The sequence below is a fragment of the Sphingomonas sp. HF-S4 genome (assembly GCF_032911445.1).
In the GTDB taxonomy this organism is placed as follows: Bacteria; Pseudomonadota; Alphaproteobacteria; order Sphingomonadales; family Sphingomonadaceae; genus Sphingomonas; species Sphingomonas agrestis.
This window is the reverse complement of record NZ_JAWJEJ010000001.1, coordinates 510,889-741,574: the sequence shown is the minus strand read 5'-3', so window position 1 is coordinate 741,574 and position 230,686 is coordinate 510,889. Positions and strand designations below refer to the sequence as shown.

The 230,686-nt window shown below is 65.6% G+C and carries 188 protein-coding genes, 4 tRNA genes and 2 pseudogenes (2 of these 194 running past the window's edge); 96 read left to right on the top strand and 98 right to left on the bottom strand.

The features are described 5' to 3' along the window. Positions 1–2,037: the 5' portion of a helix-turn-helix transcriptional regulator gene (locus RZN05_RS03225; RefSeq protein ID WP_317225183.1), read on the bottom strand. Its footprint begins 636 nt before the window's first position; only the first 2,037 of its 2,673 coding nucleotides appear in the window; the start codon lies at positions 2,035–2,037; the stop codon falls past the left edge of the window. Positions 2,038–2,269: 232 nt separating this feature from the next. On the opposite strand from RZN05_RS03225, the gene RZN05_RS03220 reads away from it, so the two are divergent. From RZN05_RS03220 to RZN05_RS03210, 3 genes are read left to right on the top strand one after another with little or no spacing between them, the layout of a single operon-like run. Then, on the top strand, positions 2,270–3,898 hold the full coding sequence (locus RZN05_RS03220) for a hydantoinase/oxoprolinase family protein (protein WP_317225182.1): 1,629 nt from the start codon (positions 2,270–2,272) through the stop codon (positions 3,896–3,898). Then, positions 3,879–4,991: a DUF917 domain-containing protein gene (locus RZN05_RS03215; protein ID WP_317225181.1), complete on the top strand. Its 1,113-nt coding sequence runs from the start codon at positions 3,879–3,881 to the stop codon at positions 4,989–4,991. The genes RZN05_RS03220 and RZN05_RS03215 overlap by 20 nt, the downstream gene beginning before the upstream one ends. Further along, positions 4,988–6,259 carry a purine-cytosine permease family protein gene (locus RZN05_RS03210; protein WP_317225180.1) on the top strand — a complete coding sequence of 424 codons (1,272 nt, stop codon included), beginning with the start codon at positions 4,988–4,990 and terminating at the stop codon, positions 6,257–6,259. The genes RZN05_RS03215 and RZN05_RS03210 overlap by 4 nt, the downstream gene beginning before the upstream one ends. Here RZN05_RS03210 and RZN05_RS03205 read toward each other — a convergent pair. Both RZN05_RS03205 and RZN05_RS03200 read right to left on the bottom strand, forming a co-directional pair. Continuing rightward, on the bottom strand, positions 6,246–7,118 hold the full coding sequence (locus RZN05_RS03205; RefSeq protein WP_317225179.1) for an alpha/beta hydrolase: 873 nt from the start codon (positions 7,116–7,118) through the stop codon (positions 6,246–6,248). The genes RZN05_RS03210 and RZN05_RS03205 overlap by 14 nt on opposite strands. A 556-nt stretch (positions 7,119–7,674) precedes the next feature. Further along, positions 7,675–8,862 (bottom strand): CaiB/BaiF CoA transferase family protein, encoded by a 1,188-nt coding sequence (locus tag RZN05_RS03200; protein WP_317225178.1) that lies wholly within the window; start codon positions 8,860–8,862, stop codon positions 7,675–7,677. A 79-nt stretch (positions 8,863–8,941) separates the two neighbouring features. On the opposite strand from RZN05_RS03200, the gene RZN05_RS03195 reads away from it, so the two are divergent. Genes RZN05_RS03195 through RZN05_RS03180 form a run of 4 tightly spaced genes read left to right on the top strand, consistent with a single transcriptional unit; the run spans position 8,942 to position 13,294 of the window. Continuing rightward, the gene (locus RZN05_RS03195; RefSeq protein WP_317225177.1) at positions 8,942–10,405 is read left to right on the top strand and encodes an aldehyde dehydrogenase; all 1,464 of its coding nucleotides are present in this window, start codon (positions 8,942–8,944) and stop codon (positions 10,403–10,405) included. A gap of 11 nt (positions 10,406–10,416) precedes the next feature. Further along, a complete protein-coding gene (locus RZN05_RS03190) occupies positions 10,417–11,175 on the top strand; it encodes an SDR family NAD(P)-dependent oxidoreductase (protein ID WP_317225176.1) in 759 nt (252 codons plus the stop codon). An 18-nt stretch (positions 11,176–11,193) separates the two neighbouring features. Further along, complete coding sequence (locus RZN05_RS03185; RefSeq protein WP_317225175.1) at positions 11,194–11,931, top strand: IclR family transcriptional regulator; 738 nt, start codon at positions 11,194–11,196, stop codon at positions 11,929–11,931. A 55-nt stretch (positions 11,932–11,986) separates the two neighbouring features. Further along, positions 11,987–13,294: an MFS transporter gene (locus RZN05_RS03180; protein ID WP_317225174.1), complete on the top strand. Its 1,308-nt coding sequence runs from the start codon at positions 11,987–11,989 to the stop codon at positions 13,292–13,294. 175 nt (positions 13,295–13,469) lie between these two features. On the opposite strand, the gene putA is transcribed toward RZN05_RS03180, so the two are convergent. Next, positions 13,470–17,075, bottom strand: coding sequence for a trifunctional transcriptional regulator/proline dehydrogenase/L-glutamate gamma-semialdehyde dehydrogenase (gene putA / locus RZN05_RS03175; protein ID WP_317225173.1), 3,606 nt, complete (start codon positions 17,073–17,075; stop codon positions 13,470–13,472). A 98-nt stretch (positions 17,076–17,173) separates the two neighbouring features. Here putA and RZN05_RS03170 point away from each other — a divergent pair, with 98 nt between their 5' ends. After that, on the top strand, positions 17,174–17,647 hold the full coding sequence (locus RZN05_RS03170) for an Lrp/AsnC family transcriptional regulator (RefSeq protein WP_317225172.1): 474 nt from the start codon (positions 17,174–17,176) through the stop codon (positions 17,645–17,647). A gap of 486 nt (positions 17,648–18,133) precedes the next feature. Here the strand turns inward: RZN05_RS03170 and RZN05_RS03165 are convergent, their stop codons facing one another. The 3 genes from RZN05_RS03165 to RZN05_RS03155 all read right to left on the bottom strand — a co-directional run bounded on the left by RZN05_RS03165 (position 18,134) and on the right by RZN05_RS03155 (position 20,636). Beyond that, complete coding sequence (locus tag RZN05_RS03165; protein WP_317225171.1) at positions 18,134–18,802, bottom strand: GAF domain-containing protein; 669 nt, start codon at positions 18,800–18,802, stop codon at positions 18,134–18,136. 470 nt (positions 18,803–19,272) lie between these two features. Beyond that, the gene (locus tag RZN05_RS03160) at positions 19,273–19,746 is read right to left on the bottom strand and encodes an SRPBCC family protein (protein WP_317225170.1); all 474 of its coding nucleotides are present in this window, start codon (positions 19,744–19,746) and stop codon (positions 19,273–19,275) included. Between the two features lie 26 nt (positions 19,747–19,772). After that, on the bottom strand, positions 19,773–20,636 hold the full coding sequence (locus RZN05_RS03155; protein ID WP_317225169.1) for an SDR family oxidoreductase: 864 nt from the start codon (positions 20,634–20,636) through the stop codon (positions 19,773–19,775). 104 nt (positions 20,637–20,740) lie between these two features. Between RZN05_RS03155 and RZN05_RS03150 the strand changes: the two genes are divergently transcribed. Further along, entirely contained in the window at positions 20,741–21,634 is an 894-nt protein-coding gene (locus tag RZN05_RS03150; protein WP_317225168.1) for a LysR family transcriptional regulator, read from the top strand. A 413-nt stretch (positions 21,635–22,047) separates the two neighbouring features. Here RZN05_RS03150 and RZN05_RS03145 read toward each other — a convergent pair. Continuing rightward, positions 22,048–22,137, bottom strand: a tRNA-Ser gene (locus RZN05_RS03145). A gap of 135 nt (positions 22,138–22,272) precedes the next feature. On the opposite strand from RZN05_RS03145, the gene hspQ reads away from it, so the two are divergent. Next, positions 22,273–22,653, top strand: coding sequence for a heat shock protein HspQ (gene hspQ, locus RZN05_RS03140; protein ID WP_317225167.1), 381 nt, complete (start codon positions 22,273–22,275; stop codon positions 22,651–22,653). A 68-nt stretch (positions 22,654–22,721) separates the two neighbouring features. Here hspQ and RZN05_RS03135 read toward each other — a convergent pair whose 3' ends face one another. Continuing rightward, the gene (locus tag RZN05_RS03135) at positions 22,722–25,307 is read right to left on the bottom strand and encodes a TonB-dependent receptor plug domain-containing protein (RefSeq protein ID WP_317225166.1); all 2,586 of its coding nucleotides are present in this window, start codon (positions 25,305–25,307) and stop codon (positions 22,722–22,724) included. A gap of 258 nt (positions 25,308–25,565) precedes the next feature. Between RZN05_RS03135 and rplU the strand changes: the two genes are divergently transcribed. The 4 genes from rplU to RZN05_RS03115 all read left to right on the top strand — a co-directional run bounded on the left by rplU (position 25,566) and on the right by RZN05_RS03115 (position 27,683). Next, the gene (gene rplU / locus RZN05_RS03130) at positions 25,566–25,949 is read left to right on the top strand and encodes a 50S ribosomal protein L21 (protein WP_317225165.1); all 384 of its coding nucleotides are present in this window, start codon (positions 25,566–25,568) and stop codon (positions 25,947–25,949) included. 25 nt (positions 25,950–25,974) lie between these two features. Then, on the top strand, positions 25,975–26,244 hold the full coding sequence (gene rpmA, locus RZN05_RS03125) for a 50S ribosomal protein L27 (RefSeq protein WP_077507794.1): 270 nt from the start codon (positions 25,975–25,977) through the stop codon (positions 26,242–26,244). 174 nt (positions 26,245–26,418) lie between these two features. Then, positions 26,419–26,976 (top strand): GNAT family N-acetyltransferase, encoded by a 558-nt coding sequence (locus RZN05_RS03120; RefSeq protein ID WP_317225164.1) that lies wholly within the window; start codon positions 26,419–26,421, stop codon positions 26,974–26,976. Between the two features lie 119 nt (positions 26,977–27,095). Continuing rightward, positions 27,096–27,683, top strand: a complete 588-nt coding sequence (locus RZN05_RS03115; protein ID WP_317225163.1) for a TetR/AcrR family transcriptional regulator — start codon at positions 27,096–27,098, stop codon at positions 27,681–27,683. A 41-nt stretch (positions 27,684–27,724) separates the two neighbouring features. Here the strand turns inward: RZN05_RS03115 and RZN05_RS03110 are convergent, their stop codons facing one another. The 9 genes from RZN05_RS03110 to RZN05_RS03070 all read right to left on the bottom strand — a co-directional run bounded on the left by RZN05_RS03110 (position 27,725) and on the right by RZN05_RS03070 (position 34,232). After that, positions 27,725–29,698, bottom strand: a complete 1,974-nt coding sequence (locus RZN05_RS03110) for an ATP-binding protein (RefSeq protein ID WP_317225162.1) — start codon at positions 29,696–29,698, stop codon at positions 27,725–27,727. A 50-nt stretch (positions 29,699–29,748) separates the two neighbouring features. Continuing rightward, the gene (gene spt, locus RZN05_RS03105) at positions 29,749–31,011 is read right to left on the bottom strand and encodes a serine palmitoyltransferase (protein WP_317225161.1); all 1,263 of its coding nucleotides are present in this window, start codon (positions 31,009–31,011) and stop codon (positions 29,749–29,751) included. Position 31,012: 1 nt separating this feature from the next. Further along, the gene (locus tag RZN05_RS03100) at positions 31,013–31,255 is read right to left on the bottom strand and encodes an acyl carrier protein (RefSeq protein ID WP_317225160.1); all 243 of its coding nucleotides are present in this window, start codon (positions 31,253–31,255) and stop codon (positions 31,013–31,015) included. A 112-nt stretch (positions 31,256–31,367) separates the two neighbouring features. Beyond that, positions 31,368–31,766, bottom strand: coding sequence for a hypothetical protein (locus tag RZN05_RS03095; protein WP_317225159.1), 399 nt, complete (start codon positions 31,764–31,766; stop codon positions 31,368–31,370). A 64-nt stretch (positions 31,767–31,830) separates the two neighbouring features. Further along, a tRNA-Arg gene (locus RZN05_RS03090) sits at positions 31,831–31,907 on the bottom strand. A gap of 34 nt (positions 31,908–31,941) precedes the next feature. Then, a complete protein-coding gene (locus RZN05_RS03085; protein WP_317225158.1) occupies positions 31,942–32,394 on the bottom strand; it encodes a DUF1178 family protein in 453 nt (150 codons plus the stop codon). Beyond that, the gene (locus RZN05_RS03080) at positions 32,391–33,212 is read right to left on the bottom strand and encodes a carbon-nitrogen hydrolase family protein (protein WP_317225157.1); all 822 of its coding nucleotides are present in this window, start codon (positions 33,210–33,212) and stop codon (positions 32,391–32,393) included. The genes RZN05_RS03085 and RZN05_RS03080 overlap by 4 nt, the downstream gene beginning before the upstream one ends. Continuing rightward, positions 33,209–33,466: a glutaredoxin 3 gene (gene grxC / locus RZN05_RS03075; RefSeq protein ID WP_317225156.1), complete on the bottom strand. Its 258-nt coding sequence runs from the start codon at positions 33,464–33,466 to the stop codon at positions 33,209–33,211. Before grxC ends, RZN05_RS03080 begins: the two co-directional genes overlap by 4 nt. Before the next feature lie 34 nt (positions 33,467–33,500). Then, positions 33,501–34,232, bottom strand: coding sequence for a ComF family protein (locus RZN05_RS03070; RefSeq protein WP_317225155.1), 732 nt, complete (start codon positions 34,230–34,232; stop codon positions 33,501–33,503). Here RZN05_RS03070 and RZN05_RS03065 point away from each other — a divergent pair. Next, positions 34,231–35,121: a class I SAM-dependent methyltransferase gene (locus tag RZN05_RS03065; RefSeq protein WP_317225154.1), complete on the top strand. Its 891-nt coding sequence runs from the start codon at positions 34,231–34,233 to the stop codon at positions 35,119–35,121. The genes RZN05_RS03070 and RZN05_RS03065 overlap by 2 nt on opposite strands. Here the strand turns inward: RZN05_RS03065 and RZN05_RS03060 are convergent. After that, positions 35,118–35,534 carry a (deoxy)nucleoside triphosphate pyrophosphohydrolase gene (locus RZN05_RS03060; protein ID WP_317225153.1) on the bottom strand — a complete coding sequence of 139 codons (417 nt, stop codon included), beginning with the start codon at positions 35,532–35,534 and terminating at the stop codon, positions 35,118–35,120. The genes RZN05_RS03065 and RZN05_RS03060 overlap by 4 nt on opposite strands. 55 nt (positions 35,535–35,589) lie before the next feature. Between RZN05_RS03060 and RZN05_RS03055 the strand changes: the two genes are divergently transcribed. Together RZN05_RS03055 and RZN05_RS03050 are read left to right on the top strand one after the other, a co-directional pair. Beyond that, entirely contained in the window at positions 35,590–35,772 is a 183-nt protein-coding gene (locus RZN05_RS03055; RefSeq protein ID WP_317225152.1) for a Flp family type IVb pilin, read from the top strand. A 132-nt stretch (positions 35,773–35,904) separates the two neighbouring features. Beyond that, positions 35,905–36,069 (top strand): Flp family type IVb pilin, encoded by a 165-nt coding sequence (locus RZN05_RS03050; RefSeq protein WP_317225151.1) that lies wholly within the window; start codon positions 35,905–35,907, stop codon positions 36,067–36,069. Positions 36,070–36,176: 107 nt separating this feature from the next. Here the strand turns inward: RZN05_RS03050 and RZN05_RS03045 are convergent, their stop codons facing one another. Genes RZN05_RS03045 through RZN05_RS03030 form a run of 4 tightly spaced genes read right to left on the bottom strand, consistent with a single transcriptional unit; the run spans position 36,177 to position 39,980 of the window. Then, positions 36,177–37,124, bottom strand: coding sequence for an acetyl-CoA carboxylase carboxyltransferase subunit alpha (locus tag RZN05_RS03045; protein WP_317225150.1), 948 nt, complete (start codon positions 37,122–37,124; stop codon positions 36,177–36,179). Positions 37,125–37,133: 9 nt separating this feature from the next. After that, the gene (locus RZN05_RS03040) at positions 37,134–38,069 is read right to left on the bottom strand and encodes a tyrosine-type recombinase/integrase (RefSeq protein WP_317225149.1); all 936 of its coding nucleotides are present in this window, start codon (positions 38,067–38,069) and stop codon (positions 37,134–37,136) included. After that, positions 38,066–39,796 carry a hypothetical protein gene (locus tag RZN05_RS03035; protein WP_317225148.1) on the bottom strand — a complete coding sequence of 577 codons (1,731 nt, stop codon included), beginning with the start codon at positions 39,794–39,796 and terminating at the stop codon, positions 38,066–38,068. The genes RZN05_RS03040 and RZN05_RS03035 overlap by 4 nt, the downstream gene beginning before the upstream one ends. Positions 39,797–39,842: 46 nt before the next feature. Further along, on the bottom strand, positions 39,843–39,980 hold the full coding sequence (locus RZN05_RS03030) for a hypothetical protein (RefSeq protein ID WP_317225147.1): 138 nt from the start codon (positions 39,978–39,980) through the stop codon (positions 39,843–39,845). Between the two features lie 74 nt (positions 39,981–40,054). On the opposite strand from RZN05_RS03030, the gene RZN05_RS03025 reads away from it, so the two are divergent. From RZN05_RS03025 to RZN05_RS03015, 3 genes are all read left to right on the top strand, one after another. After that, on the top strand, positions 40,055–40,594 hold the full coding sequence (locus RZN05_RS03025) for a shikimate kinase (protein WP_317225146.1): 540 nt from the start codon (positions 40,055–40,057) through the stop codon (positions 40,592–40,594). Continuing rightward, entirely contained in the window at positions 40,591–41,682 is a 1,092-nt protein-coding gene (gene aroB / locus RZN05_RS03020; protein ID WP_317225145.1) for a 3-dehydroquinate synthase, read from the top strand. The genes RZN05_RS03025 and aroB overlap by 4 nt, the downstream gene beginning before the upstream one ends. 99 nt (positions 41,683–41,781) lie before the next feature. Beyond that, entirely contained in the window at positions 41,782–43,677 is a 1,896-nt protein-coding gene (locus RZN05_RS03015) for a M1 family metallopeptidase (protein ID WP_317225144.1), read from the top strand. Here the strand turns inward: RZN05_RS03015 and RZN05_RS03010 are convergent. The 10 genes from RZN05_RS03010 to radA all read right to left on the bottom strand — a co-directional run bounded on the left by RZN05_RS03010 (position 43,674) and on the right by radA (position 52,966). Continuing rightward, positions 43,674–43,925 carry a DUF6894 family protein gene (locus tag RZN05_RS03010; RefSeq protein WP_317225143.1) on the bottom strand — a complete coding sequence of 84 codons (252 nt, stop codon included), beginning with the start codon at positions 43,923–43,925 and terminating at the stop codon, positions 43,674–43,676. The two genes, RZN05_RS03015 and RZN05_RS03010, sit on opposite strands and share 4 nt — an antisense overlap. Before the next feature lie 83 nt (positions 43,926–44,008). Next, positions 44,009–44,347, bottom strand: a complete 339-nt coding sequence (locus RZN05_RS03005) for a DUF423 domain-containing protein (protein ID WP_317225142.1) — start codon at positions 44,345–44,347, stop codon at positions 44,009–44,011. Next, a complete protein-coding gene (locus RZN05_RS03000; protein ID WP_317225141.1) occupies positions 44,344–46,125 on the bottom strand; it encodes a cation:proton antiporter domain-containing protein in 1,782 nt (593 codons plus the stop codon). The genes RZN05_RS03005 and RZN05_RS03000 overlap by 4 nt, the downstream gene beginning before the upstream one ends. Then, a complete protein-coding gene (locus RZN05_RS02995; RefSeq protein ID WP_317225140.1) occupies positions 46,125–46,550 on the bottom strand; it encodes an iron-sulfur cluster assembly scaffold protein in 426 nt (141 codons plus the stop codon). Before RZN05_RS02995 ends, RZN05_RS03000 begins: the two co-directional genes overlap by 1 nt. A gap of 43 nt (positions 46,551–46,593) precedes the next feature. After that, on the bottom strand, positions 46,594–47,145 hold the full coding sequence (locus tag RZN05_RS02990) for a CvpA family protein (RefSeq protein WP_317225139.1): 552 nt from the start codon (positions 47,143–47,145) through the stop codon (positions 46,594–46,596). A gap of 109 nt (positions 47,146–47,254) precedes the next feature. After that, positions 47,255–48,442, bottom strand: coding sequence for a hypothetical protein (locus tag RZN05_RS02985; RefSeq protein WP_317225138.1), 1,188 nt, complete (start codon positions 48,440–48,442; stop codon positions 47,255–47,257). After that, positions 48,439–48,741 carry a PadR family transcriptional regulator gene (locus RZN05_RS02980; protein ID WP_317225137.1) on the bottom strand — a complete coding sequence of 101 codons (303 nt, stop codon included), beginning with the start codon at positions 48,739–48,741 and terminating at the stop codon, positions 48,439–48,441. Before RZN05_RS02980 ends, RZN05_RS02985 begins: the two co-directional genes overlap by 4 nt. Before the next feature lie 67 nt (positions 48,742–48,808). After that, positions 48,809–49,369, bottom strand: coding sequence for a lipocalin family protein (locus RZN05_RS02975; RefSeq protein WP_317225136.1), 561 nt, complete (start codon positions 49,367–49,369; stop codon positions 48,809–48,811). A gap of 39 nt (positions 49,370–49,408) precedes the next feature. Next, on the bottom strand, positions 49,409–51,232 hold the full coding sequence (locus RZN05_RS02970) for an AsmA family protein (protein WP_317225135.1): 1,824 nt from the start codon (positions 51,230–51,232) through the stop codon (positions 49,409–49,411). A 366-nt stretch (positions 51,233–51,598) separates the two neighbouring features. Further along, the gene (gene radA / locus RZN05_RS02965) at positions 51,599–52,966 is read right to left on the bottom strand and encodes a DNA repair protein RadA (protein ID WP_317225134.1); all 1,368 of its coding nucleotides are present in this window, start codon (positions 52,964–52,966) and stop codon (positions 51,599–51,601) included. A gap of 111 nt (positions 52,967–53,077) precedes the next feature. Between radA and RZN05_RS02960 the strand changes: the two genes are divergently transcribed. Both RZN05_RS02960 and RZN05_RS02955 read left to right on the top strand, forming a co-directional pair. Further along, entirely contained in the window at positions 53,078–54,364 is a 1,287-nt protein-coding gene (locus RZN05_RS02960; protein WP_317225133.1) for an acetamidase/formamidase family protein, read from the top strand. Between the two features lie 58 nt (positions 54,365–54,422). Further along, on the top strand, positions 54,423–55,574 hold the full coding sequence (locus tag RZN05_RS02955; protein ID WP_317225132.1) for a glycosyltransferase family 4 protein: 1,152 nt from the start codon (positions 54,423–54,425) through the stop codon (positions 55,572–55,574). 3 nt (positions 55,575–55,577) lie between these two features. On the opposite strand, the gene RZN05_RS02950 is transcribed toward RZN05_RS02955, so the two are convergent. From RZN05_RS02950 to ubiM, 3 genes are all read right to left on the bottom strand, one after another. Then, positions 55,578–55,901: a DUF2218 domain-containing protein gene (locus tag RZN05_RS02950; RefSeq protein WP_317225131.1), complete on the bottom strand. Its 324-nt coding sequence runs from the start codon at positions 55,899–55,901 to the stop codon at positions 55,578–55,580. Positions 55,902–55,963: 62 nt separating this feature from the next. Continuing rightward, positions 55,964–56,560, bottom strand: coding sequence for a PadR family transcriptional regulator (locus RZN05_RS02945; protein WP_317225130.1), 597 nt, complete (start codon positions 56,558–56,560; stop codon positions 55,964–55,966). An 82-nt stretch (positions 56,561–56,642) separates the two neighbouring features. Continuing rightward, positions 56,643–57,806, bottom strand: coding sequence for a 5-demethoxyubiquinol-8 5-hydroxylase UbiM (gene ubiM / locus RZN05_RS02940; RefSeq protein ID WP_317225129.1), 1,164 nt, complete (start codon positions 57,804–57,806; stop codon positions 56,643–56,645). Positions 57,807–57,911: 105 nt separating this feature from the next. Here ubiM and RZN05_RS02935 point away from each other — a divergent pair, with 105 nt between their 5' ends. The 4 genes from RZN05_RS02935 (at position 57,912) to RZN05_RS02920 (ending at position 60,788) form a co-directional block, all read left to right on the top strand. Continuing rightward, a complete protein-coding gene (locus tag RZN05_RS02935; protein WP_317225128.1) occupies positions 57,912–59,231 on the top strand; it encodes a replication-associated recombination protein A in 1,320 nt (439 codons plus the stop codon). Between the two features lie 105 nt (positions 59,232–59,336). After that, positions 59,337–59,684: a hypothetical protein gene (locus RZN05_RS02930; RefSeq protein ID WP_317225127.1), complete on the top strand. Its 348-nt coding sequence runs from the start codon at positions 59,337–59,339 to the stop codon at positions 59,682–59,684. Positions 59,685–59,830: 146 nt separating this feature from the next. Next, a complete protein-coding gene (locus RZN05_RS02925; protein WP_317225126.1) occupies positions 59,831–60,694 on the top strand; it encodes a hypothetical protein in 864 nt (287 codons plus the stop codon). Positions 60,695–60,712: 18 nt separating this feature from the next. Next, a tRNA-Thr gene (locus tag RZN05_RS02920) sits at positions 60,713–60,788 on the top strand. Here RZN05_RS02920 and RZN05_RS02915 read toward each other — a convergent pair. Beyond that, positions 60,789–61,118, bottom strand: a complete 330-nt coding sequence (locus RZN05_RS02915) for a DUF962 domain-containing protein (protein ID WP_317225125.1) — start codon at positions 61,116–61,118, stop codon at positions 60,789–60,791. Here RZN05_RS02915 and RZN05_RS02910 point away from each other — a divergent pair. The 3 genes from RZN05_RS02910 to RZN05_RS02900 are packed head-to-tail and all read left to right on the top strand — an operon-like array spanning position 61,102 to position 62,332. After that, the gene (locus RZN05_RS02910) at positions 61,102–61,452 is read left to right on the top strand and encodes a type II toxin-antitoxin system VapB family antitoxin (RefSeq protein WP_317225124.1); all 351 of its coding nucleotides are present in this window, start codon (positions 61,102–61,104) and stop codon (positions 61,450–61,452) included. The genes RZN05_RS02915 and RZN05_RS02910 overlap by 17 nt on opposite strands. Next, a complete protein-coding gene (locus tag RZN05_RS02905) occupies positions 61,449–61,838 on the top strand; it encodes a type II toxin-antitoxin system VapC family toxin (RefSeq protein WP_317225123.1) in 390 nt (129 codons plus the stop codon). The genes RZN05_RS02910 and RZN05_RS02905 overlap by 4 nt, the downstream gene beginning before the upstream one ends. Next, the gene (locus RZN05_RS02900) at positions 61,835–62,332 is read left to right on the top strand and encodes a DNA-deoxyinosine glycosylase (protein ID WP_317225122.1); all 498 of its coding nucleotides are present in this window, start codon (positions 61,835–61,837) and stop codon (positions 62,330–62,332) included. Before RZN05_RS02905 ends, RZN05_RS02900 begins: the two co-directional genes overlap by 4 nt. Here the strand turns inward: RZN05_RS02900 and RZN05_RS02895 are convergent. The 3 genes from RZN05_RS02895 to otsB are packed head-to-tail and all read right to left on the bottom strand — an operon-like array spanning position 62,329 to position 66,304. Continuing rightward, the gene (locus RZN05_RS02895; protein WP_317225121.1) at positions 62,329–63,762 is read right to left on the bottom strand and encodes an alpha,alpha-trehalose-phosphate synthase (UDP-forming); all 1,434 of its coding nucleotides are present in this window, start codon (positions 63,760–63,762) and stop codon (positions 62,329–62,331) included. The two genes, RZN05_RS02900 and RZN05_RS02895, sit on opposite strands and share 4 nt — an antisense overlap. After that, positions 63,759–65,552: a glycoside hydrolase family 15 protein gene (locus RZN05_RS02890; RefSeq protein WP_317225120.1), complete on the bottom strand. Its 1,794-nt coding sequence runs from the start codon at positions 65,550–65,552 to the stop codon at positions 63,759–63,761. Before RZN05_RS02890 ends, RZN05_RS02895 begins: the two co-directional genes overlap by 4 nt. Next, positions 65,549–66,304 carry a trehalose-phosphatase gene (gene otsB, locus RZN05_RS02885; protein WP_317225119.1) on the bottom strand — a complete coding sequence of 252 codons (756 nt, stop codon included), beginning with the start codon at positions 66,302–66,304 and terminating at the stop codon, positions 65,549–65,551. The genes RZN05_RS02890 and otsB overlap by 4 nt, the downstream gene beginning before the upstream one ends. A gap of 101 nt (positions 66,305–66,405) precedes the next feature. Here otsB and RZN05_RS02880 point away from each other — a divergent pair, with 101 nt between their 5' ends. Continuing rightward, positions 66,406–66,756, top strand: a complete 351-nt coding sequence (locus RZN05_RS02880) for a DUF3147 family protein (protein ID WP_317225118.1) — start codon at positions 66,406–66,408, stop codon at positions 66,754–66,756. A gap of 99 nt (positions 66,757–66,855) precedes the next feature. Here the strand turns inward: RZN05_RS02880 and RZN05_RS02875 are convergent, their stop codons facing one another. The 3 genes from RZN05_RS02875 to RZN05_RS02865 form a co-directional block, all read right to left on the bottom strand. Next, positions 66,856–67,644, bottom strand: coding sequence for a COG4705 family protein (locus tag RZN05_RS02875; protein ID WP_317227550.1), 789 nt, complete (start codon positions 67,642–67,644; stop codon positions 66,856–66,858). A 236-nt stretch (positions 67,645–67,880) separates the two neighbouring features. Then, positions 67,881–68,780, bottom strand: a complete 900-nt coding sequence (locus tag RZN05_RS02870; RefSeq protein ID WP_317225117.1) for a PEP-CTERM sorting domain-containing protein — start codon at positions 68,778–68,780, stop codon at positions 67,881–67,883. A 62-nt stretch (positions 68,781–68,842) separates the two neighbouring features. Further along, positions 68,843–69,334 carry a hypothetical protein gene (locus RZN05_RS02865; protein WP_317225116.1) on the bottom strand — a complete coding sequence of 164 codons (492 nt, stop codon included), beginning with the start codon at positions 69,332–69,334 and terminating at the stop codon, positions 68,843–68,845. Between the two features lie 88 nt (positions 69,335–69,422). Here RZN05_RS02865 and RZN05_RS02860 point away from each other — a divergent pair, with 88 nt between their 5' ends. The 4 genes from RZN05_RS02860 (at position 69,423) to aat (ending at position 72,898) form a co-directional block, all read left to right on the top strand. After that, positions 69,423–70,838, top strand: a complete 1,416-nt coding sequence (locus tag RZN05_RS02860) for a Y-family DNA polymerase (protein WP_317225115.1) — start codon at positions 69,423–69,425, stop codon at positions 70,836–70,838. A gap of 188 nt (positions 70,839–71,026) precedes the next feature. Continuing rightward, on the top strand, positions 71,027–71,332 hold the full coding sequence (locus RZN05_RS02855) for a hypothetical protein (protein ID WP_317225114.1): 306 nt from the start codon (positions 71,027–71,029) through the stop codon (positions 71,330–71,332). Between the two features lie 83 nt (positions 71,333–71,415). Continuing rightward, on the top strand, positions 71,416–72,147 hold the full coding sequence (locus tag RZN05_RS02850) for a ParA family protein (protein ID WP_317225113.1): 732 nt from the start codon (positions 71,416–71,418) through the stop codon (positions 72,145–72,147). A 7-nt stretch (positions 72,148–72,154) separates the two neighbouring features. Next, positions 72,155–72,898, top strand: coding sequence for a leucyl/phenylalanyl-tRNA--protein transferase (gene aat, locus RZN05_RS02845; protein ID WP_317225112.1), 744 nt, complete (start codon positions 72,155–72,157; stop codon positions 72,896–72,898). Positions 72,899–72,933: 35 nt separating this feature from the next. On the opposite strand, the pseudogene RZN05_RS02840 reads toward aat, so the two are convergent. The 5 genes and pseudogenes from RZN05_RS02840 to RZN05_RS02820 form a co-directional block, all read right to left on the bottom strand. Beyond that, positions 72,934–73,167: pseudogene (locus tag RZN05_RS02840) on the bottom strand (DUF2155 domain-containing protein); the annotation flags it as partial. Between the two features lie 188 nt (positions 73,168–73,355). Beyond that, positions 73,356–73,748 (bottom strand): NADH:ubiquinone oxidoreductase subunit NDUFA12, encoded by a 393-nt coding sequence (locus RZN05_RS02835; RefSeq protein ID WP_317225111.1) that lies wholly within the window; start codon positions 73,746–73,748, stop codon positions 73,356–73,358. Positions 73,749–73,799: 51 nt separating this feature from the next. Further along, positions 73,800–74,297 carry a DUF192 domain-containing protein gene (locus RZN05_RS02830; RefSeq protein ID WP_317225110.1) on the bottom strand — a complete coding sequence of 166 codons (498 nt, stop codon included), beginning with the start codon at positions 74,295–74,297 and terminating at the stop codon, positions 73,800–73,802. Positions 74,298–74,301: 4 nt separating this feature from the next. After that, the gene (locus tag RZN05_RS02825) at positions 74,302–74,817 is read right to left on the bottom strand and encodes a cold-shock protein (RefSeq protein WP_317225109.1); all 516 of its coding nucleotides are present in this window, start codon (positions 74,815–74,817) and stop codon (positions 74,302–74,304) included. Between the two features lie 152 nt (positions 74,818–74,969). Further along, a complete protein-coding gene (locus RZN05_RS02820) occupies positions 74,970–75,518 on the bottom strand; it encodes a regulatory protein RecX (RefSeq protein ID WP_394804774.1) in 549 nt (182 codons plus the stop codon). A gap of 122 nt (positions 75,519–75,640) precedes the next feature. Between RZN05_RS02820 and RZN05_RS02815 the strand changes: the two genes are divergently transcribed. From RZN05_RS02815 to RZN05_RS02785, 7 genes are all read left to right on the top strand, one after another. Next, complete coding sequence (locus RZN05_RS02815) at positions 75,641–77,413, top strand: fatty acyl-AMP ligase (protein WP_317225107.1); 1,773 nt, start codon at positions 75,641–75,643, stop codon at positions 77,411–77,413. 131 nt (positions 77,414–77,544) lie between these two features. After that, positions 77,545–79,902, top strand: coding sequence for a putative bifunctional diguanylate cyclase/phosphodiesterase (locus RZN05_RS02810; protein WP_317225106.1), 2,358 nt, complete (start codon positions 77,545–77,547; stop codon positions 79,900–79,902). A gap of 47 nt (positions 79,903–79,949) precedes the next feature. After that, positions 79,950–80,026 (top strand) — tRNA-Trp (locus tag RZN05_RS02805). 537 nt (positions 80,027–80,563) lie between these two features. After that, complete coding sequence (locus tag RZN05_RS02800) at positions 80,564–81,145, top strand: RNA polymerase sigma factor (protein ID WP_317225105.1); 582 nt, start codon at positions 80,564–80,566, stop codon at positions 81,143–81,145. After that, complete coding sequence (locus RZN05_RS02795) at positions 81,123–82,115, top strand: FecR family protein (RefSeq protein ID WP_317225104.1); 993 nt, start codon at positions 81,123–81,125, stop codon at positions 82,113–82,115. Before RZN05_RS02800 ends, RZN05_RS02795 begins: the two co-directional genes overlap by 23 nt. Before the next feature lie 88 nt (positions 82,116–82,203). After that, a complete protein-coding gene (locus tag RZN05_RS02790; protein WP_317225103.1) occupies positions 82,204–85,224 on the top strand; it encodes a TonB-dependent receptor in 3,021 nt (1,006 codons plus the stop codon). 10 nt (positions 85,225–85,234) lie between these two features. Next, positions 85,235–86,521: an FG-GAP repeat domain-containing protein gene (locus RZN05_RS02785; RefSeq protein ID WP_317225102.1), complete on the top strand. Its 1,287-nt coding sequence runs from the start codon at positions 85,235–85,237 to the stop codon at positions 86,519–86,521. 378 nt (positions 86,522–86,899) lie between these two features. Here RZN05_RS02785 and RZN05_RS02780 read toward each other — a convergent pair whose 3' ends face one another. Both RZN05_RS02780 and RZN05_RS02775 read right to left on the bottom strand, forming a co-directional pair. Beyond that, positions 86,900–90,571 carry a hypothetical protein gene (locus RZN05_RS02780; RefSeq protein WP_317225101.1) on the bottom strand — a complete coding sequence of 1,224 codons (3,672 nt, stop codon included), beginning with the start codon at positions 90,569–90,571 and terminating at the stop codon, positions 86,900–86,902. Positions 90,572–91,485: 914 nt separating this feature from the next. Further along, entirely contained in the window at positions 91,486–92,532 is a 1,047-nt protein-coding gene (locus tag RZN05_RS02775) for a helix-turn-helix domain-containing protein (protein WP_317225100.1), read from the bottom strand. Positions 92,533–92,750: 218 nt separating this feature from the next. Here RZN05_RS02775 and RZN05_RS02770 point away from each other — a divergent pair, with 218 nt between their 5' ends. Further along, positions 92,751–94,454, top strand: coding sequence for a ShlB/FhaC/HecB family hemolysin secretion/activation protein (locus RZN05_RS02770; protein WP_317227549.1), 1,704 nt, complete (start codon positions 92,751–92,753; stop codon positions 94,452–94,454). A gap of 11 nt (positions 94,455–94,465) precedes the next feature. Next, positions 94,466–103,909, top strand: coding sequence for an MBG domain-containing protein (locus tag RZN05_RS02765; protein ID WP_317225099.1), 9,444 nt, complete (start codon positions 94,466–94,468; stop codon positions 103,907–103,909). A gap of 764 nt (positions 103,910–104,673) precedes the next feature. Here the strand turns inward: RZN05_RS02765 and RZN05_RS02760 are convergent. Further along, the gene (locus RZN05_RS02760; RefSeq protein WP_317225098.1) at positions 104,674–105,420 is read right to left on the bottom strand and encodes a FadR/GntR family transcriptional regulator; all 747 of its coding nucleotides are present in this window, start codon (positions 105,418–105,420) and stop codon (positions 104,674–104,676) included. Between the two features lie 82 nt (positions 105,421–105,502). Beyond that, the gene (locus RZN05_RS02755) at positions 105,503–108,379 is read right to left on the bottom strand and encodes a TonB-dependent receptor (RefSeq protein ID WP_317225097.1); all 2,877 of its coding nucleotides are present in this window, start codon (positions 108,377–108,379) and stop codon (positions 105,503–105,505) included. A 91-nt stretch (positions 108,380–108,470) separates the two neighbouring features. Between RZN05_RS02755 and RZN05_RS02750 the strand changes: the two genes are divergently transcribed. Continuing rightward, positions 108,471–109,511 (top strand): sugar kinase, encoded by a 1,041-nt coding sequence (locus tag RZN05_RS02750; RefSeq protein ID WP_317225096.1) that lies wholly within the window; start codon positions 108,471–108,473, stop codon positions 109,509–109,511. 18 nt (positions 109,512–109,529) lie between these two features. Here RZN05_RS02750 and RZN05_RS02745 read toward each other — a convergent pair whose 3' ends face one another. From RZN05_RS02745 to RZN05_RS02715, 7 genes are all read right to left on the bottom strand, one after another. Continuing rightward, complete coding sequence (locus tag RZN05_RS02745; RefSeq protein ID WP_317225094.1) at positions 109,530–110,411, bottom strand: rhamnogalacturonan acetylesterase; 882 nt, start codon at positions 110,409–110,411, stop codon at positions 109,530–109,532. A gap of 9 nt (positions 110,412–110,420) precedes the next feature. Then, complete coding sequence (locus RZN05_RS02740; protein WP_317225093.1) at positions 110,421–111,173, bottom strand: SDR family NAD(P)-dependent oxidoreductase; 753 nt, start codon at positions 111,171–111,173, stop codon at positions 110,421–110,423. Further along, entirely contained in the window at positions 111,173–112,465 is a 1,293-nt protein-coding gene (locus RZN05_RS02735; protein ID WP_317225092.1) for an MFS transporter, read from the bottom strand. The genes RZN05_RS02740 and RZN05_RS02735 overlap by 1 nt, the downstream gene beginning before the upstream one ends. Further along, positions 112,462–114,636: an alginate lyase family protein gene (locus RZN05_RS02730; RefSeq protein WP_317225091.1), complete on the bottom strand. Its 2,175-nt coding sequence runs from the start codon at positions 114,634–114,636 to the stop codon at positions 112,462–112,464. The genes RZN05_RS02735 and RZN05_RS02730 overlap by 4 nt, the downstream gene beginning before the upstream one ends. Next, on the bottom strand, positions 114,633–116,792 hold the full coding sequence (locus tag RZN05_RS02725) for a polysaccharide lyase 6 family protein (RefSeq protein WP_317225090.1): 2,160 nt from the start codon (positions 116,790–116,792) through the stop codon (positions 114,633–114,635). The genes RZN05_RS02730 and RZN05_RS02725 overlap by 4 nt, the downstream gene beginning before the upstream one ends. A 521-nt stretch (positions 116,793–117,313) precedes the next feature. Continuing rightward, positions 117,314–117,514 carry a DUF5818 domain-containing protein gene (locus tag RZN05_RS02720; RefSeq protein WP_317225089.1) on the bottom strand — a complete coding sequence of 67 codons (201 nt, stop codon included), beginning with the start codon at positions 117,512–117,514 and terminating at the stop codon, positions 117,314–117,316. 1,101 nt (positions 117,515–118,615) lie between these two features. Continuing rightward, positions 118,616–119,401 carry a hypothetical protein gene (locus tag RZN05_RS02715; protein ID WP_317225088.1) on the bottom strand — a complete coding sequence of 262 codons (786 nt, stop codon included), beginning with the start codon at positions 119,399–119,401 and terminating at the stop codon, positions 118,616–118,618. Positions 119,402–119,606: 205 nt separating this feature from the next. Here RZN05_RS02715 and RZN05_RS02710 point away from each other — a divergent pair, with 205 nt between their 5' ends. The 7 genes from RZN05_RS02710 to RZN05_RS02680 all read left to right on the top strand — a co-directional run bounded on the left by RZN05_RS02710 (position 119,607) and on the right by RZN05_RS02680 (position 127,012). Beyond that, a complete protein-coding gene (locus RZN05_RS02710; protein ID WP_317225087.1) occupies positions 119,607–121,130 on the top strand; it encodes a DUF6883 domain-containing protein in 1,524 nt (507 codons plus the stop codon). Positions 121,131–121,282: 152 nt separating this feature from the next. After that, complete coding sequence (locus tag RZN05_RS02705) at positions 121,283–121,702, top strand: hypothetical protein (RefSeq protein WP_317225086.1); 420 nt, start codon at positions 121,283–121,285, stop codon at positions 121,700–121,702. A 51-nt stretch (positions 121,703–121,753) separates the two neighbouring features. Next, the gene (locus RZN05_RS02700) at positions 121,754–122,074 is read left to right on the top strand and encodes a type II toxin-antitoxin system MqsR family toxin (RefSeq protein ID WP_317225085.1); all 321 of its coding nucleotides are present in this window, start codon (positions 121,754–121,756) and stop codon (positions 122,072–122,074) included. After that, positions 122,071–122,580 (top strand): type II TA system antitoxin MqsA family protein, encoded by a 510-nt coding sequence (locus tag RZN05_RS02695; RefSeq protein ID WP_317225084.1) that lies wholly within the window; start codon positions 122,071–122,073, stop codon positions 122,578–122,580. Before RZN05_RS02700 ends, RZN05_RS02695 begins: the two co-directional genes overlap by 4 nt. Before the next feature lie 134 nt (positions 122,581–122,714). Continuing rightward, on the top strand, positions 122,715–123,689 hold the full coding sequence (locus RZN05_RS02690; RefSeq protein WP_317225083.1) for a hypothetical protein: 975 nt from the start codon (positions 122,715–122,717) through the stop codon (positions 123,687–123,689). 165 nt (positions 123,690–123,854) lie between these two features. After that, positions 123,855–125,591: an SIR2 family protein gene (locus tag RZN05_RS02685; protein WP_317225082.1), complete on the top strand. Its 1,737-nt coding sequence runs from the start codon at positions 123,855–123,857 to the stop codon at positions 125,589–125,591. Further along, positions 125,588–127,012: an argonaute/piwi family protein gene (locus RZN05_RS02680; protein ID WP_317225081.1), complete on the top strand. Its 1,425-nt coding sequence runs from the start codon at positions 125,588–125,590 to the stop codon at positions 127,010–127,012. Before RZN05_RS02685 ends, RZN05_RS02680 begins: the two co-directional genes overlap by 4 nt. A 555-nt stretch (positions 127,013–127,567) precedes the next feature. Here RZN05_RS02680 and RZN05_RS02675 read toward each other — a convergent pair. Beyond that, positions 127,568–128,458 (bottom strand): restriction endonuclease, encoded by an 891-nt coding sequence (locus RZN05_RS02675; protein WP_317225080.1) that lies wholly within the window; start codon positions 128,456–128,458, stop codon positions 127,568–127,570. An 80-nt stretch (positions 128,459–128,538) separates the two neighbouring features. On the opposite strand from RZN05_RS02675, the gene RZN05_RS02670 reads away from it, so the two are divergent. Beyond that, positions 128,539–128,880, top strand: coding sequence for a hypothetical protein (locus tag RZN05_RS02670; protein ID WP_317225079.1), 342 nt, complete (start codon positions 128,539–128,541; stop codon positions 128,878–128,880). Further along, complete coding sequence (locus RZN05_RS02665) at positions 128,877–129,533, top strand: hypothetical protein (RefSeq protein WP_317225078.1); 657 nt, start codon at positions 128,877–128,879, stop codon at positions 129,531–129,533. Before RZN05_RS02670 ends, RZN05_RS02665 begins: the two co-directional genes overlap by 4 nt. Positions 129,534–129,904: 371 nt before the next feature. Here the strand turns inward: RZN05_RS02665 and RZN05_RS02660 are convergent, their stop codons facing one another. The 11 genes from RZN05_RS02660 to RZN05_RS02610 all read right to left on the bottom strand — a co-directional run bounded on the left by RZN05_RS02660 (position 129,905) and on the right by RZN05_RS02610 (position 142,274). Continuing rightward, positions 129,905–130,813: a HEPN domain-containing protein gene (locus RZN05_RS02660; RefSeq protein ID WP_317225077.1), complete on the bottom strand. Its 909-nt coding sequence runs from the start codon at positions 130,811–130,813 to the stop codon at positions 129,905–129,907. A gap of 106 nt (positions 130,814–130,919) precedes the next feature. After that, positions 130,920–132,884: a relaxase/mobilization nuclease RlxS gene (gene rlxS / locus RZN05_RS02655; protein ID WP_317225076.1), complete on the bottom strand. Its 1,965-nt coding sequence runs from the start codon at positions 132,882–132,884 to the stop codon at positions 130,920–130,922. 337 nt (positions 132,885–133,221) lie between these two features. Further along, positions 133,222–133,866 (bottom strand): lytic transglycosylase domain-containing protein, encoded by a 645-nt coding sequence (locus RZN05_RS02650; protein WP_394804773.1) that lies wholly within the window; start codon positions 133,864–133,866, stop codon positions 133,222–133,224. Then, positions 133,854–134,423 carry a S26 family signal peptidase gene (locus RZN05_RS02645; RefSeq protein ID WP_317225075.1) on the bottom strand — a complete coding sequence of 190 codons (570 nt, stop codon included), beginning with the start codon at positions 134,421–134,423 and terminating at the stop codon, positions 133,854–133,856. Before RZN05_RS02645 ends, RZN05_RS02650 begins: the two co-directional genes overlap by 13 nt. Beyond that, positions 134,416–134,643 carry a helix-turn-helix transcriptional regulator gene (locus RZN05_RS02640; protein ID WP_317225074.1) on the bottom strand — a complete coding sequence of 76 codons (228 nt, stop codon included), beginning with the start codon at positions 134,641–134,643 and terminating at the stop codon, positions 134,416–134,418. Before RZN05_RS02640 ends, RZN05_RS02645 begins: the two co-directional genes overlap by 8 nt. A 310-nt stretch (positions 134,644–134,953) precedes the next feature. Then, positions 134,954–135,250, bottom strand: a complete 297-nt coding sequence (locus RZN05_RS02635; protein WP_317225073.1) for a DUF736 domain-containing protein — start codon at positions 135,248–135,250, stop codon at positions 134,954–134,956. A 1,135-nt stretch (positions 135,251–136,385) separates the two neighbouring features. Further along, a complete protein-coding gene (locus RZN05_RS02630; RefSeq protein ID WP_317225072.1) occupies positions 136,386–138,257 on the bottom strand; it encodes a ParB/RepB/Spo0J family partition protein in 1,872 nt (623 codons plus the stop codon). A gap of 67 nt (positions 138,258–138,324) precedes the next feature. Beyond that, positions 138,325–138,735, bottom strand: coding sequence for a DUF2958 domain-containing protein (locus RZN05_RS02625; RefSeq protein WP_317225071.1), 411 nt, complete (start codon positions 138,733–138,735; stop codon positions 138,325–138,327). Further along, positions 138,732–139,769, bottom strand: a complete 1,038-nt coding sequence (locus tag RZN05_RS02620; RefSeq protein ID WP_317225070.1) for an ArdC family protein — start codon at positions 139,767–139,769, stop codon at positions 138,732–138,734. Before RZN05_RS02620 ends, RZN05_RS02625 begins: the two co-directional genes overlap by 4 nt. A 724-nt stretch (positions 139,770–140,493) precedes the next feature. Next, positions 140,494–141,834: a PQQ-dependent sugar dehydrogenase gene (locus RZN05_RS02615; RefSeq protein ID WP_317225069.1), complete on the bottom strand. Its 1,341-nt coding sequence runs from the start codon at positions 141,832–141,834 to the stop codon at positions 140,494–140,496. Beyond that, positions 141,831–142,274: a DUF2231 domain-containing protein gene (locus RZN05_RS02610; RefSeq protein WP_317225068.1), complete on the bottom strand. Its 444-nt coding sequence runs from the start codon at positions 142,272–142,274 to the stop codon at positions 141,831–141,833. Before RZN05_RS02610 ends, RZN05_RS02615 begins: the two co-directional genes overlap by 4 nt. A 250-nt stretch (positions 142,275–142,524) precedes the next feature. Between RZN05_RS02610 and RZN05_RS02605 the strand changes: the two genes are divergently transcribed. Then, positions 142,525–143,613 (top strand): catalase family protein, encoded by a 1,089-nt coding sequence (locus RZN05_RS02605; RefSeq protein WP_317225067.1) that lies wholly within the window; start codon positions 142,525–142,527, stop codon positions 143,611–143,613. 138 nt (positions 143,614–143,751) lie between these two features. Here the strand turns inward: RZN05_RS02605 and RZN05_RS20645 are convergent, their stop codons facing one another. Both RZN05_RS20645 and RZN05_RS20640 read right to left on the bottom strand, forming a co-directional pair. After that, a complete protein-coding gene (locus RZN05_RS20645) occupies positions 143,752–144,102 on the bottom strand; it encodes a DNA -binding domain-containing protein (RefSeq protein WP_394804813.1) in 351 nt (116 codons plus the stop codon). 70 nt (positions 144,103–144,172) lie between these two features. Further along, positions 144,173–144,610, bottom strand: coding sequence for a transcriptional regulator domain-containing protein (locus tag RZN05_RS20640; protein ID WP_394804812.1), 438 nt, complete (start codon positions 144,608–144,610; stop codon positions 144,173–144,175). Positions 144,611–145,171: 561 nt separating this feature from the next. Between RZN05_RS20640 and RZN05_RS02595 the strand changes: the two genes are divergently transcribed. The 4 genes from RZN05_RS02595 to RZN05_RS02580 all read left to right on the top strand — a co-directional run bounded on the left by RZN05_RS02595 (position 145,172) and on the right by RZN05_RS02580 (position 152,320). Beyond that, the gene (locus tag RZN05_RS02595; RefSeq protein ID WP_317225065.1) at positions 145,172–145,696 is read left to right on the top strand and encodes an RNA polymerase sigma factor; all 525 of its coding nucleotides are present in this window, start codon (positions 145,172–145,174) and stop codon (positions 145,694–145,696) included. A gap of 13 nt (positions 145,697–145,709) precedes the next feature. Then, a complete protein-coding gene (locus RZN05_RS02590) occupies positions 145,710–146,669 on the top strand; it encodes a FecR family protein (protein WP_317225064.1) in 960 nt (319 codons plus the stop codon). A gap of 243 nt (positions 146,670–146,912) precedes the next feature. Continuing rightward, positions 146,913–149,855 carry a TonB-dependent receptor gene (locus RZN05_RS02585; RefSeq protein ID WP_317225063.1) on the top strand — a complete coding sequence of 981 codons (2,943 nt, stop codon included), beginning with the start codon at positions 146,913–146,915 and terminating at the stop codon, positions 149,853–149,855. Positions 149,856–149,896: 41 nt separating this feature from the next. After that, positions 149,897–152,320: an alpha/beta hydrolase family protein gene (locus RZN05_RS02580; protein ID WP_317225062.1), complete on the top strand. Its 2,424-nt coding sequence runs from the start codon at positions 149,897–149,899 to the stop codon at positions 152,318–152,320. Here RZN05_RS02580 and RZN05_RS02575 read toward each other — a convergent pair. The 4 genes from RZN05_RS02575 to RZN05_RS02560 form a co-directional block, all read right to left on the bottom strand. Next, entirely contained in the window at positions 152,299–153,939 is a 1,641-nt protein-coding gene (locus RZN05_RS02575) for an asparagine synthase C-terminal domain-containing protein (protein ID WP_317225061.1), read from the bottom strand. The two genes, RZN05_RS02580 and RZN05_RS02575, sit on opposite strands and share 22 nt — an antisense overlap. A 151-nt stretch (positions 153,940–154,090) precedes the next feature. After that, a complete protein-coding gene (locus RZN05_RS02570) occupies positions 154,091–154,732 on the bottom strand; it encodes a lasso peptide biosynthesis B2 protein (protein ID WP_317225060.1) in 642 nt (213 codons plus the stop codon). Positions 154,733–154,796: 64 nt separating this feature from the next. Beyond that, positions 154,797–154,919, bottom strand: coding sequence for a hypothetical protein (locus RZN05_RS02565; RefSeq protein WP_317225059.1), 123 nt, complete (start codon positions 154,917–154,919; stop codon positions 154,797–154,799). 67 nt (positions 154,920–154,986) lie between these two features. Then, positions 154,987–155,598 carry a GntR family transcriptional regulator gene (locus RZN05_RS02560; RefSeq protein WP_317225058.1) on the bottom strand — a complete coding sequence of 204 codons (612 nt, stop codon included), beginning with the start codon at positions 155,596–155,598 and terminating at the stop codon, positions 154,987–154,989. 359 nt (positions 155,599–155,957) lie between these two features. Between RZN05_RS02560 and RZN05_RS02555 the strand changes: the two genes are divergently transcribed. The 5 genes from RZN05_RS02555 (at position 155,958) to RZN05_RS02535 (ending at position 164,214) form a co-directional block, all read left to right on the top strand. Continuing rightward, positions 155,958–156,464 carry a helix-turn-helix domain-containing protein gene (locus RZN05_RS02555; RefSeq protein WP_317225057.1) on the top strand — a complete coding sequence of 169 codons (507 nt, stop codon included), beginning with the start codon at positions 155,958–155,960 and terminating at the stop codon, positions 156,462–156,464. Positions 156,465–157,601: 1,137 nt separating this feature from the next. Beyond that, complete coding sequence (locus tag RZN05_RS02550; RefSeq protein ID WP_317225056.1) at positions 157,602–158,732, top strand: TIGR03032 family protein; 1,131 nt, start codon at positions 157,602–157,604, stop codon at positions 158,730–158,732. 28 nt (positions 158,733–158,760) lie between these two features. Beyond that, on the top strand, positions 158,761–162,282 hold the full coding sequence (locus tag RZN05_RS02545; RefSeq protein ID WP_317225055.1) for an autotransporter outer membrane beta-barrel domain-containing protein: 3,522 nt from the start codon (positions 158,761–158,763) through the stop codon (positions 162,280–162,282). A gap of 78 nt (positions 162,283–162,360) precedes the next feature. Continuing rightward, complete coding sequence (locus RZN05_RS02540; protein WP_317225054.1) at positions 162,361–163,242, top strand: DUF3829 domain-containing protein; 882 nt, start codon at positions 162,361–162,363, stop codon at positions 163,240–163,242. Between the two features lie 441 nt (positions 163,243–163,683). Continuing rightward, on the top strand, positions 163,684–164,214 hold the full coding sequence (locus RZN05_RS02535) for an ECF-type sigma factor (RefSeq protein WP_317225053.1): 531 nt from the start codon (positions 163,684–163,686) through the stop codon (positions 164,212–164,214). On the opposite strand, the gene RZN05_RS02530 is transcribed toward RZN05_RS02535, so the two are convergent. Beyond that, positions 164,120–166,675, bottom strand: a complete 2,556-nt coding sequence (locus RZN05_RS02530) for a serine/threonine protein kinase (protein ID WP_317225052.1) — start codon at positions 166,673–166,675, stop codon at positions 164,120–164,122. The genes RZN05_RS02535 and RZN05_RS02530 overlap by 95 nt on opposite strands. A 253-nt stretch (positions 166,676–166,928) precedes the next feature. On the opposite strand from RZN05_RS02530, the gene RZN05_RS02525 reads away from it, so the two are divergent. The 8 genes and pseudogenes from RZN05_RS02525 (at position 166,929) to RZN05_RS02490 (ending at position 183,620) form a co-directional block, all read left to right on the top strand. Then, positions 166,929–167,420: a helix-turn-helix transcriptional regulator gene (locus tag RZN05_RS02525; RefSeq protein ID WP_317225051.1), complete on the top strand. Its 492-nt coding sequence runs from the start codon at positions 166,929–166,931 to the stop codon at positions 167,418–167,420. Positions 167,421–167,839: 419 nt separating this feature from the next. Continuing rightward, entirely contained in the window at positions 167,840–169,552 is a 1,713-nt protein-coding gene (locus tag RZN05_RS02520) for a beta strand repeat-containing protein (RefSeq protein WP_317225050.1), read from the top strand. 149 nt (positions 169,553–169,701) lie between these two features. Then, positions 169,702–170,124: a hypothetical protein gene (locus RZN05_RS02515; protein ID WP_317225049.1), complete on the top strand. Its 423-nt coding sequence runs from the start codon at positions 169,702–169,704 to the stop codon at positions 170,122–170,124. Positions 170,125–170,148: 24 nt separating this feature from the next. After that, positions 170,149–170,847: a hypothetical protein gene (locus RZN05_RS02510; RefSeq protein ID WP_317225048.1), complete on the top strand. Its 699-nt coding sequence runs from the start codon at positions 170,149–170,151 to the stop codon at positions 170,845–170,847. Positions 170,848–171,365: 518 nt separating this feature from the next. Next, a complete protein-coding gene (locus RZN05_RS02505) occupies positions 171,366–173,501 on the top strand; it encodes a TonB-dependent receptor (protein ID WP_317225047.1) in 2,136 nt (711 codons plus the stop codon). Continuing rightward, positions 173,501–174,583 (top strand): PepSY-associated TM helix domain-containing protein, encoded by a 1,083-nt coding sequence (locus RZN05_RS02500; RefSeq protein ID WP_317225044.1) that lies wholly within the window; start codon positions 173,501–173,503, stop codon positions 174,581–174,583. Before RZN05_RS02505 ends, RZN05_RS02500 begins: the two co-directional genes overlap by 1 nt. Positions 174,584–174,863: 280 nt before the next feature. Beyond that, positions 174,864–175,497 (top strand): annotated as a pseudogene (locus RZN05_RS02495) (tyrosine-type recombinase/integrase). 1,013 nt (positions 175,498–176,510) lie between these two features. Beyond that, positions 176,511–183,620 (top strand): putative Ig domain-containing protein, encoded by a 7,110-nt coding sequence (locus RZN05_RS02490; protein ID WP_317225043.1) that lies wholly within the window; start codon positions 176,511–176,513, stop codon positions 183,618–183,620. A 441-nt stretch (positions 183,621–184,061) separates the two neighbouring features. On the opposite strand, the gene RZN05_RS02485 is transcribed toward RZN05_RS02490, so the two are convergent. Continuing rightward, positions 184,062–184,682, bottom strand: coding sequence for a hypothetical protein (locus RZN05_RS02485; RefSeq protein WP_317225042.1), 621 nt, complete (start codon positions 184,680–184,682; stop codon positions 184,062–184,064). A gap of 160 nt (positions 184,683–184,842) precedes the next feature. Between RZN05_RS02485 and RZN05_RS02480 the strand changes: the two genes are divergently transcribed. Genes RZN05_RS02480 through RZN05_RS02465 form a run of 4 tightly spaced genes read left to right on the top strand, consistent with a single transcriptional unit; the run spans position 184,843 to position 188,193 of the window. Then, the gene (locus RZN05_RS02480; RefSeq protein WP_317225041.1) at positions 184,843–185,091 is read left to right on the top strand and encodes a hypothetical protein; all 249 of its coding nucleotides are present in this window, start codon (positions 184,843–184,845) and stop codon (positions 185,089–185,091) included. After that, complete coding sequence (gene hxsB / locus RZN05_RS02475; RefSeq protein ID WP_317225040.1) at positions 185,088–186,500, top strand: His-Xaa-Ser system radical SAM maturase HxsB; 1,413 nt, start codon at positions 185,088–185,090, stop codon at positions 186,498–186,500. The genes RZN05_RS02480 and hxsB overlap by 4 nt, the downstream gene beginning before the upstream one ends. Further along, positions 186,497–187,579, top strand: a complete 1,083-nt coding sequence (gene hxsC, locus RZN05_RS02470) for a His-Xaa-Ser system radical SAM maturase HxsC (RefSeq protein ID WP_317225039.1) — start codon at positions 186,497–186,499, stop codon at positions 187,577–187,579. Before hxsB ends, hxsC begins: the two co-directional genes overlap by 4 nt. After that, positions 187,576–188,193, top strand: a complete 618-nt coding sequence (locus tag RZN05_RS02465) for a peptidoglycan-binding protein (RefSeq protein ID WP_317225038.1) — start codon at positions 187,576–187,578, stop codon at positions 188,191–188,193. Before hxsC ends, RZN05_RS02465 begins: the two co-directional genes overlap by 4 nt. Positions 188,194–188,481: 288 nt before the next feature. On the opposite strand, the gene RZN05_RS02460 is transcribed toward RZN05_RS02465, so the two are convergent. After that, the gene (locus RZN05_RS02460; RefSeq protein WP_317225037.1) at positions 188,482–189,084 is read right to left on the bottom strand and encodes a DUF1772 domain-containing protein; all 603 of its coding nucleotides are present in this window, start codon (positions 189,082–189,084) and stop codon (positions 188,482–188,484) included. Positions 189,085–189,373: 289 nt separating this feature from the next. On the opposite strand from RZN05_RS02460, the gene RZN05_RS02455 reads away from it, so the two are divergent. Together RZN05_RS02455 and RZN05_RS20635 are read left to right on the top strand one after the other, a co-directional pair. Continuing rightward, on the top strand, positions 189,374–189,853 hold the full coding sequence (locus tag RZN05_RS02455; protein ID WP_317225036.1) for an SRPBCC family protein: 480 nt from the start codon (positions 189,374–189,376) through the stop codon (positions 189,851–189,853). After that, a complete protein-coding gene (locus RZN05_RS20635) occupies positions 189,850–190,164 on the top strand; it encodes an ArsR/SmtB family transcription factor (RefSeq protein ID WP_394804772.1) in 315 nt (104 codons plus the stop codon). Before RZN05_RS02455 ends, RZN05_RS20635 begins: the two co-directional genes overlap by 4 nt. Before the next feature lie 153 nt (positions 190,165–190,317). Here the strand turns inward: RZN05_RS20635 and RZN05_RS02450 are convergent, their stop codons facing one another. Together RZN05_RS02450 and RZN05_RS02445 are read right to left on the bottom strand one after the other, a co-directional pair. After that, the gene (locus RZN05_RS02450) at positions 190,318–190,767 is read right to left on the bottom strand and encodes a nuclear transport factor 2 family protein (protein WP_317225035.1); all 450 of its coding nucleotides are present in this window, start codon (positions 190,765–190,767) and stop codon (positions 190,318–190,320) included. A gap of 272 nt (positions 190,768–191,039) precedes the next feature. After that, positions 191,040–193,637, bottom strand: coding sequence for a PAS domain-containing protein (locus tag RZN05_RS02445; RefSeq protein ID WP_317225034.1), 2,598 nt, complete (start codon positions 193,635–193,637; stop codon positions 191,040–191,042). Between the two features lie 216 nt (positions 193,638–193,853). Between RZN05_RS02445 and RZN05_RS02440 the strand changes: the two genes are divergently transcribed. The 3 genes from RZN05_RS02440 (at position 193,854) to RZN05_RS02430 (ending at position 196,005) form a co-directional block, all read left to right on the top strand. Then, complete coding sequence (locus tag RZN05_RS02440) at positions 193,854–194,144, top strand: response regulator transcription factor (RefSeq protein ID WP_317225033.1); 291 nt, start codon at positions 193,854–193,856, stop codon at positions 194,142–194,144. Between the two features lie 580 nt (positions 194,145–194,724). Beyond that, positions 194,725–195,504 carry a hypothetical protein gene (locus RZN05_RS02435; RefSeq protein WP_317225032.1) on the top strand — a complete coding sequence of 260 codons (780 nt, stop codon included), beginning with the start codon at positions 194,725–194,727 and terminating at the stop codon, positions 195,502–195,504. 3 nt (positions 195,505–195,507) lie between these two features. Beyond that, entirely contained in the window at positions 195,508–196,005 is a 498-nt protein-coding gene (locus RZN05_RS02430) for a GNAT family N-acetyltransferase (RefSeq protein ID WP_317225031.1), read from the top strand. Positions 196,006–196,353: 348 nt separating this feature from the next. Here RZN05_RS02430 and chrA read toward each other — a convergent pair whose 3' ends face one another. Further along, on the bottom strand, positions 196,354–197,751 hold the full coding sequence (gene chrA / locus RZN05_RS02425; protein WP_317225030.1) for a chromate efflux transporter: 1,398 nt from the start codon (positions 197,749–197,751) through the stop codon (positions 196,354–196,356). Continuing rightward, positions 197,748–198,707 carry a chromate resistance protein ChrB domain-containing protein gene (locus RZN05_RS02420; RefSeq protein ID WP_317225029.1) on the bottom strand — a complete coding sequence of 320 codons (960 nt, stop codon included), beginning with the start codon at positions 198,705–198,707 and terminating at the stop codon, positions 197,748–197,750. The genes chrA and RZN05_RS02420 overlap by 4 nt, the downstream gene beginning before the upstream one ends. A 46-nt stretch (positions 198,708–198,753) precedes the next feature. Here RZN05_RS02420 and RZN05_RS02415 point away from each other — a divergent pair, with 46 nt between their 5' ends. After that, complete coding sequence (locus RZN05_RS02415; protein ID WP_317225028.1) at positions 198,754–200,115, top strand: alginate export family protein; 1,362 nt, start codon at positions 198,754–198,756, stop codon at positions 200,113–200,115. 407 nt (positions 200,116–200,522) lie between these two features. Further along, complete coding sequence (locus tag RZN05_RS02410) at positions 200,523–200,705, top strand: hypothetical protein (protein WP_317225027.1); 183 nt, start codon at positions 200,523–200,525, stop codon at positions 200,703–200,705. Positions 200,706–200,858: 153 nt separating this feature from the next. On the opposite strand, the gene RZN05_RS02405 is transcribed toward RZN05_RS02410, so the two are convergent. Then, positions 200,859–201,581 carry an SDR family NAD(P)-dependent oxidoreductase gene (locus RZN05_RS02405; RefSeq protein ID WP_317225026.1) on the bottom strand — a complete coding sequence of 241 codons (723 nt, stop codon included), beginning with the start codon at positions 201,579–201,581 and terminating at the stop codon, positions 200,859–200,861. Between the two features lie 91 nt (positions 201,582–201,672). On the opposite strand from RZN05_RS02405, the gene RZN05_RS02400 reads away from it, so the two are divergent. Next, complete coding sequence (locus RZN05_RS02400; RefSeq protein ID WP_317225025.1) at positions 201,673–202,059, top strand: winged helix-turn-helix transcriptional regulator; 387 nt, start codon at positions 201,673–201,675, stop codon at positions 202,057–202,059. A gap of 342 nt (positions 202,060–202,401) precedes the next feature. Continuing rightward, positions 202,402–204,252, top strand: a complete 1,851-nt coding sequence (locus RZN05_RS02395) for a M3 family metallopeptidase (RefSeq protein ID WP_317225024.1) — start codon at positions 202,402–202,404, stop codon at positions 204,250–204,252. 341 nt (positions 204,253–204,593) lie between these two features. Here the strand turns inward: RZN05_RS02395 and RZN05_RS02390 are convergent, their stop codons facing one another. The 4 genes from RZN05_RS02390 to RZN05_RS02375 all read right to left on the bottom strand — a co-directional run bounded on the left by RZN05_RS02390 (position 204,594) and on the right by RZN05_RS02375 (position 208,478). Further along, a complete protein-coding gene (locus tag RZN05_RS02390) occupies positions 204,594–206,828 on the bottom strand; it encodes a hypothetical protein (RefSeq protein WP_317225023.1) in 2,235 nt (744 codons plus the stop codon). 164 nt (positions 206,829–206,992) lie between these two features. Further along, positions 206,993–207,379 carry a nuclear transport factor 2 family protein gene (locus RZN05_RS02385; RefSeq protein WP_317225022.1) on the bottom strand — a complete coding sequence of 129 codons (387 nt, stop codon included), beginning with the start codon at positions 207,377–207,379 and terminating at the stop codon, positions 206,993–206,995. 136 nt (positions 207,380–207,515) lie between these two features. Next, complete coding sequence (locus RZN05_RS02380; RefSeq protein WP_317225021.1) at positions 207,516–207,995, bottom strand: carboxymuconolactone decarboxylase family protein; 480 nt, start codon at positions 207,993–207,995, stop codon at positions 207,516–207,518. A 27-nt stretch (positions 207,996–208,022) separates the two neighbouring features. Then, the gene (locus RZN05_RS02375) at positions 208,023–208,478 is read right to left on the bottom strand and encodes a carboxymuconolactone decarboxylase family protein (RefSeq protein WP_317225020.1); all 456 of its coding nucleotides are present in this window, start codon (positions 208,476–208,478) and stop codon (positions 208,023–208,025) included. 162 nt (positions 208,479–208,640) lie between these two features. On the opposite strand from RZN05_RS02375, the gene RZN05_RS02370 reads away from it, so the two are divergent. From RZN05_RS02370 to RZN05_RS02350, 5 genes are all read left to right on the top strand, one after another. Then, on the top strand, positions 208,641–209,576 hold the full coding sequence (locus tag RZN05_RS02370; RefSeq protein ID WP_317225019.1) for a sigma-70 family RNA polymerase sigma factor: 936 nt from the start codon (positions 208,641–208,643) through the stop codon (positions 209,574–209,576). Positions 209,577–210,133: 557 nt separating this feature from the next. Continuing rightward, entirely contained in the window at positions 210,134–210,865 is a 732-nt protein-coding gene (locus RZN05_RS02365; protein WP_317225018.1) for an ImuA family protein, read from the top strand. Beyond that, on the top strand, positions 210,786–212,333 hold the full coding sequence (locus RZN05_RS02360) for a Y-family DNA polymerase (RefSeq protein ID WP_317225017.1): 1,548 nt from the start codon (positions 210,786–210,788) through the stop codon (positions 212,331–212,333). The genes RZN05_RS02365 and RZN05_RS02360 overlap by 80 nt, the downstream gene beginning before the upstream one ends. 399 nt (positions 212,334–212,732) lie before the next feature. Continuing rightward, positions 212,733–213,176 (top strand): hypothetical protein, encoded by a 444-nt coding sequence (locus RZN05_RS02355; RefSeq protein WP_317225016.1) that lies wholly within the window; start codon positions 212,733–212,735, stop codon positions 213,174–213,176. Between the two features lie 35 nt (positions 213,177–213,211). Beyond that, on the top strand, positions 213,212–216,523 hold the full coding sequence (locus tag RZN05_RS02350; RefSeq protein WP_317225015.1) for an error-prone DNA polymerase: 3,312 nt from the start codon (positions 213,212–213,214) through the stop codon (positions 216,521–216,523). 16 nt (positions 216,524–216,539) lie between these two features. Here RZN05_RS02350 and RZN05_RS02345 read toward each other — a convergent pair whose 3' ends face one another. Beyond that, positions 216,540–217,154: an SOS response-associated peptidase gene (locus tag RZN05_RS02345; protein ID WP_317225014.1), complete on the bottom strand. Its 615-nt coding sequence runs from the start codon at positions 217,152–217,154 to the stop codon at positions 216,540–216,542. Between the two features lie 49 nt (positions 217,155–217,203). Here RZN05_RS02345 and RZN05_RS02340 point away from each other — a divergent pair, with 49 nt between their 5' ends. Both RZN05_RS02340 and RZN05_RS02335 read left to right on the top strand, forming a co-directional pair. Then, positions 217,204–217,725 carry an SOS response-associated peptidase family protein gene (locus tag RZN05_RS02340; protein WP_317225013.1) on the top strand — a complete coding sequence of 174 codons (522 nt, stop codon included), beginning with the start codon at positions 217,204–217,206 and terminating at the stop codon, positions 217,723–217,725. A 15-nt stretch (positions 217,726–217,740) separates the two neighbouring features. Continuing rightward, positions 217,741–218,169: a hypothetical protein gene (locus RZN05_RS02335; protein ID WP_317225012.1), complete on the top strand. Its 429-nt coding sequence runs from the start codon at positions 217,741–217,743 to the stop codon at positions 218,167–218,169. A 152-nt stretch (positions 218,170–218,321) separates the two neighbouring features. Here RZN05_RS02335 and RZN05_RS02330 read toward each other — a convergent pair whose 3' ends face one another. Continuing rightward, a complete protein-coding gene (locus tag RZN05_RS02330; RefSeq protein WP_317225011.1) occupies positions 218,322–218,453 on the bottom strand; it encodes a hypothetical protein in 132 nt (43 codons plus the stop codon). Between the two features lie 1,219 nt (positions 218,454–219,672). On the opposite strand from RZN05_RS02330, the gene RZN05_RS02325 reads away from it, so the two are divergent. After that, a complete protein-coding gene (locus RZN05_RS02325) occupies positions 219,673–219,954 on the top strand; it encodes a hypothetical protein (RefSeq protein WP_317225010.1) in 282 nt (93 codons plus the stop codon). A 51-nt stretch (positions 219,955–220,005) separates the two neighbouring features. On the opposite strand, the gene RZN05_RS02320 is transcribed toward RZN05_RS02325, so the two are convergent. After that, positions 220,006–221,022 (bottom strand): LLM class flavin-dependent oxidoreductase, encoded by a 1,017-nt coding sequence (locus tag RZN05_RS02320; protein WP_317227547.1) that lies wholly within the window; start codon positions 221,020–221,022, stop codon positions 220,006–220,008. Positions 221,023–221,355: 333 nt separating this feature from the next. Between RZN05_RS02320 and RZN05_RS02315 the strand changes: the two genes are divergently transcribed. From RZN05_RS02315 to RZN05_RS02305, 3 genes are all read left to right on the top strand, one after another. Further along, positions 221,356–221,694 (top strand): hypothetical protein, encoded by a 339-nt coding sequence (locus tag RZN05_RS02315; RefSeq protein WP_317225009.1) that lies wholly within the window; start codon positions 221,356–221,358, stop codon positions 221,692–221,694. 114 nt (positions 221,695–221,808) lie between these two features. Continuing rightward, positions 221,809–222,786, top strand: a complete 978-nt coding sequence (locus RZN05_RS02310; RefSeq protein ID WP_317225008.1) for an MBL fold metallo-hydrolase — start codon at positions 221,809–221,811, stop codon at positions 222,784–222,786. Between the two features lie 119 nt (positions 222,787–222,905). Continuing rightward, positions 222,906–223,847, top strand: coding sequence for a 3-keto-disaccharide hydrolase (locus RZN05_RS02305; protein WP_317225007.1), 942 nt, complete (start codon positions 222,906–222,908; stop codon positions 223,845–223,847). Positions 223,848–223,990: 143 nt separating this feature from the next. Here the strand turns inward: RZN05_RS02305 and RZN05_RS02300 are convergent, their stop codons facing one another. The 6 genes from RZN05_RS02300 to RZN05_RS20705 form a co-directional block, all read right to left on the bottom strand. After that, entirely contained in the window at positions 223,991–226,114 is a 2,124-nt protein-coding gene (locus tag RZN05_RS02300; RefSeq protein ID WP_317225006.1) for a putative bifunctional diguanylate cyclase/phosphodiesterase, read from the bottom strand. 298 nt (positions 226,115–226,412) lie between these two features. Continuing rightward, the gene (locus RZN05_RS02295; RefSeq protein ID WP_317225005.1) at positions 226,413–226,757 is read right to left on the bottom strand and encodes a hypothetical protein; all 345 of its coding nucleotides are present in this window, start codon (positions 226,755–226,757) and stop codon (positions 226,413–226,415) included. Then, a complete protein-coding gene (locus RZN05_RS02290; protein ID WP_317225004.1) occupies positions 226,732–227,079 on the bottom strand; it encodes a hypothetical protein in 348 nt (115 codons plus the stop codon). The genes RZN05_RS02295 and RZN05_RS02290 overlap by 26 nt, the downstream gene beginning before the upstream one ends. A gap of 133 nt (positions 227,080–227,212) precedes the next feature. Beyond that, positions 227,213–227,584: a hypothetical protein gene (locus RZN05_RS02285; RefSeq protein WP_317225003.1), complete on the bottom strand. Its 372-nt coding sequence runs from the start codon at positions 227,582–227,584 to the stop codon at positions 227,213–227,215. Positions 227,585–227,643: 59 nt separating this feature from the next. Then, positions 227,644–228,162, bottom strand: coding sequence for a helix-turn-helix transcriptional regulator (locus RZN05_RS02280; protein ID WP_317225002.1), 519 nt, complete (start codon positions 228,160–228,162; stop codon positions 227,644–227,646). Between the two features lie 131 nt (positions 228,163–228,293). After that, positions 228,294–228,530, bottom strand: a complete 237-nt coding sequence (locus tag RZN05_RS20705; RefSeq protein WP_449618998.1) for a sunset domain-containing protein — start codon at positions 228,528–228,530, stop codon at positions 228,294–228,296. A gap of 294 nt (positions 228,531–228,824) precedes the next feature. Between RZN05_RS20705 and RZN05_RS02275 the strand changes: the two genes are divergently transcribed. Then, positions 228,825–230,686 carry the 5' portion of a PAS domain-containing protein gene (locus RZN05_RS02275; protein WP_317225001.1) on the top strand. 1,624 nt of this gene lie beyond the right edge of the window, so the window shows 1,862 of its 3,486 coding nt (coding positions 1–1,862); its start codon is at positions 228,825–228,827; its stop codon lies off the right edge, out of view.

Below are 230,686 nucleotides of genomic sequence, written 5' to 3'. Positions count from 1 at the left end.
CATCGCGTCCGCCAGCGCGTCGAGCCCGATCCGCGCGGCAAGTGCCTGCGCAGCCTCGAGGTCGCTATCGTAGGCCAGCAGCAATTCGAGCTCGCAGAGGTCGGCGAGCAATTCGAGCTGGCGCAATCGACGCTTGCGCGCGACGTCGCCCGCACGCGCCAGCAATCCCCGCGCCTCCTCGAGCGCGCCTGCCCCCGCCGCAGAACGTGCCGCCGTGAAATAGGCGGCGGCATAGACGTCCACCCAGCCGTCGAACTGCTCCATGTGCGGCAGCGCCCATTCGAGCAGCGCCCCCGCCTCGCCCGCGCGATCCTGATCGTAGAGCAGCTCCGCCTCGAACGCCGCGCAATTGGCGGCGAGGTCCGAGCGATCGCCGAAATTGCGCTCGATCTCGCCGCGCGCCGCGGCGAGCACCGTCACCGCTTCCTTCAACCGGCCTTGGGCATAGCGGATGCGCGCCTCGTGGAAGCGCGTGAACATGTCGCTATAGGGCGAACCGAGCGCCTGGTAATGCTCCCGCGCCTTGAGCGTCGGCTCCATCGCGCGTTCGAGCCAGCCGCCCTCATAATATTTGGCACCAAGCGATTCGCTGACATTGGCGAGCGCGAGATGGTCGTCCGCCGGCAGCGTGCGCAGCAGCCCCTCGCGCCCGAGCAGATCTTCGAACGTCATCGGCACGTTCTCATACTCGACGAGCACGTCGCCGACGACGCGGATCTCGGTGAGCAGGTCGGGCGGCGTCTCCACCGCCTCCGCACGCTCGACCAGTTGGTCATATTCGGCGCGCGCCGCCTCCATCCGCCCGAACTTGACGTCGAGATAGAGCCGCGCAAGCACCAGCAACGGCCGCGCATCGACGGTGGCCGCAGGCAGCTTGGCCAGCGCACGCTCAATCAACCCCTGCTCGCCCTGCGGGATCAGCCGCCAGCCGCCTGCATTCTCGACGATTCCGGCAAGCATCGCATCGTCATCGGCCTGGATCGCGTGGCTGACCGCCTCGCCCGCCTCGCCGCGCCCGGCGAACCATTCCGCCAGCCGCCGGTGGAGCATGCGCGCCTCACCAGCGTCGCGCCGCGCCAGCCGCTCGCGCAGATAGCCCGCAAAGAGCTGATGATAGCGATACGCCTCGCGCTCGGGCGAGAGCGGCGTGAGCAGCACGCCCTGATGCTCGAGCCTCTCCAGGATCAGCCAGCCATCTTGCCTGTCGCACAGCAGGTTCACTGCCTCGCCGGTCACCCGATCGAGCAAGGCGGTGCGGATCACAATCTCCTGCGTGTCCTCGGGCAGCGACATCAGCACCTGTTCGGACAGATAGCGCGCAAGCTCGGTGCTCGACCCGCTGAACCCATCGACGAAGCGGCGGCGATCCATCCCGCGCTTCAGCGACAGGAAGGTCAATTGCAGCGCGATCGGCCAGCCTTCGCTGCGCTCGATCAGGCTGCGGACATCGTCGCCGCCAAGCGGCGCGCCGTCAGGCCGGGCGAGCATCGCCTCGGCCTCGGTCATCGAGAACTTCAAATCCTCGGCGGTGAATTCGAGCAATTGCTCCTCGGCGGCGAGCACCGACTGGCCGAGCCAGGGATAGTCGCGCGAGGCGATGATGAAGTGGCAGTTGCGCGGCGCATGGCGGATCAGCGACTGGAGGAAATCGGTCACCCCGGCGCTTTCGGCGGAGTGCAGATCGTCGAGGATCAGCACCACCGGGCGCTTCTCGCGCGCGATGCGGTTGATGATGACCGACAAGGCGGCACGGGAGGGCACCCCTGCAGCGATCCGGTCGCCCTCGTCCATCGCCTCCCCGGGCTCTACGCCGCTCAGCGCCAGCGCGATATATTGGGCAAGCCGGTCAGGATCCGAATCGTCGCGCTCGAGCGACAGCCACGCAACCAGCAGCGCGTCCTCGTCGAACCGTGCGCGCCACTGCGCGAGCAGGCTGGTCTTGCCGTACCCGGCCGGCGCATGGATCAGCGTGAGGCGGCGGGCGAGCGCCTCGTCGAGCCGCGCGAGCAACGCGTCGCGGCGAATCTGGTCGCCCATCCAGATTGGTGGCGCAATCTTGGTCGGGATCAGTTCGTCCAAACGAAATTGCCCTTCACTCGAACCTGCTTTCCGGTCCCGTTACCCTGCCTGGTACAGGCTATACGGATCGCGTGCGGGTGTCTCAACCTTACCCGTCCCTTGGCGCAACTTACCCGTTCGGCAGGTTGCGCCGCCGGGCTTCCGGTCCTTAGCTCGTGACATTCAGGGGGCATCCTAAGGGGCTGAGTTCGTGCGGATTGGTGTCGATGTCGGGGGGACGAACACCGATGCCGTCCTGATGGACGGCGGAACGGTGGTCGCCTGGACAAAGCAGCCGACCACCGCCGATGTCGGCTCGGGCGTCGCCGCGGCGATTGGCGAAGTCCTCTCGCAGGCGGATGTCCCGGCTGGCGCAGTCGCTTCCGTGATGGTCGGCACCACGCATTTCACCAATGCGCTGGTCGAGCGCAACAAGCTCGACACTGTCGGCATCCTTCGCCTCGCCAGCCCCTCGGGCGAGGCGCTGCCGCCGATGACCGGCTGGCCTGCCGACCTCGCCGATCGCATCGGCAGCCATGTCTACCTCCTCCCGGGCGGCTACGAAGTCGACGGCCGCGAGATCGCCCCGCTCGACGAAACCAGGGTTCGCGCCGCAGTCCGGGAACTGCGCGCAGCGGGTGTAAACGCAATCGCGATCACCAGCGTCTTCGCGCCGGTCAATTCGGGCATGGAGGCCCGCGCCGCCGAGCTGGTGCACGAAGAGCACCCCGAAGCCGCAATCACGCTGTCGCATGCGATCGGCCGGATCGGCTTCATCGAGCGCGAGAATGCCGCGATCCTCAACGCCGCGCTCGGCAGCCTCGCGGCGCGCGTCGTCTCTGCGTTCGAGCGGGCCTTGGTCGAGATCGGCGTGCAGGCGCCGCTCTACATCTCGCAGAATGACGGCACGCTGATCTCGGCGCACCAGGCCGCGGCCTATCCGGTGCTCACGATCGGCTCGGGGCCGACCAACAGCATGCGTGGCGCCGCATTCCTCACCGGGGTGCGCGACGCGATCGTGCTCGACGTGGGCGGCACCACCACCGATGTCGGCGTGCTGGCCAACGGCTTTCCGCGCGAATCCTCGGTCTCGGTCGATATCGGCGGCGCGCGCACCAATTTCCGGATGCCCGACATCCTCGCGATCGGGCTAGGCGGGGGCACGCGCATCCATCTCGATCCCGCGCACTACGAAGCGGAGACCCTCGCCGACGACAGCTTCCGCGTGGGCCCGGACTCGGTCGGCTTCCGCATCGTCGAGCAGGCCCGGCTGTTCGGCGGCGGCACGCTGACCGCGAGCGACATCGCCGTCGCCGCGGGTCGCGCGCAGTTCGGCGACCCTTCCAAGCTCCCCGCCCTCTCGCAGCCGGTGATCGACGCGGTGTGGGCGCGCGGACAGGCGATGATCGAGGAAGCGATCGACCGGATGAAGACGAGCCGCGGTGACGCGGTGCTGCTTGCGGTGGGGGGAGGCAACTTCCTGATTCCCGATACGGTTCGGGGTGCGGCGCAGGTGATCCGGCCGCCCCATGCTGCAGTTGCGAACGCGGTCGGTGCGGCGATCGCGCAGGTGGGGGCGCAGATCGAGCAGGTGGTTTCCTACGACCGCGAGCCGCGCGAGGCGGCGCTCGACCGGCTGCGCGGGCAGGCGAGCGAGCAGGTCATCGCGGCGGGCGGCGTGCCCGACAGCGTTGAGATCGTCGAGCTCGAAGAGGTCTTTTTGAGCTATCTGCCGGGACGTTCGGCACAAGTTCGCGTGCGAATTGTCGCCGATCTGGCCGAAAATGCGCATGTTTTCGACGAAAAACTCACGGAATCCTATGCAACCCAATCGCATTGATCGCGAGGCTCTGATCGACCTCGCCACCGGCGCCGCGTTCCTCGGCTCGGGCGGCGGCGGCGATCCCTATTATGCGCGGCTGCTCGGCGAGGCCGAGATCGCCCGACGCGGCGCCTTCGGTCTCGTTTCGCTCGACAGCCTTGCCGACGACGCGCTCGTCGTCCCCTGCGGCTGGATCGGCGCGCCGACCGTCTCGGTGGAGAAGCTGCCCAATGGGCGCGAGGCACTCAACGGCCTGCGCAAGCTCGCCGAGATCATGGGCAAGCCGATCGACGCAGTGATGCCGATCGAGATCGGCGGCGGCAACGGCCTGGCCCCGCTGCTCGCCGCCGCCGAGCTCGGCATCCCGGTGGTCGACGCCGACGGCATGGGCCGCGCCTTTCCCGAATCGCAGATGGCGATCTTCAACATCGAAGGGCTCTCGGCCTGCCCGTCGGTGGTCACCTCGTCGTGCGGATCGCTTTCGGTGATCGAGACCGACGACAATCTCGAGCACGAACGCCAGGCCAGGAAGCTCTCGGTCGAGCTCGGCGGCACTGCGCACATGGTCGAATATCCGCTGAGCGGCGCCGACGCCAAGGCTCATGCGATCGGCGGCAGCATCACTGCGGCGATCGCGATCGGCAGAGCCGTGCGCGAGGCGCGCGCCGCGGGCGCCGATCCCTTCGCCGCGCTCTACGCCGCCTTGGTCGACACCGGGCTCTACCCGCATTCCGGCGCGCTGTTCGACGGCAAGATCGTCGATCTCGAGCGCGAGACCCGCGGCGGCTTCTCGGTCGGCCGCGTGATCATCGAGGGGTTCAACGGCCAGGGCCGGATGGAGATGGAGTTCCAGAACGAGAACCTCATCGCCACCGTAGACGGCGTCGTCCGCGCGATGGTGCCCGATCTGATCACCGTGATGGACCGCGAGACCGCCGACAGCATCACCACCGAGCGGCTGCGCTTCGGCCAGCGCGTCAAGGTGGTCGGCGCCGCCGCACCCGACAAGCTGCGCACCGAAAGAGCGCTCGCGATCGTCGGCCCCGGCGCTTTCGGGCTTGCCGACGCCTATCGGCCGATCGAAACACTCAACGACTGGGGGAATGGGTGAGCAGCAGCGAAGCGCATGACGAATACGCCCACTCCCCGGTACCGGACGGGATCACCATCCCCGGCTGGCGCGTCGGACTGATCGTCGCGAGCTTCTCGATCGGGCTGCCCGATTTCCTCAACGGCGCGCACAACGCGCTCGCGCTGGGCTTCACCAAGGCAGTGCTCGCCGCGCTCTGCGCCGGCCTCCTGCTTTGCGCCGCCGGATCGCTCACCGCGGTGACCAGCGTCCGCACCCGGCTTTCGACCTATCTGCTGGTCCGCCGCTCGTTCGGCACCGGCGGCGCGGCGGGGATCAATACGGTGATCGCACTGATCCATTTCTGCTGGTTCGGGGTCAATGCATCTTTCTTCGGCGAAGCGCTGGTCGAAGCGGCCGCGGCCAACGGCCTTGCCGGCAACTTCACGGCGTTCGTCATCCTGGGCGCGGTGCTGATGACGGGCTCCACGATCATCGGTTTCCGCGCGCTCGACCGGCTGGCGCTGGTCGCCGTGCCGGTGCTCGGCGCGATCCTGATCGCAGTGGTGGTTGCGGCAATCAACGCACGCGGCTTCGTCACTGCGCCGCCCGCCACTGCCGCCGAGCCGATGCATTTCGGCATCGCGCTCTCGGCGTTGCTCGGCGCCTATATGCTCGCGGTGGCAACAATGCCTGACCTCTCGCGCTTCACCAGCACGCCGCGCGGCGCGGTGGCAAGCATGGCGCTCTCCTTCCCAGTGGCGATCCCGCTGATGATGGCGGCCGCGGCGATCCCGGCGCTGGCGATGCAGGAAACCAGCATCATGAAGCTGATCGTCCAGTTCGGCTTCGGCACGCCGGTGCTGTTCCTGCTGGTGCTGCCGACCTGGACGGTCAACGCGCTCAACCTCTATTCGTCGAGCCTGTCGCTCAGCTCCACCTTCCCGCGCGTGCGCCAATGGGTGTTCACCGTGGTCGGCGGGGTACTCGGCACGATCTTCGCGCTGATGGGCATCCTCGACGCGTTCATTCCATTCGTGCTGTTCCTTGGGCTCATCATCCCGCCGATCGCCGCGATTTATGTGATCGACAGCTGGACGCGCTTTCGCCGCGCAGATCCCGCGGAATCGCTGCTGGCGCTGCCGAGCTTCCGCTGGGAGGCCCTGGGAACCTGGGCGGCGTCGATCGGCGTGGGCGCGCTGGGCGCGTACAAGGATTTGACATTGACGAGCGTGCCGGCGCTCGACGCGACCTTGTTCGCCGCTGCGGTCTATGCCGGGCTGCGCGCCTTCCCGATCAGGGCCAGGTAAAGGCGAAGCGCAGCGTCGAGGTCACCGCACGGCTCGGCACGGTGATGTGGACTTCGTCGTCATAGGCTTCGTGGCGCGTGCGGAGACCATAAGCCGAGAGCGGGTCCATCCGCCGGACGAACGCCTCGGCATCCCAGCGCTCGAGGATGGTCTCCTCACGCTCGCCCCAGACGACCATCAGCCGGCCGACCCTGTCGATCTTGCCCGACTGGAGCCGCGCCGCAAACTCGCGCTCCTCCTTCTGCATCAGCCGATCATGCCAGAACAGCGACGGGCTGGCGGCAATAACGGTGTGGAACGCGTCGGGCCGCGTGAACAGGCTGTGGATCGCGAACAGGCCGCCCAGCGAATGGCCGAACAGCGACTGGCGGCCGCGATGGATCGTGTAGCGGCGATCGAGTTCGGACCGCAGCGGGCCGGTGAGGAAATTGAGGAACTTGTCCCAGCCGCCGGTGGGCGCCTTGCCGAGATCGACATCCCAGGGCGGCGGAGTCGGGCCGCCGGTAAGATCGTAGAGGCGGCGGATGTCATAGGCCTTGTCGGTCTTGTAGCCCACGCCGACCACGATCGTCTTGCCGGGGTCGGCTTTCATGTAATCGTGCATCCGCCGCGTTTCGGCGAAGCCGGCGAACATCGCATTGCCGTCGAGGACATACAGGACCGGCCAGCCGCCTGCGGGCGCCGGCCCCGCGGGCTTGGAGACGAAGATCTGATAGGGATACCCGTCCGCGCCCTTGAGTTCCCAGGTCTCGGTATCGGGCAGGACGTAGCCGGACGCGGCGGGCGGGTTCTGGGCGAACGCGGGCGAGGCGCCCAGCAAGACGAGCGCAAGCGCGCTGATGGCGAGCAATCTGGACATGATGTCCTCCCCCTATTGGTCCGGGGCGGATTGAAACGCTTGGCAAGGCAGGCCGCTAGAGGAGCAATTGGGTAAGGCAAAGCGAAATTGGGTAGTCCACAGCCGATAGACACTCCAATTTTCCATTCGTTAATACTGAGACTTCGCCCAAACTCGCATTTAGTCACGGCATCACGAGGCGTAGAATGAAGACCAAGCTTGCGATGACAGGTCGCATCGCAGATTCGGCCCATGGTGGAAACCTTGGGATACTTCGGGGACGATCAGCGTGCAGGATATAACGGGACTGCATGAACTCACCCCTTTCCTAGCACGCCGCCTTAGCGATTATGATCTGCACTTAATGCCGCAAATACGAACCAACGATACCGTCTTGCACACCATCATAGCAGCGGAGCTTCGACGCCGAGAGAACGGTACCGCTCGCTGGGCACTCACGATATCAATTCTCTCGCTTATTGTTGCGACCGCAGCCGTAGCACTAAATCGGGGCTAAGCATGTGGCGCCTACTCGCTCCACTCCGCGGTTCAGTGCTCTGGTCCGGAACTCCGCAGCTCAACTCGCGATCACACCCGCCGCGATAAGCGCATCGATTGCCGCGTTGTCATAGCCGCAGTCAGCAAGCACCGCTCGATTGTCCGCGCCGAGCGCGTGCGGCGGCAGGTCGCCGGTCGTCGCGATGCCAGGAAATTGCACCGGCTGGGGCAGCGCGCGGCGCACGCCTTCCGGGAAACCATCGGGCACATCGAAGAAACCTATCTCGGCCAGATGCGGGTCGGTCAGCAGGTCGGCGGGCATCGCGATGCGCGAACACGGGACGTCGATTGCTTCCAGTGCAGCGATCCACGCATCGGTGGTGCGTGCGGTCAGGCTCTGGGCGAGGATCGCGTAAAGCTCACCGACATGCGCCTGGCGGGTTTGCGGCGCAGCGAACCAGGGTTGCATCACTACGTCGCTGCGCCCGATTTCTTCGACGAAACGCCGCCACTGCGCCTCGGTATAGGGCAGCACCGCGATCCAGCCATCGGCGGTGCGGAACGGGCGGCGATCGGGCGAAAGCAGCCGGGGATAGCCCGGCGCGCCCTCTTCGGCGAAGGTTGCGGCGGACAGGTGCTCGTTCATCAGGAAGGCGACCATCGCCTCGAACATGGGGACTTCGACGCGGAACGGTCCCTCCCCGCCCCGCTCGCGCGACACGAGGGCCGCCAGGATCCCGTAGACCGCATGGAGCGCCGCGACCTTGTCGGCGACGATCGTCGGGACGAACTGCGGCGTCCCGGCCTGGAGCGCGCCGAGCCCGGCGAGCCCGCTCGCGGCCTGGATGATGTCGTCGAATGCCGGGCGGTCACGATAGCGCCCGCCGCGGCCGAACCCGGTCGCCGAGCAATGGATGATCCGCGGATTGATCGCCGCCACCGCATCCGGCCCGAGGCCTAGCCGCTCGGCTGCGTCGAGCCGCATATTGTGGAACAGGACGTCAGCCGTGCCGAGCAGCTTCGCCAGCGCCGCCTGCCCTTCGGGACGCTTGAGGTCGATCGCGAGCATCCGCTTGTTGCGGTTGTTGTTGACGAACAGCGCGCCGCCGCCAGCCCCCTGGGGATGCGCATGGCGGGCGATGTCCCCCTCCAGTGGCTCGACCTTGATTACCTCGGCGCCGAGATCGGCGAGGATCTGCCCGGCATAGGGCCCGAGCACCACCGCGCCCACTTCCACGACACGGATACCCTTCAACAGCGGCAGCACGGCGACCCTCCCGATTTTCGTTGACACTGATTTCCATATGAGGACAGTTATGTCCACAAATAGAAATCGGAGAGTGTGCGTGGAGTATCGTTTCGACCGGCTGTTCATCGGCGGCGAATGGGTTGCGCCGATCGACGGCGGCGTCCGCCCGAGCATCGACCCCGCGACGGGCAAGCCCTGGGGCGACGTGGCCTATGGCGGGCCCAGGGACATCGACCGCGCGGTGGCCGCGGCGCGCGAGGCGTTCGAGGGACGCTGGGGCCGGATGGCGCCGTGGGAACGCGCCGCGCTGATCCGGAAGTTCGCCGATCTCTACGCGACGCAGGTCGATGCGCTCGCGCGGATCGAGACGCAGGACAATGGCCGGGCCATCCGCGAATCGCGCGGCGATATCGGCATGCACGCGCAATATTATCACTGGTTCGCCTCGCTCGCCGACAAGCAAGGCGGGCACACGATCCCGATGGACGACAGCGTCCATGCCTTCACCACGCGCTCGGCGGTGGGCGTGGTGGGGACGATCACCCCGTGGAACGTGCCGCTGATGGCGGCGGCGTGGAAGCTCGGCCCTGCGCTGGCGGCAGGGTGCACCGTGGTGCTCAAGCCCGCCGAGCAGACTCCGGCCTCGTCGCTGGCGTTGGGCCGGCTGTTCGAGGAAGCCGGGTTCCCGCCGGGCGTGATCAACATCGTGCCGGGTGACGGAGTCACGGCGGGGGCGCACTTGGTGGCGCATCCAGGGGTGAATAAAGTGGCCTTCACCGGCGAGGGCGAGACTGCCAAGACGATCCTCAAGACCGGTGCCGACACGCTCAAGAAGTTCAGCTTCGAGCTTGGCGGCAAGGCGCCGCACATCCTTTTCGCCGATGCCGATATCGAGAACGCGCTCAACGCCGCGACCGGATCGGCCTGGGCGCTGTGCGGGCAGAGCTGCGCGCTGGGCTCGCGCATCCTGGTCGAACGGCCGATCTACGACCAGGTGGTCGAGGGCTTCCGCCGCAATGCCGGGCGCGTCCGGGTGGGCAATCCGATGGATCCGGCGACGCATATGGGGCCGCAGGCGCACCAGCAGCAGCTCGACAAGACGCTGTCCTATATCGCGATCGGCCGCGACGAAGGCGCCGAGCTGGTCACCGGCGGGACGCAGCTGGCGGGCGACGGCTATTTCGTCGAGCCCACCGTGTTCGCGGGCGTCGGCGCGGACATGCGGATCGCGCAGGAAGAGATTTTCGGGCCGGTCGCGGCGATCATTCCGTTCGACGGCGAGGACGAGGCAGTCGCGATCGCCAACGGCACGCCCTATGGCCTCGCCGCCGGCCTGTGGACCGGCGATGTCGGCCGCGCGCACCGCGTCGCGGCGCGGATCGAGGCCGGCATGGTCTGGGTCAACACCTATCGCTACATCCGCTGGTCCACCCCCTATGGCGGGGTGAAGTCGAGCGGCTGGGGCCGCGAGAACGGCGTGGATGCGCTCGACGACTATCTCGAGACCAAGACCACGATCGTCTCGACCACCGGCAAATTCGCCGATCCCTTCGCGAACTGAGGACCAGAATCATGCGCCTGCAGGGCAAGCTCGCCATCGTCACCGCCGCCGCTTCGGGGATGGGACGCGCCGGCGTCGAACGCTTCGTGCGCGAAGGCGCGCAGGTGGCGGCGATCGACATCGATCCGGCAGCGTTGAAGGCGTTGGCCGCGGAATTCGAAGGCGTCCACACGATCGCCGCCGATCTCGCGACCGAGCAGGGCGCGCTGGACAGCATCGACCAGGGCGTGGCGGCGCTGGGCGGCGCAGACATCCTGTGGGCGCATGCCGGGATGCCGGGTCCCGCGTCGGTCGAGGATCTCGACATGACGGCCTATCGCAAGGCGATCGACCTCAACATCACGTCCGCGGCCTTGGGTGCTGGCCGGGTCGCGCCGCACATGCGCAAGCGCGGCGGCGGATCGATCATCTTCACGTCGTCGATCTCGGGGCTGGTCGGATCGATGATGAGCCCGATCTATTCGGCGGCAAAGTTCGGCGTGGTCGGCCTGGGCAAGTCGCTGGCGCTGGCGCTGGCGGCGGACGGCATCCGCGTCAACGTGGTGTGTCCGGGCCTCGCCGACACGCCGATGAAGCTCGGCTTCACCGGCCGCAGCGGCGACCCCGCCGAGGCCGCAGCGAACGAGGCCAAGGTGGTCGGCGCGGTGCCGATGGGGCGGCTGGTCAAGCCAGGCGAAGTCGCCGACGCGGCATTGTGGCTGGCCTCGGACGAAGCGAGCTTCGTCACCGGCGTGGCGCTGCCGGTCGATGGCGGCTTCACCGCGCGCTGAGCATGGCCTAGATGGGCGATGACCAACCCGATCGTTCGGCAGGCGGCGAATGCGCTGCAGATCCTCGAATATTTCGCCGAGCGGCAACGCCCCGCGACTGCGGCGGAGATCGCGGACGATCTCGGCTGGCCGCGATCGAGCGCGTTCAAGCTGGTCGGCACGCTGGCGAGCCTGGGCTATCTCTACGAGCCCCATGCGAGAGGGGGACACTATCCGAGCCCGCGCTGGCTCGAGCTGGCCGAGAAGGTCGCGCATGGCGATCCGCTCCCGGCCGAGCTGCAACGCCTGCTCCGCGACGTGGCGGCGGAGACCGGCGAGACCGTGGCGATCTCGGCGCCCGCGGGCATCCATGCGATGTTCGTCGCGGTGCGGGAATCGCGCCAGCCGGTGCGCTATTTCGCGCAGGTCGGCGACCGGGTGCCGATCCACGCGAGCTCGGCCGGACGCGCGTTGCTCGCGCAGATGCCCGCCGAGGAGCGGCAGAACCTCTACCGGAAGATCGACTTCACCGCCTATTCGGCGACCACGCCGATGGACCCCGAGCGGATCGAGGCCGATCTCGCCGAGGCGGCCGCGCGCGGCTTCCACCAGAGCAATTCGGAATACACCCCCGATCTCGCCGGCGTGGCGCTGCCCCTGCACCTGCCCGCCCGGCGGCTGTCGATCGTCGTGGTCGGCCCGGTCTCGCGCTGCCTCGAGCAGCGCCCTGCCCTCGCCGCGATCGTCGCGCGGCATGTGAGCGCGCGCAAACCCTGATACCCAAAATGCCCGGCCCATGCAGGCACGGGCGCCCCCTCCGGAGAGGAATGACATGACCGAGCAAACCGACGTGCGCGCGGCGCTCGCCGCGCAGCCGATGCATTGGGCGCAGATCGCCGTGGTCGCGATGTGCATCGCGCTCAACGCGCTCGACGGGTTCGATGTGCTGGCGATCAGCTTCGCCGCCCCCGGCATCGCCGCCGAATGGAAGATCGACAAGGCGATGCTCGGCGTCGTGCTGTCGATGGAATTGTTCGGGATGGCCGCGGGATCGGTGCTGATCGGCAACGTCGCCGATCGAATCGGGCGGCGCCCGACGATCCTCGCCTGCCTGTGCGTGATGGCAGTCGGCATGCTAGCCGCGTCGCAGGCGACCGGGGTGGCGATGCTGTCGGGCGTGCGGCTGCTCACCGGCCTCGGGATCGGCGGGATGCTCTCGGCGACCAGCGCGATGGTCGCCGAATTCTCGAACGATCGCCGCCGCGGGCTCAACGTCGTGCTCAACATTGCCGGCTATTCGACCGGCGCGATCCTGGGCGGGCTGGTCGCCTCGGAACTGCTCGCGGGCAGCGGCGACTGGCGCTCGGTATTCCTGTTCGGCGGCGCGATGACCGTGGTCGCGCTGCCGCTCGCCTGGTTCCTGCTGCCCGAATCGATCGACTCGCTGATCGCCCGCCGGCCGGCAAACGCGCTGGCAGGGGTGAACCGCACGCTCGCCCGGTTGGGCCGCGCGCCGATCGCCGACCTCCCCGCGCCGCCGCCGGTCCAGGCCAAGCCCTCGATCCTCGCGCTGTTCTCGGGCGACTATCGCACCCCGACGATCCTGCTGACGCTCGCCTATTTCGCGCAGATCACCTTGTTCTACTACATCCAGAAATGGGTGCCCAAGATCGTCGTCGACATGGGGTTCGACGCGGCGCAGGCGGGGCATGTGCTGGTCGCCGCCAATGTCGGCAATCTGCTCGGCGCGCTGGCGATCGGCCTCGCCAGCCAGCGCGTGCCGATCCGGCCGCTGGTCGGCGGGGCGATGCTGGTGGGGTTCGCCGCGATCGGGGTGTTTGGGCTGGGGATGCGCGACCTGACCGCGATGTCGCTGGCGGTCGCGTGCGCGGGGTTCTTCGTCAACGCCGGCGTGGTGGGCATGTACCCGCTGCTGGCCCAGACCTATCCCGCAGCCCTGCGCGCGAGCGGGACCGGCTTCGTCATCGGCATCGGCCGCGGCGGATCGGCGGCGGGACCGCTGGTCGCCGGGGCGCTGTTCGCGAGCGGCAGCGGGCTGCTTACCGTGTCGCTGGTGATGGGGATCGGCGGGCTGATCGCCGCGGCGATGATCGTGCTGTTGCCGCGGGCCGCGAAGTAGCGCCCACGCGCCCAGAACCTCCCCTCCCTGCAAGGGAGGGGCTGGGGGTGGGTGCGCGCGTCTGCGCGCCAAAAGATTCATCGCCAAGTACCAAAGCGCCGGTCAGGGCATCGAGCCCTGTCCGACGCTAAACCCACCCTTGCCCCTCCCTTCCAGGGAGGGGAATTAGGTAAGGTTAGCCTAGCATCATCAGGCTGGCATTGCCGCCGGCCGCAGTGGTATTGATCGAGATCGATACCTCCTCGATCAGCAAGGCGAGGCTGTAGGCATCGGGCCGCGCCAGTGCCTCGCTCGAAGCCGACTGGACCGACACCACCGCGCCCGGCCGCGCGGCTAGCTTCGCGAGCAGCGTCTTGACCTGCTCGCCTTCGCCTTCGGCCAATGCGCCGGAGAGATGGCCGGCATCTTTTCCAATCCGCGCACGCACGCTGGCCGGCGCATCGGCGAGTGCCGAGGCGTCGCCTTCGATCAGCACGTCGTTGCCGGTCGCCAGCGCCGCGGCGAGTTGGTGGAACAGCCCGGCGTTGGTCACCGACGCGAGCAGGATCGTGCCGCGCGGATGCAGCGCATAGAGGTTGCGCTCGCCCACCGGCCCGGGAAGCTCGACTTCGCGGCCAAGCGGCGAAGCGGCATCGAGCTGGAGCGCGAGCATCGCCGCCGCCTTGTCGCCCTTCCCCTCGAGCCAGGCGGCGAAGTCGGCGAGCGCCGAATCCACCTCGGCATCGCCCTGCATGGTCGGGGCGGCGTCGCGCACCAGCCTCGGCAGATACAGCGGCCCGCCTGCCTTGGGCCCGGTCCCCGAAAGCCCGCGCCCGCCGAACGGCTGGACGCCGACGATCGCGCCGATGACGTTGCGGTTGATGTAGAGGTTGCCCGCCTTGATCCGGCCAGTGACCTCGGCGATCGTTTCGTCGAGCCGGGTGTGTAGCCCGAAGGTCAGCCCATAGCCGGTGGCGTTGATCGCATCGATCAGCGCATCGAGCCCGTCGCGCTTGTAGCGGATGACGTGGAGTACCGGGCCGAATACTTCGCGCTCGAGATCGGAAAGGTCGTTCATCTCGATAATCGTCGGCGGCACGAAAGTGCCGTGCGCAGTCTCGGGGAGCAGCGCCTGCTGCTCGACGCGGTGGCCGCGCGCGCGCATCGCCGCGATGTGCTTGTCGATATTGGCCTTGGCCTCGGCAGTGATCACCGGGCCGATATCGACCGCGAGCCGCTCGGTATTGCCGACACGCAGCTCCTCCAGCGCACCCTTGAGCATCGCCAGCGTGCGCTCGGCGACTTCCTCCTGGAGGCAGAGGATGCGCAGTGCCGAGCAGCGCTGGCCCGCACTGTCGAACGCCGAGGCGATCACGTCGCCCACAACCTGTTCGGCGAGCGCCGAGGAATCGACGATCATCGCATTCTGCCCGCCGGTTTCGGCGATCAGCGGGATCGGCTTGCCCTCGGCCGAGAGGCGTTCGGAAAGCTGCTTCTGGATCAGCCGCGCGACTTCGGTCGAGCCGGTGAACATCACCCCGGCGGTTTCGGCCGCGCCGACCAAGGCAGCGCCGATCGCGCCATCACCTGGGACGAGCTGGAGCGCATCGGCGGGGACACCGGCGTCATGGAGCAGGCGCACGGCCGCGGCGGCGATCAGCGGCGTTTCCTCGGCAGGCTTGGCGAGCACCGGATTGCCCGCGACCAAGGCCGCAGCGACCTGGCCCGTGAAGATCGCCAGCGGGAAGTTCCACGGGCTGATGCACACCACCGGGCCGAGCGGCTGCCGATCGCCGAGCGTCCGCGCCTGGACTGCGTAATAGCGCAGGAAGTCCACGGCCTCGCGCACCTCGGCGATCGCATTCGCGGCGGACTTGCCCGCCTCGCGGATCGTCAGGCCGATCAGCACCGGCATCCGCGCCTCCATCGCATCGGCGGCGCGCTCGAGCATCGCCGCGCGGTCCTCGACCGGCACCGAAGCCCAGCCCGAAATCGCGGCACGGGCCACCGCGGCAGTGGCAGCCGCAGGGGCCAGCTCCACCACCTTGCCGACGACATCGCGATGATCGGCCGGGTTACGCACCTGGCGCTCGGTGCCCTCGCCCGCCTCGGCACGCCACTTCACTTCCGCACTCTCCTTGAGTGCGTCGCTCAGCGCCGAGAGCGCGCTCTCGTTCGACAGGTCGATGCCCTTTGAGTTGCGGCGATCGGGATAGAGATCGGCGGGCAGCGCGATCGCGTCGTGCTTGGCGCCGGGCTGCGGCATCGCGCGCACCGCCTCGACCGGATCGACCACGAGCTCGTCGATCGACACGTCCGGATCGGCGACGCGGTTGACGAAGGACGAGTTCGCCCCGTTCTCGAGCAGCCGGCGGACCAGATAGGCGAGTAATCTCTCGTGCGTCCCCACCGGCGCATAGATGCGGCACGGCCGGCCGAGCCCGTCGGCGCCGACGACCTGGCGATAGAGTGGCTCGCCCATCCCGTGGAGGCACTGGAACTCATAGTCGCCGATTGCGAAGTCGGGCCCTGCAATTTGGTAGATCGTCGCCAGCGTCAGCGCGTTGTGCGTCGCGAATTGCGGGAAGATCGCATCCTTCGCCGCGAGCAGCTTCCGCGCGCAGGCGATGTACGCCACGTCTGTGTGGACCTTCCGCGTATAGACCGGGAAGTCGGCGAGCCCGTCGACCTGGGCGCGCTTGATCTCGGCGTCCCAATAGGCGCCCTTGACCAGCCGCACCATGATCCGCCGCCCGGCGCGCTTGGCAAGGTCGACGATCCAGTCGATCACGAACGGACAGCGCTTGCCGTAAGCCTGGACGACGAAGCCGAGCCCGTTCCACCCGGCAAGCGCCGGATCGAGCGCGAGCGATTCGAGCAGGTCAAGCGAGAGTTCGAGCCGGTCCGCCTCCTCGGCATCGATATTGAAGCCGATGTCATAGGATTTGGCGAGGACGGCCAGCGCCTGGACGCGTGGCAGCAGTTCGCCGATCACCCGGTCCGCCTGCGCACGCGAATAGCGCGGGTGCAGCGCCGAGAGCTTGATCGAGATGCCAGGGCCGTCGTAGATCCCGCGCTTGTTCGCCGCCTTGCCGATCGCGTGGATCGCCTGGGTGTAGTCGTCGAAATAGCTCGCCGCGTCCTTCGCGGTCGCCGCGGCCTCGCCGAGCATGTCGTAGCTATAGCCGAAGCCTCGCGCCTCTTCCTTGCGCGCGCGCTTGAGCGCCTCCGCGATCGTCTCGCCGGTGATGAACTGCTCGCCCATCATCCGCATCGCCAGATCGACGCCGCGGCGGATCACCGGCTCGCCGGCACGCGCGATCAGCCGGGTGAGCGCAGCGCCCAGCCCCTTGTCGTCGGCGCTGTCGACCAGCTTGCCGGTGACCACCAGCCCCCAGGTCGCGGCGTTGACGAACAGCGAACGGCTGCCGCCCAGATGGGCGCGCCAGTCGCCATCGGCAATCTTGTCGCGGATCAGCGCGTCGCGCGTCGCGTCATCGGGGATTCGCAGCAGCGCCTCAGCGAGGCACATCAGCGCCACGCCTTCCTCGCTGGAGAGGCTGTATTCCTGGACAAGCGCCTCGACGCCGCTCTTGGTGCCTTCCTTGCGCAGTGCGGCGATCAGATCACGCGCGGTCTGCTCCGCCGCGGCACGGATCGGCACGGGCAGCGTCGCGGCCTCGATCAGCGGCGTCAGGCATTCGGGCTCGGCGCGGCGATAGGCCTGAGTGATCGTCTCGCGCAGCGGCGTGCGGGAACGGATCGGGGGGGCGAAGGCAGTGAAGCTCGGGGGATTGGGCATGAATCCGCCATAGCAGATTGCCGCAAGTCGATCTGTCTTAGTTTGGCGAGGGTTGATACACAGTCGATCGATATTACGCGCGCTGAAAGTCGAAACGCATGGAAAATGCCGCCAATCCAGTCGATCTGGACGAGTATGACCGCAAAATCCTCCAGGTGTTGCGCGAGGACGGGCGGATCACCGTCACCGAGCTCGCCCAGCGCATCGGCCTGTCCAAGACGCCGTGCCAGCAGCGGCTGCGGCGGCTGATCGACCATCGCGTGATCCTGGGCTTCACGGCACTGATCGACCCCGCCAAGCTGGCGCTCGACCATGTCGCGTTCACCGAAGTGAAGCTCTCGGACACGCGCGAAAAGGCACTGGAGGAGTTCAACGCCGCGGTGCGCCGCATTCCCGAGGTCGAGGAATGCCATATGATCGCGAGCAATTTCGATTATCTGCTCAAGGTCCGCACCGCCGACATCCGCAAATACCGGATCGTGCTGGGCGAGCGCATCTCGAGCCTGCCGCACGTCGCGAGCACCTCGACCTACATCTCGATGGAGACGATCCGCGAGACGGTGCGCGGTTGAGGCCCGGCGCCTTGAAGCGGAAGTGGCGGAGAGGGTGCCCGCCAAACCACGCCCGTAACCCTTGAATATCAGGCATAAGGGGGCTCCGTCTGGATCAGGCACCCTACAGGGGACAACCATCGTTTTCGCGCTCGAATACTTCCAATTTCGCGAGCCTGTGCGCAGTGCCAATTCTAGGGATCAACGTGGAGGATGGTCATATCAGTTCCACGCCCAACAGCAGCCGAGTTCGAAGCGCTCAGTTCGATCAGAGTACGCTATATTCAGGGCTTCTATTTCGCCAAGCCGGCATTTGAGGCACTGCCGCCCGTCGCTCTGGAAACGCCGGGCGGCTTGCTTCGCCACCGCGCCTGACACGGGATCGCCCCCTTGGTTCAGACGGACGCAAAGTTGGCGAGGTCTCGAACCGGCTTTTCCCAGCATTGCCGAGCGGCATTCGTCTGTGTGGGTGGTCGACTACTGTACAATCAGACAGTTGACACCTCGCTACGGCGAACGGGATGCGGAAACATCTTTATCCCAATGCGGGGTCAGCTTCGCTTCCAGCCGGCGAAGCTCCTCGTCGAGCAGTGCCACCATGGCATCATCCCGCTCGGCGATCGCGAAGCGTATGCGTGTGGAAATCTCAGCAATCGCATACTGGGCATGAGCCACTGCGTTGGGCTCGCGATCGATGACGGCGCAAGCGTCGTTTGCGAGAGAGGTCAGCAACCTGAGTGTTCCGGGATCCACGGTTCGCGGCCTCTGGTCCAGAAGACACAGCGTCCCGAGCGCGAACCCGTCGCTGGTGACCAGGGGCGCCGCGTAATAGGCGCGCACGTTCATCTCGATTACCGCGGGTGCAAACTTGAAGCGTGGTTCAAGCCATGCGTCCGACACGCATAACGGCGTAAATCCGGGAACCTGGATGGCCGCGTCGCAAAAGCTGTCCGGTCGCGTGAATTCCCTGGGATCGAAGCCATAGGCGACCGCAAGCCAAAGTCGAGATTGATCTACAATGGATACCGCCGCGTAAGGAAAGCGCGCCGCTCTGGCGGCTTCCTCAACGATCTGGGAGAGTTCGGCATCGCCCCGCATCCCGAATACGCCGCTCGTCAACACGCGTACCTGACGGCGCGCTTCGGCAAATCTTTCCAGATCAACATCCCGGTTCATGTGCATGAGTTCACCGACTAGGATAATATGATGAAACCACCTCGCCGCGCAAGGAACGTCAGACCATCTAGCCTGGGCCGTTTCTCCGCATTGACGAAAATCAAGGTGAGGACGACCATCTCATCTGATTTGGAAATCAACGGAGAAAGCATTGTCTATAGCGACATATCTTTACAGGTTCTGGCCTGATCTACCTGAAAGCAACGCATTTAGCCTAGGCAATGGCGGTCGCGACTGCGCGTGGCGGAGGATGCCAAAGGCGAAGCCGAGGTGAGATGTAGCAACTGACAACCAGCGCAGGCCGATGTCAGCTATTTGGGGCGATAGCTGCCGTTCGCCATCGAGCTGAACGTACGTCCGCTTTCGGGCGCCGCTGCGGACCCTGAATGACAGACGTTGGGCGCATAACCGACATGAACGGCGCGACTTCACTGAAGCCGAAGTCGCGCCGTTCATGGATCCGCGACGATTCAGAGCGTGCCATCTACGAGCAGCTCGCGGGTGCGCTTCAGCGTCGATAGCAGCGCGGCCTTATACCCATTTTCGCTGTCGAACTGTGTTTGCTCGGCCTGCTCTTCAGGGCCGTTCGGTTTCTTGCCGCGCAGGCCGAGATAGCAATAGAAGCGCAGCTGAAGCCCGCCGGCCCCATCCTCGTAGAGTTCGTTGACGATCGCGCCTTCGCGCAGGCCGGCGGCCTGGAAAAAGGTTATCTTGCGCTCGTGTTCCAGCACTACGATCTCTCGCAGATCGGCGCCGCCGATCGTGGCTTCGCGGACGAAATGAGTCGCGCTTTCCTCCACGACATCGCAACGGGTGCAGAGGCCGGGCGGAAGGAACAGGCGCGCGTCGCGGGCCTTTAGCTCGAGACCGGCCCAGGCTTGCGCACGGGTCAATCTGATCTCGCCCTCGGGGTTCACCGGGACGGTGGCGGTCGAATAGATCATCAGGGATCTCCTTGTCGTGCGTTGCTTCAGGCCGCGATTTCGGCGGCAAATTCGCGGTAGGTGCGCAAGGGACGGCCCAGCAGCGCAGTGAGGCGCTCGACGTCGCCGGCGGCGGGGATCATCCCCTCGGTCTGGAAGCGCTCGGCCATCAGGCGCATGTCGTACGCCATCCAATGGGGCGCGAACTGCCGCAGATTCTGCTCGAAGCCAACGGTATCGGCGCCCGGGTAAGCGATCGGGCGTCCCAGAACATCGGTCCAGATCGCGGCGACGTCCGCACCCGTCAGGGTATCGGGACCGACGAGCGTGATCCGCTCGAGCGGAAGCGGTGTGCTCGCCTGTTCGCGGCGGACGAGTTCGATCGCGGCGATCTCCCCCAAGTCTCGCGCATCGATCATCGCGAGTCCCTTGCCGCCGATGGGCATCGGGTACACGCCGTAACCCGTCACCACGTCCTTGATGGTGAGGTCGTTCTGGATGAAATAGGCGGGGCGCAGGATGGTGGCGTTGAAGCCCATCCGCTCGATCATGCGCTCGACGCCGAATTTGCCCGCGAAGTGCGGGACGTTCACGTAGAGATCGCTGTGGATCACCGACAGATAGACGATCCGCTCGATGCCGGCTTCGCGGGCGAGATTGAGCGCGATGAGCGCCTGCGTGAATTCGTCGGGGGCCACCGCGTTGAGCAGGAACAGCGTCGAAACGCCCGAGAATGCGCCGCGCAGGGAGTCGATGTCGAGCAGGTCGCCCTGAACGACGGCAACGCCCGCCGGGAGGTTCGCCTTCGCCGGATCGCGGACGAGCGCGCGCACATCGGCACCTCGGTGGATGAGTTGCTCGGCGACTTGGCGTCCGACTTGGCCGGTAGCGCCGGTAACGAGAATTGTCATGGGGTCACTCCTGATGAATGCCAAATGGCATTTCCGGAAATTAGCGATCCACACCCGGACCAATAGAGGCTATATCTGGATACAGCGTCTCACTGGTGGAACATATGGACCTGCTTGCTCTCGCCGATTTCAACCTCGTCGCACGCCACGGCGGTTTTGGACGCGCCGCGCGCGCCGCCGGGCGGCCCAAGGCGACATTGTCCCGCCGGGTCTCGGAGCTGGAGGCCGGCCTCGACGTGCGGCTGTTCGAGCGGGGCGCACGCATGCTCAAGCTGACCGAGGAGGGACGCGCGCTCCACGAGAGAACGGGCGCGTTGCTCACCGAGCTAAACGAGACCGCGGCGGCCATCGCTTCGGGTGGACACACGCCCCGCGGGCGATTGCGGATCAGCGCGCCCCTGTTGTTCTCGCAGATCGCGATGGGAAAGCTCGCCGCCGGGTTCGCCGCGCGGTTCCCGGAGGTGCGACTTGAAGTGACGACCGAGGATCGACCGGTCGACATGATCGAGGAAGGCTATGACTTGGTGATCCGCGTAAATCCGGAGCCGGACGAAAGCCTTGTCGGCCGCGCCTTCCTGCACGACCGGCTTGTGGTGGTGGCGAGCCCTTCCGTCGCTCGGCCGACAGACGGTGTGGCGGCGCCTGCGGTTGTTCGCGAATCGCTCGGCCAGACCGCGGTCTGGAAGGTGAAGACGCCGAATGGAGCGTCGCGCATCGCGGTCGAACCGGTTCTCAGCGTGTCATCGATGATCATGAACCGTGACGCGGTCCGAGCGGGGGCTGGCGCCGGACGCCTTCCGATATCGCTGGTCAGCCATGACCTTGCGACAGGCACACTGGTGCACTGGGGCGACATCGATGGGCCAGACATCGCGTTGTGGGCACTCTACCCATCCCGGCGCCTGTTGAGCGCGAGAGTTTCGGCATTTCTCGAATTCCTCAAGTCGGCGTTTCCAACCGGAGATCCGGGGGAACTGGCTGCCTTTATCGGAAAATGAGCGAAGGTCAGGCCTCGGGTACTGCAGATACTGCGCTGAACGACAGCGTTGGGGGCGCAAAGCTGCCTTTCCACACAGCAAAGCCGCCCCCCTGCCCCGCCCCCTTCAGCTGACTAACGCCCGCGCGTTTTTCCTGCACCACCGAAGCCGCTGGGATACACATCCAGAGGCCCTGCTCAGATCCTCGATAGCTGCTATGACCCAGCACTCATTGAAGCCTGTGCCCTGACGGGCAACCGATTGTACATGCTGCCGGTCATCGTCTCGAACTTGCGTTCAAGACCCGTACCCCGCCATGGGTCGGCTGGTCGGACCGTCGCTCCCGGGCGCGAATCGGGGCCCTACAGGGACTACCAATTGCGGCGCGCTTCCTGGTCCTTGAGACGGCTTGAGACGCTATGAGAAAGTGTAGTTGGCGGAGAGGGTGGGATTCGAACCCACGGTACCCGTGAGGGCACGCCGCATTTCGAGTGCGGTACATTCGACCACTCTGCCACCTCTCCGCGAGGTCTTAAGATGCCGAACTTCGGGGCTTCCCGACGCCGGCACCGGTCGATGAGGGCGGGCCATTAGCGCAATGAATCGGAGCCTGCAAGCGCAGTGCTTGTACCTAGCCGCACAAGCATTAGATTATCCGCATGCCGCGTACCCACGTTCCCCCGCTCCCGCTCGAAGCTGCAGTCTCGATGCCGCCGGTCTCCTCCGCGCGCTTCGCGATCGGCGACGTGGTGCGCCATCGCATGTTCGATTTCCGCGGGGTGGTGTTCGACGTCGATCCCGTCTTCGCCAATTCGGACGAATGGTATGATTCGATCCCCGAGGACGTGCGGCCGAGGAAGGACCAGCCCTTCTACCACCTGCTCGCAGAGAACGACGAATCGAGCTACATCGCTTATGTCAGCCAGCAAAATCTGGTGACCGACGACAGCGACGAGCCGGTCGATCATCCCGCGATCACCGGGCTGTTCGAGCATTTCGCCGGTGGCCGCTACAAGCTCAAGGCGACGCATACCCACTAAGTCCCGCGCCGGCACGAAAATGGGGAGCGGACCCGGGCGGTCCGCTCCCCTTTCGTTTGCGCCTCGCGTCAGAAGCTGAACGCGATTCGCGAATAGATGAAGCGCCCGTTGAAGCCGAACGGCGAGAAGGACGAATAGGGCAGGAAATAATTGTTGTTGCCGAACACGCCGCCGGCCGGCGCCTTGGTCGGATAGACGTCGAACACATTGTCCGCACCCACGGCGAGCGAGACGCCCGGCAGCGCCTGCACCCGCACTTCGACGTCGGTGATCCACTTGGGCTCGAGCCAATAGTCCGCCACGCCCTGCCCCGCCGGTATCGCCAGATCGGTCGAGCTGCCGGTCGAGAGCACCCGGCCATAGCGGTTGGTCCGCAGCGTGAAGCCCACCGGTGCCAGATCCCAGTCGAGCGACGCGTTGATCTTGTCACGCGGCTGACCGTCGGTGAGGCGCAGCGATTCGGCGCGGCCGAACACGATCAGTCCGGGCAGCGACGGTAGCGACGCGCGCTCGAGGATCTTGGTCTGGTTATGGTTGTATCCCGCCGACAGCGTGAACTTGCCTGCGCCGAAATCGGGGACCCGGTAGCTGGCGACCACGTCGACGCCCTGCGTGCGCGTATCGACGCCGTTGACGAAGAACCGCGCCGAGGTCGCATTGGTGATCCCCGCCCCGGTAAGCAGCGCCACCACCGCCGCGCCGCTCAGCGATTCGCTGAGCACCACGCGGTCGCGGATCTTGATGTTGTAATAGTCGGCGGTGACGGTGAGCCCCGGCACTGCCGAGAACACCACGCCCGCGCCGAGATTGGTCGACTTCTCGGGCTCGAGCGGCTTGGCGCCGAGCGCCTGCGACACCGGATCGGAGACCGCGAAGGTGCCGGTCTCGATCAGGTTGCCGCCGGTGAACACCGTCGAGGTCGCGGTGAAATATTGCTGCGCCAGGCTCGGCGCGCGGAACCCGGTCGAGGCCGAGCCGCGGATCGCGATACCCTTCACCGGCTCGAGCCGTGCGGCGATTTTGCCGTTCCAGGTGTCGCCGAAGTCGGAATAATGCTCGTAGCGGCCTGCCGCCTGCAGCGAGAAGAAGTCGGTCACATCGGCATCGGCTTCGGCATAGCCCGCCCAGCTGTTCCGCGACACGTCGGTAGCGTTGTTGGGACGGAATCCCGGAAACACCTGCGATCCCCCCGCCGCGTTGAACGGCGCGGCCGAGAATGGACCGTTGATGTAGCTGGCGACGTCGCCCGCGACGATCTTGTAGTTCTCGTTGCGATACTCGCCGCCGAACGCGATGCCGAACGACTGCAGGCCGGCGAAGTCGAACTTGCGGCTGAGATCGAGGTTGACCACGGTCTGGCCCGAGCGCAGGCCGCCCGCATCGAAGGTGCGCGGGCTGTTCGCGCCGCCCAGCGAGACGTTGACGCTGTTGGTCACCCCGTAATTGAGCTCGTTCGAGCCATAGACCACCGAGAGGTCGCCGGTGAACCCGCCGATATCGCCGCGCACGCCCACAGCGCCCGAGACGTCTTCGATCTCCGTGGTGATGTAGGGAAGATAGCCATCGGCATAGAGCGGCACGAACGTCGTGGTCGATGCCGACCAGTCGCGGTTGCGGACGTCGTTGGCGCGGCGATAGAAGCCGCCGCCCGATGCGTCGCGGATACCATAGCTGCCGAACGCATAGAGCTCGAAGCCATTGCCCAGTTCATAGCCGGCATTGGCGAATAGGTTGTAGTCGATCGCCTCGCCGTCGCCGTAGCGGTGCGTGAAGCGGTCGATCGAAAGCTCGCGCGGATCGCCGACGGCGAGATACTGCCGCCGCGGATCGGCGCCCGAGCGATTGGTCGCGTCGCGGTCACGGAACTGGGCGGTGAGGTTGAGATAGCCCCCCGCCCCCACCGGCAGCCCGAAATTGGTCGCCAGGGTCAGCGTGTCGCCGTCGTGCCGCGTCCGCTCGTCGCCGCTGTTGAGCTGGAGGATGTCGTTCGAAACGCCACCCGGAGTCAGCACGGTCGGGATGCCGCCGGTATTGGCGACGCCGGTCACGTCATAGACCCCGTCCATCGACGTGGCATACTTGCCGAAGGTCACGCTGGCACGCGTGCCCTCGCTGCGGCGCAGCTGGAGGTTGATCACGCCGGCGATCGCATCCGATCCGTAAAGCGACGACGCACCGTCGCGAAGGATCTCGACGCGATCGATCGCGATCGCAGGGATCTGGTTGAGGTCGACGGCCGACGAGCCACGGCCCACCGAGCCGTTCAAGTTGAGCAATGCCGACTGGTGCCGCCGTTTGCCGTTGACCAGCACGAGTACCTGATCGGGTGCGAGGCCGCGCAAGGTGGCGGGGCGCTGCGAATCGGTGCCGTCGACCAGCGAGGGCTGCGGGAAGTTGAACGAGGGGACGAGGTCGCGCAGCACCTTGTTGGTCTCAGTCGCGCCCGACTTGGTCAGCGCATCGCCGCCGATCACATCGACCGGCACTGGACTATTGGCGACGCTGCGTTCCGCGACTCGCGAGCCGGTTACGACGATGTCCTCTGCGGCGACCTCTTCGACCGGATCCACCGGATCGGCGGTCTGCGCGGCAGCCGAAGTGGCGAAGGCGACGAGCGAAACGCCGGCGAGGAACGGGGAAATCTTTGCAAACATTGGGCTACTCTCCTGGAGCCTCAGGTACGTCCTACCCTGGAACGCGTACCATGCCGCCGAAACCGTCCGGAACGAATGCGAAACCTCCTCCGGAACGGTATAGATTTTCTTCGCGACCCGGCTCGGCCATGGAGCGGCCGGCGACGTCAGTTTATCGCGGATCGGCGGTTGACTTCCGGCACGTCCTCCCTTAGCTGCGCCCTTCCTCCTGCCGGGGCTTTCCCCAGCGGGCACATGCTTTTGTTAGAGAAGAGACCCATGTTCGCTATCGTGCGCACGGGCGGCAAGCAGTATCGCGTCGCCGCTGGAGACAAGATTGTCGTCGAGAAGCTCGATGGCGAAGCCGGTTCGTCGATCACGCTGGGCGACATCCTGCTCGCCGGCGAAGGCTCGGAGCTGAAGCCGACCGACGGGCTGACCGTTTCGGCCGAGATCATCGCGCAGGCGAAGGGCGAGAAGGTCATCGTCTTCAAGAAGCGCCGCCGGCATAACTATCGCCGCAAGAACGGCCATCGCCAGAACCACACCATTCTGAAGATCACCGCGATCGGTGCGCAGGAAGAAAAGAAGAAGGCCGCGCCCAAGGCAAAGAAGGCCGATGCTGCTCCCGCCACGGCGGAAGCTCCGGCTGCCGAAGCCTGATCGCGAGACACGAGGAGTATAGCAAATGGCACATAAGAAAGCAGGCGGCTCTTCGCGCAACGGTCGCGATTCGGCAGGCCGTCGTCTCGGCGTCAAGAAGTTCGGCAGCGAAGCCGTGATCGCGGGCAACATCATCGTGCGACAGCGCGGCACCAAAATCTATCCGGGCGTGAACGTGGGCATGGGCAAGGACCACACCCTTTTCGCGCTTACCGACGGCCGCGTGTCGTTCAAGGTCGGAAAGCTGGGGCGCAAGTTCTGCTCGGTAGACCTTATTGCGGAAGCGGCCGAATAACATCGGGTAACCGGACGGGTTGCCCACCAGGGTGACCCGGGTCCGGCGAGCGGACCAGCTGAAAAGGGAGACGGGTCACCCCGGCTCCCTTTTTCTTTGCTCCCTCGAAATGTGGTTGCAAACTGGCTGTCACAGTGACGCGTCAGGGGCACCACAAGACCGAGGAGACTGGTCATGTTCGTGCGTACGCAAAGACTGACATTGCGGCCCGGCTGGCCCGAGGACGCAGCCACGCTCACGCGCGCGATCGGGCACGAAGCCGTGGTGCGCAATCTCGCCGTCGTGCCCTGGCCCTATACGATCGAAGCAGCGCAAACCTTCGCGGCAAGCTTCGAATCGTCCACCGAACCCAAGTTCCTGATCTTCGAGCATCAGGGTGGCACGGTGCGGTTGATCGGCGGGATGGCCATCGGCCCGTTCGAAGACGAGGCGCACGAGATCGGCTATTGGATCACGCCCGACGCCTGGGGCCGCGGGTACGCGACCGAAGCGGGCGCCGCGGTGCTACGCGCAGCACGCGCCGCGGGCATCCGGCGCGTTGCGGGCAGGCATTTCCTCGACAATCCGGCGTCGGGACGGGTGCTGCGCAAGCTCGGCTTCCGCCCCACTGGCCGGGTATCCTCGTTCTACTCGCACGGTCGCGGTGAAACCGGCCCTGCGGCGCATTTCGAGATCCACCTCGACGAAGCTGGGAGCGCCGATAACGATTCTCGAGCTCGCATGGCGGCGTGACTCCGGTCGCGCCGCCTACCTGTCTCGCGTCCGGAGAAGGCGCTGCGGATTCGCTGCTTCCGTAGCGGCGAAACCTCCCCTAAGTCGGAGGTTCCAGGGGCGAGAGTAAATTCCGGTCGATGTCATCCAGTGTGCGCAAGCGTCTGTCTCCCGAAGAATCGCGCGATGCCGCGCTGGAAGCCGCCCGCGCGCTGCTGCTCGAATCCGGCCCGCAGGCAGTCACGCTGAAAGCCGTGGCCGCGCGGATCGGGCGCACCCACGCCAATCTCCTCCACCATTTCGGCTCGGCTGCCGGGCTGCAAAAAGCGCTGGTCGCCAGCATCGCCGAGACGGTCACCGCCCAGATCGGCGCGGCGGTGCTGCGGACGCGCGCGGACGAAGACCATGATCCGCGCGAAGTCGTCGACCTGACCTTCGACGCATTCGGCAAGGGCGGCGCAGGCGCGCTGGCGAGCTGGATGATCCTCAACGGCAACGAGGACGCGCTCGACCCGATCCTCGAGGCGATCCACCGGCTGGTCGACGAGATCAGCACCGATGCCGCCGACGCGCTGCTGCTGCGGGAGGAGACGCTCCAGCTCACGCTGATGGCGCTGGGCGACGCACTGCTCGGCGGACCGATGGCGCGCGCGGTCGACCTGCCGCGCGATCGGGCGCGCGAGATTGCGGTGGCGCAATTGCGACACTCGGTGGCGAAGGCGGACTGAAACTCCCCTCCCTGCGTGCAGGGAGGGGGACTGAGCCAGCCTCAAGCCGCCTGTTGCGCCCCGCGCCGTGCCTCCTGATGCACCGCCTCGTCGACCGCGCGAGCGAGTGAGGCCATCGTGAACGGCTTGCGCAGCACCGCGCGTCCGCCGAACAGTTCGGCATCGGCTTCGCCCGCAAACCCGGTAACGAACAGCACCGCGACGCCCTCCAGCCGATCGCCGAGCCCGGCGATCATCTCGGGGCCGGTCTGTCCCGGCATCAGCACGTCGGAAATCACCAGGTCGAGCGCGGGCATCGTGCCGACCGTATCGGGCGCCGCCAGCGGATCCGGGCACGATGTCACGCGATGCCCCAGCTCTTGCAGCGCGCCGACCGTGGCGCCGAGCACGCGCGGATCGTCCTCGACGACCAGGATGTCGAGCGCGCGCGTGGGCAACGGCTCGTCGGCAGCGGCGATCGGCGTCGGCGCCTCGGCTGCCGCGCTTGCCGCCACGCCGATGTGGCGCGGCAGATAGACCTTCACGGTCGTGCCCTTGCCCGGCGCGGTTTCGATCGCGATTTCGCCGCCCGACTGGCGGACGAAACCGAAGATCTGGCTGAGCCCCAGCCCGGTCCCCTTGCCCACCGGCTTGGTCGTGAAAAACGGCTCGAACACGCGATCCGCCACTTCCTGCGACATGCCGCAGCCGGTGTCGGTCACGCCTATCGTGACGTAATCGCCCGCCGGGCATTCGCCGACTTCGTTCTCCGCCAGCGTCGCGCCGCCGGTGGAAATCGTCAGGATTCCACGCCCTTCCATCGCGTCGCGTGCATTGACTGCAAGGTTGAGCAGCGCGTTCTCGAGCTGGTGGCGATCCACCCACACCGCCCAACGCTGCCCGGCGTCCGCAGTCCGCACTTCGATCGTGTCGCCCAGCGTGCGATCGAGCAGGTCGGACATGCCACCGATCAGCGTGCCGGCCTCGACCGCCTCGGGAAGCAAAGGCTCGGAACGCGAGAAAGCGAGTAGGCGCCGAGTCAGCGCGGCGGCGCGGTTGGCGCCCTCCATAGCGTTCTCGATATGCTGCTGCGCGTCGGGGCCACGGGTGTGGAGATGGCGCTTGGCGAGCTCGAGCCCGCCCAGAACGACCGCAAGCATGTTGTTGAAATCATGCGCGATGCCGCCGGTGAGCTGGCCCACTGCCTCCATCTTCTGAACCTGGCGCAGCTGCGCCTCCGCCTGGGCGCGGACCTGCGCCTCGGCGCGCAGGTCGGCGGTGGCGGCATCGACCGCGAGCTGGAGCTCGGCGGCGCGTTCGCGTTGCGTGGTCGCTTCGGCGTCGGCGGCGGCGCGCTCGCCCTCGGCAGCGATCGCCAGCCAACCGAGCAGCACCGCGCCGATCACGATCATCACCCCGAAGCCGGTCAGGATACGCGAGGCGAAGCTCGAATTGTCGATCAGCGCAGTCGCGGCGCGCGTCCGGTCGCGCAGCAGCACGCGTTCGGCCTCGACGATGCGAGTCAGCATCGTCTCGACATTCTGCCGCGCGGCGCTCTGGCGCACGCGATAATAGCTGCCCCAGGCATCGTTGTGGCGCTTGAAGGTCGAATAGGATGCCGTCTCGGCAAGTTCCTTGCCGCGTGCCTCGAACGCGCGGCTCAGCTGGGCAATCTGCGCCTGCTGGCGCGAACTGTCGCGGGTGAGCTGCCGGAGCCGGTTGAGCTCGCCCGTCGCACGCGTCCACTGCTCCGAATATTGCTGGCCGAGCGAGAGATCGGCGCTGACGACATACCGCCCGAGCGCCGCCTCCGCCGCCGAGATCGCGCCCGAGAGCTGGTTGGCGCGGATCACGACCTCATAGGTGTGCTGCTGGAGCGCCACTGCGCGGTCACGTTCCTGATCGGTACGCGCCTGGAGGACGATGATCGCGACGAGCACGCCAACGCCGAGCAGCGCCAGCAGCCCAAGTAGCAGCAGGCGCCAGTTCGTCACCCGACGAACGCGCTCCAATGCAATGCCCTGCCCCTCACTCATGATATGAATTTAGGGCGCCGGAGGCTCGGAAGGAAGCTAATCCTTTCGGCTCAGCCTATGACGCCCACGGCCTGGCCCGCGGCACGGAACATTTCGAGGATTCGCTGAACCTGCGCAGGGGTATGCTCGGCGCACAGCGAGCAGCGCAGCAGGAAGGTGCCGGCCGGGGTCGCAGGCGGGCGGGCGAGGTTCACATAGAGCCCGCCGTCGAGCAGCGCCTGCCAGATCGCCGCGCCCTGCGCCTGATCGTCGAGGATCACCGCGATGATCGCGCTGTCGGCCTGCTCGGTGCCCAGCTTGAAGCCCATTTGCTTGAGCCCCGCGTGCAGCGTGCGGACATTCTCCCAGAGATGCTGGCGCTTGTTGTGCGCGAAACGGAGCTTGCGGATCGACGCTGCGGCGGTCGCGACGACACTCGGCGGGAGCGAGGCGGTGAAGATGTACGGGCGGCACGCCAGCCGGATCGCCTCGAACTTGGGGTGGTTCGACACGCAGAAGCCGCCAACCGTACCCACCGACTTCGAGAACGTGCCAACAACGAAGTCTACATCGCCTTCGCATCCCTGCGCCTCGTACACGCCCCGGCCGTTCTCGCCGAAGAACCCCATCGAATGCGCTTCGTCGCTGAGCACCATGGCGCCGTGCTTCTTGGCGACCGCGACCATCTCCTTTAGCGGCGCGATGTCGCCGAGCATCGAATAGACGCCCTCGAGAACGACAAGCTTGCCGGCTTCCTTGGGCAGGCGGCCGAGCCGCTTGTCGAGATCCTCGACCGAATTGTGGCGAAAGCGGACGATCTCGGCATTGCCCTGCTTGCAGCCGTCATAGATCGAGGCGTGGCTGTCGGCGTCGAGGATGACGTATTCGCCCTTGCCGACGAGCGTCGAGATCATGCCCAGATTGGCCATGTAGCCGGTCGAGAAGACGATCGCGCCGCTCGTGCCGTAGAATTCGCGCAGCGCCGCCTCGACGTCCATATGGTCGCGGAAGGTGCCGTTGAGCATGCGGCTGCCGTTGGTGCCCGAACCGAACTGGTCGAGCGCATCCTTGCCCGCCTGGATCACGTCCGGGTCGAACGTCATGCCCATATAGTTGTAGGTGCCGAGCAGGATCGTGTCCTTGCCCTTGATCACCGCCTCGGTGGGCGACTTCACCTGCTCCATGACGACGGCATAGGGATCGGTCACGCCACTGGCGAGCAGGCGCTCGCGCTCGGCGATCAGGCCGTCGAACTTGCTCATCAGGTCGGTTTCGGGGGCGACAGGCGCCGGATCGAGCGGCAGCGCGTCGGCAGTCTGGGGCGCGTCGGTCATGTCAGCCCTTCAGCTTCTGGACCGCATCGACGAGCTGGCCGATATTCTCGATCTCGGCCTGCATGTTCATCGTGATGATGATGTCGAACTCGTCTTCGATCGCGGCAACGAAATCCATCACGGTCAGGCTGTCCCATTCGAGGTCGCCAGCGAAGGTGGTGGTCTCTGTCAGCGCCACGCCCTTCTTGTTGAAGGGCTCGATCTGGGCAGTGACGGTCTCGAGGATGTCGGCGCGGTCGCTCACGGTCGTTCCTTGGCAAGTGAAGCATGTCGCCTGCCAAGCAAATGCGGCGGGCGTGGGGCGCGCCTATAGCAGCCCGCGCGGGCGTTTCCATGCCGCGATCGGGGAATCGCCGCTAAAGGCGGAACAACCCGGCGGGCGCGCCATATTGCTTGGCCCAGCCTTCCCACGCGACATCGCTCGGCCCGATCGCGTTGGCGACGACTTCCCAGCCCGCGCCGCGCTTGCGCAGCAGCGCCGCATAGGTGCGCGAGACGAAGCCTTCGCCCGCCGCCTCGGCGAGCGGCGTGCCGCGATAGTCGAAGGGCTTGCCGTCGGCTTCCTGCATCGTAGCGAGGAGAAACGCCCAGTCGTCCTCGTGGCGCAGCGAATCGACCTTGAACTTGGGCGCCTTGCCCAATTCCTTCGCCGCAGGCGCGCGCGCCGCCTCGATCAGCGCCGTCCGGGCGTCCTGGTCGATCATCGCACCGGGCTCCGATGCCGCGGCCACCGCGACGATAAGGGGAAGGAACATGCTGGCTGCCTCATAGCGTCCCACTCCAACGGCGCGCGGGCCCCTGGGGTTCCGGCGCGCGAAATGGTGACCCGGAGAGGATTCGAACCTCCGACCTCTCGATTAGGAATCGCTTGCTCTATCCTGCTGAGCTACCGGGCCACGCGCCCGCTGGTAGCCAGCGGGGCCAAAGGAATCAATTGCACTGCTCGGGCGGCACCACCGGGACGAGTAGCGGCGCGACGGCCACGCCCTCGTCGACCAGCTCCTGCGCCTGCTCGGGCGTCGCCTGGCCGTGAATTTGCGCGGGCGGCGTTTCGCCGAGGTGCATCGCGCGTGCCTTGTCGGCAAAGCCGGTGCCGACCCATTGCGAGGTCTCGAGCATCTTCGCCTGCGCCGTGGCGATCATTTCCATCGCCGCCTTGATCACTTCGGGCGGTGCAGAGGATGCCGGCGACGCAGGCGCGGATACGGCGCGATTGCCTTTCGCGCCGATATTGGGCGCCATTATTGCCTTGGTAACTTCGCCATCGCCGCACACCGGGCAGGCGACCAGCCCCCCGGCACGCTGCGCCTCATAGGCGGCGCTCGACCCGAACCACGCCTCGAATACATGGCCGCCGCCGCAGCGAAGATCGAAGACGATCACAGCGCTTCCACCGGCGGGATCACGCGGCGATGCGCCAGCACTGGCACGCGGGCACGGGCCGCTTCGGTACGCGCCGAATCGATCTCGGCAAAGCCGAGGCCGGCCCCCTCGCCCATGTCGAGCAGCAACTCGCCCCAGGGATCGGCGACCAGCGAATGGCCATAGGTCGCGCGGCCGTCCTCATGCACTCCGGTCTGCGCCGCCGCGATGACGAAAGCCGCCGCCTCGATCGCGCGGGCGCGGAGCAGGACATGCCAGTGCGCCGCGCCGGTTGGCCGAGTGAACGCCGCAGGCACCGCGAGGATCGTCGCGCCGGCATCGCTCAGCGACCGGAACAGGTCGGGGAAGCGCAGGTCGTAGCAGATTGCGAGGCCGAGCACGCCGAGCGGCGTCGCCACGGTCACCGCGCGCTCGCCCGGCGCGTAACTGTTCGATTCGCGCCAACTCTCGCCACTCGGCAAATCGACATCGAACAGGTGCATCTTGTCGTAGCGTGCGCGGATCGCGCCACTATCGTCGATCACATAGCCGCGATTGGCGAGCCGCCCGTCCTCGCGCAGCACGGCCAGGCTGCCCAGATGGACCCAGATGCCGTGCTTCGCCGCCGCATCGCGCACGCTCGCCAGCACGCGATCCTCGTCTTCATGCACCAGCGACCCCGCCGCGCGATCGCGATCGCGGTCGAGCAGCCCGGACATTTCCGGCGTGAACAGCATCGCCGCCCCGCCCGTCCGGGCCTTCTCGATACCCTCGACCAGCGTGCGCGCATTGGCGGCGGGATCGATCCCGCTGGTCATCTGGAGCAACGCGGCCTTCATGCCGCGAGCAAAGGGTCCAGTCCGCCCTCGCGATCGAGCGCGGCGAGATCGTCCGATCCGCCGATATGCTTGTCGTCGATGAAGACCTGGGGAACCGTGGTACGGCCGTTCGAGCGCTGGATCATCTCGGGACGGCGCGGACCGCCCATCGTGATGTCGATCTCTTCATACTCGACCTGCTTCGAATCGAGCAGCGCCTTGGCGCGGTGGCAATAGGGGCAGAACGCCTTGGTGTAGATTTCGATTTTGGCCATTTGTCCCTCGAATTGTGGGTCGTGGCGGCGCTTGTCAATCGGGCGCCTCGCCTTCCAGAACGCGCGCCCAGCACAGAAGGATCACTTTGCCCGCCCCACCGCGCTTGAGCAGGCGCGCGCACGCGTTCGCGGTCGCGCCGCTGGTATGGACGTCGTCGACCAGGATGACGGTCTTCCCCGCCAGCTTCTGCCTCGCGCCATCCGCCAGGGCGAAGGCACCGGCGACGGCCTTGGCGCGTCCGCGCGGCCCGAGCCCACGCAGCACCGGGGTCGCCTTCACGCGGCGCAGCAGTTCGGCATCGGCGGGCACGCCGCTGGCGCGAGACAGCGCTGCCGCGATCAGCGCCGCCTGGTTGAACCCGCGCGACCAGATCCGCCAGCGGTGGAGCGGCACCGGCACCAGCAACTCGGCATCCGCAGGCATCAGCCGCGCCATGGCGCGTGCCATCGTCTGCGCGCAGGCCAGCCGGCCCGAATATTTGAGCTTTAGCGCGACCTCGCGCGCAACTTCGCCATAGGCGACCGCGGCGCGCACCCCGTCGTGCGGTGGCGGATCGGCCATGCATTCGGCGCAGCGCGCGTCCTCGCCGCGATCATAGTCGAAGGGCAGTTGGCACGCCGCACACCAGGGCGGCCCGAGGAAGCGCAGCCGGCCCCAGCAGCGCGCGCAGAAGCGGTGATCGGCGGGCGTCACCTCGCCGCATCCCGGGCAGCGCGGCGGCAAGGCGAGATCGGCGAGCCGGCCCAAGGATGCGAGCGCCTTCATGGGCTTACTTGTCGTCGGCTCCGCCACGCTGCACAAGCCGCGCGTGTCCGACTCCGAAAACCCGCCTGAAATCTTCCCCCGCGCCACCCGCCGCAGCCGGCGCGACCGCGCCGCGCCCGACTTTGTCGGCTTCGCTTTCCTCCGCGAGCATATGCTCGACGGGCTGCTCGAGCGACTGGACGGGGTGAAGCGCGAATTTCGCGACGTGCTCGACCTGGGCAGCTTCGCCGGCGATCTCCAGCTTCCCGGCGCGCGCATTGCCCGGCTCGACGCCGGTTTCGGCTTCGCCAAGGCCGCGGGCGGGGTCCAGGCCGACGAGGATCGCCTGCCCTTCGCCGATGCATCGTTCGACCTGGTGGTGTCGGTCGGCGTGCTCGACCAGGTCAATGACGTGCCCGGCGCGTTGGCGCTGGCGCGGCGGGTGCTGCGCCCCGACGGGCTGTTCCTTGCCGCCTTTGCCGGCGCGGGCACGCTGGCGACGTTGCGCGCGTGCCTGCGCGAAGCCGAGGCCGATCGCCCGGCGGCGCGGCTCCATCCGCAGATCGACGTGCGCGCAGGCGGCGACCTGCTCACCCGCGCGGGCTTCGCGCTGCCGGTCGCCGATGTCGAGACGCTGATGGTGCGCTATGCCGGGCTGCCCAATCTGCTGCGCGACCTGCGCGGGATGGCGGCGACCAATCTGCTCTCCAACCCCGCGCCGCTTACCCGCGACACGCTGGTCCGCGCCTCGGCCGCCTTCGCCGACCGCGCCGAGCCCGACGGCCGCACGCCCGAGCGTTTCGAGATCGTCTACCTGACCGGCTGGGCTCCCGACGCCTCGCAGCCCCAGCCTGCGCGCCGCGGCAGCGCAACGGCTTCGCTGGCAGATGCGCTGAAGCCGAAACACTAAGTCAGCAGCCGCTCCAGCGCGTCGATCAGCGGCACGTCGGCCGGGGGCATCGCCAGCGTGCGCATCTCGGCCGGGCGCACCCATTGCAGCGCGCTGGCATGATGCGCCTCGGCCTCGCCTTCCCAGTCCCGCGCGACGTAGAGGAGCAGCAGCAGGTGCCGGCCGCCCAGCCCTTCGCTGGCAAAGGCGATCGGCGCGAGCGCGTCGGGCGCCACGGTGACGCCTAGTTCCTCCGAAAGCTCGCGCGCCAGCGCCGCCTCGGGCACTTCGCCGGGCTCGACCTTGCCGCCGGGAAACTCCCACAGCCCGGCCATCGGCTTGCCCGGCGGGCGCTGCTGGACGAGCACGCGCCCGTCCGGACCGACCAGTGCGGCGGCTACGACCAGCAAAAGCCCGGAACTCGGGATCGACATTTCGTTAAGGCTCTTTCGCTATCTGCAAATCTCCTCTGGGGGAGAAGCGGGCGTTATGCGAGCCCTGACGAAGTCGTTCTACCGCCTGATCCGCGATACCAAGGCGGCAACGGTTATCGAATATGGGCTGATCTGCGCACTGATCGTGCTCGCCATCATGGGCGCGCTCGTTTCGGTGGGCACCGTCACGACCGACATGTGGAATAATGTCAGCAACAAGGTGCAGACCGCGAGCTGAACATGGTTAACGGCTGGTAACACAGTGACTTAGCCGTTTCTTTACTTCCCTTCCTTAGGATAGTTGATGCCGAACCGGTTCTCCGGAACGGCCGGGTGAATGAAGCAAGTTCTAGAACGTTGGAGACCGGTTATGCAGAAGATTCGCAACTTCGTTAAGAATTCCAAGGGCGCCACCGCGATCGAGTACGGCCTGATCGCCGCTCTCATCGCCGTCGCCGCCATCGCCGCGATGCAGGGTCTGGGCAACCAGCTCAACAAGACCTTTACGAACGTTTCGTCGAACATGAAGTCGTAATTCTTACGACCGACGTTTGAAAGAAGGGCGGTGGAACTTCGGTTCCGCCGCCCTTTTTCGTCTGCCTGGTCCTGCTCCTCTCCCTGAAAGAAAGGAGAAGTTTGGATTCAGATCCGGCCCATCGCCAGGAACTTGGCGCGACGTGCCTGGCGCAGCCCCTCGGACGAGACGCCGTCGAGATCGTCTAGCGCCGCTTCCACCGCGTCGCCAAGGGCCTGGATCGCGGCGCCGGGATCGCGATGCGCGCCGCCGGTCGGCTCGACGATGATCCCGTCGATCACCTTCAATTCCTTGAGATGCTGTGCGGTGACCTTCATCGCCTCGGCAGCGTCGGCCGCCTTGTCCGCGGTGCGCCACAGGATCGAGGCGCAGCCTTCGGGCGAGATCACCGAATAGACCGCATGCTCCATCATCAACACTTGGTTGCCCGCCGCGAGCGCCACTGCGCCGCCCGAGCCGCCTTCGCCGAGGATCGTCGCGATCAGCGGCACGCCGAGGTTGAGGCATTGCTCGGTCGAACGCGCGATCGCCTCGGCCTGGCCGCGCTCCTCGGCCTGGACGCCGGGGAACGCGCCGGAGGTGTCGACCAGCGTCAGCACCGGCAGCTTGAACTTGTCGGCGAGTTGCATCAGCCGAATCGCCTTGCGGTAGCCCTCGGGCTTGCCCATGCCGAAATTGTGCTTGAGCCGGCTGGCGGTATCGTCGCCCTTCTCATGACCGATCACCATCACCCGGCGGCCGCGGAAGCGTCCCAGCCCACCGATGATCGCATTGTCGTCGGCAAAGGCGCGGTCGCCGCCCAGCGGCATGAAGTCCTCGATCAGCCCGGCGACATAATGCTTGAAGTGCGGGCGCTCGGGATGCCGCGCGACCTGGGTTTTCTGCCACGGCGTCAGCTTGGCATAGGTGTCGACCAGCAGCTTTTCGGCCTTGGCCTGGAGCGGCGCGATCTCCGCGTCGATGTCTACCGATCCGCCCTCGGCGGTGCGGCGCAGTTCGTCGATCCGGCTCTGGAGCTCGGCGATCGGTTTCTCGAAGTCGAGGAAAGTTGCCATCGGGGGCGGTTAGGACGCGTCGGGCTTTGCGTCAACGCGTGGCGCGACTGCGGCCAGCGCCTCGCCCAGCGGATGTCGTTCGTTGACCAGATCGACCAGCCGCTTGCTGTCGACATGAGTGTAGATCTCGGTCGTGGCGATATCGGCATGGCCGAGCATCGCCTGGAGCGCGCGCAGGTCGGCGCCGCCTTCGAGCAGGTGCGTCGCGAAGGCGTGACGCAGGACGTGGGGGCTTACGCGATCGGGCGGGATTCCCGCTTCGCCCGCCAACGCGCGGACGAGCTGGTAGAGCCGCATTCGAGAAAGGTGTCCCTTGCCGGAAGGGAACAGCCAGGGCCGCCCCGCCGCGACATGCGCGCGCCACGCCGCCACCGCAGCCCGCGCGCGGTCGGAGATCGGCACCAGTCGCTCGCGCCCACCCTTGCCCTTGAGGATCAGATAGGGCCGGTCGGGCGCCACTGCGTTGCGCGGCAGCGACACCAGCTCGGTCGCGCGCAGCCCCGACCCGTAGAGCAGCTCGATCAGCGCGGCGAGCCGCAGATCGAGCGGATCTGCCGGCACCCGCGCCTGCCGCGCGGCGATCACCGCGAACATCGCATCGACATCGCCGGTGCTCAGCACTTTCGGAAGCCCACGCGCCGTCCCGGGCCGCGGCAGCGCGGCGCTGGGATCGTCGGCGCGGAACCCTTCGTCGGCGAGGAAGGCGAAGAAGCGCCGCAGCGCCGCCGCCTTGCGCGCCACGGTGGATCGCGCGAGTGCCTGCCACTCGCCGGCGAGCGTCTCGATCTCCGCTGGCCCGGCCTCGCGAAGCCGCCCTTCGAGCAGTTCGGAGGCGAGCCGCAAATCGGTGCCATAGGCCGCAATGGTATTGCCCGCCGCGCCCGCTTCCGCCCGCATCATCTCGAGAAAGCGCTCGATCAGCGCGCGGTCGTCATTCCCCGTCAAGCCGACCGCGTCACCGCCTCGACGGCGACCATCCGCGCATAATTGACCATCCCCGCCGCGCGCATCGCCGCGACGATGTGGAACAGCGCCTCGGGCGAGACTGCGTCCCAGCTGACCGACTGCATGCCGACGCCGGCGAGCAGCGCCACCGTAGCCGCGTCGCCGCGCTGGCCGGCATCGTCGATCGCCTGGGTCCAGCTATTGACCCCGCCGATCTGGACGTCGAGCGACGCTGCCGCGCTCTGCGCCTCGCCTGCGTTCAGCCGGCCCAGCCCCGCGAGCCCGGCGAGCAGCATCTGCGCCTTCCGCCGCGATCCGCCCTCGGCAAAGCCGCTCACGTCGCTCGAAGAAATTAGGCCGTTGCCCGGATCGGCGAGCGCGAGCAGCGCCCACCCCTCGCTCCCGCGCGGCACCACCGGCTTCCATTCGAGCGCGGCCGAATCATATCCCGAAGCGAGCATCGACGCGATCAGCCGGCTCGCCTCCTCGACCTTGTCGCTCGCCGGGATCCACGAAGCCGCGCGCGCGGTGAGGATCATCCGGGCATAGCGCGTGCGCGGCGTGTCCGCGGCGTCCCACAGCGTGCGGATCGCTTTCAGCCGGTTACCGACATCGCCGTCGCTATAGGCCGTGCGCAAGTCGCGTGCGACGGTCTCGCCCGGCCCGCCGCCACCCGCGGTCTCGATCTCCGAATAGAGGTCGACCAGTCCGGCGGTGGAGAATACCCCCGCCGTCGCGGCAAGCTCGGCCGCGGGTGCGCGCGCCGCCGGATCGATATTGGGCGACAGCGCCTGCCAGTAGCGGACCTGCGGCCCGGCGGTCTGGTAGAGATCGGCGGGCACTTCGACACCGGTCGCGGTCGCCAGCCCCCAGCGCCATGCGGTGAGCTGGCCCACGGGATTCCACTCGATCGTCACCGCGCGGCGGCCTTGCGCGCCGGTGCCGAGCACCTTTTCGGCGAGCAGGTTGTCGATGTCCGACGGGCTCGAACCAGAACGCGCGCGATCAAAGAGCTGCCCCGCCTCGTTGGGCTTGCCGGCGAGCCCCGCGCACATCGCGCGGGCGAAGGCCCAGCCGCGCTGCTGAATCGTCGCGGCACCCCGATCGGCGAGCGGGCACAGCGCCGCCGGATCGCCGGTCGCGAGCGCGGTCTGCATCGCCACCTGATAGAGCCAGGTCGTGTAATTATCGGCATCGACGTCGTTGATTACCGCCCGCGCGGCATTGGCCTCGCCCATCCGCAGCAGCGTCCAGGCGCGGTCGGCGGCGAAATCGGCACCGTCGATCCCGGCCGGCGTGTCGAGCGGCGACATCAGCGCGCGGCGCAGCACGATCGACACCCAGCGTGACGCCACCGGCGCCTTCATCCGCCGCATCAGTATCTGGAGATAGCGCCCGTCGGTCGCACCGAACGAATCGGCGGCGAACTCGGCATTGCCCGCGGCGCGAACGCCGACCATGGCCAGCGAATGCCGCGCGAATTCGGGCAGCTCGTATTTCGACAGGTCGATCTGCGCGGCCTGCGCCTCGGCCTGCTCGGCGAAATTGCCCAGCGCCTCGTCGGCCGGAAGCGTCACGCCCTCGGGCGCGGACAGCGGCGCCGCGGTTAGCGTCGGCGAAGGCGCCGGCGCAGCGGTTGGACGGGGCGCGGGAGCCGGTGCCGGCGCGGGATCGTCAAACCCCGGCGGCAGCAGCGATTCGGGCGTGTCCTGACCCAGCGCGGGCATCCCCACGCCTGCCAGCAGCAGCGCCGCAAACCCGATCCGCGAACGCTTAGTTCGTGAGGTTATCAAGCGAGACCGCCTTTTCCATGCGCACCGGTTCCTGCTCGGTGCTGCGGGTCGAAAGGAAGACGATTCCCCCGATCAGCACGAGGAGGATGACGAGGATCACGACGATAAAGCGGGACATGGAACGGTCCGTAAACAAGAGAAACGCGCGGGCCTTTTGCCCGAGACCCTCCCCCGCTGTATAGCCCCCCGACGATGTTGCAAGCGCATGCCCAAGACTGGCCCTGGAAGGGCAAGCCGATCGTGCTCGTCGGGCTGATGGGCGCCGGCAAGACCACGGTCGGCCGTCGACTCGCCCAGCGGCTCCGCCTGCCCTTCGTCGATGCCGACCACGAGATCGAGGCGGCGGCGGGGATGAGCATCTCCGACATCTTCGAGAAATTCGGCGAACCCTATTTCCGCGACGGCGAGCGCCGGGTGATCGCCCGGCTGGTCGACGGCACGCCCAAGGTGATCGCCACCGGCGGCGGCGCCTTCCTCCAGGAAGAGACCCGCCACCTCATCCTCGATCAGTCGATCGCGATCTGGCTCGATGCCGAACCCGCCGTCCTCGCCGATCGCGTCCGCCGCCGCGACACGCGCCCCTTGCTGCGCGGCCGCGATCCCGAGGAAATCCTCACCGAATTGGCGGCGGTAAGAAATCCTTTCTATGCGCTCGCGCCGATCCGCGTGCAGAGCGTCGCGGCTCCGCACGACTTCACCGTCGACGAAATCCTGAAGGCGATCCGCACTTGAACACCGTTCCCGTCGCTCTGGGCGACCGCAGCTACGACGTCCGCATCGAAGCCGGGTTGCTCGCCCGCGCCGGCGAGGCGCTCGCGCGCTTCGACAAGGGCCGTCGCTTCGTCGTCATCACCGACGAAAATGTCGGCGCGCACCTCGCCACGCTCCAGGCGAGCCTGGGTGGTCCCAGCGAGGCGATCGTCCTTCCACCGGGCGAATCGACCAAGAGCTGGGCGCAGCTCGAATCGCTCACCGATCGGCTGCTCGAACTCGGCGTCGAGCGCAGCGATCATGTCATCGCCTTGGGCGGGGGCGTGATCGGCGACCTGGTCGGCTTCGCCGCCTCGATCCTCAAGCGCGGTTGCAACTTCGTGCAGATCCCCACCACGCTGCTCGCACAGGTCGACAGCTCGGTCGGCGGCAAGACCGCGATCAACAGCCGCGCTGGCAAGAACCTGGTCGGCGCATTCCACCAGCCGAGCATCGTCCTGATCGACCCGCAGGTGCTCGACACCCTTCCCGCGCGCCAGCTCCGTGCCGGCTATGCCGAGGTAGTGAAATACGGGCTGATCGACGATTTCGCGTTCTTCGAATGGTGCGAAGCCAATGCCGCCGCGTTGCTCGCCGGCGACACCCAGGCACGCGAATACGCCATCGCCCATTCGGTCGCCGCCAAGGCGCGCATCGTTGGCGAGGACGAGCGCGAAACCACCGGCAAGCGCGCGCTGCTCAACCTCGGCCACACCTTCGGCCACGCGCTAGAGGCCGAGACCGGCTTCTCTGACAAACTCCTTCACGGCGAAGGCGTCGCTGCGGGCATGGCACTGGCCTTCGCCTATTCGGCGCGCCGCGGCCTCTGCTCCGCACAGGATGCCGACCGCGTCGCCGCGCACCTCCGCGCGGTCGGCCTGCCCGACGGGCTCACCGCGGCGGGGATTACCGCCAGCGGGGCGCGGCTGGTCGAGCATATGCTCCACGACAAGAAGATGGCGGCGGGCACCCTGCCCTTCCTGCTCGCGCGGGGCATCGGCCAGACCTTCCTCGACAAGACCGTGGACCTGAACGACGTCGAAGCCTTCCTCGACGAACAGCCGCGCTAAAAATCTCCTCCCTCGCGCAACGGGGGAGGAAACAAACCACATGCCGCCCGGAGCCTCGACTCAGTTGCCGTTCAGCCGCGATCGGCATAGCAGCGCTGCATGCGCATTCTTTCCACCGCTCTCGCCGCCGTCTCGCTGATGGCGCTCGCCGCTCCGGCCGATGCCCAGAAGATCACCAAGCCCGCGCCGATCCTCACCACGCCCGAGGCCAGGGACGTCTGGACCCACGCCCGCCCTGAGATCGCGCGCGTCACGCATGTCAGCCTCGACCTCACCGCAGATTTCGCCGCGCAGACGATGCGCGGCACCGCGACGCTCGACGTGCTCGCCGCCAAGGGCGCCAAGGAAGTCGTCCTCGACATCGATGACCTGCCGATGTCGATCACAGCGGTCACCGACGAGCGTGGTCGCAAGCTCCCCTTCGCGATCGGCAAGCGCGACGCCGAGATCGGCTCGGCACTGACCGTCCAGCTGAACGGCGCCAAGCGCATCACCATCGCTTATGCCAGCGGCGCCGGCGCCAGCGCGATGCAATGGCTCGCCCCGGCGCTCACCGCCGGCAAGAAGAAGCCGTATCTGTTCAGCCAGGGCCAGCCGATCAATAACCGTAGCTGGATCCCCACCCAGGACAGCCCCGGCATCCGCCAGACCTGGGACGCCAAGATCACCGTCCCCGCCGATCTGGTCGCGGTGATGAGCGGCGAGCGGCTCGACGGCGCCAAGGGCGTTCCCGCGGCGAACGGCATGCGCAGCTTTCGCTTCCGCATGGACAAGCCGGTGCCGCCCTATCTGATCGCGCTCGCGGTCGGCGACCTCGCCTTCAAGGCGACCGGCCCGCGCTCGGGCGTGTGGGCCGAGCCGGGGCAGCTCGATGCCGCCGCGCATGAAGTCGGCGATGTCGAGAAGATGATCGACGCCGCACAGGCGCTCTACGGGCCGTATCGCTGGGGCCGCTACGACATGCTCGTCCTGCCGCCGAGCTTCCCGTTCGGGGGGATGGAGAACCCCACGCTCACCTTCCTGACGCCCACGATCATCACCGGCGACCGGTCGAACACCGATGTCGTCGCGCACGAGCTGGCGCATAGCTGGTCGGGCAACCTCGTTACCAACGCCACCTGGTCGGACAACTGGCTCAACGAGGGCTTCACCACCTACTTCGAGAACCGCATCATGGAGGCGGTGTACGGCGCCGAGCGCGCGGCAATGTACGCCGATCTCGATTGGGACGGGCTGGTCAAGGACATCGAGGAAGCCGGCGGCGAGGCCGCGCCGACCACGCGGCTCCACGGCGATCCCGGCGCGACCGCGGGCCAGCTCGATTATTTCAAGGGCTCGACCTTCCTGCGCACGATCGAGCGTGCGGTCGGCCGCCCCGCGTTCGACGCCTATCTCCGCTCTTACTTCGATCGCCACGCCTTCCAGCCGCAGACCAGCGCGGGCTTCCTGGCGGACATCCGCAAGAACCTGATCAAGGGCGACAAGGCGCTCGAGGCCAAGCTCCAGCTCGATCGCTGGACCTACCAGCCCGGGCTTCCCGAGAATGCCGTGCACGTGACGTCGGCGACGCTGACACAGGTCGATGCCCAGCTCGCGGCAGTCAAGGCCGGCGGGCCGGTCTCGGCGGTCAAGCCGCAGGGCTGGGCTACCCAGCAATGGTTGCGTTTCCTCAACGGCCTCCCACGCCAGCAGACCCCCGCCCGCCTCAAGGAACTCGACGAGACGCTCGGCCTGTCGGCGTCGAGCAACGCCTATGTCCGCAGCGCCTGGGCGGAGCTCGCGATCGCCAATCGCTACGATCCCGCGCTCCCCTCGATCCGCGCCTTCGTCACCAGCGTCGGCCGCGGGCTGCTGATCCGCCCGGTCTATGAAGGACTTGCCAAGCAGGGCGATTGGGGCAAGCCGATCGCCAAACGCTTCTTCGAGGAGGCGCGCGCCGGATACCACCCGGTTACCGCCGCGCAGGTCGCCAAGATCGTCGGCGCGGGGAGCTAAGCCCCCGCCTGGCGCCCCGCGGCGCTGACGCTGGCAAAGGCGAAGAGCTGGAACAGCAGCAGCCGCTCGGCGCTCATCACCTCGACGCGCACGTCGTTGCCCACCCAAATCGACCCCGGGCTCCAGCGCAGCAGGTCGGCGAGCAGCGACATCGCCTGCGCGCGGGCGGCATCGAGGTCGGGCAGGTCCTTGGCGGTCGGCGCGATGTCGTTCACGCCGTCATGGATCTCGAAGCGATAGAGCGGCATCGGGTCTCGCAGAGTTGCGCAGTCCCTCAGGAGACGCGCGAGCGAGCCGGAACCCGACAAGATACGGCAATAAATCGCGCCGCTCAGTCCCGGCTGCGCGCCGCGACCGCCGCAAGCCACAGCCAGCCGAGGATCAGGCTCGCTCCGCCGATCGGGGTGACCGCGCCAAGCCAGCGTGGCAGGCCGAGCGCCATCGCATAGAGCGTCCCCGCAAAGATCGCCGCACCGCCGACGAACAACCACGCCGGCCCAACCGCGCGCATCCGCAGCGCGACCAGGGCCGCGACGGCGTGGATCAGCTGATACTGGCCGCCGGTGCGGAGCCACTCGGCCGCCTGCCCCTCGACGCCGTGCGCGCCGAACGCGCCCGCCGCCACCGCGAGCGCGCCCGAAAGCGCCGCAAGGATCGCCACCAGCCTCATTTCGCGTCGAGGTCCGCCTGTGCCGCGGCGGCCTGCCCCGCCTGGCTGAACATCGAGGTGCGCGCGGCGTAGATGTCGCCAGTTTCCTTCTGGATCTTGAGCCGCTCATAATCGCGCCGGCGATACTCGGCCTCGGTCTTGTCGATCTCCTGCTCGGCCACGCCGATCGAATCCATCGCGCGCCGCGCCATCACGATCGCACTCTCGAGCAATTCGCGCACCGCGCCCGCGATCGGCGCCCCCTTCATCTTCATCACCGATCGCCGGTCGAACGCGCGCACGAAGACCGTCGCCTTGGGGAAGGCGTGGTGGATGCTTTCCAGCGCCTCGGTATCGAGCTTGTCGCCGTCCTGGCAGAACAGCAGGAGTTCGGCCTCGGCCGCACCGGCGAGGCGGAGGATGTCCGGGCGGGTGCCGTCGCCATAATAGACCTTCATCCCGAAGCTGCCCGCGGTCTCGATCATCTCGACATCGGTGTCGATGATCGTCACCGGCACGCCCTGCCCGATCAGCATCTGCGCCACCGTTTGTCCGAAACGGCCATAGCCGACCACGACGGCGTTGGCGCCCTCGTGCTGCGGCCCCTCCATCCCGTCGGCGCTGCGCTCGGGCTCGGCGCGCAGCTTCTTGGTCGCCATCATCAGGAACGGCGTGGTCGCCATCGACAGCGTCACGATCGCGCCGAACACGCTCGCCGCCTCGCCCGTGATCAGCATCGCGCCTTGCGCCTGGGCGAACAGCACGAAGCCGAACTCGCCGCCCTGGCTGAGCAGTACGCCCAGCGCGAAGGCGGCGCGCCATTGCATCCCGAACAGTCTGCCCAGCCCCATGATCAGCGCGGTCTTGGTGGCGATCAGCGCGAGTGCCATGCCCGCGACAAACAGCGGCCGATCGGCAATCGCGTTGAGGTCGAGCGTCATTCCCACGGCAAGGAAGAACAGGCCGAGCAGGATCGCGCGGAACGGCTCGACATCGGCTTCCAGCTCGTGGCGATAGGGCGAATCCGCCAGCATCACACCGGCGATGAACGCCCCCAGCGCCGCCGACAGGCCGAGTGCCTCCATGATCGCCGCGCTGGCGATCACCGTGAAGAGTCCCGCGAACACGAACATCTCGCGCTCGCCGAGATTGCCGATCAGCCGGAACGCCGGGCGGAGGATGTAGCGCCCGGCAAGGATCAGCCCGACGATCGCGAGGATGGTATAGACGCCAAGCAGCCATCCGGGCGGCCCGTTCATGTCGGCGGGGTTGCGCGACATCGCCGCGACGATGGTGATCAGCGGGACGATCGACAGGTCCTGGAACAGCAGGATCGCGAAGGCGCGCTCGCCGAGAGGGGTGCGCAGCCGGCCCTGCGACTGGAGCAGCGGCAGCACCTGCGCGGTCGACGACAGCGCGAGCGGTAGGCCGAGCGCGAGCGCCGCAGCCAGCGTCGATTCGGCTGCCGCCCAGATGATCCCCGTCACCGCGAGGCCGCACAGGGTGACCTGCATCAGTCCGAGCCCGAAGATGTCGCGGCGCATCCGCCACAACCGCGACGGACTGAGCTCGAGCCCGACCAGGAACAGCAGCAAGGCGATCCCCAGTTCGGCAATGCCCAGCTTGCTCTCGGCATCGCCGACCAGTCCGAGCACCTGCGGCCCGACCACTGCCCCCGCGACGAGGAAGCCCAGCGTCGCGCCCAGCCCGAGCCGGCGGAAGATGAGCACGAAGATCAGCGCGAAGCCGAGCAACGGCACGCCGTCATGGAGCAGCGAAAGGCTCGAATGCTCCTCCATCAGCCGCGTGCCTCCTGCGCTGCGTCGGCCGCCGCCTCGAATGCCAGCCGGATCGCGGCATGCCGCCCACGATGGGGCAGCGCCGGGGCGAAGATCTCGAGCCCCGGCCAGTCGGGCGGGCCATCGCGTTCGCCCGCCAGCCATGCGGCAAGCCCGTCGCGCGCCGCCGCGATCTCCTCGGCGCTGCGCCCGACGACATGGGCGCCCAGCAACGACGCCGATGCCTGGCCGAGCGCGCAGGCGCGCACCAGCATCCCCACCGCCGCCACGCGCCCCTCGGCATCGAGGTCGACGTCCACGGTCACCCGGCTTCCGCACACCGGCGAACGCTTCTCGACGCTCGCAGCTGGATCGGCCAGCCGCTCGTGAAAGGGGATCTCCGCGGCGAGCCGCAGGATCTGGGTGTTATACAGCGGCGCGTTCATTTCGCACCCGACTTAAGGGCCCGCCGTCGCAGATGCGAGCCCCTTACTTGGCCTTTGCCGAATTCGTCTCCGCCTCCTCGCCGAACACCGGCTCGCCCTTGCGGCGGCGGTCGACGAAATCGGCGACGGTCGCGCTCGATTTGTCGAGCAACGGATAGGTGGTCGAATCGGTGATCCAGTCGGGCCGCCCCTCGGGCCCGCCGCCGACGGTGTCGAACACGAGGACGAGCAGCAGGAAGCCGATGCTCACCAGCACCAGCCCCTTCAGCGCGCCGAAGCCGAAGCCCAGCGCGCGGTCGATCGGCCCGAGGAAGCTGTCGCGCATCCGCGCGCCGATCGTGTTTGCGACGATCCGCCCGCCGAAATAGGTCACCCCGGTGAGGATCGCGAAGGCAAGCACCGCTCCGCCCTGCGCCGTGCCCACTGCGCCCGCCATCACCTCGGCGAACGGCGCGTGGAACAGCTTGAGCACCAGCACCACCGCAAGCCACGCGCCGAGTGCGAGCACTTCGGTCACGAACCCGCGGATGAACCCAAGCACCGCCGCCCCGCCGATCGCGAGCAGCACGGCGATATCGAGTCCGGTCAAAGCCATGAAACGTGTCCCTCCGGCCGCCCTGATACGCGGCTGCCGGGCGACGCGAAAGCCGTCGTGCGCCACGCATGCAAAATAGGATTTGCGCCGCTTAGCTTCGCCGCCCGGATCACGATGTTAGGGCGATGCCGATGCACAGGTGGCGATCAACGGGTTGCTGGCCCGGGGCTTCGTCGCGGATCGAGACTTCCGCCCCGATGCAGGCACGCGTCGCCGTCGGCAGCATCGCCAGGCTCAGCATGTAACCCAGCACCGCGCTCCCTCCGTAGCCGACGATCGGCGTGGGATAGTTGCCGATCGCCGCGGCAAGGATGGCCGCAAGCCAGACGATCCCGAACACCGAATACGCCTCGCGATGAGTCGCGTCGTAGAGCTTGCCGACGATCGCCGGCACGACGAGCAGGATCGAGCCTCCCAGCACCGCGAGCCCGGCAAGCGCGTGCACGTCGAACGCCGAATAGAGGATTTGATCGACATAGGGCATCGCGGGAAGCGTATCGGGCCGGACCAGCGTGATGCCGAACGCCAGGGCGCTGGCGGCAAATGCCGGGAGCACCCAGCGATCGGGCCGCAACGCTGCGAGCACCGCAAGCCCGGCTGCCAGCATCCCGGCCATCGCGCGATCCGGCTGGATCGCCATCGCGGCAGCGGCGACGATCAGGCCGATCGCCGACAGCGCGTTGCGCGATCGCGCGAAGCCGACGATCATCGCGGGCAGCAGGATCAGGCTCGGCTGGATGAACAGGCCACCGAACGCGACCCAGCGCGCGGCGCCCTCGCTTCGATCGCCGAGCAGCCCGGTCGCGAGAAGCAGCACGCCCATCGCCAGCGTCAGCGCGCCCGGCCAGCGCCGGGCGACGCCGACAAGGCCACCGCTGAGCGCAAGCAGCCCGAGCCCGACCGCCAGCGCCCCGGTATTGATGCCGAGATACCGGAGGGGTGCGCCAGCCGCCCACATATAGGCCAGGCCAAGCAGGACGGCACCGACGGCACATGCCGTCCCCAACGCCTGCGGCCTGCGCACCACGACCTCATACAAGTCCATATCTACCGTACCTCCGTTGCGAGTGTCTCTCCCGGTCAGCGCCGCAAGGGGCCGGGCCAGCTGGAATAGGATGATCCGGGGCGCGAGGCCGAACAGGCCATGCAGCGCGAACCGCAGCGCCGCATCATCGTCGTCGATCTCGGCGACCTCCTGGGCGATCGCCCCTCCCCAGGGTTGCAGACCCGGCGGCAAGGCACGCTGCAGGACGCGGCAGGTCAGCAGGGCGACGCGCCGCCGCGTGCCCAGGCTCATATTGCCACCGCGCGCGCTGCCGCGGCTGCACCGTGCGGCGGATTGTCGCGGGCAAGCTGCTCGCCGGCGGCAGTGAGCCGATAGGCATGCCGCGGCGGCCGCCCTCCTTCCAAAGGCTGTTGCCATTCGGCCTGGAGATAGCCCTGTTCCTCAAGGCGGATCAGCAGGGGATACAGCGTACCCGACTTCACGCCCGCAAGGCGTGCCAGTTCATAGCCGTGCTGCCAGCCTCCCCGCGCTTCCAGCAATGCGAATAGGATATTGCGGGCGTGGTTGGAGAGGGTACGCGATCGAGCCATGCGCGATAAATCTACCTAGGTAGATTTATCGTCAAGCTCTTTCTTTGGGGATGCGGCGTTCCGCGATCTATTGCTGGGTGATCCGCAGTGCCCAGCGATCGTAGCCGAGCGCCTCCACTCGCTTGAGCAGCGCCTCGACCACGCCCGGCGCGGGCTTGGCCTCCCGGCTCAGCACCCAGAGGTAGCGGCCGCTCGGCTCGCCGACGATCGACCATTCATAGTCCTCGCCGCGATCGAGCACCCAATAATCGCCGGTGTAGAGCGGGCCGAAGAACGAGACCTTGAGCTTGGCGTTGGTCGCTTCGTCGGCGACGATCGCGCGGCCCTCGGCGGCGCTGCGCTCGCCCTTCGGGCCGCCCTGGCAGCCGCTGTTGAGCACCCGGATCTTGCCGTCGTCGCGCAGCGCATAGTCGGCGGCGACGCCGTCGAGCCCCTTCTGGAAGCGGTTGTCGTGCCGCGCCAGCTCATACCATTTGCCGAGATAGCGCTGGAGATCGACCGGCCTGGCCGGCTCGGGCACCTGCGCGTTGATCACCGGCGGCCGGGTGGCGCGCGAATAGAGGAACAGGCCGCCGATCGCGGCGGCGGCCACGCCGGTGGCGATCGAGATCGCAGTCGATTGCTTCATGCCGCCATGATGCGATGGAAGCCGTGCAATTGGTAGCCTCTATCCGATCGCGCCGCGCACCAGCGCGCCGCAATCGGCATCGGTCGCTGCCGGGCCGCTGCTGCCGGTCACCGCCCGCCCAAGCGCCTTGAAGACATTGCCCACCGACTTGGTCTCCTTCGGCACCACGATCTCGGGCGCGCTGATCGTGCCGTTGACGCTGACGCTGCCGGGGAGGCGGAGGATGCCCTTGCCCTTGGGCGCGCCGGTGAGCGTGAGCGCCAGCCGCTCGTCGGGGAAGCCGATGGAGCCGGTGCCGCGGCTCTGGCTGAGGCTGGTGTCGATCAGCAGCGACTGCGTGACGCCGCGCCCGCCGCGTAGGCTCAGCCGCACCACCGCGCAGCGCAGCGCCGCCTGTCCCTTGTCGCCGCCGAGCAGTCCCTTGCCGATATCGAACCCCATCAGCGCCGCCATCTTGGCCGGCAGCGCACCCGCGCGCGCCGCGACGCCGATCGTGCCGTCCGATCGGCCGACCGCCTCGCGGATCGTATCGCCGACGCCTGCCAATCGCACCCGCGCATCGAGCCGCCCGTCGACTTCGCCGCCGCCGAACAGCGCGGAAATGCTGCTGTTCGCCATGTCGAGCGCCAGCGTGACCTTCGGCTTGGGCTGGCCGGCGCGTTGATCGACCGCCAGTCGCCCGGCGACCGTCCCGCGGGCAAGCGCGATACGCAGATCATCGATGGTCAGGATGCGGTCGTCGAGCTTGAGCGTGCCGCGTATGCCCCGCACTGTCGACGAGCCGACGATCTGGTCGATCCGCACCGCGATCTGGCCGTCGGTCTTGTCGATCTTGGCGATGTTGATCCGCGTGTTGGGCACCACCCTCGGCCCGATCGCCCGCGTCAGCGCCTGCTGCTTGGCGAGGCCTTCGTTGTCGGCAAGATCGTCGAAGCGCAGCCGGCTGAAATGCGCGGCGCCATCCAGCTTGGTACGCCCATCGGCTTTCCGGGCAGTCACTCGCCCGCTGAGCGCACTCACGCCGATCGTACCGCGCAGCCGCTCGACGATCCAGGCATCGTCCTCGCGGCGGACATGCGCGGCGAGCTTGACCGGCTGGGTGCCGAACAGCCCCGCCTCGATGATCCGGTCGATGCGCTTCAAGTCGTCACCGCGCGCGGTCATGTCGAATTCCATGCGGTCGGTGCGCAGCGGTCCCGCCATGCTGCCCTTGGCAGTGAGACCTAGCGCGGCGCCGTCGATCGTCGCATCGAAGGCCCAGGGCTGGCCCGCGCGCATCGGGGCGGCGCGCGCGGCGAGCGTCACTGGCGCGCCATCGACTTGTCCGTTGCCCTTGGCCGCCAGCCCGGTGTCCGGGTTGATAGCGACGTTCAGGGTGAATTCGCGGCGCTGGACGGCGTCGCGATAGCGGATCACGGCGTCGCGCACCTGCGCCACTTCGATCCCCGAACCGCCACCACCTTCCGCCTTGTCGCCGTCCCGCTTCCAGTTGGCGCGGCGCTGGGCGTCGCGCACCAGGTTCAGCCGCACGCCCTCGGCGCTCACTATCTCGGCATCCACCTTGCCGAGCAGAAGCCCCCAGGTGCGCAGCTTGAGGCGAAGCGAGCGGACCGAGGCAAGGTCGCCCTGTCCTGCCCATTGCGGCTGGGCGATATGGATGTCGCGAACCTGCACTATTGGGGCGAATGAGAAAAAGTCCTCGCGCTCGAGCGCGCCGATCCGCACCGGCGTGTCGAAGCGGCTCGCGATCGTGCGCTCGACGGTGCCACGGAACCACGAAACCGGGAAAGCGCCCGCCAGCAGGACGAGCAGGCCGGCGACGACCGCCGCGGCGATGAGACTGTTACGGACGCGGCGCGACATGCCGCTGGGACGAGCGAGCCGCGCGAAGGTTCCAGCGGGGTGCCAAGCTTGATCACTCCCCTCCCTGCTTGCAGGGAGGGATGATCGGGTCGGTCATGCCCCCGGCATGGCCTGAACAGCGCGGGGCGCTGTTCACCCGATCATGGGTGGGTGCGCGCGTCTGCGCGCCCAAAAGACTCTGTCGCCAAGCAGCCTAGCGCCGACGCGGCGCAAAGCGCCGCTCTACCCCTCTCCAAGCTGCGCTAGGCAGCAAGCTGCCAAGCTTCGCTATCCTCTCCCCTATCAAGGGGAGAGGATAGGCGGGGCTGAATGTCGATCCGCCCTAAACCCACCTCCTGCCCCTCCCTTTCAGGAAAGGGAGAGTGACTAGCGCCCCAGCAGGTGATCCACGAACGCCGCGAGGTTCTTGAACCCGGCAAGCTGGAGCCCCCCAGTATCCGCCTGCGCCGCCGGCGCCAGCGCACGCCCGAACCCCAGCTTGGCCGCCTCGCGACAACGCAGCGCGCCATGCGCCACCGGACGCACTTCGCCCGACAGCGCGATCTCGCCGAACGCCACCGCATCGGCCGCCAGCGGCCGCTCGGCCAGCGCCGAGACCAGCGCGGCCGCCACGGCAAGGTCGGCCGCGGGATCCTGCACCCGATAGCCGCCCGAGACGTTGAGATAGACTTCGCACGCCGAGAAGCTCAGCCCGCAGCGCGCCTCGAGCACCGCGAGCACCATCGCCAGCCTTCCCGAATCCCAGCCGACAACCGCGCGCCGCGGGGTCGCCCCGCTCGCCAGCCGCACGGTCAGCGCCTGGACCTCGACAAGCACCGGACGCGTGCCCTCCAGCGCGGGGAAGACGATCGTGCCGGTGACGCTTTCGTCGCGCTCGGTGAGGAACAGCGAAGAAGGGTTGCCGACTTCGCTCAGCCCCTCGGTCTGCATCGCGAACACGCCGATCTCGTCGGTGCCGCCGAAGCGGTTCTTGACTGCGCGCAGGATGCGATACTGGTGGCTGCGCTCGCCTTCGAACGCGAGCACGGTATCGACCATGTGTTCGAGCACGCGCGGCCCGGCGATGCTGCCGTCCTTGGTGACGTGGCCGACCAGCACCAGCGCGGTCCCGCGTTCCTTGGCGAAGCGGATCAGTTCCTGCGAGCTCGCGCGCACCTGGCTCACCGTTCCCGGCGCGCCTTCGATCAGGTCCGAATGCATCGTCTGGATCGAATCGATCACCAGCAGCGCCGGCGCCGGGCCTTCGCCCAGCGTGGTGAGGATATCGCGCACCGACGTCGCCGCGGCGAGCTGGACCGGCGCATCGCCCAGCCCCAGCCGCCGCGCGCGCAGCCGCACCTGGTCCGCCGCCTCCTCGCCCGAGACATAGGCGACGCTCAGCCCACGCAGCGCCAGCTTCGCCGCGGCCTGGAGCAGCAGGGTCGACTTGCCGATCCCCGGATCGCCGCCGATCAACGTCGCCGAGGCATGGACGAACCCGCCGCCCAATGCACGGTCGAGCTCCGAAATCCCGGTCGGCATCCGCTCGGGCAGCGCGATATCGGTGTCGAGCCCGACCAGTTGGATCGCCCGCCCGCCCGACTGGAGATTGTGCTTGGCCTGGAACGGGGTGACCACCCCGCCGCCGTCCTCGACCAGCGTGTTCCAGTCGCCGCAATCGGCGCACTGCCCCTGCCATTGCGACGCGACCGATCCGCACGCCTGGCACACATATCGCTTCTTGGGCTTCGCCATGCGCGCGATGCTAGCGCAGGAACAGGAAGGGAACAACCATATTCCTCCGCAGGAGGGCTTGCCCTGCCGGCCCGATCAACTACAGTTGTAGTCACTCCAGGGAGGAATGCCGTGACCCGCTTGCTTGCCATAATGGTGCTGGCCGCACTTCCCACCGTATCGCATGCGCAGACCGGGCAGTGGGTCGTCGCCACCGATCGCTGGGGGAACAAGGAATATTCGACCCTCAACCTCCTCGCCGACGGCAAGATGCTGACCGGAGACTGGGACGGCGACCGCCTCAGCGGCAGCGTCCGCGGCCAATCGATCGCTTTCACTGTCACCGACGCTCGCGGGCAAACCTATCGCTTCGACGGCGCAATCGACCGCACGAGCCTGCGCGGCACCGCGGACTTTCCCGACAGCAACGATCCTGCGGCGCGCGTCCGGCACGCCTTCACTGCACGGCGCGTGCCCGATCGATCCGCGCCAGGCCCCCGCATCCATGATTTCCGCCCAACTGATTATTCGAACAGCTTTTCGCCCGATCGCCCGCCGGTCCTGACGATCTGGCCCGGCGACACGGTCCGCACCACAACGGTCGATTCGGGCGGTGTGGATGCCGACGGCGTCACCCGCGCGCTGTTCGGAAACCCGCAGACCGGCCCGTTCTTCGTCGCCGGCGCGGCGCAGGGCGACACACTGGCGATCCATATCACGCGGCTGCGCCTCAATCGCGACTGGGCCGACAGCCTCGACAGCATCGTCGGTCGTGGGCTCGGCACTGTGCTGGTCCCCGATGCCCAACGCCTTGGCAAGGCGGTGCGCTGGCGGCTCGACCGCGAAGCCGGCTATGCGACGCCTGAGGGCGCGAGCGGCGCGCTCAAAGCCTTTCGCGTGCCGCTGCGGCCGATGCTCGGCGGACTAGGGCTGGCGAGCGGGTTCGGCATGCCGCCGCTCTCGACCGGCGATACCGGCCGCGCCGGCGGCAACATGGACTTTCCCGAAATCGTCGAAGGCAATGTCGTCTATCTGCCGGTGCAGCAACCCGGCGCCTTGCTCTATCTGGGCGATGCGCACGCGCGGCAGGGCGACGGCGAAACCTCGCAATATGCGCTGGAAACCTCGATGGACGTCGAGTTCAGCGTCGCGCTGATCAAGCGCAAGGCGGTGCCGATGCCGCGCGTCGAATCGGCCACCGAGTTGATGACGCTCGGCCAGGCGGGCTCGCTCGACGAAGCGCTCAAGCAGGCGAGCACCGGGCTGATCCAGTGGCTGCAGCAGGATTACGGCCTCACGCTATCGGAGGCGGCGCAAGTGATGGGCAGCGCGGTCCGCTTCACCGTGCCCAATCTTGCCGGCCGCAGCGTCGGCGTGGCAGCGCGGATCGACAAGACGCTGCTGCCGCCACGCCCGTGAAGGGTGGGACAAACTGCCCAATCTTGCCCCTGCCCCCGCCCCCCGCTATCGCGCCGCGATGCAGCCCACCGACCTCCGCGTCGCCCTGTTCAGCGGCAATTACAATTATGTCCGCGACGGTGCGAACCAGGCGCTCAACAAGCTCGCCGGGCATTTGCTCGATCGCGGGGTGACGCTGCGGGTCTATTCGCCGACCACCGACACCCCCGCCTTCGCACCCACCGGCGACCTCGTCAGCGTTCCCGCGCTCCCCGTCCCGGGTGGCCGCGCCGAATACAAGTTCGCCTGGCATTTGCCCAAAACGACGCGCGAGGATCTCGCCGCGTTCAAGCCCAACCTCGTCCATGTCTCGGCGCCCGAAGTGCTCGGCCATCGCGCGGTGAGCTGGGCGCGCGACCGCGGCATCCCGACCGTCGCCTCGCTCCACACCCGTTTCGAGACCTATCCGGCTTATTACGGCATCGGCTTCGTCGCGCCGCTGATGATCAAGGGGCTGACGCGCTTCTACAACCGCGTCGACCAGGTCGTGACCCCCGGCGAGTCGATGGCCGAGCTGATCCGCAGTTGGGGCGTCACCACCCCGGTGCGGATCTGGTCGCGCGGAGTCGACCATGCCCGCTTCACCCCGGCGCGCCGCGACCTCGAATGGCGCCGCAGCCTCGGCATCGGCGACGACGAGTTCGCGATCGGCTTTCTCGGGCGGCTGGTGCTCGAGAAGGGGCTCGACATCTTCGCCGACGTCTGCGCCGCGCTGCGCGACCGCGGCGTGCCGCACCGCGTGCTGGTGATCGGCGACGGCCCGGCGCGCGACTGGTTCGCCGAGCGCGTCCCAGAAGCAGCCTTTGCCGGCTTCCAGAAGGGCGACGATCTCGGCCGCGCCGTCGCCTCGATGGACGTGCTGTTCAACCCGTCGGTGACCGAGACTTTCGGCAACGTCACGCTGGAAGCGATGGCGTGCGGCGTCCCCGTGGTGGCGGCACGCGCGACCGGCGCGGTCGATTTGATCCAGGACGGGGTCAACGGCTATCTCGTCCCGCCCCGCGATTGCGAAGCCTATGCGGATGCGATCGCGCGGCTCGTCGCCGATCCCGCGCTCCACAAGGCGCAGGGCGCAGCGGGCCATGCCAAGGCGCAGGCCTATGTGTGGGAGGCGGTCAACGAGAAGGTGATCGACACCTATCTCGAGGTGATGGCGCGCCGCGGCGGCTGAGTCTTACCGCCAGTCGAACGCCAGTGGCGCCTCGCGGAACGCAAAACGATCGAGATGGCGCGCGACGGCGCCCTTCAATCCCTCGAGCTGCTCGTCGCTCGATGCGTCGATCCGCACCTCGAGCCCGGTCTCGGCGACGTTGAACGTCACCACCGCGTCGCCGGGATGATCGGCGCCGCGCGCATCGCGCGGGAAGATCACCGTGCCGTTCTCGGGGGTGAACTCGACCTGGAGGTTATGCTCCCAATGCTTGCACAGCTGCTGGAGGTATTTGCTCGCGCTCGCCGTGGGCACCAGCGCCGATGCGCTCGTCGTCGTGATCGTCATGTCTCGTTCCTTCCCCTGCGGCGCCAGTCCCAGCCGGCGCCGCAGCATCTCCAGTCGCGGCATCAGAGCCGCTCGATCTTCCGTGCCGCCTCGTCGAGGATCGCGGCGACGTCGTGCAGCGTCTCTGGATCAACTTCCGAACCGCCGAGTCGCTCCTGCAGCACGGCGCGCAAATTGCCCATCGCACGGCGAATCGGGCCGCCGCTGGTGCGGGCATGCTGCTCGCCGAGCGCCGCGAGCCGCTCGAACAGCGCCGCCACTTCCTCGGCCTTCTCCGAAAGCTCGGCGCTGCCGGCCTCGGTGATCGCGAACGCCTTTCGCGCGCCCTCGGCCCTGGCCTCGACCAGTCCCATGTCGTCGAGCAGCGTCAGCGTCGGATAGATCACGCCGGGGCTCGGCGCATAGGCGCCGCCCGAACGCTCCTCGATCTCGCGGATCAGGTCGTAGCCGTGGCGCGGCTGCTCCTCGATGAGCTTGAGCAGCACCAGCCGCAGCTCGCCGCCGTCGAACATCCGCCGCCCGCGCCCGCCGCCGCGGCCGCCTTCGGGCATGCCCCAGCCGCGTCCGCCGCCGAAGCCACGCCCCCAGCCGCCCGGACCGCCATGCCGTCCGCCGCAGCGGTGCCCGCCATGCGGGCCGTGATGAAATCCAAATCGCATCTCAAAATCCTCTTAATGCGTTTTCCGATAGCGCTAAGATATATCTTGAAGGCACGCGCACAAGCCTCCCGCGGAGAAAAATTCACCGCGCCATCAGCACCCGCCGGATTCCGGGCCGCACGAAGGGCAGCTTCGCGCCCAGACGCAGCCCGGCATGCCGCATCGCTCGCGCCGGCATCGTCTCTTCGGTATAGAGCCGCACCAGCAGGTTGGTGCCGGCATAAAGCGGCCAGCTCGCGCCGCGATGCCTGCGCTCATATGCACGCAGCAGCGGCGTGGCACCGGGATCGCGCCCGCGCCGTGCCGCCGCGCGCACCAGCCGGGCGAGCAGGTCCGCCCCGCGCAGCCCCAGGTTGAAGCCGTGCGCGGTCACCGGGTGCATCCCCACCGCTGCGTCACCGATCAGCGCCGCCCGCGTCGCCGCGAAGTGCCACGACCAGGTCGTCACCAGCGGATAGGCGACGCGCGGCCCCGCCACTTCCATCGGCCCCAGCCGCTCCGAATAGCGCATGGTCAGTTCTGCCCCCAGTTCGGCATCGCCCAGCGCCGCCAGTCGCTCGATATCGGCGCTCGGCAGGGTCAGCACCGCCGAAGACATGCCTTCGCCCAGCGGCAGCATCGCCATCGTCTGGTGATGGTCGAACCATTCGGTGGCGATGCCGTGATGGGGAATCGGATGCCGAACCCGGCACACCATCATCGAGCGGCCCAGCCGGTTCACCTCGGCCGAAATACCGAGCAGGCCACGGATGCCCGACAGGCGCGAGTCCGCCCCGACGAGCAGCCGGGCACGCAGCTGCGACCCGTCGCCAAGCTCGACTTCCGCCATCGCGCGCGAGGTCTGCACCCGGACGACCTCCGCCCCGGTGACGAGGCGCAGCCCGTCCTGCCCGTCGATCGCGTCGAACAGCGCGGCGCGGATGCGATGATTGGGCACCAGCCAGCCAAGCGGCTCCTCCCCGCTGGCATCGAAATCCAGCGCGAAGGGCGAGCCGCCGTTGAGCACGCGCGCGGCGCGGAGCGGCGATATCTCGTCCTCGGGGATCAGGTCCCAGGCGCCGAGCCTGGTCAGGATGTCGGCAGAACCGTGGGTAAGCGCGATCTCTCGCCCGTCGAAACACGGATCGGCGATCGCGGCGAGCGGCTGCCGCTCGACGACGACGATATCGAGCCCGGTATCGGCGAGCGACCGGGCGAGCGCCAGCCCGGCAGGCCCTGCCCCCACGATGATGACGTCGCAGTCCACGCGCGTTCTCCTTCGCGTGCATCTTGCACCGCGGCGCGCGCGCCGGGTTGCGGCAGGTCAAACCAGTGATGCAAATCGCCGCCCGACCGCCTATCTGCGGAGGCTATGGCTGATCTCTTCGCCACCGACGAACAAACTGCCCCCACCGAGGCGCCGACCACCGGCCCGCTCGCCGACCGGCTGCGCCCCCGGCAGCTCGACCAGGTCGTCGGCCAGGAGCATCTCACCGGCCCCGAGGGAGCGATCGGGCGGATGGTCGCCGCGGGCAAGCTCAGCTCGATCATCCTCTGGGGCCCGCCGGGCACCGGCAAGACCACGATCGCGCGGCTCCTCGCCGACGCCGTGGGGCTGCGCTTCGTCGCGATCTCGGCGGTGTTCTCGGGCGTGGCGGATCTGAAGAAGGTATTCGCCGAGGCGCGCGAATATGCCCGGATGGGCCGGAAAACGCTGTTGTTCGTCGACGAGATCCACCGCTTCAATCGTGCCCAGCAGGACGGCTTCCTCCCCTATGTCGAGGACGGCACCGTCACCTTGGTCGGCGCGACCACCGAGAACCCGTCGTTCGAACTCAACGCGGCGTTGCTCAGCCGCGCGCAGGTGCTGATTCTCCAGCGGCTCGATCATAAAGCCCTGTGCAAGCTGCTCGACCGCGGCGAGGAACTTGAGGAGCGCCCGCTGCCGCTCACGCCGGAGGCACGCGACGCGCTGGTCGCCAGCGCCGATGGCGACGGCCGCTTCCTGCTCAACCAGGCGGAAACGCTGTTCTCGGTGACGTTCGAGGCACCGCTGACCCCCGCCGCGCTCGGCGACTTCCTCCAGCGCCGCGTCGCAGTCTACGACAAGGATCGCGAGGGGCATTACAACCTCATCTCGGCGCTGCATAAGTCGATCCGCGGCAGCGACCCCCAGGCGGCGCTCTATTATCTCGCGCGGATGCTCACCGCGGGCGAGGAACCGCTCTACGTGCTGCGCCGCCTCACCCGCGCGGCGGTCGAGGATATCGGACTCGCCGATCCGCAGGCACTGGTCCAGTGCATCGCCGCCAAGGACACGTACGACTTTCTCGGCTCGCCCGAGGGCGAGCTCGCGATCGCGCAGGCGTGCCTCTATCTCGCCACTGCGCCCAAATCGAACGCGGCCTATGCGGCGCAGAAGGCGGCGTGGCGCTCGGCGAAGGAAACGGGGTCGCTGATGCCGCCGCAGAACATCCTCAATGCGCCCACCAAGCTGATGAAGCAGATCGGCTATGGCAAGGGCTATACCTACGACCACGATGCCGAGGGCGGATTTTCGGGCGACAATTACTGGCCCGACGAGATGACGCCGCAGACCTTCTACGCGCCCACCGACCGCGGCCACGAGAAGCGCATTGCCGAGCGGATCGCGTGGTGGAACGAGATGCGCGAGAAGCGGCGGGGGGATTGATTCCCGAACCGTTCGCGCTGAGCTTGTCCAAGCGCTGTTGTTCTTCGCTACTATCGCAAGGAGCAGGACGGCGCTTCGACGAGCTCAGCGCGAACGGAGGTGGGGATGCGCGATTGGGAAGACGCCGCGGCCTATGCCAGCACCCTGCCCGAAATCGTGATGGAAAGCTGGTGGGGCACGCTTTGTCCCAAGATCAATGGCAAGGGCCTGATGTCGCCCGGCCGCGAGAAGGACAGCTTTGCCCTGATGGTCACCCATACCGAGAAGCAGATCCTGTTCGAGACCGATCCAGACACCTTCTGGCAAACCGATCACTACGCCAATTATCCGATGCTCCTCGTCCGCTACGGCACCTCCAGCCGCGAACGCATCGAACTCTACATCCAGCGCGCCTGGTGGGATCGGGCGAAGAAACCCCAGCGGGTGGCGGCGGGAATGGCGGAGCGGCCGTGAGCGTACCCAATTCCTCCCCGGCACGGGGAGGGGGACCAGCCACAGGCTGGTGGAGGGGGCTCTCCCCACAGGTTGCCCCTCGCGGTACGCCCCCTCCACCACCGCCTTCGGCGGCGGTACCCCTCCCCGTACCGGGGAGGAATTAGGTGCAGCCCTTCACCGATTTCATCGCAATCGACTGGTCCGGCCAGGCGGTCGCACGGCCCAAGGGGCTGGCGGTGGCACGCGCACGTTCCGGCAATGCTGCGCCCGAACTGATCGACCGCAACTGGTCGCGGCAGGATATCCTCGAATGGCTTTGGCAACTCGCAGCAAGTGGCACCCGCGCGCTGATCGGGCTCGATCTGTCCCCCGCCTTTCCCTTCGATGACGAGGGTGCCTATTTCCCCGGCTGGGACATCTCGCCGCCCAATGGGCCCTCGCTGTGGAAACTGGTCGACGACCTCAGCGCGGATGATCCGTATCTCGCGGCCACCAGCTTTGTCGATCACCCCGACGCACGCCGCCATTTTCGCCAACGCGGCGATTGCGGCGACCTGTTCCCGCCCGGCCGCGGCCGCTTCCGGGTGTGCGAGCATGGCCAGGAAGCGATGCGGCTATCGCCGTACAGCTGCTTCAACCTAGTCGGGGCAAGCCAGGTCGGCAAGTCGAGCTTGACGGGTATGCGCGTGCTCCACCGGCTGCGCGGTACGATCGGTCTGTGGCCGTTCGATCCGCTGCCCGAAACCGGCCCGGTGCTGGTCGAGATCTACACCTCGCTCGCCGCGCGGCTGGCGGGGATGCGCAAGGGCATCTCCAAGATCCGCGACGCCGATACGCTCGATACGATGCTCGCGGCGTTCGGCTCCGAACCGCACGCGCCGCTCGCGCGCTATGACGACCACGCCACCGATGCGATTCTCTCCGCCGCCTGGCTCCGCGTCGCCGCGGCGCAGCCCGAACTCTGGTCGCCCGCGGCGCTCACCCCCGATCTCGCGAAAACCGAGGGCTGGACCTTCGGCGTACCGTGAAGCTAAAGGGCAGGCGGAGCCGGCTTAGCTCAGTTGGTAGAGCGCCAGTTTTGTAAACTGGATGTCGCGGGTTCGATTCCTGCAGCCGGCACCATCATTCGTGCACCCCTGCCCGCGCGAGATGCGGCCCCAGACGCCCGCTCACCCACAGGAAGAACATCCGGTAATCGGACCACAGCGACCAGAGCGGATAGGTGAAGGTCGCCGGCCGGTTCTTCTCCACCCCGAAATGCGCACCCCAGGCGAAGCCGTATCCGGCGAGCGGCACCAGCAGCCACCACCAGCCGCCCCAGATCAGCGCGAGCCCCAGGAACACGAAGGTCAGCGACGTCCCCACATAGTGCAGCCGCCGCGTCTCGGGCTTGGCATGCTCGCGCAGATAATAGGGCCAGAAATCGGCATAACGGGTGATCGTGCGCGCCATGCGGGGAAACTACGCTTCTTTCGTCGTGGCGCAAGCCATGGTAGAATGCGGCACGACCGAGGTAGAAATGACCGTTCAACTCAACATCAAGGATCCCGAGACGGTTCGCCTTGCGCGCGAACTGGCCGGTGCCACCGGCCAGCCGGTCACTCAGGCGATCAAGCAGGCGCTGGAGCATGAGCTGCGCCGCCGCGAGGAAGAGGTCGACGCGACGGTCACCAGGCTCCGCGAGATCGCGCGGGAGTTTCGGGCAGATATACCCGAGGAATGGCGCGGACGAACCTCGAAGGAATGGATGGAAGACATCTACGACTCGGACGGCCTGCCGCGGTGATCCTCGACACGTCCGCGATCATGGCGATCGTGTTGAACGAGGGGGAAAGCGAAGCCTTTCTTCGCGCAATCGCTACGGCGCCGGTACGCCGGATGTCGGTCGGCACTTGGGTCGAGCTCGGGGTCGTGGTCCAGCGCCGGCATCCCGCACGGGCGCCGGTCGTCGACACGCTGCTTCGCAGCGGTCGCGTCCTCTCCGAACCGGCATCGGTCGAGCAGGCTGAGATCGCCCGCGAGGCGTACCGCATCTACGGACAAGCGTCGGGCCACCGCGCCCGCCTCAATTTTGGCGATTGCTTCGCCTATGCCCTCGCCAAGGCCACCGGCGAGCCGTTGCTCTTCAAGGGCGACGACTTCGTCCATACCGACGTCACCTCCGCCGCGTGAGCGAACGCAAGCACAGCTTCCCGCCCGTCGTCGACGCGCGCGTCCGCCTGCTTGTCCTGGGCTCGCTGCCGGGCGAGCGCTCGCTCGCCGAGCGGCGCTATTATGCGCATCCGCAAAACCAGTTCTGGCGGCTGATCTCCCCGGCTGCCGGGCGCGACCTGCCTGCCCTCCCCTATGAAGACCGCCTCGCCGCTCTCCTCGCCGCGCATATCGGGCTATGGGACGTCGTCGCCAGCGCCACCCGCCCCGGCAGCACCGACGCCGCGATGCGCGATATCGAGGGCCACGACGTGGCCGGCCTTGCCGCCACGCTGCCCGATCTCCGCGCGATCGCGTTCAACGGCGGCACGGCGCTGCGCCACGGCCGCAAGCAACTCGGCGCTGCCGCCGATCGCTACGCCATCGTCGCGCTGCCTTCGAGCAGCCCGCTCCACACGATCGGCTTCGAGGCCAAGGCGCCCGCCTGGGCGGCGCTTTCGCACTATCTTGCCTAGCCTGCGGTTTCGGGGACCAGCGCCTCGGCCGCATGCGCCGCGCCGCCGGGGAGCGGCGCCGCCATCAGCGCGTCGATGAACCGTGCGCGCCACCACAGCACGTCGTGCTTCTCGATATCCTCGGCCATCGCCCGCCAGCGCGCGATCCGCTCGGCCTTGGGCATCTGCAGCGCCCGAAGGATCGCGTCCGAAATCTCCTCGGCGCTGTACGGATTGACCAGCAGCGCCGATTCCATCTGCACCGCCGCGCCGGCGAAGCGCGACAGGATCAGCACGCCGGGATCCTCGGGATCCTGGGCGGCGACATATTCCTTTGCGACGAGGTTCATCCCGTCGCGCAAGGGAGTCACCAGCCCGATCCGGCTCGCGCGATACACCCCGGCAAGCACGTCGCGCGGATAGCCCTGGTTGACGTAGCGGATCGGCACCCAGTCGAGATCGGCATGCGCGCCGTTGATCCGTCCGGACACGCCTTCCAGCGCGTTGCGGATCCGCTGGTAGCTCTCCACCGTCCCGCGCGAGGGCGGCGCGATCTGGAGCAGGAACACTTCCTTGCGCTCCTCGGGATGCTCGAGCAGGAAGCGCTCATAGCCCGCGAAGCGCTCCTCGAGCCCCTTCGAATAATCGAGCCGATCGACGCCGACGATCATCGCGCGCCCCACCGAGCTGCGCCGCATCTGCTCATAGGTGTCGCGCGCCGCGTCATTGTCCGCCATTTCGCGGAACTCGGCGGCGTCGATCCCGATCGGGCAGACGATCACCCGCACGCTGCGCCCACCGAAGCGGACCACGCCTTCTTCCTCGTCGATGTCCGCGCCCATCTCGAGCCGCGCGAAATCGCAGAAGGATTCGAGCCACTCGGCAGTGTGAAAGCCGATCAGGTCATAGGCGAACAGCGTCTCCACCAGCTCGCGCGCCTCGGGCAGGGTCGCGAGCAGCCGCCGCGGCGGCCACGGCGTGTGGAGGAAGAAGCCGATCCGGTTCTGGCACCCGCGCTTGCGAAGTTCGTGGCCCAGCGGAATCATGTGATAATCCTGGATCCACACCGAATCCTCAGCCTCGATCAGCGGCCGCACCGTATCGGCGAAGCGCTCGTTGACGCGCTGATACCCGCCGGCGAAGCCGCGCTCATATTCGGCCAGGTCGATGCGGTAGTGGAACAGCGGCCATAGTGTCCGATTGGCATAGCCGTTATAATATTCGTCGACGTCCTGCTCTTCGAGGTCGACCGTCGCGGTGGTGTAGCCGTCGCCGCGCTGGAGGTTGACCTGACCGGTGAACTGGTCGGTCTGCTCGCCCGACCAGCCGAACCATATCCCGCCCATCTCGCGCAGCGCCGAGGCCAGCGCCACCGCCAGCCCGCCCTGCGCGCCCGAATGCGAGCCGTCGGGCGCACTCACCCGGTTCGAGATCACGATCAGTCGGCTCATCGAATGGCACTCCACGGTTTGCTGAGCAGCACCGCGCAATTGATCATGCCCACCAGCGAATAGGTTTGCGGATAATTGCCCCAGAGCTCGCCGCTCACGGGGTCGATATCCTCGGAAAGGAGGCCTGCGGCGGTGCGCCGCGTCAGCATCTCCTCGAACAGCGCGCGCGCGTCGGCACTCCGCCCGGTGAAGTGCAGCGCCTCGATCAGCCAGAAGGTGCACACGTTGAACGCCGTCTCGGGCAACCCGAAATCGTCTTCAGTGGCATAGCGCAGCATGTGCGACCCGCGGCGCAGCCCGGCCTCGACCGCGGCGAGCGTATCGACGAAGCGCGGATCGTCGGGCGATAGGAAGCGCAGATCGAGCAACTGGATCAGGCTCGCGTCGAGATCGTCGCCCGAGAAGGTCGCCGACATCCGCCGCGTATCCTCGCGCCACGCGCTGCTTTCGATCTGCGCGCGGATCTTGTCCGCCCGGTCCTGCCAGAAGGCGCGGCGATCCTCGAGCGCCAGCGCGTGCGCGGCATTGGCGAGCCGGTCGCATGCCGCCCAGCACATCGCCGCCGAATAGGTGTGGACGCTCTGCCGCGTGCGCAGCTCCCACAGCCCGGCATCGGGCTGGTCGTGATAGTCCCAGGCCCGCTCGCCGACCTTTTCCAGCGCCTCGAAATCCTCGATCCCCGCCATGCGGAACAGCCGCTGGTCGAAAAACGCCTGGGTGCTCGACAGCACGATCTGGCCATAGGCGTCGTGCTGGACCTGCTCATAGGCCTGGTTGCCGACGCGCACCGGCCCCATCCCGCGATAGCCGGCCAGATCGTCGGCAAAGCGCTCCTCCAGCACCGCCTCGCCCAGCACGCCATAGAGCGGCTGGATGTGCCCGCCCTTGGCGCTGTCGATGATGTTGCGCAGATAGACCAGATACGCCTCCAGCACGTCGAGCGCGCCCAGCCGGTTGAGCGCCTGGACGGTGTAATAGGCGTCGCGGATCCAGCAGTAGCGATAGTCCCAGTTGCGCTGCGACCCGGCATGCTCGGGGATCGAGGTGGTCAGCGCCGCGACGATCGCCCCGGTCTCCTCGTGCTGGCACAGCTTGAGGCTGATCGCCGAGCGGATCACCACGTCCTGCCATTCCAGCGGGATCGCGAGGCCGCGCACCCATTCCTGCCACTCGGCCGTGGTTTCGGCGAGCATCGCGTCCAGGCTCGCGGCGATGTCGCCACTGAAGCTCTCGTCGGGTCCGAGGAAGAAGTGCAGCGGCCGTTCGAGCCGGAAGATCCGCTCCTCATGGACGAGCCCGACCGGCGCGGTGGTCGTCAGCCGCATCGTCATCGGTTCGAGCTGGTAGCGGATATGGTTCGATCCGCCGATCCGCTGGCCGCAGCTTCCGCCCCAGCCGCAGGTCGGGCGCAGTCGCACGCGGATGCGCGGGCGCCCCGAAACCGGCCGCACGATCCGCGCGAACGCCACCGGGCGATAGCTTCGCCCGAGCCGCCGGAAATAGGGGCAGAAATCGATCACTTCGATCGCATTGCCGGCCGCGTCGCAATGCCGGCTGACCAGGATGGGGGTATTACGCAGATAGCTCTGCTCGACGGTGGCGACATCCTCCAGCTCGATCGACCAGAAGCCGCTCGCCTCGGCTTCGGACGGATCGGCGCCGCCGACCAGCGAAGAGAAGATCGGATCGCCATCGACCCGCGGCACGCAGCCCCACACGAACCGGCCCGCGCGATCGACGAGCGTACTCACCTGGCAATTGCCGATCGGCCACAGATCCAGATCGGTCATGCGGTCTGCCCGGTCGCCGCTTCCAGCCAGGAAAGCACCGCCTCGACATCCGCCAGCCGATAGCGCGCCGCACTCGCGCGCGCCGGCCCTACCAATATTCCGGCACCGCCCAGCGCCTCGGCCGCCGCGAAGCCCGGCTCGTCGGTATGATCGTCACCCATGAACAAGGGACGCGTGGAGGCCAATTTCGGTTCCGACATTAATTGGTGCAACGCAGCACCCTTGTCGCCGCCCGCGGCGCGAACCTCGATCATCATCTTGCCGGGCTGCAGGTACATCCCGTGGGCCTGCGCAAGCTGCGCGGCCAACGCCTGGCACGCGGCCTCCTGCTCGGGCGCCTGGCGAAAGTGGAGCGCCGCGCCAAGCGGCTTGTCCTCGACCAGCACGCCCGGAGATCGCGCCGCCAGCGCATGCATGGCGTCGAGCGCCGCCGGCAGCCCCTCGGGCCGCGCCGCCTGGACTTCGCGGCCATCGGCGAAGCGGAACTCCATGCCGTGGCTGCCGACGACGGTAAGCACAGGCTCGCCGAACAGTGTCCGCACCTGGTCCGCCGGCCGTCCGCTGATCAGCGCGACCCGCCCGTCGAGCCGATCGAGCAGCCGGTGCATCAGCCCGCGCAGCCGCTGGTCGACCGCCACGGCGTCGGGCCGGTCGGCCAGTTCGACCAGCGTCCCGTCGAAATCGAGGAAGAGGCTCGCACCGTCGAGAAGCTCGAGCGGGGGAAGGCGATCGGGGGAGATACTCTGCAACACCCCGGCCACTTGGGGTCCGCAACGCGCGATGTGAACCCCCAGTGCAGGCGGTCTGCGTTCGGTATGCTTTCGCGCAGGGCGGACATCGCGTATCGATAGCTATGCTCTATCTCGCGACGAAAGCTGCCATCTCGGGGGCGTTAATCGCCATCGCCTCAACATTGGCAAAACGGTATCCTGGCTTTGGCGCCCTGATAGCGTCGCTGCCTCTGATTTCGGTGCTCGGCATGGTGTGGCTTTGGAACGAGAAGCCCGATGCCGAGAATATGGCGGCGCATGCCGGGGCAACATTTTGGTACGTTATTCCGTCGTTGCCCATGTTCCTGCTTATCCCGGCGCTGCTTCGGCATGGCATGGGGTTCTGGCTCGCGCTTCTCGCCGGATGTGCGCTGACGATCGCATTATACTCGGCGATGACGTGGTTCGTCCCCCGCCTGGGACTTCACCTCTAACCAGCTTCCTTCGCTGCAGCAGCTGGAATGACCTCGCGCAAATAGCAGAAACTAAGTTTGATCTTGCGGGCCGCTGCACTGTCCCATTGCAGCCGCTGGCTATTCGACTTTTCCGTCGCCATGCGCGCCCGCGCGTTGCGGCACGAACAGGATCAGCAGGGAAATCGCCGCGACGAGGCATGCCGTCGCCAACGGGCGACTGAATTCCAGCCCGCCCTTTGCGGCCGGCTTGTCGAGAAAGTCGCCCACTGTCGCGCCGAGCGGGCGCGTCAGAATGAACGCGGCCCAGAACAGCAGCACGCGCGACGTTTGGGTAACCAAGTACAACGCGCACAACCCGGCCAGCGCCGCGCCGAACAGCAATGCGGCTCCGGAATAGCCCAGCGCGCTGTCGGCAACCCAGTCTCCCAGAGCGGTGCCAAGCGTTTGCGAAAAGGTGATGGTGACCCAGTAGAAGGTTTCGGCGCGAGCATTGTCGATTGCATTCACATCGACCGTTCCGATCGCGCGATACCAGGTGAAGAGCGATGCCAGCACCAGCCCCAACAGCAGGATGGAGCCTCCGGCATAACCCAGGCCGATCGAGCGCGTTGCAAAGTCGGCGAGCGTCGTCCCAGCTGTGGTGGAGGCAATGATCGTCGCCCAGTATAGCCATGGACGAAAGCGGCGCGCTCGTACTTGCAGCCAGACCAGAACGATCAGCAGCAAGCCGAAAATCATGGTTCCGACCAGATACCCGTTCAGGCCGCCACTGCCCGCGCTCGGTGTCGTTTCGCCTAGCCAACTCATGCTCACCGCGTCGCCGCCGGTTTCACCGAGTGTTGTCGCAAGGATCTTCGTTACCCAGAATGCGAAGGTTACTGCGGGGACCTTGCCGGTCCCTTCCATCGTCTGCTTTTGCACGTCGATGTCCTCCAGCGGACCAGCATCGGCAGGTATCGGCTAACCTCAGGGCGGTCGCAAGCGGCAAATCCCGATGTCGCGACGCTCAACTCGATTGGCTAAGCCTGAATTGTAGGAGGCGGTCTCAACGCCGTTCTCGGGATTGCCAACCTATGGTGCGGAGGGCTGAATTAGGCGTGAGCGGCCGGTGGCGATCATAAGGTCACGACCTGCTCCTCCACCTATCCTTCCGCTGCCAGCGTCTCCCACGCGATCTGCTGCAGCGCTCGCGCTTGGGCCTGCGACAAGCCGAGTTCGTCCGCCGCCTTCTCCTGCGCTCCCAGGCTGCGCGGGTCGCGCCCGATGATCCTGCCGAACACGACCAGCGCCTCGAGATAATAACCGGCCGTGCTGGCATGAAACTGGTCGTGCCCCCATAAATCGAGCTGGCCGAAAGCGATCCCGTCATAGGGATTGGGATCGGCGACGCGATTGGCAAAGGCGCGGTTCCACGCCTGGCCGACGGGGATCACGCCGTCGATGTCCGGGCTCGCGCGCCGCGCCGCGTCGGTGCCTTTGCGCAGATCCTCGGCCATCCGCGCGATCGGCGTGCCCGACCAGCGGCTGCCCGGGCGATAGACCAGGTCCGCGCGGCTCCACGTCGCCATCAGTTCGATGCGCACGCGGGGGTTGGCGCGGGTGAGCAGCGCCGCGATCGCACCGGCATCGCGGATATGCGACGCCGGATTACCCGGCGTTTCCCGCGTGTACGTGCTCAGATCCTGGAGCACCACGACATCCCAGGGCCGCTCCCATTGCGCGCGCCGTTCGGCAAGGTGGAACCCCAGCGTCGCACCGCCGCGCAGTTCGTGGCTGACCGCATAGTTCAGCCCGGCCTGCTGCGTGAACAGCTTGAACAGCGCGGGCACGCCGCCATAGCCCAGCCCGTTGAGATCGGTGACGCTGGCGGCGCGATAATTCCGAACCGCCGAGTGCGAGCCATAGGTAAAGCTGTTGCCGATGAAGAGGATGCGCGTTGGCGCGGATGTCCGCTGGACCTGAGCGGCAGGCACGGCGGGCGGGGTTTGCGCCATTGCTGGCACGGCCCATGCCATCGCCGCCAGCAGGATCGCATATTTCATATCTGCCTCTCCCAATTGGGCGGCATTTATAAGATTAATTGGCTAGTCGCAACGCTGCCGCTTTAAGGCTGCGCCGACGCATTCTCCGTGGCCACCGTCATATTCTCGCCTTCTACCGGAACGGCCTCCCGCACCGGACGCGGCGCCGGCCCGGCACAGCCCTTGAGCGTCCGCGCGCCGATCTTCGCTTCCGCGGTCAGCGGCAGGCTTGCCTTCCCTGCCGTGCACGCCGCCGCGGTCAGCGTGATCGTCACCGGCTCCGCCTCGGGCGTCTGCGTCTCGAATATCGCGCGTCCCTCGCCCAGCTTCGGGCTCACGGGATAGAAATCGGTCGGGTGCACGTCGGGGGAGACCGCATAGGCGATCGTCCCCGGCGCGATCTCGATCTGCCAATAGGGGCCCGTCCCCGAGGCGCGCAGCGGCGTATTGAGATCGACGCCGCCCAGCGTCGGCGGCGTGGGCGTCGGGCGCGGCGCCACGCTATTGTTTGCCACCTCTTCGCTGCCGCACCCCGCCAGCGCCAGCGCAAGTCCCGTCGTCAACAACACTCGCATGCAGTCCTCCGTCGCGCCGTCCTGCGAACCCACGGCGCGGGGGTCAAGCGTTTCCTACAATGCCATGTTCTGCTATTGTTCTCATGCCATGAGTCGCGTCGTTCCCGCATCGGTCACGAGCGCCAATTCGCGCCACGCAACGATCGATCCCGGCCGCGCAACTTTCGAAAACGATAAATGCGCAAAGTGCGAAGTTAAGCCCGGCATTTCCAACATCCTCGCCTTTCCGCCCCGCCCGCTGCGCTGGCTGTTCCTCGATCTCAACTCCTACTTCGCCAGCGTCGAGCAGCAGCTCGATCCTGCGCTCAGGGGCAGGCCGGTGATCGTCGCGCCGGTCGATGCCGACACCACCGTCGCGATCGCCGCCTCGGTCGAGGCCAAGCGCTACGGCATCACCACCGGCACCCCGGTGTGGGAGGCCAGGCGCAAATGCCGCGAGGTCCTGATCGTCCCCGCGCGGCACCAGAAATATGTCGAGTTCCACGACGCAATCGTCGCCGAGATCTGGAAGCACATCCCCGTCACCCATGTCTGCAGCATCGACGAAGTCGCCTGCCGGCTGCTCGACAACGAGAACACGCCCGAGATTGCGGTAGCGCTGGCCCGGCGGATCAAAGCGGGCATCCGCGCCCATGTCGGCGAGTGCCTGACCAGCTCGGTCGGGATCGCGCCCAACCGGCTGCTCGCCAAGCTCGCCTCGGACCTGCAAAAGCCCGACGGGCTGGTCGTGTTCACTGCCGACCAGCTCCCGCACCGTCTCTACGGCCTCAAGCTGCGGGAGATTTCGGGCATCGGCGCCAAGATGGAACGCCGCCTCGCGCAGGACGGCATCCTCGACATCCGCCAGCTCTGCGAGCGCCGCCCGCGCGACGCCGGCACGGCCTGGGGCGGCACCAATGGCGACAGGCTCTGGTATCTGCTCCACGGCGTCGAGCTTCCCGAAAAGCCGACCCAGAGCCGGACGATCGGCCACAGCCACGTCCTCTCCCCAGGCAAGCGCGGGCTCGAGCCCACCCGCCTCACCGCGCGCCGCCTCGCGCTCAAGGCGGCGAGCCGGCTGCGGCGGAAAGGCTATCGCAGCCGGCTGCTCGTCCTCCACGGCAAGTTCGAGGACGACAAGTCGAACTGGCGCGCATCGATCAAGCTGCCCCACACGCAGGACAGCTTCGTCATCCTGGCGGCGCTCGACACGCTCTTCCCCCGCCTCGCCGCCGCGGGCCGCTTACGTGCCGGCGGCTTCCGGCTCCGGATGGTCGGCGTCACTTTGTGCGAGATCGAGGCGGTCGAGGGCGAGCAGGGTTCGCTGTTCGCCGCGCTCGATCCGGACGACCCGCTGGCGCGCGAGACGCGCACGCTGTCGCTCAGCCGCGCGATGGATCGGATCAACGAGAAGTTTGGGCGCCACGCGGTCAGCGTCGGTCCGCTCGGCGGCGGACGAATTGATGCAGTAGGTACTAAGATCGCCTTCGGGAGAATTCCTGATTTGGATGAATTCCACGAATGAGTTCACATGCGGGACACAAACATGGTGTTACGTTGCACTGCAACAGAATAATGTGACCTTGTATCTCGAATCGCTTGACGATTCTTGCCCCCTGCCCGAAAGCAAGACCCGCTATGAAGAACGCTTCCCTCCTCGTCGCCGCCGTTGCAGCGCTTTCGCTCTCGGCTTGTCAGAACGCTCCCGAAGAAGTGAGCAGCACCTCGCCCGATCCGATGGCGTCGCAGCTCGCCAACGCCGCGCCGGTCGAGCTGCCGCCGGCGATCGCCGAGAGCGTCACGCTGCGCTGCGGCGACAACAGCCTCGTCTATCTCGATTTCTTCCAGGGCAACAAGCAGGTCCAGCTCAAGACCGAGAAGACCGGCCCCGCCACGATGCTCAAGGCGCCCGAAGCCGGCCAGCCTTTCGAGGCGGCGGGCGGCTACAAGCTCACCGGCACTGCGAAGAATGTCGACGTCACCCTGCCCGGCAAGGCTTCGAAGAACTGCCACGCCTGAGGCATCTCGCTTTTTCATTCCAAGGGCCGGTGGGGCTTCCCCGCCGGCCCTTTTTCATGCCAGCCTGCTGAGAGGAGGTTCGCTTGGCGACGATCGCGATCTACAGCCTCAAGGGCGGCGTCGGTAAGACCACGCTGGCGGTCAATCTCGCCTGGGCCGCGGCGACGTTGTCGTCGCGCCGCACCCTGCTTTGGGATCTCGACCCCCAGGCCGCGTCGAGCTTCCTGCTGAACGGCGGCGAGCACGCCCGCAAGGACGCGCAGGCGATCTTCACCCGCGACGTCAAGCCCGCCAAGCTGGCCCAGCCGACCGCCGTCGCGCGGCTCGACCTCATCGCCGCCGACACTTCGCTCCGCCAGCTCGACCGCACCTTCCACGAACTCGACAAGAAGAAGCGCCTCGCCAAGCTGCTCGGCGATCTCGCCGCTTCCTATGACCGCGTGCTGCTCGACTGCCCGCCTGGCCTCACCGAGACCAGCGAGCAGGTGATGCGCGCCGCCGACCTGATCGTCGTGCCGGTCATCCCCTCGCCGCTCTCGATCCGCGCCTTTGCCGAGGTCGAGCACCATTTGGCGCAGCATGGCGGAAAGGTGCCGCTGCTGCCCGTCCATTCGATGGTCGATCGCCGCCGCAAGCTCCATGCCGAGGCACTCGCTGCGCATCCGGACTGGCCGGCGATCCCGATGGCAAGCGTGGTCGAGTCGATGGGCGAGCGCCACCAGCCGCTCGGCGCCTTCGCCCCGCGCAGCCCCAGCGCACAGGCCTTTGCGGCGCTGTGGCAGGCGATCGAACGCCGGCTGGCTTCCGCGCGTTGAGGCGAGGATGACTCACCCGCTCCCGCCCGCGCTGGATCTCGACCCCGATCTCGTCCTGCGCGCCTATGCGATGGGCGTGTTCCCGATGGCCGACCACCGCCTCGCATCGAGCGTCTATTGGGTCGAGCCCAAGCTGCGCGGCATTCTGCCGCTCGACGATTTCCATCTCTCGCGCTCGCTCAGGAAGACGATCGCGGCCGAGCGCTTCCGCGTCACCGTCGACACCGCGTTCGAGGGGATCATCCGCCTGTGCGCCGAATCCGCGAGCGACCGCCCCGACACCTGGATCAACGGCCCGATCGAACGCGTGTTCGTCGAGCTGCACCGCCGCGGCTTCGCGCATTCGGTCGAATGCTGGGACGGCGACCGCCTCGCCGGCGGGCTCTACGGCCTGGCGCTCGGCCGCGCGTTCTTCGGCGAATCAATGGTCACCCGGGTTCGCGACGCCTCGAAGGTTGCGTTCGCGCATCTCGTCGCGCGATTGAAGGCGGGCGGGTTCACCCTGCTCGACTGCCAGTTCCTGACCGACCACCTCGCCACGCTCGGCGTGATCGAAGTCCCGCGCGACGACTATGTCGCGTTGCTGGGCGCCGCACTCGGCGATTCGGCGGGCGGGCTCGCGCTCGGCGTAGCCTGCGTCGATGGCGATTTCGGCGCGCTCGACCGGTCGCCGCCGGCCGAAGGGGCCGGCACCGTATCCGGACCGCTCTCGCGGAAGGTCATCGCGCAACTCTTGGGCCATACGTCGTAGATCGGGTGCTGGACGACGTTGAGCGCCGGGCGCTCCTTGTAGAGCCAGCCCGAGAATACCCGCCGCCAGCTCTTGTCGAGCTGCTGGACATCGATCTGGACGAACGCGCCGGTCAGCTGGTCGGCTTCCCACGGCGCAGTCTTGTCGCAGGCGCGCAGCCGCACGATGACATCGCCGGTCCGCACCGCCTGGCCAGGCTTGAGCTTGAACTCACGCGTCTCGCCATTGCGCTTGTTGAGCAGGCCGAGCACCGCTTCGCGCTCGTTCATCGGGGTCGCCGCGGCATTGAGCGCGCTGGTGTCTGCGCCGACCGCCACGACTTCCGCGCCGCCCGACGCGTTGCCCGCGTCGGTGGTGATCACCAGGTCATCGCTGCTGTTGTTGGCAGGCTGCTCGCCGGCCTTGCACGCGCCGAGCCCGAGCAATAGCAGCGCTGCCGCCGTTGCGGCGCCATGCCTCATGCTTCGGGCGTCCAGGCCTCGTAGTCGCCAGTGGAGCGTGCCCGCCGGCCGCCCGCCTCGAGCGCACCCGATGGGCGATAGGCCTGGTGCGTGCCGGTCAGGTTGGGCTCGGCCGCCTTTTCCCACACCCGCGGCGCCGGCAGCGCCTGGTCGGGCGCGGCATCGATCTGGTGGTGGAGCCAGCTGAACCACTCGGGCGGCACGCGGCTCGCATCGTTCGAGCCGCTATAGATCACCCAGCGGCGCAGAACGCCGTTCGGGTCCTTGCCGCCTTCCCAATACACGTTGCCCAGCGAATCCTCGCCCATCCGGTTCTTGCCGCGAAGGCCCAGCCAGGTACCGAGGGTGGCGCCGTTCCACCAGGTGAAGGGATTGCGATTCAGGCTCATGCGCGCCCGATTAGCTCCGCGGGCGAGCCGAGGCAATCGAATCCGCGCCGCTCACTGCTCGGCCCAGCTCACCTTGTCGCCAGGCGCGATGCCCAATTCGGCCGATTTGCCGGCGAGGATCTCGAGCACTGCGCTCACCGGCTCGCCCGATTTGGACGACACTTCCGAATAGGGCGTGGTCTTCGCCGCGATCGCCGCGATCGTTCCGTCGGGGCGGATGAAGAGGATGTCGAGCGAGGTCGGCGTGTTCTTCATCCAGAAGCTCGCCGCGCGCGGCCCCCCGCCCGCCCCAGGATAGGGGGCGAACAGCATGCCACCATCGGCCGGGATATTGGTGCGGAACATCAGCCCCCGCTCCTGCTCGGCGGCGGTCCGCGCGCGCTCGACATGGAAGCGCCGCGGCCCGCCGCGGCTATGGACGATGACCTCGACCTTCGTGGCTGCACCCTGATCGGCAACGCCCTGGGCACCGGCCCCGCCTTGCCAGACGGGAGAGACGAGCAGCACTGCCGCGGCAAGCACCGCGCCCAACCCACGCCGGAACATCATCGTCTCAGTCGGTCCTTTCGACCACCACTGCCAGCGGCCCCTTGTCGCCTTCGACGATGCGCGCCTTCAGTGGCTGGCCGGGCTCGACTTCCTCGATCTCGGCGCGACGCAACGTCTCCATATGGACGAATATATCCGCCGAGTCCGCGCTGCGCACCAGAAATCCGTAGCCCTTGAGGCGATTGAACCATTTGACCTCGACCGGCTCGAACGGCCCGGCGTCGTCGATCAGCCGGATCCGGTCGGTGCGCTCGGTAGGCCGCTTGGGCGCCTCGACCGCGCCGCTCAGGTCGATCGAGCGGATCTCCTTTGCCTGGAGCCCGCGTTGCCGGTGCACCGCGACGCATTCGACCCGCGCACCTTCGGGAAGGCTCCGCCGGCCATGCTCCTGCAGCACGGTGAAGTGGATCAATATATCCCCGGCGGCCGCGTCATCGGCGACGAGAAACCCGAACCCCCGAGTCACGTCGAACCATTTGACCACCCCGCTGAAAACCTGGCCTTCCGACCCCGTTTCCATCCCGTACTCTTCTTCCCCCGGCGGTGCGATGGCATCCTCGCGAGGCGCAAGCTGTTGTTCAGCACGCATTATCCTAGTCCCCCAAGGGACTGTATTTAACACAGCATTTTCCAAATGTGGAATTGCTTTGTTGGCCTGGTCTTTAAGTTTAATCAAAAACGGTCCCACGTGGGGACGAAAAGCCCCTCCGTGTCTTCGCCGGGCGCCATCCGGATGATTTTCCGCGCAATTTCCATCGAATGCCCCGCGCGCAGCATCGCGGCGAGCTGCTTCTCCTGCACCGGCCGCGCGGCAGCCTCCTGCGCGAAAGGGCCGATTCGCCTGCGCCGGGCGAACGCGACTGCGCTTGCCAACGAATCCTCCGCCACCGCGGGTGCCACGGCATCCAGATCCTCTCTATCGATCCCGGCATGGCGCAGCGCCTGGTCGACGCGCCTGGCGCCGAGCCCCCGCCGGACCAGCGCAGTCGCCTTGGATTCGGCGAACAGCCGATCGTTGACATAGCCCAGATCCGCCATCCGCTGGGCCAGCCCGACCGGGTCCGGCGTGCCCTCGCCTTCCCAGCCCCGCTCACGAAGCTTGCGGCGCAGATAGTCGGCCAGCTTGCCCCTTGTCGTGGCGTAGCGCTCGACATATCGGAGCGCGAATCGCTCGAGATCGGCGGCGTTCAAAGGGGGTAGCGGGCGCCTCGGTCGGGTCATGCGCCATGATTGTGCCACAGTGGCAACCGATTTTGAACGCCAGTGCGTAGCAGAGCCGCCCGCATTAGTACGCGTTGTGGGGCACAACGGTCTGTCAGCTCACAGGGGCACGAGACAAAGAAATGGTATTGGACGAAACGGGATCGCATGCGGGTATCATGGAGGCGGAAAAACTCGCCCCTACCCCGACCAATGACGGTCTGCCGCGTCGTATGGCGGATTTCGCCACGCTCGGCGAGGCGCTGGATTATGCCGCGCGGGGCGTTCGCGGGCTGAACTTTCATGACGCGCGCGGCAATTTGTCGCGCCCCTATCCCTTTTCCGAGCTGCGCGAGGATGCGCTGGGGCAGGCGCGCCGGCTGATCGCGGCCGGCGTAAAGCCCGAGGACCGTATCGCGCTGATTGCCGAGACCGGCGCCGAATTCGCCTCGCTGTTCTTCGGCGTGGTTTATGCCGGCGCGTGGCCGGTGCCGCTGCCGCTGCCCACCAGCTTCGGCGGCGCGCAGAGCTATATCGACCAGCTTCGCGTCCAGCTCGAAAGCTGCGACCCGAGCATGCTGATCTACCCGCCCGAGATCGGCGCGATGTGCGCCGAGGCGGCGCGGATCACCAATGTCGAGGCGATCGACTGGTCCGAATTCGGCGAGCGCGCCGCCCCCGAAGTGGCGCTGCCCCAGGCCGCGACCTCCGACATCGCCTATCTGCAATATTCGAGCGGCTCGACGCGCTTCCCGCACGGCGTCGCGATCACCCACCACGCGCTGCTAAACAATTTGTCGGCGCACAGCCACGGCATGCAGCTCGAGGAAACCGATCGCTGCATTTCCTGGCTGCCCTGGTATCACGACATGGGGCTGGTCGGCTGCTTCCTCTCGGTCGTCGCCAACCAGGTCTCGACCGACTATCTCAAGACCGAGGATTTCGCGCGGCGCCCGCTCGCCTGGCTCGACCTGATCAGCCGGAATGAGGGCACCACCCTCTCCTACTCGCCGACCTTCGGCTATGACATCTGCGCACGCCGCATGTCGTCGCAGACCAAGGCGAGCGACCGGTTCGACCTCAGCCGCTGGCGCGTCGCGGGCAACGGCGCCGACATGATCCGTCCCGACGTAATGCAGTCGTTCGTCGATGCCTTCGCCGATGCCGGGTTCAAGGCGACTGCCTTCCTGCCGAGCTACGGCCTCGCCGAAGCGACCTTGGCGGTGTCGATCATGCCACCGGGCGAAGGCATCGTTGTCGAGCTGGTCGAGGAAACCCAACTCTCGGGCGGCGATGTCGCCCGCGCCGACCGGCCGCAGCGCTTCCGCGCGATCGTCAATTGCGGCAAGCCGGTTAAGGACATGGAAGTCCAGATCCGCGAGGAAGACGGCACGCCGCTTCCCGAAAAGGCGATCGGCAAGGTCTGGTGCCGCGGCCCTAGCGTTATGGTCGGCTATTTCCGCGATCCCGAATCGACCGCCGCGTGCATGACCGACGGCTGGCTCGACACCGGCGACATGGGTTATATCTCAGAGGGTTACGTCTATATCGTCGGCCGGGCGAAGGACATGATCATCGTCAACGGCCGCAACCATTGGCCACAGGATATCGAATGGGCCGTGGAGCAGCTTCCCGGCTTCAAGCAGGGCGACATCGCCGCCTTCGCGATCACCACGCCGGGCGGCGAGGAGACACCCGCGGTCCTCGTCCAGTGCCGCACCTCTGACGAGAAGGAGCGCCTTCGCCTGCGCGACGAGATTCGCGAGCGCGTCCGCTCGGTGACCGGCATGAACTGCGTGATCGAACTCGTCCCGCCGCGCACGCTGCCGCGCACCAGCTCGGGCAAGCTCAGCCGTGCCAAGGCGCGCAACCTCTACCTCAACGGCGACATCAAGCCCTACGACCTGGCGGCCTGAAGCGGTTCGGGCGGATCGGTTGCGCCGGTCCGCCCACCAGCATCGCCGAGCTGTTTGCCCCGGTGCAAATTTCCTCCGTTTCGGGGACGGGCCTAACCTCTCGCTAACCTCCCTTCGTCTATTCTCGGCGAGTGAGCAGCCAGACGACTTCCCAATTCGCCAAGCCGCGCATCGACGCGCGCGCGCTTCTTGGCCTGTACGATCCGGCCGACAGCATCGACTGGGGTCCAATTCGCGCCGCCCAGCTCCATGCCGGCAGCCAGCTCGCCTTGTTCATGCTTGCCGCCAACGTCGTCGGCGCGTCGCTGGTGACGATGCTGCTCGGCGCGACCGTACCGCTCTGGCAGCTTGCGAGCTGGGGGGCGCTGGCCGCCGCGGTGAGCTGCGCCATTGCCTTCCGGCGGCTGTCGAAGCGCCATCGCGCCGCCGTCACCGCCTCGCTCAAGGACGTTCGCGATACCGTGTTCGACGGTATCTCGCTCGGCGCGGTGTGGTCGATCCCGCCGCTGGCATTCGGCGCCGCCGCGGATACCGGCTCAGCGCTCGGTCTCTGGGTGGTGATCTCGCTGTTGATGACCGCCTCTGCGATCGCGATGGCAGCGCTGCCGCTCGCGACCATCGCCTTCGTCTCGATCGTCGGCGCCGCGATGGCGACGATGCTCGGGCTTACCACGTCGCCGATCCTCGCAGCCGCGGCGGGACTGCTCACGCTGCTGCTCGTACTGGCCACCTTCGGGCGGGGCCGCGCGCTGGTCGTGATCCGCGCCAGCGAGATGGCGCTCGCCGAGCGCGACGAGACCGTGAGTCTGTTGCTGCGCGAGTTCGAGGATTCGGGCTCCGACTGGTTGTGGGAGATCGATGCGCAGCGCCGCGTCGCTCGCGCCAACCCGCGCTTCGCGGTCTCGCTCGGCGCCGATCCCAAGACGATCAACGGCACGCCGTTCCTCCAGATCCTCGCCGGCCACACCTGGGAGGACGGCAATTTCGCCCCGGGGCTGCGCGCGCTCGCCGAGCGGCTCAAGGGCCGCGACCCGTTCCGCGACCTGCTGCTGCCGGTCTATGTCAACGGCGAGGAGCGCTGGTGGGAGATGTCCGCCAGCCCGCGCTACGACGAGCGCGGCGCGTTCATCGGCTTCCGCGGCGTCGGATCGGACGTCACCGAGGCGCGCAAGTCCGCCGACAAGATCAGCCATATGGCGCGCTTCGACACGCTGACCGGGCTGCCCAACCGCCTGCTGATCAACGAGACGCTCGCCCGCGCAATGGCCGATGCCGACAAATGGGGCTCGCGCTGCGCCTTCATGATGATCGACCTCGATCGCTTCAAGGCAGTCAACGACACGCTCGGCCATCCCGTCGGCGACCGGCTGCTCGGCCGGGTCTCCGAACGGCTCAAGCTGCTGATGACCGACAACGAGATGATCGGCCGGTTGGGCGGCGACGAATTCGCCGTGGTGGTGCGCGACGCCACAGACACCCAGCGCACTGAGCAGCTCGCCCAGACGATCATCGATTCGCTGTCGCGCCCCTATGAGGTCGATCAGCACACGCTCTATATCGGCGCCTCGGTCGGCCTCGCGGTGGGTCCGCGCGATGGCCGCACCGCCGAGATGCTGATCCGCTCGGCCGATCTCGCGCTCTATCGCTCGAAGGATGCCGGCGGCGGCGTGTTCCACGCCTATGAGCCGCAGCTCCACATGGCCGCCGAGGAGCGCCGCGTGCTCGAGATCGCGCTGCGCAGCGCGGTCGAGAATGGCGAACTGCACCTCAACTACCAGCCGGTGGTCAATGCCGCGACCGGCCAGCTCAACGGGTTCGAGGCGCTGCTGCGCTGGACCCATCCGCAGTTCGGCAATGTCTCGCCCGCCAAGTTCGTCCCGCTCGCCGAGGAAGCGCGTCTGATCGCGCCGATCGGCGAATGGGTGCTCCGCACCGCCTGCGACGAGGCGGCGAGCTGGGATGTGCCCGTGCGCATCGCCGTCAATGTCAGCCCCGAGCAGCTCCACAACCCGGCATTCGTCAGCGTCGTCGCGCAGGCGCTCGCCCAATCCGGCCTCCCCCCGGAACGGCTCGAGCTCGAGGTCACCGAGAGCGTGTTCATGCGCGAAGGCACCGCGGCGATCGAAGTGCTCGAGAAGATCCTCGACCTTGGTGTGCGCCTAAGCCTCGACGATTTCGGCACCGGCTATTCGTCGCTCGGCTATCTGGCACGCACGCGGTTCAGCTCGATCAAGATCGACCGCAGCTTCGTCCAGAGCGCCTCGAAGGGCACCAAGGAAGCGATCGCGATCATCCGCGCGGTGGTGGCGCTTGCCGACAGCCTCGGCATGGCGACGACCGCCGAGGGCGTCGAGACCGAGGAAGAGCACCAGATGATCCAGCAACTGGGCTGCACCAAGGTCCAGGGCTATTATTTCGGGCGTCCGCTCCCGGTCCAGGAAGCCCGCGTGCTGGCAATGCATTCCTCCGGCGGCAGCGTCGCTGCCTGAGCCCTCTTGCCGGAGCCGCGCGGCCCGGCTAAAGGCCCGATCCGCACAGGGGCGTAGCTCAGCTGGTTAGAGCGTCGGTCTCCAAAACCGAAGGCCCTCGGTTCGAATCCGAGCGCCCCTGCCATCTCGCACTTTTCGCGTTTTCGCCCCCTGCACTCTTGTTTGCGGGAGCAGCCTCCGGCTGGCTTTTCAGCAGGATATCAAAGGGCTTACGGTACGCAGCTGAAAGCTTTCGGTCCCGAAACGATGAGTTCGAAAGTACCGCACGGCACGGCACCTTGAGGTATGTGGAATTGATCGGGGATCTGGCCCGCGAAAGGCATCATGGCCCGCGGCGATGAGAAGGCCGCACTACAGGCCGGACACGGGGCCGCACCGACCACTGCGTGCACAACTCATACCCTTTTGCGAATGAAGAGCCGTCCACACATGACCGTGAGCCATGACTCAGTTCCCACCACCTGAGATCGCTATGGGACGGCATTGGGAACCCGAGACCGAATAACGGGCAAAGCGCACAATTGTCGGCATTGCTGTGAAGTCTTCTAAGGAGGCGGTCAGGCAACTCGTCTTCATGTTTCATGAGGCTGTCACACGTGTCGGCTCAACGGTCATGCGAATCGCGCCGGGCGCGAACTCGCGAGGACTGCGACGCGCCTAGATGGAAAGAGAGTACGACATCGTCGCTCGCTGGGTGGCCCGCGAGATACTGCCGCACGAAAACCGAGTCCGGGTTTGGCTGACGCGTCAGTGGCGCGGCGCCGTCGACGTCGATGACGTGTTGCAGGAAGCCTATTGCCGGCTCTCCAGCCTGAAGTCGATCGAGCATATCGAAAACCCGCTCGCCTATTTCCGTCGTGCAGCGCACGCCGCGGCAGTAGATGCCGTGCGGCATACCAATAAAAATATCGTATCAATGACGGAAAAGGACTGGTTCGACGTCCTTGATGAGAACCCCTCCGTCGAACGTCAGGTCGAGGATGCGCAGGAGTTGAGCAGAGTCGGCCGCGTGCTGGCGAGCCTGTCCGACACCTGCCGCCGCGTGATCGAGCTTCGCAGGATCGAGGGACTGTCGCAGCGGGAGACCGCCGAGCGGCTTGGGATTAGTGAGAATGTCGTCGAGAACAACATCGTGCGCGGGATAAGGCGCGTGCTGGCCGCGATGGCGGATCAGGACGCCATGACCGGGGAGGATGCAGACCAGCAGGAGGATGCGCGGATTGGCAAGCGCCGTTCCCAGTGAAGGCATAGACGCGGAAGCCGCGCGCTGGGCCGCGCGTGCGCTCGACGGCGACATGTCCGCTGACACGAAGTACGCCATCGAAACATGGCTTGCGGCGGACCGGCGGCACCGCGGCGCCTTTCTGCGCGCCCGTGCCGCGCTGTTCGCGATCGAGGACGCGCTGCGTGGCGATGCCGCCAGCCAGGCGGCCGCTTCCGTCGGAAACAACAATAGCGAGGACGCCGGCAAAGGCTGGCTCAGCTTTGGCCGGATCGCGCTCGCGGCATCGCTCATCGGCACGATTGGGATCGGCACGTTGGCGCTCGCGCCGGGCCGCGTCGCGCAACAACCATCCGAAAGCCCCGCGGCCGCTTCGAGCGATCTCCGGCTTGCCGACGGCTCGGTCGCAACGCTTGGAAAGGGCGCGCGGATCGACTTCGCAATGGCAGACGGCGTGCGCAAGGTGACGCTACTTCAGGGCGAGGCCGTGTTCCACGTCGCCAAGGATCGCGCGCATCCGTTCGTGGTCCGGTCGGGCGATGTCTATGCCCAGGCGACCGGCACGGTCTACACCGTTCGCCGGATCGGCCCGAGCGGCAGCGCGGTGCGTGTCGAGGAAGGCAGCGTGCTGGTCTGGGGACGTGACGACCGCGAGCAGGCCGTGCTGCTACACGCCGGCGGGGCATTGACGCTGGAGCCCGGCGCGCGCCGCCTGCCTGAAGTTGCTCCCGTCCAGATCGCACGCCCCGCTCCGCCGCCGCCCGCACTCGCGCAGATCGCGCTCGATAATGTCAGCATCTCGGCCGCCGCCGCACGGTTCAACCGTGTCAACCGCACCCAGATCGTCATTCCCGATACCGCGACGGGGGAGATCCGAATCGTGGGGCTATTCCGGGCGAGTGACCCGGAACGTTTCGCCCGAGCCGCCGCGGCAGTTGCCGATGCCGAAGTACAGATCATCGACGGCCGCATCGTAATAGAAAAGAAATAAAAACGTCTCGAACAATTAATATTATTCAAATGACGGAAAGTTCCAACCGTTTCGGTCCTTAGCATCGATACCAGCAAACGGGGAAATCATGCTTTTCAGTCAGTATCGAGCAGCTGCGACGATGGTCGCGGCCGCAGCATTTTCGTGCGCTACTGCCGCGCAGGCGCAGACGCATACTTTCAACGTGCCCGCTCAACCGGTGGTGACCGGCGTGAAGGAACTGGCGCGTCAGGCCGGCATCCAGATTATTGTCACCAGCCGCGATGCCGAAGGTCGCACCACCAACATAGTCCGCGGCACGCTCGAGACCCGCGCTGCGCTCGACGCGCTGCTCGCCGGCACTGGGTTGGTTGTCCGCTCCTTCGACGGCGGCACTGCGGTGCTGGGCACAGACGATCTGGCCGACACTTCGCTCGTGGTCACCGCCTCGCGCGTGATCCGCAACGGCTATTCGGCGCCGACGCCACTGACCGTGCTCGGTCGCGACGAGATCGACCGCTCAGCGCAGATCAACTTGGCCGAGCAGATCAGCCGCCTCCCGGCGCTCGCTGGCAGCAACAATCCGCGCAACACGGCCAGCAACATCAGTGGCGGCTTCATGGGCATCAGCGCACTCAACCTGCGCAACTTGGGCGCGACGCGTACACTCGTACTGCTCGACGGGCAGCGTCTGCCCGCCGCCTCGCTTAACGGCTTGGTCGATGCCAACTCGATCCCGAGCGCGCTGGTCAAGCGCGTCGATATCGTCACCGGCGGCGCATCGGCCGCCTGGGGCTCGGACGCCGTCGCAGGCGTGGTCAACTTCGTGCTCGACAAGGACTTCACCGGCGTGAAGGGCGAGGTCCAAGGTGGCATCACCACCTATGGCGACAATAAGAACTACCGCGTGTCGCTCAGCGCCGGCACCGGTTTCGCCGATGGGCGAGGCCACCTGCTGGTCAGCGGCGAGAACTGGTACAGCGAAGGCATCAAGGGCATGCCGCGCGACTGGTATCGCGGCCGCAAGACGCTGTTCAACCCGGCCTATACCGCGACCAACGGCCAGCCCGAACATATCGTGCGCGACGGCGTCGGCTACACGACGGTGGCGCCCGGCGCGATCGTCACGCGCGGCCCGCTCCGCGGCCTCTATTTCGGGCCAGGCGGCACGCCCGGGCAACTCAACTATGGCTCGGTAGTCAACGATCCGTTCATGGTGGGCGGTGACTGGCGCTACACCGATTTCGGCAGCGGTCCTCAGAATCTCGACCCCGAGATTTCGCACAAGAGTGTGTTTGCGCGGCTGAGCTATGAAGTGGCTGACCGCGTCAACCTGTTTGGCGAATTCTCCTACGTCCAGGCCAAGACAAAGACCACCGGCACTCCGATGTTCAATTTCGGCGGGCTGATCATCCAGCGCGACAACGCTTTCCTGCCAGAGGCGGTGCGCCAGCGCATGATAGACCTCGGCGAGACGTCGCTCAACGTCGGCAGCTGGAACTCGGCGATCGGCGGCATCGTCACAGAGACCCGTCATGACCTGTATCGCTATGCGATCGGCGCCGACGGCGAGGTGAATATCCTCGGCACCGACTGGGCCTGGATGATCCGGGGCAATCGCAACGTCAGCAAGTTCCTCAACGCTACCGGCGTGCCGATCACCGCCAATTACAACGCGGCGATCGACGCGGTTCGCACCACCAGCGGCGCAATAATCTGCCGCTCGACGCTGGCCAACCCGGGCAATGGCTGTGTGCCGCTCAACATCCTGGGCACCGGTGTCGCGTCCAGCGCTGCACTCGATTATGTGATCGGTCGCTCGTTCCTCAACGCCAAGATCACTCAGGGCGTGGTTTCCGCGACGGTGCGCGGCGCGCCCTTCTCGACTTGGGCCGGCCCAGTCTCACTGGCATTCGGGGTCGAGCATCGCCGCGAGGAAGAGGAAGGCGAGAGCGATCCGCTGTCGCTGCGCAACAGCTATTGGGCGGGCAACTACAAGCCGATCCACGGCGCCTACACGGTCAAAGAAGCGTTCCTCGAAATGGTAGTGCCGCTCGCGGAGCGGACGAGTTGGGCGCATGCGCTGGAATTGAATGGCGCAGTGCGCGCGACCGACTACAGCACTTCGGGCTACGTCACGACCTGGAAAGCCGGTCTGACCTATGCGCCTGTTCCCGACATCCGTTTCCGCGTAACTCGCTCGCGCGACATTCGCGCGGGCAATCTCTCAGAGTTGTTCCAGGCCGGCCAGACCAACACCACCACGCTGGTTGATCCGGCCAAGAACAACCAGTCCTACACGGTTTTCCAGACGACAATTGGCAATCCGGTTGTGAATCCCGAGAGGGCCGACACCTTCAACATCGGCGCCACGGTCCAGCCGAGCTTCGTCCCCGGCCTGTTCGCCTCGGTCGACTATTTCGACATCCAGGTGAAGGAGGCGATCGCCTCGCTGAGCGCGAGCACGATCATCAACCAGTGCCACACCGGCAACACCTCGCTTTGCAGCCTGATCGTGCGCAATGCCGACGGCTTTATGACCGACGTGTACCTGCGGCCGATAAACCTTGCTCGCCAAACCGCGCGCGGGGTCGACATGGAGCTTGGCTACCGCCTGCCGCTCTCCTCGATCTCGGGCGGCGCGGGCGACGGCACCCTCTCCTTCAGGGCGCTGGCAACACGCTATCTGGAGAGCAGCGTGGATAATGGGATCAATCCGCCTACCTCAAACCTCGGCGAGAATACCGGCGTGCCGACCTGGCGCTATCTCGCCGAGATCGCCTTCGACAAGGGGCCGATTTCCTTCTCGGTCACCGGCCGCGGGTTCAGCGACGGCGTCATCGCCAATTCCTTCATCGAGTGCAGCACCTCCTGCCCGACCTCGACGACGCTCAACCGCACCATCGACAGCAATCGCGTCGATGGGGCCTTCTATGTCGATCTCTCGATGAGCTTCCGACTCACTGACGGGGTGAAGATCTATGGCGCGATCGACAATGTAGCGAACAAGGCTCCGGCGCCCTATGCTCCCTCGGGCACTGGCATCGGCAGTGCCCAGATTGGCATTTCCCAGACCTATTACGACGTGATCGGCCGCGCGTTCCGCGCCGGCGTACGCTTCCAGTTTTGAGGAGCACGCGATGACCATCGGGATCACGTTCGCCGGCATCCTCGCGATGCTGCTCCCACAAGATGGCGCTGCCAAGGTCGAGGACGGCGACAGGTGGTCCCGATGGAATGTCGCAGAAGCCGCGCAAAAGGCGACTATATTGCCGGTGTGCACCGGCCCCTATCAGGTATCCTCGGGCGATGTGAACGGCGACGGACTGCCGGATCTCATCATCCCCTGCCGCGGCGAACTTCTCTCACCGCGGCTGGATCGCCCGGCCAACGATCAGCTCACCGTCTATCTCAATCCCGGCAAGCAGGGAGCGTGGGTCCGCCGCGACTTCACGGTCGGCTTCGGCCCCTATCACTCCGCGATCGGCGATCTCGATGGCGACGGGCGACCCGATCTCGTGGTGCCCAACTATCAGTCCAACAATGAGCACGACCTCTCGATCCTCTATGGCGCGGAGGATCGCAAGGCGCTGTTCGAACCGGCAAGCTCCGTCGCGCTGGGGAGCCCGGATCTTGTCAACGAATACAGCCTCGATGCCAAAGGTGACATCCGCTACCCGACCCCAGGGCTGACCTCGGCGATTATCGCCGATGTGAACGGCGACGGGCGGCCGGACATCGTTACCGTCTCCTATCAATCCAACGTCTTCTTCGTACTGATCAACGACGGCGGGCGGCGCTTCCGCCCGGTGCGCTATCCGCAACAGGCAGTACCCTATGACCAGATGCTCGGGGGCCCGCGCGACATCGCGGCGGCGGATTTTGACGGCGACGGCACGCTCGACCTCGCATTCTCGATGTATGAATCGAACTTGGTCGAGATGTGGAAAGGCGATGGCAAGGGCGGCTTCTCGCCGTGGCGACGCATGCCCTCGTTCGGGCGCATCCCCTATCACCTAAAGGCCGGTGACCTCGACGCAGATGGCAGATCCGATATCGTCGTCGGCAACCGCGGCACCAGCGACAATGTCGTGGTGCTGCGCAACAGGCCCGAGCGTTTCGTCTATGACGGATCATTCGGCACCGGCACTGCCAAGCGCGGCGAAGTCACAGCGGACGAGATCCGCGACGTGCAACTTTCGGATCTGGACGGCGACGGCAAATTAGACCTGATCGCTGCAGCGCGCGAGTCCGGCAAGCTCGTGTTCTGGCGCGGCACGAGCAAGCGCGGATTCAACCAAGCCTTCGCCGATCGGCGCAGCGTAGAGTTTCCCGGCAAGGGGCCACGAGGCATCGCGACCCTGCCCGGCGCGGTCGCCGTGATCTTCTACAACAGCAGTGAGGTGGCGCTCCTCGCCACGCCATAGGCGAAGACATCTATGGCGCGCATCGCCGGACGGTTTCGAGCCGAACTGATGACAGGTTCCAGCCGAAGCTGCAGTTCACAACCCGGGCAGCGAAAGGCTGGCTTTGGTCGAAAGCTACCGGGCACCGTGAACAGCGGGCGGCGGCAGCCTCCCTAGATCGATCGCCCAAAGGCTGTCTGTCCGCAAGCGACCCATTAGCGGACAAGGCGGCGAATGGCTGGAGTTGTGCCGATTGCGCTCGGACCGCTCCCGGCGGCTTTACCGGCGGCAACCTGTCCTACGGCAGCGCCGTGCAGGTGACCGCGATGGGCGTCGAGCAGAACGAAGCGCAATCTCAAAGTGTCGCTCATTCGCCAATTTCTGTCCTCACGGCGTCTATTACACTTTAGATCGTCGCAGTGGATGCGGCGTCCAACACCAGTCGAGCGCTCGAAGCTCCCTCGCGCGCAATATGCCCGAAGGCGTAGGTGTAATAACGCGCCCGCCCGCAAGCATGACGCCCTGTCGTCCATTTACGGACACGAAATCTCCGGGGCCGACGCCGCTGATACGCACCCCAGATCCAAACGCGTCCAGGTAGGTTCGCCAATCCGGCACCTCAGCGCCCTTCTCGAGTATGCGGACGAGCTTTGGATCTAAGAACGGCGATGCGAGGAAATCGCTATCCGAGAAGAGTTCGGCATTCGTGCGCGCCTCTTCGGCTGCCCAGATCTCCAGCGTTCCGAGCAACGCGTTCCGGTTCGTGTACCCGCCATCGACGGCGGGAAGGGTATAAGCGAATGGCTCTGCGCTCGGACGCCAGCACCAGTCGGCCTCCTCACCATCGGCCAGAGCAAAGCGAAGGCCGTTCGTATCGAACAGCGCGACCCGATGCGCTAAGCCGTCACTGGTGCTTTGCACCACGATGCCGAAGGATTTTTCATTACCGAACCAAGCTCCGAGAGGCATCGTACGCAGCCCCTCGCCCGCTTCGATACCAAGGCCAAGCGTCCCAAGCCGTGCGCGCAGCGATCCGTCTCCGTCAGCATTATGAATGCGCGCCCGAACCCATTCGGGGGCGCTGGCAGCTAGAAGAGTTGGCGCGTCAGTACGCGAGCGCGGGTCGAGATCGACTTTCTCGCCGTCAACCTTGGTCACGCCGCCCGTCGCCTTGGCGACGTGATCGAGCCAAGCCATAATACTCGAGGAAGTTCCGTAGAACGTTTCGACCGCGGGCTCCAAGACAAGCCTGCGCGGTTCAATCGACGGCTGCCAGACCATCCGTATGCCGTCCGGTTCGATGTCTGCATCTTCTACGGTGAATTCATTTTTGTCGTCGTCGATCGAAAAGAGTTGGACGATCCTGCCGTCGCGCTCGGTCGCCATTGCTAAGCCGCGACGCACTTCGCCCTTCGCCCCTATCCACTCGATTAGGTCGCCGGCCTTGGCAGGGCCGCAAGTGCGGAGTGCGCCATGCGCTAGTATGAACGCTTCGACCTGAACCTCACTTGCATCGCTCGCAGGCATAAGGTGCGCACAGGCTTTCGCGGCCTCTGGTGTAGCGCCCTTGGCGAGCATTAGGTTAAGCACCGATAGCCAGGTCTGATAGGCCCAGGCGCGAACCGAGCCGCCTGCCTGTTCGACGCTGTTCAAGCCAACTGTGCGCACTGCTTCGCCCATCGCAAGATTGATGTCGAAAAACATGCTACTCTTCGCGTTCGCCTTTGGCAGGAAGAGGCGTGGAGCGCTGCTCGGTGCCCATAAGGCCTGCGGCGTGCCGAGAGCCTCACCATAAAGCAGCTTTGCAGCTCGAAGCGGCTCGCCGACCGGACCAGCGTCGCCGCCAGTTCCGATTGCCGATAGCATTGGTGCCTTCGGTAATGACGTGACCACCGCCCAATGGTCGGGCTTGGCGAACCGCATTAGATCACCCGGCTGCGGCTCAAAGTCCGCTGGCCGCGTTTGCAGCCCATCGCCGTGGGTATGGCAATATGCGAGTACTGCGCGGTCGGTGCGGTCTTCGCGCCATGCCATTCCGGCAAACGATCGCGCATCGAGTCCCCACGCTTCGACGAGTTGATCGACGAAGTCAGGAAGATCGTCGAAATCTCCTGCATTGGCGGTCTTTTCCTCGCCCCACAGGCGAATGATATTGATCATGGCCGACTTGAGATCGGGAATGCCACCCTCGACGATCCGCCGATGCCAAACACGCGTCTTGCTCGCGGGCGTCCAAAGATAGCGTGCCGGTCCGGGCGTGGATTCGGTGTCGTGCCCTTGAAGCGCGGCGAGGATTTGACGCACCACACCTTTTTCAGAATCGGTCACAAGCCAGGGCAAGGGCTTTGAATCAATCAACAAATCACCCTGCTTGGCGTCGGGCACCCCATATCCTATTGCGCGCAGCCCTTCCCCGTGAAGTTCGGCGGTGCGTAGCAACTCAAACACGGTCGTATCGCGAGGCGAGATTTCCGCACGCAAAAGCGTATCTTGGAGGGCTTCCAGCATCGGTGCCCACGTGTCCCGGAACGGTCGCAGTTGCTCGGCGACTTCCTTGAAGCGAACGAAAAGTTCGGTTTCCGCTTTGTCATCGAATGGATGCGTTTCGCCGCCGCCTATACCTGCCTGATTTTCCGGGTCGGCCGCTTTCGTTGTTCTAGCCGCGGCAAGCGCTTGAGCCGCCACGCCACCTGGCCCTATCGGATGGCTTGTTCCAGCTTTTCCACTGGTCCGCACGTACCGACCAAAATCGACCCACCAGTCGCGCATGTCATTGAATGGCAGCCCATTTCTGTCCACCCAGTCGTTTAGCCATTTGCCCACGACAACTTCGGGATGACCCTCGAGCCAGACGCCCTGCGCGACAAAAAAATTGCGGCGTTTCCCGAACTGTTTGAATAGTTTCGGGTCTGAGTTTCGCGCGGTGAATCGCGGTGCCTGCGGCATAGCGAGGTACGCGATGGATTCGGCCCAATCTTCGTGAACGTCGGTGCTGGCGTAGGCTGATACGAACCCTGCGGCTTCTAATTGTGGATCGGCCTTCGAGGTGCCGAGCAAGATGTTGCGCAAGTGAACCTCAGACATATTTCCAAGCAGTGCAAGGCCGGTAGCTGCGTCGGGAAGGGTGGTTTTGGTAGTCGCAACTAGCCAGTTCGGATTGTCGATCCGGTTGACGACCCACCCGGTGATCTTTGCGTAGTCACTGACAAAATCATGCGGCGGATCACCGAACCAACCATCGAGCAGCGCAAAAAATGGCGCGAGAAAAAACTGGACGATATGGACGCCGGGAAACGCCCATGGCTCGACTTTCATCTTCAAGGCGATCGAGAGACGCTCCAACGTACGTGCGATACGATCATCACCTCCGAATGCGCGATCTGCGAGCACGACATGGGCAAGTTCGTGAATAAAGGTGAAAACAAATGCTTCATCTGCAGGCGTGATGTCGGGCGTATTTCCGAGCTTTCCGATCATCTTGTCGTTTGAAATTAGAATCGCGCGGCGTCCAAAAGGCCAATGAATGCCGGTCGCCTTGTTGAAGATATCGAGCGACTTCACCCGGACGATCGCGACCTCACCGAGCGCATCTACAAACGGCTCCGGTAGCTGATGAAGCGCGTCGAGCATCAGTGTCCAAGCCCGACGTCCTTGCTGGTCATTCCAGGGCATGGTTTCAAGCAGGGGGAGATGCCAGTCATCAACCGGTATCGGGCCGTTCGCCCTCGTCCACCGCAACCTGATATGCAGCGTCGTTTCCCCCTCAACGTCGTCGGCAGGATCGGAAACTTTGGCAGAGAGCTTCAGTTTTGGAACGGTAGGACGCACTGGCGCCTCGATGGACCCGCTTACAAACTGAACGGGCAGTTTCGCGGTAAGATCGCCAACGACAGGGTTTCCGGCAGCGTCAGTTCCGACGATACCTTCGACCTTCCAAGTAGGTGACCACCACAGATATTCGTTGGCACCTTCGTGAAAGGTGACACCCGCATAATCACCAAGCGCAACTGCAAGATTGGCAGGCTTGATCGTACCCTTACGCGGCTTCGGTGGCGAAGGTGGCATCAGCACATGTCCTCCAATTTTTCCGGTTTCTTTGATTCGGCTAAATGTCCGCGTTGGAGAATGACTTTGTCCTCCCCGACGTGGGTCCCTCGACTTTCAGCTGTGCGAGAATCCGACCGCCATGTGCCTGACCAAGGTCAGGCGCGCCACGGTAGCATTTCCGGCCTACTTCGGAATTGGCAAAATTTCAGGATCGAGACTAGCAGAGCTGGAAGAAGTGCGCGAGCCAAGCCGGTACGGGGCGGCACGTGATGTTCAAAGCACCGATATCTTTGGGCTGGAACAATGCTGACGCTCGAAGACAGGAAGTGTTATCTACATGGCTAGTGTGCGCGAGGCTCGGTCTTGGTGCCCTATTCGTATCTGGATGATGAATTCAGAAATCGGTTCGAAGCGCATTTGGCGCCTTGCCCAGCGAAGGCGTGCGCAGCTGGTTCGACGGCGGTATTACCCCAGGCGCTGAGCTGATCCAAATATCATGAACGAGTGGCAGCTTATAGGATCGGCGGCGAGCAGTCTGGATGGCCAGCAGTAGGACGCCTTCCGTCCAGCAGCTTCCGGGCCGACAGCGGCCAGTCAGCTTTTAGGAGCGAGGGCGCGATCGCGGCCATTGCGGGACCGGCTTGCGCGGGTGCCGCTAGCGCCTCAATCGCAGGACGTTCGAACAAAGCGACGGTAATGCGGGTCTTGGGCCGTTTGCTGTCTTTCGGCTCGTCGCCGCAGACTACGATAGCGGCCACTCATTCGAAGTTAAGGGGATCGAGCTTGGTTGCCGACCTACGCGCCGTTCATTATCTCACTCGAAACCCCGTCACGTACTTACGCCCCCATCCCGCTCCGAGGAGCCCGGGCCGGGCCCCGCACATCAAGAGATGACGGCTAGCAGTAGCGGGCGGCAGCTGATCGAGGCGCCTGCTCTCTTATCGTTTCCCGATGCGATTTTCCCAATTGCCGAGCAGCATGTCCGACACAGTGACATGCATCTTCGCCCGCGTGTCCGGGTCGGAGAAGCGGATTTCCTCGAGCGACTTGCCGAGCAGCTTGGCGAAGCTCTGGGCTAGCTTGGCGCGCGAGGCGAAGCCCGAGTGCCGCGCGATCTCGGCGAAGGATCCGCCGTCGGGATCGGTCAGCATCGGCCAGGCACGCAAACGGCGGCGGTCGATGATCAGATCCTTCACACCGCCGCCATTATATTGGATTGTGCGATAGAGCGTCGCGCGCGAGATACCGAGCCGATCCGCGATCCATGCCGGCGTCAGTTCGGCCCGCTCGAGATTGTTGTTGATAAGCACGTCGATCCGCGTCTTCATCGGCAACTCGGCACTACTGATCTCGACCCGGTCGGCGAGCGCGGTGCTGAGCAGTTCGAACAGCGCGCGCAGCGTTGCCGATCCGTGGCGCTGCATCATCCGCGGCGCATCGTCGATCAGCCGCGCCGCGCAATCGCTCATCACTCCGGCCAGCGGATGGGCGGCGGGGATGACACAGCCGTGCAGATCCTGCTCGTCGATATCGCCGGTCAGCGCCGAGCGCGGCATGATGATGCGGATGTTGCGGATCTCGTGCTGCAAAAGCTTGCCTGGGCGATTGAGGTCGAGGAGCAGGATGTCGCCGCGCTGCAAGGGCCGGCTCGATCGCGTCGGCGTCACTTCCGCGACGCCGCTTTCGATGAAATAGACGAGCAGATGATCGGTCGCAGTCGTCTCGATCCGTTTCTGGTCGCGGCTCAAGGTGAAGCGCCCGCTGGCGCTGGTGCGCGAGACGAGCCCCTCGGGCAGCACGATCAGCTTGGTCTCGAGCGCGAAGTCTGGCTGATCCACGACATCGTCGGGATCGAGCAGGAAAGCGAAGGAGATCGACGCGGCGACGCGAGTGACATATTCCCGAAGCGTCTCATCTTCGCCGCGCTGATATTCGACGCGCGGAATCGAACTGTCGAGATTCAAATCTGCCGACCAGCGATGCATATTCGCGCTCCAATCAACTGATAAAGCGAGTATCTTTGCGGCTCGTTGGCGGAGTTGCGCCGCATCGCCAATATATTTTTGGCCGTCGAGACACTTTCGCGCACCGGCTTGTGACGTGAGACAAACCGCTATTGGCGGTGCCGAATATGAGCCTAATAGGTCCTCCCTGATTGTTCGGGGGGCCGCCCCTGGCTTCTTCGGGGGGGCTTGCATTGAACGTGAAACCGCTGGGCTGGACCGCGATCGGCTGCTCGTTCCTGGCGCTGGCGGGCACGGCCCATGCGCAGACCGCGAGCCAGATTATCCCGCCCAGCTTCGCGCCCCCGACGGTCCGCGACGACGGCGCGATCGTCCTGCCGGAAAGCACCGGCGCGGTCGCGCCCGCGGGATCGGACCAAGTGTTCGTGCAAGTCGTCGAGGTGGCGATCGAAGGCGATGCTCCCGTCGATGCCGTCGCGCGGCTGAAAGCCAGGCTGGTCGGCAAGCGCGTCTCGGTTGCCGAGGTCTTCGCGGCCGCCGCCCAGCTCGAAACCGCGCTCGCCCGTAGCGGCCGGGTGCTATCGCGAATCGTCGTGCCGGCGCAAACGCTGGCCGGCGCCGATGGTGGTGCTACACTGCGGCTGCGCGTGGTCGATGGATTTATCGAACGGATCGACGGCGCCGCCTTGTCGAAGCGGGTGCGCGGCCGGGTCGATGCGCTGCTGGCGCCGCTGATCGGGCGCAAGGATGTGACGCTTGCCCAGATCGAGCGCCGGCTCACGCTGGCGGGCGACGTGCCCGGACTGACGCTGTCCTCGACGATCGCCGCGGGCACGCAGTTCGGCGGAACGGTGCTGATCATCGAGGGGCGCCATCGGCCGGTCAGCGGCTTCCTGACCTTCGACAATCTGCTGTCGCGCGATCTGGGCCGGATCAGCTTCGGGCTCGGAGTGAATTTCAACTCGGTGCTGGGCGCGGGCGAGACGATCTATCTGCGCGCCAGCGGCCTGCCCAACACCGGCCATGGCACCAGCGTGCTCGATCCGACGCCGCGCAACCGCGCCCTCGCCGCCGGAATCGCGCTGCCGCTCGGCAGTGACGGCCTCAGTCTCACCACCGAATATACCGACGCCCGGCTGGCGCCGCGGCACGAGGCCGCGCTGCCGGGGATCGCCAGCCACTTCGAGCGGCTGTCGGTCCGGCTGCAATATCCGCTGGCGCGATCGCGTTCGTTCACGCTCGGCAGCGATCTCGGACTCGACGTGCAGCGCGAGCGGGTGCGGATCTTCGACCCGGCGAACCTCGCGCTGTCCGAGGACCGGCAGCGCGTGCTGCGCGGCGGCGTCGATCTGTTCGCGCGCCTGCCGGGTGGTGGTTATGTCGCCGGATCGGTCAAGGGATCGTTCGGACTCGACGTCTTCAACGCCCGCTCGGCGGCGGACGCGACCCCGATCCTGCCGCTGTCGCGCGCTGGAGCGGACGCAAGCTTCGAGAAGCTCGAATTCGGGTTGGACGCGGGCCAGCCGCTCGCGTCCAACCTCAGTCTCGACATCAAGGCGCGCGCGCAAGCAGGGCTCGGCCAGGCGATGTCCAATGCCGAACAGTTCGGCATCGCGACTTCGGGCGGAATCTCGCCGCTCCCCGCCGGCCTGATCCAGGGCGACAGCGGCTATTTGCTGCGCGGCGAGCTCCGCGCACCGTTCGACCTGGCCAAGATCGGTGCGCGGCTCGCGCCCTACGTCTTCGGCGCGCGGGGCGGCGTGCGGCTGGAACAGCCGACGGTGTTCGAGCGCCGACGGACCGACGCGTCGGCTTACGGCATAGGCGCCCGGCTCGCGCTGCCCGCGGGCATCACTGCATCCGCCGAATATGGCCGCGCCCATATCGAGCGGGTCTCCGGCACCGCCAATCGCGTCACCTTCTCCGTCATCGCCCAGTTCTGAGGTCCTTCGCTATGGTCCGCTCGCTCTCCGCCTTGCTGCTCGCTTCGACCGCGATCGTCCCGCTGCACGCCCAGGCCCAGTCGCTGCCCAGTGGCGGCAGCGTCGCGGCCGGCTCTGCCGAGATCGGCGCAGCCTCGGGCGGCGCGCTGACGATCCGCCAGAACAGCGATGCGGCGATCATCAACTGGCAGAGCTTCGACATCGATCGGGGTAAGCGGGTCGATATCGTCCAGCCCTCCGCCACTGCCACGTTGCTCAATCGGGTGACCGGCGGCATGACGACGACCATCGCGGGACAACTCAACGCGAACGGCCGCGTGTTCGTCGTCAATCCGAACGGCATCCTGATCACCGCCACCGGCGGCGTGAAGGCGGCGGGTTTCGTCGGATCGACGCTCGATATCGACGATTCCGACTTCATGGCCGGCCGCTACGATTTTTCCGGCAGCAGCGGGATCGTCGTCAATGCCGGCAGGATCCAGGTTGCGCGCGGCGGATATGCCGCGCTGCTTGGCGGCAAGGTCGACAATAAGGGCCTGATCCTGGCGCCGCTGGGCAAGGTCGGGATGGGCGCCGGGACCAGGGCAACGCTGGACTTTTCCGGCGACGGCTTCCTCAAGGTCGCGATCGGCGCCGGCGAGCGCGCGGAACTCGGCATGTCGGGGCGGATCGCGGCCGATGGCGGCACGGTGATCCTGAGCGCGGCGCAGGCTCGCGCGGCGGCGCGCAGCACCGTCAATCTCAGCGGCGTCGTCGAGGCGCGTGGCATCGACACCAGTGCCGGCGGCGTGACGCTCACGGGAGGGGACATCGTGCTGACCGGCGCGATGATCGATGTGTCGGGCACGAGCGGCGGCGGATCGGTCAGGATCGGCGGCGACCGCCAAGGCCTGGGCGATACCGCGCGTGCCGACACGCTACGCGTCGATGCCGCCTCCACCATCCGCGCGGATGCGACCGCAGCGGGCGCTGGCGGCGATGTTGTGCTGTGGTCCGACAAGGCGACCGATTTCACAGGGGCAATCAGCGCGCGCGGCGTGGGCGCAAAGGGCGGCGAAGCCGAAGTCTCGTCCAAAGGGCAACTGGGCTATGGCGGTACCGCCGATCTCACCGGATCGGCCTTCGGTACGCTGCTGCTCGATCCCTACAACCTTACGATCTCCAGCGCGCCGAGCAGCGGCACGGCGGGCTTCGCCGCCAACGCCAACGATAGTGTTCTCAACGCCTCGGCGCTCACCGCCGCGCTCGCCACCGCCAACGTCACGGTTCAGACCGGCAGCAACGGGTCGCAGGTCGGCAACATCACCGTCAGCGCACCGCTGAGCTGGTCGAGCAACGCGACGCTGACGCTCAATGCGGCGAGCAACATCGCGCTCAACGCGGCCATCACCGCGCAGGCGGGCGGGCTGACACTCGTTGCGGGTGGCACGATCAGCCAGACCGGCACGATCGCGATCGGCAGGTTCACCCTGTCGAGCGGCGTATTCGGCACGGTGGCCGCCACGCTTCCCGGCTTTGAAGCGGGCTCGTTTGCGGTGAACGGGGGCAGCTTCGTGCGTGCGACCGGCGGCGATGGCACGGCCGCTACGCCGTGGCTGCTCGCCGACGTCTACGGCCTGCAAGGCATGACATCACTTCGCTCGTCCAACTTCGCGCTCGCCAACGATGTCGATGCGACCGGCACGGTGAACTGGAACGGTGGCGCGGGATTCCGCCCGATCGGCGGGCAAAGCGGCAATCTCTTCGAGTCCGACTTCCGGGGCACGCTGGACGGCCGCGGCTACTCGATCCGCAATCTCTACATCCACCAGCCCTATTACGCCGCTTCAGGGTTGTTCGTCCGCCTCACGAACGCGACGATTCGCAATCTGCGGCTGACCGGCGCGACGATCGAATTCGGTGGCGGCAGCTTCGGTCGCGTGGGCGGACTTGCTGCCTATATATCGGGTTCGGTCGTCAATAACGTCCATATCGACGGCCGTATCACTGCCGGAGGGGCCTTCGGCAACGCCGGTGGCATCGCTTACAGCGCCGTCGACTCGACCCTGTCAAATATCTCGCTCGCAGGAACAATTACGGCCGATAACGTGGCTGCGGGCGTGGCCTATTCGCTGGAGGGCACATCATCTGTCAGCAACGCCTATGTCACGGCGTCCATCACGGGTGATGCCGCGGCGGGAGTCGCCTATGGCAATTACGATGGGACGTCGATCCGCAGCACCTGGGTTTCGGGAGTGCTGACGGGATGGGACAAGGCCGGTATCTCCCTTGGCGGCAGCAGCGGCACGATCGGTACAGACGTATTCTGGGACATGGATACCACGACTGCCAACATCGGCTTCGGCTACGGACCGAATGGCGCGGTCGGACTGACCACCGCGCAGGCGCGGACGCAGGCGGCCTATGCGGGCTTCGACTTCACCAATATTTGGTTCCAGGCAGCAGACATGCGTCCGATCCTGCGCAGCGAGGCGATGTCGGCGGGCGGCGACGGCTACATCCCCGTCTCGACGCTCAACCAGCTGCAGTTGCTTGGCGCCAATCTCACCGCCAATTATCGGCTGGCAGGCGATATCGATGCGGCCGCGACCAACGGGGCGGCGGCCTCCGGCATCTGGGGCAGCGGCGGCTTCGTGCCGATCGGCCTGGGCGGTGCCTTCAATGGCAATCTGGAAGGCGCCAATCACGCGATCAGCAACCTCACGATCAATCGCCCGACGACAGACTTTGTCGGCCTCATTTCGCAGCACCGAAGCCTCGACGAAATCACCATCCGCGACCTGCGCGTGGTTAACGCGGCGGTTTCCGGGAGGAATGCCACGGGCGCGGTGGTCGGATCGGCCCGGTGGAACCTGACGAATGTCTGGGCAAGCGGCACCGTGACGGGCGCGCAACAAGCTGGCGGGATTGCCGGCGAAGTGCTGGGCGGAACGCTGACCAACTTGCATTTCGACGGCTCTGTTCAGGGCGTCGCGAATGTCGGCGGAGTGACCGGGGCACTGGCGGCGAATGCCAGCATGCTGTCCGCCACCGGGTCCGTGGCCGGTACCAACTCGGTCGGCGGGATCAGCGGCACGCTAAGCAACCTCGCGACGATGAGCACCGGCTTCTCGACCTCGTCGGTCATCGCCAGCGGAGTCAATGCGGGCGGCGCGGTCGGCCGCGTGCTGGGCGGAATTTTGACCAACGTCTGGGCCAGCGGCGCAGTGACGGCTGTAAGCAATGCCGGGGGCGTGGCCGGCAGCCAGGACGCAGGGACCACGATCCGCAATTCCTATTGGGATATGACCACCACCGGGCAGACCACCGCGGTGGGTGCCGCGTCCGGTACCAGGACGCTGGTGACCGGTCTGACCACGGCCCAGGCGCGCAACCCGGCCAGCTACGCCAATTTCGCCAACTTCGCCACGACCTGGTATCAAGGCGGCGACATGCGCCCGATCCTGCGCGGCGAGGCGCTGGCCGCCAGCGGCGGTACGGTCGGCGTATTCAACGCGCGCCAGCTGCAGCTGGTGAATGCCAACGTTGCGGGCAATTATACGCTGCTGGCGGATATCGACCTGAGCGCGACCAGCAGCACGGCGGCTTCGTCGGGCGTGTGGGGCGCGAACGGCTGGACGCCGCTGGGTTCGCTCAGCAACCGCTTCACCGGCACGCTGAACGGCGCCAATCGCCTCGTCTCGAACCTGAACGTGGCCAATGCGGACTATGCCGGCCTGTTCGGCTTCAGTGAGACTAACGCATCCATCCGCGACATGACCGTCTCCGGGACCGTGAGCGGCGTGACGGCGGGCGGCCTGATCGGCTCGCATGGTGGTTCAGCCAGCCTGATCTCGGACGTCACCGTCAATGTCGCGGTGACCGGCACTGACTTTGCCGGCGGCCTGGCAGGCCGCAACTCCGCCACGATCACCCGCAGCAGCGCGTCTGGCGCAGTGGTCGGCAACGACGCGATCGCGGTTGGCGGGTTGGTCGGCGAGCTCAATACCGGCGAGCTGAGCTACGCCTTTGCCACCGGTTCGGTCACCACTAACTATATCGCCCCGACCTTCGGCGCCAAGACGGGCGGCCTGATCGGCACTGCCTTTGGGCGTTCGGGTGCGATCCACGATGTCTATGCCACCGGTGCGGTCACGGTAAACTCGCCTAGCCTTGGAGTTTCCGGCTCGGCGACTGGGGGACTGATCGGCGAGAATATCGGCTTTGCCGCTAATGGTTACTCGACCGGGCAAGTCACCGATTCGCGAAGCTTCAACGTGGGCGGGCTGATCGGGGAGCATTCCGGCACCATCGCCAACCTGTTCTGGAACACCCAGACGAGCGGCCAGGCAGTCGGCATCGGCGATACGTTAGGCAGCGCGGTGGGGTCGGCGATCGGCCTCACCACCGCGCAGATGACCGACCTGGCGTCCTACGCCACCACTTATGCCGGCTTCGATTTCAACAGCGTGTGGGTGCCGCCGAACCAGTCGGGCCAGGGCGGCGACGCGACCGCGCATTATCCCGAGTTGTATGGATTCACGAATGCGGTGGTCGTCGGCGCACCCAGCCGCGCTTATGGCGACGACAACGGCGCTTTCGTCGCCACCTATACCGGCCTGCAATCGCGCGATTACCTCCAATCGCCTGGCACGCTGACCACCGCGGCGACCGCGACCAGTGGGGCTGGCACCTACGCGGCGACTCTGACCGCCCCCACGATCGCGTCACTCAGCGGACGCAGCTATCGCACGTTGCTGTTGCCGGCCACGACGACGCTCACCGTCACGCCGCGCGCAATCACCATCGCGGCGAACGCGCAGACGCGGGTCTATGGCAATGTGCTGGGGAGCCTCACCTATTCGGTGCTCGGGCGGGGCCTGGTCAACGGCGACACCCTGAGCGGCGCGCTGGCAACCCCTGCGGTCCAGGGCAGCGACGTCGGCAGCTATGCGGTCACGCAGGGCACGCTCGGCGCGAGCACCAACTATGCCGTGAGTTATGCGGGCGCCGACCTGTCGATCACCGCGCGCCCGATCACCGTCACCGCCGACGCACAGAGCCGCATCTACGGCAACGCCAACCCTACGCTCACCTATGCCGTCGGCGGAAGCGGGCTATACGGCAGCGACACCTTGAGCGGGGCGTTGGCGACGACCGGCACCCAACCCGCCAATGTTGGCAGCTATGGGATCAGGCGGGGTACGCTTGGCAACGCCAACAGCAACTACGCGATTACCTTCATCAGTGCGAACCTGACGATCACGGCGCGCCCGATTACGGTCACCGCCGACGCACAGAGCCGCATCTATGGCGATGCCAACCCGGCGCTGACCTACACCGTTGGCGGCAACGGGCTGTACGGCAGCGATTCGCTGAGCGGCGCGCTGGCGACAACGGCAATCCAGGGCAGCGATGTCGGCGGCTATGCGATTGGCCAAGGCTCGCTGGCGGCCAGCAGCAACTATGCACTAACCTATGCCGGCGCCGACCTGTCGGTCACGGCGCGCCCGATCACCGTCACCGCCGATGCCCAAACCCGCATCTATGGCAATGCGAACCCGACCCTCACATACGCGATCGGGGGTAGCGGCCTGTACGCCAGCGACACGCTGAGCGGCGCCCTCGCGACAGCCGCTACCCAAGGCAGCAACGTCGGCGTCTATGCGATCGGCCAGGGTGCGCTGGCGGCGAGTAGCAACTACGCACTAACCTATATCGGCGCCGATCTGTTGGTCACCGCCCGCCCGATCACCGTCGCCGCCGACGCCCAGAGCCGCATCTATGGCGATGCCAATCCGACGCTGACCTACACCGTCGGCGGCAGCGGGCTGTACGGCAGCGATATACTGAGCGGGGCTTTGGCGACGAGCGCCACCCAGGGCAGCAACGTCGGCAGCTACGCGATCACCCAGGGCACGCTTGGCACCAGCGGCAATTATGCCGTGGCCTACACCGGCGCCGATCTCTCGATCACCGCGCGCCCGATCACCGTGGCGGCGGATGCGCAGAGCCGCATCTACGGCAACGCCAATCCCGCGCTCACCTACACCATCGGCGGCAGCGGGCTCTACGGCAGCGATACCCTCAGTGGCGCGCTGGCAACGGCCGCTACCCAGCGCAGCGACGTCGGCAGCTATGCGATCACGCTGGGGACGCTGGCAGCACAGAACGGCAATTACGCCCTGACCTATGCCGGCGCCAATCTGTCGGTCACCGCTCGCCCAATCACCGTCACCGCCAATGCCCAGACGCGCGTCTATGGCAATGCGAACCCGCCCCTCACTTACGCGATCGGCGGCAGCGGGCTGCACGGCAGCGATGCGCTGAGCGGCGCCCTCGCGACCGCGGCGACGCAGAGCAGCGATGTCGGCATCTATGGCATTGGCCAAGGCACGCTGGCAGCAGGCAGCAACTACGCCCTGACCTATAACGGCGCCAATCTGTCGGTCACCGCCCGCCCCATCACCGTCACCGCCGATGCCCCGACGCGCATCTATGGCAACGCAAACGCGGCGCTGACCTACACGGTCGGCGGCAGCGGGCTGTATGGCAGCGACACGCTGAGCGGCGCCCTCGCGACCGCGGCGACGCAGAGCAGCGATGTCGGCATCTATGGCATTGGCCAAGGCACGCTGGCAGCAGGCAGCAACTACGTCCTGACCTATAACGACGCCAATCTGTCGATCACCGCCCGCCCCATCACCGTCACCGCCGATGCCCAGACGCGCATCTATGGCAACGCAAACGCGGCGCTGACCTACACGGTCGGCGGCAGCGGGCTGTACGGCAGCGATGCGCTGAGCGGCGCCCTCGCGACCGCGGCGACGCAGAGCAGCGATGTCGGCATCTATGGCATTGGCCAAGGCACGCTGGCAGCAGGCAGCAACTACGCCCTGACCTATAACGGCGCCAATCTGTCGGTCACCGCCCGCCCCATCACCGTCACCGCCGATGCCCAGACGCGCATCTATGGCAACGCAAACGCGGCGCTGACCTACACGGTCGGCGGCAGCGGGCTGTATGGCAGCGACACGCTTAGCGGCGCGCTCGCGACTGGCGCTGCCCAGGGCAGCGACGTCGGCAGCTATGCGATTACCCAGGGTTCGCTGACGGGCGGCACCAACTATGCGCTGAGCTATGCCGGCGCCGAGCTAATCGTGACCCTGCGCCCGATCACCGTTACCGCTGCCGCCACGGCCCGCATCTACGGCGACGCAAATCCTGCACTAGGCTATGCAGTTGGCGGCAACGGTCTGTACGGAAGCGACAGCCTCGGCGGCGCGCTCGCCACAGCCGCCACACCCGGCAGCGGAGTCGGGACCTACGCGATCACGCAGGGGACGCTGGGCGCAAGCGGCAACTACGCCATCACCTATGCCGGGGCGAACCTCACCATCACCCCCCGCCCGATCACCGTGACCGCGGACGCAAAATCGCGCATCTATGGCAACCCGAATCCGGCGCTCACCTATACCATCGGGGGCAGCGGGCTGTATGGCGGCGACGCGCTGAGCGGCGCCCTGGCGACCGCGGCGGCGCAGGGTAGCGATGTCGGTTCCTACGCAATCAGCCAAGGCACGCTGGCGGCGAGCAGCAACTATGCGCTGACCTCTACCGGCGCCACCCTCTCGGTCACCCCGCGCCCGATCACGGTAGCGGCCGATGCTCAGTCGCGGGCCTATGGCTATGGCAATCCTGCGTTGACCTACCATGTCGGCGGCGACGGGCTGTACGGCAGCGACACGCTGAGCGGCGCGCTGGCGACCGCCGCCGCCGCGGGCAGTGACGTCGAAACCTACGCCATCACCCAGGGTTCGCTGTCCGCCGGCAGCAATTATACGCTGCGCTATGCGGGCGCCGACCTCACCGTAACCCCGCGCGCGATCACCGTCACCGCCGACGCCCAGTCGCGCATCTACGGCGACGCCAATCCGGCGCTCACCTATAGCGTTGGCGGCAGCGGCCTCTACGGCACCGACGTGCTCGGCGGCATGTTGACCACCGCCGCCACGCAGAGCAGCAATGCCGGCAGTTATGCGATCACCCAAGGCAGTTTGACCGCCGGCGACAACTACTCGCTGACCTACGCCGCCGCCAACCTGACCGTCACCCCGCGCGCGATCACCGTCACCGCCGATGCCCAGTCGCGCATCTATGGCAACGCAAATCCGGCTCTGACCTACACGGTCGGCGGCAGCGGCCTGTATGGCAGCGACAGCCTCGGCGGCGCGCTGGCGACGACTGCCGCCCAAGGCAGCGACGTCGGCAGCTATGCAATCACGCGGGGGACGCTTGGTAGCAGTGGCAATTATTCCATTACTTACACTGGCGCGGACCTCTCGATCGCTGCGCGGCAGATCACCGTGGCGGCCGACACGCAGACTCGCATCTACGGAAATGCCAACCCGGCACTCACCTACACGATCGGTGGCGATGGCTTGTACGGCAGCGACACGCTCAGTGGTGCACTGGGGACAAGCGCCACGCAGGGCAGCAACGTCGGGAACTATACGATCACCCAGGGGACGCTCGGCACCGGCGGCAATTATGCGGTCTCATATAGTGGCGCCGATCTGTCGATCACCCAGCGTCCGATCACCGTATCGGCTGACCCCCAGAGCCGGATTTACGGCAACGCCAATCCCGCGCTCGCCTACACCATCGGCGGCAGCGGGCTATATGGCACCGACACGCTGGCCGGCATGCTCGCAACTCCCGCCACCCAGGATAGCAATGTTGGCGTCTACGCGATTGCGCAAGGCACGCTGGCGGCGAGCAGCAACTATACGCTGACCTATGCCGGCGCGGACCTTTCGATCACCCCGCGTCCGATCACGATCGCCGCGGATGCCAAGAGCCGGGTCTACGGCGATGCCAACCCGGTGCTGACCTATGCGATCGGCGGTTACGGGCTGTACGGCTCGGACGCGTTGAGCGGTGCGCTCGCCACAACCGCCACGCAAGCCAGCAATGTCGGCACCTATGGCGTCACCCAAGGCACGCTGAGCGCGAGCGGTAACTATGTTGTAACCTTTGCCAGCGCGACCCTCGGGGTCACGCCGCGATCGATCTCGGTCGCGGCGGACAATCAGACGCGGCCGGGCGGCGAGGCCAATCCGCCCTTGACCTATCGCGTCTCCGGTCTCGTCAACGGCGACGCCCTGACGGGCGCGCTGGCGACGAGCGCCACGGTGGAGAGCATTGCGGGTGCCTATACGATCACGCAGGGCAGCCTGGCCGCGTCGTCCAATTACCAGATGCAGTTCACACCGGGGACGCTGACGGTCACCGAAAATCAGCAACCTTCCTTCGCCATCATCTACTCTGCAAGCACCGTTCTGCGTGATGCCGTTGCTGAACATTGGGCGCAGGCCCGCAAACTGCCTTACGAGCTGCGCGATACACCCAGTCCGTGGAAATTTTCGACTGCTCCCATCTGCTTCAGCCAGGCCGGATGCGAACTATCCAAATAGGTATGGAGCAGGGCTTGCCCAGTTCGCGACGGTCTTCCCCGAAGAGGCAGCGGTTTAGGGATAGTAAGCCGAATTCCGCGGGCATGGGCGCGTCCTGGCCCCAACTAGCTGAACCGCCGTTTTGGGACGAATTTCTGACTGGCAGCCACGACTCCTGTCCGGTCGCTCTTGGGCCGCTTGCGGACTGTCCGGTCTCTGAGCAGTCATTGGCTAGAGCGGACTTAATCTTTCTCGTCATTCTCCCAACAAAATAAGGACCGTCGCTCCGCAGTGGAGCTTCGTTCGAGCGGGAGGGCAGCTTACGCCAAGAGCTGTCCAGCTGCTTCTGGGTCGCTTTCCGACCGGCGCGTCGTTCAACTACCGCTCGACGCCGCGCCCGCCACGTTCACCGTTAAAATCTGATGATTCGACTTTCGGGCTCTCGAGGGCCATTCCGCGCGCGCAATATCATCGCTATAAACGACGGGAATTGGTCGGATCCCTCTGTGTTGGGTCCACCAGATCGCCGGATTAGTTCCGTGCTCCCGCGCCCGCGCTGCGCGCCGCCGTTCCTGCTACCAATCGAACGTGAGCTGCCTCACGCAGGTCGCTTGGAGCTCGGCCAGCCGTTCCGCGACAATGTCTGATGTCCTTTGGCAGGCTGGACCCGTAAGTGCCCGTTCAGAGCGCCCGGCGAAATTCCGGACTGCGGCGGTTCGGCGCCGCCCCTCAGGAAGCCAAGGTAGCTCCCGAACGCATCGAGGGAATGCATTACAGACGGATTCTCAAGTCAGCTTTGCGCTGAGCATGAAGCGTGCGCGGCTTTCCGCCGAGCGCTGCTTGAGCTCGGCAATCTGGCGCTGTTCGGTCGCGTCGAGCATCGCCTCGATGAGCCTACTGAAATGCTGGCGCATCGCCAGCCGCGCCGCCTGCGGGTCGCGCCGCGCAAGCGCATCGACGATCGCGCCGTGCTCATCATGCCGCTGGCGGCTATCGTGATGACATACCGATGAGTGCGTCTGACGCACCTCGGGGAGTTCGGTACGCAGCCGCCAAAGCGACTCGACGACATGGATGATCGCCTTGTTGCCCGAGGCCGAGGCGATGGTTAGGTGGAAGGCGCGATCGACCGCGGTGACTTCGTCGTCATCCATATTGTCGCGCGACATCTGCTCGAGCAGGTCGTGCAGCACCGCGATATCGGTGTCCGAGATGATCGGCGCCGCCAGCGCCGCTGCCTCGGACTCGAAGAGCGCGCGGGCTTCGGTGAGTTCGAACGCGCTCACGATCGGGAGATGCTCGCCGCCCGCCGACCCCTGGTCCGCCACATAGACGCCCGAACCTGTCTTGATCCGCAGCCGCCCGCTCGCCTGCAATGCGATTTCGGCCTCGCGGATCACCACGCGACTGACGCCGAAGCGCTCGGAAAGTTCGCGTTCGCCCGGCAGCCGCGCGCCCGGGGGGAACGCGCCCTCCTCAATCAGCGCAACGATCTGCTCGGCGACATCTTGGAAGAGGCGGCGACTCGTCATCCGGACTAACAATTCCCTGGGTCTATGTCGGAATTGTCATACCACTTGCCGAGCCGCACGCAAGCCACCTCGCGGGCGGCTGTCAAAGTCGCACGCGCGCACCGATAAAGTATTTGGCGCCATAATAATGGTATTGCCGGCTGCTGCCATAGACCGGCATGTCGGTGACCTTGGGGTTGTTGAACACGTTGAGCGCCTCGAACCGCAGCGAGACGTTGCGGTTGAGGTTGTACGACGCGCGCAGATTGACCAGATCCGATGGGCGCACGAAGCGCAGCTGCGTATTGCCGCCTACAAAGTCCTGATAATAGCTCGAGCGATAGGTGTAGATGCCCGACAGCATCACCGGGCCGTTCTGATAATAAAGCTGTGCCGACGCCACGTGCTTCGACGACCCGGACAGCCCGGCGGGTGGGATCACGCCGGGCGCGATCGTGCCAGTGTCGGGATCGAACACGTCGCCGAGGCGGATGTCGTAGTTTTTGAAGCCGACATCGGCATAGCTGTAGCTGACCTTCGCGCCGAACCCGTCGAGCGGCTTGGGCAGCCAGGAGAAGCGGTTCGACAGCGTGACGTCGAAACCGAGCACGCGGCTCTGCTCGTTGCTGTTCTGGCGCTGCGTCACCGGCACGGTGACGTCCTGGCCGTCGATCGCGAATTGCTCGTCGATCCGCACGGGCACGAAGCCGCCACCGAAGCGCTTGTAGAAAAAGGTGCCCGCCACGATCGTGTCGCGGTTGGGATACCATTCGAGCGAGATATCGCCGTTCCACGACATGATCGGCTTTAGACCAGGCGAGCCATCGGCGACGATTTCGCGGATCGCGTCCGAGATCGACGAGAAGGCAGTGCCGTCGTCGAGCGCAACCGTCCGCCCCGCTGCGAGATCGCTGGGCGCCGGGCGCGACATGCCGCGATATCCGGCGACGCGTGCGATCAGCGTGGAAGTCAGTTCAAAATTGGCGTTCACGCTCGGCAGCACGCGGAAATAGCTGTTGGTCAGCACCTGGGTGTCGAAGTCCCCATTCTCGACCAGCCTGACCGATCCGTCCGAATTGCTGATGACGTCGAGCCCCGAGCGCAGCCCGATCGAACGGACGTCGGTCTGCACCGCGCGCACGCCGAAGTTGCCGCGGATCGGCAGATTGCCGATGCTGCTCTGATAGCTCGCCATCGCATAGCCGGCCCAGACCTTCTCGGTGACGTCGGCATTGTCGACCGCGCGCAGGTCCTCGTTCGCGCCAGGATCCAGCGTGCCGAGATAGCCCTCGAACTGGCACAGCGTGTCGAACGTTGCCCATTGAGCGATCGACTGCGCGGGGGCATCCTCGAGATAGCCGGTCTGCGGAAAGGCACGGCGGCAGGCGCGGTTAACGTCGCGATCGACCGTCCGCACGTCCTGGGTGATCTCGACCAGATCGTTGATGTTCTCGTAGCGTCGGTGCGAATAGCGCCCGCCGATATCGAAGCGCTTGAGGAAGCCGCCATCGACTTCGTAGCTCGCATCGAGCCGCGCGGCGAAGATCTTGTCCTGCTTGTATTCGAGGTCGCGCCGCAGCCGCGCATCGTCGCTGTAGAGCGCCCAGTTGTTGACGTCGAAGCGCGGATCGAGCGCGATCACGGCGGCATAGCCGCCGCTCGCATCATAAGTGTAGCTGATGCGCTGGTTGTTGAGCGGGGTGCGGACATTGTCGATGTCGAACGGATCGGTGCGCAGCCGAGTCGACCGCTGGAGCGTGTTGCGCTTGGTCTGCGAATAGGACACGTCGCTCGACAACGTCAGCCGGTCGCTCGCCTTCCACGAGATATTGCCGCCGCCGCCCAGATATTCCTCGTTGCGGTCGAGCACGGTGCCGTTGGCCTCGATCGAGGTGAGGCCCGACATCGAGATCAGCCGGTGCTGGTCGTCATAGACGATGTTCCGCAACTGGTACCGTGTCTCGGACAGGTTGAGGTCGTGCCGGTCCTCGCGATAATCGCGGTTCGAATATTGCAGGTCGAGATTGACGTCGATCCGGTCGTTGGGCTGCCACTGCACCGAGCCCATGAACGCGTCGCGCTTGTCCTGCTCGGTGATCTGGCGGAAGGTAATCGAATTGGGCACCAGTACGAACGGCGTGCCGGCATTTCCCTGCGCGCGCGTCACTTCGGTGCAATTGCCGGCGGCATTGATCGTGGGGTTGCACGCGACCCAAGTCGAGCTGGCGGCATAGGTTTCTTCGGGATTGTTGACCTCGTTGCGCTGGAAGCCGAGCGCGATACCGAAATCGCCGAGGCTGCCGAGCTTGAACTGGTCGACATAGGAGATCGTGCCGCGCCAGCCCCAGGCGCCCTCGCCGGTGATCTTGTCCTGATAGGGGTTGTAGTTGGCCTTGGCCTCGACCTGGATCGAGCGCTTGCCGTAATCGAGCGGGCGCAGCGTGCCGAGCTCGATCGTCCCCGAGACGCCGCCCTCGACCAGATTGGCCTGTTGCGACTTGTGGATCTTGATGTCGTTGACCAGCTCCGAGGGGAACTGGTTGAAGTTGACCGCGCGGTCGCCGCTGCCGTTGCTCGCCTCGCGGCCGTTGAACGTCGTCGCGCTGAGGAACGAGCCTAGCCCGCGCAGCGAAATCTCGGTGGCGCCGCCCTTTTCCTGATGGCTGGTCGCGCCGGTGATGGTCTGGATCGCTTCGCCAATCGACAGCGCCGGCAGGTCGCCGATCTCGGTCGAGCTCAGCGCGTCGACGATGGCGTTCTCCTCGCGCTTTACCGCGTTCGACGTTTCGATCGTCGCGCGCACGCCGGTAACGACGATCGCGTCGTTCTCCACGGTCTGGTCATCCACCTCGGCGTCCGCCGCCGGCGCCGTCTGCGCCATGCCCGGGGTCGCCGCGGCCAGGCACCACAATGCCGCACCGCCAGCGAACATCGTCTTGCGAATCGCCGATCCACGCCGCAGCTGGGTTTCGCCCCTCATCCAATCCTCCACTATATTATGCCCATTGGATTGATGAACTTCCTCGTTGATGTCAAGGCGCATATACATACCAATCATTAGGCCAATTGGTATGCACATCGTAGGAGAGATTGACGTGCCGGACCAGCCTGCCATCCTGTGCTTCGGGGAAGTCCTGTTGCGGCTGAACCCCATCGGTGCGGAGCCGCTGGCGCATAGCGAGCGGCTGCAGCTTCACGTCGGTGGCGCGGAGGCGAATGTCGCCGGTGCGCTGGCAACGCTGGGGCACCACGCAGCGATGGTCAGCGTCGTGCCAGATCAGCCGCTCGGGGAGCGTGCGATCCGCGCCTTGCGTGCGGCCGGCATCGACACGCAGCCGGTGCGGCGACGGCCCGGCCGCCAGGGGCTGTACTTCCTGGCACCCGGCGCGTCGTTGCGCGCATCCGAGATCCTGTACGATCGCGAGGGCAGCAGCTTCGCCTGCGAGGACTGGGCGGCACTCGACTGGCCGGGGCTGCTCGCCGGGTTCGACTGGCTCCATGTTTCGGGAATCACCCCGGCGCTTGGCCCCATGCTGGCCGATGCCACGCTGACGGCGATGCGCGCGGCGCGCGCCGCGGGGGTTCGCATCTCCTATGACGGCAATTACCGCCCGCAGCTCTGGGGCCGCTGGTCCGACGCGCCCGCATCGACGCTGGAGGTGCTGGTCGCCGAAGCGGACCTGTTCTTCGGCAACCATCGCGACTTCGGCCTGCTGCTCGGCACCCAATTTTCGGGCGAAGGTCCCGAGCGCCGCCGCGAAGCCGCCGAAGCCGGATTTGCCAGTTTCCCCAATCTCCGCTGGATCGTCTCGACTGCGCGTCAGGTCGATAGCGTCGACCAACACCGGCTGCGCGCGCGGATTGACACGCGCAACGCCGCCTTTGTCACCGAGGAGCATGTCATCCCCGGCGTGGTCGACCGGATCGGCACCGGCGACGCCTTTGCCGCGGGGGTGTTGCACGGGCTGATGCGCGGCGAGGACGAGCAGGCCGCGGTGCGCCACGGCCTCGCCCTCGCCTGCCTCAAGCATAGCGCGCCCGGCGACATGACGCTGTTCGATCGGGCCGCGCTCGAGGCGTTTGGCGAAGGTGGGCTCGATGTGCGCCGCTAAACAGCCCCGGGGCGGGCGCTAGGGCACTAGCTGGCCGCGCAGCGCCGGCACCGCCCTGGCCAGCCCGTTCGCCACCACGCGTCCGAACACCCGAGCCCCGGCATCGCCGACATGCGTATAGTCGAACTTGCGCGTGATCTGGCCGCGCGGCCCCTCGGGGGTGGTCGGAGCATCGGGCAGCCGCGCCGCATCGGCCGGGCGCGGCTTGCGCGTCGTCCCTGCCTGCGCCGCGGCGAGTTCTTCGGCATTGGGCTCGGCCTGGGCGAGCTTGGTCGCCGCGACCGGCCCAAGCTTCTGGACCAAAGCCGCGCTGTCGGCGTTGAGGTCCACCAGCGGCGTCTGCGTCGCCGCCGCCACTTTCCGGACCTCGGCCGACCACACGTCTAGCGTATTGTTGAGCTTGCCCTGCTTGAACTCGCGCCGCGACAGCGGAGTCAGCAGCACCGGTATGCCCCCCGCCGCGCGCACCTCCTGCACATAGCGCGTGAGGTTAGCCGGGAACTCGCTTTCTATCGCCGTCCAGCGTTCACTCGCGCTGGACTGGTCGTTATGCCCGAACTGGATCAGCACATAGACTGCGTCATAGCCTTTCACGCCGATCTCGTTGCGGGCGATCTCCCACGAACCTTCCTGGCGATAGCTGCGCGTCGAGCGTCCGCCGCGGCCCAAATTGAGGCAGGCGACGCTCGACTTGACGTGCGCGGCGCAGAACATCGACGCCCAGCCGCTGCCCGGCGCCATGGTGGAGTCGCCGACCAGGATCAGCTTGACTGCCTTGATCGGCGCCGCGTCCGTGCGCGTCTTGGGAACTTCGCCCGGCGCGCGCGGCTCGGCCGGCACGGTCTGGGCATGAGCCGCTGGCGCTGCAAGCAGCGCCAGCGGGAACAGGGTCTTGAGCATCCGACCTCCTCAGGAGAAGAACAGCCCGCCATTGATGTCGAGATTGACGCCGGTGAGGAACGACGCGTCCTCCGAGAGCAGATACGCCACCGCCGCCGCGACTTCGTCCGGATGCCCCTCGCGGCGCAGCGGGGTGTTGCCCGCCACGGCCTTGCGCCCCTCGGGTTTGGAGAAGGTGTCGTGGAAGCTCGTCCCGATCAACCCGGGGCACAGCGCGTTGGCGCGAATGCCCTGCGGTCCGAGCTCCTTCGCCCAGCCGCGGGTCAGCGTCATCAGCGCGCCCTTGGCGGTGGCATAAACCGTCGCGCCTGGCCCGCCGCCGTCACGCCCCGCCAGCGACGCCAGATTGACGATTGCGCTTCCCTGCTTGAGGTGCGGGAGCACGGCCTTGGTGACGAGGAAAGCGGACTTGAGGTTCAGGTCCATGACGAGGTCGTAGAAGGCCTCGTCCATCTCGGCGAGAGTCTTGCGGGCGACTATTCCGCCGGCGCAATTGACCAGCAGGTCGATCGTCTCGCCATAGGCGGCAGTCGTCGCCGCGATCATCCCGGCGACTTCGTCCGCCTTGGTCACGTCAGCACGGTGGAGCAGTGCGTTGCCGCCGGCATTGACGATCTCGTCGGCAGTGGCCTGCGCCGCGGCGGCATCGCTGCGGTAATTGACCACGACCTTCGCGCCCTCGGCCGCGAGCCGCATCGAGATCGACCTGCCGATATCGCGCCCGCCGCCGGTGACGATGGCAACCTTGTCCTTGAACTTCACTATACAGCCCCTTGGTTGGAAATGGTGATCGGATCGGAAAGCGGCGCCTCGCGCCCGCCCAGTATCCAGACGGCGAGCACGCCCAGCGGGACGATCGCCGCCGCCAACGCGAAGATCGGCGCATAGCTCTGCGCGGTCAGCGCCGGCACGAGCCAGGTGGTGATGAGCGTTCCCGCGACCGCGGCGGTGCCGCCGATCCCGGCGAGCGAGCCGACCGCGCCGCCGGCGAAATAGTCGCTGGGCAGCGTCTGGATGTTGTTGATCGCCACCTGGAAGCCGAACAGGATCACCGCGATCAGCAGCACTGCGGTTAGAGGGTCCGACGCCTGCATCGTGAGCAGCAGCGGCGGGAACATGATCACGCCGCCCACGGTGATCGCCGCGCGCCGCGCCTTGAGCGCGGGCCAGCCGGCACGGATCAGCGCGCCCGATGCCCAGCCGCCCGCCAGGCTGCCCAGCATCGCGCCGACAAAGGGCACCCAGGCGAACAGCCCGATCTGCTTGACGTCGAAACCGAAGGTTTCGGCCAAATAGATCGGCAGCCACGACACGAACAACCACCAGACCGGATCGAGGAAGAAGCGGCTGACCAGGATCGCCCAGCTCTGCTTGTGGCGGAGCAATGCGCCCATACCCGGCGCATAGCCCCCGATGCGCTGCACCGCTTCGCCTTCGCCGGCGATATGCGCGCGCTCGGCATCGCTCAGCCAGGGGTGCGCGTCGGGATCGCTGCGATAGACGAACAGCCAGGGCAGCAGCCAAAGAAAGCCGAGCACGCCGATCACCACGAAGGTCGCGCGCCAGCCGATGCCGACGTAGAGCAATGCCACCAAGGGCGCCGAGACGATCGCGCCGATCGCGGCGCCCGAATTGAAAATGCCCTGCGCCAGCGCGCGCTCGCGCGGCGGGAACCAGGTCGCGTTGGCCTTGGCCGCGCCGGGCCAATTGCCCGCCTCGCTGACGCCCAGCGTCAGCCGCAGCAGCGTCAGCAACCCGAGCGAGCGGACAAAGGCATGCCCGGCGATCGACAGCGACCAGATTCCGATCGAGACGACGAAGCCTAGCCGCGTGCCGATCACGTCGAGCACGCGCCCGAACAGCGCCTGCCCGACGGCATAGGCGATCATGAACATCGTCACGAGCAGCGCGTAATCATTCTTGTCGGCGCCGATGTCCTTGGACACCGCCGGCCACATCACCGCGAGCGCGTTCCGGTCGATATAGTTGATCACCGTCGCAACCGCGATCAGCCCGATCACCAGCCAGCGCAGCCCGGCCACCTTCCGAATCATTTCGCGTCTCCACCGATGTGGGCGAAGTGCCCGGTCCAGCGGATCGTGCGGCCGTCTATCATGGCGCTGTGGGTCTTGTTGGGGTCGGTATCGTCGGCGATCGCGATGATCACCGGTGCGCCCGTGCGGGGCTGGACCAGCACCAGATCGCCGTCGCTGCCGCGGACATGGCGCAGTGCCTGGACCTGGCTCTGGCTCGCCACCGTGGTCTCGGCGGCGGGGTCATAGGCGCCGTGCGGCTCGAGCAGCGAGACGAAGGTCACGTCGGCCTTGCCCGCCACCCGCTGGAGCAGCAGCGGCTCGCGGCGCAGGTTGAAGCGCGGATCGTTAGCGCCGGTCTCGCCCAGATACAACATCGCGCCCTCGGGCGGGAGCATGCGATAGGTGTAGAAACGGCCGCCGTTGATCCAGGTCAGCGCCGCGCCCTCGGCGCCCGCCGTGCCCACTACATCGACCCAGATATGCTGGTACCCGTTGGCCGCGCCAAGCACCGGCCGGGCGGCGGTATTCGACTTGGCCGGGAAGCCAACCTCGATGATGTGCCCTGCATAATGCAGCGGCAGGTCGTAGGTCGCCGGCTTGTCGCCTTTCGCACGCAGCAGGTCGAGCACCAAGGGACTACCCTTGCCGAGCGGCAGCTGGACCAGCGTGCGGCGGAAGGTCACGCCCGGATAGGCGCCCGTCATCTCGGCGGTGCTGACCTTGGTGGGGGCGTCGCCAGCGAAGAACAGCTGGCGCGGCGCATGCTCCTCGCCGAGCTTCCACTTGCCATCGAAATGCGAGCTTTCGTTCACCACCAGCGTGTTGTGCGCGACGGTCTGCTTCGCCCAGCTCTCGTTTTCTTTGAGGTAGCGCCCGCCGTCCTTGGCTTCGATGTTGAGAAAGCGGGCCGCGCCGTAATCGGTGACGATCACCTTGCCGGCGTCATAGAGCAGCCAGTTGAGCTTGTCGAAATGGCCATGCCCCATGCCCATCGCGCTGTTCTTGGCGACCAGCACTTGCGCGGCATCGTCGCCCTGCCGGCTGCGCATCACCGCTAGCGCGCCGCGTGTCCCCTCGGGACCGTCGCGATAGAGCTGCGAGGGGAAGGCGAACGGCTTGAACTTGCCCGCGGCGAGATCGCGCGCCACCGCGATGCCGTCGGGAGTCAGCGTCGAGCGCCCCTGCCACTGCGCGATGCTCAGGAAGCTCGGATCCTGGGTGGCGGCATAGCCGATCGCCACGGCCTGATAGAGTTCGTCGGTCTTGAGGCTCTTGTCGCGCATCGCGTCGTTGAGCGGGAAGAAATAGCCGTCATAGGTTAGCTGGATCGTGGTGCGGATCGCCTTGAGCAGCACGCCGTCGCGCCGCTTCCAGATGCCGAGCTCGGGCTGGTTCGCGGCGATCGCCGCGGCGAACACCACGAAGGGCTGGAGCGCATAGCGCTGGTAATAGGGGCCTTCTGTATAATAGCCGTCGGGCGAGAAGAGTTGGTCGACCTGCGCGAGGAAGCCTGCCTTGCCGCTCTTGTCCGTCCCCTTGAGCGCGCGCGCGACCAGTTCGGAGTCGCGCAGCACATAGCCGGTCATCCCGACGCCCGCCGCGGCCCAGGTCGCGTGATTGTGAATGCGATTGAAGCTCGCGGCATTCCCCACTGACAGGAACTCGGCCATCCGGCGGAAGACGTTGTCGTCGATCGTCTTGCGGTCGGCAGGGCTCAGCGTGTCGCGGATCGCGTCATAACCCTGCGCGCCATAGACAAGCCAGACGCTGTCGTTGAGGCTCTGCCAGAACAGCCGGCCTGCCGCCTCGTTGGCCTTGGCCGGGTGCGGCCCCAGCGTCGGATAGAGTTGGGCATAGGCAAGCAGCAGCCGCCGCGCATAGTCGGCATATCTGGCGTCGCCGGTGATCCGGTAGAGCAGCCCGGCGCCGTAGAGCGCGGTATAGTTTCGTTTGTGCTGCTCATGGGTATAGCCACCGCCCGGATCCTTGGGCACCGGCACGTCGATAGGCGCGCGCATTGCGGCTTCGACCAGCGCCTTCACGCGCGTCAGTTCGCCCGCGAACAGCGGCGGCTGCGCACCACGCACCGCGGCGAACCCTACGGGATCGAACAGCACCGGCCCGGCCGGCTGCGCCGCGACGGGCGCCGCCACGACCAGCGCTGTCGTCACCAGTAGCGCGCGGATCACAGGCTCTTCTCCATCACATTGTCTTCGAGCGCCGCGCGCGGCGGCCCCGCATAGTGCAACTCGCGCACGCTCGGTGCCGGCGTCGCGGCGAAGGTGTTGCCCGCGATCCGCGTGTCGGGGGCGCCGACGCTGTGGACCACAGCGACGCCCTTGCTGCGGACGAAGCGGTTGCCACGCACTTCTGCTTCCTGCACCCCCGAGAGCAGCACCGCGCCGCTGTCGGTCACGGTCGAGCCGGTCATCGCGAAATGCGGGCCGAAGGTGCTTTCGTCGGTGCCGCCGCGATAGAGATCGGCGATGGTGCCGACCTTGACGAAGCGGCTGTCGGCGATCGTCACACGCTCGGCGCTGTACAGCCCGTCAGCGCCGGTCTCGGCATGCGCGGCGACCACCGCGCCGGCGACACCTTCGAAGTCGCTGTCGTCGATCGCGATCGCTTCGGCCAACGTCGCCGGGCTGCTCGCGATCACGTCGCCAGGGACGTTCGCCGCGCGGCTGTGCGCAATCCGCACGCGGTAATTGCCCAGCATCGGCCGCGCGCTCGCCCGGATCACCGCGCTGCCTATGGCCGCGCCGCTGCCGTCGATCGCCACCCCGTCGAGTTGCAGCGCGCCCCCTTCCTCGAGCTGGAACAGCGTCGTGTGCATCCGGATCGTCGCGCTGCCGCGCGCCGCGCGCAGCGTCAGCGGCCGGTCGACCACGATCGGCGCCGCGACCGTATAGCTTCCCGGCGCCAGCCGCACTGCGTCGCCCGCGCCCGCCCGCTTCACTGCATCGCCAAGCGAGGCTCCGGCGCGGACGTCGATCGTCCGACCGCTGTCGAACGCAACCGCGCGCTGCGCCGGCTTTGCGTACCAGGCGACGCCTACACTCTCGCGCGCCACCGAGCGCAGGTCACGGCTCGCTCCTATCGTCAGCGTGCGATCCCGGGGATAGAGCAACCCGTTCTCCGCGCGCTCGAGCGCCACGTTGCGCGCCGGGATCCCGGCAACCGCGCTCGCCTTGCCGGCCAGCACATTGCCTGCAAACTGCACGCCCGAAGCATCGGCCTCGATCCGCAGCGGATCTTTGCCGCCGACGCCCGAAATCAGGTTCCCGGCGATCCGCACGTCGCGCGGCGCCTGCGAGCGCTCGGCATCCGCCCCCGCCCCGATCGTGATCCGCGCCACCTCGACGATGCTGTTGCGCTCGATCATCACGTCGCGCACCGGCATGTAGCGGTTGACCGGCGAGTTGGGCACGCCGTTCATCACGGCGATCGCGCTGGTGAAGTCGGTGCCCGCGAGCCCCTCAAGATAGTTGTTCCGGATCACCTGGCGCTCGTTGATCACGCGGATCCCGCCGCTGTGCGGCACCCCGCGGCCGAGAAACACATTGCCCTCGATGATATTGCCGCTGCCATGGCGCAGCACCAGCGAGCCCTGCGATTCCAGGAACGTGTTGCGCCGGATCATATTGCCGCCCGACTTGACCGAGACGATCTCGACTTCGCCGTCGCACCGCTCGAAAAGATTGTCCTCGACCACGGTGCCCGAATCGCTGCCCGATTCGGTGCTGGTGCCGATCCGGATCGTCTCGCCGCCATTCGAGCCGAGCGGCGGCCGCGGACCGAAATAATTGTGATCGATCCGTGCACGATTATCGAGTGGCATGCCCTTCTGCCGCACGACGATCAGCATCGCACCGCCATTGGCCTTGCCTTCGAAATGCGACTGGTCGACGCGATTGCCGCGGCCGTAGATCGCCACCCAATTGTCTTCGGTGCGCCGATCGGGCTTGTTGAATCGGTCGATGACGATGCCCGTTACGCGGCTATCGTCTGCCCAAGCCTTGGCGCTGGTGCGAAACGCGATCACCTGGTCGTCGGGGGAATAGCCGTTGCGGAAGGTGAGCCCCGAAACTTCCAGGTAGCGCCCGCTAAGCTTCAGGTTGGACGCGCCGGTAAGCACCACATTGCCCGGGGTCTGGGCGGCAAGGCGGATCGGCGCATTGCTGCGCCCCTGCCCCGTCAGCCGGATCTGGAAGTCCTTCCACTCGCCGTCGGCGAGCAAGATCCTATCGCCCGGTGTTAGCTGCCGCGCTGCAGAAGCGTATTCGGCCTGGCTATAAACCAGCCACTCGCGAGCTTGAGCCGGGGCAGAGGCCGCGGCAATCATGCTCCAAGCGATAATCGAGGTTACTCGCACCAATTTTGCCTACTCTGCAGCCTAGCCGGCTGTCTGCATCCAATTCCTAACCAGACTATCGCGCAATGTCAGCACCATGTCTATACCAGTTACACCTACCTCTTTGGCGAACCGTCGCCTGTCCGTATGCAACGGACGCCAGGCCAGCTACGCGACGCTACGCTCGGGACCGAAGCGCCGCCCCTAATCGAGCGTGGAAGCGATCATCGACAGCGAACGGGGGCTACGGTTGCCCTTCGACCTCGGGGCGTAGCTGATGGTCAACGTCCAAGAATTCGCTAGTTTCTGAAGCGGATGTTCGTCGCTGTCTACCAATGTAGTAAGACCCACAAGCGGCCGTTCAGCGACCGCCGACAGTTCCCGAATGCGGAAATCCATTCATCCGTCTGGACGGCCGCGTTGAAACGCTGGCCCTGGTCCGGAGGATTTCATGACCTTGGCGGGTCGCTGACCGGCGGCGCGTGGCAGGTGGTCCCTCCGCAGCTTTTCAATCACACCGGTGCAACGCCGTCGGCATTTACGAGGTTCGAACCAACAAGAATGCCCACTAGCCGCACACGCTTTTCGACCAGATCTACGGGCGTGCGATGAAGCTCGAGCTCGAACCTCCCACCAAGATCTCGACGCAGGTAGAAGCCACCGCCGTCGCGGATCAACGTCCCGACCTCGTCGATCCGCGTTCCGATCTCCATCCCTCGCTCCCGCCTGGACCTGCGAACCGATAAATCGCCGCCATGCACAGAGGCATTACACAGCGGCTTTTAGGGGATCAACGCCATCGACGACGGGGCAGCGTAGACAGGCGCTTCGCTGCGAGGAACCAGAAGCGGACGTTCGGACAACCCTTCCCGCTTCTACTCCGGCCATTCATTCACGGCGGCCTGGCGGCTGCTTCCGCCGAGCACGAGGACAGCCCGTACGTCTCAAATTGGGTGGAGAACGGAACGGCGGCTTACCGAAGCTCAGAGCGCCTATGCGGACGTTTGCGGCGAATTGGGCCTGCGTTAGTGTGGGGCAACCGGACCTCGAAGCGTCGCAGCTCTTGGCCTGCATCTCGATCGCCCAATCGTGCCGCTCTATTGAGCCAATGCCTATACCCTTGGAGGTCGTTCCGGTTGAACGCGATCATCGCAAGGTGCTGCGCTCCCAAGTAATTGCTCCGCCGATACGCCAAATAAGCGAGACCGCTCCGGCTAAACCGATCGGCGACACGGCCTCCCCCGCAGAGGTCGCTGCTCTATTCCACCATCGCGTCCGTGTCACCGCCGAGAGCGAGATGCCATAGTATTGGCATGCGATGACCATTCTGATGGTCGTGTCGAATACCCCAGTAACGCTGCCACAGATTGTCGCTCTTGCTCATTGACACAGAATACCGGCATGAGCGAGTGCGTGCTGGATGGTGAACTCAAAGAAGCGCACCCATAATTGATCTGTACATTTTCATCCTCCCTAATCACGGGAGGTTAGACGAAGGAGCACCGCAACGCGATAGTTGGTTATGACTTTTCAAAGCAATTAGCGCTTCGGCCTCAGCGTTGCAGGCGCTTTAACAGTAGCCGAAGCGGCTGCTGACCAACTTAGTTATCGCTGGCGGTCCCTTTGATCCGCCTCAGCGCTTCCTCAACCGCAAACCGGCCATTCCGTAGCCGGCCCAGAAGCAGCCGACATCGTATGTGCCTTTCCAATGACCGGAAGTGGGCCGGTAGCCGCCGGGCAGCTTCTGGGCGGAGGCAATATTTCAGTGGACATTCGATAAACCGAGGGATGGAAACGAAGGCCCAAGATCGTCGTCATGGCGCAGCACCCAAAGTGGATTCGTCGCTGCCGTCGTTGATCGTGTGGAAGCTAACGAAGAACGGGACGATGACCGCGTCATGCTCCGGCGCATTGGTCAGCGTGATTGTCTCACCAAGGTCGAGCGGATGGTGCGGCACGATATGGGTATTGAGAAACCAGCTGTGAAAGGCCTGGCAGGCGATGTCCGTGTCGCCGAGGACTTCGAGCGCGTCTTCCGCCAGGATGTTTATCGCCTCGCGTGCCGTTTCGGTGCCGAGCAGCACTGCCAGGGCGCGAAGCTCGAGCACTTCGGCACTCATGTACAGGGTCGTCGCAAAATGCTCGCCGTGATAGTCGAAGAGTTCCGGCTCACCGATCGTGTCGAGCGCCGCACGGGCGACGTCAGCGTCTTGATGGAAGCCCATGGTGTGCCGCAACCGGCTAAGCGGTGCGCCGGAATTGGAAAAATACCGACGGACGCGTTTCACTGCAGCCACCGCCTCGGCGGGCAAGTCTTCCTGCCAATGACGCGAGAAGGTGCCCAGCTGGCGAAGTAGTGCTGCGCCTTCGTGCAGCCGGCTCGCAAGCAGGCGGAGGTTGAGAAGTTCGGTCGCGATGGCGGCATGGCCGTCCGCGTCGGTAAAGCCGCTGGCCGGACGATTCCGCGCGGTCAGCATCTGCCGAGTTAGAATGACGCAGTCGTTCCAGAGCCGCCCGAGCATCAAATAGCCGAGACGATATGCCTCCGGTGCCTGATCAAAGAGGGTACGGGGAAATGCGAAACGAAAGATATCGGCCATGTTGCCTCCGGCCGGCATATGGGGACGAAACGTGGCAGGTGCGACCCGTGATGGATGTGACAATAGATCATCCGTCGCATACGAAAGGCAGGTTGTGAAAAGGGCCGATCGAGCGGAGAACAGCATGAATCGAACCGTGCCGCTGCGCGTTGTTTGCGCTTGCCGCAGGGCAGAAATCATCAGCCTTACCTAATGGACCAACATCGTGACGCATGCTTACGCCTTTCTGTTCGACGGCAGCGTCGCTGGTTTGCCCGAGCCGCAATTGCCGTTCTTCACTGCTGCGGTCTTCGCCGCCGTCTCAGGTGCTGACCCGGGCGGTACGGTCCGTTCGCAATTCCGGCTTGGTTTGCCCTCACTGCTCGGCTTTGCGGAACGGACGACGGCGGTGCACGGAACCGAGAAGGGTAGCGGGCGCACCGTCTCGCGCGATATAGACACGTACAAGCTGGTCATCTTGCAATGGCTTAATTCGCTCGACGGCGGATGGAGCAGCATCGACCGCGCATGGGGAGAGCGAATCTTTCGCCGTCGAACCGAAGAGTGCGTGGTGTTGTCGGCGCTGACCGACGAGATGCGCGATCGTGTCGATGGGTCACTGAAGCGCGTAACCGGTTATGTCGGCGGCTTCGCGATCGATCCGGGTAATCCGCTCCATCGCGGCGGCTTTTTCGAGCTCTTGATTTTCGGCGCAGCGATTGTCGACGGGACGGTCGTCCAGGATCGCACAATTGAGGGCGACGAGGATTGGGCGCTGGAGGGCGCGGCGCAGTTCAAACCCGGGGGTCTCATTTGGGAGGATTATGGCTGGTTGCGGTCGCAAGGGCCGGATGGTTTGCCCAAATCCGAGCTTTCGGAGGTGGGCGCTGCGATCGCGTCGGCCCTCGCCCGCAAGCACGCGCCAAACGTCGAGCACCGCGTGATCGAGGCGCTGAGCGAAGCAATGTTCTTGAACGCCGAGAAGAAGACGTTCGAGTTCGAGGCTTCGAGTGATCCGGACGACATCCTGGAGGCGATCATGCCCGAGGGTAAATTCACCAAATATCTGTTCGATCGCACGCACAAGGATGGTGGATCGAAGGCGAATTTCATCATCGACGACATCGGCATCGATCCGGAGGATTGGCGCTACCTCGCCGGGCAACTTTACTATGGGCTTGCTTCGGCAGATCCTGAGGCGGTCCAGCTCAACGAATGGCAGGACGGCTACGGCGCACGCTTCGATGTCGTGATGCGGGTACGCAGCCGCGGCGGCAAGACGGGCGTGCTGGTAACTGGCTGGAACATGAACCCCGGTGCGCTGCCGTCGCTCTCGACCGCCTACCCTGGCAAACGTGACGCAGATGCAATCGAGCCGGGGGACGTGCCGATCCTGCCGCCGGGCGAGCGCGATGAAAATGATTGGGCGCGGCTGTGGGAATGGGCGAACAGCAGGGGTCTTCGCGACGCCGAGGCCGTGGTTCCGACGCCGATGTATATAACTGGGTGCGAGCCCATCGCCGAGGGCGAGTTCGGCAGCGCCGCTGTGCGTGTGGCCGACGCGCGGCGGGGTCTCGCGCGGTGGTTGGCGCGCTATGGCCTCGGCACTAGAGATGGGTACCCGGGGATCCTTGCGTTGAGCCCTGTCGACGGCCAGTCCTTTGATCGCGCGGTCGCGTGGGCGCGGGCGGTGACAGTGGTCCTGCGGCTCAACGGGATCGAAGCAGAAGTCGAGACAACGAAGCATTGAATCGCGCATCAGCGCAGGATGAGGACACGATGCCAACCATTGAAATTCCCTGTAATTTTGTCGGGTCATTCAAAGTCGGCGACAATCTTCGGTACAATTGTGATGTGCTATGCAACCTGGTCGACGCGAACGCGGAAAATTCTTTTGGCAAAATGATCGTGCTGCAGGCCGGTGCCATCTTAGAAGCGGCGTTGACGCAGATCATTTATCGAGCACAAAACTACAATCTCGAGGGAGTGCCCAATATCGTCGAGGCGGATCGCAAGAAGATCGAGGAGAGCAGAATCGACAAGTTCGCCATCGCGATCGACGTGCTCCGGAAATATGCGGTTCTCGATGGTTTGGCCGGGGACGTGTACGGCGAACTCCACCGGCTGCGTCAGTACCGCAACAAGATTCACATTCAGGAGGACGTCAAGGTCGCGGGCGCGCCGCGCGATGAGGACGCGATCTTCATCGCCGATCTGACCGTTTGGGCGCTTGACCTCATCCGACGTGTCCTACTGCATCTCAGCGAGGCGCTGGCACGACCCCAGCACAATTACGTCGGCATGATGCGTCTGCCGGCATGATGCCAGGTATCAAAACGTGATTGCAAAAGTGACCTTCAAGGTGTATGTGGTATGACCGTAAAGCGAAAGCCGCATCACGATCTGAGCGCGATCCAAGCGAAGTTCGTCGACGTGGACTCGTTGTCGATCACGACGACGGCCAACCGAGATGCGCAGGCAATCGGTTATTCGTTGGAGGATGTCATTGATGTCGTGCAGGCGCTGGAGCCACAGGACTTTGTCAAGTCGGAGACTGCCCACAATCCAGTCAACTACCTGATGTGGCACGACACCTACGTTATCCCATATGACGACATGGATCTGTATTTGAAATTTGCCGGCGAGACGTTGGTCGATATCGTGCTGACCTCGTTCAAGGAGAGTTTCCCGTGAGTGACAAGCGCATTCATCCCGAGACGGGTCAGGAATTGCACCGCGACGTTCGTCAGCAGACGGTCGCATTCGGATCGCTCTCGCGAACAATCGATGTGCCGGGATGGTATCCCGATGGCGATGGCGATGCCTTGTTCGTCGGAACAGACCTCCACGCGTCCAATACTGCTTTCAAAGAGCTGCGCAGCGAATATGGCGGCCATGTAAAGGCGGTCCGCAAGGCGCGCGGGCTGACCCAGGAGGAGGCGGGGCGGATCGTCGGGGGTGGTCGCCGCGCGTTCCAGAAATATGAGAGCGGGAAAACACCGCCGAGTGAAGCCGCGGTCGGGCTGATCGAGGTGCTAGCGAAGCATCCCGAAGCGCTTGCGACTTTGCGCGATGTGCGAGCTAAGATGGTTACCGTCACGGCCTCGACGACGGGCAAAAAGAAGACGGCTGAACCGAAGCAGCTTGTGCGCACGCGAGGCCGCAGAGTCCGGATGAAGGCGGCGAAAGCGCGCGCATGACATAGGTTAAGGACATGGCGCGGGCGGTGAACAGGCGGAGAAGCCGCCGCATGTAATGCGGCCAGTTCTTCCCGACGCCGCCCACATGAGCGCCGCCCCGGCTTTACCAGCGATACAGAACACACTCACTGGAAATGCGCTTGATGTCTGCTCTCTTTGAAAATGCCGTCGCGAGCATCCGGATGGGGATCGAGGACTATCAGTCGCAGGACGCGTTCCGCGACATCTCGGCGGTCCGCAATTACTATGCCGGCGTTCTCCTTCTGGCGAAGGAGGCGTTGGTCCAGTGCTTCCCCGAGGAGGATCCCGATGTGATCTTGGCGGCCAAGGTCCGTCCCGTCGCAAAGGGCGAGCGACTGGTGATGGAGGCCGAGGGCACCGCCACCGTGGATTTCGCCAATATTGGTCGCCGGCTTAAGGATTTCGGTGTTCATATCGACGTCGGGCGGCTCGAGGAACTGCGCAGGATCCGCAACGATATCGAGCATAAATACTCGACCGCAAAACCTAAAGTCATCAAGCGCGCGATCGCGAAGGGTTTCCCGGTGATTGCCGAGCTATTCCGGGTGTTGAATAAAGGTCCGGCGATCAATCTCGAGGAAGCGTGGACAGCGATGCTCGCGACAACCGAACTATATGAGGCGGAGCTCGCGCGTGCTCGCGCGACCCTCGCGCCGATCCATTGGCATTCGCGCGTCATCGGGCGAGCGAAGTTCGAATGTCCTGAATGCTCGTCAGAGCTGGTGATTCAGGAAGATCCGTCGAACACCAGTCAGGACGACGCCCACCTCGCGTGCGAGGCATGCGGGACGATGATCCTCGAGACGGCCACCTTCTTTGAAACGCTGGTCGACCAGGAACTCGGCGCGGAGTGCTATATCCGTGCGAAGGAAACAGGCGAGGATGGCCCGGTTTTTGGTTGTCCGTCGTGCAACCGCGCGACGTTCATCGAAGACGAATGGACCTGCGCCAATTGCGGTTATGGGCTGCCGGACGTGACGGGCCGGTGCGAGGTTTGCGGCACGAATATCCCCGTCAGCGATCTGCTCGCAGACCCCGACAGATTGCTCTGTTCCTATCACGAGTATCTGGCGCAGAAAGACGATTGAGGAAGGCGCCTACGGGATTGCCTAGCTAATAGGCTGGACGGTGAGCAATGCCAGGCGGCCCACATGACGTGACTTGCCGCGACCAGTCGTCGGGCAGTACGGTCTACCAGAACAGAAAGGCGACATCGGACTCGCCAAATAGGTTCTAGGCTTTACGTTCACATCATGGATATCGAGACCTCTGCTCCTGAAATACCGACCGACGATTTCGCGCGACGATTCTCGATGCGCCCCGGGCGATTGATGTGGTTTCTCGGAGCCGGTGTCTCGGCCTCAGCGGGGATTCCGACCGCTTGGGACATGATATGGCGGTTTAAGCGCGAGCTTTATGTCGCGCAGCGCAAGGTGTCGGTGCAAACTGTTGCCGATCTCGCCGATCCGGCTGTGCAGCGGCGACTCGACGCGCACATCGCAACACTTGAGCGATCACCCGCTCCCGGATCGCCTGAAGAATATTCCGCATTGTTCGAGGTCGCCTATCCGGCGGAGAAAGATCGCCAGACGTTCATCGCGTCGATGATCGCCGGTGCGAAGCTCGCATACGGCCATCTCGCGCTCGCGGCGATGTTGAAGGCCGGTCACAGCAATCTCGTCTGGACAACGAACTTCGATCATCTGTTGGCCGATGCCAGCGCGAGGACGTTCGGAACAACCCGCAACCTGACAGTTGTGGGGCTCGACAGCACGAGCCTCGCGGGCCAGCAAATTGCGTCGCAAAGCTGGCCGATCGAGGTCAAGCTGCACGGCGATTTCCGGTCGCAACATCTGAAGAATACTGCTGCCGAACTCAGACATCAAGACGCGCAGCTTGGCGCACAGCTCGCTGACAATTGCGGACGCTATGGGCTGATCGTTGCCGGGTATAGTGGTCGAGACGCGTCGGTGATGGCAGTGTTCGATCAGGCTCTTGCGGCTAACACTCCGTTTCCCAACGGACTATTCTGGCTCCATCGCGGGGCGGATGCACCGCTTCCGCAAGTCGTCGATCTTCTCAACCGCGCGACGAGCGCCGGAGTCGAGGCAGCTTTGGTTCGGATCGACAGCTTCGACGAGATCATGAGCGATCTCGTTCGACAGGCTGGTACGTTCGAGACGATGGAACTCGATGCCCTTGGGGCAACGCGACCGCGGGTTTCGGCCGCGCGCGCGCCTACCGGTGCGCCGGGATGGCCGATCATTCGGCTGAACGCGATTGAAGTTTCTGTCCGTCCGACACATTGCCGCAAGGTCGTCTGCTCGGTCGGGGGATTTCGCGCGATGCGCGAGGCCGTCGAGGCAGCGGGTGTCGACCTCCTCGTGGCGCGAACCTCGCGTGGCGTCCTGGGGTTCGGAGCCGACGATGATTTTCGTGCGGCGTTTGCCAGCTTCGACATTGCCGAGTTCGACATCGCCAATCTCGAAAAAGGTCGGATGCGGTATGACTCGCATGAGCGGGGATTGTTGCGATCGGGACTGATCCGGGCGCTGGCAAGTGAACATGGTCTCGACGTCGTCCACCAGCGCAGCCAGGATTTGGTCGCGCCGGCAGATGCGAGCGATCCTGCCTGGCAGAAACTTGCCGAGATTGCCGGACGGGTGGAGGGCACGATCCGCGATCATCCAGAGATCCGCTGGCGCGAAGGGGCGTCGCTGCGGCTCGAATGGGCTGACGAAAGACTGTGGCTGTTGATCGATCCGCGTATCGTATTCGACGGCGTTACGGCGGAGAATAAAGCGCTCGCAGCCGACTTCGCGCGCGAGCGCACGGCGCAGCGTTACAATCAGAAGATCGACAAACTCGTCGCGTTCTGGACCAAGCGCCTTGCGGGCCAGGATTTGAGGGCGTTCGGCATCGGCAACGGAATCGATGCCGTTTTCACGCTCGACCGGAACACCGCCTTCAGCCGCACGGTGCAGGCATGAGCAGCGAGATCGGCGCGACGATCGCGCTGCCGGAGCCGGAACTCTTGTTCAGCGCAGAGCGCGAGAGTTATCGCGACATTCATCCATTGCGAGGGCTCGCACGCTACGGGCCTTATTCTAACAGCTTTTTTGTCTCGAATCCGATCCAGATCGCGACGATCGCGCCGTTCGGCGAGTCTCATCGCTTGAACGAGTTCATGCGCGATCTCGATCAAAGCTTCAGACCTACGGAGCGTACCGATTATCTTCCCGATTGGCCGGGCTTTTCGAAGGTGTTCGGAACCCGCAAGGCGGCCGCCGACAAGAGTTGCCGCGTCGAACTGGATCGCGACCTCGACGAATTGCTGCGCGACAGCGAGCTTCCGCATCTCGTGCTGGTCGAACGACTGGTTCGCGCAATCCAGCAGATCGAGGCGCATCGGACGGCGTTCGACGTCCTCTTCGTGTATCTGCCCGAGCGGTGGGGGGCGGCGTTCAGGGGCGTCGAAGACGATTTCGATCTCCACGATCACCTCAAGGCCTATACCGCCGCTCACGCCATTCCGCTTCAGATCGTACGGGAAGGGCGCGCATTGTCGTATCCGTGCAAGGCGAGCGTGATGTGGCGGATCGGACTTGCGCTCTACGCAAAGGCTGGCGGCGTGCCGTGGAAGCTCGCCGACGTCGAGCCCGACACCGCATATATCGGTCTGTCCTACGCAGTCCGGCCGGTCGAGACCGACAAGCCACGGTTCGTCACCTGCTGCAGCCAGGTATTCGACGCCGACGGCGCCGGTCTCGAGTTCATCGCCTATGATGCCGACGCCACCGAAATGCAGGTGCAACGCGACAACCCTTTCCTGTCTCGCCACGAGATGTTCCGCGTGATCACACGTTCGATGCTCCTCTACCGCCGACGTCACGGCGGCGCGTCGCCACGGCGCGTGATGATCCATAAATCGACCGAATTTCGCGAGGAAGAAGCCTTGGGCTGCTTCGACGCGCTACCGACGTGCAATGAGATCGATCTGGTCCAGGTCGTCGGCGACGTCGGCTGGCGCGGCGCCAAATGGGATCGCGACCGCAAGGACCCGGAAAAGCAGCTCGCCGATCGCTTTCCGGTCAGGCGCGGCAGTCTTATAGGGATCGGCGACCGGGAGGCCCTGCTCTGGATCCACGGCGCGGTCGAGCTCAACCAGCGCACCCATTTTCAGGGTGGAAAGAGCACGCCGCAGCCGATCAAGCTCGTCCGGCACGCCGGGCACGGTGGCTGGGAAGACACCGCGCGGGCCGCGCTGGCGCTCTCGAAGATGAATTGGAACAACGACAATCTTTATGACACGCTGCCAGTGACGATGAGCTATGCTCAGGTCCTTGCGCGCGTGCTGAAGCGAATGCCACTGCTTGGCAGTTCGGCGTTCCACTTTCGATATTTCATGTGAGCCGGCACAGCGGCACGACTATGCCGGTATATCATCGATCGCGGTTATGAGGCGATCTAGGCATCGCACTATTCAAAAAGGGGGCCGGACCAAGGCAGTAGATCGCTGACGGCCATCGCCCCGCTCGATCAAGCGAGCCACTACTACCCGCCGGCGCTCGACAAATTGCTGGGGATGCGGTGAAGCACGCGGGTCTTGCGTGCTAGCTGAGCCAACGGCAGCTTTTGGGATCGAGGGAACTGAACGGAAACGACCGACTTGGGGCGCATTTCCGCTTGGCAGGTTGTGCCCGGAGCGGACCAGCCTCTTCTGGGCCGTCAGCCGTCAGTCAGCTTCAAGGCCCGCCATGTAGCGAAGCGGCCATTCAAATTTGAGTTATCCGGCATCCATGAGAACAATCATCCTTCTCGCGTCGGGATGCTCATTCTGGTGGATTCCGGTCGTTTTATCCGACGGAGACCTGATCGGCGATCCCACGTCTACGGCCGCGACTGGATCGCGCTTCACAAAACGGCTTTGGAGGTAATCAATGGGATGTTTGGCGATCCATACTGACTAGATTGCGGGCGGGCGCTCGCGAAGCACGTCATCGGCCTTCATGATGATGATCGGCTTACCCTGCGCCCACTCCGCAGCCGCTTTCGAGATGCCGTGAAGGGTGGCCAAGATCGCCACCTGAGCATCACTATGCGTGAGCGTACCATATAGCTCCCGCACTACGGCTGGACTTACCGGCTTAGCGAAAGCCTTGCACTGGACCAGCCCCTTTATCCCGGCGCGGCGAACCACAAGGTCGATGCCACCATCGTTGCGGCCGCCGACTTCATCAACGTCGAAGCCCCATTGCCGAAATGCGCGAGCAATCCGGCGCTCGAACTCTTGCCCGCCCGCCGCGTAGAGCGACTTGATGTCGTGTCCCCGACTAAGGATCGCGCGCGCGGCTTCGATGGTTTCGTGACGTTGCAACGCCTTACGATAGGCGCGATGCGCACCGGCATTTGGGAGGATCGCGTTCACCGCCGCGACAAGCGCCACCATTCCAATAGCTGCGCCAATCCCGATGGTGGGCGCAATGAAGAATGAGATCAAGAGCGCGGTGCCTAAGTCAGCACCGCTGACGATGATCAAATAAGCCATGTCGCCGATGAAGAGCGCAGCGGCAATCGTGAGAATGGCATAGGGATTCTCAAGCAGCACGGTCGCCCATTCCGGGAGGATCGATGGCCGCTTGTCCGAATCTAGGCCAAAGTCCTCGGGCTCCGGGCGTGCCACAGGGTGCTCAAGCTCGCCTTCATTGATCACCCCTAGACCATAGGCTACTTCGACGGCCTCGAGCTTGTCAGCTAGGATGATGTTGCCCTTGAGGATGTCGGCAAACGCCTCAATGCCGCCCTCACCTGATCTGAGGCGCGCGAAGGTGATGCTCAGTTCCCGGTTGATTACCACTCCGCTCCTCCGCCTAAAGCGGCACCCTTCCCCCGGCACCACAGCCCTGTTAGCCAATGCCGTTCAGGGGGAATACCGTCATGATCATCGCTCTATTGATCCTGATAATCGCCATCATGCTGTTCGGCGCTGGCTTCGTGAAGGGCTGGCTTAAGAACGTGATCGGTATGATCGGCGGGTTCGTCGTGATGGCCGGTCTCGCGATCTGGGTAGGATCGTTCTTCGGCGAAGATGGGCCGATCTGGGTAATCATGATCGGGATGGGGCTTCTGTTCGTGCTCGCCATCTGGGTGCGTTCGACGGAGCCTGGACCGCCATCGCGCCCACCCTTGTCGCGGCCATCATCGAAGCGATTCCATTCGAAAGCGCCGAGCCGTGAAGAGCGGAAGCGCAATCGCGACGATCTGCGCGGTCGTTCATGACGAACAAGCCAAACGACTGGAGGAAGGCGCTGATCGAAGCGACCACAGGGCCGATGATCGCGATCCTGTTCTGGTTCACGATGATCGTCGTCGTGACGCTCGCGCTAGGGCACGGGAAGGCCTTCGATGCTAACGTTTTCGAGGCGTTCGGGGCTATCGGTCAGGTAGCGATCGCAGCCGCCCTTCTTTGGCTAGGCTATCAGCAATACAACTTTACCAAAGAGCTTGGTGAGCGCCAGCGCCGGCTCGATATGCATGATCGGCGGGCGAAGATGGTCGCTGAGTATGGCCACTGGTCAGATAAGCATCTTCTGCCACTGGCACCGGAACTCGACATCTCGACGCTGTTGTCGCTCACGCTTCGCTCAAAGGCCCTTTTCAGCCGCGCCGTGATCAACGATCTAGCGAAGCTAGTGGAAGACTACACCAGAGCCGAAACCCTGCGCGGAACCGTCGAGACGTTGAAGAATATGCAGGATGTGATGGCCTTCATGACCGTGCAGCGCGAGCATGATGGCGTTCGCCAAGAGATGCGCGCCACAGATGAGCGCGTAAGAGTGCGGATGCTACTCGAGATTGATGCCGCTCCCGATGCAGCGCCGCTTGATCTGGTCTTCAGCGATGACGCGAGGCCGAAGGATGAGAGAGCCTAGCCACCACGTTGCTCACGCTCTGTCACACGATCTACCGCTGCAAGGTGAACACTCACCAACCAAGTGGTTTTGCGACGCTCCGAGATAGGATGATTTAGCTCCCGAAATCCGGCGGCCTGAACGAACAGCAGCTTACGGGTACCCCGGGGCTAGGCCGAACGGCCGATATGCGGCGCGTAGCTGCCATCGCGCGCTTGATGAACAAATGTCGGCCTACGATATGACCGTCCGAAAGCGGCCGTTCCGCTATCCCCCCATCAAGCCATTGCTCGCCGCTTGAATGAACAGCGGCTTTAGGATCCCACGCACGCCCAGGATCAGGCCTTAGCGGTGATGATCTGCACACTCAAATGAGCTGAAGGCAACCGCCGCTAATCTGCCTCTCCTGCGGCAAGTCGCTCGGCGCAAGCTGTGCTAACGAGATGCTGCAGGGTCGCCACTTGGCCAAGCAGCCACTCCAATTCTTCTGGAGTGATCTTGTAGTGTGGCGAATATCGCGCATCGACATAGGCACGACGAAGTAGCTCAAAACTGCGCTGTGCAAATTTCGTCTCACGCGGCCAGGCAGCAATCAACCTGGGATCCAGTTCCTCGCATAGATCCCGCAGGAAGTTCAGCTTATGCGATTTTGGGCTGTAGAGCGTCCTGACAAGAAGCAGGCAATGATACAGCCGCTCCGATGCTTGGTGGAGATTGAAGGCCGCCTCATTGAGCGCGCTTTGCGTAGTGGCATAGCGTGCGATGTCGAGAAAATTGGACGCGCTAGGGAACCACTTATTGAAGTAGCCGAGCGCTTCGGCATGGGCGGCATCCTCGCCTAAAGGCTCCGGATGGGCAAAAGGGTGATCTGGCGCTTCGTACAGCGCAATCCCGTCTCGCACGATATCAGTGAAAAAGTACCGCCCATGCTTCAACTGCCGGTTCACGTCGGTAAGGCTATGCACGATAAAGCCGACCTGCGTCTTGAGCTGCTTCGTCACCACATAGTCGCGCACGAGGTGATCCTCGGCCGCGGTCCAATATTCCGCGGCGTCGGCGAGCTCGTCATAGTTCACGACAACCAGCAGATCGAAGTCCGAGAAATAACCCCCGACCGGATCCTCGACCCAATCGCCGCGCGCGTAGGATCCGAACAAAATGATCTTGAGGATCCGCCCGGCCTTGCGGTGCGGGGCGTTGCGCCCGGCAAGCGCGTCCTGGAACTCCTCGAACAGCACCTTCACGACATGCTCGAGCTCACGCCGCTTGCGGTCGGGCAAATGGTCGAGGTCGGTCTTCATCGGCAACAGAATCGGAGCCTTCGCGCAACGATGCAAGCGCAAACGCATCGTTATCTGGGCGCTCTTCCGTTCGCGCTTCGATTACAGGCACCGACGCGCGGGCCGCTCAAAGCGACGGTCCCCGCTCCCGTCCCATAGTCCAGCTGACACCCCTCTCCCGCATGATCCCACGCACCGCCTTGCCGATCTGCCGCTCCAGCACCGGCCGCCACGGCACAAGCGTGAAATCGCGGGCCTTCTCGACGACGCCATATCTCCCGCTGGCGAGGTCGATATGCCGGCGCAAAACACCTGACACAGGCTCGCCGTTTTTGACCTCAGCAAATGCCTTGCCAAGCTCGTCGGAAAGCTGCCCCGCCACGCGCAGGAGTTCGCGTCGCCGAAGCACCTCCACCAAGTTCTTCTGGAAGGCCGGCCCGCCGCCCCGCTCCTCCGCCAGTCCCTCGCCGATCAGCCAGCGCAACCGCTGCCGCTGCGCGTCGCGCGCCGCGGCACCAAATCCCGCATCGCGCAAATGTACCGGATCCGAGGCGAGCAACTGGGTATCGAGCCAGGTCGGGCCGTCGGCCGCGATCTGCGCTTCGAGCGGAAGCCGGGACAGCACCTTGACATCGACGGGACGATCGCGGGCCTGCCGCTGCTCGAACGCGGCCACCCGCGCGAGATGATCGGGGTGGATTCGCCAGCTGCCATCGACTTCGCGATCGGCGCCGCCGGTATGGCGGCGGATGGCCTCGAGCCGGCGGACATGCGTCTCGGCAAATGCCTGGGTGGCCGACGGGTCGTGGCGCAGGTGGAGATCGACGCTGTAGCGACCTCCATTGCGCGCCGCCACCTCCGCCACCGTCCTGTCTACGGCGCGCGGCTCCGAGCGACGCGCCGCGATGCCGACGACCGTGCCCTCGGGAAGCGGCTCGAGCGCCTCGCCCTTCCCGACATCGACATAGTGGGTGCGGCCGTCGGTCGCCTCGACGATCAGATAATGCCGGTCCCGCAGCTCGTCCGAAAGCCCGCGCGCAACGATGCGCCCGACGATCCCTTGCCCTGCACTTGTCGGCTCGAAGACGGCCAGGTCGCGACCAGCAAATTCGATCGAGCGCTGGCGCATCGCGCAATGCATCGTCTTGATGATGTCGCAGCGCTCCCCCATCCGGCGAAGCGTCGGCTCCAGCTCCCCCGCGAGGCGCCAGCGCCCCGCCCCGCCGTGCTCCGCCAGCCCCAGGCGCTCGAGCTTGGCCAGCCGGCCGGTCAGCGCGGTCCGCAGCACCGGCGAGCCTCGCCCTATTTGCGTCCACCGATCACTATCCATCGCCGCGACCAGCTGCCGGTCGAGCCCGGTCCAGCGCTCCTGTTCCATCTCGCGCAAGAGCCGGCGCCGGACCTCGAGGTCGCTGCGTGGCCCAAGGTCCATGCTGACGATCTCCGCGGCGCGCTCGCGCATGCCGGCCGAGAGATACTCGCGCGCGATGATCAGGTCGCGCCCGCGATCGTCGCGTCCGCGCAGCAGGACATGGGTATGGGGATGGCCGGTGTTGAAGTGATCGACGGCCACCCAGTCGAGGCGCGTGCCGAGGTCCTGTTCCATCCGCGCCATCAGCGCCCGGGTGAGCGGCTTGAGGTCGTCATATTCGGCGCCGTCCTCGGCCGAGACGATGAAGCGGAACTGATGCCGGTCGCCTGTCGATCGATCGAGGAATGCCTTGCCGTCCTCAACATCGCGCTCGGCACCATATAGTTCACCGGGCGTGCCGTCGCGGGTGACGCCGTCGCGCTGGATGTAGCGCATATGCGCCCGCGCGCCCTGCGCACCGCGCCCTGCCAGCCGGACCAGCCGCGACTTGACGATGACCCGGCGGTGGCGGAAGCGCCCGAGCGCGTCGCCGCTGGCGAGGAGGCGGCCGATGCCGGCGCCGCGCCCGATCCGGTTGCCATGGAAGCCCGACCCGCCCCGATTCGCGCTACCTGCCAGCCCGGCTGCCTGTAGCACCCGGTGCAGATAGCTTCGCCCACCCTTCGACCCGCCGGCGCGCATCCGGCCAAGGCGCGGCTCGAAGTCGTCCTCGCCGCTCATCGGTCGTGTCCGACGGCCTAGGACGCAGACGCCAACGCCGCACCGTCTCGATACGGCATGGTGCCATGCCAACCGCGGAAATCCGCGGCTTCCGCACGCGTCGGCGCCACCGCGAACCTGCACGGCGCCATGCCCAGCCTTCCAAAAACGATGTGCAGACAAGCACTTGCCGACTGCGCAGCGGCGGCATGGCGCCCTTGCTTTATCTTGCCTTCGCTGTTCTGTCTTTCCCTCCCCCTCCCCCTCCCGACACAGCCCGCTCCACCCCACCCTTCCCCTGCCGACCCAGGGGCAGAAAGGCAGCCGCCGCGCTGCCCGAACGGGCATAGGCGCGCAGTCATTGCGGCGTCGTTTCCACCGCGCGCAGCTGCACGAAAATGCCATTGCGCGGCGCTGGGGACGTCGAGGATTCCAACCCTTGCAGCTGCCCGGCGCGCTGCCCGCGGAGCTCGAAAAACACGTCGATCCGGCGCTCCGCCGGCGTCAATCCGGGTCGCTTTTCGGGGGGAATGAGCGGCGCTCCAGTCACCCGCGCCAGATAGATCCGGGTCTCGCCAGGCAGTGGATTGCCGGTGCGCAGATGCGCCGCATAACGCGCCGGGCCGGCATTGTAGGCGGCGAACAGCCCAGGATAGCCGAAGCGGTCGTACATCGCGCGCAGATAGGCGGCGCCGGCCAGGATATTGTCGCGCGGTGCATGGGGATCGGCGCCGAGGCCATGGCGGCGCGCCATCTCGGCATAGGTCGCGGGCATGACCTGCATCAGGCCCATCGCCCCCTTCGCGCTCGCAATCGGCCGGCCCGCCAGCGTCGTCCGGCCGCCGCTCTCGGCACGCATCACCCGTCGGATCCAGTCGTCGGGAATGCCGAAGCGCGAAGCAGCTTCGGCGATCAATCCATCCCATTGTGCCATGCGATCGGCAGCTTGCGGCGAGGCGACGGCCATCGCCACGGCCGCCAGGACGGCGATCACTCGGTCCATAGCGGCACTGCCCTTCCCAGGATGTTGGTACGTGTGACCGGCCCGAAATAGCGGCCGTCGAACGACGCATCGGCCGGCATCAGCAGCAGATACTCGGCTTTTCCAAGAGGCCTGCAGCCGCGCCACCAGGGCATCGCGCGGCCGGCGTGATCGTGGGTCTGGCGATGCGCGACGGCCGAATAGCGCACATAGATCCAGCGTCCGCGCGCGCAGACGCGATCGCCTGGAAGCGCCGCAACGCGCTTCACCAGCGGCACGTTCGCCGGCAGATAGTGCCGCTCGGCGGCGAGTGCTCGAACCGCAGCGGGCGTGCGCGCGACGACCATCATCCCGCGATCGAGCACTGCGCCGGGGAGCACGCCGTAGAGGCCGCGCGGCGCGCTCGCAGAGACATTCCAGACCAATAGTGGCACGCGCGGGAGCAGTGACGCGACCGCGAGCGCGACGACGCCGGCGAGGCCGCAGGCGAGCAGGCGGAGCCGCTGCCGCCGCAAAAGCCGAGCAGCGCGAAGCTCGGCGCCCCAGCGAAACAAGGGCAGATCGCGGGGCTCAGGCATCGCGCGTCGTCCCGCACGACCGGGTCTGCGACCAGGCGTCGAGCTCGTCGATGTGGTAGCGGACATAGCGGGCATGCTTGCGGAAGCGCGGTCCGCCGCCACGCGTCCGCAGCTTCTCGAGCGTGCGCGGCGACAGGCCGAGATAGAGCGCCGCCTGCGCGGCAGTGAGGAACGGACTTCCCTTGCGCGCCAGTTCGGCACGCGCATTTTCGTCTTCCATCGCACCGGTCTCCAGGCAGCGGCGGACAGCGCGTGTCGCTGTCCTCGCGTCGGGGATCGGCGAATTGGGTCGGCGATCGCAGGCTCGAAAAAAGCAGCCCTGCGAAATCGAGCCGCCCCGTAGCGGACGTGCAGCCTGCGGCGTTTCGACCAGAAATTGACGGCGGTGCGCGCCCGTTCATGGTTCGGGCCCTGACCCTTGGCCGACGTGCCGATCGTCTCCCTTGTGCGCCTCGAGGGGCCCGCATTCGTGCGCTTCGAGGGGGATTGAGAAGCCCCGCCGCGGCATCCGCGGCGGGGCCGGTCCGCTCTCAGCGCGACCAGATCAAGGCGAATTCGCCGCGCTCGCCCTCGACCAAGGTGGCGTAGATCGGCGCCGGAAGGCTGGGGTCGTCGAGCTTGACCGAAAGATAGTCGCGATCCTCGCGCGAGGTCTTGGACCATGCCGCACCGATCTCGACCTGGCCGACATGGACCCGGTAGTCGGGAGCCTTTTCATTGTCCTTGCTCGAGGGTCGGATGCTCGCCTTCACGCTCAGCGCGAGGGTCTTGATGGTGCCCGCGAGATTGCCGTTTTCGTCGCGGGTGAAAGTGCCGATCTGTGCCATGATGGGTTCCAGTCTGTTTCTCGGGACCGCCCGATGCGGCCTCGATGGCGTCGATCCGGCGTGGCGGCGGCCGGTCCGCACCCTTGGGCCGCAGCGAAAGCGGAGGACGGCGAGAGCCGGCTTTCTTGGCCCGCGAGGAGCCGCGCAGCGGCGGGGAAGAAAGTCGGCGAAGCCGTTGCGGGTAGAAGGCCGGGGTTCGGCGCAGCCGGGCCCGTACGCTACGCCAGACAGCCCAAACGAGGACGCCGGCGCGTCTCGGAACCGACCGGAAACAGCGCGCAGGCTCGGTCGCATCCGCGACGAATTCGGCCACCCGGCCGCCCTATCGCAACCGGCGCGAAGGCAGCGAATGCACCCCCGAGACGGGCAGGCTAGACGGCATTGGTGCGGTCCACTGCATGGCCAGCCGGTGCCATGCGGCACTCGACAGGCGTACAGCGTGCCGCGAGGACGCAAGCGTACGATCCCCGTGCGGCCCCCGTCGAAGCAAGAGGTCGGCAGGTCGCCGCGCTGCGTCGACCCGGTGGTCGAGCGCGCTCTGCCCGCGCGCTGGCCCGGCGCCATCGTCATCCGTCGTGCGTCGCAGGTTGGCCCGACACGGCCGGCGAAATCGGGGATTGCGGCCCGCCGGACCGGGCCGGCCCATTGTCACCCGTGCGCGCATCGAGACTGGTCGATGCCGTTCGCGTCGCCCTGGATCCGGGCTGGGTGGCCGGAAGCGGGTCTTCCGTAGTGACAGTCTTCCGGCCACGCGCCGGCCCGCGAAGAGGGACTAAGCGAGCGCACCCAGGCTATCATCGTCGGCGCATGTTGCAATGGAGGACGATGCCCCAATCAGAGACGGCGCCCCGCAGCCTTGGCACGGCGGACGGCAGGTCGCGACGGGCGTTCCGGGAAGCATCCCGGAACATTGCAGGCCCTGGGGAGCCTTCGCGCGCTCGTCGCCACGCTGCGAGGAGACCGGCGCACTGCGTTTCCTCGCCAAGCAACGGCAGCGCCTGCATTCGCCGGCACCAGCAACGCGCCAAATGTTCCGCCAGACCTTCGCCCGGCAGCGCGACCCAATACGACTTGCGCGCCGGACATGAGCGGTCCTGTACATGGGCGACGGCTCTCACCGCCGCCCATCCGCGTTTCACGCGGCGATCCGATCCGGTTCTGCGCCCTGGCGGTTGCGATCCTCCGCTTCGGCATCCGGCGTCGGTCCTTCGCGCTCGGTCCGAGACGCATCCGCGTGCAATGGCGCAGGTCCGCGCCGGTTGCCCGCCGACGCGTCCGTATCGTCGCCCGCCCCGGCTTGCGTGTCGAAAAGCGAGGCCACCCGCTGCCAGTTGCGCACCGCGCGGACACCCCCGCGCTCGGTGTAGCTGGCAGGCGGCATCGCCAGCCAGCGCGGCACCCAGCCCTCGACCTTTGTCCGTCCGCCGGTCCCCGCGAGGCAGTCGCGCAGGACGCCGCGTTGCACCGCGATGGTCGCGCGCGCGTTGGCCGAGGCGACGTCTTCGCCCGCCACCTCGGCCACCATCGCGGTAACCACCTCGCGGTCGCGGAGCAAGTCGAGCAGGCAGTCATCGGGCTTGAACAGCGTGGTCATGTCGATGCCGAGAGGATGGCCGAGCGCCTCGACGATTGCGCTTCCGGCCGCGAGGCTGTCTGCCATGACGACGGCAAGCGCGCCGAGGATCACCGCGTCGTCGAGCGCCAGCAGGCGCACGAAAATCGCGCTGGTCTCGTCCTCGCCGGCCCCCGCTATCGCCAGTTCGCTCTCCTCCAGCCCCAGCAGCACGCGAGCGGCGCGGCGGCGAAGCGCGAGCGTCGCGCTTGCCGCGCTCGCCGCGACGCTCGCCCGGATCGCGTCGGTCGCCGCCGCCTCGGGGTCGGCAGTGACCCGGAAGAGCGGCGTCGCCGCCAGCGCATAAGCAAGCACCAGCCGCAAAGCCATGGCGGGCCGGTCGAGCAACGCCGCGCGCACCGCCGCATGGCGATGCAGGTCGACATAATTGCCAAGCGCGCTGCTCACTTCGGCGCGGACCGGCTTCGGTGCCGCCTCCTCGCCGCCGGACGCCTGCTTGCGGGCCTCCTTCGCCGGGAGATAGCCCTCGTGGAAGACCACTTCGCCCCGGGGCGACAGCACGACATAGACGCGCCCGCCCTTGCGCTTGGGGGTGCGCTGATATTCGTAGCTGCTGAAATAGGTGCCAGGCTCGAACAGCACCACCTCGCGCCAGCCTTCGGCGAGATACGCCTGCCGCCGGGTCTCGATCGCGGCGCGCTGCGCTTCCCAGAACTGCCCGCTATCGGCAAACCAGCCGTCGCTCCCGAACAAGTCGGAGACGATCTGCCCTTGATAGGAAGCGAGGTCGAACAACGCATGCGCGGTCGAGATCGCCTGCCCGCCGAACAGCCAATGGCGCAGTTGCTGGCCGGTAGGCGTGCGGCGCTCGGGATCGGCGAAGATCGCGAGCCAGTCGCGCTGTTGCGCCTTGGTGGCCATGGTCAGCAACCGGATGCTCGCCACGTCGATCCGCTCGGCGCGGTAGAGGTCGCGGATGCGGGGCAGCAGATTGCCGAGCGCGAGAATCTGGCCGATCTGCCGTTCGCTAAAGCCGAACGTCGCAGCGATCTCCCCGGCGCTGCGCCCTTGCCGCACCAGCTTGGTGAAGCTCGCCCATAGCTCGCTCTCGTGCGGGTTCTCGCGTGCGAAATTCTCGAGGAGCGAGGCTTCGAGCGCGGCGGCATCGTCGCCTGCGGCGATGATCGCGCAGGGAAGCGCGCTGTCTTCCCCGGTCTCTGCGGCAATGGTCCACGCGGCATGGAAACGCCGCCGCCCGGCGACGATTTCGAAGGCGTCCTGCGTGTCTGCCACCGGCCGGACGATCAGCGGAACGAGCACGCCGCGCGCCCGGATCGAGGGCAGGATGTCGTCTATGGCGGGCGGCTTCCTGCCGTCGCGCATGTTCACCGCGGCGATGCTGAGCCGCGCGAGCGGGATGATATCGAGTTGCATTAACCTGTCCTTCTCAAGAACGGCTCGCAAATCTGCCGAGCCGATGCGCGCCGGACGGGCGCGCGCGTCACCCGCCCTGCGGCGGAAGCTCGGGATCGTCCGGACGCGCCGCACGCAGCCGCGCCGCAGCGCGCGCCAGCGCGTCCGGACACTGCGTGATCGCGCCCTTGTGGCGCGCCGCGGCGGCATAGACCGACAAGGGATGCGTGCCGGTAAAATGCAGGTCGCGCGCGATGCGCAGCCCGAAGGGCAAGCGCAGCGCGCCGATCTCGCCGATGCTGAAATAGCCGAGCTCGGGGCAGCCGAACCCCAGATCGGCAAGCCCGAACAGCGTGTCGCCGTCCCCACCCAGCTCGGTCGCCAGCCATGTCGCAGGCCCCAGCGGATGGAACAGCCTGAGCAGCGGCACCGGATCGGCGGGACGCGCACGGCCTTGCGCGAGAAGCTGCGCGCGCAGCGTTTCGGGGAGCAGGCTCATGCCGCCAGCGCCGGGCAGGCGTGCAGTCCAACCCCGTCCGCAGCCGCCTGCGCAGCGTGCGGCACCGGCTGGGGGCGGAAGCCGAGCAGATAGTCGGCGGCGCGCGCCGCGAGGCTCGCCGCCTTGAAGATCGCGCGATTGTCGGCGCGCAGCACCGCCAGCCACGACCCGACATAGTCCGAATGCCGTACGCTCGGCTCGATGCCGAGAGTCGCGAGGACGAAGGCCGCGCACAGTTCGGCGACGAGTTCCTCGCGGGCGTAGCTGGCCGAGCCGAACGCGCCGCTCTGGTCGCGCGCCAGCCGCGAGCGGTGCCCGGTCCAATGGCCAAGCTCGTGCGTGGCGGTTCGGTAGTAATCAATCTGCTGGCGGAACGCCTGCTGCGGCGGGACCTGCACGAAGTCGTGCGTGGGCGAATAGAAAGCGCTCGGCCCGCCGATCCGGAAGTCGGCGCCCGTCGCGGCGATCAGCTGCTCGCCGACCGGCACGATTTCCCGTGGCGCGAGCGGACCAGCGTCGGCGGCGAAGCGTGGAAGTCCGCTGTCGCCCCAGTCGATCTGGTCGGTATTGAACACGGTGAAGCGCTTGAGAAAGGGTATCGAGCCCGGCTCGCTCCCTTCGTCCTCGGCGCGCGCGCGTTCCTTGTCGGGGGTGAAGCGGTCGGCATAGCAGACGCAGGTCCCACGCTGGCCCTTTCGCACGGCACCGCCTGCGGCAAGCGCCTGCTTGAAGGTCAGCCAGCCCTGCCCGGCATAGCCCTGCGCATGCGCCTCTCCCCAAAGGATCAGGACATTGATGCCCGAATAGGCGCGCCCGGTGACGGCGTTGCGGGGCATGCCCGGTTGCGCAGCAGCGCTGCTCCATGGCTGCACCCAAGGAAAGCGCCCGGCTTCCAGTTCGGCGACGATCCGCGCAGTGACCTCGGCATACAGGCTCGGTCGCGCATCGCGCGCTTGCGCACCCTTGCCGGCTCCAGAGGTCGCCCCTCGCCGCGCCCGGCAGTCGGCACGGCTGTTCCTGGCCTTCGCCACCATCGCTCTTCTCCTCGAACACACCGCACCCCCGGAAGGGGGGTGGGCGGCGAGAGCGACCAGAGAGGCCCGCACCGAGCGGACGGAGGCACCTGCAAGGCCGAAACGCAGTGGAGGACCGGCGCCAAGCCGGTTGCCGCCGCCCGCGGCGGGCCTAGACGGGAGCGCCGACCATCCCCCTTCCGGGGGGCACCACGACAACGTCGCCGCGTAGCGGCGTCCGCATTGCCGCGGCGGCGCAGCCGCCGCCTGCAAGAGGCTGGCCCACCGGCAGCGCGGGCGGATCAGCGGCGACGAACCGGGCTTCGAGCGTTGGGCGGCAACTGTCGTCCGCGCCGAAACCGGTCGCGCCGCCCGACCGTGCCGCCGGAGTGCCGCGGGGCCGCTACGGGGCGCCGCACCCTGTCCGGTGCGCAGCATCCTGCAGCGTGCGTCCTCAGCCCCGCTCCTTCTTTCGGGGCGTTACGGGGCCATGCCCCGCTGAAGGGGTAGACCGAAACCGGCACGGGTTCGGGATCAGGGGAAGGCTTTCCCCGCCAGCGGACGCACGGTGCGCGACAAGTCGATATTGTCCGGCATGCCCAGGTCGCAGGCGCTACGCCGCCAAGGTTCGGAAAGCCCGACATCGCTTTGGTCGGCGCAAGCGCCGCCGCGCCAAGCCGCCCGCGCGAGCGGGGGCAAGCTGGGTTCGAGGTTTTGACACGCCCGATCGACGAACCGCACCGCGTCAGCGTGTCGAGGCCGCCCCGGTACCCACGCCGCCAGCAGGCCGACCCGCGGCCGGCGTTACCCTCCATACCGTATTCGACAAATCGTCGGCAATGTAGAGCGCCCTGCCCGCGCCGCTGAACGCGACGCCGACCGGCCGCCCCCGCGCCTTGCCATCGACCAGGAAGCCCGTGACGAAATCCCGTTGCGGGCCTGACGGGCGACCGTTGGCAAACGGTACCCAGGTCACCTTGTACCCGGACAGATCCGATCGGTTCCAACTGCCATGCTGCCCGACAAAGGCGCCGTCGCCATAGCCCGGCGCCATCGCGCCACTGCGCACGAACGCCAGTCCGAGCGCCGCGACATGGGCACCCAATGCATAATCGGGCGCGATCGCACGCGCGACCATGTCCGGCCTTGCCGGGCGCACGCGAGGATCCCCGTGTTTACCCCAATAGCTGTATGGCCATCCGTAAAAGGCGCCCGGCTGCACCGAGGTCAGATAGTCGGGCACCAGATGCGGACCGATCTCGTCACGTTCGTTCACCACGGCCCAAAGGCCATTGGTCCAGGGGTTGATCGCCAGCGCGGTAGGGTTGCGGATGCCGCTGGCATAGGGTCGACGCGCGCCGGTGGCACGATCGATTTCGAGGATGACGGCGCGTTCCTCCTCCACCGCCATCCCGCGTTCGCCGATATTGCTGTTCGATCCGATGCCGACATAAAGGTCGTCGCCGTCGGTGCTGGCAGCAAGCGATTTGGTCCAGTGGTGGTTGACCTGCGAGGGCAGCGCGGTGACTTCTACACCCGCCGACCGCGGGATTGCCGTCTGGCCTTGGCTGTAGGGAAAGCGCAGCAGCGCGCCTTGGTTGGCAACGTAGATGTTGCCATCGACATAGGCCAAGCCATAAGGCGCATCGAGGCCGTCGATGAACACTGTGCGCACCTCCGGCCTGCCATCGCCATCGGCATCGCGGAGCAGGGTCAGGCGATCGCCGCCCTCGACGGTCGACGTGCCCAAGGCCTTGATATATCCTGCGATCACATCCTTGGGGCGAAGCTTGGGCGCATGGCCGCCGCGGCCTTCCGACACGAGCAGATCGCCATTGGGCAGCACCAGCATCTGACGGGGAATCCGCAGGTCGGTAGCGAGCGGCACGATCCTGAAGCCCTCGGGCACCGTCGGCAGCGCGCCTTCCCAGCCGGCCGGGCTGGCGATCTTGATCGTCGGGACCAGATTTTGCTGGATAGCCGGGAGTTGGGGCGTCGGGCCGGTATCTCGACCCGCATTGCCGCCTCCGCAGGCGGCGAGCAGAAGCGCGAGGGCGCTGGCGCTCGACCATCGAGCGATCGTCATGCCTTGTCTCCCGCGAGGATTTCCGAATGCGCGACCCAGGCCGCGGCGAGAGCCAGCATCGTGGACAGGATCGAGAGCAACAGGCCGCCAGCCTCCACCGAACTCCACGCGTCTTGGCTGTGCTTGAAGGCGTTGAGCAGGCCAACTATCCACATGGCGCAGATCAGGATCAAATAGATCGACGGGCGACTGCGCACGCCGGCCCCGCGGGCGCGTACCCTGGCGAAGACCGCCCAGCCCAGGACCGGCGCACCAAACACCAAACCCCCCGTGATCGCCCATTGCGACAAGTTCGACCACTGAACCTCGCCGCTGTTAAAATAGGTGATGTCGGACGCGAGCGCCGAGGCGAACAACGCCACGGGAAACGATAAGAGGATCGCGTGGAGCGGGTGGATCCAGGGGCGCGCAAGCGTAGCGGGCATCATGACGGTCTCCATGCCATCGCCCCCCTATGCGCTGGCTATCCGCTGACAATCGATCGGCACGCGGATAGTTGCACTCGATCGCGCAGGTAGGGCGGTTGCACTCGCAAGCAGGCATTGTCGCGATACGGGCAATCCGTTTCGCCGGCCCCAAGCGCGGGTCTCCCGACTTGCGACCGGCCGTTGGAACTCCGTTGCGTCGTCATCCGAGGAACGGCCCGGCGTCGAAGTGGTTCATGCCCCTGCAACTCCTGGGAAAAACACGATGAACGCGCCGGTTCGATACACGCCTTCTGTCGAGCAACCGCAGCCTGACGAGGCGGAAACGATCGCGGGACTGGAGGACCAATTCGAGAAGATCCTCGACACCACCTCGACGGATTATGGCCATGCCGTCCGTGCCGTGCACGCCAAGGGACATGGACTGGCGCGAGGCACGCTGAGCATCGCCGACGGTCTTCCGCCAGAACTCGCGCAAGGGCTCTTCGCGGCGCCGGGCGATCATGAGGCGATCGTCCGCTTTTCGACCAACGCCGGCGACATTCTTGATGATTCGATCCGCCTGCCGCGGGGCGTCGCGCTGAAGATCCTGGGCGTCGAAGGGGAACGGCTGCCCGGTAGCGAGGGCGAGACGACACAGGACTTCGTGCTGGCGAACGCCCCTGCCTTTGCCGCGCCCAATCCCAAAAAGTTTCTCGCCAACCTCAAACTGCTGGCCGCGACGACGGACAAGGCGGAAACCAGCAAGAAGCTGCTCTCGGCGGTGCTGCGCACCTTCGAATCCGCGCTGGAGGCGGTCGGCGGGCAGTCTACAATGCTCAATACGCTGGGCGGCGCCAAGCCAGTCCATCCGCTCGGCGCCACCTATTTCAGCCAGACGCCGTTTCGCTACGGCGACTATATTGCGAAGTTCCAGCTGGTGCCGGTCTCCGCGATCAAGGACTTTGCCGACGAGACGATCAACGCCACCGGTCGTCCCGACGCGATCCGCGAAGCGATGAACGCGCTGCTCGCCGAGCAAGGCGGGACATGGGAGCTTCGCGCGCAGCTCAACACCGACCTCGAGATGATGCCGATCGAGGATGCATCGGTCGTCTGGGACGAGGAGGCAAGTCCGTATCGTACGGTTGCGACGCTGCACGTGGGACCACAGCAAGCCTGGGTCCACGGCACAAGCGAGAAGGAAGAAGACGCGCTGTCCTTCGCACCGTGGCACGGCCTCGCGGCGCACCAGCCGCTTGGCGGTGTAAATCGTGCGCGCAGGAGCCCGTACCGATTTTCCGCCCGCTATCGCGGCAGGGTCAACGGGTGCCCGATGCACGAGCCGCGCGTGCTCGCGGACATTTCGGGCTGACCCCGGGGTATTTCGAGCCGCAATACCCACGCGTTTAAGACGAGGGTGGGCACCCATCTGGCGCCGGGCAATAGCGGGCGGGTGCCGCATCTCCCGCACCCGCACCGCCGCGCAAAGCTTCGAGGGATCCGGTCTGCCTCAGGGGACGGCGATCGTCCCGCCGATCAGCCTGCGATAATCGCGCCTGGCCATGCGGTCGCTCGCCCGGACCAGCCGCTGGATTCGCATCCGCAGATAGTCGGATCCGGCTCGCCAGTCGCGCGCCACCCGGCCAGGCTCGAAAAGTGCCTCCGCGATCTCGCGCTGGCTCGCGCCAGAGCGCATTGCGTCGAGCGTGCGCAGCATCTCGATCCAGCGAGGCGCGCGCAGATCGCGCGGGAAAAGACGCGCCGGCATCCGACCCAGCCGCCACAGGGCAGCAAGCCGACGCAGCGTGAGAAGCTTGCGCTCGAGGTCGTCGAATCCCTCCAGCGCATAGCGCAGCCGCACCGGCCCCTCGAGCAGCGATCCCTCGCGGACCGTAAGCCGGATGTGGCGCGATCCGTCGCGCAACAGGATTTCAGCGCGGTCGGCAGGCGTGCCCAGCACGAGGGTCTCGACGCCGGACTTGGAGATGTCGAGCGTGTCGAACGCGCCCGGCGCTGCGGGAATCGCATCGACGGTGATCACGCCCGGATCGACGTCCCCCCGCCACAAGAAGCGGGCGCGCGCGGCATCGCGGTCGACGCAGTCGTGGAAACCACAATCCCCAGTGCGCCGCACCTCCAGCCGGCGCGTCGAGAAACACCAGGCGATCGCCGATCCGGTCTTCGCGCGGCAACGGCGTACGCGCGGACGCCGCACGAAACGCCCGATTGCGCCGGAGGAACTCCCAGGCGAAGCCGGGCCGGTCGAGCGCCTGCAGCGCCCGATAGTCATCGAGCCGGCACCAATCGGGCTCCCCGTTCGAAGGCACGGACTTGGCTCCCCGCCGCCATTCAGATGCCAAGGAGAGCATGCAGCAGCACGTTTCGTCGCGGCGGGACGCCGGCGCGACTCGAAGCGAGCGGCCAACCGCAACTTTCTGCGCATCGGGCGCCAATTTCCTGCGGGCTCCGGGAGAGATTTGTCGCTCGGTGCGGATCGGCATGCCGGGCGGCTGGCAGGTTTCGCCACGGAGTCGTGCCGGCGCCGCCACGGTCGATCTTGCTTGTCGTGCGCGGAAGGCTTGGGCAGGTTCGGCGCTGTCGGGTGCCGTCAAACAGAGGCGATTCTTGAGCCGGGGTAATGGCAGCGGATCTTCCTTAAATAGCGGGCCTTTGCACAAAGGTTTCCAACACCCGACCCCCATTTCCGCCTGAGTTGCCACGAGTCCGCGAATACGGCAGCATGCACACGCCGCCGAAGCATCGGCGGCAGGGGCGTGGAAACCCCTGTGCACGATCGACCAGCCTGGCGCCGCTTGCCGCAGCGCGGGGCTGCATTCGACGTACCGGCGCGACTAGCCGGGCGTCGCGCCCGCCCAGGCTTTCCACCGGCAGTGCCGCATCGCCCCTGATCCTGTTGGGGAGACGTTGCCATGGCCAGCAATGGGCCGGAGAAACGGGACCGAAGCGCCCGCGACGCTGCGCCGCTCGAAGATCTCTACCGGCGCCATGCCGGATGGCTGGCGCGCATCCTCGCCTGGCGGCTGCGATCGACTGCGCTCGACGTGGACGACATCGCGCAGGAGACCTGGATGCGCGTCGCGCGCTATTCGCGCAGCGACGCGGAGCGCCACCCCAAGGCCCTGCTGTTGCAGATCGCCGTCAATCTCGCGCGCGACCATATGCGGCGAAACGTCGTCCGCGGCGGCCTGGCGCAGCCGCTGGCGGAGAGCGATGCGGCGGCGCTGGGCACGAGCCTGCCCGACCAGCATCAGGCGCTCGAACTGAAGCAGGCCATCCTGGCGCTGCCGCCGCTCTATCGCGACGTGTTCGTGCTCAACCGATTTACCGGTTTGACCTATGACGAAATCGCGAGCCATGTTGGCGTATCGGTGAAGACCGTTGAGTGGCGGATGAGCCGTGCGTTGGCAATGTGTGCTGCCAGGCTATGCGATTGAAGTGCGGGGCAAGATGGGCACGGACGAGGATCGCGCGAACGAACAGGCAGCGGAATGGCTAGCGCGCCTCAATACGCGTTCGGTCACGACCGACGAGCTCGAAGCATTCTACGACTGGCGGCGCGAGCCGGGCAACGCCGAGCGCTACGCGCGCGTCGAGGCGATCTGGCGGCAGTCGCGCACGCTAGGCGACGATCCCGACATCGCCCAGGCGAGCCGCGACGCGCTCGCGCGTCCGCGGCTCGATCATCGCAGCTGGCGCCCGAGCCGCCGCATGGTGCTCGCGGGCGCCGGCGCGATACCGGTGGCTGCGGGCACCGGCTGGCTGCTCGTGCAAAGCGCGCAGGCGTACGAGACCGGGATCGGCGAGCAGCTATCCATCAGCCTGCGCGACGGCTCGCGGATCCGTCTCAATACCGATAGCCGGTTGCGGGTCGCCGGCGGCGACGCGTCGCGGCGCGTGACCCTGGATCGAGGCGAGGCCTTTTTCGAGGTCAAGCATGATCCGGCGCGCCCCTTCGAAGTGCGCACGCTGGACGTCTTGGTCAGGGCGGCGGGCACCCGGTTCGATATCCGCTGCCAGGGCGATACGGTGCGCGTCGTCCTCGCCGAGGGCCAGGTCTCGGTCGATCCTGGGACGGGCCAGGCGCCAGCCCGCCTCCAGCTGCCCGGTGACGCGGCGTTGGTCGACCCCCATGGCGGTGTCGCGACGCAGCGCGCCGATCTCGAGCAGGCAACGAGCTGGACCTCGGGCCGCCTGTTCTTCCGCGCGACCCCGCTCGCCGCGGCCATCGCCGAGGCCAACCGCTACAGCACGCTCAAGATCGAGCTGGGCGATCCATCGCTTGGTCAAGAGAAAGTCGATGGCACCTTCGAGAGCGGCGATACAGGATCGTTAATCGAAGCCGTGTCGGCGATCTTCGATCTCAAGAAGAAAACCGAAGATGATAGGGTTGTCCTGACCCGGAATTGACACCCCCGGCGGAGCCGCCAGAATTATTTCGCAGGGCAGTTAGGGTAGCCCCCCCTCTACCGCGTTGCTTCCTCCGTCGCTGCAATCACGCGCGACTTGGGTGAACGGCCGGAAATCCCGGTCCGCTGGGAGATGGTCGTGGGGGAAGAAATAAACATCGCCGGGGGCAAGCGATCTTTGTGGCTGGGGGCGGTCGCGGCCATTGCGATCGTTGCCCCAAGTCCCGCTCGCGCGGCGAGCGCGGTGCAGGAATTTCATATCGGCGCGGGGCCACTCGGCGAGGCGCTAGTCGCCTATGCGCGGGCCACGCGCCGCCAGTTGCTCTATTCGAGCGCGCTGGTCGCGGGCCGCACGAGCCAGGCAGTCCATGGCCAATATTCGGATGACGAGGCCCTGCGGATCCTGTTGCGCGGGACCGGGCTGATCGTACGCCGCGCCGGCAACGCCTTCGTCCTGGTCCAGCAGCCGCAGACGCAATCGCGGGCGGCCCCTGCGCGCCCGCGTCCCGGGCGCGCGAAGCCCGCGCCGATGCAGGCGTTCGAGCCGCATCGGGCGCCGGAGGATCGCGACGAGTCGGCAATCGTCGTGACTGGCACCAATATCCGCGGGCCTTCGGAAGGCAATTCGCAGGTCATCACGATCGACAGGTCCGAGATCGACCGCGCCGGCCACGGCACCGTCGGCGAAGCAATCGCCGCGCTTCCCCAGAATTTCGGCGGAACCGGCACCGAGGACACCAGCCTGACGGCTGCCGACCGCTCGACGCAGAATATCGGCTTGGGCACGAGCGCCAATCTGCGCGGCCTGGGCAGCGACGCAACGCTGACGCTCGTCAACGGACGCAGGCTGGCGGGCTCGGGGGGACAGGGAGACTTTTCCGACATCTCGCTCATCCCCCTCGCCGCCGTCGCGCGGATCGAGGTGCTCACCGATGGCGCCTCCGCGCTCTATGGCTCCGACGCGGTCGGCGGCGTGGTCAACATCCTCCTGCGCAAGACGCTCGATGGCGGCGAGACGCGGCTGCGCCTGGGCACCGCGACGCAGGGCGGTGCCAGCGAAATCCAGCTCGGCCAGGTCCTCGGCAAGAGCTGGTCCACCGGGCATGTGCTCGCGGCCTATGAATATATGCATCGTGCGCGGCTCGGCGCGGACCAGCGCGGCTTCACTCGGTCCGCCGACCTCCGCCCGTACGGCGGCAGCGACTGGCGCTCCTATTTTGCGGTGCCTGCGACGATCATGGCGATCAGCCCGGCGGGGTCGCTCGTGCCGGCTTTTGCCGTGCCGCCGGGCCAGAACGGCGTCGGGCTGCGCCTCGCCGATTTTGCGCCGAGGCAGAATTACGAAAACTACCGCGAAGGCGTCGATATCCTGCCGCGTCAGGATCGCCATAGTGCCTATCTGAGCGCGGAGCAGGCGCTCGGCGACGGCGTCCGCTTCTTCGCCGAGGGTCGCTATGCGCATCGCGCGTTCGAGAGCAAAGGGCAGGCTACCACCGCGCTGGCGCAGGTCGACGCGCGCAACCCCTGGTTCGTCAGCCCCGACGGCGCGCCCTTCAGCCTCGTCTCGTATTCCTTCCTCCGCGAAGTCGGGCCGATCCGGCAGCCCGGCTCGGTCGAATCGTGGAGCGGCGCCACGGGGCTGACCGCGACGACGCCGGGCGGCTGGGAACTCGAGGCGTATCTGACGCACGCTTCGGAACGAACGGTCACCGCCTATGACAACATCGTCAACACGACCTATTTCTCCGAGGCGCTGGGCTCGACTGCGGATAATCCCAGCACCCCGTACAACACGGCGGTGGACGGATTTTTCAACCCCTATGGCAATGGCGCGTCGAACAGCCAGAAGGTACTCGACTTCATCAACCAAGGCTTTGCCTACAACCATACGCTAAGCCGCATGACTTCGGCCAATCTGAAGGCCGACGGCAGCCTGTTCGACCTGCCCGGCGGCGCAGTGAAGGCGGCGTTCGGCATAAACTACCGGCGCGAGAAGTTCGATCGCAACGGGCGCAACTTCTTCTCGGGCACCACGCCCAAGCCGATCAGCACCACCGACGCCGGGCGCTCGATCGCGGCGACCTTCGCCGAACTGGCCGTGCCGCTGTTCGGCCCGGAAAATGCGCGGCCGGGCCTGCGACGCCTGCAGCTCTCGGCGGCGGTTCGCTACGAATATTACAGCGACTTTGGCAGCACCTCCAATCCCAAGGTCGGACTGCTCTGGGAACCCGCTGCCGGGCTGACGCTCAAGACCAGCTACGGCACCTCGTTTCGCGCGCCGGTGCTGCGCGAAGTCCGCGATCCCTTGACCGTTTCCTATGTCCAGTTGCGCGATGCCGCTGGCATACTCACGCCGGTGGTGACGCTTTTCGGCGGCAATCCCGAGCTGGAGCCCGAAACCGCGAATTCGCTCACCTTCAGCGCGCGCTTCGCACCCGAATGGGCCAAGGGCTGGCATATCGAGGCGAGCTATTTCCAGACCCGGTTCAGCAACCGGATCGAACGCCCCGCCGCCGACAATCTCAGCCAGGCGCTTTCGGACGCAATCTACTCCCCCTATGTAAGCCGAGTGAACGCCGCGGCCGATCCCGGCGACCGCGCCCGGCTCGAGGCCCTGATCAACGATCCCGGGTCGGTGATCAGGGGCCTGTTTCCGCCCGAATTCTTCCGCGCCGTCCTCGATGGCAGGCTGGTCAATTCCACCGAGCTGGTGGTGCGCGGTCTCGACATACTAGCCGCGGGCAGTTTCAGCCTCGGCGGCGGCACTGTTTCGCTGAGCGGGAATGCCTCGCATATGCTCGACTATCAGCGCCGCATCACGCCGCGCGCGCCGCTGGTCGAGCAGGTCGGCACCTTGTCGAATCCCCCAGCCTGGCGACTGCGCGGCTCGGCGGGCTGGGACCGTGACGGCTGGGGGATGACGGCGACGCTCAGCCATGTCAGCGGCTATGTCGATGCCGTCAGCATGCCCCACCGGCCGGTGGGTAGCTGGACGACGATCGACACGCAGTTGCGCATCCAGCCAAAAATGCTCGAGCGCGTCGGCCTGAGCCTGGCGCTCAGCGCCCAGAACCTGCTGGACGCCGATCCGCCCTTTGTCGATCAGCTGACGGGCTTTGGCTATGGCGCTGCGAACGCCGATCCGATCGGGCGATTCGTCTCGCTGCAGGTCATCAAGCGATGGTGACGCAGATCTAGTCGGTCCTCTCTAGCTTCAGGATCTCCACCATGCGCTTTTCATGGCTGGCGGCGCTGTGCCTGTTGCACGCAGTGCCATCGCTTGCCCGCCCCTATTCGGTCGGCGACCTGCTTCGGCTCGAGGACTATGGCCAGGTCGTGCTCGACCCGGCCCGCCGCTGGGCAGTTGTCGAGCGACGCGACCGCTTCGACGGCGCGACAGGCTATCGCTACGACTGGTTCACCCGCAGGCTGCTATCGAAGCTGCTGCTCGTCGACCTCACGGGCAAGCAGCGCCCGGTGCCGCTGTTCGCGCAGGACCGCGCCGCCGGCTATTGGAGCGGCGGCTTCTCGCCGACGGGCAGGAAGCTCTCGGTCGTGCGTCTTGCCGACGATCGAGTCCGGATCGGAATCGTCGAAATGGCGAGCCGCAAGGTCCGCTGGCTCGCCATCGTTCCCGATCTCCCCGACGCACGGCCCGCCCCGATCTGGATCGATGACGACCGGCTGATCCTGGTGACGCTCGTCGATGGCGGGCTGCCGGCCTTGTTCCAGACGCCGGGCTATGCGCAGCGCGAATCGATCCGGGGCTGGGCACGGGCGGAACGCGGCCGGGTTCCGTCGGCAACGGTGCTGGGCAGCGGCCGGTATGTGATGACCGGCGCGACCACGCGCCAGCGCCGGGTGGTCGAGGTCAATCTGGCGACGGGCGCGCGCCGGACGCTGTTCGAAGGCGACGTTCTCGACATCGCACTTTCGGGGGATCGCAGCCGGCTGGCGGTTCTCGCCAAGGGACCGCCGGTCCAGCCCGATCCGAAGCGCGGAATCGACCCCGCGTTCGAGCCGCGCCGGCAGCGCCTCACCGTTGTCGATCTCGCCACGAGGATACGGCATAGGCCCTGCCCGGACTGCGACGTGCTGCCGAGCCTTTTGCACTGGTCGCCTGAAGGCGCGGCGCTGCTGTTCTTCGCGCGGAACGACGCCGCAGACTGGAACGACGGACAGCTTTATCGTTTCGAGGCGCGGTCCGGGGTCGCGAGAATGGCGCTCCCCGCCGAGCTGCGTCCCGTGACGCAAATCGGCGGCGGCAATGCACGCTTCGTGCGCGCCGGCTGGGCGGCCAGCTGCCCGGTGGTGTTCGCCGAACGCAAGACCGATGGCCGCCGCGACTGGTACCTGCTTGCCGATGACGGAAAAGCGCGCGCGCTCACCGCCTCGCTTGCCACCGCCCCCACCGACCTCGCATCGCTCAGCGCGTCGCATTATGTAGTGGGTGACGCATCCGGGCTCTGGCGCGGCGATTGGGCCGGAACGCTCACTCGGATCGTGGAAGGTCCGATCGTGTCGGTCCGGCCGGCCTTGCTCGACGGACATAGTGTCGGGACACGCGACTGGATGAACGCCATTCCCTCGCGAACCTTTGCGGTGGCACGCGCCGGTGGCGCGCTGCGCGCGATCGCCGAAGACGACCGGGGGAAGCTGCACATGGAGGATCTGGCGCTGCGCGATCGCATTCTGGCGACCACGGCAACCGGCGCATTGCTCGCGTATGCCGAAGAGGAGAACGGCGTCGGGTCGCTGACCCATATTGGCCCGGGTCGCCGCAGCATCCTCGATCGGGTCAACCGGCACCTCGCCACGGTCACACCGGCGCGACACATTCGTCTCCAAAGCAAAGGAGCGGACGGCACGCTGCTCAACCACTGGCTTACCCTGCCGAGCGCACCGCACGAGGGGCTGCCCCGGCTCGTCGTCGTCCCCTACCCCGGCTATCCCCTGGGCGCCGAGCCGCCGAGGGACGCACGCCCCTCGACGCCCTCGCTGATGACGCACCCCTTGTTGCTCGCGAGCCATGGCTACGCCGTACTCCAGCCGAGCATCCCGCTCCCGCAAGGCGCGGGCGATCCGTTGCCCGCGATCGCGAAGGCAATGGTAGAGGCAGTCGACGCGGCCCAGGCCAGCGGTCTCGTCGCATCGTCGAAACCGTTCCTGCTCGGGCATAGCTATGGCGGCTACAGCGTCCTGGGCGTCGCGAGCGTGAGCGACCGGTTCGCCGCAGTGGTCGCCGCCTCGGGCATCTACGACCTCGCCAGCCTCTACGGGTCGGCCGATCCGAGGCTCGACTACGGCGCCAACGGCATCTCGCTGACGATCCCGATGGGCTGGGCCGAGGGCGGCCAAGGCCGAATGGGCCTGCCGCCCTGGGTCGGCCTCGAGCGCTATGCGCGCAACAGCGCCTTCTATCATGTCGAGGACATCCATATCCCCGTGCTCCTGATGTCCGCGGATCTCGACTATGTTCCGGTCTCGCAGGCCGAGCGCATGTTCCTGGCGCTATATCGCGAGGGCAAGGACGCGATGCTGCTGCGCTATCGCGGCGAGTCGCATAGCCTCACCAGCCCGGCCAATGTGCGGGACTATTGGTCGCGAATCTTCGGCTTTTTCGACGGCATTCAGGACGAGAGGCCCCAATAGCGAGCCCAGGCCTCGAAGCTCGCATAGACGGCGATCATGCGCGACTGATCGGTCCAGATCAGGCTGGTATCGCGCAGCGCCGCATCGATCCCGGGGCCGTCGAGCAAGCCGTGCGCGACGAGCACGCCGCCCAGCAGGAAGTCGCGTAGCCAGGGCAGATTCTCGACGATCGCGCGGCGATAGTAATTGGTCGCCTCGCCTTTGTTGCGGCGATTGCGAACCACCTCGGGAAGCCAGTCGCCGAACAGCTCGCGTGCCAGCGCGCGGTTGCCGCTGCCATGGGTGAGGCGCCAGGCCGGGATCGCGAGGCACGCCTCGACGACGGGCTGCGCCAGCAAGGGATGCACCAGCGCCGCCGCGCTGCTTCGCCAGGTCGGACCATAGAAATGCTGGCAGTTGGCGATCGCTTCGAATTGCATCCTGCGCGCGGGCGGCATTCCTTCGTCGCCGTGCAGCCAAGGATGCCGAAGGTCATGTTCGCCCGCTGCGACGGCGGTGCGGCCCAGCTGGCTGCCCGGCATCGCATAACGAGTCCGTCGCGTGCCGCCGAACCGGTCGCGCAGGATTCGGCCCTGGACATGCCAGAGCGAACGGTACGAGCGTTGCGCCTCGTGATAGGCGACGCGCGACCAGAGCGCGCGCCAGCCCACGGCACGCGCATAGTCGACGGCGACGGGAGCGGTCGGCAGGTTGAAGAATACGGCGTCGCCGCCTTGGCCGGTGAAGATCGCGCTTGCGTCGAAGGCCCGGGCGACGCCGATGCTGGCGCGCTCGAGCGTGACATCGAGGCCGTAGAGGACGGGCTCGACCGGCTGCTCGCCACAAAGAACGTCTTGGAAGCGCAACGTCTCTGCTGCCGCGGTGACCTCCACCAGCCGCGCCTGCCACCGGTCGGCGACGGCGCGCGCCTCGGACCGTTCGTCGCCCCCGGCATGCGCCACCGCGAAATTGACGCAGCTCAGATCGGCGGTTCGTCCCTCGCTTGCGAGTGCGCCGAGCACGATCGCGGAATCGAGGCCGCCCGACAGCTCGACCGTAAGCCGCTTATGGCGTGACGCCAGTGCCCGGACGCACCCCGTCACGGCGGCCCGCAGCGTCTCGGGCCCTTGCGGATCCTCCGCTTCACGATGCAGGATCTCGCCGGGGGGCCAGAGCGCGCGCGATCGTCCGGGCTTGGCACCCACCAGGTCGACGGCGTGACCGGCAGGCAGCACGTGGATGCCATGGAGCATGCTGCGATGCGTGAGCAGCAATGGATTGGCCAAGGCGGCCGCGAGTGCGTCGGTGTCGATCGGCGGCGCGATACCGGCGGCGTCACGCAGCCAGCGCGGCAGGCAGGGTGCGGCAAGGGCGCTGTCGCCGGCTTCCGCTACCACGACCGCAAGCCCGCCGCCTGGATCCCGTACTACGCTCAGCCCGGGCCTGCCGGGCAGGCGCCGTATCGCAACGTAATTGCCCCAGACGCAGCGCACTAGCGCGCCGTCTGAAAGCGCTGCGATCGGGCCGAGCGTGATATCGCGGGCGCCCGCGTCGCTAAGCCCCTCCCGATCGAATACGACGCCGATAAAGGCCAGCGTCTCGTCGCGATCCATCGCGACCGCCCAACGCGGATCCGTCAATTGCCCGAACAGTCGCACGCCCGGCCGGGACAGAATTAGTCGCAATTTCGGTGCATGCGTCGCTAGCGCACGCTGAATCGGCTCGAGCGAGGCCGGCACGGCGCCGTCCGGGTGCCAGGCCATCGCCAGATAGCCGAGGTCGGAGCCACCCTCAGACGGCGGCAATGGGCGTGAAGGACCGGGCGTGTTCAAGACTGTCATTCAAAATCATCCCGTCATGCTCGACCCAGCAATGCGCTTCGAAGGGATAGGTCCGGACACCGAACACCCAGCGGGCGCTGAGCCCGCGCCGGTGCAGGACGCCAAGCAGGAAGAGCGAGCTACCCAGGCATCTCGCGGTTCCGGGCAAGAAGGGCTGCGCGGCGCGTGCCAGCCGCGCGAGCGCCGCTATTTCGATCCCCGCGCGAGCCCCTCGTCTCCCATGAGCGTTTCGACGCGCAATCCTCCGAAACCACCGCTCGGGCCGCGCGAACCGGATGGCCAGCTGCGCGGATACGAACGCCGACGCGAGGTCCCAGATCTGGTGCGGGGTCAAGGCCGCACGCCTGCCTGGGCTGCCATACAGGTCGCAGGTCGCAAGGAACGGCAGCAGCGCCGAGGGCGAGGGCGTGTCGATGGTGGTAAACAATCCAGCCGCTTCCAGCTCGTCCAGCATGTCTGCGGCCGGCCGAAACCGACTGTTGCCGGTCAGCGCCGCCTTGAGCCCGCCGGCATCCGCGCGCGGCACGCAGAAATACGCGTTCTGCCTCGCGTCGAGGAGGACGAGATCGCCCTCGACATCCGCGAGGTACACGCCTGGGGCCATTCCGTAGAACATGCGAATAAGGGGAGCGGCCCGAGCCGCTCCCCAGGTGCCGTCAGGCGGTCGGTTCGCCGAGGAACAGGCTTCCCGCCTCGGTGGGCGGAAGCACGACGATCGACTTGGTGAGCGCGCTGACCCGTCCGACACGGACGAGCCGCGAAGTTGCTTGAGTCTTCATTTGGACCTCCAACTTGCAGGCGCCGCGGATTGCGGCAGTCCCAGCTGAGGCCTCGCGCGCTCTATACTCAAACGATATTGGCTCTATTTTTTGCCCGGTGTGCAGCTGCCATGGCAAAGGCAACGGACTCCGCGCGGCTGCGGCGTCTACGAAATTCTCTCCGCACATACTGAAGCGCCGCGCGCCAATTCCCCGCGGCGACCATCTCCGATAGCTGGATGCGATCGCTGCTGTCGCCATACAGCCTGGCATCGATCCGAATGGCTCCGGAGAGACAATCGACTTGCAAGCGGCCGGCGGCAAGGAGCCTGGCGTTCCGCGACAGCGAAAGCAACGTGGTCAGCTGCACGCCGAACGATTGCGGCGTCCTGGCATGATCGGACATCGGCGCAGCATCAATCGCGGGCGGCGCGCCTCGATCCCTGGCATCGCGAAGCGCTGCCAGGATGAGCGCTTCGCAGAGATCATAGAGCTCCAGGAGATCGAACCACGACAGCAATGGGACGAAATAGCCATGCCGGCGACGGTCCTCGACGAGTCCTTCGCCCACCAGCCGCGCAAGCGCCTCGCGGACCGGCGTCGGGCTGACCCGCAGACCTTTGGCGACCTCCGTCACGACGATCTGGTCGCCGGGGGACGCCGTTCCCGCCACCAGGCTTTGCCGCAGCGAGCGATACACTCGGGTAAAGGTATCGCCGCCGCCTCGCTCAATCTTACTCGATCCATCCGTCACGGGCGGAAGCATGCCACGAGGTTCGGCGCGCGCCGCCCCGTGCGGACCGCTGACACGGCAAAGGACGCGATTGCGAGCCTGAGCACCAAAAACTGGCCGTGGATCGGCATGATAACCGTGCATGCTACCCGGATATTGTCGTGCCAATGTTGAAAAACGCAGAAAACTCGGCACAATTCGCGCGAACTCGTGTCGCACGAAGCGACGCACGGCAATCCTGCCGTCTATCGAGGAAAGATCGGGCGCACGGATATAGCCTCGTCAGCCGATGGCTCGACTGCGGCGTCACGAGCGCAGGGGAAGGTATGAAGAGCACGGAGGAGCGGGCCGACGTCGATCTTCTCTCGACGACGCTCAAGGCAATCCGGAAGGATCGTCGACTGCGGTCGAGCGAAGTCGCCCGTGCGCTGGGGATGCCATTGCGCTCGTACGAGCATCTCGAGTCAGGACGCGGGCGTTTCACCTTCGACCGGATTGTGCGCTTCGCCGAGGTCACCAACAGCGACCCGTTCGCGATCATCGCCGTGCTGGCGCTGAAATCCCCGGAGTTCGCGTTGCGGTGTGCGGACAACAAGCTGATGACGATTCTGATGATCGCAATGAGCGAACTCAACGAAAAGCTCGGTGAAGATATCGTTTTTCTCGAACCCGGAACCCTTATCGGTGCCTTCACCCGCGTGGTGAAGGACCTGAAAGACCATATCGAGAAACGGGACCTGTTTGCAGAAACCTGGCTCCAGGAGCGCAGTTCCAAGGTCCAGGGAGCCCGGCCGCTTCGCGACGGGAGATTGCGTGGACGCGTTGTCGAATAGCGAATGATCCATCCGCACGAATGAGCGCGTCGGGACAAATCGAGGAAGCGCGGCAGGCCCGCGCTGCGCGACCGCCCTTGCCAGCATATTGCGACGATATTCGATGCGCCCATTCGGGGGACGAGTTCGAATAAGGTCGTGCTACATAAACGACCGCCTTCAGCGCAAAGACCGAACGCCCGAGCTTTTAGGTACTTCAGGTTACGTTTGAGCCAACTTCTTCGGACTCTTAGATGGAGCCTTGCCCGGGCCGGTGCGGAGCTTACGTCTGTTTCGCCTTGACGCGACAGCTGCCTGCATACTGGTCCACCTACTTGCTCCCCGCTTTGGCGGTCACGCCACTTGGCTTCCCTTGCTGATGCCGAAACATCCTCGACAAGCCTCTTTAGCAGACGAACCTTTGGCGAGATTATTTCGGGTTTAATCGGCTGCCGTCTTGGAAGTGGAGAGGCAACTAAGACCTACTTCCGGCCGTTCAGCGCGCCGGCGCCCGGACGTCGGCTAGTGGGCCGGCTACGGACAGGCCACTTCTGGTCGGCCTGAAACACAAAGCAGACGTTTGATCAGAAAGCGGAAGCGTCGCTTGCCCCTCTCTCGATCATTCACGCGTCCCGAAAGCGCTCAATCGTGCATGTAAGCGTGACCGAAGACATTCCGGCCCATAAGCGCGCGTTGTAGGGGTCGGCGTCCTCCGCCGTTCGCACCCCAGCCAGATCGGGCTCGTCGGTCAACGCGATCGCGATCATCGCCCGCGTGATCCATGGCAGAGCCGATGGTTGGGACGTGGCGTTTCGAGATAGGCGTCAGCACAGAGCTTGCAGCCCCTTCCCCAAGCCAATCGATTAAGTCTTTGACTAAATCGATATTGCGCCCATCCGAAAAGACGGCAGCGAACTCCGCGCCTGTCGCGCGAAACGGGCTGAAAGTGGCGTTCACAGCACCGGCCGCCGCCTTCTCCACCATTTGGCGGACGCGGCTCAGAACATGCGCCGCTAACCTGTTCGAATACCAAGTAGCGGGGCGGGCTTACAGAAATGACGATGGTTAGCGCAGTCAAGGCAGCAACCTCGATCTTGCGGAATTCTTACGACACATCTGGCCTGGTCTGCGACGACCCGCGTTGCTCGGACGCAGCGAATGTTGCGATCGATGCTACTAGCTGATCCGGCGATCGATGCGGTGCACAGAAGCGCCGGCGCGACTGAAGGCCTTGCGTCGCACCCTGGTCCCGCGTCCAGCACCTTCAGCTTTTCCCCCGGGCTGATTGACAGGCTGGCGTGCCTCGACGTGGCAATGGCATTCACGTCGTACCAGGCGGGTATGCTGTACATGCTAGGTTCCCAGTCAGGGCATGGGGCGCAACTGCATCAGGCGGTGGTCGACAAGCCGATGGGTCTGGCCGTCGGTGATGACGGCGCGCTAGTGATGGCCGGGGATACCGCCATAACCCGCTATCGCAATGCGCTGAGGCCAAACCAGCGGGTCGGCGACGTCTTCGACGCGTGCTTCATGCCGCGCCAGACCTGGCTGACCGGCGCGCTCGACGCGCACGACGTCGGGATCGATGCGGCGGGACGTATCCTCTTCGTCAACACCGCCTTCAACTGTATCGCGACCCTGTCACCGGTGCATTCGTTTGCCGAGGTCTGGCGCCCTCGTTTCATTTCTGCGCTCGTGGATGAGGATCGCTGCCACCTGAACGGCCTTGCGATGGATCGGGGTGCCCCCGTGGCGGTGACCGCGTGCAGCCGTTCCGACACGATTGACGGGTGGCGCGACCGACGCAGTGGCGGTGGCGTGGTCATCGATGTCGCGAGCGGCGAGATCATCTGTGCAGGGCTTTCGATGCCGCATTCGCCGCGAGCGCATCAGGGGCTGTTGTGGCTGCTCAATTCCGGGACCGGAGAACTTGGCTTCATCGCGGAGAACGAACGGTTCGAGCCGGCGGCCTTCTGCCCAGGCTTCGTCCGCGGCCTCACCTTTCAGGGAAACCTCGCCTTTGTCGGCCTGTCCAAGCCACGCTATCGGCGGTTCGAAGGGCTTCCGCTCGATCGCCGGTTGCAGGACGCGGATTCCGATCCCTGGTGCGGCATCCAGGTCATCGACCTGGAAAACGGCGCCTGCGTCGACTGGTTCAGGATCGATGGCCCCGTCACCGAAATCTACGATGTCGCGCTGATACCCGGGCACCGCTGCCCGATGTCCGTCAGTCCAGGATCGCCCGATGCTGGGCGTCTCGTGACCATCGCTGATCAATCAAACGCCTGAGCGTCGCATGCCGAAACAGGAGGGAAGCATGACCAACCGCAATACCGCGCGTGCCCGGCTGGCTGCCAGCGCCTCGGCAGTCGTCACCATTCTCGCAGGCTATGGCCGCGCTGCCGCGCAGACCTGCACGCCGCGCCCCGACGGCACCACGATCCTTTGCAGCGGCCCGATTACCACATCGCAGAGCATCACGCTGACGCCACCGCGCGACACGATCAACACGGACCCCAGCTTTTCCATCGATACCAGCAGCGGCCCCGCTCTGACCATCACCGGTCCGGGCGCCTTCAACAATAGCAGCGGCGGCGCGATCAGCGGACAGACGGACGGGATCCGCTTCACTACGAGCAGCGGCGCTATCAACCTTACCACCAGCGGGGCGGTGACTGGACGCACCGGTAGCGGCATCTATGCGCGTAACACCGCAGGCAACATCGCCATCACGGCCGGCGCGGTTACCGGGCTGAACACCGTCGTCGACGCCGCCACGTTCGGTGCGAACAGCAACCTCTCGGTCACCCTGAATGGTCCGGTAACGCAGCTCAACGCACCCGGCAGCACCGGACGCGTCCAAGCCATCTACGCCCGCGTACAGGGCTATTCGAGTACGGGTAGCCTCACCGTCACGACCGGCGACGTTACTGCAGACTGGCGCGCAATCTGGGCGTCGAACCAGGGTTCGGGTGACGTCAGCGTCACCTCCACCGGCACGTTGCGCGGCAGCGGCGATTCCACGCTCGATGCCCGTGCGCTGGGCGGTGGCGACGTGACGGTGAACGTGCGCGACGTGGTGGGCGAAAGCACAGCGGTCAACGCTCGCTCCGCGACCGGGGACATCAACGTCACCGTCTCTGGCGCAGTCGGCGTATCGAGCGCTACCCAGAGCCTGGCGGAGAGCGCGCGGGCGATCAACACCCAGGCTTCGGTCTCCGGTGGCGCCTCGTCCGGGGCCACGAACATTCGGGTGACCAACACCGGTAGTATCCGCTCCACCAGCCAGGCAATCAACGCGCTCGGCGGAGGCGGCGCGATCACGATCCTGCTCGATGGCGAGACGCGGCGTACCGGAAGTCTGACAACGTCTCCCGGGAACGCCAACAGCGTCGTGGCGGCACAGCAGATCGCCGGCGCCCCCGCGACCCCGATCACAATCACCGCCAATGCCGACGTTATCGACGAATCGCGCCTTGCGGCCGGCCTCTACGCTGACAGCACCGGCCCGATCCGGATCGACCTGGCGGCAGGTGCGACGGTGGATGCAGGCGTCGCTATCGACGCGGGGGGAGCGGCGGCGATCAATGTCGCCGGCACGCTGATCGGACGCAACCTCAATGCCGCCGGCTACGTCCCGGGGGTCGCGTCTGCGGTGCTGCTCGACATGGCCGCCGGGCAGGCCGGATCGCTGACGGTGGCGACCACCGGTCGGATCGATGGGCAGGTGACAGTCAACCGCAACCTCAACAACAGCGCCACTTTCGCGTTGACCAATGCCGGTACGATCACACAGACCGTCTTCAGTCAGGCCGACATCACCCTGACCAACAGCGGCACGATCACCGCCTCAACGGGTCAACCCGCCATTCTTGCACAGGGACGGAACGCGAAGGTCGTCCTGACTGGCGGAACGGTGGCCGGCGATATCCGCCTCGCCGACAGCGATATGTCGAGCGCGAGTTCGCTGGACTGGCGCGCGGGCGCAGTGATCGGCGGCATCGATGTCTCGCCGCTGAGCGGAAACGTTACCACCGCGCCGGGCACCACCGTCACCATCGGCGCGGCGGCGCAGTTGAGCGGGCTGACCTATCTGCGGGCAAATGCGGCCACCGACACGCTCGTACTGGACGGGGTGCAGATGCGCGGCGCGTCGATGGACATCCCTGATGCCTCGCGTGGCGTGGCCATCGGCCGCAATTCCAGCGCCTTTAAGACCATACGCCTGACGAACGGCGCGGTGCTTTCGCTGACCGGTTCCCTGCGCACCAATAGCGGACCGGCCAGCTCGATCGATATCGACGCGTCTTCGACCCTGCGCACCGGCAGCGCCCCGAATGCGACGATCGGCGGACCCGACACGACCGCCCTTGGCTTCGTGCTGAACAATGCCGGAGTCCTCGATCTCGCCTCAGGCGGCACGCCGGGCGATCTCGCCACGATCAACGGCGGATATGTACAGGCTGCGGCGGGCAGTCTGATCGTGGGAGTGACACCGACAGCAATCGATCGACTGAACATCCTCGGGACTGCGAGCCTTGCCGGCAATCTCGCAATCGCCTGGGCGCCGGGAACCTATGTTGCCGGCACCCGCAACTTCCTGAGTTCCACTGCCCTGAGCGGCTCCTTCGCGACCATCGGCAACGCGCCCGGAACGAGCGCCCCAACCGATCTCTCGGCGTCGGTGGCCTATACCGCTACCGGTGCCGATCTGGTCCTAACCATAGCCACACCGACCCCAACTCCGACTCCGACCCCCACCCCCACGCCTACTCCAACCCCGACACCGACGCCCACGCCCACGCCCACTCCGACGCCAACGCCAACGCCAACGCCCACTCCAACCCCGACGCCAACACCAACGCCCACTCCAACCCCCACGCCAACACCGGTAGTGGCACCCGCCTCGGCGCGACTATTCAGCCAGCAGATCGCGGGGTTCCTGACGGGCACCGAAACACAGGCGCTCGACCTGCTCGGCCGAGTGCAACCGGATGGTGGCGGGAACAGCTTTTTCAATCGGGAGACCGGCGAGCCGCATCGCTCACGCGCCTGGCTCGAAGCGAGAGGGACCACTACCGGAGCGGGATTCCGTGCACGCTCGGCATCGCTACAAATGGGCGGCGATCTTACGGCCGGCTCCCAGACTCGGGTCGGCCTAGCCCTTGCCTATGAACGCAACAGCGTGGATCGCGCCGGATCAGGCGGCAGCAGCGGCGATGGTGACGCCGTCAGCGCCAGCCTCTATGCCTCGCAACCGCTTGGCCCGATCGGGCTGTCCGCGGTGGTCAGTTACTCTCGTGCCTGGCTTGACTCGATGCGCGACACCGGTGCCGGGATCGCGCGGGCAAAGCGGGACCTCACCACCTTATCCGGCGGCATCCAGCTCTCCGCGCCCGTCGTGAGCGGTGGCTTCATCCTGACCCCGGCGGCTGGTGTGCTGGTATCGCATGTGAAGGCCGATGGCTTCACCGAGCGCGGCGCCCTGCCCGGCTTCGCCATACGCGGCCGCGAGTCCAGTCAAAGCTTGGCCTCGCCTTTCGCCACACTGGGCGTTTCTTACAAGTTCGTCGCCGGCAACGGCACCGCCTGGGTGCCCGATGTCGAGATCGGCTATCGCCGCAGCGATGTGGCGCATGGGCTCGATACGGCCCTGATCGCAGAGGACGGCACCGTTTTTGGCGGCAATCGCGCTGAACTGTCGCGGAATGTGATGCGCGGCGGCGCCAGCCTCAGCGTGCACCGCGATCGATGGACCGTTTATGCGAGCTACAGGGCGCAGGTCGCCGATGGCTGGGACAACCATAGCGGTCGCGTCGGCCTACGCTGGGCGTTCTAGCGCGGCCGTAAATGCCGAAGCGTCAGGACCCCCATTTGCGCTTTCGCAATCCGCAGCGTCTCTACGAGGGAACAGGAAATGGCATTTGCAAAATCTGGTTGGATCCTGATCGTCGCTGGGATGCTTGCGGTGAGCGGGTGCGACAAGCTCGGCATTGTCGGCGGCAACGATAGCAGCGCGTCCGTCGCCGATACCGATGCCGGCAAGAATCTGGACGGCTATATCGAGGCGTACAACGCGCTGCTGGGTACCATGGGCTTCGAGAAGCAGGCGCAGGACTATCGCGAGTCCAATATCCCCGATGGCGCCCCCGGCGGGGAATTCCGGGTCAGCCCGGGTTGGATCGACCAGGGCCTGCAGAAGCTGCAGACGGCGCGCGCCATGCCGAATGGCGATCCTCAGATGGAGTCCGCCGCCGATGCCGTCCTGCGCTCGACCGGCAAGGTGCAATCGCATCTTGCGAGCCTGCAAACCTATTATCAGGGCAAGAAATACCTCGATGACGATTTCGCTCGTGGCAAGGCCGAGAATGGGCCGATGCTCGCCGAGATCGATGCGGCCGAAAGGGATATCGTCAGCTTCGGCAAGCTATTGGAAGCAGCTATCGAGCGACGCGATCTTGCAGTGCTAGACAAGCTCAAAGGCAGTGATCCGCTCGGGTACAACACCAAGGTCGCGCTTATCCACTCGAAGAAACTGCTCGACATTTTCAACGGACAGCAAAAACCCTCACAACCCGATCTCATCGCGAAAGGCGATGCTGAATTTGCAATCATCGAAAAGGCAATCACCGAAGGTCGACAGGAAGCCGCAAAGTCAGGGAAACCTATTCCCCAAGCGTTAGACTTGTTGAATGCAATGCTCGGTTATTATCGGGAGTTCAAACGGGATCGCGATCCTACGCATTTGAACACCGTCTTGACCTACTACAATGGCGCCATCGAGGCAGCGAACCATTGATGCGCCAAACGCATGGCGCTTCATGCCTGTCCACGCATCATCCAGGCGCTGCGTGATCAATTGCTCGTGAAACGGCCGCTTTCAAGATCATCGTAGAATGGACCGGATAGGGCTGTTGGCACTCATCGTCCGCTGACGAGCTCCCATGGCGTCGCGTGGCCCTCGGGGCGATACGGGACGGGCTGCGCCATCTGTTCCACCGTCAGCCAGCACACGCCCCTCATCCACGTTTCCACGCAACCTCAATCAGATCGCGGACGCTCACCTCACTGGGTCGCGCTCCTGGTTGCCGTGTGCTCAGACCTTCGTTATTGATATATGCCAGCGAGGATCATCGCGTTCGCGTGATGTTCAGGACAGGTGAGTGACTGCCGAATTGGCAGTTTCGTCTCCTTATCGCGAGTTGTGGGCGTATCGCGGCTTGATGAGGTTCTCGGTAATATGGCGTCCGATTCGGCAATCGACGCGCTCTATGCCGATCTGCATCGAGTGGCGCAGCGAGAACGGTTCCGCGCCGGGCGCCCCAACACTCTACAGACCACTGCAATATTGCACGAAGCTTATATCAAACTCAGCAACCGCGATGCATGGGACAGCAGGGAGCATTTCCTGGCGACCGCCGCGACGACGATGCGGCATGTCTTGATCGATGCGGCGCGCGAGCGGATGAGCGCAAAGCGCGGAGCCGGCATTCGCCCGATAGCGCTTGGCGATGCACACGAAATTCCCGGCCTGGATCGAGAGGATGACGAGCAGTTGCTCGCGGTTGGGCTCGCATTGCAGCGCCTCGAGCAATTCGACCCCGAGCTCGCGAAGTTGGTTGACTGCCGATTCTTTGTTGGGCTGAGCGAGCGGGAGACGGGGGAGATAATGGGATTTAGCGAACGGACCGTACGCCGGCGCTGGTCGCACGCGCGGGCATGGATCCACCGTGAACTCTCAACCGGTCGAGATTCGCCCGAAGAACGGTGATATCGGCCAGCGCCCGAGGAGCGGCCACTCTTTTGAATACCGCCGTTGCCGCGTCGATATCGCTGCTTGCCTCTACCAGCCGGCCTTGCGCGATACGTAAGACCGCGCGGGCGCGAAGCAACAAACCCTGATTAAGTTGCCGGCCGGGAATGTCGGATAGATTGGCGGTTGCCACTTGAAGTAGCTTCTCCGCTTCGCCAAGCCTGCCCAATTTAGCCAGTGCTTCGATTTTCGCCGTGTCTATTTTACTGTTCAGGCGACTAGAACTCGAGTCGAAATTCCTCGCGATATGAGATGCCTCATTCAATGCTTGTAGCGCCTCATTGGGTCGATCCATCATCGTGAGGATCTGACCGTCGCGCGAAAGATAGTCAGCCAGCACGAGCGAGCGACCGTTCACCCGGCGCTCGATTGCGACGCTGCGTCGTATCAGCGATTCCGCTCTTGCGAACTCTCGCTTTTGGATCGCGATTTCCGATTGCGCCATATAGACGACCGTGACGCCGTTTGAACCATCGCCTCCCTGTTCGATGATCCTTTGACCGCGCTGCAATAAAGCATCGGCTTCATCAAGACGGCCAAGCGTCGCCAAATACATCGATTGATAGGAGTATCGCCACGGAAGATTGTAGAAATACAGCGTGTACGCCCGCTCCGCGTCTGACTGGTGCTCTTTCAGCAGGGCAACGGCCTGATCGGTTCTTCCCGAATCGCGAAGCCAATATGCTTTTATGTCTATCGTGTCTGCGATTTCCTTGATGAAACGATCTGGGGCAGATCTCCAAACACGCTCCGCCTGATCGAGAAGCGCCGCCGCCGCCGCTGGATTGCCGTCTCTCAAGTGAACGATCGCCAACTTCACCTTAAGCCGCGCGGCGCCAACTGGATCCGTCCGTTCGATGCCGCGCGCAAAGGCGCCGAGCAAAAGGGGCCTCGCACCCTGCCAGTTGCCACTGCTGATATAGATGTCGGCCAGAGTTTCGATCCTGACCGCAACATCCGGTGATCGCGCCGGCAAAGATTGGACGAGGTTGCGCGTCGTCGTGTCCATCATGTCGCCGACCGATGTCGACTTCGCTTTCTTCTCGTCATAGGCATCGCGCAGCATGATAAGCATCGTCTGACTGGCAGCGCGCTGCCGGGCAGATTGCTCTTTAGCGATGTCTCGCTCCGCGGTGGCCTCTCGCGCTTTTAGCGATATTCCAGTGACTGCTGCGAGCAGCGCGACCGAAACAATCACCCCGGCCACCACCACTACCCGATTTCTACGGAGGAATCGCTGCGCCCGGTACGTGCTCGATCCCGAACGCGCCTGCACGGGCTCGAAAGAAAGGTGGCGCCGGACATCGGTGGAGAGGTCGGCAACGCTGGCGTATCGGCCGCTCGCCGCGTGCCGCATCGCCTTCAGCACGATCGCGTCAAGGTCGCCAGCGAGTGATCGCGCAGGCACTGGTGCCCCTTCGCAGCGCGCAGGTATCCAGCTGGGCGGTGCCGGATCGCCGCGCAAGATTCGCAGAGCAAGGGATGACAGCGTAGCGTTTTCGGATTGCCAGGGACCCTGGCCGGTCAACAGTTTGAACAGGAGGGCGCCCAGCGAGTAGACGTCGGTTGCGACAGATACCGGTTTGTTTTCCAACTGCTCGGGCGCTGCATAATCGGGAGTCAGCAGGGTTTTGGTCCGCGACAGGTCGTTTCCCTCATCGACGATACGCGCGATGCCGAAGTCCAGCAGCCTGACCCGACCGTAACGATCGACCAACACATTGGTCGGCTTGAGGTCGAGATGGACCACCAGCCGACCATGTGCATAAGAAACTGCTTCGCAAACATCGAGGAAGAGCGTCAGCCGCTGCGACAAAGATGCGCGCCTGCTTTCGCACCAGTCATCTATCGCTTCCCCCTCAACATATTCCAGCGCCATGAAAGGGCGGCCATCGTCGGCGGTGCCGCCATCGATAAGGCGCGCGATGCCGGGATGTTCCAGATCGGCCAGAATTCCGCGTTCGAGCCCGAATAAGGCGGTGCTGGTGACTGCTTCGGGTCGCAGCATCTTGAGCGCAACGCGCTGCCCAAACCCGCCTTGCACCCGCTCGGCGAGATAGACTTCTCCCGTTCCGCCGCGGCCGATCAGATGAAGGATGCGGAATTGCCCGACCATCGTTCCGGACGGCAGCGACGCGTAGCCGCTCAATCGCCCGGTATCGGGAAGCTCGAGGCCATGATCGAGGAAGCCGTTCTCCTCGCTCGATTGCAACAGGCTTTGAACTTCGTCGATCACCAATTGACTGCCGCCTGCGGCAAGCAGCCGCTTTTCGCGCTCCGGGCCCGGCAGACCGGATAAGATGTCGAACAATTTCCAGATCGCGAACCACTCGGACGGGGAGGGCTGACGCGGCACCGCCGCAGCGTCGCTCCTCTCGCCTAGTGTGACACCTCGCCGATTTCCGCGCCGCGCTGCCAATGTCGCCCTCCTTCGCCCGCAGGGCGCCCACACCATGTTAGCTCGAATCAGCGCGACCGTAAGCCGGAGCGTGAAGGCGCCGCATCCCGGAGTCGTAGGAGGAAAGCTGATTTCTGGCCGGGTTGTCCCGCCGTTCCCGTATCTTTGGTTGCATGAAGCAAAAAGGGGAACATGAATGCCATTTGCGCAAGCGCAATTTCGGCAGACGGATCGGGTGCAATCCGGGCCAGTGGTAACGGCAAGTTCGGCGGGCTTGATCTGGATCGACCGGCAGCGGATCGTGGTAGGCCGGAACGCCGCAGCTGAGGAAATTCTGGAAAAAGCCGATCCGCTAGAGCTCGCCTTCGGCCGCCTGCACGCGCGTTGCCGGCATGACCTGGCCAAGCTGGAAACAGCGATGACGCAGGCACAAGCCGGAGGCTATGCGACAGCCGTGCTGGGCGAAGCAGGGCTCGGTGTTGAGGTGGTACGCGGGGCCCCCAATGCAGTCGAACAGTGTGTGGTGCTGCTTCGTGATCCGTCGAAGCAACGCGCGGCGAAGATCGTAGACGTTGCTCGCCAATTCGGCCTGACCAAAGCCGAGCAGCGCCTGCTGGAAATCCTGATTCAAGGCGCCTCCCTGCCGGATGCCGCGCGGATGCTTGGCGTGGCGCGCAGCACTACCCGTACGCACTTGCAACGCCTTTTCGACAAGACCGGCAAGCGACGTCAGGTCGATTTACTTCGGATGATCACGACGCCCTGACGAGACGCGTCGACGCAGGAACAACTTATAGTGCGCTAAGCAATTGACCTCCATCGATCGGTGGACGCAGCATACCAGGTTGTCGGCTAATTGTCGCTCCATATCAAGAGCGGCGCGGGTGCATCTGCGTGAACACAGGTAATTGAGGGTGGGCATGGGGAGCAATTGCGTCGGGATTTTCTGGAAGCGGTCGTGTTGGATTTACTTATCTCTGCGCAATTGACGAAATCCGCGCCATCTCCTGACTAGCGTCAATCTATTGCAGTTGAAAAGAAAGGCACTCCATGTTTCGTACACCATCCTTTCTCGAACATTCGTCCACGAAGATCCTGCGGACTACCTTTGCAATTAGCAGCGCGGCTCTCGCTGCCACTTTTTCCTCAGCGCCAGCGCGCGCGGACAACACGCCGGACTGCAACTTGAACGGCAACTACACCAACGCGCTCGAGTGCGGATATCTCGCAACCAGCAATGGCAGCTTCACGGTTGCAGTGGGCAACTTGGCCAACACGACTGCCGATGCAGGTACGGCGGTCGGTAATGCTGCCTCGGCCGGCAATTTCGGTACTGCCGTTGGCCAGGCATCGAACGCGCCGGCAGTCGGTAGCACCGCCGTCGGTGCCAGCGCCGCCGCGACCGGCGAGTTCAGTTCCGCGTTTGGTTCGAGCGCGGTGGCCAATGGTCGCGGGTCGCTGGCGACGGGGAACGGCGCGGCCTCCTCGGGATTCTATTCATTGGCATCTGGCTCCAACAGCAAGTCGACGGGGTATGGGGCCGTCGCTGTAGGTAGCGGCAGCACCGCAGGAGCCGATGGCGCGATCGCGATCGGCGGCACGGACCTTTTCGTCAAAACCTCAGCCACAGGTGTGAGTTCGACAGCAATTGGTTTCGGGGCGAACTCGACCGGCTACGGCGCGATTGCGCTCGGCAGGAGCAGTAGTGCGACCACGGATAACGCAACGGCGGTGGGTGCTGCCTCGAGGGTGACGGCACCAGGCGGCACCGCGCTAGGAGCCACGGCAGCGTCGCTGGGCGCGAACTCGGTGGCGATCGGCAGCAGCTCGGCCAACGGCGCAAACTCGATCTCGGTGGGTACCCAGGCCAGAACGACGGGAGATGTCGCCACGGCTATTGGATACGGCTCGTCGGCCGCGAATGCCGGCACCGCTCTGGGACAAAACGCAAATGCTGCGCTTGGTGGTACGGCGCTGGGCGGCACTGCTCGAGCTAGTGGCGCAAACAGCGTGGCGGTTGGTTCAGCCGAAGCGAGTGGCGCCAACGCGATAGCGGTAGGCGCGGTAGCCTACGCCACCGCCGACAACAGCACTTCGCTGGGCTACAATGCCCTGGCCACCTTTGCGGGGTCGACCGCGATCGGATCGACCGCAGCGACGACGCGCGACAATCAGGTCATGCTCGGTGGCACCGGCAGCTCTGTGACCGTTGGAGACTTGATCGCCAGTACTGCGGCGCAGTCGGGCGCGGTCAACCTGGTTACCGCGGACGCCAGCGGCACGCTCGGAGCGGGCGTCAGTGTTGCCTCGTTGGCGACATCGGCTTCCGTCACTGCGGTCAACACCCAAGTTGTCGCGAACACCGCCTCCATTAGCACGCTGAACGGTCAGGTAGCCGGCAATACCGCGTCGATCGACACGTTGAACGGAAGGGTGGCCGGTAACACCGCGTCGATCGACACGTTGAACGGAAGGGTGGCCGGTAACACCGCGTCGATCGACACGTTGAACGGTCAAGTGGCGAGTAACACTACCTCGATCAACACGATCAATATGAATGTTGCCGGGATCAATACACAGCTTGGTACGATGAACGGTCAAATCGGCACGCTCAACGGACAGGTTAATACGCTGTTCGACTTGGCGCGCATAAACCGCCGCGAAATCTCCCGCGCTAATGAAGGCGTCGCGATGGCGTTGGCGATGGAGTCGCCGGCGGTCCCTGCTGGCAGCAACTTCGCGATGTCCGGCGGGATCGGCTATTTTAACAGCAGGGCAGCCGGCACGATCGCGCTCAGCGCGCGGGTCGCCGAGAAGGCGCAGCTGTCGTTCGGTATCGGTACCGGGTTCGAGAGCGGCGAAACCGGGGCGCGCGCCGGCTTTCAGGTCGCATTCTGATGCGTGCGTTCAATGTTGCCGCAGGATTGGGAACAGCGCTTTTGTGGACAGCTCCCGCAGTCGCGCAGACATCCCCGTCTGTCACATCGGCTCCGCCTGCCGTTCCGTACAGCCAGCCAGCCTCTGCATTGCCTCTGCCGAACGAACTGATGCGCGCGCGCTTGATCTGGTCGACGATGATCGCGGTGGAACAGGCCAATGAATCTGGCAATTATTCGGTCATGCGCGATATCGCTGCGCCTGATTTTCAGACCCAGAACGACCCGGCCAAGCTCACCGCGATCTTCGCCGGCATCCGCGCCACCAATGTCGACCTGTCGGATACATTGATGCTGTCGCCCACCTATACGCAGACCCCGTCGGTGGACGCACAAGGAATGATGCATTTGGTCGGCGGGTTTGGTCTGCGACCAACCGCAATCCTGTTCGATCTGACGTTTCAATGGGTGACAAACCGATGGAAACTTTATCGGGTCGCGATGGGGGCACGCAGCATCAGCTCGGTGCAGGCAGATCCAGGCGTCCAGCGGAAGGGAAGCCGGCCGCCAGCAAGGAGCGGAAGTGGGAATTGATTCATCTCAGCGATCGGAGATCGGATGAGGAGCGACATCGATACGGCACCTCCACGGCCACGCCGGTCCCGCACGATCTGGTGGGTTCTCGGCCTGTTCGCAGTCGTCACCGTCGTGGCTGTCTTTGCAGCGTTTGCGCTGACCAGCGGCGCGGTCACGGAGGCGGATCGCTTTCTTCAGGTCAACGCGGCACAAGGTGCCGAGAAAGCCTGGAACCAGACGTCGCCCGGCTTTCAGAGCGCAACTACCAGGGAAGGTTGGGCGGCGCTCTCGCAGGCGCAGGGGCTGAACCATTATGTCAGCGCCTCGTGGAACCGGCGATCTGTGTCGGGCCAAAGGGCCACGTTGAGCGGGACGGTCAATCTGGCTGATGGCCGGAGCGTGCCGGCGGAGTTGACGTTGATCGAGGATTCCTCGGGCTGGAAGGTGCAGAGCATCGGTTTCGGCTCGGCGGGAGCAAGCTCGGCACCTGCCAGTGCCACGAGCCAAATCCCCGGAGAGTTTCTCGCAAGCGCTTGCCGCGACATCCTTGCACAGAAGACAGGCATGCAGCTCGATGGCGCCAGCTGCCCCTCGGTCGCCGCCGTGAGGGGGGCGGTGGCGGAATGCACCGCGAGGCGTGACGATGCGAACGGGCCTTTGCGGGTCACTATCGATGGGATCGGCGACGACGGACACATCAGCCTCGATTGCAAGGCCGACCTGTCGAAGTCGAAGCGTTAAGGCTTCACCAGATGGCGATGCGCACCCTGCTTCCGAGTGTCCGCTAGTGTCCGCTAGTGTCCGCTAGTGTCCGCTAGTGTCCGCTAGTGTCCGATGGCTACTCTAAGCCCTCCAGCAGAATTTGCGTCTGCTTTCGGGCAGGGCGGCGGCGACGCGTAGTGACCGACTTTGGTCGCTTGCTCTCCGGCAGCTTGCGTCCGATCCGGACCTTCGCAACGCATTTGGTGAACGGCAATACCTGGTCGGGTGCGGGCCTGAGCCGCGAAGCTCACATATGTCCGCTTTGCAGCGCAGCGCGCCGAAACCTGCCAGCCCGTTAGCGGCGCAGTTGCCGGCCGCGGCGGAGTCTGAACAGATGTCCGCTTTTGGGTCAAAGGACAGGCATGTCGAACGCGCGGGCGACCGTTCATCATACAGACGCGACTCGACAAAATGTGCGGCACCTTCTTCTGCTAATGCAACCGACTTGCATTAACGGCACCTAGCCCGTAAGCGGCGCCGCGCAGAAGGGGAGTCGCATGAAGAGCAAAGCGGGTGCGGTGATCGTCGCAGGGCTTTGGGCGGGGAGCGCCAGCGCGCAGATCGCTACCCCTCCCGAGGCCGGCCAAACACCGGAGGGTGACAGCGATATCGTCGTGACCGCGGCGCGATCCACGCTGCCGGCGAGCGCGCTGCCGCTGACGGTGGACGTGATCGATCGCGAGACGCTGTCGCGCCAAGTGACCGTGTCGGGTTCGGTTGTGGATGCCGTATCCGCGCTGCTGCCAGCCTTTTCGCCGACGCGCGAGAAGATCACAGGCTCGGGCGAGACGCTGCGCGGCCGCTCTCCACTCTACGCGATCAACGGTATCCCGCAGACGACGCCGATCCGCGACGGTGCACGTGATGGCTATACGATCGATCCGTTCTTCATCGATCGCGTCGAGGTCATCTATGGCTCCAACGCGCTGCAGGGGATCGGCGCGACGGGCGGCGTAGTCAACCAGGTCACCGTCACCGCGCCCAAGCAGGATGGCTGGTCCGGCCGCACGCTGCTTCAGGGCAATGCGGGCAACGATTTCTCCTTCGCGTCGCTCGGCGGCAAGCTCGCGGGGCTGGTGAGTTTCCGCAGCGGCCGCCTGGACGCGACTGCCGGTGCTGCGTTCGAGCGGCGGAGCGTGTTCATCGACGGCCGCGGCCGGCGCATCGGCTATGACGGCAATCAGAGCGAGATCCAGGACACCGACAGCCTGTCCTTCTTCGGGCGCATCGGCCTAGATCTGTCCGACACCGCCCGCTTCGAAGTGATCGCCAACCGCTTCGAGCTTGAGGGCAACAACCATTATGTACCGGTCGACGGCAGCCGCGCACTCGGCATTCCGGCGACGACTCGCCGGGGCCAGACACCTGGTATCCCCTCCACCGGCCTCGCCGAGATGGTGTCGGCATCGCTGACCGACAGCGACCTCGCAGGCGGCGCCTTCGCCCTTCAGGGCTTCTACAATCGCACCAGCGATACCTTCGCCGGTGGCATCCTAGCGACCTTCCAGGATGCGGCGATCGCGCCGGTGGGCACCTTGTTCGAACAGTCACGCAACGTGTCGCGCAAGCTCGGCGGAAAGGTGAGCTATGAGCGCGCGGTGCCGGGCTTCGAGGCGCTGACGCTGACCCTTGGATTCGACGCGCTGATCGACCGTACCGCCCAGACGCTGGTTCACACCAAGCGAAGCTGGGTGCCGCAGACCGACTTCCGAAGCCTTGCCCCGTTCGGTCAGGCCAACCTCAAGCTGCTCGACGGTATCGTCCGGCTCGCAGGCGGCGTCCGCTACGAGAATGTCCAGCTCGATATTCCCGACTATACTACCATCGCGACGTCGAGATCGCGCTTCGTCACCGGCGGCACGCCCTCGTTCGAGCGCGCGCTGTGGAACGGCGGCATCGTGCTCGAGCCGGTCAAGGGCATCCGCGCCTATGGCAGCTATGCCGAAGGCTATACCATCGCCGATATCGGCCGCGTGCTGCGCGGGATCAGCCAGCCCGATGTGCGGATCGACGACTATCTCGACCTCACGCCGGTGACGTCGAACAATCGCGAGCTGGGGCTGGAGGTGAACCAGGGCCCGCTCATCGCCAGCGCCACCTATTACTGGTCGTCGAGCGACGCCGGGCAGGTGCTGGTCCGCAATGACGACGGCATCTTCAACGTCGTGCGCCAGCCTATCGACATTGAGGGGCTCGAACTCAACCTCGACACGCGCACCCCCGTGCCCGGACTGAAGCTTGGCGTTGGCTACAGCCATGTCGAGGGTCGGACCGACGTCAATGGCGACGGCTTTTTCGAGGCCGATCTCGATGGCGCGAACATCTCGCCCGATCGCCTCAACCTCAATGCCGATTTCAGCAGCGGCCGCTTCAGTGCCCGGATGCAGGGCCGCTACTATCTGGCGCGGCGCTTCGAAGGCCAGCCGGCCGCCAACGAGTTTGTCGGCTATCAGCTGTTCGACGCTTATCTCGCCTATGAGCTGTCGATCGGCCGTTTAATGCTGAGCGTTCAGAACCTCGGCAACACCGACTATGTCACTTATTACAGCGACACGCAGGGGCCGACCGACAATGCTCGCTTCTACACCGGGCGCGGACGCAACTTCACGCTGAGTTGGCAAGCGGCATTCTAATGCGGCTGCTGTCGCTGTTCCATCGCTGGGTCGGCGGAATTTCCGGGGCCCTGCTGGCACTGCTCGGGCTTACCGGAGCGCTGCTGGTCTGGCGCGACGCGCTCACTTTTGTGCCGCACGCAAATGGTCCGGTCGTTCCCGATGCTGCGGCACTGGAGCGGGTCGTGGCGACGCTCGCTCACAGCGCGCAGCCGATCGATCGCGTCACCTTTGCGGGCGATGGTTTCGGGCTGCATCAGGTCGTATATGCCAATGGCAGCGGCGCCTATCTCAGCCAGGGTGGCGAGGTCGTTACCCTATGGACGAGCGCGTGGCAGCGCCCCGAGCTTTGGCTATTCGATCTCCACCACCGGCTACTGCTCGGCGATGTCGGCGAGACGGTGAACGGCATCGTGGGGCTGATCGGGCTGTTCTTCGTGGTTAGCGGCGTCATCCTGTGGTGGCGGATGCGCGCACGCTTCCGGCCGCGGCTGTGGCCGGCCAAGATGACGCCGGGCGCGATCGTCCACCACCATCGCGACCTTGGCATCGTCACTGCGCCGCTGCTGCTGCTGTCGCTGCTGACCGGCGTGATGATGGCCCTGCCGGCGATCGGTCAGTTCGTCCTGTCGCCGCTCGGCGAGAATCCGCGGCTCCGCCCGCCTAAGGTGCCGGTCGATCATGCGCTTGCAACGCCCGCCTTGGTGCCTGGCGTGCTACGGAGCGCGCAGGATCGCTTCCCGGGGGCCGAGCCGCGTCGGCTGCAATGGCCGAAGCGTCCGGGCACGCCGATCACGCTGCGCCTGCGACAATCGTTCGAATGGACGCCCAATGGTCGGACCTTTCTATATTTCGATCCGGCGACGATGACGGTGATCGGCGCTGTCGACGCGACGACCGCCGGCTCCCATGCGTCGGCGCGGGAGAAGCTATATCCGCTGCACGCCGCGAAGGTCGGCGGACTGGCTTGGAAGGTTGCGATGACGCTGTCCGGGCTGGCGCTGGCGATGCTTGGCAGCCTAGCGGTCTACGGCTTCTGGAAGACGCGTTCGAACATGCGGGCGAGTGCCCGCAGGAAGCGCGTCGCCGCTGCCAAGGTCTAGTCGCAACATCCGGCGATCGGTGAGATGCGCAATGCTGCCACCAGCCCTGCCCTCCGGCGCGCCGGAGCAGCCGCCACGCGGACATGAACGAATGGCCGAAATTGAGGACCCGGAAGGGCGTTTTGAATGGCCGCTTGTGGGTCTTAGCGGCTCCGCGGTGCTCCTGAACGAACGTCCGCTTTCCAGCCTGGATTACTTCGAAGCTGCCGGTCTCCAACCGGCCCAGAAGCTTCCCAACCCAGCGTTCCCTACTCGGCCAATCACGGCCGAGGAGATGAACATGGGATACTCTCGATTTGACCCCACCATACAGGCTCGCACCACCTGGAACGCTGGCAAGAATGTCGGCACCAAGCGACCAATTACCCAGAAGCAAATTTGGGCGATCCGCTTCCACTTGGATCGCGAAGGGCGTCTGCGGGATAAGGCACTGTTCGATCTCGCGATCGACAGCAAGCTGCGGGGCTGCGACTTGGTCAAGATCAAGATCGGCGATGTCGTTGCTGGCGCGGACGTTCGGAACCGCGCGATCGTCATCCAGCAAAAGACCAACCGCCCCGTCCAGTTCGAGCTCACGGCGGATGTCCGTGCAACCTTGATCGCTTGGCTCGAGCGGGCGCGGCGGTTTGGAAAATAACTACCTGTTCCCGAGCCGTGTGGATCTTGGTGCGCATATGAGCACCCGTCAGTCCGCACGCTTGGTCGACGAGTGGGTAACCGCCATCGGTCTGCGCAAGGCCGAGTATGGCACGCACTCGCTGCGTCGCACGAAAGCCGCGATGATCTACCGAGCCACAGGCAACATCCGGGCAATTCAAATCTTGCTCGGCCACACAAAGATCGAAAACACGGTCCGATACCTCGGCGTCGACGTAGAAGATGCCTTGCTTCTGGCAGAGCGAACTGAAATTTGACTATCTGGCGGCTGGCCGGTCATTTCGGTCGGCCGCTTTGAGGCAAGTACCTAGGTGCACCGAATGTCCGAGATTGGGCCGTTAGCGGTCTGGCAGCTTTCACGATCAGAACCCACCAGAGTTGTCGTTGCGAAACTGGCTAGCGCGAATGGTGGCAAAAGCCTTTGGGAATGACTCAAAGCGAGGTTGTAACACCTCAAGCGCAAGCTGGGAGTCTGATCACTTTGGTCCCATCCGTCCGCCCAGGAGCGTGCCTCTGATTTGTCGCTAGTGTCGCAATTATCGGGAAGCAAAATTGCCTGAGCCACCTACCTCGGCGCAACTCGCCATCACCGCCCTTCCGGCTGCAAGCACGGTCTTCTTCGTCGTGCTGTTCGGGCGTGATTCTTTGGGTAGCCAGGCGCACCGTTTAAGGTAGGGCGACAATAGTTCGACCCAGGCATTTGCCACCATCGGACTTGCCTACGCTGGCGGGACAGGCGCTGCACGCTTTCCCAAAGTACCCGGCAAGTGCGACCGTGGTATGGGCTGGGAGCGGATAAGGGTGCTGCTGGGGTGGCGGTGAGACTGGAGATGCACAGTGCACGGGCGGAGGGCGTCATCAGTTCGCTGGCGACGCTCGCCCCGGACCGGGATATCATGCGCGATGAAATGCCCAAACGGTAGAGGCGATGGAGCGTCATCCGGGCGCGCACAATCTGCGGATTCCCCTGACCGGCGGGCGGTCGGGCACCGTGGACGTGGAGACGCTCTGATGCCGTAAGTGAGGGGAGACCAGACCCCCAAGTCGAGAGAGACCGAAGCAGCCGGTAAAGAAAAATTTAGCATTAATCGCCTACCGAATCCCGCGAATCGACGTGGGGGGAGTGGTCGTGTTGGTTGGGGCTACGGGCATTCTACGGCGCTGCGCGCAGGCAATCGGTGCCGTTTCCCATGCTCGTTCGTCGCGGAGAATCGCATCGAATCAGCCCGCCGCCGCCTTTCGGCGATCCTGCCTTTCTGCGTCTCTGATCTTGGTTGCGGCGTTCGCGCCCGCTGCCGCCCAGGCATCGACCGGCTGTGACGCGATCAACAGCGGCGTCCTCAATTTCAACATGACGACGAGCGGGACCACCATCACGTCCTCGACGGCGAAGGGATCGGCCGCCAGCTATCGCGCCAACACGGCCCGCACCTCGGCGCAGACCGGCGACGGTGGCCTGTCGCCGGCGAGCTGGGCCCCGGACAGCACCACTTTCTACACGTTTGACGTCGGCGATGTGATCGCCATGACTGCCAATGTCACTGGCTTTTCCGGCACCGGAAGTCTCTCGGCACGTCTCTTCGAAGGAACGGGCGGCTCAGCTTTCACGCAGCGGGCCTTCGAAGTGTTCACGGGCAACGGCTCGAATACGACGACGCTCAGCTTCACAGCCTCGGCCTCGACCGCCGCGGTGCAGTCGCGCGCGATCCGATCGGGCACGGTGGACGGCACGATCACTCTCGCGGTCACCTGCACGCCCGGCACGCCTCCCGTGCCGGCGCTCAACAGCTTCACTGCCAGTGCGGTCGGCTATGGCTCGACCGGCAATTCGATCAACGCTGCCACCGGTACCAGCGCGACCAACAGCCCGACGGGCTGGCTCATCTCGAAAACCAGCGGGGGTAGCTTCGCCGCAACTGCGCAGAGCGCCAACAGCAGCACGACCAACGTCTCGATCAACACCTCCGGCGTCGTCACCTATGCAGCTCCGGCCGGCTTCCGCGGCAGCGACACCTTCTATGTCCGCGCGTCCAACGCCAATGGCGATTCGAATGTCGCCACGGTGACGGTGCCGGTCAACAATCCGACGCTGTCGGGTACGTTCTCCGGTTCGGGCACGCGCGGTACCGCCCTTAGTGGTGTCGCGATAACGCCTGCTGGGGGAACGGGCCCCTATACCTGCGGCACCACGCTCGCCTCGGGCGCGCTGCCGGCAGGCACCCAGCTCAACAGCAATTGCACGATCACCGGGACGCCGACGGCGAGCGGGTCGTTCAACTTCACCGCCAACATCACCGACAGTTCGACGCCCGCCTTCACCCAGGCGACGAGCACGCTGACGCTCGTCATCGCGGCGCCGACGCTCAGCCTGTCGCCCGCCGCGGGCGCGCTGCCCGGCGCCACTGCCGGCGCGTCCTATTCGCAGAGCTTCACCGCCAGCGGCGGCACGCCGACCTATAGCTATGCCGTCACTGCCGGCACCTTGCCGACCGGGATCACGCTGGCCGGAGGCACCATCTCGGGCGTGCCCACCGCCGTCGGCACGTTCAACTTCACGATCACTGCGACCGACAGCTCCACGGTGGGCAGCGGCGGGCCGTATACGGTGGCGAATGCCTATTCGATCACCGTCTCCCCGCCGGTAATCTTGCTGTTGCCGTCGACCTTCCCCAACGGCGCGATCGGCACTGCCTATCCGCAGACCGCCACGGCGAGCGGCGGCAACGCGACCTACAGCTATGCCGTGACCTCGGGCTCCTTGCCCACCGGCCTGTCGATCAACGGCAGCACCGGCGCGATCAGCGGCACGCCGACGGCAGGCGGCACGTTCAACTTCACGCTCACCGCAACCGACAGCACCACCGGGCCCGCGGCGCCCTATGGCGGCAGCCAGGCCTATGCGATCACCATCGGCGCGCCGACGATCACGCTGAGCCCTGCCTCGCTGACCAACGCGACGGTCGGCACCGCCTATTCGGCGACGATCACCGCGAGCGGCGGCACCGCGACCTACACCTATGCCGTGACTGCCGGCGCGCTTCCGGCAGGGCTCAACCTGACGGCAGGCGGCGCGCTCTTGGGCACGCCGACCGCGGGCGGAAGCTTCAACTTCACCGTCACCGCGACCGACAGCTCGGGCGGTGCGGGCCCCTATACCGGCAACCGGGCCTATACGCTGACCGTCGCGGCGCCGACGATCGCGATTGCGCCGGCCTCGTTGCCCAATGCGACCGCGGGCGCGGCATATAGCCAGGCGATCACCACGAGCGGCGGCACCGCGACCTACAGCTATGCCGTCACCGCCGGTGCGCTGCCCGCCGGACTGAGCCTGACCGGCAACACGATTTCGGGCACGCCGACCGCAGGCGGCAGCTTCAACTTCACGATCACCGCGACCGACAGCTCTGGCGGTTCCGGCCCTTACAGCGCCAGCCGCTCGTATACGCTGACCGTCGCGGCCGCGATCGTGACGCTCTCGCCCACATCCGTGCCCAACGGTTACGCCGGCACGCCGTACAGCCAGACGTTGACTGCGTCCGGCGGCAATGGGCCCTACAACTTTGCGGTCACCGCCGGCGCGCTGCCGCCGGGCCTCAGCCTGTCTGCCAGCGGCGTGCTCTCGGGCACCGGGACGGCGAACGACCTTTATACGTTCACGATCACTGCGACCGACAGCTCCACCGGCGCGGGCGCGCCTTATAGCGGCAGCCGCAGCTACACGCTCCTTATGAACTCGCCCAACTTCACGCTCGCGGCGCCAACCCTGTCGAGTTCGGTGGGTGCCACCTATACCGGTAACTTCGTCGCCGGCGGCGGTACGGCGCCCTACACCTATTCTCGTTTCTCCGGCACGATTCCGCCGGGCCTGACGCTGGCGTCCAACGGCACGCTTTCGGGCACGCCGACGGCGGCAGGCAGTTTCAACTTTGCCGTCGTCGCCCGCGATTCGACCGCGGGTGCCGGCGCTCCCTATGGCGTGGCCTCCGGCTACACCTTCACCGTCTCGGCCCCGTCGATTACGCTCGCGCCTGCCACGCTCGGTAATGGTGCGATCGGCACGCCATACAGCGAGGCCCTCAGCGCCTCGGGCGGCACGGCGCCTTACAGCTACGCGGTCACGGCGGGCGCCGTGCCCGCCGGCGTCTCGCTCAATCCCACGACCGGCGCGCTGACCGGCACGCCGACCGCGGGCGGCACCTTCAACTTCACGATCGCCGCGACCGACAGCTCGACCGGCGCCGGTGCGCCGTTCTCGACCAATCGCGCTTATGCGGTGACCATCGCGGCGCCGACGGTCACGATCGCGCCGACGACGCTGCCCAGCGGCACGCCCGGTGTGGCTTACAGCCAGGCGCTCACCGCGAGCGGCGGCACGGCACCCTATAGCTATGCGGTCGCCTCGGGCGCCCTGCCCGGCGGCCTGACGCTGTCGCCGACCGGCACGCTCGCCGGAACGCCGAGCTCGGCAGGCACCTTCTCCTTCACTGTCACGGCGACCGACAGCTCGACCGGCAGCGGCCCTTATGCAGGAACGCGCGGCTATACGCTGACCGTCGGCACCCCGGCGATCGTCGTCGACACCACAAGTCTGCCCAACGCCACCGTCGCCGCGGCCTACAGCCAGACCGTTACCGCAAGTGGCGGCACCGCGCCGTACAGTTTCGCGGTCACCGCCGGCGCGCTGCCGGCAGGAGTGAACCTGTCGACGGGGGGCACGCTCTCCGGTACGCCCAGCGCGGGTGGCACCTTCAACTTCACGATCACTGCCACCGACAGTTCGGGCGGCACCGGGCCGTATAGCGGCAGCCGTGCGCTCAGCCTGACGGTCGCTGCGCCGACGATCGCGCTCGCGCCCGCCGCGCTGCCCAATGCGACGGTGGCCACGGCATATAGCCAGGCGATCACCGCCTCGGGCGGCACTGCCGGCTACAGCTATGCCGTCACTGCCGGCGCGCTGCCCGCGGGCCTGACGCTGTCGCCCACCGGCACGCTGTCGGGCACTGCCACGGCGAGCGGCACCTTCACCTTCACGGTCACCGCGACCGACAGCTCGACCGGCACCGGCGCGCCCTATACTGGCAGCCGTGCCTATTCCCTGACCGTCGGCGCGCCGACGATTGCCCTCGCACCGCCGACCCTGACCGGCGGCCAGATGGACGTCGCCTACAGCCAGGCGCTCAGCGCCAGCGGCGGCACCACGCCGTACAGCTATGCGGTCACCGCCGGCGCGCTGCCTGCCGGGCTGACGCTCTCGCCGGCCGGTACGATCTCGGGCACGTCGAGCGTCCATGGCACGTTCAACGTCACCATCACCGCGACCGACAGCTCGACCGGCGCCGGTGCGCCGTTCACCGGAAGCCGCGCCTACAGCCTAGTCATCGCCGTGCCCACGGCGCCGTCCGCAGGCCCGGTCAGCGAAACCGTCCCCTATAATTCGGGCGCGAACCCGATCACGCTCGCGATCTCGGGCGGCACGGCGACCAGCGTCGCAGTCGCCTCGCCGCCGGCGCACGGCACCGCCAGCGTCTCGGGGCTGACCATCACCTACACCCCGGCCACCGGCTATTATGGTGCGGACAGCTTCACTTATACGGCCACCAATGACGGCGGCACCTCGGCGCCCGCCTTAGTGAGCATCACGGTCAGCACCCCCGCTGCGCCGACCGCGGCTAATGTCAGCAACGTCGCCATGCCCTATAACAGCGGCGGCACCGCGATCGATCTCGCCCCGTCGATCGCCGGCGTCCATTCGAGCATCGCGATCGGCACCGCGCCGGCGCACGGCACGACGACGATCGCCGGCGATGTCGTCACCTACACGCCGGCCGCCGGCTATTATGGCGCCGACAGCTTCACCTATACCGCGACCGGCCCCGGCGGCACCTCGTCCCCGGCGACGGTGACGCTGAACGTCGCCGTCCCGGCACCGCCGGCGGCCGCCGATCTCGCGGGCGTCGCCGTGCCCTATGGCAGCAGCGGCACCCCGATCGATCTCGCCCCGTCGATCACCGGCGTCCATTCGAGCATCGCGATCGGCACCGCGCCGGCGCATGGCACGACGACGATCGCCGGCGATGTCGTCACCTACACGCCGGCCGCCGGCTATTATGGCGCCGACAGCTTCACCTACACCGCCACCGGCCCCGGCGGCACGTCGAACGTCGCGACGGTGACGTTCAACGTCGCGCTGCCCCCGGCACCGACTGCCGCGACCGTCAGCAACGTCGCTGTGCCGTACAACAGCACTGGCACCGCGATCGACCTGACCAGCTCGGTGAGCGGCGTCTATACCAGCCTTGCGATCGGCACCGCGCCGGCGCACGGCACCGCCACGGTCGCCGGCAATGTCGTCACCTATACGCCGGCCGCCGGCTATCACGGCGCCGACAGCTTCACCTATACCGCGACCGGCCCCGGCGGCACCTCGTCGGCCGCGACCGTCAGCCTGGCGGTCGACACCCCGCCGCCACCTGCCGCCCAGCCGGGCAGCAGCACGGTGGCCGGCAGCACGCCGGTCAATCCGAACAGCAGCGTCCAGATCAACCTCTCGGCGCTGGTCACCGGCGACTACACTTCGATTGAGATCGAAACCCCGCCTGCGCATGGCACTGTGACGCTGCAGACCACAGGCTCGGCCGGTGGCGGCTCGGGCATCGGCACGCTTGCCAGCCTGACGGTGACCGCCACCTACACAGCAGCGGTGGGCTATGTCGGAAGCGACAGCTTCACTTTCGCTGCAGTGGGCCCGGGCGGCGCCTCGTCGCCGGCAGCGGTGACGATCAGCATCGTCGGCGCAATCCCGGTTGCGCTGCCCAAGGTGGCGACCGTCGGCGACGGCCAGACTGTGTCGGTCGATCTCACCACCGGCGCCTCGAACGGGCCGTTCACCGCCGCCAATGTGGTAAGTGTTCTCCCGGCCAATGCGGCGACCACGGCGATCGTGGCGAGCGGCTCGGGCGCGACCCAAGGGTACCGTCTCGACGTCACTGCGATTAACCGCTTCGATGGTGCGATCACGATCCAGTACACGCTGAGCAACGCCTATGGCGTTTCGGCTCCTGCGACCGTGACCGTGACAGTCACTGCACGTCCTGATCCCACCGCAGATCCGAACGTCCGCGCAGTCAGCGATGCCCAGGCCGAGGCGGCTCGCCGCTTCGCGCGCAGCCAAGTGTCGAACTTCATGCGCCGCACCGAGCAACTTCATCATGGCGGTGGAGCGGGCGGTGCCCGGATGGGCATCACGCTCAACTCTCGGGACGGTCGCGGCCCCGTCCAGGCCAGCCCGGCCTTCGATGCCTCGGCGCTCGCGATCACCGAACGGATGCGGCCCAGCGCCGCCGATCCCGAGATGGGCGCCTATCTCAACAGCCAGGCCGGTCCCAGCGATCGCGGTGTACTACTCGGTGCGCTCGGCAGCGTGAACAACACGGCGGCCGTCAGTGTTCCAATCAGCAACAACGGCGCGGCGCGGGCAAATGCGGGGGCGGGCGAGCAAGCCGCGGCCTACGGTGCCGATGAAGCTGAGGACGATGGCACCCGCCGTGTCGGTTCGGTCGGGCTGTGGAGCGGTGGCGCGATCGATATCGGCACGCAGGATGAGACCACAGACCGTTCCAAGATCACTGCGACGACCTCCGGCCTAAGCGGCGGCATCGACATCAAGGTCGCCGAGGGCGCGGTAATCGGCATCGGCGGCGGCTATGGCAACGACGTCAGCCATATCGGCGGCGGCGCGGCGCGGGTGCGCAGCCAGAGCAGTCTGGTCGCAGCCTATGCCAGCCTGATGCCCTTCGAGAGCGTCTTCGTCGACGGGATGATCGGCCGGGGCGACCTGAGCTTTGCCACACGCCGCGTAGTTGCAGCGGCTAACGCCACCGCCAATGGCAGCCGCGACGGCAGCTTCACCGTCGGCGCGCTCGCGCTCGGTATTGATCAGGCAAGCGGCTCGGTCCGCTGGTCGATCTACGGCCGAGGCGAGTTCATGAACGCCGATCTTGGTACCTATGTCGAGAGCGGGACAGGGCGCTACGACCTGCGCTTCGACGCGCGCGACCTCAAATCGCTCACCGGGACGCTCGGCGCGCGGATCGAGATCGACCGGCGTTACGGCGACACTACGATCACGCCGCGGCTGCGCTTCGAGTGGAACCACGAGTTCGACGAGGCCGATGCCCAATGGCTAGATTATGCCAACATCCCCGGTCAGTCTTTCTACAGCCTGGGCACCCAAGGCTGGATGCGCGATCAGTTCCAGATGGCCGTCGGCAGCCGCTTCGTCTTCCCGCCGAGCTGGTCGATCGACTTCGAAGGTGGCGCGCGTCTTGGCGGTAACGAGACTGCGGGCATCTTCCGGCTCATAGTGTCCAAGCGATTCTGATCAGGGCCGGGATGACGGTCACGCCACCCTGGATCCTGCCGCAATCCCCCCTGCGAGGAGATGGAGATCATTGGCATCGATCTGACCCGCCGGACGGCTCTAAGCGCGAGAAGGGTACAGCGTAGAGCAAACGGAATTGGCGTGCGGGGGCGATCAAGGCTTGAGCGAACGGCAGCTTTTGGCAGCTGTCGCCATGCCGCTCGATGACCGATTAGGGGGCGCATCGCTGCCGGCGCGAGCCACATGGCGAAGCGGCCGCTTGCCCTAGCCCTGCGCCCCAAAGCGGCCTTTCCGCTTCCCCCCTCCCGCGCCAGCGATTGTCACCATCAGGCCGAGCCAAAGGGCTCGGCGTCGTGCAGCGCCGTAGAGCGCGGTCGCGCCACAGGCGCGAGGCGCAAGCACGAGGGAGAATGCCGCTCTTCGGAGCAGAGGCGCGCCGCCTCAAACGTCCTCTACAACCGCGTTGTCGACCGCAGGCTCGCCTTCTGGCGCGAGCTCCTCGTCCAAGTCCAGCGACGGCGAAGGCGTAGGCTTGGGCGCCACCGCCCTCGCCCGCGCCTGGAGCGCCTCGAGCCGCAGGTCGGCCTCGCCTGCCTCCTGCCCCGCCTTGGTCGCCAAGGCCAGGTAGCGTCCGGCCGCGGCTTCCGAACCGAAATACGCAACTTCGCCGGTGAGCCCCTCGGTCGCAGCTGTGTCGACCGCCGCCACCGCAAGCATGTCGAAGCCGCCGCAAAGGTCGAGCCGGACCCAGCTGAAGTTACGACTTAGGGCGTCGTAGCAATTCTGGCTGTAGATCATAGCGCCCGAAAGACCCTCGGCGCCAAGGACCATCGTCAGATGCTGCCGTCCTTTGCGAACACTCGCCAGGCTGAGCGCAGCAATCGGCGCTGGCGCGGGTACCGGCATCGTCTCGATCTGGTTGGTGAGCGTCGGTGAAGCAAAGGACTGCGCAGTTTTGTCCGTCGAGCGCGAGGAGCACATACCAATCGCAAACAGCAGCCCCAGCACGATTGCCGCCGCCACCCAGCCGCTCGCCCCTGTCTTCGCTTGCGCGTTCGCCATCCTCGTCCCCCGCAATACAGGTTATGTAAGCGTCAGGCGGCGATCAACCTGTAATCGCGTACGCTCCTGGCAGCTCTTCCGGTTTTTCTTCCAAGGCCCGCCAAGCTCTTGTGCAAATGCCTCGACCCCGTTTAGCCTGGCCGACGGGGGAGATGTAGGCATGGGGACTATCGCGGAGTTCGCGATCGACGCTGGGGCAAAAGAGATTGCCGCGTGCGCAGTACATTGGCTCGGCGGCTTCACGCCGCACGTACAGGCGACACTGAGCGATACGAGGGTTCGACTTCAATCCGACCAGCATGACCATCCTGACCTGGCAGCAATCTGGGCGGCCGCGCTCGCGAACGAGGTCTCGCACCAGCGCGCGCAGGCGCATCGGGCTGGCGCCTATAGGATGCTGGCGCAATGAGCTTCGTGCCGCTGCGCATGCGCCCGCTTGGCGACGAGCAGGTGCTCTGCGTACACGACACCGGCCGCTTCTTCACGACCACTTCGCCCTTTCTAGAGCGCTTCGCCGCCGACGAGCTTTCGCCCTTCGACCATCGCTTCCTCATCGAAGAAGGCCATGCGCTCGCGCCAGACGACGCGCTCGGTCATGCCGGCTATCTCTATGGCCTTGCAGAGCGGGCGGCGCATGCGGGACCGCTCGACTATCTGATCCTGGTACCGACCCTGCGCTGCAATCTGAGCTGCAGCTATTGCCAGGTGTCGCGCGCGGGGCTCAAGCAGCCCGGCTTCGACTGGAGCGACGAGACGCTCGGCGCGGTGCTCACAATCCTCGACGAACTGCCCGGCGATCGGATCAAGATCGAACTCCAGGGCGGCGAGCCGACGCTGCGGCCAGACCTGATCCGCGCGGTGATCGAGCGGTGCCAGCGCTTTGAAGAACGCCAGTTCGTAATCTGCACCAATCTCCAGCAAATCGATGACAATATCCTTGCGCTGTTCGACAATCCCGAACTCTATATCAGCACCTCGCTCGATGGAGACGCGCTGACCCATCAGCGCCACCGCACCGGCAGCAACAGCGCGACCGACCAGTTCCTGGCGAACCTGCGCTTCGTCCTCGCTCGCTATGGTCCGCACAAGGTTTCGGCCTTGCCGACAGTCGATCCCCGCAACCCGCCCGAAATCGACACGCTGATCGATACCTATGCCGCGCTGGGCTTCGACAGCATCTTCCTGCGACCGATCAATTATCAGGGGTTCGCGCGCAAGCGGCACAGCGATTCGCGCGAGCAGTCGGAGACTTGGCGCGCCTATCACGAGCGCTTTGTCCGGGCGCTGATCGCGCGGAACTGGTCCGACCGTAGCCGCGTGCTCGAGGAGAGCTACACCGGCATCTGCCTGCGACGGATCTTCCAGCCCGGCGTCGACCGCCATGTCGACCTGCGCAACCCCAATCCGCTTGGCCACGATTATGTCGTGATCGACCATGACGGCCTGGTCTATCCCACCGACGAAGCGCGCATGCTGTCGCGCTCGGGCGTGATCGACCTCGCGATCGGGGACGTGCAAACCGGCTGGGCCGGCACCCGCCGCGATTTGCTCAACGCGCACAATTCGAACTATGACGATCCGGCCTGCCAACGCTGTGCCTACCAGCCGTATTGCGGCCGCGATCTGGTCGACGATCTCGCGCGCTATGGCCGCATCGACCGGCCGAGGCTTGAGACCGAGTTCTGCCGCAGGCACCTCCATCTCTTCGATTTCCTGTTCAGCCTGATCTACGAGGACGATCCGGCCGTGCGCTATTCGCTCAGCCGCTGGCTCCGGTTAGACGGCACTCCGCAAGCCTTCGGCGTGGCGCACGCATGATCGAGCTCACGCTGCCCGCACTCGCCGAAGCACCTCTGCCGTTCGTCGCGCGTCTGCGAACGCGCCGTCAGGATGACGCGCATCGGGACGACGCTTTTCTCTGCGACGAGGACGATGCCGGCGTGACGTTTGCTGGCGCGCATGGCCTGCTCGCAATCGACGGCATGGCCTCGGCTGCACTCGATGGCGATGTGGTGCTGGTCCAGCCAGATGGCGGCCGGGTCGAGCGGCTGCTGCGCGCCGGCTCGCCGCATAACACACTGCTGGTTACCGAGCGCTGCGACCAGCTCTGCGTGATGTGCTCGCAGCCACCAAAGAAAACGCATATCGACCGCTTTGCATTGCTCGAGCAAGCGTGCCTGCTCGCGGAGGCCGACAGCGTCATCGGCATCTCGGGAGGCGAGCCGACGCTCTACAAGGGACAATTGCTCTCCCTGATCGAGCGCATAGTGGCCGCGCGCCCCGATCTCGCCTTCCACGTCCTTACCAACGGCCAGCATTTCGAGGCCGCCGACGTCGCGCGACTACGCAACCCGCTTTTCGCCCACGTGCTCTGGGGCATCCCGCTCTATGCTCGCGATCCTGGGCTGCACGACTTGATCGTCGGCAAGACCGGTGCCTTTGCTCGCCTCGAGCAGAGCCTTGCGCATCTGGTAATGAGCGGCGCGCGCATCGAGCTGCGCACGGTGCTGGTCCAGGACAATCTCGCCGAGCTCCCTGCACTCGCTCGCTACGTCACCACGCGACTGCGCTTCCTCCATGCCTGGTCGATCATGCAGCTCGAACATGTCGGCTTCGCGCGCAACCGCTGGGCACAGCTCTATGTCAATCACAGTCGCGACTTCGCGCCGATCGCAGCCGCGCTGGATCACGCCAAGCTGCATGGCATGCCGGCGCGTCTGTTCAACTTCCCGCGCTGCACGGTGCCCGAGCAATACCGGTATCTCGCGGCCGCCTCGATCTCGGATTGGAAGCGAAGATATGTCGAGACGTGCGGGAGCTGCCGAGAACGCGAAGCCTGTACCGGCTTTTTCGAATGGCATCCTGATGCTGCAACCGCGGGAGTACATCCGCTATGAAGCGCACACGCTTCCTAATCCCGAGCCTTGTCGCCGCGGGTTTCGGCGTCCCCACCGACGCGCTCGCGACTACACCCCAGCTCAGCTTGGGCAATGACGATCCGAATAAGGCGACGCTGTTCGACATCTTCAAGCAGGGGCATCTGGTGACCCTCGCCGAACATCGCAGCCACAGCAGTCACCGTAGCCATAGCAGCCATCGCTCCGGGAGCGGCGGCCATTACAGCCATACGAGCCATACCAGTCATCGCTCTAGCACGGGGGGCAGCTATGGCGGATCGTACACGCCGCCGGCATATGAGGCCCCCGAACCGGTCACGCCGCCACCGCCGCGTCGCATCCTGCCGCTGCGGAGTGCCCAACCCGGCGAGGCGACCCCGCCCCCCGCAGATGCCTTGCCGACGCTGAGCGGGCGCACCGAGCGGTTCAAGTCGATCGTCAAGCGCGTCCAGATCGCGTTGCTGGCACAGGGCTATTATCAAGGCGCGATCGACGGGATTGTCGGTCCCGGGATGCGCGCGGCGATCCGCAAGTTCCAGGGCGCCCGCGACCTGCCAGTCACCGGCACGATCACGTCCGAGGTTCTGGATGCGCTACGCGTATCCAGCGAGTGACGGACGGCCACGCCCCCCCCTAGCGGACTGGCCACCATCCCCCATAGAATCAATCGACTCAATCTGAACGAGCGGCAGCTTCCGAGATCAGCAGCTGAGACGCTGAATGACCGGCTTCGGGCGCTTAGCGGCCATGAGCATGAGACTTCGCGCAATGACTGCTTCCCACAATCCGCCGACCCGGATACCCTGATGGACTGAGTGGGGCGGAGAGCCCTCGCACATCGGTCTCGGCCCTTTGCGCGTTAGCAATACACCGCCGCTATGACTGCTTTCGCCCCAAAACGGTCAGATGTTCGCAACAAACCAAACGACAAAAGCGGCCACTGACATCAGCGCTAGAAAAAGGATTGCTCGCACAACCGGTGGGTCCTTTGACGTCAGCTCACCGGGCCAAGGCATGGTAAGCGCCTTCAGGGGAGCGACGAAGGCGGCGGTTGCACCTGCGACACGAAGCCAGTCGAGCATCACCCACTGCCTAGCCATTGCGATCGATTGCGCGTCGGTGATCGTGTCCTTCGGCGAATGCGCGCCGTGATAGTAGAGAGCCGCGTTCATCGGCCAGAAGGCCACGACCGTGAGGATGAGCAACGAAAGAATGCCGAGCGATGGCAGGCACAACAGCCATCGGTAGCGCCATGGCGTCCGCCAACCTGTCGTCAGCGCACCGAAGCCGGCAATGAGCATTGCGGCCGAAAAGGGGATGAAGAAGACGCCCGTGTCGATGGGCCAGGCCTTCCCATACGGCATCATGGCAAGGGAAGCTGGCGGGTTTGTGCTCCACGCTCCGGCCAGAACCACGAGATCGAACAGCTTAGCGCCCAGTAGTGGTCCGCCTACCAACACCGCGAGCCACAGGAACGTGCGCGTTAGAAGTTCTCTCTTCATCATCCCCCCGAGGTCGTCGGCAACATTGCCGTATTTGCACCTATAAGCGGCCTGACGGCAATCCACCCATTGTCGGACGTCCCTATTACCGAAGGTTGGCCTGAAAGCGGGCTGGCAGCTAACGCCCCAAACCCGGTTATTCTGCCCATCCGCTGATCATCCTGAAAGCCGTCTTTTTTGGGCCGGCAGCTAGCGAACTCGTTTCCGCCGACGATACTGAAGCATACACTTGACTAACGCGATTTCTCGTTACATACAGAAGTCGCTACTTCAGTGTTTTGGGAGAGAGATTTTGAACGATCCTGCTGTAACGCACGCCACGTTTGTCCTTGAGCGTAGCTTCAAGGCCAAACCATCAACGGTGTTCGCCGCACTGTCTGATCCCGCCATCAAGCGGGGCTGGTACGCCGAGAGCGAAACGCATGAGGTGATCCGGTTCGACAGCGACTGTCGCCCTGGTGGCGCCGACAATTTGCACTACCGTTTTGGCGAGGGTACGCCCTTCCCCGGCGTGATCCTCGCTAATGATGGCGCGTATCAAGATGTTGTGCCAGACGAACGTATTGTTTCGACCAGTACGATGACACTCGGCGGTCGAGCGATCTCGGTCTCGTTGACGACGTTCGAACTTGTACCGACAGAATTGGGGACCGACCTTATCTGTACGAATCAGGTAGCATTTTTCGCGGGATCCGACGGTCCCGTGATGCGCGAGGAGGGTTGGCGCATTCAGTTCGACAATCTTCGCAAGGCGATCGAAAGCCAGGCATGAGCGCAGGAGTTGATGGGCTATTCCACGCACTCGGCGATCCAACACGGCGCGCAATAGTCGATCACCTGACTACGGGCCCGCTGTCCGTGTCGAGCTTGTCGGAACCGCTCGGGATAACCCTCACCGCCGTTTCGCAACATCTGCGGGTGTTGGAACAGTGCGGAGTGGTCGCGACCGAAAAGCTCGGTCGCGTGCGTGTGGCAAGGCTCGTGCCGGACGGGCTTGTCCCGCTGGAAGCGTGGGCGCGACAGCGGCGTTCGACGCTAGAGCGGCAGCTTGATCGTTTAAGCAAACTGCTCGAGGAGCACTAACGACCGTTGTCGTCATCTGGAGCCAGGCAGCTATCCCGCCTCAGGCTCCAGAAAGCCGACGATCCGCTAACCACCCAAGACTCGACATCGGTGTCGGATCGGCTTGCTCCCGTCGCTGAACGCACGAAATCGGGTGGGAAACGGTCGTCTGCTCTACTTCACGGTGGCGATCGTCGCTTGGCGGGCGATCAGTTGCCAGCCTGCGCTCCGCTTTGCCCAGATATCTGTAAATGGTCGCATGACCTGCTTGCCGGCACCGGGGCCCTTCAGTGGAATCATCGTGTCATATCCCATGACAACCGTGACCTCGGGCTTTTCGCCGATAAAGGTAATATGTTTGTGGAAGTCGCGATATTCGAGGAAGTCTCTTTCCATGACGCCGATAACATCCTCTCGCCGCATAACGGTGTTGTTCGGCGAGTTGACCACAAAATCTTCGGCCCAGATGTCTCTGACAGCTGATGCGTCGTGAGCCATCATCGCTTTTCCAAGTTTACCATATGCTGCGCCGATCTCCGGAGGCATCCGAACACCGGGCGCAAGCTGAGCAAGCGCGGGGTTGGCGAAGGCGATTGCCCCAAGCAGTACAAACTTCTTGAACATGCTCCACCCTCTTCGATCCCAAAACTGGCAGCATGATGCGCCGGATTATTATTAGGTGCAACGGCGGCTTCCGTGGCAGTTGCTGCCATCCACGGAGAGTCTGAACAGAGGGCCGCTTTCGGGATCGACGTCCAATCGCATCAATGGCGGCAGTTGGGCGCTATCCGGACGTTAGCTATCCCGAAATCGGCACATCAGATTGATAGTCGCATCGCTCGTTCCCCGATGACGAAGCAACGCAGCATCTTGGACATAAAAGACGCGCTGATCAGCTATTCGGCGATAAGTTCGCGAATTCGGGACGCTAGCGCTTCCATCGCAAATGGCTTGGTGATGACGTGCATTCCCGCTTCCAGATGGCCGTGGTTAAGCACGGCATTCTCCGCATATCCGGTGATGAACAGAATCTTTAGGTCGGGGCGGCTCGATCGGATGGCGTCGGCGAGTTGGCGTCCGTTCATGCCTGGCAGACCGACGTCCGTCACGAGCAAATCGATATGGCTTTCGGTGGTGAGCAGCTTCAACGCCGATGGGCCGTCCGCCGCCTCCAGGGCATGATACCCGAGATCGGCCAGCGTCTCGGTGACCAGCATCCGGATCGACTCCTCGTCGTCCACGACCAGCACCGTTTCCCCGCCCTCGGCCCGCGGAGCTTGGGAAAGCGTCGCCGGTGCTTCTTCGGGTTCCGCGGCACGCGCGTTGCGCGGCAGATAGATCGTGACCGTCGTACCCGCGTCAGGCGCTGAATGGATACGAACCTGCCCACCGGATTGCCGCGCAAAGCCGTAGATCATCGAAAGGCCAAGGCCGGTACCACTACCAATCGGCTTGGTGGTGAAGAACGGCTCGAACGCTTTAGCGATTACAGCCGGCGACATGCCCGTGCCGGTATCGCTGACCGATAGGCACACATAATCGCCCGGTTCGATATCACGCTCGCGACCAGCCCGCTCGTCGATCCTCCGATCCGTCGTCTCGATCATGATCCTGCCGCCATCGGGCATCGCATCGCGTGCGTTGATGCACAGGTTCAGCAGTGCGTTCTCAAGCTGGCTGGGATCGACCAATGTCGAACCGAGCTCGAGAGCCAGCGAGGTTTCGACGATAACGGACGGCCCCACCGTGCGGCGGATGAGTTCCTCCATGCCCGTGATGAGCACATTGGCGTCGGTCGGACGCGGGTCAAGTGTCTGGCGCCGGCTGAAGGCTAAAAGCCGGTGGGTCAGCGCCGCGGCACGTCGTGACGCGCCCAGCGCCGCATCGACGTATCGATCAACGTCAGCGCTACGACCTTGCTTCAGGCGGAGCTGGATCATTTCCAGGCTGCCGCTGATGCCGGTCAGCAGGTTATTGAAGTCGTGCGCTAGGCCGCCGGTGAGCTGCCCAACCGCCTCCATCTTCTGGCTTTGACGCAGCGCGTCCTCTGTTGCGATGAGTTCGGCCGTGCGCTCGGCGACCTGCCTCTCGAGCGAGGCTGCGAGGTCAGCCAGCTCGCGCTCAGCCCGCCGCCGCTCCGAGGCATCGCGTGTCCGTTCGGCGACCTCACGCACGAAGGCGATATCATCCTCCGACCATTGCCGCGGCGAAGAGTCGTTGACGAAGATCAGGGCGACGAAGCCGCCCTGTTCGGTGAGTGGCATGTTGATGAACGATCGCGCGTTGATCGCTTCCAGCACTGCCGAGGTTTCGGCGGTGCGTGGATCGAGGCGAGAGTCAGCGACTGTCACGGTGTCGCCGCGCTTCAGGTCATCGATGTACGAACCATAGTCGCGGAAGGCGAGCGTGCCCGCAATCGACGACACACCCGGCGCGTTCCAGTCGCGTTCGATCGTGATCGTTTCGTTGGCCGGATCGACGAGGCCGTAACCCGCGCGGCTGACCCCTAGCGTCTGGCCCAAAATCTCGGCGGCCACGAACGAAATGTCCGCGCTTTGATCGAGATCGCGAAACAGGTCATTGAGCTGCGCCAGTGCACTTCGCTTCAGATCGGCGCGTTTGGTGGTGGTGATGTCCATGGATACGCCGGCAACCCGGACAGGTTGATCATCGGCATCAAAGAATGGTTGGCCGCGCGATGACAGCCAATGCATCGACCCGTCCGGCCAATAAATCCGATACTCTTCATTATGCTCGCGGCGAAGGTCGCCGGCGTTCTCCATGCTGGAGATCGCTCGCTGGCGGTCATCGGGGTGGACCGCCGCGACCCGGTCCTCGTAGGTAAACGGCAGTTCGGGATCGCGGCCGAACAACGCCTTGCACTCATCAGACGCGGTGAGCGTCTTGGTGGCAAGCTCGAAGCTCCAGGTCCCGAAGCCGCCCGCCTTCAACGCCAACGCCAGTTCGCGCTCACGCTCCTGCTGCGAGCGTAGCCGGCTCGTCACCTCCGCCATCAAGGCGGTATTGTCGCGCTCGAGGCCGCTCAGGCGGTCGCGTTCCAATGTGACATCGACCTGACTGGCGAAGAAGTAGACAAGCGTCCCGTCCACATCGAACACCGGCGCCATCAGCAAACGATTCCAGAACGCCTCGCCGTCCTTCCGATAATTGCGGATGTCCGTTTCGATCGGCTGGACGTTCCTGACCGCATCGTGGAGCGCTTGCCGTGTCGCCGGATCGGTGTCCGGCCCCTGTAAAAATCGGCAGTTGCGGCCGACGATCTCTTCTCGATCGTAGCCCGTCAGCCGGCAAAAGGAGTCGTTCGCAAATACGACCGGGTTGTCCGGCAGGCGCGGGTTGGTGATGATCATCGGCATCCGCGTCGCATGAACCGCCGCAACGAACGGATCGGTGTGGCGCAGGCCAACGAGTTCGCTCGCGATGCGTTCGTCATCGGCGACGCTCTGCCCCGACCGACCGCTTTCGCTCTTCAAATCTGACAAGGACGACCTTTCATAAGTCCGTGCCGCACCGACACCTGCGAACTCTCATAGGGTCTGCGAAGGATTTGCGCATCCGTTTTTTCGGATCAAACCATGAACATCAATTAGTTGCGACCTAGCTATCGTTTTGAACGAAAACAAAAGTTGCACCTTAACCGTGCGCCGACGGTTGCCTGTGCCGGAGGATCGCGCATGTGTCTTGTCCTGGTGATCGAAGACGAACCACTGATCGCCGACTATGTGGCCGATCTCGCCAGCATGGGTGGCGCAACCTCTGTTGCTGTGGCGATATCCGAAACCGAAGCGATGGAGGCGGCCCGAGCGACCTTACCAGCTGTGATCTTGTCGGACGTCGATCTGAAATCCGAGGGCAGCGGCCCGGCTGCCTGTGCCGCGATACGGGCTGAACTCGGTTCGATTCCCGTCATTTCATCACTGCAAGTCCCGAACAGTGTGACCCGTGCGACTATGCCGCTACGATCCTCGATAAGCATATAACTGCGGATCACATCGTCTCCGTGCTTCGTAGGGTAGCTCCAGCCCCAACTAGCGCTTGAGTCTCACCTAGCGACGATCTGAAGCGGGGTGCGAACCGCGCGAGCGCGTTCGACGCAACCGCCGATGAGAAGTTCGGATTTCGGCAAGAAGAACCGGGACGGGAGCCTCGAACGTGATCCGCAGATGGAGTCGATACTCGCGGCACGTAAGAAGCAACTCGGGATCACGATCGATACCGGCCGTCGGCTCGGAGCCGAGTTGGCGTTCAATCACGGGATCGCTCTCGGAGGGGGGCGTGGGCTTGGACGCTAGGGCGTCGGCCGGCGTCCTCAATATGGCACTTCGGTCCACTCGCCCAGGTGCCCGTGAGTTGCTGTTCTGTCAGTCCTCCGGATCCCTGCAGCTACACCCCAACAGCGGACCCTGATTGTGCGCAGCGTGCCCCTTGGATGACGATTGAGGTATACACGGCGCGCCGGGCTTGGCTTGCCCCGGAAACTGGCGAGAAGCGAAAGGCGTTGCACACGCCGCCGATGGGCGATCTATTGCGATGGGGCGGAATAGTGAACCGGGGGGCGCTATGTGGGACTTTGTGCTCAAGCACGAGATCGGGGTCGGCGATATTATCCAGACGGCGGCCTTCCTCGCCGCGCTCGTAACGGTGATCATTGAAAGCAACCGCTACCGGAGGGGCCAGGTCGAAGCCGCGGCCCAGCGGCGCGAGGACGCCGCCCAGGGACTCGAGGCCCGCAAGATCGAGATCTACCAGCGGCTTGAGATCGAATCGAACCGTGTGTTCGAGTTCGAGGCCCGTCATCCCGAGCTCGTTCCCATGATGAAACGCCGCCTCGCCCCAGTCGCGAAGCTAGGCGATCTCGTCGTCAGGGACGAATATAGCGAAGAGATGAACGCGCGGCAGATCGCGATGATTGCCCGCAAATATTACGAGATGAATTGTAACTTGTTTGAGATCGCGGCGCGCTTGCGCAAATACCGCTTGATCGACGATGATGTGTTCGGGAGCTGGGTGGCCTGGTATTTCGACACCTGTACCGAATGGGGGTTCCGGGCTTTATGGAACGACCTTCGTGACAATTACACCGCCGATCTGCGCGCCATCTTCGATCCGTTGTGCGGCCGCCTTCTGCTAGCATGGGACATCCCCCATGCGTCGCCGGATGCAAATGATCCTTTCACGACGTACGGTCTACCGGACGTGCCGCCCGCGGAGCTGGAGGCGCGGCGCTCCGAATTCTATGTGGAGATCGCGAATCTGTTTGACTGCCCAACCATCGGCGGGTGGATGGCCAAGGTCGCCGCGACCGGACTACCTGCGGAGCATCCCCTCGCCTATAGCTGAGCGATGATTGACTGCCGCTGGGCCACCGCTGACGAATTTCCGTCGCTCGCCACCTTCTTTGCGCGCATCATCGCGCTCGACTCCTCCTATGTAAGTCATGGCGAGATCCAGACCGGTCTAAGCTTGGATGGGGTCGATTGGGCGCCCGACCTTGAGGCCCGTATGGCGGAGGACTTCGCGGCGCTCGGCGTCGAACGCTCGGTGGCGGTCGCGGTAGGCCCGGACGGGGTCGCCGGAGCTGCGATCCTGCTTTGGGAAACCACGCCCCGGGTCTCCTTCATGGTGATCGAAGACCTAGCTGTGGACCCCGGGATGCGATCACACGGCGTGGGGGCGGCACTTGTCGCGTTCGCCGAACAGGAAGGCATCGCACGAGGCATGAAATGGGCCTTCCTTGAGAGCGGTCTGGAGAATGAGGGGGCCCACCGCTTCTTCGAGCGTTACGGCTTCCATCCTATGTCGAAGACTTTCGCGAAACGACTGAGTCCGACACAAGCCTGAGGGACGCTTGTCATCGGCCGACCACTGATTGACCGCCACCATCCAAGGCGGTGATACGTGTGGGACTGCTTTGTGCCCAATCTCAGCCGTTCGACTGGGTTTGGCGCAATCCTGAAAACTGCCGTACATTCGGCCCGTCCAGCGATGGCTGACGGCCGAGATTGGCACATTGCTGCCGTTCACCGGCGACGCGACGAACGGCGAGTCTTATCAAATGCCGACGTTCAGCGATCGCACCTCTGATTTCATTGGCCGACTGAGATTGGGCCGCTAGCGGACTGGCAGCTCTCGCGGCGCAGCGCGCGCGAACGGACAAGAGACGGGGCTGCAGCATGGCGAGTTCTTCCGTCAGACGAAGAGGACATACGCCGCACCGAGCGCGGCGCTGGCGAAAAGGATCGGGAACATCCCGGCCTTGTAGCCGAACACCGCAACCGCAGCGCCGCCGGCGAGAATCAGCGCCGGCAGGTTGAGCGAGGCGAGCACCGGGAGCTCGAACGCCGCGAAACCGAGGCGAACCGGCTGGACCCGGCCGAACAGCGTGTGGATCGCGAACCAGACCGCGAGATTGAGGATCACACCGACCACCGCCGCGGTAATCGCGCCGAGCGCCGCCGACAGCGCCCGGTTGCCGCGCAGCCGTTCGACGAACGGCGCGCCGGCGAAGATCCACAGATAGCAGGGCAGGAACGTCACCCATGTAGTCAGCGTCGCGCCGAGGGTCGCGGCGACCAGCGGCGGCAGCCCGCTCGCATCGCGGAAGGCGGCGAGGAAGCCGACAAACTGGGTCACCATGATCAGCGGCCCCGGCGTGGTCTCGGCAAGCCCGAGTCCGTCGAGCATCTCCCCCGGGGTGACCCAGTGGTAGGTGCCCACCGCTTGTTGGCCGACATAGGCGAGTACCGCATAGGCGCCGCCGAAGGTCACCACCGCCATCTGGCTGAAAAAGCCGGCGATGTGCGAGAAGACGTTGCCCGGCCCGGCGAGCGCGAACAGCAGCGCAACCGGTGCCAGCCACAGGAACAGCAAAAGAGCCGAGATCTTGAGCGACCAGCCGAGATTGGGCCGCGCATGCTCGGGCAGCCCCTCGCCGAGCGCGGTGTCACGGTCCTGGACGATCTCGCCCTTGGACGGGCCGTGTCCGCCGCCGGCCTTGAACGCCGAGATGCCCGCGCGACCGCCGAGATAGCCGGCAAGCGCCGCCAGCAGCACGATCATCGGGAACGGCGCGCCTAGGAAAAAGATCGCGACGAATGCGGCGGCGGCAATGCCGCGCATGACGTTGTTCCTGAGTGTGCGCGAGCCGACCCGCACCACTGCCTGGACGACAACCGCCAGCACGGCTGCCTTGAGCCCGAAGAACAGCCCTTCGATCACCGGCGCATGGCCGAACAGCACATAGATGTAGCTCAGCGCGAGGATCGCGAGGAAGCCGGGCAGCACGAACAGAGCGCCGGCGACCAGCCCGCCTTTGGTCTTGTGGAGCAGCCAGCCGATATAGGCGGCGAGCTGCTGCGCCTCGGGACCCGGCAGCAGCATGCAATAGTTGAGCGCATGGAGGAATCGCTCCTCGCCGATCCACCTTTTCTCCTCGACGAGGATGCGGTGCATCACCGCGATCTGGCCGGCGGGTCCGCCAAAGCTGAGCGCCGCGATCCGCGCCCAGACCGTCACGGCCTCCGCGAAGGAGACGCCGTGGTCACGCGGTGCGGTCGGCGCTTCGGAAGCGATTATGGTGGCCTTCATCGATCGGCCTTTCGGCTGGAGAAGAAAGCGTAGAACTGGTCGAGCGCATCGCTCGCCCGGGCGATGCGCTCGAGATCGTCGTCGCTGGAGGCGCAGACGCCGGAAAGCATCGCCCCGACACCTGCCGTCTCGGGGCGCGCAAACTTGCCGTCGCCGATATCGAGCTCGTGGATGATCTCGCCAAGCGCCGCGAGGCCGGAATCGCCAGTGAGGTTGCCGCGCAGCACGATGGTTTCGAAGCTGCAGCGATCCCCTTCATGGGTGAACTCGGCATCCGCCATGTCGAAGCGCAGTTCGCCGGGCTGGGGTGCGTGCGTCTTGGCATCGACGAAGCGGAAGACCGCTTGCGGATCGACGAAGCGCTGGATCAGCCAGGCACAGGCGATGCGGTCGACATGCACCCCGCGCCGCGTGACCCAAGTCTTGCCGGTAAGGTCGGCCGGGTCAATCGCATCAGCGGGCTCGTGGCGACCAATATCGGGGTGCTGGTAGCGCTGGAGGTCGAGCTCTGCGAGTGCCGCATCTGCGTCCTGGCGGCCATGCGCCCCGAAAAAGTCCAGCGCCCCGACGTCCGCCAGCCGCCGCTGCAGCTTGGCGATGTCCTGGCCACTCGCGGGACCAGTCTCGAGCAGGCGGCGCGCCGCATCGGCGATCTCGGCATAGTCGGCATCGCGGGCGGTATCGAACAGCGCCCGCACCGCGCCGTCGTTCTGCCCCAGCACGAGCCGAGCCTCGAGCAGGGTGGCGTCGCCGCCACTCGCGACGATCTCGGCGAGCAGTTCGCGAAACGCCGCTTCCGCAGTGTCGCTCTTGGGCAGGACGTGGACGGCGTTCTTGAGCGGAACGGCACCGATCCCCTGCAGCCGCCGCCAGATCTTAACCCGCAGATAGGGCGGCTTTGCGGGGAGCTGATGAAGGAGCGCGAGCCACGTTGCCGAATCGTTTGGCGTTATCATGATGCATATGTATCATGTACATCGAATCGAAGGAACACCTATATCGATGGTGCGCACTTGCTTTTACATGTTCGCGTCGCTGACGCTCGCCGGGACGCCGATGCTGTCGTCGATACCAGCGTCGGCCCAGGACGTCGCCGAGGGCCTGAGCGTCACGGGATCGATGCGCCTGCGCTACGAGGCGATCGATGGGCAGGCGCGCGCCGGCTTCAACGAAAGCGATGAACTGGTGAACCTGCGCACCGCGATCCTGGCCGAGTATCGCACGCGGACCGTCCGGCTCGGCGTCGAGCTATACGACAGCCGCGTCTGGGGCGATCGCGCCGAAACCCCCGTCACGACCAACGAAGTGAATGCGCTCGAGCCGATACAGGCCTATGTCGCTGGCGATATCGATGGCGCCTTCGGCAAGGGCACGAAGCTGACGCTGACCGCAGGGCGAATGACGCTCAACCTCGGGGCGCGGCGGCTAGTGGCGGCGGACGATTATCGTAACACCACCAACGGCTATACCGGCATCCGCGCCGAGATCGCCGCGCAGCACGGTTGGAAGGCAACGCTTATCTATACGCTGCCGCAGGTCCGCCTGCCCGACGACGATGCCGGGATCCGCGACGCCCAGGTCCGTCTCGACCGCCAAAGCTTCGATCTGGTCCTCTGGGGTGGTCAGGTCTCGAAGGCCAGGGCGTTCGGGTCAGGGACCGCGGAACTGACCTGGTTCCATCTCGGCGAGCGCGACGGGCCCGGGAATGCCACGCGCGACCGCTCGCTCGATACTTTCGGTGGCCGGATCATGGCTGAACCCCGGGCCGACGGGTTCGACTACGAGGTCGAGGCATTCTACCAGACCGGCCATGCCAGCACGTCCCTGGCACCGACCGCGCCGCGCCAAGCGGTGAGCGCGAGCTTCGTCCATGCCGACGCCGGCTACAGCTTCCGGGGCCCGTGGAAGCCGCGGCTGTCGGTCGAATTCGACCGGGCGAGTGGCGACCGGCTAGGCGGCCGCTACGGCCGATTCGACACGCTGTTCGGCATGCGCCGGGCCGACCTCGCGCCCGCCGGGCTCTATAATGCCGTTGGGCGCGCCAACCTGATGACGATTGGCCTGCGTGTCGAAGCGACCCCGAGCAGGCGGCTCGACTGGTTTGCAGCCTATCGGCCGATGTGGCTTGCCGCCGACCGGGATGGCTTCTCTACCACAGGCGTGCGCGACATGTCGGGCCGCTCGGGCGATTTCGCAGGAAACCAACTCGAGGCGCGGCTGCGCTACTGGCTGATGCCGGCACGCCTGCGCTTCGAGTTCGATGGCGCGCTGCTCGCCAAGGGGCGTTTTCTGCGCGAGGCGCCCAACGCGCCCGCGGGCCGCTGGACGCGCTACGGGTCGTTCAACCTTACGGCGAGCTTCTGATCGACTTCAATCCGCGACCAGCAGTCACCGTCGGCTTTCGCGAGTTTTCACGCACGCACTGAACGGCTGATTTTGGGGCGCAAAGCTGCCATCCCCGCGCCCCCGCGCCCTCCCCGGCAGCGGATCGTCACCCGCCAGGGCCGAGATCCAGCGTAGCTGGAGCTCGGTCGGCGAACAGCGCCGACAGAGCCACGATGCCCGCGCAGCGGGCAGCCGACGCACGCCTCTCCCGCTGCACCCACCCCCTGTCCGATCTGCCAACGCCCCCCATCCCAGACCCTGCCATCATGACCTCAGCCAAGGGACGCCAGCCGCCTTCGACGGATTCGCCAGGCAGGACTTTATTCTTGAACTCCCGCATCGTAGCCCGGAGCGATTCGTTGAGGTCGTCCAAGGAGAGCATGATCATGGCGACCACCCCGCAGAACGAAGAACCCGGCTTCGAGCACGACCAGAACGAGCTTCCCGAGGATCACGGCAGCACGTCCGAGACGACCCTCGAGGATGGCCCCGAGGAAGAGGACGCCGCCGATATGGAGGATGTCCAGGAAGAAACCGCCGAGGAGCGCAAGGAAGGCGGCTACCAGTAAGAAGCTTCTGTCCCGCCACGCCTATTCATGGCGGGACAACCTCTCATCGTCGCCCCGATACGCGCATTCTTGCGGCCGGCCCAAGCGATCCCTGCCCCAGTCGCGTCGACCGGCACCTGTTCCGAACCGTCCCCAGGCCTGGCGTTCCCGCCGTCAGACCTGCCGCATGCCCCCATCGACGCATAGTTCCGCCCCGGTGACGAAGCTTGCGGCATCGCTCAGCAGAAACACCGCCGCGGCGGCGACCTCCTCGGCCCGAGCCATGCGGCCGAGCGGGATCGGTGCGATCAGCATCTGTCGCATCTCTTCGGAGACGGCCGCCATCATGTCCGTGTCGGTCGGTCCCGGCGCCACGACATTGACGCGGATCCGGCGCGGCGCGAGTTCGGCCGCCCAGCTGCGCGCATAGGACCGCAGGGACGCCTTGGTCGCCGCATAGGTGCTGAACGGCGACACCCCCATCACGTCCGCGATCGACCCGACCAATACCACCGAGGCCCCGTCGCTGAGCACCGGCAAGGCTGCCTGGATGCCGAAAAGCGCGCTGCGGACGTTGACGGCGAAATGCAGATCGAAATGCTCTGCCGTCTCCTCGGGAATCGTCGCAGGCTCCGACAAGCCGGCGTTCAGCACCAGGGCGTCGATACGACCGTGCGCCCGCTGCGCCTCCCGCATGACCCGTTGCAGGTCGACTTGAGACGCGGCATCAGCCTCAATTCCCAGTGCCAAGGAACCAATGCTTCCAGCGGCGGCAGCGACCTCCTGCTGCCTGCGCCCCGTCAGCAGCACGGTAGCGCCTTCCTCTGCGAGCGCGCGGGCGGTCGCGAGGCCGATCCCCTTGGCTCCGCCTATGACCACCGCGACCTTGCCCGTCATTCTTCCCATCGTCCGTCCTTCCATTTCAAGACGGAGGACCAGATATACAACGCATATCTGATAACAAGAACGCACCTGGAGTAGCGTAGATATGGCCGACGATACCGACCTAGAGGCACTGTCCTGCAGGGCCATGATGGACGTCCCCCGCATCCGCCCGGTGCTGGACAAGATCGCGGACAAATGGACGATCATGATCCTCACCGTCCTGTGCCCCGAGCCCGCGCGCTTCAACGCGATCAAGCGGCGGCTCGACGGCATCACCCACAAGTCGCTGGCCGACGCGCTGAAGCGGCTCGAGCGCAACGGACTGATCACCAGGACCGTTTTTCCGACCAGCCCGATTGCCGTCGAATATGCGATAACGCCGCTGGGCCATTCGCTTCGCGGTCCATTCGAAGCGCTCTGTTCATGGGCGCTGGAGAACGAGCAGGCATTCGCCGCGGCCGCCAAAGCCTATGATGAAGCGTGTCCCTGAACGCTATCTGCGTCGAACGGCTCGATCGTCCTGCCGGCTCACGTTCCTTCCCCACTCACCGGCTGCGCTCGTGACCGGCGGCAAAAAGCGGGGCCGGAACCAGACTGTCCGGCTCAGGGCGCCGCACATGGCGGAAGCGGATGCGAGCGGCGAGCGGCAGATTGCGGTGAGAGCGATCTCAGTCGCGCTGCGCGAGCGACAGCGAAATGGCTCAGAATCGCCCCGACGAAACTACGCTAAGGACAGTAGCCCAGACGCTCGTTTCGCCTTGTCGAGAAAGGTCGGATAAAGAATATTAAGCGTGGCGCCGGGGGGGATCGGCACCGATACAAAGGGGGTGGTATGCGGCTGTTGGTCCTGGCGCTCGCGGCGGCTGCCTCGGTCAGTCAAACCCAGAGTCCGACGCCCAAGGCAGCACCGCCTGACTGGGACCTGAGCGCACTTTACCCAAGCGCGGATGCCGCAGCCAAGGACCGAGCGGAGATCGAGGCTGAAATGCCCGGTCTTGCCCGGTGGAAGGGCACGCTCGTCGACGCCCAGTCGATCCGAGACGCGCTGGCGGCGAGATCCGCGCTCCGCATGCGGCTTGCGCGCTACTATGCGTGGGCGATGTTGCGCGTAAGCCGCGACGGAAGCGATGAGGCGGCCGGTGCGGACCTGGCGGCAGCGACCGACCTGTCCTCCAATATCGAGACAACGGCCGCATTTATCGAGCCCGAATTGGTTGCGCTCGGCAACGCGCGGCTGGCGGAACTCGCGCGAAACGAACAGCTCGCTGCCTACGCCAAAACGCTGACGCTTCTACGGATCCGGGCGAGTCACGTGCTGCCGACCGCCCAGGAAGAGCTGGTTACCAGTGTACAGCCGCTGCTGCGCCAGCCGGCGAGCGTGCGCGATACGCTGTTCAACGTCGAGCTGCCCTATCCCACCATTACCGCCGAGGGCGAACCTCGCCGGCTCGTACCGGGCGCGCTGAGGCGGTCGCTGACCGATCCGGACCGGGCAACGCGCAAGGCCGCATGGCACGCATTCACGACCACGCAGGACAGCTTCAAGCTCACGCAAGCGGCCCTATTGTCGAGCTACCTGTCCGGACTGGCCTGGGAGGCGAAGAAGCGCGGCTGGGCCAGCCAGACCGAGATGGTGACGGCATCCGACCCGGTGCCGGCGGCGGCCTTCTCCGCCTTGAGCGCGGAAGCGGAGCGCGCGGTGCGCGGGCCGCTGACACGTTATGTCGCGCTCAAGGCCCGTGCGCTTCACCTCCCCGCGCTCGCGACCTACGACTTGGGGGCGCCGATCGCTCCCGACACGCGCCACTACACGATCGACGATGCCAAGGCGTTGACGCTCGCGGCGGTGGCGCCAATGGGACAAGAGTATCAGCAGCGCCTGGCACGCGGGTTTGCGGGGAAGTGGATCGACTGGCATCCAGGACCAACCAAAGCGCCTGGCGGCCTCACTCTCTACGGCGTGGCGAGCGTGCCAGCCTATATCTCGATCAGCTACTCCGAGGACGCGCCCGGCTTAGCGATCTTCGCCCACGAATGGGGGCATTGGCTGCACTGGGACTATGCCCGCGAGGCGAACCGGCCATATGAGACGCTGGCGCCCGAAACCACGACCAACGACCTGATCACCTTCGTTCACGAGATGCTGGTCACGGACGCCGAGATCGCGCGGGCAAAGACTTCGGCCGAGCGTATAGCTGCGCTGACCACCGCGATAGATGCGCTGCGCAGTCCCTATATCGGCGTGGTGGCCCAAGCCGCGTTCGACCTGGCGGTGCGCGATGCGGCCGACAAGGGGCGCGCTTTGACGCCCGAAGCCATCAGCAAACTCTACTGCGACGCTCGCGACCGCTTCTCGCCATCGACGATCCAGCGCGGCGAGCATGACTGCCTGGGCTGGGTGACGGAGCCTTACGTCTATTACGACATGTATTTCTACCGCTACCTCCTGGCGACCAGCGCCGCCGCCTGGTTTGCCGAGCGGATCGCCGCTGGCGACCATCAAGCCGCGGATCGTCTGAAAGACCTGATGCGTGCGGGTGGTTCCAAAGACGGCCCGGCCCTTCTCAAACAGGCGGACTTCGATGTAGCGGACCCGTCGGGGTATGCTGCGATGACCAGACGGATAGAGCGCCTCACCGCGGCTTTGGAGCGGGAAGTGAAACGGACGCAACCGACCCGCTAAAAGCTTGGCTCGCTGGAGCTGGGGATGAGATGCATGCCATTCACCGGCACTTCCGAGGGTCAGCAAAGTCCGCCTGCGGGCACCCGCGTTACTCCCGCCGTTGACCGATCTGGGGCCCCGACCCGACAGGCAAAATTGCTCTCAAAGCGGTCCGGCTGCTCATCGGCCGAAAGCGGTCCGGCAGCTTTCAGGCGGGGCCACGCGGAAAGTTGCCGTCTATTTGAAGTCAGGTTCGCACCTTTATTCATCCCTTCAAGACCACCCTTCCCGTCCATTTGCGGGCCGTTTGCCAAAGATCCGCAATCAGCTCCCTGCTGCGAAAGTCGACTCCGCTCATCCCATCATTTGGTAGTGGACCCTTCCCTTAGCCGCTCCATCTCAGCGAAGAACCGGATCTCCCATGCATTAGCGTCGTCGCCCAGGCACCGGATCAGATAAGGGAGAACCGCCCAACTCAGCTCGCCGGCTTCGACCTCCGGTCCCAGCAACTGAACCAGCCGCCCGGCGGCGGCCTCAGGCGCCATCGGCCGTAGCGCCTCGGCAAGCCCGAGGTCGCGCCAGACAATGGTCGGCACTTCGAAGCTGTTGTAGAAGTTGAAGATCAGCACCCATAGCATGAAGTCCATAGTGGCTTCGTTCCAGCCACGGGCCTCGAGGACGCCCGGCACAATTTCGTTGGGAAAGTAATGCTCGTGCCCGCCGTCCATCAACTCGCCGTAGCGCCGCACCAGCGGCAATGCCCCGGCGTCGAGCTGAACGAGCTTCAGCACCGCCTGGCCCAGCAGGCCGTCGTCATTGGGCTGGTATAGCGTTTGGTGCCGTGGTGCGACGGTCACGAAGCGGTCGATGAGCGAACGGAGCGCTGGCACGGCCCAAAGGCGATCCGCGGGTCCAATGGCTTCGAAGAACGCCTTCTCCGGGATGACCTCCGCGGCAAACGTGAAGCCGATGTCGATCGTCGAGTCCACCGCCCTGCTCGCAAATCGGGCGTCGAGCGTGCCCGCGAGCCGCAAGATCGCCGCCGCGCGTGCCGTCTCGTCGAGCGAGTCCAATCGAATCCTGACAATGCTGCGATCCTCACGCAGCTGCATGACCACGGCCTCGACATGTTGCTTCGCAACGACACTCTCGGGCAAACCCGCGGTCCCGGGACGCCAGCCATCCGTGTAAGCCGGAATCCGCACGGGCTCATAGGCCTCCGGAACAGCGCTCCCGTCGATGACAAACGCGCCACCCTCCCTCGGCTCAAGCGATCCCAGCCGTTCAGGGCGCGGAAGCTCGCCCGCGTCCAGCCGCCTGCTGGGGCAGATGCCGAAAATCTGCGGTGCGTTAGCGAACGGCGCCATCATGCCGGTCCGCATCCCGAACCGCTCGGACCAAAGCCGTGGAGAAACATGGCCGTCCATTCCGGCGCAGACCAGAAAGCCTTTCATATCGACCCACATGGCCTCGCCATCCGGCTGCCAGCCGACCGACGCGAAGGGACGGCGCACCAGATCTTCAAGGTTCTTCGTGATCGCGCTCCACAAGATATCGTCGGTGACGACCTCCGCCCCGAAATCCTCGCGATCCGGGAATTGCGAAGCGGGATCGCGCTCCGGGCGATGCAGCCCCTGGCTAATGGATCGCCAGAGCCGATCCCTTGCCGGCACCGACGCAAGCATCGCTGCATCGGCTCCGGTGGCGGGCGGGGACGTTTCGAGCCCCTTGCGACCGAAGGCACGAACCAGCGTATTGGCGAGACGCGGAGCCGGTGGCGGTGAAAGAGCAGGAGCTGGCTGGGGAAGCTCCCATGGCCGGTAAATGCCGGTCGCGTCGGGCAGATCCTCGGCCTTCAGCCAAGCGAGAATTATTCGCCTCTCGAAATGTAGCGGAAAGGCGGACCATAGCTGAAACGTAAGCCCATAATAAGTGCGAACCGGCTGGCCCGGGCCTCGGCTTCGTTCGACCATGGGGAAATGCGTATGATCGAAACGCAGCCACCAGCGCCCGTCGGGGCTGTGGCCGGCCCAGCGGGCTCTGGCATAGGTGGCGGGAATTTTCGCGAGCGGCAGAAACGAGTCCGCGAAGTCCCGGGTTGCCGGATCTATCCGCCCGAAAAAGGCGCCATGCTCACTTCCGCCCTGCGCATCGTAGCGCACCTCTTCGCCCGTGATCAGGATAGCGTCATCCGGCATGACCATGACGTCCCGGTCGAAACCACCGATCGGGTAACTGCCCCGGTTGAGGATTTCCAAGGCGTCTAGGTCTATCGTTGAGACCTCGGCATAAACTATTTTCCTGCCGTCGCGAGCTAATTTGTCGGTTTCGACCTTGCGGACGATATGCAGCGCGTTGCGGCTTGCGACGGGCAGGATCACCGCGCCGCTTTCAACGGCGCCCAGCTGGGCTTCGCCGAGCTGTGCGCGCGTTGGGATATCATAGGTGGCAAGTTTCCCTTCGGAGGATATCTGCCAGAGCAGGGCGCCGTCAGGGCCCGCCGTGCCCGCGCGACCCCAAGCCTCGAAGATCCACTCGCTGCCATCCCGGTAGCCCGTGACGACAATGTGGCCGCCGATGATCTCCGTCTCAAACATCAACCCCTCCGCAATACGTAATTATCTTCGTGGGATGAATCATTCATGTAGGCGCCGTACCGCCGTCGGCAGCTTTTGGAGGACACCCAGGACGAGGGTTACGACTGCTATTGAGGAGCAATGCCGACGCGACTTAGATTGCGCCGGGAGTTGGAAACGCGGTCTTAGGAAAGCGTAAGATAGAGCTCGGCCTCAATGCACCAGCTGCTGGCGATACGTCGCCATTTGGCGGTATAGATGCCGCTGGCCTGACGAACACCGCTGAGCGATGTTCCCGTCCAGTCTCCATGCTCGAAGGCGATCGGTTCTACCGGGGAAACCGTGATCGTTTGCGGCGTCCGGACATAGATCGAGCGGTCCGGTGCCGCGAACTCGCGCTTCCAAGCCGAGAGTTGGGCGCTGCGTCCTGACAACAGCGCGCTGTCGGTGCCGGCGACCAGGATGGCGGTAGGCGAGAGAATCGGTCCGACCGCAGCAAGGTTGCCCGCTGCCAGCGCGCGGTTGAAGGCGGCGCGCTGCAAACGGATCTCGAGCTCGGCCCCAATATGCATCGCAGCTAGCTACTACACAGCAGCCAGACCGCAAGGCTTCGTGCAGACCCCATGCGTCAGCGATCCAGCAGACGGCGGGTGTGCCCGCCGCCATGCGCGGACAATCGTTTGCTTGCGCAGGACCGAGCACTTCCCGTTAGGATAAGCCCGCCTTATCCAGGCCAAAGGCGCTGTCCTGTGAGCCGGGCACCGACTGGAACGCGATTGACGCGCGGTTCCAGGCGTTGATCACCATCACCATGTAGGTGAGGTAGACCAGCTCATCTTCCGAAAACTGTACACGCACGGCGGCGTAGATTTCATCCGAGACTCCGTGCGGCGACAGTCGGGTCAGCGCTTCAGTCCATTCCAGCGCGGCACGCTCGCGATCGTTGAACAAAGTCGACTCACGCCAGATTGCGACGTGGTGGATGCGAAGTTCGCGCTCGCCGTGGAGCTTTGCCTGCTTGATGTGCATATCGAGGCAGAAGGCGCAGCCATTGAGCTGCGACGCGCGAATTTCGACGAAGCTCAGGATTGTCTGCTCGACGGTGCCCTTTTTGAGCGCGAAGGTAAGCTCGGTCAGCTTCTGCGTCAGCGCCGGTACTTGCTGCATATGGTTCAGTCGTTCGGTCATGGTCTCAGTCCAATCTGTCGGAGAGGGTCAGGGCTTGGCTTTCACCGGCAAGCGGAATGGCGCGCCCAGGCGATTGAAGGCGTTCATTGCCGCGATCGCGATCGTCAGGTCGACCAGGTCGCGCGGCTCGAACGCTGCCGCTGCGGCGGCATAAGCCTCGTCCGAAGCATGGGTTTCGCTGACCCGCGTGACCTCCTCGGCCCAGGCGAGCGCTGCGCGATGTTGCGGATCGAACAGGTGCGGCAGCTCAGCCCAGACCGGCAGCAGCACCACTTTGTCGAGGGGCATCGTCTTGAGCAGGTCGCGCGTATGCAAGTCGATGCAATGGGCGCAGCCGTTAATCTGCGACACGCGCAGGAACACGAGGTGGATCATCTCTTCGGGCAGATTGGTGCCGGTCGTGATGTAGTGGTGCACGCCGAACAGTGCCTGCGCACCTTTCGGCGCCACTTCATGCCAAGCCAGGCGCTTGATTTCGTTCATGCCATCGTTCCCTTCGCAGCAGCGTCCAATCGGCGCCCGCTGCACTGACGAGGCGGGTTGCCGCGATGTGACATGGACAAGAAATTTTCGCCGTGGCAGCGATCATGTCACACTGCGCCGGGCTGGCTCGTCAGATCAGGGAGACCAGAGGAGCAACGCAAGATGACGGGGATCGACAGCGCGGAGACGGCAGGAAGGCGGATCGAACCAAGCTCTCGCCTGGCTGATTTCCAGCACGAGCGTAGGCGGCTTGTCCGCTTGGCATATCGGATGCTCGGTTCAGTCAGCGAAGCTGAGGATGTCGCGCAGGATGCGTGGCTCAAATGGGAGCAGGTCGAGGGCGGCATCGATTCACCCGCCGCCTATTTGACGCGGATCGTCACGCGGCTGTGCCTCGATCGTATCAAATCCGCTCGCTCGCGCCGGGAAACCTATATCGGTCCGTGGTTGCCGGACCCGTTGGTGGGCTCGATCGATCCCGATGAAACGATTGCCGACGATATCACGATGACGCTGATGCTCGCCATGGAACGCCTGTCGCCGCTGGAACGCGCGGCCTTCCTGCTCCACGACGTATTCGACGTCGCGTTGAGCGACGTCGCTGTCACGCTCAGTCGCGAGCCAGCGGCGGTGCGTCAGTTGGCTTCTCGAGCGCGCAAGCATGTCCAAGCCGCTCGCCCGCGTTTCAGCGTCGAAGCGGCCGAGGCACGCCGGATTACGCAGGCATTCTTCGTCGCCGCACGCGATGGGGATACTGCTTCGCTCGCATCGTTGCTGGCGCAAGATGTCGAGATTCACTCGGACGGCGGCGGCAAGGTCCTGGCCTTCCGCAACGTTATTCGCGGCGCTGATCGCGTGCTGCGCCTGTTCGCCGGACTGCGGCGCAAGAACGCGCCGGCCGCCGAACTACTGCGCACTGCGGAGATCGATGGTCTGCCTGGCTACATCAGCGTCGACCGCGGTCTCGTGCAGACCACCGCGCTCGATATACGCCGCGGCAAGATCGCGGCGATCTACATCGTTCGCAATCCTGACAAGTTGCAGCATCTGACAGGCAACATGATCGCCGAGATCGACCAACCAAGGCCCCGCCCCTAACCCACGCAGAACGGCCGCTCGTAGGAATGCGCAAACGGGGTCCGAACGGCCGTATTGGGCGCGTAGCTACCTTGGCGAGGCGTATGAACAAGCGTCTGATTATGCCACCTGAGGCTGGATAGCCGTTGGTCGGCTTCCCCATCATCGGCGGCGTCTTGCGAAGGTGGACCGGCTCATCACCAGGTACTTTCATAGCGATATTGAGGGTCGCGAGCAGCCTTGGCCTACCCTGCACAATCCCGTAGCCTCCGCCGCGTCGTCCGGGTTGCCCGCGCCGGTTCAGGCTCAGGCTTAAGGCGTCGGCGGTCTGCAAGCGGACTTCTCGACACCCGGGCGATACCTTCCCGCTCCCTTTTTGCGCCAGCGATCGTACCGCCAGGCCGAGACCCGGCACACTGGTGGGGCTTAGCGGCGCAGCCGTGGAGCGCGGTCGCGCCGCCCGGCGCGAGGCGCCGAGAAGGAAGCATCCACAGCACCGGCAGGCCCACAGCTTGACGCGCCCAAGTCTTTCAGAACAAAAAAGGAACGAATCAACCGCTTCCCGAGTCTTTTCCGTCATGAGGCACCCTGCCGTCCTTGCCGAGTTGCGCGCGCGCATCGCCGCTATCGAAGGCACCAGTGCGCCGCGCGCCGCTTTGCCCTTCGGGCTTCGCGCGATCGACCGCCATCTACCCGGCGGCGGGCTCGCCGGCGGCGCGCTGCACGAAGTCGCGGGCAGCAGCGAGCTGTGCGACGATGCCGCCGCAACGGTGTTCCTGGCCGGGATCCTCGCGCGGATCGAAGGGCCGGTGTTCTGGTGCCTGCGCTGGCGCGACCTGTTCGCCCCCGCGCTCGACCTTGCCGGGCTCGCCCCCGATCGCGTGATCCATGTCGAGGCGGGCAGCGACACCCATGTGCTCCTCGCGATGGAGGAGTGCCTGCGCCATCCCGGGCTCGCTGGGGTGGTTGGCGAGGTCGCCAAGCTGTCGACCACCGCGTCGAAGCGGCTGCAGCTCGCCGCCGAAAGCTCCGGGGTCATGGCGTTCGTGTTCCGGCGCGCCTCGGCGATCGACGCCATGGCCGAAAGCACTGCCGCGGTCACCCGCTGGCGGGTGCGCGCCGCGCCGAGCGAAGCGCTCGGCATCCCGAGTCTTGCGCGCCCACGCTGGGACGTCCGGCTCGAGCGGGTCCGCGGCGGCGACGCCAAATCCTGGATCGTGGAGGCCTGCGATGCGCAGGGTCGTCTCGCTCTACCTGCCTTACTGGTCGACCGACCGGCTGCGGCGGAAGAGCGGCGCCGGGCTGGCTGAGCCCGGCCCTTCGCGCGACGCGCCGCTCGCCACGGCCGTCCCCTACCATGGCCGCAAGGTCATCGCGGCGGCCGATGCGGCGTCGAAGGCGGCGGGCATCCGCACCGGCATGACCGCGACCAAGGCGCGCAGCCTGGTGCCCGAGCTCGTCGTGGTCGATGGCGATCCGGCAGGTGACCTAGCCGCGCTGACGCGCCTCGCTTTGTGGTGCGGGCGCTATTCGCCATTCGTTGCGCCCGATCCGCCCAATGGCATCTGGATCGACATCAGCGGCTGTGCGCCGCTGTTCGGCGGCGAGCCCGCCTTGCTCAAGGACCTGCACCGACGCATCGCGCGCGCCGGCTACGAGGCGCAGATCGCCGTCGCCGACACGGCGGGCTGCGCGCATGCGGTCGCGCGCCAGGTGCCTGCCGGCCGGCCGGTGATCATCGAGCCCGGCCAGAGCGCCAAGGCAATGACGCTGCTGCCGATTGCAAGCCTGCGCCTCGAGCCCGGGGTGGTCGAAGGGCTTCGGAAACTCGGCTTCGAGCGCGTCGAGCAACTGCTCGGCACGCCGCGCGGGCCGCTCGCCCGCCGGTTCGGCCGCAGCCTGCACGCTCGGCTCAACCAAGCGCTCGGCCATGCCCCGGAAGCGATCGAAGCGGTGTTTCCCCCCACGCAGCCGCGCGCCCGTCGCGGCCTGCTCGAGCCGATCAGCACGGTCGAGGCCTTCGTGCAGGTGATCGGCGACCTCGTCGCGGACCTGGTCCGCCAGTTCGTCGCGGCCGGCACCGGGGCGCGCCGGCTCGACTGCTGGTTCCACCGTGTCGATGGCGGCATCCAGTCGATCCGGGTGGGCACCGCCACCCCCACGCGCGACCCCGCCCATCTCGCCAAACTGCTGGCCGCGCGCGTGGACCAGGTCGAGCCCGGCTTCGGGATAGAGGCGATGACGCTGATCGCGCCGCTGACCGAAGTGCTGGCCGGCGCCCAGCACGACCTTGCCGAGCGTTCCGAGCGCAAGGCCGATCTGAGCGGCTTGGTCGACGCGCTCGCGAACCGGTTCGGCCAGGCAAGCCTGTACCGCGCCGAGCCCCGCTCGGGCGGCATGCCCGAACGCTCGGTGGGCGCGTCGCGCGCGCTCGACGCGCCGCATGGCAGGCGCTGGGCGGACGATCTGCCCCGTCCCGGCCGGCTGCTCGATCCGCCGCAGGCGATCCAGGTGATGGCGATGCTCCCCGACCATCCGCCGGCGATGTTCGTATGGAAACGCAAACGCTATCGCGTCGTCCAGGCGGACGGCCCCGAGCGGCTGCATGGCGAATGGTGGCGCGAGGCCGGGCACGAGGCGCGCCAGCCTTATGCGGTCCGCGACTATTTCCAGGTCGAGGTTGAAGGCGGCGGGCGCTACTGGCTGTTCCGACAAGGCGATGGCGAGCATAGCGCGACCGGACCGATGACCTGGTTCCTGCACGGGGCGTTTGCGTGACCGAATTGTCGGCGGTCCGCAGTCGCGCCAAACGGCGTCGGATGCGCGCTTCCCGGCGCCGCTGGATTTCGGTCTGATTGGCCTCCGAAACCCTGCCCCGAAGGAAGCCTATCATATCCTCGATCGCGATCTCGGGGTCGAAGCTGCCGTCATGGCTGAGCGCTTCCATGCCGCGCGCTCCCGGACACCGTCCGTCGCTGTAAATAACCCATCTTGCGCGTCTTGCCGCAACCGCAAACGTTGCCTCGTGCGCCGGCCCCTCGCCTGGAGCTTTGCGCGCCCGGTCGGTCGCCCGCCCCTCGCAGGTGAAGTCTGCGCACCGTCACCTCCAACCCGGACTCGTCATTGTTCCTTATTTGTTCTATTAGCAGGGACTTGTTCGAGTCGATGGAGCACGCGATGCGGATCACCGGAACCTGGCGGGTCTATGTCAGCCCGGGCTTTGGCGAAGATGTAGAGTGGGATGGGTTGCCGACCATCCGCTTCGCGGACGGCTGCATCACGCTGGAGGATGGCAGTCATCCGGCTTTCGTGACCAATGCACGCGGCCTGCGCTTCAGCATGCCAAGCGGCAGCGAAAACCCTGGGCAGCAGGTCGCGACGCTCCTGATCGACCGCGGCAGCGATGGCTTTTTGCAAGGACGGCGCGTGCTCGCCGATAAGCCGGTAGGCCGCTTCCCCGTGGATGCCGATGCATTCGCCGATGGCAGATGCACCGCCGTTCGGCTGATCCGAGAGGACAAGCTGCCTGGCTTTCGCGAAGAGCAGCAGGGTTTCGCCGCGGTTCAGCGTGCGATCCTGGAGGATCGCGAGCCCGGCACGTCCCCCCCTACCCGCCACTGATCGACGGCCGATCCGCCGCCCACATCGCACGTGTCATGTCCCTCCCCGCCTATGCCGAACTCCAGGTCACCAGTCATTTCAGCTTCCTGCGCGGTGCGTCCTCGCCGGAGGATCTGTTCGCCGCGGCCGCGCTGCTCGGCCTGCCAGCGCTCGGTATCGTCGACCGCAATTCGGTCGCGGGCATCGTGCGCGCCTGGGACGCTCAGAAGACGACTGGCGTTCGCGCGATCGCCGGCTGCCGGCTGGACCTCGCCGATGGCAGCGCGCTGTTGGCCTATCCGACGGACCGCGCTGCCTGGGGCCGGCTGACCCGCCTGCTCTCAGTGGGCAAGATGCGGGCGGGCAAGGGCGCCTGCCATCTCGACTGGGCCGATGTCGAGGAATGGAGCGAGGGGCTGATCGGCCTGCTAGTCCCGGATCGCGCCGACGCCACCACCGAAATGGCGCTTGCCCGCACCGCACGGATCTTCGGCGACCGCTCCTATCTGGCGCTGTCGCTGCGCCGTCGGCCCAGGGACGCGATTCGGCTGCGCGACCTCGTCGCGCTAGCCGAACGTGCCCGCGTTGCCACGGTCGCGACCGGCGACGTTCTCTATCACAGCCCCGAGCGCCGGCTGCTCCAGGACGTGGTTACCTGCATCCGTGAGAAGTGCACGATCGACCAGCTCGGCGACCGGCGCGAGGCGATCGCCGATCGTCATCTCAAGCCGGCCGCCGAAATGGAGCGGCTGTTCCAGCGCTATCTCGGCGACGCCCGCCCCGTGGCGCGCAGTCTCGAGATCGCGCAGCGCTGCAACTTCGATCTCGAGCAATTGCGCTATCAATATCCCGACGAGATCCGGGTGCCGGGCCGCACGCCGCAGCAGGAACTCGAACGGCTGACCTGGGAGAAGGCGCCACAGCGCTATCCCGACGGTGTCACGCCCAAGATCCGGTCGCAGCTCGAGCATGAGCTGAGCCTGATCGCCGAACTCGATTATGCGCCCTATTTCCTGACGGTCCATTCGATCGTTGCCGAAGCCCGCCGACGCGAGATCCTGTGCCAGGGCCGCGGCAGCGCCGCCAACTCCGCGGTCTGCTATTGCCTTGGCATCACGTCGATCGATCCGGTGCGCTCCGAACTGCTATTCGAGCGCTTCGTTTCCGCCGAACGCCGCGAGCCACCCGATATCGATGTCGATTTCGAGCATGAGCGGCGCGAGGAAGTGATCCAATGGATCTACGAGACCTATGGCCGCGACCGCTCGGCGCTGACCGCGGTGGTGACGCGCTACCGCGCCCGGGGCGCCGTGCGTGAAGTCGGCAAGGCGCTGGGGCTTAGCGAGGACATGACCGCTGGCCTCGCCAGCCAAGTATGGGGCTGGAGCCGCGAGGGCGTCGAAGAGAAGCACGCCGCCGAGCTCAACCTCGACATGGCGGATCCGCGCCTTGCTCTCACCCTCGAGCTCGCCAGGCAGCTGATCGACACCCCGCGTCACCTCTCCCAGCATCCCGGCGGTTTTGTTCTCACCCGCGATCGGCTCGACGATCTCGTGCCGATCGAGCCAGCGGCGATGGAGGATCGCCAAGTCATCGAATGGGACAAGGACGATATCGACGCATTGGGCTTCATGAAGGTCGATGTGCTCGCGCTCGGCATGCTGTCCTGCATGCGCCGTGCCTTCGCGTTTCTCGAGCAGGACAAGGGCGTGATGCTCGACCTTTCGACGATCCCGGCAGAGGATGCCGCCACCTATAAGATGATCCGCAAGGCCGACACGCTCGGCGTGTTCCAGATCGAGAGCCGCGCGCAAATGGCGTCGCTGCCGCTGATGGCACCCCGGACCTTCTACGACTTGGTGATCCAGGTCGCGATCGTGCGGCCGGGGCCCATCCAGGGCGACATGGTCCATCCCTATCGTCGCCGGCGTGCCGGGCTCGAGAAGGTAACCTATCCGACCCCCGAGCTGCGCCGCGTGCTCGAAAAGACCTTGGGCGTGCCGCTGTTCCAGGAGCAGGCAATGCGCGTCGCGATCGAATGCGCCGGCTTCACCGCAAGCGAGGCGGACCTGTTGCGGCGCGCGATGGCGACCTTCAAGCTTACCGGCGGCGTCAGCCATTTCCGCGACAAGCTGATCGATGGGATGGTCGCGCGCGGTTACGATCCCGCCTTTGCCGAAAAGACCTTCACGCAGATCGAGGGGTTCGGCAGCTATGGGTTCCCCGAGAGCCATGCCGCGAGCTTCGCGCTGATCGCCTATGCCTCGTCCTGGATGAAGTGCCACCATCCCGACGCCTTCTGCGCGGCGCTGCTCAATGCCCAGCCGATGGGCTTCTACGCGCCGGCGCAGATCGTCCGCGACGCGCGCGAGCATGGCATCGTGGTGCGCGCGATCGACATCAATCGCAGCCGCTGGGACTGCACGCTCGAGGACACGGGCGGCACCTTCAAGGCGGTGCGGCTCGGGCTGCGCATGGTCCGCGGCCTCGCCAATGCCGACGCCGCAGCAATCGTGTCGGCACGCGGTGCCATGCCATATGGCAGCGTCGAGGAGGTCCAGCGCCGTGCCGGGGTCGGTGCCGGTGCGCTCAACCGCATCGGCGAAGCCGATGGCTTCGGCTCGCTCGACCAGTCGCGCCGCGCCGGGCTCTGGCAGGTCAAGGGTTTGGCCGATGCCCCGCTGCCGCTGTTCGCCGCCGCCGACGCACGTGAAGCGAAATGGTGCGACGAGGCAGTGGAGCCCGAAGTCGCGCTAGTACCGATGGGCGAAGGACAGGAAGTGGTCGAGGACTATCGCGCCACCGCCTTGTCGCTGCGCGCACATCCCCTCGCCTTTCTGCGCGACGAATTGGCACGGCGCAGAATCCTGCCTTGCTCCGCGACCCGCACCATCAAGGACGGACGCTGGATCGAACTGGCCGGGCTGGTTCTGGTGCGCCAGAAGCCGGGTTCGGCCAAGGGCGTGATGTTCATCACGCTCGAGGACGAGACCGATGTCGCCAACTTGGTGGTGTGGACCAACGTCTTCGAGAAATACCGCCGCACGGTGCTCGGCGCGTCGATGATGGGGGTGCGCGGCAAGGTTCAGCGCGAAGGAGACGTCGTCCATGTCGTCGCCGACCGCCTCGACGATCTGTCACCGATGCTCGCCAGCGTCGGCAGCCGCGACGATATCGGCGAGATCTACCGCGTCAGCCGGGCCGATGTGGTCAAGCACGGACAGGGACCGGATCCACGCGATCCCGCCGAACGGCCGCTGGGCAAGGCCGCACGCGAGATCTACATTCCCGACCTGCGTCTGGGCTCCGGCATCATTCCCGGGCAGCAGACCGAGGGCATCAAGATCAAGCCGCGCGATTTCCGCTGAGCCAGGGTGTCGGCATCTAGAGCAGCGCAGGCTGCGCGGACGCGCGCGGGTAGACCCGCACGACATCGAGACTGCCCTTGGGCAGCGGCTGCACTATCTCGCGCGCAGGCACGGACGCATCGAGCCAGTCCGCCCAGCGATCGCGCGGCAGGGTCACGATCTGCCGGCTATGATAGGGCGCTACATCCTCGCCGGGCGCCATCGTGAGCATGGTGAAGGCCTCCCCGACCTGCGGATGTGCCCGCCAGATGCCCGCAATGCACAACCAGCGATGGTCGCGAAGCGTAAACAGCCACTTGTCCTGCCGTTTCTGCTTGGGGTCTTCGGGCCTGGTGAATTCGTAGAAGCCGTCCGCGAGGATCAGGCATCGGCGGGACGTGAACTCGCGACCTTCGGAGCGGAAATTGTAGACCGGCTTGCCCTGCTGCCCGGGCCAGCTCCAGCGCCGGTTGACGAGTTCGCCCCCTCCCCCCTCCGCGCTGCGGACGATGGGGGCAATGTCGGTGATGAGGATGTCGCTGCGCGCCGCGACGTTGGGCGTACCCTCGGGCGCATCGACGGCGATCTCGAGATCCGCGAAGTCCTCGAGGATCGACGCGATCCCCACCTCGAGGCGATAGTCATTGCACATCGCGGCTTCCCGATTTGCCTGCGTCGCACGTTCGCATTATGTTCTCATCATGGAAGCCATGCCCTTCGAGTCGGATGCCGCGCTAGGTAGTCGCAAGGCGATCGTCCGGCGCAACCCCCTCAGCGGAAAGCCGCAGCTGATCGAAGCGGCCTGGGGGTTGGACGGAGTCGAGCCGGGCGACAAGCCGCGCAAGTTCCTCCGGGCCGAAGGCCGGACCTTCCCGCACCAGCGATGCCTGATCCCGGCGAGCGAATTCCAGGTGACGAACGGCGACCGCAAGTTCCGGGTGATGCTCGAGGACGGCAATTTCTTCTATCTCGCCGGGGTCTGGCGCCCCAGCTTCGGCGACAAGGACGTCAGCTACGCGATCATCACGATCGAGGCCAACCCGGACATTTTTCCCTATCAGGAGCGCCAGGGCGCGGTGCTGCTGCGGCGCCAGAACATGGCCTGGCTCGATCTCAGCCAGCCTGAGGACATGCTGTTGCGCGCGCTGCCAGCGCGCAGCTTTCAGATCGAGGAAGTGGGCCCGCTCGGGCTCGAGGACCGCCAGCGCAGGCTGGCATATTAAGCGAGAGCCGTCGCCATGTTGCCGCATCCATCCACCGCCCCGGCTCCCGCCGCACCGGCCCTCAGCGCGATCGATCGCCTGAACGCAGTTCCCTTGTCGGGGCAGCAGCTGGCTGCGGCGCTCGCGATGTTGGCGATGGTGCCTGCCAGCCATCAGGACGATCCGCATGCCCAGGCACTGGCGCTGCAGGCCTATGCGGCGGATTCGGGCTTTGCCGACGACGCGCTTGCCGGCGCGGCACTCCATGCGCGAGTCACCGCGCTCGCCAAATGGACGGCGGCGCATGATCCGACCCGGCAGTCGGACCCGCAAGCGGTACTGGCGGCCGCGGCGCAGCACCCGCTGGTCGACACCGGCACCGGCACCGGCACCGGCATCGGCATCGGCTTCGAGGCGGCGGCGTTCCAAGAGATGGTCCTCTTCCTCGAAGACCTTCCCTGGTAGGCGCCTCCTTGGCCAAGCCGGGCGGCCCGAACGGTAAGTGGCACACCGGCACGGGGCCTTCCCCTTCGGTCTCGCACTGTCGTCCCGCATCCCGGGAGGACAATGGCGACCGCGAGGCCGAGCCTCGTACCGAGTAAAGCCGCTGCCAGTCTCTAGCGAAACAGCGGCGCGATCCACGCATAGAGTTGGATGGCCATGCCGAGGCCAATCAATGCGACGATGGCGCCGACTGCCCACTTGCTGTCGGGCTTGCTGTCGCGCGGGTCCGGCCAGATTCGTAGCATGCTGCGGTTCCAGCCCTGAAAAGCGCACGACCAAGATCTTGCGCCCATCAACCATTATTCCGACGGGCGCCGCCGCACGACTGCGGAATACTCTGTTCGATCGCCTGCTCTTTTGGTCTTTCCGGATTTTAAGACCGATGCATGGTCGAATGACCCACACCGGCGACGCAAGAGACGCTTTTAGACCCCGCGTCGGACCACCAGGGGCGCCCGCTAGCGCCCCCGACTCCATGGCCCGATCCGAGCGGGAACGATGAAGGTGATCAGAGGTTCATTCAGCGCGCTGTATCCAGCCGGAGAAATCGATCATGAACCGCCAGGAACGTCGCGCGATCGCCGCTCGAAACCGGCCACCAGCGCAGCCTCGATGCGCCTGCTGCGCGCCGCGGAACGACCTCGCTGGGGCAAGAGGCGCCAAGGCCGATCCCGCTGACCTCGAGCCCGACACCGCTCAACTAAGGTCCGCTTGACGAGCCCATGCCGTCCGCTGCTTCACGCATGATCATGGCGGCACTGCGATGATGCCGAGCCGCCCGAGCCATCGGATCTTGTGCCAGGTGCCATGCTTCATCGTCTCGCGCAGACCTGCACAGGTTGCCACGACGACCTCGCATGGACCAACATGATCCAGGCCGGGTCCCGGCATCGGAGGGATTCAAACCGTGACAGCGAACCGGTTCGACGCGACGGGGCGCGAGCGGTCTGAAATCAGTCCGACGAGGCGCCGACGCGACGATGTGCTCGGCTGGCAGGATAGCGAAACAATCCGGGAGGAGCTGCTCGTCCGTCCCGGTTCGCCCTTCCTGGTCGCGAAAGCATGGGGGCGCCCGGTGGATCCCAGGCGAAGTCGATCCGGCCGAAGCGTGGAAGAGGTTCGCGCCCCGCGAAGCAGCAGAGGCGTTTGGCATCGAGATCCCCCCCGTTTCAGCCGCTCGGCACGCTGTGCCAGAAGGTGCAACGCGGATGTCCGCCTTCGGCTGCCCGTTCAATTCGATCCCGAATATCTGCAGCGCATGCGTTTTGAGATCGAGGGGCTCACCGGCAACGGTCGCAAAGCGTGATTTCCCAGGTCGATGCGGCACGCTGGATGCGGAGCGAGGATGCACGGTCACGATGCTGAGGAGCCCGCGTCCGCTTCTCGCGCGCTGTCAGATGCTGCGCGCGGAACCGAACGGCACGCCCCGCACTCTGGCACGGTAGCAAAAATGGGAGCCAACCGATGACCGAAGCCACCCGGGACGATCCCACCAAGACGCCCGAAATCGACTGGCGGATGAGTGCCTCCCTAGAGAACGTCCCCCGGGGAGAGGAGGAGCTTGCCGAAGTCACCAGCCTGGAGCGCGCGGTGCGCGCCTGGCGTGCGCTCGACGATCCTCATCGCGACGTCGCAAGGCTGACGCTCGAGCGCCCGGTCCAACTCGACGGCGCGCTTGCCGATCAGTTCATCGGCGCGGCGATCGCCCAATTGGTGGAGCGCCTTCCCGCGGCAAGCCAACGCTGAGCCGGCCCGCCCGTGCCGGGGAGCCGGCACGGACCAGGATGGGGGCCAGGCTCAGCGCCAACCGAGCGCCGGCGCGACATGGTTGAGGATGCTCTCAAGCACGTGCGCATTATTGTCGACGCCCAGCTGATTCGGCACGGTCAGCAGGATGGTGTCCGCCTCCGCTATTGCCTCGTCCAGCCGCAACTGCTCGATCAGACGCTCCGGCTCAGCCGCATATGAGCGTCCGAACACCGCGCGCATGTTGTCGATGACACCGGTCTGGTCGCTATCGTCACCCCGCCCAAAATAGTCGCGGTCCTGATCGTTCATCAGCGCGAAGATCGAGCGCGACACCGAGACGCGCGGCTCCCAGTCGTGCCCCGCTTCCTTCCATGCCTGGCGGTACAATCGAATCTGCCTGGCCTGTTGGACATGGAAGGCCTCGCCGCCCTCGTCGGCCTTAAGGGTCGAGCTCTGCAGGTTCATGCCCTTCTGCGCGGCCCAGAGCGCCGTCGCATTGGACGCGGAGCCCCACCATATCCGTCGGCGCAATCCCTCCGAATGGGGTTCCAGGCGCAGCAGGCCCGGCGGGTTGGGGAACATCGGTCGCGGATTGGGCTGTGCGAAGCCCTCGCCCCGCAACAGGTCGAGCAACACCTCGCCGTGCCGACGGCCCATATCGGCATCGCTTTCGCCTTCAGCGGGTGCATAGCCGAAATGGCGCCATCCCTCGATTACTTGCTCGGGCGATCCCCGGCTGATCCCCAGTTGCAGACGCCCGCGGCTGATCAGGTCAGCGGCGCCTGCATCCTCGGCCATGTAGAAAGGGTTTTCGTAGCGCATGTCGATCACGCCGGTTCCGATCTCGATCCGCTTCGTCCGCGCGCCGACTGCCGCCAGCAGCGGGAACGGGGACGCAAGCTGACGCGCGAAATGATGAACCCGGAAATAGGCGCCGTCGGCGCCGAGTTCTTCCGCGGCGATTGCGAGGTCTATCGACTGGAGCAGCACATCGGACGCCGAGCGCGTCGCCGAATAGGGTGCGCCCGACCAATGGCCGAACGAGAGAAAGCCGATCTTCTTCATATCTATGTTCGATCCCGTCGCGCGCGCCATGCGTGCCATGGCAGGCCTTTCCCTTCAGATAAGTCTCGCCCAGCCCTTCCGCATCGTTTCCGGACAGGCCGGACGGAAACGCTGGGTTTCCCGATGGTGCAAAACGGCTCGGCTTTGGGCGGCGGCACGGTGTCGCGAGTGCAATCGCAGCGTTGGGCGGGGCGGCAGCACGTCCGAACCCTCGCACTGCACTCAAGGCATCGACGTTAGGAGTCTTCTCAGCTGGCAAGGGACATTTTATCCGAGTGCTCGCCGCCCACATGCCGAGATGGCAAAGCGCTACGCGTCACGATAGTTGGATGCATGGCCCGCAAGCACTCGAAACATGATCCGTATGGCGATTCGCATCGCGAGGACGCGCCACCGGCGCCGCCGGCACTTTGCTGGCTGTGCGGCAGGCCCACTGGCAAGACCATCATTTGGCACCACCCCGTGCCCAAGAGCCGTGGCGGGCGCGATGTCGTGCCGATGCACTCGATCTGCCAGCAGACGCTGACGGCCAATTTCAGCAATTCCGAGCTCCAGCGCCACGGTTTGAACGTTGAGGGGCTGCTGGCCAATCCCAACATCTGCAAGTTCGTCGACTGGGTGGCCAACAAGGATCCGGATTTCACTGCCACCATTGCCAAGAAACAGCGCTGATCCCGTCGCCGGGTCGATGCCGGGGCTCGTCTCTAGGCTTCCCTCATCACCGCCTGACACGCATGGGGTCCTGTGCTCCTGTCAGACCCCGCGCGCTTCCGAGGATCCGCCATCATGCGACGCAATCCCTACTATAACGGCCCGGCCAGCGACCATTATGACGGCCGCCGCTTCTTCAACCCGGGCGAGCCGGACACCGATCGGTCGCTGCGCGAGGTGCTTCGCTGGAGGCGCTCGATTCCGGACAATCCCTGGCCGAAATCAGTCCCCGTCACGCCGACGGTCCCGGCGGCGCGTGTCGAAGGGCTGCGGATTACCATGATCGGCCACGCGACCATGCTCATCCAAAACGCAGGACTGAACCTATTGACGGATCCAGTCTGGTCCGATCGCGCCAGTCCGCTTGCGTTCGCAGGGCCACGTCGCGTCGCGGCCCCCGGCATAAGGCTCGAGGATCTTCCACCGATCGATGTCGTCTTGCTTTCTCACAATCATTACGACCATCTCGACATCACGACCTTGCGCGCGCTCCACCGGCGGCACGCGCCGTTGATCGTGACGCCGCTCGGCAACGACGTCATCGTCCGCCGCCGCATCCCCGAAGCACGTATCGCGGCCGGCGACTGGGGCGACGACTTCGAAGTCGCCTCCGGAACCCGGGTGCATATCGTTCCCGCGACGCACTGGTCCTCTCGGGGATTCCGGGACAGGCGCATGGCCCTTTGGGGAGGCTTCATGGTCGAGTCTCGGGGCACGCTCGTCTATTTCGCTGGAGACACGGGATACGGCAGCGGCAGAATCTTCCGAGCGATGCGCCAGCGATTCGGCCCGCCCGACCTGGCGCTGCTGCCGATCGGTGCTTATGATCCGCGCTGGTTCATGGCCGCCCAGCACACCGACCCGGAGGAAGCGATCCAGATCATGCGCGACCTTGAGGCGCGCGCGGCAGTTGGCATGCACTGGGGCACCTTCAAGCTGACGGACGAGCCTTGCGAAGAGCCTGCGCAGCGACTGGCTGCGGGCCTTGCCGCTCGAGGGATTATAGCCAGCGCATTTCTCGCGATGCGCCCGGGCGCAACCGTCGATTTTTGAGTACCTGATGTGCGCCGCGCTGCGTGGGATCAGGATCGATGCGACGCCACCGGCTTCCCTTGCGCTCGCTTGCCGCGACCCGCTCGATGTTCGTAGGATGGCGAGAGGGAGATCGCTGCATGATACTCAATCGGGCGCTGGTAGTGGCCGTGATGTTGCCGGCAACGGCAATGGCACAGGATTCAGCGGAACAGGCGCGCGCACTTGCGGGGGCACCTGTGCCGACGCGGCAGCACCTTGCTTTAAGGGGTATCCCCACCCCCTCGGGGCGGCCGATTGCCCTATTCGACGGCCGCAGCTTAGACCGGTGGCAGCCCTGGCTGGGCTATCCCGATCCCGCCGTGACCTACAAGTCCAACCCTAGAGACATGGCGATCGGCACAACGCGAGATACGAGCGGCGACTTCGCAGTCCGCCAAATCGACGGGCGCCCGGCCATCTGGATCAAAGGCGAGACCTGGGGCAGCCTCGTGCACGAGGCGGACCTGCGGGACTATCATCTCCGATTGCAGTACAAGTGGGGCGAGAAGACTTGGGCGCCGCGCGCCGCCGCGCCTCAGAATAATGGACTGCTCTACCACACCCATGGCGCTCCTGGCGAAGTGTTCGGCACTTGGCGACCGTCGATGGAGTTCGAAATCATGAAGGGATCGACCGGGATGGCCGTGACGGTTGGCCGCCAGGTGCGTGCCCGGACGACCGTCGCCTTTGATGATGCGCTGATTGCGCCGCACCTGCGCTTCCATGTCGGAGGTCGCCCAATCGACATGATCAACGGGACGGCGACCTGGAACGTCGAAGCGGCGACAGATGCAGAGCGCCCCGTCGGGCATTGGAATACACTGGACCTTTATGTCGTTGCGGACCGCGCCGTGCATGTCGTCAACGGCGTGCCGGTCGGCGAAGTTCGCGACATCGCGACCATTCTCCCGGATGGGAGTCGCCGCCCGTTGACTCATGGCCACATCCAGCTTCAGTCCGAGGGCGCCGAGACATGGTTTCGGGACATCACGGTCGAACCGATCCGTGCTTTGCCGCGCATCGTCGCGGTCCGGCGATAGCGCCCGGCGCCAGGCTCCCCGCCGAGGTGCACGCGTCACCCCGGCTGGGTTGCCAGGCTGGCTCGACGCAGTCGCAACGGGAGAAATGAGAAGCCCGTGCACGCGAGGCTCTCGCGTGTCTCCGAACTGCCACGCTGGTCGCTTCAACCAGCGTCCGGTGCGCACGTCACGGATTTGGCACGGACGCAGGACCACGCTTGGTCGGGCGCGAAACCGTGCACGTCTTCGGGCCGGCCCACCAGAAAGCCTTGCACCTGGTCGCAACCCCATTCCCTGAGCTGCGCGAGCTGAGCATGGTCCTCGACGCCTTCGGCAACGATCGTGAGCCCCAGGCTTTTGCCCAACCCTATCGTGGCCCGCACGATCGAGGCAGAGGGAGCATGATCGCACATCACCCCAACGAAGCTGCGATCGATCTTGAGCTTGTCGAAGGTGAAGTCCTTGAGGTTGCTCAGCGACGAATGACCCGTGCCGAAATCGTCCATCACGATCCGGGCGCCTGCCTGCTGCAGCGATCTCAGCGCAAGCAGCACTTCTTCGCGGTGGAACCCAAGCAGGGTGGCACTCTCGGTCACCTCGAACTCGAGCCGCGCAAAAGCCAAATTGGATTCTTGGGCGATCCGGAGGAGCTGTGCGGCCAAACCGGGTCGACGAAACTGGATCGGAGACAGATTGAGCGAGAGCGCTATGTCCTCGGGCCACAGGGCAGCGGCAGCCATTGCCTGCTCCGCGACCCAGGCGCCGATGCCATCGATCAGGCCGGCGGACTCAGCGATCGGAATGAACCGATCGGGCGGAATTTCCCCGAGCAAAGGGTGTTTCCATCGCAGCAGCGCCTCGAAGCCGCGAATCTCCAGCGACCCTGTGTCGGAGATCGGCTGATAGACGAGATGAAGTTCGTTGGCCGCGAGCGCCTGCTCCAAGTCGCGGGCCAGTTGCACGCGCATGCTCTCCTGTTCCTTGAGGCTTGCATCGAAAAAGCGGACGGTGTTCCGCCCCGCCGACTTCGCCCGGTAGAGGGCCAGGTCCGCCAGATCGTACAGATTCTCACCTTCCCATTCTGAATGCGAGATGGCGATACCGATGCTGGCCCGCAACGCGATTTCCTCGGAGACCGTCGCACGCATGGCCGTGAACAAGCGCGACACCAAAGCTTCCGCAGCCGCCGGTTGCGATGGGGCAACCTGGATGATGGCGAATTCGTCGCCACCAAGACGAGCGACCAGGTCGTCGCTTCGCACCGAACCCGCGAGCAGATCCGCCATGCGACGCAATGCGCGATCGCCACCGGCATGGCCAAGACGATCGTTGATCGCCTTGAAGTTGTCGACGTCGATCGCGAATACCGCGACACGATCCCCCGATCGCCGTGCGCGAACGAGTTCGTGTGCGAGGCGGTCCTCGAAAAGCAGGCGGTTGGCGAGCCCGGTAAGTGTGTCGTGATGCGCGAGGAATGCTGCCCGGCGTTCGGCAGATCGCCGCTCGTCGACCGCAGCGCGATACTCGGCGAGCCCGCGGGCGAGGTCGCCAAGCTCGTCTGCACGCGCCAGACCCGGGATCGCCGCGGGCGCCTTCTCGTTATCGAATTCGCGCAGGCTGGTGGCGATGTTCTCGATCGGTGCAAGCAATTGCGATCTCAACCAGACCGTCATCCAGAAAAAGATCGTGACGATGACGAGCCCGCCTGCCAGCACGCTGTAGATATCGCGATCACTGTCGCGTGCGTTCTGTTTGGCGGTCTCGGCGATTTGTCGAGTGACCGCAGCGCTTGCTTCGAGGTTTGCCTGTTCGGTCGCCTTCAGGGAGGCGAGAAAGGGCGGCATCGCTGATTTGACCGCGGAAGAATTGCTTCGCGCCGTTGCTAGAAGCCGGCGGCAATTGGCTGCGAAGCGTTGCGCGGCGAACCGGGCACGCCCTAGCGCTCCTTCGGACACGACCGATGAGGCCGGACCGCCGGCGGGGGGGAGAATGTACTCCTGCTCGAACGCGTCGATCTTGCGCGACAGCCGCTCCCAGCGCGCTGCCGGGACGGTCTTCCCCGCTTCGGCAGCCCTAGTCAGGTCACCGACCGCGAGCCTCAGGCGCGCCTGGGCGGCGCCGTGATCGCCGATCTGCCCTAGTATGTGGCTCAACGTTTCCACGCGGCCATTCGCATCGCGAATGCCCTTGCCCACGGCGAGCCCCATGGCGAGCAACAAGAGCGACAGAATTAGCACCCCGCTGCAGGCCAGGGACACGCGAGTGGCTATCGAAAGTCGCACGGTCATCTCCACCGAACAGTAGCGAAGCAGCCTTACCGCAATCTTATTCGCGCGATCGTCGGATACGCGCCGCGGGCGCGCTCGAAAGGCGGATCGAGTTGTCGAATTTGCGAAATGCCAAGCCGGCCTCGCGGTGGGACAAGATGGCGCTTCGACCCAACGATCTATGCGGACCGCGAAGGCTCCTACTTGGCCCTGCCCTGGTCACGGGCGGCCTTGCGAAGCGGACTGCGAACGGGCGGCGACACCCAATTCACGATCTTTGCGACACCGCCTGACCGAACACCGCCGGGGTCAACCCTGCTCAAGCGACTCTGTCATCAGGCTCGAGGTCGTCCACATCATCGAGATCGTCTTCGAGGTCGGGATCGGTATCGAGCGCATCCAGGCAGGCGATCAGCGTCTCGATGCGATCTTCGATGGCGACCCTGACGGGCATCGCGTCCTCGTCTTCCGCCTCCACTGCGTCGAACCAGCAGAGCAGATGCTCGACGTCGCGTCGCGGCATCGGGACGATCAGCGCGCCCGTTCTCGCAAGAATTTGGCGCAGTTCGCGTCGCGGACGCTCGAGGCGCCAGAGCAGGCGGTCGCACGCGCGGCGATGCACTGTTCCCCGTGCCTGCTCAGCGACGTCGCGCCTGCGGGTCATCGTCGATACTCGCACGTCGGTCGAGTACGACTCCGATCACCAATGCCATCAGCACCGGCACCGCCCACAATGCCTGCAGCAGGAAGTATACATCCCGCGCGTAGCCCGGCGCCAGGATGCTCCCGAGATGTACGGTCACGCCAACCAGCTGAAGCCCCGCACTCCAGATGGGAAACCACCGGTCTGAGCGCAAAGCGATCGCGATCAAGGCGGTTAGCAACAGCGTGTCGATGGCGAGCACCCATAGGTTGGGAGCGAGCCAGGAATTGCCGTCCGGCACCAGGGTGGTGGTGGCGGTTGCCAGCAGGGCGGCCGCCGCCACGCGCCTCCCACTGCGCCCGCCATAGCAAGCGGCGAAACCGCAGCACAAAAAGGCGAGGAGCCAGAAGAGTAGCGCTACTACCATCGAAGTCCTCGAACATCGCGCTGTCTTTCAGGTCAAATGGCTTGATGGTTCACGCGGTCGGCGGCGCGGAGGCAAGTCCGGCCCCCGTGAAGAAATCAGGCATGACCGGCGCGTTAGACTCCGGCAGGCCCTTGGGACAGCCAAAAGCCAGCTCGCGCTGATCGCTGGCGTGCTTGACCACCGTCATCGCGGCGATCAAGTCGCAGAGACCCTGGCGGCCTTCGAGTAATTTACCCGAATGGGCATGCGCCCGAGTCAACAGCCGCTGGGTAGCGGAAATCGGAAGATTCGTTGCGGCAGCGCCTTCGATCAAAGAGGTGAGAAGCTGGGTGCCGGCGTGGATCGCGCGATCGGTGGCACCGATCGCGGAGCGCGTTTCGGCCGCGAGGGCAAGGACCGTCGATTGGGGAATGCGATACATACAGGTCTCCTTTCGCGAGAAGCGGCTTCTCGCGTCGTTCTGGTTGGGGGCGGTGGAAGTTAGCGGATCAGCCAGAGCAGCACGGCGGCTGTCAGGCTCAAAGCAATGACGCTAGCGATACCGAGCACGGCTACGCGGACGACTGCGTAGATTTTCTGCTCGGCGGCGATTGTGTTGCGGACTCCTCCCAGCGGCGGCACGAAACGACGGAACCGATATGGTACGGCGTCGACCGCGATACGCTCAGATGGCGGGATTTCGGGAGTCTGGGCAAGCGCTGGCGGCTGCTTAGGTAGACTCCGCTCAGCCTCCTGGGCCGCCAGCGCGCGGGCCGCTTCGGCACGGCTGGAGGCACCGATAAGCTCGAGCGCTAGATAAATGTGATTGTCGACGGTGCGGTCACTGATGGTGAGGAACCGGCCGATCTGCTTTGACGTGTAGCCTTGACCGACGAGCCGCAGACACTCCTTCTGCCTATCCGACAACCGCGCATATCCGTCCACGAGCCCCGATCTCCTCCGGTTCGGATGTTGTTGGGATAGGGTGCAGGCGAGATATTGTAAGGTAAAGACAGTCATCTGTACTTTATCTCGTCCATAGCGGATTCACAGCTCTGCTGTACAATATCCGCAATACTCTTCAGGTCGTCTTGCATGGCGCCGACCCGGCCTCATCGCCGACCCCTGACCTGCGTGCAGGATCTGCCAGGTCAGCGCTGGCGAACGGGCCGCCATCCGTGGCGCGCAGCGTCCGCTGCCGAGCAAAACCAACGCTCCCCGTTGCGAACGTCGATCCGGACCTCCGAATACGTCCGTGATCCGGGAAAATTATAGATTCGTTCGCCTTGGGCGGAAACGTTCCCCTTGATGGAGCACCGCCGACCGGGCGGCGCGGGATCCAGGGCACGGCGATTGCGACGATACGCTTCCGGCCGCTCAAATCCCATTTGCCAGATCCCGCGGCGCGCTGCCTTCAGCCCGCACATAGGCAATGGATATCCCCGCCACGCAGTCACCCAGCGGCCATGCAGGCGACGATCGACCGCGGAGAGATCGCGGGCGCCGCCTCAACGCGCCGCCCGGGCTGCCTGGCGTCTCGAAGCCTATCGCGGACCCGGCCCATCGAGAACCGGTTCCCTTATTCGGCGCGGGTCGCTTGCCCCCAAAGCAGCCTACATTCCTCTAGCCAAGCCCCCCTCCTTGGGCGATGATGTTCTTGAACGTTTGCGAAGGGCAAGGCGTTGATCTGCATCGAAAATGGTCTCGATGCACCTGGAGAACCCGTGTCCGCAATCTCGGAAGAAGTGGCAACATCTGCTTTTCTCGTTGGCGGCGGCGAGATGGGCGCACTCATGCGAGAGCATGATTGGTTGGCCTCAACGCTGGGCGAACCTCAAGGCTGGCCCCAGCCATTGAAAACGCTCGTGGCCTTGATGCTCGCTGCCGGACAGCCGATGTTCGTCGCCTGGGGCCCGGATCGCACGCTTCTCTACAACGACGCTTACGCCGTGCTCATGGCCGATCGTCATCCGGCTGGGTTCGCGCGGCCTTTTTTCACAGTTTGGCCCGACATCGAGATGGAGATCGCTCCTCTGTTTGAGCGGGTCTTCAAGGGCGCGCCGGTTCACATGGCGGATATCGAGCTAAGCCCCGAGCGTCCGGGACGACCGCGCGAGGCACACTTCGCGTTTTCCTACACGCCGGTGCGGGACATGACGGATGCCGTGGCCGGACTATTCTGCGTGTGCTCCGAGACTACCGATCAGGTGTTTGCCGAGCGTCGGCTGGCAGAGGACCGAGACCGGCAGCGCAGGCTTTTCGAGCGGGCGCCGGGTTTTATCGCCATTCTAGCTGGTCCCGAGCACCGCTTCGAGTTCGCGAACGAGGCGTTTGATCGACTGTTCGATCGCCGCGATCTTGCCGGCAGGACCGTCGCTGAGGCATTCCCCATCGTCGATGGGCAGCGCTTCTTTGAGCTGCTCGACAGCGTGTATGCGGGGGGCGAGCGCTTCGTTGCGAACGCCATGCCGGTTTGGCTGGCGTCATCACCCGCGAACGATCCTGCCGACCACTTCCTCGACTTCATCTTCGAACCAGTTCGCGACGACGCTGGAACCGTCACTAGCATCTTCATCGAGGGCCAAGACGTCACAGGGAGGGTGCGGGCAGGGATTCGCCGGGAGGCGCTGCTATCGCTGGACGACCGGCTCCGAGACGAACTGGATACCGCCGACCTGTCGTTTGCTGCATCGGAACTGCTAGGTCAGGTACTCGGCGCAACTCGCGTCGGCTACGGCGCTGTGAACACCGAAACGGGCACGATTACGGTCGATCGGACTTGGGGCGAGGCGGGTTTCGACGACCTCGCCGGCGTTCACCGTTTCGCCGACTATGGTGCGTATATCGACGACCTGCGGCGCGGCACGCCTGTGCCCAACGCCGATGTCGAAGGCGACCCGCGCACGGCCAAGAATGGCGACGCTTTCCGCAAGCTCGGTATTCGCGCACACCTCGACGTGCCCGTCGTAGAACACGGACAAATGATCGCGACGATGTTCGTACATTCGGCGATGCCGCGTGACTGGACTGACGAGGAGGTATCGTTCGTTCGTGACTTTGCGGCGCGCACCCGCGCCGCCATCGCACGGCGTGTGGCAGAGCAGGAGCGCGCGGACGCCGAAGCAAGCCTGCGCGAAAGCGAGGCGCGTCAGGCGTTCCTGCTCGAGCTCTCCGATGCCCTCCGGTCACTTTATACGCCCGCAGAGATCGCATCGGCTGCCGCCGAGAAACTCTGCGAGCGGTTCGATCTCAACCGCGTTTTCTACGCGGAGTATTTCGGCAGCGTGATGCGAGTTGAGCGCGACTTCACCAAAGGCGTAGATACCATCGTCGGCGAGCACGATCTGGAGGCATTCGGACCGGAACTGCTGCGTGCTTACCACGAGTGCCCGGTCGTCAAAGTCAATGATGTCGCGACGGATGCACGGTTTAACGACCAGGCGCGATCAGGGCTCCGAGCCAGGCAGGTCGGCGCGTACCTTGACGTCGTGTTGTTCGAGAATGAGAAATGGGTGAGCCTGCTGGCATTCCAGAGCGCCACGCC

Bases quoted from the DNA above. Each gene is read 5' to 3' on its own strand.
- RZN05_RS03215 (WP_317225181.1), top strand. From the start codon at position 3,879: ATGCAACCCAATCGCATTGATCGCGAGGCTCTGATCGACCTCGCCACC.
- RZN05_RS03205 (WP_317225179.1), bottom strand. From the start codon at position 7,118: ATGTCCAGATTGCTCGCCATCAGCGCGCTTGCGCTCGTCTTGCTGGGC.
- RZN05_RS03190 (WP_317225176.1), top strand. From the start codon at position 10,417: ATGCGCCTGCAGGGCAAGCTCGCCATCGTCACCGCCGCCGCTTCGGGG.
- RZN05_RS03185 (WP_317225175.1), top strand. From the start codon at position 11,194: ATGACCAACCCGATCGTTCGGCAGGCGGCGAATGCGCTGCAGATCCTC.
- RZN05_RS03180 (WP_317225174.1), top strand. From the start codon at position 11,987: ATGACCGAGCAAACCGACGTGCGCGCGGCGCTCGCCGCGCAGCCGATG.
- putA (WP_317225173.1), bottom strand. From the start codon at position 17,075: ATGCCCAATCCCCCGAGCTTCACTGCCTTCGCCCCCCCGATCCGTTCC.
- RZN05_RS03170 (WP_317225172.1), top strand. From the start codon at position 17,174: ATGGAAAATGCCGCCAATCCAGTCGATCTGGACGAGTATGACCGCAAA.
- RZN05_RS03165 (WP_317225171.1), bottom strand. From the start codon at position 18,802: ATGAACCGGGATGTTGATCTGGAAAGATTTGCCGAAGCGCGCCGTCAG.
- RZN05_RS03160 (WP_317225170.1), bottom strand. From the start codon at position 19,746: ATGATCTATTCGACCGCCACCGTCCCGGTGAACCCCGAGGGCGAGATC.
- RZN05_RS03155 (WP_317225169.1), bottom strand. From the start codon at position 20,636: ATGACAATTCTCGTTACCGGCGCTACCGGCCAAGTCGGACGCCAAGTC.
- RZN05_RS03150 (WP_317225168.1), top strand. From the start codon at position 20,741: ATGGACCTGCTTGCTCTCGCCGATTTCAACCTCGTCGCACGCCACGGC.
- hspQ (WP_317225167.1), top strand. From the start codon at position 22,273: ATGCCGCGTACCCACGTTCCCCCGCTCCCGCTCGAAGCTGCAGTCTCG.
- RZN05_RS03135 (WP_317225166.1), bottom strand. From the start codon at position 25,307: ATGTTTGCAAAGATTTCCCCGTTCCTCGCCGGCGTTTCGCTCGTCGCC.
- rplU (WP_317225165.1), top strand. From the start codon at position 25,566: ATGTTCGCTATCGTGCGCACGGGCGGCAAGCAGTATCGCGTCGCCGCT.
- rpmA (WP_077507794.1), top strand. From the start codon at position 25,975: ATGGCACATAAGAAAGCAGGCGGCTCTTCGCGCAACGGTCGCGATTCG.
- RZN05_RS03120 (WP_317225164.1), top strand. From the start codon at position 26,419: ATGTTCGTGCGTACGCAAAGACTGACATTGCGGCCCGGCTGGCCCGAG.
- RZN05_RS03115 (WP_317225163.1), top strand. From the start codon at position 27,096: ATGTCATCCAGTGTGCGCAAGCGTCTGTCTCCCGAAGAATCGCGCGAT.
- RZN05_RS03110 (WP_317225162.1), bottom strand. From the start codon at position 29,698: ATGAGTGAGGGGCAGGGCATTGCATTGGAGCGCGTTCGTCGGGTGACG.
- spt (WP_317225161.1), bottom strand. From the start codon at position 31,011: ATGACCGACGCGCCCCAGACTGCCGACGCGCTGCCGCTCGATCCGGCG.
- RZN05_RS03095 (WP_317225159.1), bottom strand. From the start codon at position 31,766: ATGTTCCTTCCCCTTATCGTCGCGGTGGCCGCGGCATCGGAGCCCGGT.
- RZN05_RS03080 (WP_317225157.1), bottom strand. From the start codon at position 33,212: ATGAAGGCCGCGTTGCTCCAGATGACCAGCGGGATCGATCCCGCCGCC.
- grxC (WP_317225156.1), bottom strand. From the start codon at position 33,466: ATGGCCAAAATCGAAATCTACACCAAGGCGTTCTGCCCCTATTGCCAC.
- RZN05_RS03065 (WP_317225154.1), top strand. From the start codon at position 34,231: ATGGGCTTACTTGTCGTCGGCTCCGCCACGCTGCACAAGCCGCGCGTG.
- RZN05_RS03070 (WP_317225155.1), bottom strand. From the start codon at position 34,232: ATGAAGGCGCTCGCATCCTTGGGCCGGCTCGCCGATCTCGCCTTGCCG.
- RZN05_RS03060 (WP_317225153.1), bottom strand. From the start codon at position 35,534: ATGTCGATCCCGAGTTCCGGGCTTTTGCTGGTCGTAGCCGCCGCACTG.
- RZN05_RS03055 (WP_317225152.1), top strand. From the start codon at position 35,590: ATGCGAGCCCTGACGAAGTCGTTCTACCGCCTGATCCGCGATACCAAG.
- RZN05_RS03050 (WP_317225151.1), top strand. From the start codon at position 35,905: ATGCAGAAGATTCGCAACTTCGTTAAGAATTCCAAGGGCGCCACCGCG.
- RZN05_RS03045 (WP_317225150.1), bottom strand. From the start codon at position 37,124: ATGGCAACTTTCCTCGACTTCGAGAAACCGATCGCCGAGCTCCAGAGC.
- RZN05_RS03035 (WP_317225148.1), bottom strand. From the start codon at position 39,796: ATGCCCGCGCTGGGTCAGGACACGCCCGAATCGCTGCTGCCGCCGGGG.
- RZN05_RS03030 (WP_317225147.1), bottom strand. From the start codon at position 39,980: ATGTCCCGCTTTATCGTCGTGATCCTCGTCATCCTCCTCGTGCTGATC.
- RZN05_RS03025 (WP_317225146.1), top strand. From the start codon at position 40,055: ATGTTGCAAGCGCATGCCCAAGACTGGCCCTGGAAGGGCAAGCCGATC.
- RZN05_RS03015 (WP_317225144.1), top strand. From the start codon at position 41,782: ATGCGCATTCTTTCCACCGCTCTCGCCGCCGTCTCGCTGATGGCGCTC.
- RZN05_RS03010 (WP_317225143.1), bottom strand. From the start codon at position 43,925: ATGCCGCTCTATCGCTTCGAGATCCATGACGGCGTGAACGACATCGCG.
- RZN05_RS03005 (WP_317225142.1), bottom strand. From the start codon at position 44,347: ATGAGGCTGGTGGCGATCCTTGCGGCGCTTTCGGGCGCGCTCGCGGTG.
- RZN05_RS03000 (WP_317225141.1), bottom strand. From the start codon at position 46,125: ATGGAGGAGCATTCGAGCCTTTCGCTGCTCCATGACGGCGTGCCGTTG.
- RZN05_RS02995 (WP_317225140.1), bottom strand. From the start codon at position 46,550: ATGAACGCGCCGCTGTATAACACCCAGATCCTGCGGCTCGCCGCGGAG.
- RZN05_RS02990 (WP_317225139.1), bottom strand. From the start codon at position 47,145: ATGGCTTTGACCGGACTCGATATCGCCGTGCTGCTCGCGATCGGCGGG.
- RZN05_RS02985 (WP_317225138.1), bottom strand. From the start codon at position 48,442: ATGAGCCTGGGCACGCGGCGGCGCGTCGCCCTGCTGACCTGCCGCGTC.
- RZN05_RS02980 (WP_317225137.1), bottom strand. From the start codon at position 48,741: ATGGCTCGATCGCGTACCCTCTCCAACCACGCCCGCAATATCCTATTC.
- RZN05_RS02975 (WP_317225136.1), bottom strand. From the start codon at position 49,369: ATGAAGCAATCGACTGCGATCTCGATCGCCACCGGCGTGGCCGCCGCC.
- RZN05_RS02970 (WP_317225135.1), bottom strand. From the start codon at position 51,232: ATGTCGCGCCGCGTCCGTAACAGTCTCATCGCCGCGGCGGTCGTCGCC.
- radA (WP_317225134.1), bottom strand. From the start codon at position 52,966: ATGGCGAAGCCCAAGAAGCGATATGTGTGCCAGGCGTGCGGATCGGTC.
- RZN05_RS02955 (WP_317225132.1), top strand. From the start codon at position 54,423: ATGCAGCCCACCGACCTCCGCGTCGCCCTGTTCAGCGGCAATTACAAT.
- RZN05_RS02950 (WP_317225131.1), bottom strand. From the start codon at position 55,901: ATGACGATCACGACGACGAGCGCATCGGCGCTGGTGCCCACGGCGAGC.
- RZN05_RS02945 (WP_317225130.1), bottom strand. From the start codon at position 56,560: ATGCGATTTGGATTTCATCACGGCCCGCATGGCGGGCACCGCTGCGGC.
- RZN05_RS02935 (WP_317225128.1), top strand. From the start codon at position 57,912: ATGGCTGATCTCTTCGCCACCGACGAACAAACTGCCCCCACCGAGGCG.
- RZN05_RS02930 (WP_317225127.1), top strand. From the start codon at position 59,337: ATGCGCGATTGGGAAGACGCCGCGGCCTATGCCAGCACCCTGCCCGAA.
- RZN05_RS02915 (WP_317225125.1), bottom strand. From the start codon at position 61,118: ATGGCGCGCACGATCACCCGTTATGCCGATTTCTGGCCCTATTATCTG.
- RZN05_RS02895 (WP_317225121.1), bottom strand. From the start codon at position 63,762: ATGAGCCGACTGATCGTGATCTCGAACCGGGTGAGTGCGCCCGACGGC.
- RZN05_RS02890 (WP_317225120.1), bottom strand. From the start codon at position 65,552: ATGACCGATCTGGATCTGTGGCCGATCGGCAATTGCCAGGTGAGTACG.
- RZN05_RS02880 (WP_317225118.1), top strand. From the start codon at position 66,406: ATGCTCTATCTCGCGACGAAAGCTGCCATCTCGGGGGCGTTAATCGCC.
- RZN05_RS02875 (WP_317227550.1), bottom strand. From the start codon at position 67,644: ATGGAAGGGACCGGCAAGGTCCCCGCAGTAACCTTCGCATTCTGGGTA.
- RZN05_RS02870 (WP_317225117.1), bottom strand. From the start codon at position 68,780: ATGAAATATGCGATCCTGCTGGCGGCGATGGCATGGGCCGTGCCAGCA.
- RZN05_RS02865 (WP_317225116.1), bottom strand. From the start codon at position 69,334: ATGCGAGTGTTGTTGACGACGGGACTTGCGCTGGCGCTGGCGGGGTGC.
- RZN05_RS02860 (WP_317225115.1), top strand. From the start codon at position 69,423: ATGAGTCGCGTCGTTCCCGCATCGGTCACGAGCGCCAATTCGCGCCAC.
- aat (WP_317225112.1), top strand. From the start codon at position 72,155: ATGACTCACCCGCTCCCGCCCGCGCTGGATCTCGACCCCGATCTCGTC.
- RZN05_RS02835 (WP_317225111.1), bottom strand. From the start codon at position 73,748: ATGAGCCTGAATCGCAATCCCTTCACCTGGTGGAACGGCGCCACCCTC.
- RZN05_RS02830 (WP_317225110.1), bottom strand. From the start codon at position 74,297: ATGATGTTCCGGCGTGGGTTGGGCGCGGTGCTTGCCGCGGCAGTGCTG.
- RZN05_RS02825 (WP_317225109.1), bottom strand. From the start codon at position 74,817: ATGGAAACGGGGTCGGAAGGCCAGGTTTTCAGCGGGGTGGTCAAATGG.
- RZN05_RS02820 (WP_394804774.1), bottom strand. From the start codon at position 75,518: ATGACCCGACCGAGGCGCCCGCTACCCCCTTTGAACGCCGCCGATCTC.
- RZN05_RS02815 (WP_317225107.1), top strand. From the start codon at position 75,641: ATGGTATTGGACGAAACGGGATCGCATGCGGGTATCATGGAGGCGGAA.
- RZN05_RS02800 (WP_317225105.1), top strand. From the start codon at position 80,564: ATGGAAAGAGAGTACGACATCGTCGCTCGCTGGGTGGCCCGCGAGATA.
- RZN05_RS02790 (WP_317225103.1), top strand. From the start codon at position 82,204: ATGCTTTTCAGTCAGTATCGAGCAGCTGCGACGATGGTCGCGGCCGCA.
- RZN05_RS02785 (WP_317225102.1), top strand. From the start codon at position 85,235: ATGACCATCGGGATCACGTTCGCCGGCATCCTCGCGATGCTGCTCCCA.
- RZN05_RS02775 (WP_317225100.1), bottom strand. From the start codon at position 92,532: ATGCATCGCTGGTCGGCAGATTTGAATCTCGACAGTTCGATTCCGCGC.
- RZN05_RS02765 (WP_317225099.1), top strand. From the start codon at position 94,466: ATGGTCCGCTCGCTCTCCGCCTTGCTGCTCGCTTCGACCGCGATCGTC.
- RZN05_RS02760 (WP_317225098.1), bottom strand. From the start codon at position 105,420: ATGACGAGTCGCCGCCTCTTCCAAGATGTCGCCGAGCAGATCGTTGCG.
- RZN05_RS02755 (WP_317225097.1), bottom strand. From the start codon at position 108,379: ATGAGGGGCGAAACCCAGCTGCGGCGTGGATCGGCGATTCGCAAGACG.
- RZN05_RS02750 (WP_317225096.1), top strand. From the start codon at position 108,471: ATGCACATCGTAGGAGAGATTGACGTGCCGGACCAGCCTGCCATCCTG.
- RZN05_RS02745 (WP_317225094.1), bottom strand. From the start codon at position 110,411: ATGCTCAAGACCCTGTTCCCGCTGGCGCTGCTTGCAGCGCCAGCGGCT.
- RZN05_RS02735 (WP_317225092.1), bottom strand. From the start codon at position 112,465: ATGATTCGGAAGGTGGCCGGGCTGCGCTGGCTGGTGATCGGGCTGATC.
- RZN05_RS02725 (WP_317225090.1), bottom strand. From the start codon at position 116,792: ATGATTGCCGCGGCCTCTGCCCCGGCTCAAGCTCGCGAGTGGCTGGTT.
- RZN05_RS02720 (WP_317225089.1), bottom strand. From the start codon at position 117,514: ATGGAGATCGGAACGCGGATCGACGAGGTCGGGACGTTGATCCGCGAC.
- RZN05_RS02715 (WP_317225088.1), bottom strand. From the start codon at position 119,401: ATGGCCGATATCTTTCGTTTCGCATTTCCCCGTACCCTCTTTGATCAG.
- RZN05_RS02705 (WP_317225086.1), top strand. From the start codon at position 121,283: ATGATCGTGCTGCAGGCCGGTGCCATCTTAGAAGCGGCGTTGACGCAG.
- RZN05_RS02700 (WP_317225085.1), top strand. From the start codon at position 121,754: ATGACCGTAAAGCGAAAGCCGCATCACGATCTGAGCGCGATCCAAGCG.
- RZN05_RS02690 (WP_317225083.1), top strand. From the start codon at position 122,715: ATGCGCTTGATGTCTGCTCTCTTTGAAAATGCCGTCGCGAGCATCCGG.
- RZN05_RS02685 (WP_317225082.1), top strand. From the start codon at position 123,855: ATGGATATCGAGACCTCTGCTCCTGAAATACCGACCGACGATTTCGCG.
- RZN05_RS02680 (WP_317225081.1), top strand. From the start codon at position 125,588: ATGAGCAGCGAGATCGGCGCGACGATCGCGCTGCCGGAGCCGGAACTC.
- RZN05_RS02670 (WP_317225079.1), top strand. From the start codon at position 128,539: ATGATCATCGCTCTATTGATCCTGATAATCGCCATCATGCTGTTCGGC.
- RZN05_RS02665 (WP_317225078.1), top strand. From the start codon at position 128,877: ATGACGAACAAGCCAAACGACTGGAGGAAGGCGCTGATCGAAGCGACC.
- RZN05_RS02660 (WP_317225077.1), bottom strand. From the start codon at position 130,813: ATGAAGACCGACCTCGACCATTTGCCCGACCGCAAGCGGCGTGAGCTC.
- rlxS (WP_317225076.1), bottom strand. From the start codon at position 132,884: ATGAGCGGCGAGGACGACTTCGAGCCGCGCCTTGGCCGGATGCGCGCC.
- RZN05_RS02650 (WP_394804773.1), bottom strand. From the start codon at position 133,866: ATGGACCGAGTGATCGCCGTCCTGGCGGCCGTGGCGATGGCCGTCGCC.
- RZN05_RS02645 (WP_317225075.1), bottom strand. From the start codon at position 134,423: ATGCCTGAGCCCCGCGATCTGCCCTTGTTTCGCTGGGGCGCCGAGCTT.
- RZN05_RS02640 (WP_317225074.1), bottom strand. From the start codon at position 134,643: ATGGAAGACGAAAATGCGCGTGCCGAACTGGCGCGCAAGGGAAGTCCG.
- RZN05_RS02635 (WP_317225073.1), bottom strand. From the start codon at position 135,250: ATGGCACAGATCGGCACTTTCACCCGCGACGAAAACGGCAATCTCGCG.
- RZN05_RS02630 (WP_317225072.1), bottom strand. From the start codon at position 138,257: ATGCAACTCGATATCATCCCGCTCGCGCGGCTCAGCATCGCCGCGGTG.
- RZN05_RS02625 (WP_317225071.1), bottom strand. From the start codon at position 138,735: ATGAGCCTGCTCCCCGAAACGCTGCGCGCGCAGCTTCTCGCGCAAGGC.
- RZN05_RS02620 (WP_317225070.1), bottom strand. From the start codon at position 139,769: ATGGTGGCGAAGGCCAGGAACAGCCGTGCCGACTGCCGGGCGCGGCGA.
- RZN05_RS02615 (WP_317225069.1), bottom strand. From the start codon at position 141,834: ATGACGATCGCTCGATGGTCGAGCGCCAGCGCCCTCGCGCTTCTGCTC.
- RZN05_RS02610 (WP_317225068.1), bottom strand. From the start codon at position 142,274: ATGGAGACCGTCATGATGCCCGCTACGCTTGCGCGCCCCTGGATCCAC.
- RZN05_RS02605 (WP_317225067.1), top strand. From the start codon at position 142,525: ATGAACGCGCCGGTTCGATACACGCCTTCTGTCGAGCAACCGCAGCCT.
- RZN05_RS20640 (WP_394804812.1), bottom strand. From the start codon at position 144,610: ATGCTCTCCTTGGCATCTGAATGGCGGCGGGGAGCCAAGTCCGTGCCT.
- RZN05_RS02595 (WP_317225065.1), top strand. From the start codon at position 145,172: ATGGCCAGCAATGGGCCGGAGAAACGGGACCGAAGCGCCCGCGACGCT.
- RZN05_RS02590 (WP_317225064.1), top strand. From the start codon at position 145,710: ATGGGCACGGACGAGGATCGCGCGAACGAACAGGCAGCGGAATGGCTA.
- RZN05_RS02580 (WP_317225062.1), top strand. From the start codon at position 149,897: ATGCGCTTTTCATGGCTGGCGGCGCTGTGCCTGTTGCACGCAGTGCCA.
- RZN05_RS02565 (WP_317225059.1), bottom strand. From the start codon at position 154,919: ATGAAGACTCAAGCAACTTCGCGGCTCGTCCGTGTCGGACGGGTCAGC.
- RZN05_RS02555 (WP_317225057.1), top strand. From the start codon at position 155,958: ATGAAGAGCACGGAGGAGCGGGCCGACGTCGATCTTCTCTCGACGACG.
- RZN05_RS02550 (WP_317225056.1), top strand. From the start codon at position 157,602: ATGTTGCGATCGATGCTACTAGCTGATCCGGCGATCGATGCGGTGCAC.
- RZN05_RS02545 (WP_317225055.1), top strand. From the start codon at position 158,761: ATGACCAACCGCAATACCGCGCGTGCCCGGCTGGCTGCCAGCGCCTCG.
- RZN05_RS02540 (WP_317225054.1), top strand. From the start codon at position 162,361: ATGGCATTTGCAAAATCTGGTTGGATCCTGATCGTCGCTGGGATGCTT.
- RZN05_RS02535 (WP_317225053.1), top strand. From the start codon at position 163,684: ATGGCGTCCGATTCGGCAATCGACGCGCTCTATGCCGATCTGCATCGA.
- RZN05_RS02515 (WP_317225049.1), top strand. From the start codon at position 169,702: ATGCGCGCGCGCTTGATCTGGTCGACGATGATCGCGGTGGAACAGGCC.
- RZN05_RS02510 (WP_317225048.1), top strand. From the start codon at position 170,149: ATGAGGAGCGACATCGATACGGCACCTCCACGGCCACGCCGGTCCCGC.
- RZN05_RS02505 (WP_317225047.1), top strand. From the start codon at position 171,366: ATGAAGAGCAAAGCGGGTGCGGTGATCGTCGCAGGGCTTTGGGCGGGG.
- RZN05_RS02500 (WP_317225044.1), top strand. From the start codon at position 173,501: ATGCGGCTGCTGTCGCTGTTCCATCGCTGGGTCGGCGGAATTTCCGGG.
- RZN05_RS02485 (WP_317225042.1), bottom strand. From the start codon at position 184,682: ATGGCGAACGCGCAAGCGAAGACAGGGGCGAGCGGCTGGGTGGCGGCG.
- RZN05_RS02480 (WP_317225041.1), top strand. From the start codon at position 184,843: ATGGGGACTATCGCGGAGTTCGCGATCGACGCTGGGGCAAAAGAGATT.
- hxsB (WP_317225040.1), top strand. From the start codon at position 185,088: ATGAGCTTCGTGCCGCTGCGCATGCGCCCGCTTGGCGACGAGCAGGTG.
- hxsC (WP_317225039.1), top strand. From the start codon at position 186,497: ATGATCGAGCTCACGCTGCCCGCACTCGCCGAAGCACCTCTGCCGTTC.
- RZN05_RS02465 (WP_317225038.1), top strand. From the start codon at position 187,576: ATGAAGCGCACACGCTTCCTAATCCCGAGCCTTGTCGCCGCGGGTTTC.
- RZN05_RS02460 (WP_317225037.1), bottom strand. From the start codon at position 189,084: ATGATGAAGAGAGAACTTCTAACGCGCACGTTCCTGTGGCTCGCGGTG.
- RZN05_RS20635 (WP_394804772.1), top strand. From the start codon at position 189,850: ATGAGCGCAGGAGTTGATGGGCTATTCCACGCACTCGGCGATCCAACA.
- RZN05_RS02450 (WP_317225035.1), bottom strand. From the start codon at position 190,767: ATGTTCAAGAAGTTTGTACTGCTTGGGGCAATCGCCTTCGCCAACCCC.
- RZN05_RS02435 (WP_317225032.1), top strand. From the start codon at position 194,725: ATGTGGGACTTTGTGCTCAAGCACGAGATCGGGGTCGGCGATATTATC.
- RZN05_RS02430 (WP_317225031.1), top strand. From the start codon at position 195,508: ATGATTGACTGCCGCTGGGCCACCGCTGACGAATTTCCGTCGCTCGCC.
- chrA (WP_317225030.1), bottom strand. From the start codon at position 197,751: ATGAAGGCCACCATAATCGCTTCCGAAGCGCCGACCGCACCGCGTGAC.
- RZN05_RS02420 (WP_317225029.1), bottom strand. From the start codon at position 198,707: ATGATAACGCCAAACGATTCGGCAACGTGGCTCGCGCTCCTTCATCAG.
- RZN05_RS02415 (WP_317225028.1), top strand. From the start codon at position 198,754: ATGGTGCGCACTTGCTTTTACATGTTCGCGTCGCTGACGCTCGCCGGG.
- RZN05_RS02410 (WP_317225027.1), top strand. From the start codon at position 200,523: ATGGCGACCACCCCGCAGAACGAAGAACCCGGCTTCGAGCACGACCAG.
- RZN05_RS02405 (WP_317225026.1), bottom strand. From the start codon at position 201,581: ATGACGGGCAAGGTCGCGGTGGTCATAGGCGGAGCCAAGGGGATCGGC.
- RZN05_RS02400 (WP_317225025.1), top strand. From the start codon at position 201,673: ATGGCCGACGATACCGACCTAGAGGCACTGTCCTGCAGGGCCATGATG.
- RZN05_RS02395 (WP_317225024.1), top strand. From the start codon at position 202,402: ATGCGGCTGTTGGTCCTGGCGCTCGCGGCGGCTGCCTCGGTCAGTCAA.
- RZN05_RS02390 (WP_317225023.1), bottom strand. From the start codon at position 206,828: ATGTTTGAGACGGAGATCATCGGCGGCCACATTGTCGTCACGGGCTAC.
- RZN05_RS02385 (WP_317225022.1), bottom strand. From the start codon at position 207,379: ATGCATATTGGGGCCGAGCTCGAGATCCGTTTGCAGCGCGCCGCCTTC.
- RZN05_RS02380 (WP_317225021.1), bottom strand. From the start codon at position 207,995: ATGACCGAACGACTGAACCATATGCAGCAAGTACCGGCGCTGACGCAG.
- RZN05_RS02375 (WP_317225020.1), bottom strand. From the start codon at position 208,478: ATGAACGAAATCAAGCGCCTGGCTTGGCATGAAGTGGCGCCGAAAGGT.
- RZN05_RS02370 (WP_317225019.1), top strand. From the start codon at position 208,641: ATGACGGGGATCGACAGCGCGGAGACGGCAGGAAGGCGGATCGAACCA.
- RZN05_RS02365 (WP_317225018.1), top strand. From the start codon at position 210,134: ATGAGGCACCCTGCCGTCCTTGCCGAGTTGCGCGCGCGCATCGCCGCT.
- RZN05_RS02360 (WP_317225017.1), top strand. From the start codon at position 210,786: ATGCGCAGGGTCGTCTCGCTCTACCTGCCTTACTGGTCGACCGACCGG.
- RZN05_RS02355 (WP_317225016.1), top strand. From the start codon at position 212,733: ATGCGGATCACCGGAACCTGGCGGGTCTATGTCAGCCCGGGCTTTGGC.
- RZN05_RS02350 (WP_317225015.1), top strand. From the start codon at position 213,212: ATGTCCCTCCCCGCCTATGCCGAACTCCAGGTCACCAGTCATTTCAGC.
- RZN05_RS02345 (WP_317225014.1), bottom strand. From the start codon at position 217,154: ATGTGCAATGACTATCGCCTCGAGGTGGGGATCGCGTCGATCCTCGAG.
- RZN05_RS02340 (WP_317225013.1), top strand. From the start codon at position 217,204: ATGGAAGCCATGCCCTTCGAGTCGGATGCCGCGCTAGGTAGTCGCAAG.
- RZN05_RS02335 (WP_317225012.1), top strand. From the start codon at position 217,741: ATGTTGCCGCATCCATCCACCGCCCCGGCTCCCGCCGCACCGGCCCTC.
- RZN05_RS02330 (WP_317225011.1), bottom strand. From the start codon at position 218,453: ATGCTACGAATCTGGCCGGACCCGCGCGACAGCAAGCCCGACAGCAAG.
- RZN05_RS02325 (WP_317225010.1), top strand. From the start codon at position 219,673: ATGACCGAAGCCACCCGGGACGATCCCACCAAGACGCCCGAAATCGAC.
- RZN05_RS02320 (WP_317227547.1), bottom strand. From the start codon at position 221,022: ATGAAGAAGATCGGCTTTCTCTCGTTCGGCCATTGGTCGGGCGCACCC.
- RZN05_RS02315 (WP_317225009.1), top strand. From the start codon at position 221,356: ATGGCCCGCAAGCACTCGAAACATGATCCGTATGGCGATTCGCATCGC.
- RZN05_RS02310 (WP_317225008.1), top strand. From the start codon at position 221,809: ATGCGACGCAATCCCTACTATAACGGCCCGGCCAGCGACCATTATGAC.
- RZN05_RS02305 (WP_317225007.1), top strand. From the start codon at position 222,906: ATGATACTCAATCGGGCGCTGGTAGTGGCCGTGATGTTGCCGGCAACG.
- RZN05_RS02300 (WP_317225006.1), bottom strand. From the start codon at position 226,114: ATGACCGTGCGACTTTCGATAGCCACTCGCGTGTCCCTGGCCTGCAGC.
- RZN05_RS02295 (WP_317225005.1), bottom strand. From the start codon at position 226,757: ATGACCCGCAGGCGCGACGTCGCTGAGCAGGCACGGGGAACAGTGCAT.
- RZN05_RS02285 (WP_317225003.1), bottom strand. From the start codon at position 227,584: ATGTATCGCATTCCCCAATCGACGGTCCTTGCCCTCGCGGCCGAAACG.
- RZN05_RS02280 (WP_317225002.1), bottom strand. From the start codon at position 228,162: ATGACTGTCTTTACCTTACAATATCTCGCCTGCACCCTATCCCAACAA.
- RZN05_RS20705 (WP_449618998.1), bottom strand. From the start codon at position 228,530: ATGGGATTTGAGCGGCCGGAAGCGTATCGTCGCAATCGCCGTGCCCTG.